The organism is Chryseobacterium indologenes (assembly GCF_018362995.1).
Classification (GTDB): domain Bacteria; phylum Bacteroidota; class Bacteroidia; order Flavobacteriales; family Weeksellaceae; genus Chryseobacterium; species Chryseobacterium indologenes_G.
On the sequence record NZ_CP074372.1, the window covers coordinates 2,708,374 to 2,939,059 of the forward strand.

214 protein-coding genes, 9 tRNA genes, 1 other RNA gene, 1 pseudogene and 1 riboswitch (2 of these 226 running past the window's edge) are annotated in these 230,686 nt (G+C 36.1%); of the genes and pseudogenes, 107 read left to right on the top strand and 118 right to left on the bottom strand.

All coding sequences use genetic code 11. The annotated features are described in order from the left end of the window. The 21 genes from DYR29_RS12200 to DYR29_RS12300 form a co-directional block, all read left to right on the top strand. Nucleotides 1–227, top strand: partial view of a hypothetical protein gene (locus tag DYR29_RS12200; protein WP_213277095.1) — the end only. Its footprint begins 283 nt before the window's first position; the window shows 227 of its 510 coding nt (coding positions 284–510); its start codon lies off the left edge, out of view; its stop codon occupies nucleotides 225–227. Nucleotides 228–865: 638 nt separating this feature from the next. After that, complete coding sequence (locus DYR29_RS12205) at nucleotides 866–2,038, top strand: T9SS C-terminal target domain-containing protein (RefSeq protein WP_213277096.1); 1,173 nt, start codon at nucleotides 866–868, stop codon at nucleotides 2,036–2,038. A 93-nt stretch (nucleotides 2,039–2,131) separates the two neighbouring features. Further along, complete coding sequence (locus tag DYR29_RS12210) at nucleotides 2,132–2,428, top strand: hypothetical protein (RefSeq protein WP_213277097.1); 297 nt, start codon at nucleotides 2,132–2,134, stop codon at nucleotides 2,426–2,428. Nucleotides 2,429–2,554: 126 nt separating this feature from the next. After that, nucleotides 2,555–2,947 (top strand): DUF5071 domain-containing protein, encoded by a 393-nt coding sequence (locus DYR29_RS12215; protein WP_213277098.1) that lies wholly within the window; start codon nucleotides 2,555–2,557, stop codon nucleotides 2,945–2,947. Nucleotides 2,948–3,069: 122 nt separating this feature from the next. Beyond that, entirely contained in the window at nucleotides 3,070–3,636 is a 567-nt protein-coding gene (locus tag DYR29_RS12220; protein WP_213277099.1) for a hypothetical protein, read from the top strand. Between the two features lie 17 nt (nucleotides 3,637–3,653). Beyond that, entirely contained in the window at nucleotides 3,654–4,313 is a 660-nt protein-coding gene (locus DYR29_RS12225) for a DUF2461 domain-containing protein (protein ID WP_213277100.1), read from the top strand. Between the two features lie 127 nt (nucleotides 4,314–4,440). After that, complete coding sequence (locus DYR29_RS12230; protein WP_213277101.1) at nucleotides 4,441–5,409, top strand: hypothetical protein; 969 nt, start codon at nucleotides 4,441–4,443, stop codon at nucleotides 5,407–5,409. A 68-nt stretch (nucleotides 5,410–5,477) separates the two neighbouring features. Next, nucleotides 5,478–6,119: a hypothetical protein gene (locus DYR29_RS12235; protein WP_213277102.1), complete on the top strand. Its 642-nt coding sequence runs from the start codon at nucleotides 5,478–5,480 to the stop codon at nucleotides 6,117–6,119. Nucleotides 6,120–6,192: 73 nt separating this feature from the next. Next, entirely contained in the window at nucleotides 6,193–6,978 is a 786-nt protein-coding gene (locus DYR29_RS12240) for a hypothetical protein (protein WP_213277103.1), read from the top strand. Between the two features lie 110 nt (nucleotides 6,979–7,088). Then, entirely contained in the window at nucleotides 7,089–7,628 is a 540-nt protein-coding gene (locus DYR29_RS12245; RefSeq protein WP_213277104.1) for a dihydrofolate reductase family protein, read from the top strand. A gap of 18 nt (nucleotides 7,629–7,646) precedes the next feature. Further along, nucleotides 7,647–8,021 carry a VOC family protein gene (locus DYR29_RS12250; protein ID WP_213277105.1) on the top strand — a complete coding sequence of 125 codons (375 nt, stop codon included), beginning with the start codon at nucleotides 7,647–7,649 and terminating at the stop codon, nucleotides 8,019–8,021. Nucleotides 8,022–8,038: 17 nt separating this feature from the next. Further along, on the top strand, nucleotides 8,039–8,560 hold the full coding sequence (locus tag DYR29_RS12255; RefSeq protein ID WP_213277106.1) for a hypothetical protein: 522 nt from the start codon (nucleotides 8,039–8,041) through the stop codon (nucleotides 8,558–8,560). Continuing rightward, nucleotides 8,538–9,074: a hypothetical protein gene (locus DYR29_RS12260; RefSeq protein ID WP_213277107.1), complete on the top strand. Its 537-nt coding sequence runs from the start codon at nucleotides 8,538–8,540 to the stop codon at nucleotides 9,072–9,074. The genes DYR29_RS12255 and DYR29_RS12260 overlap by 23 nt, the downstream gene beginning before the upstream one ends. Before the next feature lie 74 nt (nucleotides 9,075–9,148). Next, on the top strand, nucleotides 9,149–10,759 hold the full coding sequence (locus tag DYR29_RS12265; protein ID WP_213277108.1) for a serine hydrolase: 1,611 nt from the start codon (nucleotides 9,149–9,151) through the stop codon (nucleotides 10,757–10,759). A 133-nt stretch (nucleotides 10,760–10,892) separates the two neighbouring features. Continuing rightward, the gene (locus DYR29_RS12270) at nucleotides 10,893–11,276 is read left to right on the top strand and encodes a 5-carboxymethyl-2-hydroxymuconate Delta-isomerase (RefSeq protein ID WP_213277109.1); all 384 of its coding nucleotides are present in this window, start codon (nucleotides 10,893–10,895) and stop codon (nucleotides 11,274–11,276) included. Nucleotides 11,277–11,308: 32 nt separating this feature from the next. Beyond that, complete coding sequence (locus DYR29_RS12275) at nucleotides 11,309–11,812, top strand: DinB family protein (RefSeq protein ID WP_213277110.1); 504 nt, start codon at nucleotides 11,309–11,311, stop codon at nucleotides 11,810–11,812. A gap of 58 nt (nucleotides 11,813–11,870) precedes the next feature. Next, nucleotides 11,871–12,644 carry a hypothetical protein gene (locus DYR29_RS12280; RefSeq protein ID WP_213277111.1) on the top strand — a complete coding sequence of 258 codons (774 nt, stop codon included), beginning with the start codon at nucleotides 11,871–11,873 and terminating at the stop codon, nucleotides 12,642–12,644. Nucleotides 12,645–13,131: 487 nt separating this feature from the next. Next, complete coding sequence (locus DYR29_RS12285) at nucleotides 13,132–14,376, top strand: hypothetical protein (protein WP_213277112.1); 1,245 nt, start codon at nucleotides 13,132–13,134, stop codon at nucleotides 14,374–14,376. A gap of 41 nt (nucleotides 14,377–14,417) precedes the next feature. Further along, nucleotides 14,418–14,771 (top strand): DUF2200 domain-containing protein, encoded by a 354-nt coding sequence (locus tag DYR29_RS12290; protein WP_213277113.1) that lies wholly within the window; start codon nucleotides 14,418–14,420, stop codon nucleotides 14,769–14,771. Between the two features lie 143 nt (nucleotides 14,772–14,914). After that, a riboswitch (FMN riboswitch) is annotated at nucleotides 14,915–15,040 on the top strand. 92 nt (nucleotides 15,041–15,132) lie between these two features. Beyond that, the gene (gene ribB, locus DYR29_RS12295; protein WP_213277114.1) at nucleotides 15,133–15,780 is read left to right on the top strand and encodes a 3,4-dihydroxy-2-butanone-4-phosphate synthase; all 648 of its coding nucleotides are present in this window, start codon (nucleotides 15,133–15,135) and stop codon (nucleotides 15,778–15,780) included. A gap of 135 nt (nucleotides 15,781–15,915) precedes the next feature. Then, on the top strand, nucleotides 15,916–16,914 hold the full coding sequence (locus tag DYR29_RS12300) for a T9SS type A sorting domain-containing protein (protein ID WP_213277115.1): 999 nt from the start codon (nucleotides 15,916–15,918) through the stop codon (nucleotides 16,912–16,914). Between the two features lie 63 nt (nucleotides 16,915–16,977). On the opposite strand, the gene DYR29_RS12305 is transcribed toward DYR29_RS12300, so the two are convergent. After that, nucleotides 16,978–19,062 carry a TonB-dependent receptor domain-containing protein gene (locus DYR29_RS12305; protein ID WP_213277116.1) on the bottom strand — a complete coding sequence of 695 codons (2,085 nt, stop codon included), beginning with the start codon at nucleotides 19,060–19,062 and terminating at the stop codon, nucleotides 16,978–16,980. 165 nt (nucleotides 19,063–19,227) lie between these two features. Here DYR29_RS12305 and DYR29_RS12310 point away from each other — a divergent pair, with 165 nt between their 5' ends. After that, nucleotides 19,228–19,980, top strand: a complete 753-nt coding sequence (locus DYR29_RS12310) for a DUF3575 domain-containing protein (RefSeq protein ID WP_249413492.1) — start codon at nucleotides 19,228–19,230, stop codon at nucleotides 19,978–19,980. 103 nt (nucleotides 19,981–20,083) lie between these two features. Next, nucleotides 20,084–21,376, top strand: coding sequence for an MFS transporter (locus DYR29_RS12315; protein ID WP_213277118.1), 1,293 nt, complete (start codon nucleotides 20,084–20,086; stop codon nucleotides 21,374–21,376). Between the two features lie 59 nt (nucleotides 21,377–21,435). On the opposite strand, the gene DYR29_RS12320 is transcribed toward DYR29_RS12315, so the two are convergent. Continuing rightward, on the bottom strand, nucleotides 21,436–21,651 hold the full coding sequence (locus DYR29_RS12320) for a hypothetical protein (protein WP_034696179.1): 216 nt from the start codon (nucleotides 21,649–21,651) through the stop codon (nucleotides 21,436–21,438). A gap of 219 nt (nucleotides 21,652–21,870) precedes the next feature. On the opposite strand from DYR29_RS12320, the gene DYR29_RS12325 reads away from it, so the two are divergent. The 5 genes from DYR29_RS12325 (at nucleotide 21,871) to DYR29_RS12345 (ending at nucleotide 25,263) form a co-directional block, all read left to right on the top strand. After that, the gene (locus tag DYR29_RS12325; protein ID WP_213277119.1) at nucleotides 21,871–22,545 is read left to right on the top strand and encodes a DUF4919 domain-containing protein; all 675 of its coding nucleotides are present in this window, start codon (nucleotides 21,871–21,873) and stop codon (nucleotides 22,543–22,545) included. Between the two features lie 202 nt (nucleotides 22,546–22,747). Next, a complete protein-coding gene (locus DYR29_RS12330; RefSeq protein WP_213277120.1) occupies nucleotides 22,748–23,599 on the top strand; it encodes an alpha/beta fold hydrolase in 852 nt (283 codons plus the stop codon). Further along, nucleotides 23,599–24,069 carry an RNA polymerase sigma factor gene (locus DYR29_RS12335; protein WP_213277121.1) on the top strand — a complete coding sequence of 157 codons (471 nt, stop codon included), beginning with the start codon at nucleotides 23,599–23,601 and terminating at the stop codon, nucleotides 24,067–24,069. Before DYR29_RS12330 ends, DYR29_RS12335 begins: the two co-directional genes overlap by 1 nt. Beyond that, entirely contained in the window at nucleotides 24,059–24,652 is a 594-nt protein-coding gene (locus tag DYR29_RS12340; protein ID WP_213277122.1) for a hypothetical protein, read from the top strand. Before DYR29_RS12335 ends, DYR29_RS12340 begins: the two co-directional genes overlap by 11 nt. After that, nucleotides 24,649–25,263, top strand: a complete 615-nt coding sequence (locus DYR29_RS12345; protein WP_213277123.1) for a class I SAM-dependent methyltransferase — start codon at nucleotides 24,649–24,651, stop codon at nucleotides 25,261–25,263. Before DYR29_RS12340 ends, DYR29_RS12345 begins: the two co-directional genes overlap by 4 nt. Before the next feature lie 72 nt (nucleotides 25,264–25,335). Here the strand turns inward: DYR29_RS12345 and DYR29_RS12350 are convergent, their stop codons facing one another. Both DYR29_RS12350 and truA read right to left on the bottom strand, forming a co-directional pair. Next, nucleotides 25,336–27,093 carry an ABC transporter ATP-binding protein gene (locus DYR29_RS12350; protein WP_213277124.1) on the bottom strand — a complete coding sequence of 586 codons (1,758 nt, stop codon included), beginning with the start codon at nucleotides 27,091–27,093 and terminating at the stop codon, nucleotides 25,336–25,338. A 366-nt stretch (nucleotides 27,094–27,459) separates the two neighbouring features. Next, nucleotides 27,460–28,212, bottom strand: coding sequence for a tRNA pseudouridine(38-40) synthase TruA (gene truA / locus DYR29_RS12355; RefSeq protein ID WP_249413493.1), 753 nt, complete (start codon nucleotides 28,210–28,212; stop codon nucleotides 27,460–27,462). A gap of 88 nt (nucleotides 28,213–28,300) precedes the next feature. Between truA and lpxK the strand changes: the two genes are divergently transcribed. The 6 genes from lpxK to DYR29_RS12385 all read left to right on the top strand — a co-directional run bounded on the left by lpxK (nucleotide 28,301) and on the right by DYR29_RS12385 (nucleotide 34,194). Continuing rightward, a complete protein-coding gene (lpxK, locus tag DYR29_RS12360; RefSeq protein ID WP_213277125.1) occupies nucleotides 28,301–29,326 on the top strand; it encodes a tetraacyldisaccharide 4'-kinase in 1,026 nt (341 codons plus the stop codon). Next, nucleotides 29,310–30,125 carry a purine-nucleoside phosphorylase gene (locus DYR29_RS12365; protein WP_213277126.1) on the top strand — a complete coding sequence of 272 codons (816 nt, stop codon included), beginning with the start codon at nucleotides 29,310–29,312 and terminating at the stop codon, nucleotides 30,123–30,125. The genes lpxK and DYR29_RS12365 overlap by 17 nt, the downstream gene beginning before the upstream one ends. Nucleotides 30,126–30,334: 209 nt before the next feature. Further along, on the top strand, nucleotides 30,335–30,850 hold the full coding sequence (locus DYR29_RS12370) for a TlpA family protein disulfide reductase (RefSeq protein WP_213277127.1): 516 nt from the start codon (nucleotides 30,335–30,337) through the stop codon (nucleotides 30,848–30,850). 85 nt (nucleotides 30,851–30,935) lie between these two features. After that, nucleotides 30,936–31,391 carry a GNAT family N-acetyltransferase gene (locus tag DYR29_RS12375; protein ID WP_213277128.1) on the top strand — a complete coding sequence of 152 codons (456 nt, stop codon included), beginning with the start codon at nucleotides 30,936–30,938 and terminating at the stop codon, nucleotides 31,389–31,391. A 188-nt stretch (nucleotides 31,392–31,579) separates the two neighbouring features. Further along, the gene (gene dinB, locus DYR29_RS12380) at nucleotides 31,580–32,677 is read left to right on the top strand and encodes a DNA polymerase IV (RefSeq protein WP_213277129.1); all 1,098 of its coding nucleotides are present in this window, start codon (nucleotides 31,580–31,582) and stop codon (nucleotides 32,675–32,677) included. Between the two features lie 44 nt (nucleotides 32,678–32,721). After that, nucleotides 32,722–34,194 (top strand): alpha-amylase, encoded by a 1,473-nt coding sequence (locus tag DYR29_RS12385; RefSeq protein ID WP_213277130.1) that lies wholly within the window; start codon nucleotides 32,722–32,724, stop codon nucleotides 34,192–34,194. Nucleotides 34,195–34,652: 458 nt separating this feature from the next. Here the strand turns inward: DYR29_RS12385 and DYR29_RS12390 are convergent, their stop codons facing one another. Further along, nucleotides 34,653–35,990, bottom strand: coding sequence for a carboxylesterase family protein (locus DYR29_RS12390; protein ID WP_213277131.1), 1,338 nt, complete (start codon nucleotides 35,988–35,990; stop codon nucleotides 34,653–34,655). 399 nt (nucleotides 35,991–36,389) lie between these two features. Then, nucleotides 36,390–37,292: a helix-turn-helix domain-containing protein gene (locus tag DYR29_RS12395; RefSeq protein WP_213277132.1), complete on the bottom strand. Its 903-nt coding sequence runs from the start codon at nucleotides 37,290–37,292 to the stop codon at nucleotides 36,390–36,392. A 243-nt stretch (nucleotides 37,293–37,535) separates the two neighbouring features. On the opposite strand from DYR29_RS12395, the gene DYR29_RS12400 reads away from it, so the two are divergent. Beyond that, the gene (locus tag DYR29_RS12400) at nucleotides 37,536–38,591 is read left to right on the top strand and encodes an NAD(P)-dependent alcohol dehydrogenase (RefSeq protein ID WP_249413494.1); all 1,056 of its coding nucleotides are present in this window, start codon (nucleotides 37,536–37,538) and stop codon (nucleotides 38,589–38,591) included. A 53-nt stretch (nucleotides 38,592–38,644) separates the two neighbouring features. On the opposite strand, the gene DYR29_RS12405 is transcribed toward DYR29_RS12400, so the two are convergent. Beyond that, on the bottom strand, nucleotides 38,645–39,073 hold the full coding sequence (locus DYR29_RS12405; protein ID WP_213277133.1) for a winged helix-turn-helix transcriptional regulator: 429 nt from the start codon (nucleotides 39,071–39,073) through the stop codon (nucleotides 38,645–38,647). Nucleotides 39,074–39,155: 82 nt separating this feature from the next. Between DYR29_RS12405 and DYR29_RS12410 the strand changes: the two genes are divergently transcribed. Continuing rightward, a complete protein-coding gene (locus tag DYR29_RS12410) occupies nucleotides 39,156–40,034 on the top strand; it encodes an NAD(P)H-binding protein (RefSeq protein ID WP_213277134.1) in 879 nt (292 codons plus the stop codon). 84 nt (nucleotides 40,035–40,118) lie between these two features. Here the strand turns inward: DYR29_RS12410 and DYR29_RS12415 are convergent, their stop codons facing one another. The 29 genes from DYR29_RS12415 to tuf all read right to left on the bottom strand — a co-directional run bounded on the left by DYR29_RS12415 (nucleotide 40,119) and on the right by tuf (nucleotide 73,615). After that, on the bottom strand, nucleotides 40,119–41,402 hold the full coding sequence (locus tag DYR29_RS12415; RefSeq protein WP_213277135.1) for an ectonucleotide pyrophosphatase/phosphodiesterase: 1,284 nt from the start codon (nucleotides 41,400–41,402) through the stop codon (nucleotides 40,119–40,121). A gap of 110 nt (nucleotides 41,403–41,512) precedes the next feature. Beyond that, nucleotides 41,513–42,358, bottom strand: a complete 846-nt coding sequence (locus tag DYR29_RS12420; RefSeq protein WP_213277136.1) for a GNAT family N-acetyltransferase — start codon at nucleotides 42,356–42,358, stop codon at nucleotides 41,513–41,515. A 171-nt stretch (nucleotides 42,359–42,529) separates the two neighbouring features. Then, on the bottom strand, nucleotides 42,530–43,312 hold the full coding sequence (locus DYR29_RS12425; RefSeq protein WP_213277137.1) for a T9SS type A sorting domain-containing protein: 783 nt from the start codon (nucleotides 43,310–43,312) through the stop codon (nucleotides 42,530–42,532). Nucleotides 43,313–43,316: 4 nt separating this feature from the next. After that, nucleotides 43,317–43,841, bottom strand: a complete 525-nt coding sequence (locus DYR29_RS12430; RefSeq protein WP_213277138.1) for an ankyrin repeat domain-containing protein — start codon at nucleotides 43,839–43,841, stop codon at nucleotides 43,317–43,319. Next, complete coding sequence (locus DYR29_RS12435; RefSeq protein WP_213277139.1) at nucleotides 43,838–44,383, bottom strand: YceI family protein; 546 nt, start codon at nucleotides 44,381–44,383, stop codon at nucleotides 43,838–43,840. The genes DYR29_RS12430 and DYR29_RS12435 overlap by 4 nt, the downstream gene beginning before the upstream one ends. An 11-nt stretch (nucleotides 44,384–44,394) precedes the next feature. Beyond that, nucleotides 44,395–44,742, bottom strand: coding sequence for a hypothetical protein (locus DYR29_RS12440; protein ID WP_249413495.1), 348 nt, complete (start codon nucleotides 44,740–44,742; stop codon nucleotides 44,395–44,397). Between the two features lies 1 nt (nucleotide 44,743). Next, the gene (locus DYR29_RS12445; protein ID WP_213277141.1) at nucleotides 44,744–45,586 is read right to left on the bottom strand and encodes a DUF5777 family beta-barrel protein; all 843 of its coding nucleotides are present in this window, start codon (nucleotides 45,584–45,586) and stop codon (nucleotides 44,744–44,746) included. Between the two features lie 125 nt (nucleotides 45,587–45,711). After that, entirely contained in the window at nucleotides 45,712–46,362 is a 651-nt protein-coding gene (locus DYR29_RS12450) for a Crp/Fnr family transcriptional regulator (RefSeq protein ID WP_213277142.1), read from the bottom strand. Nucleotides 46,363–46,558: 196 nt separating this feature from the next. Continuing rightward, complete coding sequence (locus DYR29_RS12455; RefSeq protein ID WP_213277143.1) at nucleotides 46,559–48,712, bottom strand: TonB-dependent receptor; 2,154 nt, start codon at nucleotides 48,710–48,712, stop codon at nucleotides 46,559–46,561. A 24-nt stretch (nucleotides 48,713–48,736) separates the two neighbouring features. Further along, nucleotides 48,737–49,300 (bottom strand): hypothetical protein, encoded by a 564-nt coding sequence (locus tag DYR29_RS12460; protein WP_213277144.1) that lies wholly within the window; start codon nucleotides 49,298–49,300, stop codon nucleotides 48,737–48,739. 14 nt (nucleotides 49,301–49,314) lie between these two features. Beyond that, complete coding sequence (locus tag DYR29_RS12465) at nucleotides 49,315–49,785, bottom strand: hypothetical protein (RefSeq protein WP_213277145.1); 471 nt, start codon at nucleotides 49,783–49,785, stop codon at nucleotides 49,315–49,317. Nucleotides 49,786–49,788: 3 nt separating this feature from the next. Continuing rightward, nucleotides 49,789–52,623 (bottom strand): T9SS type A sorting domain-containing protein, encoded by a 2,835-nt coding sequence (locus DYR29_RS12470; RefSeq protein WP_213277146.1) that lies wholly within the window; start codon nucleotides 52,621–52,623, stop codon nucleotides 49,789–49,791. A 253-nt stretch (nucleotides 52,624–52,876) separates the two neighbouring features. Continuing rightward, nucleotides 52,877–53,182 (bottom strand): DUF3467 domain-containing protein, encoded by a 306-nt coding sequence (locus DYR29_RS12475; protein ID WP_002976436.1) that lies wholly within the window; start codon nucleotides 53,180–53,182, stop codon nucleotides 52,877–52,879. Between the two features lie 87 nt (nucleotides 53,183–53,269). Next, nucleotides 53,270–57,535 (bottom strand): DNA-directed RNA polymerase subunit beta', encoded by a 4,266-nt coding sequence (gene rpoC / locus DYR29_RS12480; protein WP_142719649.1) that lies wholly within the window; start codon nucleotides 57,533–57,535, stop codon nucleotides 53,270–53,272. 84 nt (nucleotides 57,536–57,619) lie between these two features. After that, entirely contained in the window at nucleotides 57,620–61,441 is a 3,822-nt protein-coding gene (rpoB, locus tag DYR29_RS12485) for a DNA-directed RNA polymerase subunit beta (RefSeq protein WP_213277147.1), read from the bottom strand. A 442-nt stretch (nucleotides 61,442–61,883) separates the two neighbouring features. After that, nucleotides 61,884–64,481 (bottom strand): T9SS type A sorting domain-containing protein, encoded by a 2,598-nt coding sequence (locus DYR29_RS12490; protein ID WP_213277148.1) that lies wholly within the window; start codon nucleotides 64,479–64,481, stop codon nucleotides 61,884–61,886. 37 nt (nucleotides 64,482–64,518) lie between these two features. After that, the gene (locus DYR29_RS12495; protein ID WP_213277149.1) at nucleotides 64,519–65,652 is read right to left on the bottom strand and encodes a hypothetical protein; all 1,134 of its coding nucleotides are present in this window, start codon (nucleotides 65,650–65,652) and stop codon (nucleotides 64,519–64,521) included. A 127-nt stretch (nucleotides 65,653–65,779) separates the two neighbouring features. Further along, complete coding sequence (locus DYR29_RS12500) at nucleotides 65,780–66,214, bottom strand: hypothetical protein (RefSeq protein WP_213277150.1); 435 nt, start codon at nucleotides 66,212–66,214, stop codon at nucleotides 65,780–65,782. Nucleotides 66,215–66,541: 327 nt separating this feature from the next. Continuing rightward, a complete protein-coding gene (gene rplL / locus DYR29_RS12505; protein ID WP_007845452.1) occupies nucleotides 66,542–66,907 on the bottom strand; it encodes a 50S ribosomal protein L7/L12 in 366 nt (121 codons plus the stop codon). Nucleotides 66,908–66,953: 46 nt separating this feature from the next. Then, nucleotides 66,954–67,538, bottom strand: coding sequence for a 50S ribosomal protein L10 (gene rplJ / locus DYR29_RS12510; RefSeq protein WP_213277151.1), 585 nt, complete (start codon nucleotides 67,536–67,538; stop codon nucleotides 66,954–66,956). A 17-nt stretch (nucleotides 67,539–67,555) separates the two neighbouring features. Beyond that, nucleotides 67,556–68,248, bottom strand: coding sequence for a 50S ribosomal protein L1 (rplA, locus tag DYR29_RS12515; protein ID WP_047099699.1), 693 nt, complete (start codon nucleotides 68,246–68,248; stop codon nucleotides 67,556–67,558). A gap of 11 nt (nucleotides 68,249–68,259) precedes the next feature. Beyond that, entirely contained in the window at nucleotides 68,260–68,703 is a 444-nt protein-coding gene (gene rplK, locus DYR29_RS12520) for a 50S ribosomal protein L11 (RefSeq protein WP_047425684.1), read from the bottom strand. 327 nt (nucleotides 68,704–69,030) lie between these two features. After that, nucleotides 69,031–69,699 carry a hypothetical protein gene (locus DYR29_RS12525; RefSeq protein WP_213277152.1) on the bottom strand — a complete coding sequence of 223 codons (669 nt, stop codon included), beginning with the start codon at nucleotides 69,697–69,699 and terminating at the stop codon, nucleotides 69,031–69,033. Nucleotides 69,700–69,706: 7 nt separating this feature from the next. Continuing rightward, nucleotides 69,707–70,354, bottom strand: a complete 648-nt coding sequence (locus DYR29_RS12530; protein WP_213277153.1) for a hypothetical protein — start codon at nucleotides 70,352–70,354, stop codon at nucleotides 69,707–69,709. Nucleotides 70,355–70,366: 12 nt separating this feature from the next. Then, complete coding sequence (locus DYR29_RS12535; RefSeq protein ID WP_213277154.1) at nucleotides 70,367–70,987, bottom strand: hypothetical protein; 621 nt, start codon at nucleotides 70,985–70,987, stop codon at nucleotides 70,367–70,369. A gap of 510 nt (nucleotides 70,988–71,497) precedes the next feature. Further along, nucleotides 71,498–72,040 (bottom strand): transcription termination/antitermination protein NusG, encoded by a 543-nt coding sequence (nusG, locus tag DYR29_RS12540; protein WP_047379257.1) that lies wholly within the window; start codon nucleotides 72,038–72,040, stop codon nucleotides 71,498–71,500. Between the two features lie 19 nt (nucleotides 72,041–72,059). Continuing rightward, nucleotides 72,060–72,266 (bottom strand): preprotein translocase subunit SecE, encoded by a 207-nt coding sequence (gene secE / locus DYR29_RS12545; protein ID WP_045501119.1) that lies wholly within the window; start codon nucleotides 72,264–72,266, stop codon nucleotides 72,060–72,062. A 12-nt stretch (nucleotides 72,267–72,278) separates the two neighbouring features. Continuing rightward, nucleotides 72,279–72,349, bottom strand: a tRNA-Trp gene (locus tag DYR29_RS12550). Between the two features lie 54 nt (nucleotides 72,350–72,403). Beyond that, complete coding sequence (tuf, locus tag DYR29_RS12555) at nucleotides 72,404–73,615, bottom strand: elongation factor Tu (RefSeq protein ID WP_034687396.1); 1,212 nt, start codon at nucleotides 73,613–73,615, stop codon at nucleotides 72,404–72,406. A 324-nt stretch (nucleotides 73,616–73,939) separates the two neighbouring features. Here tuf and DYR29_RS12560 point away from each other — a divergent pair, with 324 nt between their 5' ends. Then, the gene (locus DYR29_RS12560; RefSeq protein ID WP_213277155.1) at nucleotides 73,940–75,442 is read left to right on the top strand and encodes a DUF4394 domain-containing protein; all 1,503 of its coding nucleotides are present in this window, start codon (nucleotides 73,940–73,942) and stop codon (nucleotides 75,440–75,442) included. 88 nt (nucleotides 75,443–75,530) lie between these two features. On the opposite strand, the gene DYR29_RS12565 is transcribed toward DYR29_RS12560, so the two are convergent. The 15 genes from DYR29_RS12565 to rpsU form a co-directional block, all read right to left on the bottom strand. Next, nucleotides 75,531–78,629: an efflux RND transporter permease subunit gene (locus DYR29_RS12565; RefSeq protein WP_213277156.1), complete on the bottom strand. Its 3,099-nt coding sequence runs from the start codon at nucleotides 78,627–78,629 to the stop codon at nucleotides 75,531–75,533. A 69-nt stretch (nucleotides 78,630–78,698) separates the two neighbouring features. After that, a complete protein-coding gene (locus DYR29_RS12570; RefSeq protein WP_184557673.1) occupies nucleotides 78,699–79,784 on the bottom strand; it encodes an efflux RND transporter periplasmic adaptor subunit in 1,086 nt (361 codons plus the stop codon). Between the two features lie 4 nt (nucleotides 79,785–79,788). Continuing rightward, nucleotides 79,789–81,030: a TolC family protein gene (locus tag DYR29_RS12575; RefSeq protein ID WP_213277157.1), complete on the bottom strand. Its 1,242-nt coding sequence runs from the start codon at nucleotides 81,028–81,030 to the stop codon at nucleotides 79,789–79,791. Between the two features lie 219 nt (nucleotides 81,031–81,249). Beyond that, nucleotides 81,250–82,614: an ATP-binding protein gene (locus tag DYR29_RS12580; protein WP_213277158.1), complete on the bottom strand. Its 1,365-nt coding sequence runs from the start codon at nucleotides 82,612–82,614 to the stop codon at nucleotides 81,250–81,252. Next, complete coding sequence (locus DYR29_RS12585) at nucleotides 82,615–83,295, bottom strand: response regulator transcription factor (protein ID WP_047379264.1); 681 nt, start codon at nucleotides 83,293–83,295, stop codon at nucleotides 82,615–82,617. 260 nt (nucleotides 83,296–83,555) lie between these two features. Beyond that, nucleotides 83,556–83,627: transfer RNA gene (locus tag DYR29_RS12590), tRNA-Thr, on the bottom strand. 41 nt (nucleotides 83,628–83,668) lie between these two features. After that, nucleotides 83,669–83,741 (bottom strand) — tRNA-Gly (locus tag DYR29_RS12595). 86 nt (nucleotides 83,742–83,827) lie between these two features. Continuing rightward, nucleotides 83,828–83,908, bottom strand: a tRNA-Tyr gene (locus DYR29_RS12600). An 18-nt stretch (nucleotides 83,909–83,926) separates the two neighbouring features. Next, a tRNA-Thr gene (locus tag DYR29_RS12605) sits at nucleotides 83,927–84,000 on the bottom strand. Between the two features lie 88 nt (nucleotides 84,001–84,088). Beyond that, nucleotides 84,089–84,161: transfer RNA gene (locus tag DYR29_RS12610), tRNA-Gly, on the bottom strand. 88 nt (nucleotides 84,162–84,249) lie between these two features. Then, nucleotides 84,250–84,330: transfer RNA gene (locus DYR29_RS12615), tRNA-Tyr, on the bottom strand. Nucleotides 84,331–84,348: 18 nt separating this feature from the next. Next, a tRNA-Thr gene (locus DYR29_RS12620) sits at nucleotides 84,349–84,422 on the bottom strand. A gap of 109 nt (nucleotides 84,423–84,531) precedes the next feature. After that, complete coding sequence (locus tag DYR29_RS12625) at nucleotides 84,532–84,822, bottom strand: HPF/RaiA family ribosome-associated protein (protein WP_047386085.1); 291 nt, start codon at nucleotides 84,820–84,822, stop codon at nucleotides 84,532–84,534. After that, the gene (locus tag DYR29_RS12630; RefSeq protein WP_213280625.1) at nucleotides 84,819–85,706 is read right to left on the bottom strand and encodes a tyrosine-type recombinase/integrase; all 888 of its coding nucleotides are present in this window, start codon (nucleotides 85,704–85,706) and stop codon (nucleotides 84,819–84,821) included. The genes DYR29_RS12625 and DYR29_RS12630 overlap by 4 nt, the downstream gene beginning before the upstream one ends. Before the next feature lie 78 nt (nucleotides 85,707–85,784). Further along, nucleotides 85,785–85,982, bottom strand: coding sequence for a 30S ribosomal protein S21 (gene rpsU / locus DYR29_RS12635; RefSeq protein WP_047379266.1), 198 nt, complete (start codon nucleotides 85,980–85,982; stop codon nucleotides 85,785–85,787). Nucleotides 85,983–86,252: 270 nt separating this feature from the next. Here rpsU and ssrA point away from each other — a divergent pair. The 6 genes from ssrA (at nucleotide 86,253) to pyk (ending at nucleotide 91,305) form a co-directional block, all read left to right on the top strand. Next, nucleotides 86,253–86,651: a transfer-messenger RNA gene (gene ssrA, locus DYR29_RS12640) on the top strand. Between the two features lie 472 nt (nucleotides 86,652–87,123). Beyond that, a complete protein-coding gene (locus DYR29_RS12645; RefSeq protein ID WP_002976354.1) occupies nucleotides 87,124–87,363 on the top strand; it encodes an acyl carrier protein in 240 nt (79 codons plus the stop codon). 34 nt (nucleotides 87,364–87,397) lie between these two features. Further along, a complete protein-coding gene (gene fabF, locus DYR29_RS12650; protein ID WP_213277159.1) occupies nucleotides 87,398–88,642 on the top strand; it encodes a beta-ketoacyl-ACP synthase II in 1,245 nt (414 codons plus the stop codon). Between the two features lie 9 nt (nucleotides 88,643–88,651). Next, the gene (gene rnc, locus DYR29_RS12655) at nucleotides 88,652–89,416 is read left to right on the top strand and encodes a ribonuclease III (protein ID WP_047425149.1); all 765 of its coding nucleotides are present in this window, start codon (nucleotides 88,652–88,654) and stop codon (nucleotides 89,414–89,416) included. Continuing rightward, nucleotides 89,394–89,867: an IPExxxVDY family protein gene (locus DYR29_RS12660; protein WP_213277160.1), complete on the top strand. Its 474-nt coding sequence runs from the start codon at nucleotides 89,394–89,396 to the stop codon at nucleotides 89,865–89,867. Before rnc ends, DYR29_RS12660 begins: the two co-directional genes overlap by 23 nt. Then, on the top strand, nucleotides 89,860–91,305 hold the full coding sequence (gene pyk / locus DYR29_RS12665; protein WP_213277161.1) for a pyruvate kinase: 1,446 nt from the start codon (nucleotides 89,860–89,862) through the stop codon (nucleotides 91,303–91,305). Before DYR29_RS12660 ends, pyk begins: the two co-directional genes overlap by 8 nt. Nucleotides 91,306–91,532: 227 nt before the next feature. On the opposite strand, the gene DYR29_RS12670 is transcribed toward pyk, so the two are convergent. The 3 genes from DYR29_RS12670 to hutI all read right to left on the bottom strand — a co-directional run bounded on the left by DYR29_RS12670 (nucleotide 91,533) and on the right by hutI (nucleotide 95,193). Beyond that, the gene (locus DYR29_RS12670) at nucleotides 91,533–92,825 is read right to left on the bottom strand and encodes an aldehyde dehydrogenase family protein (RefSeq protein WP_213277162.1); all 1,293 of its coding nucleotides are present in this window, start codon (nucleotides 92,823–92,825) and stop codon (nucleotides 91,533–91,535) included. 136 nt (nucleotides 92,826–92,961) lie between these two features. Next, on the bottom strand, nucleotides 92,962–93,882 hold the full coding sequence (hutG, locus tag DYR29_RS12675; protein ID WP_213277163.1) for a formimidoylglutamase: 921 nt from the start codon (nucleotides 93,880–93,882) through the stop codon (nucleotides 92,962–92,964). Between the two features lie 87 nt (nucleotides 93,883–93,969). Further along, nucleotides 93,970–95,193 carry an imidazolonepropionase gene (gene hutI / locus DYR29_RS12680; protein WP_213277164.1) on the bottom strand — a complete coding sequence of 408 codons (1,224 nt, stop codon included), beginning with the start codon at nucleotides 95,191–95,193 and terminating at the stop codon, nucleotides 93,970–93,972. A gap of 259 nt (nucleotides 95,194–95,452) precedes the next feature. Between hutI and ruvB the strand changes: the two genes are divergently transcribed. The 4 genes from ruvB to coaE are packed head-to-tail and all read left to right on the top strand — an operon-like array spanning nucleotide 95,453 to nucleotide 98,646. Then, on the top strand, nucleotides 95,453–96,475 hold the full coding sequence (ruvB, locus tag DYR29_RS12685; RefSeq protein ID WP_142719109.1) for a Holliday junction branch migration DNA helicase RuvB: 1,023 nt from the start codon (nucleotides 95,453–95,455) through the stop codon (nucleotides 96,473–96,475). 40 nt (nucleotides 96,476–96,515) lie between these two features. After that, complete coding sequence (locus DYR29_RS12690; RefSeq protein WP_213277165.1) at nucleotides 96,516–97,127, top strand: FMN-binding negative transcriptional regulator; 612 nt, start codon at nucleotides 96,516–96,518, stop codon at nucleotides 97,125–97,127. Nucleotides 97,128–97,140: 13 nt separating this feature from the next. After that, nucleotides 97,141–98,007: an MBL fold metallo-hydrolase gene (locus tag DYR29_RS12695; protein ID WP_047425133.1), complete on the top strand. Its 867-nt coding sequence runs from the start codon at nucleotides 97,141–97,143 to the stop codon at nucleotides 98,005–98,007. A gap of 9 nt (nucleotides 98,008–98,016) precedes the next feature. Next, entirely contained in the window at nucleotides 98,017–98,646 is a 630-nt protein-coding gene (gene coaE / locus DYR29_RS12700; RefSeq protein WP_213277166.1) for a dephospho-CoA kinase, read from the top strand. Nucleotides 98,647–98,781: 135 nt separating this feature from the next. Here the strand turns inward: coaE and DYR29_RS12705 are convergent, their stop codons facing one another. The 12 genes from DYR29_RS12705 to lpxB form a co-directional block, all read right to left on the bottom strand. Beyond that, on the bottom strand, nucleotides 98,782–103,212 hold the full coding sequence (locus DYR29_RS12705; RefSeq protein ID WP_213277167.1) for a GEVED domain-containing protein: 4,431 nt from the start codon (nucleotides 103,210–103,212) through the stop codon (nucleotides 98,782–98,784). 167 nt (nucleotides 103,213–103,379) lie between these two features. Then, nucleotides 103,380–106,403, bottom strand: a complete 3,024-nt coding sequence (locus DYR29_RS12710) for a reprolysin-like metallopeptidase (protein WP_213277168.1) — start codon at nucleotides 106,401–106,403, stop codon at nucleotides 103,380–103,382. Nucleotides 106,404–106,583: 180 nt separating this feature from the next. Then, the gene (locus DYR29_RS12715) at nucleotides 106,584–107,249 is read right to left on the bottom strand and encodes a DUF6048 family protein (protein WP_213277169.1); all 666 of its coding nucleotides are present in this window, start codon (nucleotides 107,247–107,249) and stop codon (nucleotides 106,584–106,586) included. Then, nucleotides 107,215–107,691 carry a DUF6452 family protein gene (locus tag DYR29_RS12720; protein WP_213277170.1) on the bottom strand — a complete coding sequence of 159 codons (477 nt, stop codon included), beginning with the start codon at nucleotides 107,689–107,691 and terminating at the stop codon, nucleotides 107,215–107,217. Before DYR29_RS12720 ends, DYR29_RS12715 begins: the two co-directional genes overlap by 35 nt. 30 nt (nucleotides 107,692–107,721) lie before the next feature. Then, on the bottom strand, nucleotides 107,722–109,134 hold the full coding sequence (gene rlmD, locus DYR29_RS12725; protein WP_213277171.1) for a 23S rRNA (uracil(1939)-C(5))-methyltransferase RlmD: 1,413 nt from the start codon (nucleotides 109,132–109,134) through the stop codon (nucleotides 107,722–107,724). 107 nt (nucleotides 109,135–109,241) lie between these two features. After that, on the bottom strand, nucleotides 109,242–110,774 hold the full coding sequence (locus tag DYR29_RS12730) for a TlpA family protein disulfide reductase (protein ID WP_213277172.1): 1,533 nt from the start codon (nucleotides 110,772–110,774) through the stop codon (nucleotides 109,242–109,244). Nucleotides 110,775–111,081: 307 nt separating this feature from the next. Continuing rightward, nucleotides 111,082–111,849: a succinate dehydrogenase/fumarate reductase iron-sulfur subunit gene (locus DYR29_RS12735; RefSeq protein ID WP_002976316.1), complete on the bottom strand. Its 768-nt coding sequence runs from the start codon at nucleotides 111,847–111,849 to the stop codon at nucleotides 111,082–111,084. Nucleotides 111,850–111,872: 23 nt separating this feature from the next. Beyond that, the gene (locus tag DYR29_RS12740; RefSeq protein WP_142719119.1) at nucleotides 111,873–113,885 is read right to left on the bottom strand and encodes a fumarate reductase/succinate dehydrogenase flavoprotein subunit; all 2,013 of its coding nucleotides are present in this window, start codon (nucleotides 113,883–113,885) and stop codon (nucleotides 111,873–111,875) included. A 15-nt stretch (nucleotides 113,886–113,900) separates the two neighbouring features. Continuing rightward, the gene (locus DYR29_RS12745; protein ID WP_213277173.1) at nucleotides 113,901–114,563 is read right to left on the bottom strand and encodes a succinate dehydrogenase cytochrome b subunit; all 663 of its coding nucleotides are present in this window, start codon (nucleotides 114,561–114,563) and stop codon (nucleotides 113,901–113,903) included. Nucleotides 114,564–114,707: 144 nt separating this feature from the next. Further along, a complete protein-coding gene (locus tag DYR29_RS12750; RefSeq protein ID WP_249413496.1) occupies nucleotides 114,708–116,477 on the bottom strand; it encodes a ComEC/Rec2 family competence protein in 1,770 nt (589 codons plus the stop codon). Nucleotides 116,478–116,619: 142 nt separating this feature from the next. Further along, nucleotides 116,620–117,711: a glycoside hydrolase family 99 protein gene (locus tag DYR29_RS12755; protein ID WP_213277175.1), complete on the bottom strand. Its 1,092-nt coding sequence runs from the start codon at nucleotides 117,709–117,711 to the stop codon at nucleotides 116,620–116,622. 42 nt (nucleotides 117,712–117,753) lie between these two features. Then, nucleotides 117,754–118,857 carry a lipid-A-disaccharide synthase gene (gene lpxB, locus DYR29_RS12760; protein ID WP_213277176.1) on the bottom strand — a complete coding sequence of 368 codons (1,104 nt, stop codon included), beginning with the start codon at nucleotides 118,855–118,857 and terminating at the stop codon, nucleotides 117,754–117,756. Nucleotides 118,858–118,935: 78 nt separating this feature from the next. Here lpxB and DYR29_RS12765 point away from each other — a divergent pair, with 78 nt between their 5' ends. Next, entirely contained in the window at nucleotides 118,936–119,445 is a 510-nt protein-coding gene (locus tag DYR29_RS12765; protein ID WP_047386039.1) for a DUF2480 family protein, read from the top strand. Nucleotides 119,446–119,557: 112 nt separating this feature from the next. Further along, nucleotides 119,558–120,217: a DUF937 domain-containing protein gene (locus tag DYR29_RS12770; protein WP_213277177.1), complete on the top strand. Its 660-nt coding sequence runs from the start codon at nucleotides 119,558–119,560 to the stop codon at nucleotides 120,215–120,217. Between the two features lie 60 nt (nucleotides 120,218–120,277). On the opposite strand, the gene DYR29_RS12775 is transcribed toward DYR29_RS12770, so the two are convergent. Then, nucleotides 120,278–120,397, bottom strand: coding sequence for a 30S ribosomal protein THX (locus tag DYR29_RS12775; protein WP_213277178.1), 120 nt, complete (start codon nucleotides 120,395–120,397; stop codon nucleotides 120,278–120,280). Nucleotides 120,398–120,454: 57 nt separating this feature from the next. Between DYR29_RS12775 and DYR29_RS12780 the strand changes: the two genes are divergently transcribed. Then, the gene (locus DYR29_RS12780; RefSeq protein ID WP_213277179.1) at nucleotides 120,455–120,619 is read left to right on the top strand and encodes a hypothetical protein; all 165 of its coding nucleotides are present in this window, start codon (nucleotides 120,455–120,457) and stop codon (nucleotides 120,617–120,619) included. Here DYR29_RS12780 and DYR29_RS12785 read toward each other — a convergent pair. Further along, nucleotides 120,616–122,010 carry an MATE family efflux transporter gene (locus DYR29_RS12785; protein ID WP_213277180.1) on the bottom strand — a complete coding sequence of 465 codons (1,395 nt, stop codon included), beginning with the start codon at nucleotides 122,008–122,010 and terminating at the stop codon, nucleotides 120,616–120,618. The two genes, DYR29_RS12780 and DYR29_RS12785, sit on opposite strands and share 4 nt — an antisense overlap. A gap of 375 nt (nucleotides 122,011–122,385) precedes the next feature. Here DYR29_RS12785 and DYR29_RS12790 point away from each other — a divergent pair, with 375 nt between their 5' ends. The 3 genes from DYR29_RS12790 (at nucleotide 122,386) to DYR29_RS12800 (ending at nucleotide 126,372) form a co-directional block, all read left to right on the top strand. Further along, the gene (locus DYR29_RS12790) at nucleotides 122,386–122,748 is read left to right on the top strand and encodes a hypothetical protein (RefSeq protein WP_213277181.1); all 363 of its coding nucleotides are present in this window, start codon (nucleotides 122,386–122,388) and stop codon (nucleotides 122,746–122,748) included. A gap of 137 nt (nucleotides 122,749–122,885) precedes the next feature. Then, nucleotides 122,886–124,640 carry an aspartate--tRNA ligase gene (gene aspS, locus DYR29_RS12795; protein WP_213277182.1) on the top strand — a complete coding sequence of 585 codons (1,755 nt, stop codon included), beginning with the start codon at nucleotides 122,886–122,888 and terminating at the stop codon, nucleotides 124,638–124,640. Nucleotides 124,641–125,040: 400 nt separating this feature from the next. Continuing rightward, nucleotides 125,041–126,372: a M12 family metallopeptidase gene (locus DYR29_RS12800; RefSeq protein WP_213277183.1), complete on the top strand. Its 1,332-nt coding sequence runs from the start codon at nucleotides 125,041–125,043 to the stop codon at nucleotides 126,370–126,372. Between the two features lie 69 nt (nucleotides 126,373–126,441). Here DYR29_RS12800 and DYR29_RS12805 read toward each other — a convergent pair whose 3' ends face one another. Next, the gene (locus DYR29_RS12805) at nucleotides 126,442–127,710 is read right to left on the bottom strand and encodes an adenylosuccinate synthase (RefSeq protein ID WP_213277184.1); all 1,269 of its coding nucleotides are present in this window, start codon (nucleotides 127,708–127,710) and stop codon (nucleotides 126,442–126,444) included. Nucleotides 127,711–127,860: 150 nt separating this feature from the next. Continuing rightward, nucleotides 127,861–128,430 carry a Crp/Fnr family transcriptional regulator gene (locus DYR29_RS12810; protein ID WP_213277185.1) on the bottom strand — a complete coding sequence of 190 codons (570 nt, stop codon included), beginning with the start codon at nucleotides 128,428–128,430 and terminating at the stop codon, nucleotides 127,861–127,863. Nucleotides 128,431–128,574: 144 nt separating this feature from the next. Between DYR29_RS12810 and DYR29_RS12815 the strand changes: the two genes are divergently transcribed. The 3 genes from DYR29_RS12815 (at nucleotide 128,575) to ligD (ending at nucleotide 131,908) form a co-directional block, all read left to right on the top strand. After that, nucleotides 128,575–129,360 (top strand): Ku protein, encoded by a 786-nt coding sequence (locus DYR29_RS12815; protein ID WP_213277186.1) that lies wholly within the window; start codon nucleotides 128,575–128,577, stop codon nucleotides 129,358–129,360. Further along, nucleotides 129,360–129,965: a DNA polymerase ligase N-terminal domain-containing protein gene (locus DYR29_RS12820; RefSeq protein ID WP_142719132.1), complete on the top strand. Its 606-nt coding sequence runs from the start codon at nucleotides 129,360–129,362 to the stop codon at nucleotides 129,963–129,965. Before DYR29_RS12815 ends, DYR29_RS12820 begins: the two co-directional genes overlap by 1 nt. Nucleotides 129,966–130,036: 71 nt before the next feature. After that, nucleotides 130,037–131,908 (top strand): DNA ligase D, encoded by a 1,872-nt coding sequence (gene ligD / locus DYR29_RS12825; protein ID WP_213277187.1) that lies wholly within the window; start codon nucleotides 130,037–130,039, stop codon nucleotides 131,906–131,908. A 55-nt stretch (nucleotides 131,909–131,963) separates the two neighbouring features. On the opposite strand, the gene DYR29_RS12830 is transcribed toward ligD, so the two are convergent. The 5 genes from DYR29_RS12830 to DYR29_RS12850 form a co-directional block, all read right to left on the bottom strand. Then, complete coding sequence (locus tag DYR29_RS12830; RefSeq protein ID WP_213277188.1) at nucleotides 131,964–132,809, bottom strand: mechanosensitive ion channel family protein; 846 nt, start codon at nucleotides 132,807–132,809, stop codon at nucleotides 131,964–131,966. Nucleotides 132,810–133,131: 322 nt separating this feature from the next. Then, the gene (locus DYR29_RS12835; RefSeq protein WP_213277189.1) at nucleotides 133,132–133,866 is read right to left on the bottom strand and encodes an SDR family NAD(P)-dependent oxidoreductase; all 735 of its coding nucleotides are present in this window, start codon (nucleotides 133,864–133,866) and stop codon (nucleotides 133,132–133,134) included. Nucleotides 133,867–134,008: 142 nt separating this feature from the next. Continuing rightward, nucleotides 134,009–134,371, bottom strand: a complete 363-nt coding sequence (yajC, locus tag DYR29_RS12840) for a preprotein translocase subunit YajC (protein WP_149387236.1) — start codon at nucleotides 134,369–134,371, stop codon at nucleotides 134,009–134,011. 10 nt (nucleotides 134,372–134,381) lie between these two features. Then, nucleotides 134,382–134,888: a DUF1573 domain-containing protein gene (locus DYR29_RS12845; protein WP_213277190.1), complete on the bottom strand. Its 507-nt coding sequence runs from the start codon at nucleotides 134,886–134,888 to the stop codon at nucleotides 134,382–134,384. Between the two features lies 1 nt (nucleotide 134,889). Continuing rightward, on the bottom strand, nucleotides 134,890–135,795 hold the full coding sequence (locus DYR29_RS12850; protein WP_213277191.1) for a transcription antitermination protein NusB: 906 nt from the start codon (nucleotides 135,793–135,795) through the stop codon (nucleotides 134,890–134,892). A 91-nt stretch (nucleotides 135,796–135,886) separates the two neighbouring features. On the opposite strand from DYR29_RS12850, the gene DYR29_RS12855 reads away from it, so the two are divergent. Beyond that, the gene (locus DYR29_RS12855; RefSeq protein ID WP_142719139.1) at nucleotides 135,887–137,548 is read left to right on the top strand and encodes an ABC transporter ATP-binding protein; all 1,662 of its coding nucleotides are present in this window, start codon (nucleotides 135,887–135,889) and stop codon (nucleotides 137,546–137,548) included. A 99-nt stretch (nucleotides 137,549–137,647) separates the two neighbouring features. Beyond that, nucleotides 137,648–137,983 (top strand): DUF3276 family protein, encoded by a 336-nt coding sequence (locus DYR29_RS12860; RefSeq protein ID WP_034701927.1) that lies wholly within the window; start codon nucleotides 137,648–137,650, stop codon nucleotides 137,981–137,983. Nucleotides 137,984–138,116: 133 nt separating this feature from the next. On the opposite strand, the gene DYR29_RS12865 is transcribed toward DYR29_RS12860, so the two are convergent. The 12 genes from DYR29_RS12865 to DYR29_RS12920 form a co-directional block, all read right to left on the bottom strand. Continuing rightward, nucleotides 138,117–140,432: a hypothetical protein gene (locus tag DYR29_RS12865; RefSeq protein ID WP_213277192.1), complete on the bottom strand. Its 2,316-nt coding sequence runs from the start codon at nucleotides 140,430–140,432 to the stop codon at nucleotides 138,117–138,119. A 254-nt stretch (nucleotides 140,433–140,686) separates the two neighbouring features. Next, nucleotides 140,687–140,762: transfer RNA gene (locus tag DYR29_RS12870), tRNA-His, on the bottom strand. A 35-nt stretch (nucleotides 140,763–140,797) separates the two neighbouring features. Then, nucleotides 140,798–141,517: a bacillithiol biosynthesis deacetylase BshB1 gene (bshB1, locus tag DYR29_RS12875; protein ID WP_213277193.1), complete on the bottom strand. Its 720-nt coding sequence runs from the start codon at nucleotides 141,515–141,517 to the stop codon at nucleotides 140,798–140,800. 81 nt (nucleotides 141,518–141,598) lie between these two features. Further along, nucleotides 141,599–143,251 (bottom strand): tetratricopeptide repeat protein, encoded by a 1,653-nt coding sequence (locus tag DYR29_RS12880; RefSeq protein ID WP_047425072.1) that lies wholly within the window; start codon nucleotides 143,249–143,251, stop codon nucleotides 141,599–141,601. A gap of 91 nt (nucleotides 143,252–143,342) precedes the next feature. Then, nucleotides 143,343–144,215 (bottom strand): PstS family phosphate ABC transporter substrate-binding protein, encoded by an 873-nt coding sequence (locus tag DYR29_RS12885; protein ID WP_213277194.1) that lies wholly within the window; start codon nucleotides 144,213–144,215, stop codon nucleotides 143,343–143,345. Beyond that, entirely contained in the window at nucleotides 144,205–144,402 is a 198-nt protein-coding gene (locus DYR29_RS12890; RefSeq protein WP_172617109.1) for a DUF308 domain-containing protein, read from the bottom strand. The genes DYR29_RS12885 and DYR29_RS12890 overlap by 11 nt, the downstream gene beginning before the upstream one ends. Before the next feature lie 75 nt (nucleotides 144,403–144,477). Next, nucleotides 144,478–145,317 carry an energy transducer TonB gene (locus DYR29_RS12895; RefSeq protein WP_047425068.1) on the bottom strand — a complete coding sequence of 280 codons (840 nt, stop codon included), beginning with the start codon at nucleotides 145,315–145,317 and terminating at the stop codon, nucleotides 144,478–144,480. A gap of 29 nt (nucleotides 145,318–145,346) precedes the next feature. Continuing rightward, nucleotides 145,347–145,916, bottom strand: coding sequence for an ExbD/TolR family protein (locus DYR29_RS12900; RefSeq protein WP_047425067.1), 570 nt, complete (start codon nucleotides 145,914–145,916; stop codon nucleotides 145,347–145,349). 11 nt (nucleotides 145,917–145,927) lie between these two features. Continuing rightward, complete coding sequence (locus DYR29_RS12905) at nucleotides 145,928–146,536, bottom strand: ExbD/TolR family protein (protein WP_047425065.1); 609 nt, start codon at nucleotides 146,534–146,536, stop codon at nucleotides 145,928–145,930. A 61-nt stretch (nucleotides 146,537–146,597) separates the two neighbouring features. Next, nucleotides 146,598–147,461: a MotA/TolQ/ExbB proton channel family protein gene (locus tag DYR29_RS12910; RefSeq protein ID WP_047373530.1), complete on the bottom strand. Its 864-nt coding sequence runs from the start codon at nucleotides 147,459–147,461 to the stop codon at nucleotides 146,598–146,600. Between the two features lie 240 nt (nucleotides 147,462–147,701). Then, on the bottom strand, nucleotides 147,702–150,515 hold the full coding sequence (gene leuS, locus DYR29_RS12915; RefSeq protein WP_213277195.1) for a leucine--tRNA ligase: 2,814 nt from the start codon (nucleotides 150,513–150,515) through the stop codon (nucleotides 147,702–147,704). A gap of 182 nt (nucleotides 150,516–150,697) precedes the next feature. Then, nucleotides 150,698–151,171, bottom strand: coding sequence for a lipocalin family protein (locus tag DYR29_RS12920; RefSeq protein WP_213277196.1), 474 nt, complete (start codon nucleotides 151,169–151,171; stop codon nucleotides 150,698–150,700). Between the two features lie 198 nt (nucleotides 151,172–151,369). Here DYR29_RS12920 and DYR29_RS12925 point away from each other — a divergent pair, with 198 nt between their 5' ends. From DYR29_RS12925 to DYR29_RS12935, 3 genes are read left to right on the top strand one after another with little or no spacing between them, the layout of a single operon-like run. Beyond that, complete coding sequence (locus DYR29_RS12925; RefSeq protein WP_213277197.1) at nucleotides 151,370–152,347, top strand: acyltransferase family protein; 978 nt, start codon at nucleotides 151,370–151,372, stop codon at nucleotides 152,345–152,347. 23 nt (nucleotides 152,348–152,370) lie between these two features. Next, nucleotides 152,371–153,126, top strand: a complete 756-nt coding sequence (locus DYR29_RS12930; RefSeq protein ID WP_213277198.1) for a glycosyltransferase family 2 protein — start codon at nucleotides 152,371–152,373, stop codon at nucleotides 153,124–153,126. Beyond that, complete coding sequence (locus tag DYR29_RS12935) at nucleotides 153,126–153,752, top strand: deoxyuridine 5'-triphosphate nucleotidohydrolase (protein ID WP_213277199.1); 627 nt, start codon at nucleotides 153,126–153,128, stop codon at nucleotides 153,750–153,752. The genes DYR29_RS12930 and DYR29_RS12935 overlap by 1 nt, the downstream gene beginning before the upstream one ends. Here the strand turns inward: DYR29_RS12935 and DYR29_RS12940 are convergent. The 6 genes from DYR29_RS12940 to DYR29_RS23035 all read right to left on the bottom strand — a co-directional run bounded on the left by DYR29_RS12940 (nucleotide 153,744) and on the right by DYR29_RS23035 (nucleotide 157,553). Next, on the bottom strand, nucleotides 153,744–154,982 hold the full coding sequence (locus tag DYR29_RS12940) for a 3-deoxy-D-manno-octulosonic acid transferase (protein WP_213277200.1): 1,239 nt from the start codon (nucleotides 154,980–154,982) through the stop codon (nucleotides 153,744–153,746). The genes DYR29_RS12935 and DYR29_RS12940 overlap by 9 nt on opposite strands. A 5-nt stretch (nucleotides 154,983–154,987) precedes the next feature. Continuing rightward, nucleotides 154,988–155,332 (bottom strand): cupin domain-containing protein, encoded by a 345-nt coding sequence (locus DYR29_RS12945; RefSeq protein ID WP_213277201.1) that lies wholly within the window; start codon nucleotides 155,330–155,332, stop codon nucleotides 154,988–154,990. Then, complete coding sequence (locus DYR29_RS12950) at nucleotides 155,329–155,796, bottom strand: DUF1648 domain-containing protein (RefSeq protein WP_213277202.1); 468 nt, start codon at nucleotides 155,794–155,796, stop codon at nucleotides 155,329–155,331. Before DYR29_RS12950 ends, DYR29_RS12945 begins: the two co-directional genes overlap by 4 nt. 22 nt (nucleotides 155,797–155,818) lie before the next feature. Continuing rightward, nucleotides 155,819–156,535 carry a C40 family peptidase gene (locus tag DYR29_RS12955; protein ID WP_213277203.1) on the bottom strand — a complete coding sequence of 239 codons (717 nt, stop codon included), beginning with the start codon at nucleotides 156,533–156,535 and terminating at the stop codon, nucleotides 155,819–155,821. Between the two features lie 85 nt (nucleotides 156,536–156,620). After that, nucleotides 156,621–157,268 carry an O-methyltransferase gene (locus tag DYR29_RS12960; RefSeq protein WP_213277204.1) on the bottom strand — a complete coding sequence of 216 codons (648 nt, stop codon included), beginning with the start codon at nucleotides 157,266–157,268 and terminating at the stop codon, nucleotides 156,621–156,623. A gap of 129 nt (nucleotides 157,269–157,397) precedes the next feature. Continuing rightward, nucleotides 157,398–157,553, bottom strand: coding sequence for a CCPGW family putative bacteriocin (locus DYR29_RS23035; protein ID WP_425394599.1), 156 nt, complete (start codon nucleotides 157,551–157,553; stop codon nucleotides 157,398–157,400). A gap of 793 nt (nucleotides 157,554–158,346) precedes the next feature. Here DYR29_RS23035 and DYR29_RS12965 point away from each other — a divergent pair. From DYR29_RS12965 to DYR29_RS12975, 3 genes are read left to right on the top strand one after another with little or no spacing between them, the layout of a single operon-like run. Further along, a complete protein-coding gene (locus DYR29_RS12965; RefSeq protein WP_213277205.1) occupies nucleotides 158,347–158,940 on the top strand; it encodes a hypothetical protein in 594 nt (197 codons plus the stop codon). Between the two features lie 51 nt (nucleotides 158,941–158,991). Next, complete coding sequence (locus tag DYR29_RS12970) at nucleotides 158,992–159,564, top strand: hypothetical protein (RefSeq protein ID WP_213277206.1); 573 nt, start codon at nucleotides 158,992–158,994, stop codon at nucleotides 159,562–159,564. Nucleotides 159,565–159,568: 4 nt separating this feature from the next. Further along, nucleotides 159,569–160,531 (top strand): HTTM domain-containing protein, encoded by a 963-nt coding sequence (locus DYR29_RS12975; RefSeq protein WP_213277207.1) that lies wholly within the window; start codon nucleotides 159,569–159,571, stop codon nucleotides 160,529–160,531. 52 nt (nucleotides 160,532–160,583) lie between these two features. On the opposite strand, the gene DYR29_RS12980 is transcribed toward DYR29_RS12975, so the two are convergent. After that, on the bottom strand, nucleotides 160,584–161,417 hold the full coding sequence (locus DYR29_RS12980) for an OmpA family protein (RefSeq protein ID WP_213277208.1): 834 nt from the start codon (nucleotides 161,415–161,417) through the stop codon (nucleotides 160,584–160,586). Nucleotides 161,418–161,504: 87 nt separating this feature from the next. Between DYR29_RS12980 and tilS the strand changes: the two genes are divergently transcribed. From tilS to DYR29_RS13015, 8 genes and pseudogenes are all read left to right on the top strand, one after another. Further along, nucleotides 161,505–162,857 (top strand): tRNA lysidine(34) synthetase TilS, encoded by a 1,353-nt coding sequence (tilS, locus tag DYR29_RS12985; RefSeq protein ID WP_213277209.1) that lies wholly within the window; start codon nucleotides 161,505–161,507, stop codon nucleotides 162,855–162,857. Continuing rightward, entirely contained in the window at nucleotides 162,830–163,390 is a 561-nt protein-coding gene (locus tag DYR29_RS12990) for an RNA polymerase sigma factor (RefSeq protein ID WP_213277210.1), read from the top strand. Before tilS ends, DYR29_RS12990 begins: the two co-directional genes overlap by 28 nt. Before the next feature lie 98 nt (nucleotides 163,391–163,488). Then, complete coding sequence (locus DYR29_RS12995) at nucleotides 163,489–164,430, top strand: redoxin domain-containing protein (protein WP_213277211.1); 942 nt, start codon at nucleotides 163,489–163,491, stop codon at nucleotides 164,428–164,430. Between the two features lie 137 nt (nucleotides 164,431–164,567). Continuing rightward, nucleotides 164,568–164,737: pseudogene (locus DYR29_RS23040) on the top strand (tRNA lysidine(34) synthetase TilS); the annotation flags it as partial. Next, a complete protein-coding gene (locus DYR29_RS13000; RefSeq protein WP_213277212.1) occupies nucleotides 164,727–166,796 on the top strand; it encodes a protein-disulfide reductase DsbD family protein in 2,070 nt (689 codons plus the stop codon). The pseudogene DYR29_RS23040 and the gene DYR29_RS13000, both read left to right, overlap by 11 nt. Nucleotides 166,797–167,052: 256 nt before the next feature. Beyond that, the gene (locus DYR29_RS13005; RefSeq protein WP_213277213.1) at nucleotides 167,053–167,577 is read left to right on the top strand and encodes a biopolymer transporter ExbD; all 525 of its coding nucleotides are present in this window, start codon (nucleotides 167,053–167,055) and stop codon (nucleotides 167,575–167,577) included. 110 nt (nucleotides 167,578–167,687) lie between these two features. Continuing rightward, on the top strand, nucleotides 167,688–168,470 hold the full coding sequence (locus DYR29_RS13010; RefSeq protein WP_213277214.1) for an alpha/beta fold hydrolase: 783 nt from the start codon (nucleotides 167,688–167,690) through the stop codon (nucleotides 168,468–168,470). A 72-nt stretch (nucleotides 168,471–168,542) separates the two neighbouring features. Then, nucleotides 168,543–169,349 (top strand): patatin-like phospholipase family protein, encoded by an 807-nt coding sequence (locus DYR29_RS13015; RefSeq protein WP_213277215.1) that lies wholly within the window; start codon nucleotides 168,543–168,545, stop codon nucleotides 169,347–169,349. 37 nt (nucleotides 169,350–169,386) lie between these two features. Here DYR29_RS13015 and DYR29_RS13020 read toward each other — a convergent pair whose 3' ends face one another. Then, nucleotides 169,387–170,391: a DHH family phosphoesterase gene (locus tag DYR29_RS13020; protein WP_213277216.1), complete on the bottom strand. Its 1,005-nt coding sequence runs from the start codon at nucleotides 170,389–170,391 to the stop codon at nucleotides 169,387–169,389. A 235-nt stretch (nucleotides 170,392–170,626) separates the two neighbouring features. Between DYR29_RS13020 and rpmH the strand changes: the two genes are divergently transcribed. Both rpmH and DYR29_RS13030 read left to right on the top strand, forming a co-directional pair. Beyond that, on the top strand, nucleotides 170,627–170,785 hold the full coding sequence (gene rpmH / locus DYR29_RS13025; protein WP_039365072.1) for a 50S ribosomal protein L34: 159 nt from the start codon (nucleotides 170,627–170,629) through the stop codon (nucleotides 170,783–170,785). 153 nt (nucleotides 170,786–170,938) lie between these two features. Then, entirely contained in the window at nucleotides 170,939–171,649 is a 711-nt protein-coding gene (locus DYR29_RS13030; RefSeq protein ID WP_047373550.1) for a cell division ATP-binding protein FtsE, read from the top strand. Nucleotides 171,650–171,701: 52 nt separating this feature from the next. Here DYR29_RS13030 and DYR29_RS13035 read toward each other — a convergent pair whose 3' ends face one another. From DYR29_RS13035 to DYR29_RS13045, 3 genes are read right to left on the bottom strand one after another with little or no spacing between them, the layout of a single operon-like run. After that, nucleotides 171,702–172,394, bottom strand: a complete 693-nt coding sequence (locus DYR29_RS13035; RefSeq protein WP_213277217.1) for a tRNA1(Val) (adenine(37)-N6)-methyltransferase — start codon at nucleotides 172,392–172,394, stop codon at nucleotides 171,702–171,704. Beyond that, nucleotides 172,394–173,848 carry a sensor histidine kinase gene (locus tag DYR29_RS13040; RefSeq protein ID WP_213277218.1) on the bottom strand — a complete coding sequence of 485 codons (1,455 nt, stop codon included), beginning with the start codon at nucleotides 173,846–173,848 and terminating at the stop codon, nucleotides 172,394–172,396. The genes DYR29_RS13035 and DYR29_RS13040 overlap by 1 nt, the downstream gene beginning before the upstream one ends. A gap of 1 nt (nucleotide 173,849) precedes the next feature. Then, nucleotides 173,850–174,434, bottom strand: coding sequence for a riboflavin synthase (locus tag DYR29_RS13045; RefSeq protein ID WP_213277219.1), 585 nt, complete (start codon nucleotides 174,432–174,434; stop codon nucleotides 173,850–173,852). A 48-nt stretch (nucleotides 174,435–174,482) separates the two neighbouring features. Between DYR29_RS13045 and pdxA the strand changes: the two genes are divergently transcribed. The 12 genes from pdxA to DYR29_RS13105 all read left to right on the top strand — a co-directional run bounded on the left by pdxA (nucleotide 174,483) and on the right by DYR29_RS13105 (nucleotide 185,874). After that, nucleotides 174,483–175,574 carry a 4-hydroxythreonine-4-phosphate dehydrogenase PdxA gene (gene pdxA, locus DYR29_RS13050; RefSeq protein WP_213277220.1) on the top strand — a complete coding sequence of 364 codons (1,092 nt, stop codon included), beginning with the start codon at nucleotides 174,483–174,485 and terminating at the stop codon, nucleotides 175,572–175,574. Between the two features lie 84 nt (nucleotides 175,575–175,658). Continuing rightward, nucleotides 175,659–176,189: a YceD family protein gene (locus DYR29_RS13055; protein WP_213277221.1), complete on the top strand. Its 531-nt coding sequence runs from the start codon at nucleotides 175,659–175,661 to the stop codon at nucleotides 176,187–176,189. A gap of 67 nt (nucleotides 176,190–176,256) precedes the next feature. Beyond that, nucleotides 176,257–176,460, top strand: coding sequence for a 50S ribosomal protein L32 (rpmF, locus tag DYR29_RS13060; RefSeq protein ID WP_002976251.1), 204 nt, complete (start codon nucleotides 176,257–176,259; stop codon nucleotides 176,458–176,460). 127 nt (nucleotides 176,461–176,587) lie between these two features. Further along, a complete protein-coding gene (gene accB, locus DYR29_RS13065) occupies nucleotides 176,588–177,070 on the top strand; it encodes an acetyl-CoA carboxylase biotin carboxyl carrier protein (RefSeq protein WP_213277222.1) in 483 nt (160 codons plus the stop codon). Nucleotides 177,071–177,163: 93 nt separating this feature from the next. Then, nucleotides 177,164–178,519: an acetyl-CoA carboxylase biotin carboxylase subunit gene (gene accC, locus DYR29_RS13070; protein WP_213277223.1), complete on the top strand. Its 1,356-nt coding sequence runs from the start codon at nucleotides 177,164–177,166 to the stop codon at nucleotides 178,517–178,519. Nucleotides 178,520–178,845: 326 nt separating this feature from the next. Next, the gene (gene rocD, locus DYR29_RS13075) at nucleotides 178,846–180,093 is read left to right on the top strand and encodes an ornithine--oxo-acid transaminase (protein WP_213277224.1); all 1,248 of its coding nucleotides are present in this window, start codon (nucleotides 178,846–178,848) and stop codon (nucleotides 180,091–180,093) included. Beyond that, nucleotides 180,094–180,882 carry a glycosyltransferase family 2 protein gene (locus DYR29_RS13080; RefSeq protein ID WP_213277225.1) on the top strand — a complete coding sequence of 263 codons (789 nt, stop codon included), beginning with the start codon at nucleotides 180,094–180,096 and terminating at the stop codon, nucleotides 180,880–180,882. Nucleotide 180,883: 1 nt separating this feature from the next. Beyond that, nucleotides 180,884–181,648 carry a polysaccharide deacetylase family protein gene (locus DYR29_RS13085; RefSeq protein ID WP_213277226.1) on the top strand — a complete coding sequence of 255 codons (765 nt, stop codon included), beginning with the start codon at nucleotides 180,884–180,886 and terminating at the stop codon, nucleotides 181,646–181,648. 52 nt (nucleotides 181,649–181,700) lie between these two features. After that, nucleotides 181,701–182,447, top strand: coding sequence for a glycosyltransferase family 2 protein (locus DYR29_RS13090; RefSeq protein ID WP_213280626.1), 747 nt, complete (start codon nucleotides 181,701–181,703; stop codon nucleotides 182,445–182,447). A gap of 4 nt (nucleotides 182,448–182,451) precedes the next feature. Next, nucleotides 182,452–183,438: a glycosyltransferase family protein gene (locus DYR29_RS13095; RefSeq protein ID WP_047425009.1), complete on the top strand. Its 987-nt coding sequence runs from the start codon at nucleotides 182,452–182,454 to the stop codon at nucleotides 183,436–183,438. A 3-nt stretch (nucleotides 183,439–183,441) separates the two neighbouring features. Then, the gene (locus DYR29_RS13100) at nucleotides 183,442–184,629 is read left to right on the top strand and encodes a glycosyltransferase family 4 protein (protein ID WP_213277227.1); all 1,188 of its coding nucleotides are present in this window, start codon (nucleotides 183,442–183,444) and stop codon (nucleotides 184,627–184,629) included. Nucleotides 184,630–184,632: 3 nt separating this feature from the next. Then, complete coding sequence (locus tag DYR29_RS13105) at nucleotides 184,633–185,874, top strand: glycosyltransferase (protein ID WP_213277228.1); 1,242 nt, start codon at nucleotides 184,633–184,635, stop codon at nucleotides 185,872–185,874. A gap of 48 nt (nucleotides 185,875–185,922) precedes the next feature. On the opposite strand, the gene DYR29_RS13110 is transcribed toward DYR29_RS13105, so the two are convergent. From DYR29_RS13110 to DYR29_RS13130, 5 genes are all read right to left on the bottom strand, one after another. After that, on the bottom strand, nucleotides 185,923–187,188 hold the full coding sequence (locus DYR29_RS13110) for a glycosyltransferase (protein WP_213277229.1): 1,266 nt from the start codon (nucleotides 187,186–187,188) through the stop codon (nucleotides 185,923–185,925). Between the two features lie 26 nt (nucleotides 187,189–187,214). After that, nucleotides 187,215–187,868 carry a glycosyltransferase gene (locus tag DYR29_RS13115; RefSeq protein WP_047373565.1) on the bottom strand — a complete coding sequence of 218 codons (654 nt, stop codon included), beginning with the start codon at nucleotides 187,866–187,868 and terminating at the stop codon, nucleotides 187,215–187,217. A 3-nt stretch (nucleotides 187,869–187,871) separates the two neighbouring features. Further along, nucleotides 187,872–188,669, bottom strand: a complete 798-nt coding sequence (locus DYR29_RS13120) for a hypothetical protein (protein ID WP_213277230.1) — start codon at nucleotides 188,667–188,669, stop codon at nucleotides 187,872–187,874. Between the two features lie 180 nt (nucleotides 188,670–188,849). Beyond that, complete coding sequence (locus DYR29_RS13125; RefSeq protein WP_213277231.1) at nucleotides 188,850–190,238, bottom strand: MAC/perforin domain-containing protein; 1,389 nt, start codon at nucleotides 190,236–190,238, stop codon at nucleotides 188,850–188,852. 277 nt (nucleotides 190,239–190,515) lie between these two features. Beyond that, entirely contained in the window at nucleotides 190,516–191,943 is a 1,428-nt protein-coding gene (locus tag DYR29_RS13130) for an MAC/perforin domain-containing protein (RefSeq protein ID WP_213277232.1), read from the bottom strand. Nucleotides 191,944–192,381: 438 nt separating this feature from the next. On the opposite strand from DYR29_RS13130, the gene gltX reads away from it, so the two are divergent. Beyond that, entirely contained in the window at nucleotides 192,382–193,890 is a 1,509-nt protein-coding gene (gene gltX / locus DYR29_RS13135) for a glutamate--tRNA ligase (protein ID WP_213277233.1), read from the top strand. Nucleotides 193,891–193,939: 49 nt separating this feature from the next. Then, nucleotides 193,940–194,896, top strand: coding sequence for an acetyl-CoA carboxylase carboxyltransferase subunit alpha (locus tag DYR29_RS13140; RefSeq protein ID WP_213277234.1), 957 nt, complete (start codon nucleotides 193,940–193,942; stop codon nucleotides 194,894–194,896). Between the two features lie 60 nt (nucleotides 194,897–194,956). Here the strand turns inward: DYR29_RS13140 and DYR29_RS13145 are convergent, their stop codons facing one another. After that, nucleotides 194,957–195,721 (bottom strand): DUF6759 domain-containing protein, encoded by a 765-nt coding sequence (locus DYR29_RS13145; RefSeq protein WP_213277235.1) that lies wholly within the window; start codon nucleotides 195,719–195,721, stop codon nucleotides 194,957–194,959. 145 nt (nucleotides 195,722–195,866) lie between these two features. Between DYR29_RS13145 and tsf the strand changes: the two genes are divergently transcribed. The 9 genes from tsf to DYR29_RS23045 all read left to right on the top strand — a co-directional run bounded on the left by tsf (nucleotide 195,867) and on the right by DYR29_RS23045 (nucleotide 207,996). Next, entirely contained in the window at nucleotides 195,867–196,691 is an 825-nt protein-coding gene (tsf, locus tag DYR29_RS13150) for a translation elongation factor Ts (RefSeq protein WP_047385945.1), read from the top strand. Between the two features lie 431 nt (nucleotides 196,692–197,122). Further along, a complete protein-coding gene (locus tag DYR29_RS13155) occupies nucleotides 197,123–199,951 on the top strand; it encodes a gliding motility-associated C-terminal domain-containing protein (RefSeq protein WP_213277236.1) in 2,829 nt (942 codons plus the stop codon). Between the two features lie 114 nt (nucleotides 199,952–200,065). Continuing rightward, the gene (locus DYR29_RS13160; RefSeq protein WP_213277237.1) at nucleotides 200,066–203,464 is read left to right on the top strand and encodes a T9SS type B sorting domain-containing protein; all 3,399 of its coding nucleotides are present in this window, start codon (nucleotides 200,066–200,068) and stop codon (nucleotides 203,462–203,464) included. Nucleotides 203,465–203,665: 201 nt separating this feature from the next. Then, the gene (locus tag DYR29_RS13165) at nucleotides 203,666–204,460 is read left to right on the top strand and encodes a hypothetical protein (RefSeq protein WP_213277238.1); all 795 of its coding nucleotides are present in this window, start codon (nucleotides 203,666–203,668) and stop codon (nucleotides 204,458–204,460) included. Nucleotides 204,461–204,743: 283 nt separating this feature from the next. Further along, a complete protein-coding gene (locus tag DYR29_RS13170) occupies nucleotides 204,744–205,508 on the top strand; it encodes a DUF6759 domain-containing protein (RefSeq protein WP_213277239.1) in 765 nt (254 codons plus the stop codon). 95 nt (nucleotides 205,509–205,603) lie between these two features. Then, a complete protein-coding gene (gene trmB, locus DYR29_RS13175) occupies nucleotides 205,604–206,281 on the top strand; it encodes a tRNA (guanosine(46)-N7)-methyltransferase TrmB (RefSeq protein WP_213277240.1) in 678 nt (225 codons plus the stop codon). 20 nt (nucleotides 206,282–206,301) lie between these two features. After that, nucleotides 206,302–206,994: a DUF6759 domain-containing protein gene (locus tag DYR29_RS13180; protein ID WP_213277241.1), complete on the top strand. Its 693-nt coding sequence runs from the start codon at nucleotides 206,302–206,304 to the stop codon at nucleotides 206,992–206,994. A gap of 6 nt (nucleotides 206,995–207,000) precedes the next feature. Further along, nucleotides 207,001–207,441 (top strand): DUF6759 domain-containing protein, encoded by a 441-nt coding sequence (locus tag DYR29_RS13185; RefSeq protein ID WP_213277242.1) that lies wholly within the window; start codon nucleotides 207,001–207,003, stop codon nucleotides 207,439–207,441. Nucleotides 207,442–207,807: 366 nt separating this feature from the next. After that, complete coding sequence (locus DYR29_RS23045; protein WP_156121119.1) at nucleotides 207,808–207,996, top strand: bacteriocin-like protein; 189 nt, start codon at nucleotides 207,808–207,810, stop codon at nucleotides 207,994–207,996. A gap of 65 nt (nucleotides 207,997–208,061) precedes the next feature. On the opposite strand, the gene rpsB is transcribed toward DYR29_RS23045, so the two are convergent. From rpsB to rplM, 3 genes are all read right to left on the bottom strand, one after another. Then, nucleotides 208,062–208,823 (bottom strand): 30S ribosomal protein S2, encoded by a 762-nt coding sequence (rpsB, locus tag DYR29_RS13190; RefSeq protein WP_047373581.1) that lies wholly within the window; start codon nucleotides 208,821–208,823, stop codon nucleotides 208,062–208,064. 207 nt (nucleotides 208,824–209,030) lie between these two features. Continuing rightward, nucleotides 209,031–209,417 carry a 30S ribosomal protein S9 gene (rpsI, locus tag DYR29_RS13195; protein WP_047385930.1) on the bottom strand — a complete coding sequence of 129 codons (387 nt, stop codon included), beginning with the start codon at nucleotides 209,415–209,417 and terminating at the stop codon, nucleotides 209,031–209,033. Between the two features lie 6 nt (nucleotides 209,418–209,423). Then, a complete protein-coding gene (gene rplM, locus DYR29_RS13200; RefSeq protein WP_027375420.1) occupies nucleotides 209,424–209,879 on the bottom strand; it encodes a 50S ribosomal protein L13 in 456 nt (151 codons plus the stop codon). Nucleotides 209,880–210,228: 349 nt separating this feature from the next. On the opposite strand from rplM, the gene DYR29_RS13205 reads away from it, so the two are divergent. Beyond that, nucleotides 210,229–211,341: a DUF3667 domain-containing protein gene (locus DYR29_RS13205; RefSeq protein ID WP_213277243.1), complete on the top strand. Its 1,113-nt coding sequence runs from the start codon at nucleotides 210,229–210,231 to the stop codon at nucleotides 211,339–211,341. Here DYR29_RS13205 and DYR29_RS13210 read toward each other — a convergent pair. Then, nucleotides 211,338–211,670, bottom strand: coding sequence for a hypothetical protein (locus DYR29_RS13210; protein WP_213280627.1), 333 nt, complete (start codon nucleotides 211,668–211,670; stop codon nucleotides 211,338–211,340). The two genes, DYR29_RS13205 and DYR29_RS13210, sit on opposite strands and share 4 nt — an antisense overlap. Before the next feature lie 249 nt (nucleotides 211,671–211,919). On the opposite strand from DYR29_RS13210, the gene DYR29_RS13215 reads away from it, so the two are divergent. Both DYR29_RS13215 and DYR29_RS13220 read left to right on the top strand, forming a co-directional pair. Continuing rightward, a complete protein-coding gene (locus tag DYR29_RS13215; RefSeq protein ID WP_213277244.1) occupies nucleotides 211,920–215,267 on the top strand; it encodes a methylmalonyl-CoA mutase family protein in 3,348 nt (1,115 codons plus the stop codon). A gap of 154 nt (nucleotides 215,268–215,421) precedes the next feature. Beyond that, nucleotides 215,422–216,132 (top strand): diphthine--ammonia ligase, encoded by a 711-nt coding sequence (locus DYR29_RS13220; RefSeq protein ID WP_213277245.1) that lies wholly within the window; start codon nucleotides 215,422–215,424, stop codon nucleotides 216,130–216,132. A 35-nt stretch (nucleotides 216,133–216,167) separates the two neighbouring features. On the opposite strand, the gene DYR29_RS13225 is transcribed toward DYR29_RS13220, so the two are convergent. Beyond that, complete coding sequence (locus DYR29_RS13225) at nucleotides 216,168–217,577, bottom strand: pyridoxal phosphate-dependent decarboxylase family protein (protein WP_213277246.1); 1,410 nt, start codon at nucleotides 217,575–217,577, stop codon at nucleotides 216,168–216,170. A 172-nt stretch (nucleotides 217,578–217,749) separates the two neighbouring features. Between DYR29_RS13225 and DYR29_RS13230 the strand changes: the two genes are divergently transcribed. Next, nucleotides 217,750–218,862 (top strand): serine hydrolase domain-containing protein, encoded by a 1,113-nt coding sequence (locus tag DYR29_RS13230; RefSeq protein ID WP_213277247.1) that lies wholly within the window; start codon nucleotides 217,750–217,752, stop codon nucleotides 218,860–218,862. 16 nt (nucleotides 218,863–218,878) lie between these two features. Here the strand turns inward: DYR29_RS13230 and DYR29_RS13235 are convergent, their stop codons facing one another. After that, nucleotides 218,879–219,598: a hypothetical protein gene (locus DYR29_RS13235; RefSeq protein ID WP_213277248.1), complete on the bottom strand. Its 720-nt coding sequence runs from the start codon at nucleotides 219,596–219,598 to the stop codon at nucleotides 218,879–218,881. Further along, the gene (locus DYR29_RS13240; protein ID WP_213277249.1) at nucleotides 219,595–219,918 is read right to left on the bottom strand and encodes a PadR family transcriptional regulator; all 324 of its coding nucleotides are present in this window, start codon (nucleotides 219,916–219,918) and stop codon (nucleotides 219,595–219,597) included. Before DYR29_RS13240 ends, DYR29_RS13235 begins: the two co-directional genes overlap by 4 nt. A gap of 78 nt (nucleotides 219,919–219,996) precedes the next feature. Between DYR29_RS13240 and DYR29_RS13245 the strand changes: the two genes are divergently transcribed. Further along, nucleotides 219,997–220,521 carry a 2'-5' RNA ligase family protein gene (locus DYR29_RS13245; protein WP_213277250.1) on the top strand — a complete coding sequence of 175 codons (525 nt, stop codon included), beginning with the start codon at nucleotides 219,997–219,999 and terminating at the stop codon, nucleotides 220,519–220,521. 30 nt (nucleotides 220,522–220,551) lie between these two features. On the opposite strand, the gene DYR29_RS13250 is transcribed toward DYR29_RS13245, so the two are convergent. Further along, nucleotides 220,552–221,910 carry a M64 family metallopeptidase gene (locus DYR29_RS13250; protein WP_213277251.1) on the bottom strand — a complete coding sequence of 453 codons (1,359 nt, stop codon included), beginning with the start codon at nucleotides 221,908–221,910 and terminating at the stop codon, nucleotides 220,552–220,554. Between the two features lie 2 nt (nucleotides 221,911–221,912). Next, nucleotides 221,913–222,404 (bottom strand): hypothetical protein, encoded by a 492-nt coding sequence (locus DYR29_RS13255; protein ID WP_213277252.1) that lies wholly within the window; start codon nucleotides 222,402–222,404, stop codon nucleotides 221,913–221,915. Nucleotides 222,405–222,506: 102 nt separating this feature from the next. On the opposite strand from DYR29_RS13255, the gene ruvC reads away from it, so the two are divergent. From ruvC to DYR29_RS13280, 5 genes are all read left to right on the top strand, one after another. Then, complete coding sequence (gene ruvC / locus DYR29_RS13260) at nucleotides 222,507–223,061, top strand: crossover junction endodeoxyribonuclease RuvC (protein ID WP_047424950.1); 555 nt, start codon at nucleotides 222,507–222,509, stop codon at nucleotides 223,059–223,061. A gap of 151 nt (nucleotides 223,062–223,212) precedes the next feature. Continuing rightward, nucleotides 223,213–224,283: a DUF4407 domain-containing protein gene (locus DYR29_RS13265; RefSeq protein ID WP_213277253.1), complete on the top strand. Its 1,071-nt coding sequence runs from the start codon at nucleotides 223,213–223,215 to the stop codon at nucleotides 224,281–224,283. A gap of 173 nt (nucleotides 224,284–224,456) precedes the next feature. After that, nucleotides 224,457–225,050, top strand: coding sequence for a phage tail protein (locus DYR29_RS13270; RefSeq protein ID WP_213277254.1), 594 nt, complete (start codon nucleotides 224,457–224,459; stop codon nucleotides 225,048–225,050). Between the two features lie 5 nt (nucleotides 225,051–225,055). Further along, complete coding sequence (locus tag DYR29_RS13275; RefSeq protein ID WP_213277255.1) at nucleotides 225,056–225,739, top strand: T9SS type A sorting domain-containing protein; 684 nt, start codon at nucleotides 225,056–225,058, stop codon at nucleotides 225,737–225,739. Nucleotides 225,740–225,823: 84 nt separating this feature from the next. Continuing rightward, on the top strand, nucleotides 225,824–226,033 hold the full coding sequence (locus tag DYR29_RS13280; RefSeq protein ID WP_249413497.1) for a KTSC domain-containing protein: 210 nt from the start codon (nucleotides 225,824–225,826) through the stop codon (nucleotides 226,031–226,033). Between the two features lie 52 nt (nucleotides 226,034–226,085). Here the strand turns inward: DYR29_RS13280 and guaB are convergent, their stop codons facing one another. The 5 genes from guaB to DYR29_RS13305 form a co-directional block, all read right to left on the bottom strand. After that, complete coding sequence (guaB, locus tag DYR29_RS13285; RefSeq protein WP_213277256.1) at nucleotides 226,086–227,546, bottom strand: IMP dehydrogenase; 1,461 nt, start codon at nucleotides 227,544–227,546, stop codon at nucleotides 226,086–226,088. Between the two features lie 189 nt (nucleotides 227,547–227,735). After that, entirely contained in the window at nucleotides 227,736–228,440 is a 705-nt protein-coding gene (locus DYR29_RS13290; protein WP_213277257.1) for a hypothetical protein, read from the bottom strand. Between the two features lie 31 nt (nucleotides 228,441–228,471). Further along, the gene (locus DYR29_RS13295; protein ID WP_213277258.1) at nucleotides 228,472–228,975 is read right to left on the bottom strand and encodes a DUF4252 domain-containing protein; all 504 of its coding nucleotides are present in this window, start codon (nucleotides 228,973–228,975) and stop codon (nucleotides 228,472–228,474) included. Nucleotides 228,976–228,985: 10 nt separating this feature from the next. Beyond that, entirely contained in the window at nucleotides 228,986–230,272 is a 1,287-nt protein-coding gene (locus tag DYR29_RS13300) for a DUF4252 domain-containing protein (protein WP_047425186.1), read from the bottom strand. 16 nt (nucleotides 230,273–230,288) lie between these two features. Continuing rightward, nucleotides 230,289–230,686: the 3' portion of a hypothetical protein gene (locus tag DYR29_RS13305; RefSeq protein ID WP_213277259.1), read on the bottom strand. The gene runs 280 nt beyond the window's last position; 398 of the gene's 678 nt are visible here — the last part of the coding sequence; the start codon falls outside the window, past its right edge; the stop codon is at nucleotides 230,289–230,291.

Sequence of the window (230,686 nt, forward strand, 5' to 3'; positions counted from 1 at the left end):
TCTTTGAAAAGCAGGAATTTGCAAAGCATAGGAAATATAGCGCATTGTTTCTTGTGAAAGAAAATAAAATTATTGAAAGGATTTCAAGCTTTGACTATTCAAATTATGAAGAATTAAAAAGCAAAATCACAATATCTGAATCCAGAAATACAGAAGTATTTTTTTATGATTTAGTAAAAATATTGATAGGATTGAATCCTAAAATTAAAATAAGAAATCATAGTTAATAGACCTGCAGACTTCAGCATTAAATTAACATCCGTAAAAATAATATTGAGACTTTAGATCCTATAGCCATTTCACAAAATACCTTTAAGTACTTCATGAATAAAGGCCAGCTGCTTCGGAAGCCCCTTTAGTCACTTCCATAAATCCCTTTAGACACTTGTATAAATGGCTATACTCGCTTAGGAACAACCTGCATCAATTATGTGACCTCCTATAACCATTTCACAAAATACCTTTAAGTACTTCATGAATAACCTCCAGCTACTTATGAACCCACTGCAGCCACTTCCATAAGTCCCTTTAACCACTTGAATAAGTGGCTATACCCTCTTCGGAACGGCCTATACCTACTTCACAAAACCCCTCCAGCCCCTTTCATAAGTCCCTTTAGCCCCTTGGGTAAGTGGCTATACCCCCTTATGTAACCCCCTATACCCCCTTAACTAAGGGGGTAGCTATACTTGATGACAAAATGCAGAATGTGAGTGAAACCGCCCTGTTTTTTTAGCGCTAAAAGCAATTTTAGAAAATTATTTTCAACTTTTTCCTATCTTTAAACCACAAATATTCTATTAAAGTTCGGTACTGAAAATAAGACCGAATCATTTAAAGAAAATAAACACTAAACCCGGTACCATTGAAAACAAAATTATTATTCCTTTCATTTTTGGGTTCATTACTCACCCAGGCACAAACGCTTAATTTTAAAAGTCTCTCCAATATGTCTGTAGGCAGAGGAGCAATAACCAGTGTAATCGTGGATGATAATATATATGTGAGCAATGGATATCTGGAAAACAGCGGTAATGCCAATTATATTGAAAAATATAATATTACGGATAACAAATGGAGTGTTTTCAACTCTTCTCTGCTTTCCAAAAAATTTGCTAACTCGGAGACTTATAATAATAAAATTTATATTTTTAACGGCTGGGGAAATAGCCATCTTGAAATTGTAGACCTTGAAACGAATAAAATAACGAAGGGAGCTGTTAATCGTTCCTACACAGGAAATGCAGGTTCTGCCATCCATAACGGCAAAATATATGTGTTCGGCGGCAGCGGACTAAACGGAGCTGCAACCACTAAATTTTCTAATAGATTTCAATATTATGATATTGCTTCCGATACCTGGCACCCATTACCCGATATGCCTACAGCCAGAGAAACAAAGGGCAAAATTGTGAATGATAAGCTGTATGTCATTGGTGGTTTCAACGGTACTTCATCCCGACTGATCAATGTTTACGACCTCAGCACTGATCGCTGGACCGATCAGTTTACAATGCCCGCCGGGATATCCGGACATTCATTAGCGGTATCCGGTAATAAGATTTTTATTGCAGGAGGATATAATAATCAGACTTTCCTGGCCTATTTTGATACTACAACCAATAAGTTCCATCAGTTATCATCCAATATGATTCCCAGAAGACACGCTGCCGCAGAAGTATACAACAATAAACTATATATCATCGGTGGAAGTACAACCTCTGTAACCAAATCAGCTATTAAAAGTATACAGGTAGCAGATATCAGCGAAAACGTACTCGCAAATACAACCAATGACGACCGAATATTGGAAACAAAAGTCTATACCAATGCATCCAAAGATGGCTTTATCATCAGCAATAAAAACAACAGCAATCAGTTTGAATATACGGTTTACTCCACAGATGGAGAGGTGGTCAGCAGGGGCTTTGCCTATTATAATAAAACGATAGATCTATCCAGAGTACGGCCTGGGAACTACATTTTTAGTTTTAAAAATGAGAAAGGGGTTCTGCAGCAGATTAAAATTTTCAGATAATAGTAAGCCACAAACATCAACGAATACATCACTTCACAAAGTACTCTGACTGAATGTCTGCAAAGTAAAAATTAGAAAAGCTTTATTATAAAAATGAAATATTTATCAATTATAATTCTATTACTTTTTATCAATGGTAATGCACAAAAAATGGATGTAAAAAACACTTCTGAATTCGTCAAAATAAGCAAATCAGAACTCAAAGAAACGGATCTGGAAACATTGGAATTAGTTGATTTTGGAAAAATAAGAAATGAGTCTGCACCCTATGGAGATTTTTTGGTGCTTCAGGCCCCTGGATATGCTGCGAAAAAAATAATATTGAAAAAATTAAACCAAGAATTTCTGAATTTGAACTCATTCTGGACAATTCAAAAAATGCAGATGTGAAGAAGAAATTGAAACCGATTTTGGTCTATTTTTGTGTGGAGCAAAAGACGGAATTCCTTATGATAAACAAAAGCAATAACTAAAACAGGTTGACAAGCAGGCAAATTCAAATAAAAAACAGCTAAAATGATGGAAAATATTAGAGATTTAATTCCAAAAAGTAAAGGTGATTTGTCTACAGCTGAAAAACTAACAAACTATTCCTACGAAGAACTCAAAGAAATTATTCCGAATTTACTTGAATGGCTGCAAGATATGAACTGGCCGGTTGCAAAACCTGTTTCAGAATATTTAGAAAGTATTAATGATAAAATTACAACAGAGTTACTTTCAATTTTAAAAAGCAACGATGATGAAGTATGGAAATATTGGATTATCACTATTTTTGGTCCTATCACTCAAAGTCCTATTATCAAAAATGAAATCATTCGGACTGCTACTTCTCCAACAGAAAATGAGATAATTGAAGAGGTAGACAAAGTTGCAAAGGGAATTGTGAATAGTAGAAATTGGAAATAAAAACGGCTGATGCCCAACTCTACAGAGTCTAAAGCAGTTTAATAAATTTTTGAAAATAATAGGTAATTACACCTGATTGAAAAAGATCTGAGCCCTGAAAAGTTGAAACAAAGATTAACCAAATGATCATCGAAAACAAAGGCATCAAAACAGATAAATTTTACGTCCCTCCATTTACATTCAATGAAGGTGAAATTATTATTATAAATCTTTTCAACGGACCACGCTTTCATGAAACGGAAATGTTTCTTAAAGATCTATTTTGTGGTAAGACACCCCATGAAAATATTATCATCCACAAAAAAATGACTTTTGTTGAACATTTCAGAGAATCAAAGTTTAGAGATATTTTTTATCCTATGACCGTGGGAGAATATTTAAGGAAGAATGCAAATCCTGCTAGTCCTTATTCCGAAAAAATTTATGAGACGGAATGGATTAATAAAAAAATAAAAGTCAATACACTTATAGGCAGCCCGAGAAATCTCTTATCATTGTATACTACCCTTTCAAATACAAATAATATTATTTTTGACTTAGTTGGACTAGGACCCGATGGAGCCCAAGAAAATTATAAAATTGTAAAAGAAGTCGTGAAAAATGGAGGTTCGGCAATTTTACTCGATGGATATGATGATATGAAAAACGATTGTACAAAATACGTTGAACTGCAATGGACACAAGCATAACCTCTCTAAATAACAATATGAAAAAAGCATTTGAATTTCTCACCCATTTAAAAGAAAGTAACAATCGGGAATGGTTTGCCAGACACAAATCTGAATACGAAGCCATTCTAAAAGAAAACAAAGTTTTTTTTAATCAGATTTATAATGAACTCCAGGAGTATGACAACCTGAAAGGAATCCATATTTTCAGAATTTACAAAGACGTTCGTTTTTCAAAAGATCAAACGCCGTATAAAACCAATTTCGGAGCTGGATATTCCCGTTCAAAACCAATGTTGAGAGGCGGATATTATATTCAGCTGGAACCCGGCAACAGTTTTGTGGGAGGAGGATTTTGGAGTCCGGAAGCCAAAGATTTACTCCGTATCCGTAAAGAATTTGAAATCAGCAGCACAGAAATTGAAAAGATTACTTCAGACAAAACCTTCATTAAATATTTTGGTGAACTAAAAGGTGATTCTGTAAAAACAGCTCCGCGAGGTTTTGATAAAAATCATCCGGCAATAGATTTAATCAGGAAGAAGCAATTCCTGGTGATGCGGAAATTTACTGATAAGGAAGTTTTGTCAGATAACTTTCAGAAAGAAGTACTTCTTACCTTATTGGCAATGCGTCCCTTTTTCGATTATATGAGTGAAGTACTTACTACTGATTTGAATGGGGAGCCTTTGTTCTAAAGTTCAATATGAAAGTCAGGTAGAACTTTTAAAAGCAATTCAAACATTACAGTTTGCACAATAATATTCAGTACACAGAAAAAATCAGAGCCTTTTTTTTGTAATTTCCGCCAATTAAAAACAACCCATGAAAATAAAGATTCTTCTCTTTCTTTTATTCATCATCAATGCTGTCAAAGCACAAATCACGGAGAAAATAACCATTCCCAATGGCATAGTTTATCATTATGTTGATGATAAAACAAATGAAAAAGTAAAAAAATCGTTTACAGAGAGCCTAACCCATACAACCAATTATGATATACTGGGAAATAATTTAATTATAGGACCAACACTCTGGAAGAGATTTAAAAATATAGAAAACTTAAAAAATATTCCTGATAGCTTGACTTTCCATATAGATGATGTAGAAATTGAAGGGAAAATGGCCAAAAAATTGGATGACTCAAAAAAGATATGGAATGAATTTAAAAAAGAAATTTCTGGAAATTATCAGATTAGAAAAGCCAATGAAGATGAATTAAAATATTATTGGTCTACCATTTCATTTGACATCGAAGAACCTTTATTCATTCTTCAAACTGAAAAGCAGCGGTATATTTTAAACTTTCTGAAAAAAAATCAGACATTATTCTGGTTGGATGAGTTTCCGCATAAAAATGCTTATAACAATCCTATTGACAACGGAACTTACACAACAGAAGGAACAATCAAAACCTATAAAAATGGCAATGAAGTATATGTTACCGATAAAGGAGACAGAGAAACTAAACTAGAGAAGGTCATATTTTTGACCGGTGATTCTGAATTAAAGGCGAATTCTTCCATTGAGGATATTAAGTCTGTTATTGATAAAACCAACAAAATTTTTGAGAATTTGTTTAAGGATTCTAAAAGTGAAGGAAAAATAATGGTTCAATTTGAATTGGGAAAAAAGAAAAACGACATTCAGTTTGCAGTTAAAGATGATCTGGATCTGGAAATCATGAAAGAATTTGAAAAACAGGTAAATAAAGAAAAGTATCCCAATTCTAAAAAAGAAATTATCAAGTTCCAGCTACTTTATAAGGTTAATTCTTACAACGAAACCGAATAAACTTTCTTTTTATTCTATTTTCCCTGTTTACTTATTTGTAATTTAGCCACTCAGAAAAAACAAAATCCATGAAACTGTATATTTTATTTGTTCTTCTTTTTATTTCCAGCATAGTAACTGCACAAGAAAAAGAATATCCATCCATCAAAAAAGGAGATTTTCCGGAAGGTATTTATATGACTTTGGAAGATGTTTTAAATAAAAAGCCTTCTTCAACCGAAGAGGTCTATTTCAAAGCCTGTGAAAAGTGTGATTCTCTTGATATGCCGGAAAAAGCATTCTTTTATTTCAAACAAAAAAATAAAAGAGTAAAAATTCCATTAGCTGTTTCGCATAAAGGAGAAATGTATTTTCAGACTTATCGAAAATATACCAATAAGAAAGACAATGGATATGATCCTGACCAGTATTCAAGATTTTGTAAAGTTTTGAATTATGGTAGATTTATTTATTTTGAAGAAAACATGAAAGGCTTATGGTCCAAGGCTTTTTTAGGAGCATTAAGTCCTCTTACCTACTCTATCAATGGGAAAACCAAAGGAATTGTTTTAGATTTAGACAACAAGGAATTTAATATTCTGCAAGATTGTGATGATTTAAACGATTTCCTATCCCAACACGATATTCCTGAATTCCAATGTAATTCAGAAACCTTTACCATTGGAGATTTGAGAACAAAAATTGAAGAAATCAATCTGCCTTACCGCTAAGCTGATGTTGACAATATATTGAAAGCCGTTCCGTTGTAAGAGCGGCTTTATTCCTTTATAAAACTTTTAACCGATGAAAAAATGTCTTCCAGTTTTTCTTTTATTTTTCTCCTGTCTGCTATGGTCACAAGAAATGATTTATCCTAAATATATTTACGGAAAAGATTTAAATAACATTCCTTTAGAAAAAACATCAGACATCTATTTTTTCATATACAGGCAAATACAGTACATAGGACAGCCTCAAAAAAATATTAAGCTTACCTACAATGACAATGAATCAAATAATAAAATTTTAGAAAAGAATTACCAAAATAACGATTTCAAAGCTCTTAATCAAGAGCTTAATGAACGCCATTATAAAGATCTCCGAATTTTTGTGGATACATCTCAAAAAACACCATTAATTAAAACATATACTGATACTACAAAAATATCATCTGCAGTCTATGAAGCTAAAATTGATAGCTTAAATGCTGGTTTAAAACTATCAAAAGAGATTCCATTGATTATAAAGTATTACGATGGATTTCCTGTTACCATTTATAATATGGAAGAAAGGGAGCGCATAATTGGTTTTGGCAATAATGTAATACTAGAATTTGAAGGCTTAGATAAAAATCATCAATGGAAAAAAATAGATAACTTCAGAAGGTATACTTGCGGAGTAGGTATTCAATTTTTCGTTTTAAAACCCAAAGAAATTGCAACTGTATTTGAGCCTCGCTTAACGGGTAATTTTAAAACGAAATTCAGATACAGATTAGGAAATATCCTTTCTAATGAATTTGATGGAAGCATCAATGATAAATATTTTGAACAAATAGACTTCAATCAAGAAAAAAAACAAGCCTCATGACATTCAGGGTTTCCTTACTCTTTCTTTTATTTTCTGTGAAAATAGCTGCCTGCAAATGCAATGATATTCCTATCTTTATTGTTATTTCCAACTCATACCTATCTTAAAAAATGAAAAAAATAATACTAGACCTTGCCATTACATTAGACGGATTTATTGAAGGACCCAATGGAGAAACCGACTGGTGTATCATGGATGATGATATGGATTTTGATGGTTTTCTTTCCGGCATAGACACGATCTTTTATGGAAGAGTAAGCTATGATGCATGGGGAAATTATCAACCGGAAGAAAATGCAGGAGTGGAAGAACAAAAACTTTGGGAAGCTGTTCATTCAAAAAATAAATTTGTCTTTTCCAGTCAAAACAGAGAAGATGAAAATGCCGTTTTCATCAGTTCTGATATTCTGGGAAAAGTTTCTGAAATAAAAGATCAGGGTGGAAAAGACATCTGGCTGTATGGAGGTGCAAGCCTTATTAAAACATTCATTCAGCACAATCTTATTGATACCTACAGAATATCCGTTCATCCGATTGCTTTAGGAAAAGGCAAACCTCTTTTTGAAGATGTAAAGGAAAGATTAAATTTAAAATTAGTCAAAACCAATGTTTTCAAATCCGGTGTAGTACAGCTTATTTACGAGGCTTAACCTTAAAACAGCCACGACATGAATGCTAAGCTTGGAACTATTATTATGTATGTGAAAAATGTGCCGCTGCTCAGGAACTTCTATGTGGACCATTTTAATTTGAAGGTGATTGAGGAAGACCCAACCTGGGTTTTGCTTGATGCCGGAGGTTCCCATATCGGACTCCATAAAATCGGAGATCAGTATCTTGAAAAAATAGAAGCCGGATATCTCTTCGACAACAATATCAAACTCGTTTTTGAAATTGACATTGATATAGAATCTGCAAGAAATGAACTGGTCTCAAAAAACATTCAGATGAGAGAGAGCAAAACTTTTGAAAACTACCCTTTCTGGCTCTGCGACGGAACTGATCCGGAAGGAAATGTATTTCAGCTAAAGAGCAAAAAATAAAACTACCCATCTGAACCATGAAAAAAATAATTGCTGTAACCTGTCTTGTCTTAATCCTGAGCCTTTACAACTATCCTATTTTTGATGATAAAAAAATTACATTTGCTGTTATTTTTCTATGTTTTGTTGTGATCATATTTTCGGTAGCAAAACTTTATTCTCCTGTTGAAAAAGAGGATTATGATTCAGTTGAAAAAGAAATGGACAGGCTGCATAATGATGACGGAATTTTTCAGTACACAGAAGACGGGTTTTACTTTAAACAAAAAAGTACAACAGAGTTTATACAATGGGATGAAATTATTTCAATATATTCTTTCCGTATTCCATCTCCATTCAGTGAAAGAAAACAATCCGGGCTGGAAATTATTACTGATAGAAAAAGCTATGAATTCGATTATACTATAACATCTGGAATCGTAAAGCTTACCGATCAACTTTACAACTATCTTCCGGACCGGGTAGAAGATTCACCTATGGAGATAAATAATTTCGGTCTTGAAAAAACAAAGTTGTATGAAAGAAAACCTTTACAGTAATCAATTAGACATGCCAACGATCATTGAAATAAAAAACAAAACCAATTGGCTAACTACCTTTATCACAAGTATTGGCTTAATTTTCATGTTTTTGATGGTACTCATCATCATCATTTTTGGGCTCCTGCAGTATAATGATTTTTTTGCACTTACCAGTTTATCTTCTATAACTGCAGTTATAGTCTGCCTTTTTATTTTCTTCCTCTATATCTGGCTGTGGAATAATTTCGGAAAAACAGTTCTTACCATTGATCCCGAAACTTTAACCATACAGTATAAAAACAAATTATTCACAAGTCCTAAAATCTATCTGAAAAAAGAAACAGATCGCTTTGAAACGAAAGATTTTAAGATCGAAAAACATCAATTGGGAGTCCGCTACCATTTTTCAATAAGTGGTTCAACCTATTCTGTTATTCTCATACAAAAAGAAACCGAAACAAGAATCGTAAACTGGCTCACCAAAGATAAAGCGGATGAAATTGCAGGTGAATTAAAAAAAATTTGGTATTAAATACAGATAACCAAAAATAGTTCATTAGTCATGTAATATTATCACACTTAAAAGTGTCTTATTAAAAAAAATCAATGAAGTCTATTTTAACCTGCATTATGATATTGCTTGCAGCCAGTCCACTTTTTTCTCAGAAATCAGAAAAACTGGAACAATTATTCTCCACTTATGAAAAAGCCGGTTTGTTCAGCGGTTCCGTTCTCATTGCCGAAAAAGGAAAAGTTATTTTTGAAAAAAGTTACGGCTACAGAAATGCCCCTAAAAAACTAAAAAACACCAATAACAGCCTTTACCGGGTATTTTCTACCACAAAAATGTTCACTGCAACCGTTCTTTTTCAGTTAGAAGAACAGGGGAAATTATCTTTGAATGACAAACTTTCAAAATATTATCCCGATTTTCCGAAGGGAGACAGCATCACTTTAGCCAACCTGCTTTCGCATACATCAGGAATTCCCAATGATACAAACTCTGAGTATACTGTAGATGAGGCAACATTTTTAAAGTATATTTCCGCAAAACCACTGAATTTCTCACCTGGTAAAGATTGGGATTACTCTAATTCAGGATATTATATTCTCAGTTATATCATTAAAAAAGTGACAGGTCTGAATTATGATAAAGTGATAGAAAACAATATACTGAAACCCCTGAAAATGAATCACAGTGGGTTTAACTTCAATACTGTTACGGATGAAAATAAAGCATTTGGGTATGAGTTTTTATCCGATAACAGGTCAAACGAAGCATTACGTTTCAAAACCGATCATCCTTTTGGGGCGGGAGCCATGTATTCTACAGTAGAAGACCTTTTTAAGTTCAATGAAGCGCTAAAGAATTACACCATTCTGAAAAAAGAAACGATAGATAAAGCTTTTACTCCTTATCTTAAGGATCATTATGGATTAGGTTTTCAGATTTCGACTGTTTTTGACAAAAAAAGAGTGGGTCATGATGGTGGCGGACCTGGTTACAGGAGCAGGTATTACAGAATTCTGGAGGACGATATTTGTGTGATTGTCATTTCAAATTCAGAGCTTTCACACACAGATTTTATTTTTCCTCTGGTAGAAAAAATACTGTACAATAAGCCTTATACTATTCCAGCCATTGCAAAAGTGAGTACAGAGGATTTAAAAAAACTGGATGGGGTTTATTCCACTGAAAATTCAAACTTTTATATAAACAGTGCTGATGGGAAACTGATTTTTAAAGAAGGCAGTTATCCTAGAAATGCCTTGCTGCCATTAAGTAAAACATCATTTCAACTGGATGAAAAATTTACCTGTACATTTAAACCTGATCAAAACGGAAAAATAGATACTGTTGTCATTCATTTCTGGGATGGAACGGTGAAAACAGCAAAGAGAAATACCAATAATCCTACATGGGGAATTATCGGAAATGCTACTCCTAACGGCTGGGATGGAAAAGATATCCCACTGCAGACAAATCCTGAAACTCCTAATATTTATTTTCTTAAAAACTATAAACTGAATAAAGGCAATTTAAAATTCAGATTTAATAGCGACTGGGGATACAGCCTCGGACTGAATAATGATAATAAAAGCATTGCCTTTGATGCTTATGATTTTCCCATCAATGAAGATGGTTCTTATGACATTGTACTCGATATGACCAATACGGTAAAACCACAATTCAGCATCAAAAAATCAGTTCAATAAAAACTTGCATTTACACCGTAAAAAATACATATTTTTCAACCACTCTAAAAATAGGGTGGTTTTTATTTTAAACATCCATTGATATTTTTTATTATTTTTATCTCACTCAAAATCAAACCACAAAATATAATCTATGCCTCATTTTATTATAGATTGTTCGCAGGATATTCTTCAGCTGAGAACGCCCGAAGAATTAATGGATGCCGTTTATGAAACAGCTGATGCAACTGGTCTTTCTGCTCCCAATGATATCAAAGTGAGGCTTCAGCCCTATCAGTATTACAGATTAGGAACAGGCAAGAAAAATTTTCTGCATGTCTTCGGATATATTATGGAAGGCCGTACTACTGAACAAAAAGCATATCTTTCCAGACAGATCAGCACCAGACTTTCTGAATTACTCACTGATATTTCCTTTCTTTCTGTGAATATCAATGATTTTGAAGCTGCAACTTACAGCAATAAAGCACTCATTAATCCTGAAAATATAGATAAAGACCGGCATTTTGGATTATAATTTTCTTACAACACCAACTAAATACTAATATTATGAGCTTAAAAGCATTAGTCAACAAAAGCGTACAGTACAACAATTGGGTAGTCAACAAATATATTGACTGGTTATCCACAAAATCTGACGAACAGCTTAATCAGGAAACAATTTCAAGTTTTCCTACTATCCTAAAAACTTTACACCACATTTGGCAGACCCAGGAATATTGGTGGAACCACATTTCTGAAAAAAATGATTTTGATTTTACTAAAACTACAGAAACCACAGACAAAGAAGATGTTTTCAATGCTATTAAAAACAATTCGCAAAAGCTGGTAGATTATGTGGAAAGTCTGTCTGAAGATGATCTTTCAAAGAATGTAAAGATAGAGTCTCAATGGTTTCAGTGTGACTTTTCAAAGTATGAATATATCCAGCACGCTATTCTTCACGGGACTTATCACAGAGGGCAAATCGTAACGATGGGACGAAATATCGGAATAACAGATGCTCCGATGACCGATTTTAACTTCTGGAATATTTATAAAGACAAGCAATAAAAGGTATATCTTTTCTATCACTTAAAAAGATAGCAATTTACAGTGTAACCCCATCATTATGACCACTAAAACCATAGAACTCGATTTATTTCAGGAGAACATCAAACACCTTTCAACTAATGAGCTCGGGAATTTTATTGCCATAACCTCTAAGAACAAAATTGTAATCTCCGGCACAGAAACACCATTAGAATTAGGAGTTGATATCTTAATGGCTAAAATCATTAATGAAGAAAAAATTTTAATTGTACTTCATCGTCCAACCTCAATAGAAAATGCTTTAATTATTGACTATACAGGAAAGCCCTATGTAAAATTTAATATTGGTACTTCAATTAATGACATTAAGATAAATGGCAAAAAAATAATAGTATCGTATTTTGATGAAGGTGTTTTAAGAGGTGATAAACCTGACTGTGATGCATTAGCAGTATTTAATCTTAATGGTGAACATGTTTTTGGTTTTAACTCAAGTAATTTACAAGACCAACTTATCGATTGCTATTGTGTTGCCAATTTGGGAAATGGAAAAATAGTTTTTAATGGTTATGGAAATTTTCTGTTGCAGGAGTTGGATGTAAACAACTTTAATCTTGTCAGCTATAGAATTCCACCTGTATGCATAGGTGCTCAATCTGTATCTACCAATGCTGGAAATATTATATTTCATTCAACCTATAAAGACAAAACAAGTTTTTTTATTTGGAATCTTCAATCAGACGAATTCTACCAATTGCATTCGGAATTTAAAAACCTTCACTCTACCGAGAATGGAATATTCTACCAAGTCAACAAAAAATCATTTACTATCATTAACCCATTAGAATTATAAATTTTGTGGATAAGTATGAGATACAATTTCAGAGCACCAACAAATATTCAATTAAATAATTGACTTTTAAATAATTAAATCAAAAACAATCAGTTATCCACATCTTTAAATATTTGTGGATAACTTTCTATTATCCAATTTCCTCTTGTGGATAAACTATGGATATGTTTTTAACCCATAAAAAAGAACCATATAATATATTAAAATTCAATAATTTAAAATAATATTGAATTTTTGAAAAATTTCTAAAATAAAAAATCATGTGGATAAGTTCTGTGGATAAATTATCCACATTTTTTTCAACCTTATTGTTCAGCAATTATTCGCAGGCATTATTTAAAACTAATTCTTGAGGTTATCCACAAAAAATAAATTACTCCTATAGCCAGAATTGTTTTTTGTTTTATCAGAATTATTAGATTTTTTGTAAGTTAGTTGATAGGGAATACAACCTCATTTTCAATAAAATTTTAATATAAAAAGTTTAATGTACAACACTACAATCCAAAAAGAATGGTTCTCAGAAGGGGAACGCTATGCAAAAGAAATCAATGAAATGGTTGAATTTGGTGAAAAAAACGGCTGGGAAAACTGGAAAGGTGAAGAACCCGAAGATAAAAGAGCAGATATAGCCCGCGAAGTTTTTGAATTGCTTAAAACTGCTAACAAAAACGAAGACACAGAAAATTTCAGGGAACATTTCCCGCCTGCCCACACTCCTATCATCCCTTTAATGGAAAATAAGGCTCAGAATATTGAACATATGCACTTTATCTCTGATGAAAAAATTGTCTTCATGACAGGCACTTCATATGAAAAAAGACAGGCTTATATTCTTGATAAAGATGTTACCACAAAACTTGATGAAAACATCCGTGCCATTGGGAAATCCAAACGGGAAAACATTTTCGCCATTGCAGATTCTCATAAAATATCTTTATATAAAGGTTGGAACGGAGACCTCATCAATGAATTTGAACTGGATGAAAACCCAGATTTTGGGATTACTGATATGTATCCTTTCAATGATGGAAGCAAAGTAGTGATTGTTTCCTCAGACGGAATTTTTCTGGTTTCAAATACTGAAAAAAAACTCATCCATCCCATCAATGAAGACAATGAAGAAGACTGGAGCTCTCAGATTGACATGGAAAATGCAGCATTATCCAACGACAATTCTTATATCGTAGTAGGAGATCAGTGCTATGATCACAGAATACTGGATCAGGAGGGAAATACCATCGGATCTATAGGACCACAATCATCTTATCCACATTTTTGTCTTTTTGCAAAAGATGACAGCCAACTGATTACAAATTCCTGCCACTTTTACAACGGAATTACCATCGGAATCAATGCCGATCAATATGTAGGAGCTGATATTGAAGCGTATACAGAAAGTAAAGACTTTACTTTCATTGATGAAGAAATGAGAGTTTATGAAGGGGTTGCCATAAAAGATTATTATATTCTGGGAGACGCTTACGGCTATATCAAAGCTTTTGATAAGAATGGAAATCAGCTTTGGAGATACTTCCTTGGGTCTACTATTACAGGAATAGCACTTTCTGATGATGAAGAAACCCTGTGGGTAGCAGCACACTCAGGTATTTTACACAAATTAAAGCTAGAGAAAGGGCACAGAGATACCCACACCATCGGCAATGGGAAACATTATGAAGAGTTCAGACTGCTGATCTGGAAAGATGAGCCTCAGATCTGGAAGTGGTAATTAAAACGTTAGTCTCAATATTAATTAATAACAATAAAGTCATGCAGAATACCAGAATTTTCACCACGGCTTTTGCCAGTGTCTACCCCCATTATATTCAAAAAGCAGAAAAAAAGGGACGTACAAAATCAGAAGTTCACGAAATCATCTGCTGGCTGACAGGTTATGACGAAAAAGGCCTGCAGGAAAAGATTGATAAAAAAAATGATTTTATTACTTTTTTTGATCAGGCTCCTCAGATAAATCCCAATGCTTCATTGATTAAAGGTGTGATCTGCGGATATCGTGTAGAAGAAATTGAAGACGAACTCATGCGGAATATCCGCTATATGGATAAACTCATTGATGAGCTGACAAAAGGAAAAAAGATGGAGAAAATTTTAAGAACAGTCTAAAATAGATATCTCTTTTACGGTATTATAAATCTTACAAATCTCTTCTCCATTTCAAAAAACTTCCCGAAATTAGCGGTCTGTGCGTTAAATACTATTCAATGAAATAAAAATTTAAATTACAACATACAGCAAAACTTAATATAAGTTTTCTTCGGGGCAGGGTGAAATTCCCTACCGGCGGTTACAGTCCGCGACTCCTTTCTTTTGAAGGGACTGATCTGGTGAAATTCCGGAACCGACAGTTAAAGTCTGGATGGGAGAAGAAAATGAGATGACCAATAAGATTCCTTATGGACTCTTGTTGCGTTGTATTTCATTTCCATGTACCGAAGACTATTTTAACTTTTAAAAGTAAAATAACATGGAAAAATTATTAGAACAATTCGGAGCAACCTCCAAAGAACGTGTAGAAAAAGCACTTCAAACACTACAAAAAGGAAAAGGCATTCTTCTGGTAGACGATGAAAACCGCGAAAACGAAGGTGATATCATCTTTCCCGCTTCCACTATTACAGAACAGGACATGGCGCTTCTGATCCGCGAATGCAGCGGTATTGTCTGCTTATGTATTTCTGAAGAAAAGAGCCGCCACCTCAACCTTCGTCCGATGGTGGAAAACAACAATTCAAAAAATCAAACCGCTTTTACCATTTCCATTGAAGCCAGAGAAGGCGTGGAATCAGGAGTTTCAGCAAAAGACCGTGTAACAACGATTAGAACCGCTGTGGCATCCAACGCCCAGGCAGAGCATATTGCAAGTCCGGGCCATGTTTTCCCCCTGATTGCCAGAAAAGATGGCGTCTTTGAAAGACGCGGTCATACCGAAGGCAGTGTAGATCTTGTAAAAATGGCCAATCTGGGTGATGATGCCGTACTTTGTGAACTGACAAATGAAGACGGTTCTATGGCAAGACTTCCTGAAATCGTAGACTTTGCCATCAAAAAAGGGATGAGCGTCGTGACCATTGAAGATATTTATGCATACCGTAAAATGGTGATGAGCAATTAAACTTAAAAATTTTTAACGCACAGAGTCGCCTGTTGATATGATCAGCAGGCGTTTTTGTTAAAAATTTAATGAAAAATAAATAAAATTAACATTTGAATACTATTTTTTAATTATTTTTAACAAAAAATTCTGACTATGAAAAAATCTTTACTCCTTTTAATAGGAGCATCTGCCATGATGTCTGCGCAGATCACGCTTACAAAAGCAGCCAATGATCCTATTTCCGGAAATGCTATCAATTACAATAACGCAACTGGTACCGTAAACAACTCTGCAACAGGACCTAACGCAACATTTTCAAATGGAGGACTTACAATGGGAGCCGCGTCACAAACAACCTATTCAACTCCTTCTTCTACTGAAATAGCAACTTTCCCGGGTTCTACTCTTAAAATGGTAGACGGAGCAACAACCGTTTATTACAAAGCTTCAGCTACTAAACTGGAAATTACAGGAATTGTAAATACACAGGCAACTTTAAACTTTAGTGTGGATAACGGTACTCATATTAATTATCCAACAACGTACGGACCAACACAGACTGATACCGCCAAAGGAACTTTTTCCTCATCTTCTGCCAGCGGATTATTTAGTGGTACAATGACTGCCATTTCTGATGCATATGGAACTTTAATTATAGGTAATCAAACCTACAGTAATGTTCTGAGAGTAAAATTCACACAGAGTTTTAATTTGTATTCATCCCTGGATGTTACTTATTCTAACCCTATCGGAACAATAACCAATACAGCATATTCTTATTACGATGCTTCTCACAGATATGCCCTGCTAAATTCTACAAACGGAAATATCAGCATTCCATTGTTGAGCATCAACCAGAATGTAAAAACTACATTTGCATTAAGTGAAACATTCCTGGCCGTAAACAATGCAGTAAAAAAAGAAAACTTAGTGGTTTATCCTAATCCGGCACAGGACTTTATCGGTTTCAAAGGAAATACTGATAATTATTCCAAAGCCAATATCTATAGCCTGGATGGTAAACTGGTTAAAACTTCAGATGTAAAATCAGGAAACATACAGATCTCAGATCTTCCTCCTGCATCTTATTTCATTCAGATCAGCGGAAAAAATGCTGCAGATACAAAGAATACGAAATTCATCAAGAAATAATAAAAACAAAATCCCCGCTCCTACAAATGAGCGGGGATTTCTTATTAACATTCAAATTTGCCTTTAAAAGGTAGCTGCGGGAGCCGTTTCATTATTAAGTTTTCGCTGAATTTCTGTCTTTTTTCCTTTAGAGAAATCATAGCTTAATCCTAATACAAACATAGATTTATTGTTCATAATCTGAGTATGAACTTTATAGTCTGCCAAGCTTTCAGGTAAACTTTTCGTTTTATATTCCGAAGGCATTCCTATCCAGTACATGCCTGTGGAAAACGTCCAGTTCTTGTGTTTATAGCTTATAAAAATATTATTCTGATTTTCATTTGTATTGAGGAAAGCTCCATTAAGATTATACACCGGAATATTGAACTGATACTGAAGTGAAAAAGATTTATATTCTGAGGAAAGTGAAAAATAATTTCCCAGATAGTCATTCTTAATCAAAGCCCCTGTACTTGTTCTTACCGTTTCAGAAGTAGGCGTAATCACAGCTTTTATGACAAGCAGGCTATTCCCGAACGGTTTATAAGATCCTGTAAGCTGCACTCCGTACCGTTGTCCGTTTTTTCCGTTTTCATAAGTCAGAGCGTAGCCTCCCAATACATCATCCTGAACATAATACTGATTGATCACCCTATTGGTATACCGATAAAATAAACCTGCATTGAAATCAAAATATTTATTATTAAAAGAATAGGTCAGGTTATTAGAAAAAACCTGTTGAGATTCTAAAAAAGGATTTCCTCTCTGGACAATATTTGGAGCCAATTGTACGACATTACTACTTAAAGCATTACTCCATGGGCTTACCGGATTATAGCTTGCTGTAAATCGAAGATTCTGATTATTTTTAAGTTGATAAGCTAAAATAACCTTCGGGGTAAAAGTCCATTCATCAAAAGTATTCTCTGCACTTTTGTTATGAATATTTGTAAGGCCGGCTCCGATGCGGTAGCTGAATTTATCAACTTTTCCGGCAAATTCGGTATAAAAATACTGTTCCAGATAATTGACACTGTATTGAGAATATCCGGCAAGGTTATTCAGATCATTGGAAATGGAAGACCTGGAAATACGATATCCGGATGAAAGTTTTCCAGCTTTAAAATCATGGGTATGGGCAAGCTCTCCTACCAGACTCGTTTGCTTTGCCTTCAGGACCATATCATTATCATATACCGAAAGTCCTGAACCTACAATCCATTCACTGGCAGTTTCTGATGTATTGGTGGTGTAATGAGATCCTACTAGATTAATGCTCAGCTCATCTTTTTCACCCATTTTTTTGGAGTAATAAAGATCCAGCTTAGGAATTACATAATCCGAACCATTATTTTTAAACATTGCATGTTCTTCCTTCAGTTGATCTTCATTAAAGACACTCTGCCCTACCCCTTTTGAAAATCTGCTGAAAATATCCATATTCAGTTTGGCCTGAAAAGCATAATCATCAGGAACAAGTCTGGTATAACGCAAAGCAACATTCTGGAAAGTATACCCGAAATAATCTTTCCTGTTTTCATCAGAACGATAATGCTTTCCGTTCAGCTGGTAATCATAGATACTGTTTACTCTTCGGTCATCATAATCCCTTACATTCAGGGAATATTCAAGTCCGAAATTATTTTTTCCCTTAGTATAATTGGCGTAGGCAGAACCGTTTACAAATCCGGTATTCAAAGCCGTAGATACATCAGCCCCGAAAACATATCCTGTTTCTGTGGATCTTGTCAGAATATTAACTACGGTGTCAGCTCTTGTAGCCCATCTTGCCGGCGGAATATCATAATATTCTACCTTTACCACTTCACCGGGAGCTACACTTCGGATCTGCATATCTGTAGCTTCAATCCCATTGATTAAAAAGAGCGTAGTTCCTCCCTTAGTACTGGTTATTGTATTGGATATCGGATCCAGCTGTAACTCAGGAAGGGTACGAAGCAGATCTTTTGCATAACGTGCTCTTTCCAGTGCCTCTTTATCAAAAGTATAAACTGCTTTATCCGCAAACTGTTTTTTACGTTGGGATTTTAAAATAACTTCCTGAATCTCTTTTGTTGCGGCAACATCGGCGGTATCATTTTTCTTCTCCTGAGCAAAAGCAAACGCTCCGCAAAGAAAGAATATGGTATAAATAGTTTTTTTCATGTCAAAAGACGAATTATACTATTAGGACAATCAATCCCTGATGTATATTACATTGATGATCGTTAATATTAAAGATTTATCAATAATTTTACTTTAAATCTAATTATTATGTTAAATACAGCCCGTTTTTTGCTGGTATTATTTAGCATCACAAAATATAAAGTCATGAAAAAAGTATTCATATTACTTCCGTGCTTTCTTTTTTCAGTATGGGAAGCTCAGGAAATTCAAAACAGTTCGGCAGAAAAGATGAATATCATCAAGACTAATGTCACAGGTTATGCTTTCAGAAATATTAATCTTTCCTATGAGCGGGCCATCAACCAATGGTTTTCAGTAAATATCGGGTTCGGAACAATGCCGGAAGGAAAAGTACCATTCATTAATTCCTTTCTGAAAGATGAGGATGAGAAAAGATTCCAGAATCTTAGGATAAAAGCCACCAATTTCACCATAGAACCAAGGTTTTATATTGGAAAAGGTTATGGAAAAGGATTTTATTTTGCGCCTTACTATCGGTATTCAAGTGTGACTTCCAATACTTTTGATTTTTATTATGATTATAATGGTCCCAATGGAGTTACCTATCAAATTCCCCTTAAAGGACAGGGAGACACCAATGGAAACAGCGGAGGTCTGATGGTAGGAGTACAATTTTTTCTTACCCGAAGTCAAAATCTTGTTCTGGATTTCTGGATTGCCGGCGCGCACTATGGAAGCGGAAAAGGTGATTTTATGATGACCTCAGATTATGTATTGACTCCTGATATGCAGGCTCAGCTTAAAAAAGAAATTGAAAATCTGGACATTCCTTTTGTAAAATACACTGTAGAAACCAATGCCAACGGAGCCAGAATAAAAGTGGATGGTCCGTGGGCGGGATTCAGAAGCGGGCTTTCTATTGGATACAGATTTTAAAAAACACACAGTCTATACCTGTAAATCGTTCTTTTTCAGAGCGATTTATTTTTTTCTGAAATTTGTATCTTGGGTGTGAAAAACTTGTCTGAAATAATACTTTATGAATTCATCCACTATCACTACTGGTCAAAGAATCAAAGCCATCATAGGCGGATCTATAGGAAATCTTGTTGAATGGTATGACTGGTATGCTTACGCTGCCTTTGCCATTTATTTTTCACATTCATTTTTCCCGGATTCTGACCTGAATGCACAGCTGATGAATACAGCGGGAATATTTGCAGTAGGCTTTCTGATGCGTCCCATTGGAGGCTGGGTATTCGGAAGCATTGCTGACAAGATCGGGAGAAAAAAGGCGATGACGCTTTCTGTATTACTAATGTCATTCGGATCTCTGCTGATTGCCCTTACTCCTACTTATAAAACTATCGGAATCCTGGCTCCTGCCTTATTACTGCTCGCCAGATTATTACAAGGATTGAGTGTAGGAGGTGAATACGGTGTTTCCGCAACTTACCTCAGCGAAATGGCATCGGAAGATAAAAGAGGATTTTATTCAAGCTTTCAGTATGTTACTCTGATCGGAGGGCAGCTGATTGCATTGGGAATACAACTGATCTTACAGAAATTACTTTTAACAGAGGCCCAGCTTGAAGAATGGGGCTGGAGAATTCCTTTTGTTATAGGAGCATTACTTTCTGTTATCGCTTTATATTTAAGAGCCAATCTTCATGAAACCGAAGCCTTTGAGAATAAAAAAGAAATCAGTGAAAAGAAAAAAGGAACAGTAACAGAACTCCTCAAGCATCCCAAAGCTTTGCTTACGGTAATCGGGCTGACACTAGGAGGAACTCTTGCATTCTACACCTATACCACTTATATGCAAAAGTTTCTGGTAAATACTGTTCATCTGACTAAAGAGCAATCTACCCTTATCTCATTTATTTCATTATTTATATTTGCCTGCCTGCAGCCTGTTTTCGGAGCATTATCGGACAAAATTGGACGAAGACCGATTCTTTTGGGCTTTGGAATTTTGGGAACGTTATTCACTGTACCACTTCTTACCGCTTTAAGTACAACCACTTCAATGTGGACTGCTTTTTTCCTGATTATGGCATCTCTGATCATTGTCAGCGGATATACCTCCATCAATGCTGTTGTAAAAGCAGAACTCTTCCCTTCAGAGATCAGAGCGCTGGGGGTAGGACTCCCGTACGCACTGACAGTAGCTATTTTCGGGGGAACCGCAGAATATATTGCCTTATGGTTTAAACAGGCAGGAGCAGAAAGTTATTTCTACTGGTATATTACGGGATGTATTTTATTTTCCCTGATCGTTTATGCCGGAATGAAAGATACAAAGGAAACTTCCACACTTGATAAAGATTAATAGTATACAGCTTTATAAAAACGTGCGCCGCAGATTCTCTGCGGCGCACGTTCTATTTCTTAATGATAGGCTTGCTTAAATTTTTCAATCATACTATCCAGATTATGACGCTGGACGTATATACTTTTTACCTCTTCATACCTCGGTGATTTGTAGAAAACCTCGTGGAAATCCATACTACCGTTTCCTACTTTTACAACTTTCTGTACTTCGATATTCAACTTTCTCAATTCGTCTTTGAAGACTTTAAACTCATCTTGGATACTACTGCTCATTAATATTTTTAGTTTTTTAGTTAAAAATTCCATTAACCCCTTTCAAGGTAAGGGGTAATCTCTTAAATTCCGAATAAAGTTAGTAAATTTATCGACACAAAATAACACTTTGACAACATTTTATTGCTTTTTTTGCAAACAGTGCGTAAACTTTTATCTTATTGATACATATTCCGTATTTTTAAGTCACCAAAAAATCACAACAACGTTATATAAACTATGAATATTAAAGCATTTTTCTCTTTATTCTTTTTAATATTGCTTACTTTCCTGCATGCACAAAAGATGGAATTTAAGGCACCCGATTATGCTGCCATTCAAAAAAATATTGAAGATAAAAACTCGGAATTGTATTATCCGAAACTTTTAAAAAGATTAAAACAGAATGATACGCTTCTTACAAGCAGTCAATACCGTCATCTTTACTTCGGCTACACCTTTCAAAAAGACTATCAACCCTATAAAACAGGCAAGAAAGCTGAAGAAGTGGCCAAATATTATCGTGGGGAAGGTATTTCACAAAAAGATCTTTCCAAGGGAATCCGACTATTTCTGGATGCTCTGGATGAAAACCCACTGGATCTGCGGGCTATGAATTATCTTGCTTATTTATATCATTTAAATAATGATGATACTACTGCTGAAAAGATTGCGGGAAATTTCCATGGGTTACTAAACGCTATTCTTACTTCTGGTGACGGATTGAAATGCGAGACAGGATTTCACGTTATTACTGTCACAGATGAATATGTACTCTTAAACAGGTTTCAAATGGAAACCAAAGCACAAAGCCACAATGGAAAATGCGATTATCAGGAATTTGAAAAAGGTAAATATAAAATTCCGGGATTTTATTTTGATATCAGCAGGTTTTATGGAAAAATATTAGATTAATCTTTTCAATAATGTATTCAAAAATTCACTAAAGTTTATTATTTAAGAATAAATTGCTAAAATATTTTCATATAATTCCCCCCTAATAGAAAGGGTTTCGGAGTAAAAAGGAATATTTTTTTCAAAAAAAATTAAAATCTAGTGTAACATTTTTTTGAAGTTCGTCTCTAAAAGGCAAATAAACCTTAAAACTTTAGAAATCATGAAAAAATTTACATTCCTTCTTATCATCATGTTATTTTTCTTAGCGGCATGCAATATCTTCGGTCAGGAAACAGTGTATCCGTTTGAAGTAAAGAAAACCGGAAAAGGAGATCAGTCTTTATTATTTATTCCGGGATTTGCCTCTTCCGGGGATGTATGGAATGAAACGACTTCAAAATTTGAAAAAAACTTTACTTGTTATACTTTGACGATGGCAGGATTTGCCGGAACAAAACCACAGTCAGACGCCAGCTTTAAAGATTGGGAAAAAGGAATTGCCGCTTATATAAAGAATAATAAAATTGACAAACCTATTATCATCGGACACAGCATGGGAGGCGGCCTTGCCCTGGCTATTGCCGCAGACTATCCTGAGCTGGTAGGAAAAATCGTTATTGTAGATACGCTTCCTTGTCTGACCGCGATATCTGATCCTAATTTTACCTCTAAAGAAAATAATGACTGCTCCTCTACCATTACTCAATTAACAGCTATGAGTGATGATCAGTTCCGCAAAATGCAGACACAGATGATGCCGCGTCTTCTGGCAGATACTTCTATGCAGGAAACTGTTATCGGCTGGAGCATGAAATCTGACCGAAAAACATTCGCTAAAATGTACTGTGATTTTTCCAATACCGATCTGAGAGATAAAATAAAAAATATACAATGTCCTTCCCTTATTCTCTTGGAATCTTTTTTTACCAACCTGAAACCAACTATTGAAGGTCAGTACAAAAATTTAAAAAATGCCAATATGCAATATGCTTCAAAAGGATTGCATTTCATTATGTATGATGATAAAGATTGGTACTTTAATCAGCTTACTCACTTTTTATCTTCGAAATAATGGCTTTTGAAGAGATATACGAACTCTACTGGCAAAGGATATTCCGTCTGTGTATGGGATATGTGAATGATACTGACCTCGCCCAGGATCTTGCCCAGGAAACATTTATCATTGTATGGCAACAGCTTCCGAAATTCAGAAATGAATCCAGCGTAGGAACATGGATCTTCAGAATAGCTTCTAATAACTGTCTTCGGCAGATTGAAAAGGAAAAGAAATTTACAAAAACAGATCTGCCTGTTAATCTGGAAGAAAAAAAGCAGGAATCTATGGAACCTCAGATACAAATGCTGTATCAGTTTATTTCGGAGCTGCCGGAAACAGACAGAATTATTATTTCATTGGAACTGGAAGAGGTAAAACAGGCTGAGATAGCACATATCGTAGGACTTTCGGAATCCAATATACGGGTAAAGATTCACAGGATAAAAGAAAAATTAACACAAAAGTTTAGAGAAAATGGATTCTAATATCGATTTCAAAAATATATGGAAGCAGCAGACTTCCAACAAACCCAATCTGGAAGAGCTTATTGGTAAATTGAAAAAATTCCGAAATCAAAATCTTCGTAAGCTGATTCTGGCCAATATTGGACTAATCACCACCTCATTATTAATCATTTATATCTGGTATCGTTTCCAGCCTCAGATGATTACTACAAAAATCGGGATTGTGCTTGTCATTCTGGCCATGGTTATGTTTCTTTTTGCTTATAATAAAATATTTATGGTTTTTTACAAAATTGATAAGACTCAGTCGAATAATGAATATCTGCAGAGTTTATATGTGGTAAAGAGTAAGCAGAAATTTATGCAGACCACTATTCTCAACTTATATTTTATTATGCTTTTTCTGGGAATATGCCTTTATATGTATGAATACACTTCAAGAATGACAGTAGGCGCAGCGATTCTGACCTATACGGTAACATTAGCATGGATTGCTTTCAATTGGTTTTATTTAAGACCTAAAACAATAAAGAAACAACAGGGGAAACTTGATGAATTAATTAATAAATTTGAAGAAATAAACAATCAATTAAAAGAATCATGAGTTCTTCCGACAACAAAAACCATTGGGAAAACGTATACGAAACCAAAAACCCTGATCAGGTAAGCTGGACCCAGAAAAAACCACAGACCTCCCTTGACTTTATCAAATCTTCAGGATTGGGAAAAGATGCCAACATTATTGATATTGGCGGCGGCGACAGTAATCTTGTTGATTTTCTTCTTGAAGAAGGTTATGAGAATATTACAGTCCTTGATATTTCTGCCAACGCTTTGGAAAAAGCACAGAAAAGACTCGGAAATTTAGCGGGTAAAGTAAAATGGATCGCAACCGATATTACCGCTTTTCAACCCTCGGAAACTTATGACATCTGGCATGACAGAGCTGCATTTCACTTCCTGACAACTCCGGAACAGGTTTCAAAATATATTGACATTGCAGAAAAGAATGTGAATAACTTTATGATCCTTGGAACTTTTTCCAAAAACGGACCTACGAAATGCAGTGGATTGGATATTCAGCAGTATGATGAGGAATCATTATCAGAAAAATTTAAAGCAAGCTTTGAAAAAATAAAATGCATTACTGAAGATCATATCACCCCTTTTGAAACTGTTCAGAATTTTGTTTTCTGTAGTTTTAAAAAGCATTAAATGAATTATATATTTAAATAAAAAAGAGAATCGTAATGACTCTCTTTTTTGTTTATTATCATTCCTTATGGATTATGATTCTTTTTCTTCTTCCAATTCTACTTCATGACGCAGCTGGGCTTTGTAAAGAGTAGAATAATATCCGTTCTTATCCAAAAGCTCAAGGTGCTTACCTTCTTCTACAATTTTACCATGTTCCATCACAATAATTTTATCTGCTTTTTCAATAGTGGAAAGCCTGTGCGCAATAATAATGGAGGTCCTGTTTTTTGTAAGCTTTTCTGTTGCTCTCTGGATCAGTTTTTCACTTTCATGGTCAATGGAGGATGTTGCTTCATCCAGAATTAAAATTTTCGGATCTGATAAATAGGCTCTCAGGAAAGACAGCAATTGTCTCTGGCCTAAAGAGATTGACGAACCTCTTTCGCTCACTACATAATCATATCCGCCAGGAAGCTGCTGGATAAACTGATCTACCTCAATTTCTCTGGCACCTGCTTTTATTTTATCTAAAGTTATGCTGTCATCTCCAAAGGAAAGATTTTCAAAAATACTTCCATGGAAAAGGAAAACATCCTGCAAAACGACTCCGATGTGGCTTCTCAGATTATAAAGCTCATAATCTTTTAAATTCACATCATCAATCAGAATATTTCCGGAGTTGATGTCATATAATCTTGTGATCAGACTGATAATGGTAGATTTTCCGGCACCTGTTGCCCCTACAATAGCGACTGTTTCTCCTGGATTTACTTTAAAATCAATACCTTTCAGAACTTCCTGCTTTTCATCATAGGCAAAATGTACTTTCTGAAATTCAATTTTTCCTGCAAAATGGTCTTTCTTTACCGTACCGTTATTCGGCATTGAATTCTCTTCATCCATTAATCCCAGTACCCTTTCCGCTCCTACAATCCCTCGTTGGATATTGTTGAAACGGTCAGCAATCTGTCTTAAAGGGCGGATCAGCATTGAAATATACTGAATAAATGCAATCACGACTCCGGCACTGATGGTAATATATCCTCCATAGAAAAGAATAAATCCTATGAATAACGAAGAAATAAGTTCTACTACAGGAAAGAACAGTGAGAAAATAAATACGGTTCTCAGCAATGCACTTTTCAGGGTAATATTGATGTCATCAAATTTTTTGAATTCAGCTTCCTGTCTGTTGAATACCTGAATGATAGACATTCCCGCCAGTCTTTCCTGAACAAAAGAGTTCTGATTGGCAGTCCAGTTTCTCTCATCTCCAAAAGCTTTCTTCAGTCTTTTCTGGAAAAATCTTGTAATGACTACCATTAAAGGTAAAATAGCCAGCGTAATATAACTCAGATGAACATTGGTACTGAACATCATGACCAATACAAACAGGATTCTCAGAATATCCCCGAAAACCATCAGGAAACCATCCGTATATACAGTGGCAATTGTTTCCACATCTCCTACCGCACGTGTTACCAGCTGTCCTATAGGCGTTTTATCAAAAAATGAAGTCTTAAAATAAATCAGCTTAGCATATAAACGCTCTCTGATATCCCTGATCACATTCTGTGAGATAAAATTTGAAAAATAAACCAGGAAAAAGTTTAAAATCGTTTCAGCAAACACCAATCCTACAAGGATATAGATATGTTTCATCATCAAAGCCTTATCATGAAGCTTTGTAATATCATTATCCACCACCTGCATAGTAAGATATGGCCTGTAAGTAGAAACAATGGAAAGGAAAATAGAAATTATAAGCGTAAGGATGAACCATGAACGGAACTTCATTCCGATAAAGAACAGCCTTTTTATAATCCCCCAGGTATCTTGTTTTTTCATTGTACGAATCGAAAGAAAGAATTAAAATAAAAATTCTATGCAAAAATAAGACTTTATAACCGGACTGCCTTTACAACTTTTGCAAATCGTCATAGAAAATTTCAGATACCTGTTATTTACAGAATGAATATCCTTAGTCTGGTGACAAGCTGATTTTTTGGCAATTAAACCCATTTTATTCCTCATTAAAGATGAAAAATAAATTTGTAATCAATAAAACAACCTTGTTTGAAACCTCCCGATATCTCGGAACGTCTCCTGCAACTTGCGGGAAACCTCCCGAGTCCTCAGAAGGTTTATTTTAAGGCCGTTTGTAACCAAACGAGTTTTCTGACTGTCACAAATGAATTGGTAACAGGATATTTATTAAAATTCGTAACCAACATCCACAAGATACAACCCATGTCCCGGAGCTGAAGTTCCGGCAGCATTGCGGTTTTTATCTTCAATCACAGTACGAAGATCTTCTGGTTTCAGTTTTCCGGTTCCTATTTCTACCATTGTTCCCACAATCGCACGAACCATGTTTCTCAAAAATCGGTTAGCCGAAACAGTAAATTTCAGTTCCGAACCATTCTGTTCCCATTCTGCTTTATAGATTTTGCAGATATTGGTTTTGTTGTCGGTTTTTAATTTGGCAAAACTGGTAAAATCCTCGTATTCAAAAAGAATCTTACAGGCTTCATTCATGGCATCAATATCCAATCCTCTTTTCCAGTGCTGCCAGGCCGATTCCTGAGTGAATGGATTTTTTTCCAGTGAGATATAATACTCATAGGTTCTGTACGTAGCATCAAAACGGGCGTGGAAATCATCTTTTACCGGAAAAATCCTTTTAATGGAAATATCAGGCGGAAGAAAACTGTTCAGCCTGCGTGGAAGCTGATCGTTTACTTCCTTTTCCGTATCAAAATGAGCAAATATTTTTTTGGCATGAACCCCTGTATCCGTTCTTCCTGCTCCTGTAGTTTTAATCTCTTCCCTTAAAATTGTGGAAAGTGCTTTTTCCAGTTCTTCCTGTACAGAAATGGCATCCGGCTGTATCTGGTAGCCGAAATAATTCTTTCCGTTGTAAGAAAATTCTATAAAGTATCTCAATGTATTGTAATAACTCCACAAAAATACTTTAATTTAACGAAATATTTGTTGAAAAGTCTTTGAGAATAATATACCAAATGCTTATGAAAATTCCTATTTTTGCAATCGTATGAAAAGATGGTACCTTTATCCTTTTTCCCTTGGTTATCATTTGGTAACGGGTATCCGGAACACAATGTATGATCTGGGAATTTTTAAATCGACAAAATTCAAAACACCGATAATCAATGTCGGCAACCTTTCTGTGGGCGGAAGCGGAAAGTCACCCATGGTGATGTATCTTGCCCAATATCTATCCAAACATTACAGAACCGGAGTACTTTCACGAGGCTACGGAAGGCTGACAAAAGGCTACGAAGTAACCAATTATGAAAGTAATTACAAAATGGTGGGTGATGAGGCAATGCAGCTTTTTGAACGTTTTAAAAACCGTTTTGTCATTGCTGTTTCCGAAGAACGTGTTCCCGGAGCCAAAAAAGTAATTGAAGACATGGACCTTGAAGTTCTGGTATTGGATGATGCTATGCAGCACAGAGCCATCAAAGCAGGATTCAATATTCTAATGACCGACTTTAATGATCCTTTTTTCAAAGACTATCTTCTTCCGGCAGGAGATCTGAGAGAATCCAGAGCAGGATATAAAAGAGCCAACATCATTATGGTCAGCAAATGTCCCGATGAACTGACTGAGGAAACAAAAAGATATTATATTTCAAGAATAAGACCTTCTTATGGACAGAAAGTTTTCTTTTCATCCATCGGTTATGACGAAAATGTATACGGAAAAGATAAAATGCTTCCGGATAATAACCTGAATTATTATGATATTTTACTGATCACCGGAATTGCCAATCCTAAACCCCTTCTGGAACATCTGGCAAAATTTTCAAAAAGGGTAAAACATTTAAAGTTCAGGGATCATCATAATTTCACGGACGATGATATTAAAAAAATCCTTGCCGAGTATAAAAAATTAGGGGAATATAAACTGATATTAACCACAGAGAAAGACTATGTACGTCTGAAAACTTTTGACTATCTTAGAGAAATTGTTTACTACTGGCCTATCAATGTATTGATTGATAAGAAAGAAGAATTCAATCAAATCATCTTAGATTATGTTAGAAAAAATTAAAGAGACCGCAGATTTTATTAAAAATATTATTCAGGAAACACCTGATTTTGCGGTTGTTTTAGGATCCGGGCTGGGAAAACTACAAAATGAAGTAGAACCGATCCATGTTTTAGAGTACAAAGACATTCCTCATTTTCCACAAACTACAGTAGCAGGGCATACCGGAAAACTGATTTATGGACTCCTGGAAGGAAAAAAAGTTCTGATGATGAGCGGCCGTTTCCATTATTACGAAGGACATTCGATGGAAACCGTAACTTTTCCTGTGAGAGTTTTTCATTTACTGGGCATTCAAAACCTGATTCTTTCCAATGCGTGCGGCGGCGTAAATCCTGCTTACAGTGTTGCAGATATCGTTATTCTGAAAGATCACATCAATATGATGCCTGAGCATCCGCTTCGGGGGAAAAATATAGATGAGCTTGGACCGCGTTTTGTGGATATGAGCGAGCCTTATAACAAAAAAATGATTGCCACTGCGGAAAAAGCTGCTGCAGATCACCAAATAAAAACCCATCAGGGAGTTTACGTAGCACTACAAGGACCAACTTTTGAAACTCCGGCCGAATACGGCATGATCAAAGCCATCGGCGGTGATATGGTAGGAATGAGCACTGTTCCTGAGGTCATTGTTGCCAGACATATGGGAATGGATGTTTTCTGCGTCTCCGTAATCACAGATCTTGGCGGACCGGATATAGCTTTTGCCGTTTCTCACGAAGAGGTTTTAAATGCAGCCAATAAAGCAATGCCCAATGTAATTGCCGTTGTGAAAGGCTTGATTAAAAACTATCAGTAGAAATAATCCTAATATTAAAACTGAAGACGTAACATTCCCCTCTCACGGAGGGGTGGCGAAAATTCAAAGAATTTTTGACAGAGTGGTTCCACATTTTCACTCTCCTACCCAATAGAATCCATCAATATTATAAATTTTTCCTAATTCACCAGAAATCAATCCCAGATTGCAATTCATTGTTTAGATTTGTACAAATGAAATTGTACGAGATGAAAAAGTTGATACTAATTTTTATGATAGGTATTTTTGGGATGAGTTATTCACAAAAAGTTCCTGCCGTTCTTAAAACGGGATTTTCAAAAGAGGCTTTGCAACAGAAACTGGAAGATGAAGAAGGAAAAGCCGTTACCATCCAGCAGATTCTTGATCAGCATAAAGGAAAGGTTTTAGTTATTGATTTTTGGGCAGGATGGTGTAGAGATTGCTTAAAGGCACTTCCAAAAGCTAAAGAACTGGAAGATAACAACAAAAATATTGATTTTGTATTTCTATCATTAGACCGTTCAAAAGAAGGGTTTGAAAAAAGTCTGGAAAGATTTGAGATGAAAGACAAAGAAAATTATTGGTTTTCTACAGGATGGAAAAATGATTTCAACAATTATGTAGATCTTAACTGGATTCCAAGATATATGATAATCGATCAGAAATCTTCTATCGCAAAATATTATGCAATATCACCTGAAGATCCTGAACTTCAGCAAACCATAGATCAACTTTTAAAATAACTTCATTTATTTTAATCCAAAAAACATAAAACTCATTGAAAACCATCGCTTTCAATGAGTTTTAAAATTTCAGATATATAACACCATGATCACAAGAGAAGCCACAGAACAGGATTTAGAGATCCTTTTAGAATTTGAGCAAGGAATTGTTACTGCAGAAAGACCTTTCAACAGCACACTTATTGAAGGAGAAATTCATTATTATGATTTAAAACATCTTATACAGTCTTCAGATGCTACTGTAATTGTTGCCGAGGAGAATAATGAAATCGTTGCATCAGGATATGCCCTGATCAAAAAAGCAGAAAAAGATTATTATCAGTTTAAAGAATATGCCTATCTCGGTTTTATGTATGTAAAACCCGAGCACAGAGGTAAAGGGATTAATAAAGTGATTACAGATGAGCTTGTTTCCTGGTCAAAATCAAAGGGAATCAGTGAGGTAAGACTTGATGTATATGCTCAGAATGAATCTGCCATAAAAGCTTATGAAAAAGCAGGTTTTGAACCTCATCTTCTCACCATGAGACTGAAACCGTAAGAGGTTGGAAGCAGGAAGATCGAAGATGGAAGTAATTTAAGTACCATAAATGATCATTTAGTCTTTAGCTAACTTCAATACATGAATCATCCATTTCTATATTGTCTTCATTAACTTCCCTCTCCCAGCTTCAGACTTCCCTTCTTGAAAATAATTTACCGTAAATAAAGGAATCCATATCTTTGTATATGGATTTTTCTTTGCCCCTTCGTAAAATTATTCATGTGGATATGGACGCATTCTATGCTTCTGTGGAGCAGCATGATAATCCTACATTGAAAGGCAAGCCTATTGCAGTTGGAGGACAGCATCGTGGTGTAGTTGCTGCGGCAAGCTATGAAGCCAGAAAATATGGAGTACGCTCTGCGATGCCCAGCAAGACCGCAAAAGAAAAATGTCCGCATCTTATTTTTGTTCCTCCCCGATTTGCCAGATATAAAGAAATTTCAAAAAAAATCCGGGAAATTTTCTATGAATATACTGATCTGGTAGAACCTCTTTCTCTGGATGAAGCCTATCTGGATGTCACCGAAAATAAAAAAGGAATGGAATCTGCCAACCTGATCGCAAAGGAAATTCGTCAGAAAATTTTTGAACAGACAGGATTGACGGCGTCTGCAGGAATATCAGTCAATAAGTTTTTGGCCAAGGTAGCTTCCGATATCAATAAACCAAATGGACAAAAAACCATTCATCCTGATAAAATGGAGCATTTCCTGGAAGAACTGCCTGTAGAAAAATTTTATGGAGTTGGAAAAGTTACGGCTAATAAAATGTTTAGTTTAGGAATTTATAAAGGAAAAGACTTAAAAAAAAGATCACTTGAAGATCTTATGAGACTTTTTGGAAAATCCGGTATCCATTATTACAATGTAGTCCGGGGGATTCATACTTCTGAAGTAAAACCTCATCGGATTCAGAAAAGCGTGGCTGTGGAAAGAACTTTTTTTGAAGATCTTCTGGATGAACAGCAGATTAATGAAAAGCTGGAAAGTCTTGCTCAGGAAATTCATCAAAGATTACAGAAAAATAATATTCTCGGAAGAACTTTAACATTAAAAATAAAATATAAGGATTTCTCCCTTTTCACAAGAAGCATCACACGGGAAGATTATTTTTCGTCACCGGAACAGTACTTCAACACAGGAAGAAAGCTCTGGGAACTCCGCCCATTCGATAAGGCCGTACGTCTACTCGGACTCTCTCTCTCCCAGCTGAATACGGAAGAAAAAAAACAGGTTTCCGTTCAACTAAAAATCCCGTTTGAAGAATTTGAAAGTGATTAGGTCATATTTTTTCGCTAACTTGTATTGATCAAATCAGCAAATTTATGAACCCAACCATGATTCAGTTTTTTCACTGGTATTCTGAAGGAAACGGAAAGTTGTGGAAAGAAGCCGAAAAACAGGCCAGATATTTAGCAAAACTAGGAATTACTTCGGTGTGGTTTCCTCCCGCTTACAAGGGAACAAATGGCGGTTACTCTACCGGCTATGACGCTTATGATCTCTATGACCTAGGAGAATTTGACCAAAAGGGAACTATCCCCACCAAATACGGTACAAAAAACGAGTATATAAAAGCCATTAAAGCCCTAAAGAAACAAAATATACAAATCATCGTCGATATTGTTCTTGGCCATAAAGCCGGAGGTGATGAACTGGAGAAATTCAAAGTGGTAAAAGTAGATGAAGAGAACAGGGAAAAAATTATTTCCGATATTATCGAAATTGAGTCTTATACCAAATTTACCTTTCCCGGAAGAGGAAAAAAATATTCTGATTTTGAATGGAACTTCACCTGCTTTAGTGGCGTAGATTACGCAGAAGGTATGGAATCCCACATCTATAAAATACAGTCTGAATATGGCGATGACTGGGAAGAAATGATTCACGATGAAAAAGGGAATTACGACTACCTGATGTACAATGATATCGAACACAGAAATCCTTTTGTAAGGGAAGAGCTTAACCACTGGGCAAAGTGGTATTTTGACCAGACAGATTTCGATGGAGTGAGACTGGATGCCTTGAAGCATATTTCGTTTGACTTTTATAAAGAATGGCTCACTATGCTTCGTTCCAATTCTGGAAAAAATATTTTTGCCGTAGGTGAATACTGGGCTCCCGGATATCTTCATCTGCTTCAAAAGTATATTGAAGTGACTGAAGGCTGCATGAGCCTTTTCGACAGTTCTCTTCAAAACAATTTTCATAATGCTTCAAAAGAAGGCGGTTCTTATGATCTCCGCAGAATTTTTGATGAAACTCTTACCCAGGCAGACCCGATGCATGCTGTCAGTTTAGTGGCCAATCATGATACCCAGCCGCTTCAGGACCTTGAAGCTCCCGTAGAGTCCTGGTTCAAACCTATTGCTTATGCTTTGATCTTATTGAGAAAAGATGGATATCCATGTGTTTTTTATCCTGATTTGTATGGCGCCCATTATATTGATAAAGACTCAGGAGGCCACGACCAGGAAATATTCATGCCGAAAGTGGACGGAATTGAAGAATTATTAAAAGCAAGGAAAGAACATGCTTATGGTGACCAGCAGGATTATTTTGAGGATGCCAATTGCCTTGGATGGGTTCGTACAGGTGATGATGAACATTCAGGATGTGCTGTAGTATTAAGTAATAAAGATGCTTACAACAAGCCTATGGAAGTAGGACAGCTTTATGCAGGAAAAAAATTTAAAGATCTTTTGAAGCGATTCAAAGAAAAAATAACTATTGATGAAAACGGATGGGGAAATTTCCCTGTTCCGGCAGGAAATGTAAGCGTTTGGATCCCTGAGTAAGAGCCTTGTCAAGGTTTAAAACCTTGACAAGACTTTCAATTAGCAATAAATATATCGGCAATTCCAAATATCTGTAGCCCATTCACAACATTGTCCATCTTCGTTTGAAGTACAGCATACTTTACCCCAATTTAGATCTCCCGCCTTTAGGGTCTTCAGTTGCTCACGTCTAAGTTTTTTTACTTTGAAATCTTTGTTTGTTTTCATAATTATTATTTTTTATGGTTTAGTAATTAAATATACATTAAAAATTATAATTATTGCGAATATTTATTACTAACTACTTGATTTAGTATATATAATCCATAGTAAAATCTGAGAATAAATATTGAAGGCAGGGATAAACCACCCCGTCAAAAATTCTTTGAATTTTCGACACACTTCCAGAGGAGGAGAATGTTTGCGTCTCCAGTTGAGATATTTGTTAGAATTAGAAATTTTCTAAGCTTGCTATGAGATTACATCTTTTTGAGTTCTAGGATTTCCGGTTTTTCGGAGGTATCAGCTATTTTTCCGGTTCTGGCAAATTCAGCCCAAAGCGTCCGTAATTTTTTACCGTTTTCATGAATACGGCTCCAGGGAATATCTTTCAGCAGTTCGGAAGATTTCCAGGCAGATTCATTCCCAAAGATCAAAGGAAGATCAATACAGTGAGGAGCCCCGATATGATTATCTTTCAGTTTTGAATGAATTCTGAACAAATAAACATTTCCACCAGCTTCAGCAAGATTCTGTGCAAATTGCTTTGCAGGATTCCCATAGATAAATGCTGTAGTTTTTTCAACCGTTTTATCCATAAGCTTTAAGCCAAATCCTTTTCCGAAATATTTATTTAAAGCTTCAGAAGTTTTGAGATAAAAAGCAGTTTCATCATTATTCAAACCAATGAGTACATCATATTTCCGGGCATTCTTTTTCCACATTTCCACTGATTCTTCTTCTTTGCATAAAGGGAAATATCCGTATTGAGTGCCAAAAGGCATCGCTGCTTTCAGACCGTATTTCATGATAGATGGTAAAAATTTCCCGTATTCATCCATCATTTTTAAGACATCAGTTTCATCTTTCAATATTTCTGTCTTTTTCAGAAATTCCGCAGACATTTTCTGTCTTTGATGACGTAAGCCCAAAGGTGCACTCTGGATAATAACACGCTGAAATAAATCCTCCACTCCTTCAGAAATCATTAAATGCGCAATGGCATCACCTCCTGAAGACTGTCCAAGAAGGGTAATATTGTTTTCATCTCCATTGAAATCTGCAATATGGGTTTTTATCCACTTTAATGCTTCGATTATATCCAACAAGCCAAGATTGGCGGGCCTTGTTTCATCTCCACCTAAAAATCCAAATAATCCCAATCGATATGAAACAGCAACAACAATGACATGCTGTTCTTTCACCCATTCCGCGGGATCTGCAGTGGCAAGATCACCACAGCCTATTTCATGAGATCCTCCATGAATCCAGACTATAACGGGAAGTTTTTCATTTTCAGAAACTGTTTCAGGACGGGTGATTGAAAGATATTGTGTAGATTCATCAGCTTCAAAGCTCTCAACAGGGGTCGTACCAATCATTTTTTCTACAAGTGGACTTAAAGCTTGAGGACACACCGGAGTTTTTTCAGGAGCAATAATATCAGATGATGAAAATTTTACAGCAACAGGTTTTTGAAATCTCTCAGAATAGGCATAGCGAATACTTTTAGCCCTGATAATTCCTTGTTCTTTCAATGCTATAATTCTCCCGAAACGGGTATTAAAAATAAAGGTTTCTTGCTGATTTGGTGTCATCTTTGGAATGGTGAAAACTTTGCTCTTTAAATTTAATTATTTAAACACAAATCTCACGAATAAATGCACTAATATTCACAAATAATTATGGTGTCATTCGTGAAAAGATTAGTGTTATTCGTATTGAAAAAAAATCTACACGAATGTCATAAATGAACTCACTAATATCCACTAATTTGAATGGTGTTATTTGTGAAAAGATTAGTGTTATTTGTGTTGAAAAAAAATCTAAACACGAATGTCACAAATGAATACACTAATATTCACTAATTTGAATTGTGTTATTTGTGAAAAAATTAGTGTTATTTGTGTTGAAAAAAATCTAAACAATGAACTCTAATATCTACTAATTTGAATTGTGTTATTTGTTAAAGATTAGTAATGCTAGTGTTAAAAAAACTAGTTCAGGATTTTATATTCACTTGGAGAAATACCAACTTTAGTTTTAAACAGCCTTGTAAAATGCTGCGGATATTTGAAACCTAAATCATAGGAAATCTCACTGATTGTTTTTGCCTGATCCAGAATCTGTTCTTTGGCGATATCAATAAGTTTGTTGTGGATAAATTCCTGTGCAGAAATTCCCAGTTCTTTTTTAATCAGGTCACCGAAATAATTGGCAGACAGGTTCAGTTTTTCTGCAAAATAATTAACCATGGGAAAACCTATATTTTTCGGATCCTCAGATTTTAAGTAATCATCAACCAGATTTTCAAATTTTCCAATCACTCCCTGGTTGATATAATCTCTGGTAATAAACTGACGGTCGTAAAAACGCATGCAGTAATTAAGGAACAGTTCAATATTATTAACAATTAAAGATTTACTGTGTTTATCAATAGCCTGTTCCAGTTCCAGCTTAATATTTTTAAAGCAGTCCAGTACCACTTCCCTTTCTTTTTCTGAGAGGTGTAAGGCTTCATGTACATCATAAGAGAAAAAGGAATAGTCTTTCATATTCTTCCCTAGGTTGGTTCCTTTTATTAAGTCAGGATGAAAGATCAGGGCAAAACCTGCAGGCTGAACAAACTTATCTTTATTATAGATTCCATAGGTTTGTCCGGGAGCAATGAAAACCAATGTCCCTTCCTGATAGTCGTAGCTGTGCTTTCCATACAGCATATCTCCGCACATTACATCTTTCAGAAAAACGGTATAAAAGCCGAATTTCCTTTTGTGCTGACAGATAAGATCGGATCTGGAAAAATCTATGATGCTTACCAGGGGATGCAGGGTTTCATGATTGGCCATTTTATTATATTCCGAGACACTGTTATAGATTTCAACCTCCTGATTTTCCATGAAGTATATTTTTATTTCTATTCAAAATTACCACTTTCCTGTGTAACTGAAATAGGGTCTGTAAAATTGGTAGGTAATTCGGTAATCTGTATAAGTACAGTTTATTGAAAAGTTTCGACTTTTGTATCGTTATGGATTTTCACTCCAAACGGCAGACTTACTTGACAACGGATTGTAAAGCAACCAGACCATAACAAATAAAAGACACTATAATTTATCCTAAATAAACTAAATATAAAAAAAATGAGTACAATTACAGTAAAAGCTTATGGAGCAGAGTCTACCACGACAGATCTGAAAGAAATGAATATCGAAAGAAGAGAAGTCACTGCAAAAGATGTAGAAATTGAAATTCTATACTGCGGAGTATGCCACTCTGACCTTCATACTGCAAGAAATGACTGGGGCGGATCTTTGTATCCTGTAGTTCCGGGACATGAAATTGTGGGGAGAATTACCAAAGTAGGAAGCGAAGTTTCGAAATTTAAAGCAGGTGATCTTGCAGCAGTAGGATGCATGGTAGATTCATGCGGACATTGCGACAGCTGCCAACATGATCTGGAACAATATTGCCAGAATGGATTTACAGGGACTTACAATGGAAAAGACAAACATCTTGGTGGCCATACTTTTGGAGGATATTCCCAAAAAGTAGTGGTTGATGAACATTTTGTTTTAAGTGTTCCTGAAAATCTGGATCTGGCAGCAGTAGCACCTCTTCTATGTGCAGGAATCACTACATGGTCTCCGTTAAGACACTGGAATGCTGGGCCGGGTTCTAAAGTAGCCGTTGTAGGGTTAGGCGGTTTAGGACACATGGCTATTAAATTAGCAAAAGGATTGGGAGCTGAAGTTACGTTGTTCTCAAGAACTCCCGGAAAAACGGATGATGCCAAACAGCTTGGAGCAGATCATGTAGTAATTTCTACTGATGATTCTCAAATGGATGCTGTAAAGGGTAAATTTGATCTTATCATTGATACAGTACCTTATGAGCACGACATCAATCCTTATATGCAAACGCTGTCTCTGAACGGCACCCTGGTTCTTGTAGGATTCGTAGGTGAATTCCAGGAAACACAAGTAAGCACCAGACCAATGATCTTCCAGCGTCGTTCTGTTGCAGGATCTTTGATCGGAGGTATTGCAGAAACCCAGGAGTTGTTAGATTTCTGTGGAAAACATAATATCGTCTCTGATATTGAACTGATTAAAATGCAGGATATCAACAATGCGTATGAAAGAATGCTGAAAAGCGATGTAAAATACCGTTTCGTGATTGATATGCAGTCTTTGTAATTCTTCTGGAGAATAATAACGAAAACAGGCGCTTCAATCCAAAGCGCCTGTTTTTATTTTTTTAGATTTTGACTAAATGTATTCTGAGCCTGATTTACGATATATTGATTTCCTTTAACACATTTATTATCATGTCTTTCCATATCCTGAAAAGCCCAGGCTGCCATGGCATCAATAACGGGAGCAAGCTCATTACCGGCTTCACTTAATTTATAAGTAACATGTGGAGGAATTACAGGTTTCGCCGTTCTGATAATCAATCCATCTGTTTCCAGCTGCTTCAGATGCTGAATGAGCATTTTTTCCGTTACGGCAGGAATTGCTTTTTTCAATTCGCTGTATCTTTTTTCTCCGGTGGAAAGATTGAACAGGATAATCGGTTTCCAAAATCCACCGATTCTTTCCATAACGTACATTACAGGACAATCCTGTACCGTCTTTCTGTTTTCCTGAATGGTTGAACTTTCTTTGATTGCTGTCATATCTACATACTTTAGGGTAAGTACTTGCATAAAAGTAAGTACAAATATAACTTTGTTCTCAGAAATAAAAAAATATTTACAGATGAAAATTGTAATCACAGGATCATTAGGAAATGTAGCTAAACCATTAGCACAACAATTAATTGCCGAAGGGCATACTATTACGGTAATAAGCAGCAGCGGTGCAAGAAAACAGGACATTGAATCTCTTGGTGCAACTCCAGCTATAGGCTCTATCACAGATGCTAACTTTTTGACTCAGACATTTGAAGGCGCAGATGCTGTTTTTGTAATGACTCCTCCAGCTATCAGCCCGGATAAGATTGTGGAAAACACAACTAATGCAGGAAAAAATTATGCTGAAGCTTTAAAAAATGCTAACGTAAAAAGAGCAGTAATGTTAAGCAGCGTAGGAGCAGAATCTCCGGTAGAAAACGGCCCTATTGCAGGCCTTCACAATATTGAAAAAATATATAACGACGTAGAAAATACTTCTTTCACTTTTTTAAGAGCCGGATATTTTTATAATAATTTTTTCAATGATATTCCTTTAATTCAAAATGCAGGAATCATTGGTGCTAATTACCCTGCAAGCATTGAAGTCCCAGTAGTACACCCGAATGATATTGCCAAAGCAGCAGCCGAAGAGCTGGTAAAAGACGGAAATACCAACACCATCAGATATATTGTAAGTGATGTACGAACAGCTTCTGATTTTGCGAAAGTTTTAGGTACTTCTGTTAACAAACCGGAACTTCCATGGGTAGAATTCTCTGATGAAGATTCTTTAAACGGAATGCTGCAGGCCGGACTTCCAGAGGATATGGCACATCTTTATGTTGAAATGGGTAGAGGAATAAGAAAAGGTGTTGTTCAAAAGGATTTTCTTGATCTTGGCTCTCCTGTTACAGGAAATGTTAAATTGGAAGATTTTGCTAAAGAATTTTCTTCTAAATTTTAATTTCTCAGTCAATCTATAACACTAGTTTCGGCGCACCAAAGGTGCGCCGAAACTAGTGTTAATTTTTATTTTTTAATCCTCAGATTATTTTTTCTCTTTTAATGTTTCTTTTAAAACTTTCAGTTTTCCATCAATAGGCTGATCAATTTTTAATCCTAAAACTTCAGCAACCAAAGGATAAACATTGATATTGGCAAATTCTCCGATTGTCAGATTATTTTTAAATTCCGGTCCCCACGCAAAGAAAGTTGCTTTCATTTCCGGAACAACTTTTGGGTTGTAGCCATGTTTTCCAACCGATGTTTTCTTTCCTTTTTCAAGGAATATTTTTGGAGCTTTCGGAATCAGAAGAATCTGACCGATCCTGTTGTATCTGTCATCTCTTGTTGAAAAATGCAGGTATTTGGGAAGCTTTTTATCCAGATATACTTCGTAATCGCCTGTTTTACTGGCTTTCAATTCTTTATAAACTGCTTTTACCTCATCCGGATTTTTAACGTAAACTCTTAACAGGGTTTGAGAATTGTAAAAATCAAATCTGTTTTTATCAAAAAGCACAGCTGGGATTTCCAATGGTGTACCACCGTCTACTTTAATCATCCCGTGGTCGGAAACAAAAATAAAGTTGACATTTTTTAATCCTAATTCATTTACTTTCTGAGCAAGGTCACCAATCGCCTGGTCTATCAGATGAACAGCCGTTTCTGTTTCTTTGGCATCCGGACCATAATGATGCCCGCTTCCGTCTACTTCAGGGAAATATAATGATATAAAATGGGGTCTTTTATCTTCCGGTAACTTCAGCCAGTTCACTACTTTTCCCACTTTTTCTGAAGGGGTGAATTTTTCATGGTAGGGATAATAATAAGTAGGTCTCATTCCTCCTGCCTCGCTGGCAGATCCTACCCACATTAAAGAAGCCGATATCATTCCCTGTTTTTCGGCAAGTCCCCAAAGTGGAGTTCCTCCATACCAGCTCCCGTCTTCCGCATTTTTCTTGCTGCTCATCGCATATCCTTCCTTTCTCTTATAATCGTAAAAAAAGTTATCAATCAAACCATGATGGGAAGGATAAAGTCCGGTGATTAAGCTCCAGTGGTTCGGGAAAGTAATACTTGGATAACTTGGAATCATTGCTTCAGCTTTTACACCACCGTTAGCCAGTTTTAAAAGATGTTCAGCGTTGTATTTCTGAGCATAGTCATAACGGAAACCGTCTGTAGATATCATAATCACATAAGGTTTAGATTGAGCCTCTGTACTGTTTTGCCTACCCGGGATCACCACCTGGGCTGTATCAATATTTACCTGTTGTGCAAAAGCCGTAAAGGAAATTAGCAGCAGTAAAAAATGGATTCCTCGCTTCATTATTTTAAAATTTTCCGCAAAGTTACATCCTATACTTCTGCCTGAAAAGTTTAAGAGATTAAAAGTATATTAAAAGCGATTATTTTTTTTGAATCAAAATTAAAAACTCATTAAATAGGTTTTTTCATTTCAAACTGTGACAGCCAATTGTTCAGTCCTGCTCTTTCACTAAGAAATTTACTGGCGTTTTCTGAAGAATCGTCTACATTGTTCAATGCTATAGTCTGCCCTCCATTTTTTTTCGAAATGGCATTAAAAAGCATCGTTCCTACTCCCTGATTTCTGAAACTTTTATCTACAGCAAACTGGTATATTTTTTCCGATGCAGGACCATAGACAATATATCCCACAAGCTTCTCCTCAATATAAGCACCCAAAGTTATATAGTTTTCAGGCATAGGCTCCAATACAAAAACAGATCCCTGCCATGAAGGTTCGATATCCCAGAAAGAACGTAATTTTTCCCATTGAAAGTCTTTCAAATCCTTGATAGAAACCTCAGCATTTTCTTTTCCCTGCTTAATGCTACCGTTAAAACAAAGCAGCCTTCGGACAATACTAAAGCCCAAGTTTTCATATGCCCTGATGGCAGGCTGGTTTCCTTCAATGACTTCAAGCAGCAAAGTATTGGCATTTCTTTCTTTTAAGACAGGAATAATAAAATCATACATTTTTCTCACCAATCCTTTACCTCTGCTTTCCGGAATGACTCCTGTTCCTCCGTTGTAGATTATCTTTTCTCCATTTTCAACTTTTTCAGACTGAAGAATAAAACCGACCAGTTTTCCGTCTTCAAATGCCCCAGCGGATAAATCCATGTCTAATTTTTCAGCGGTAATTTTTGAGACAAGTACCTGTTTCGTTAAGTGAAAAGGAACAACATAGTCAGAAAATGAATGATTGAATACTGATAAAAGTTCATCTATTGTGATATGGGCTAAGGTTTTAAATTCCATTGGTTGTAAAAATTATAAGGCTAAGGAATTGCCTTTTATTAAGAATCCGGATCTACACAAATATATGAATTTTAAAGCAACCTCTCTGAAATTGGTACTTAAGAAAAAATGATACCCCTGAAAAATCAGGGGTATTCATTACTAATTATTTAGGTGTGTTTTTTCTGAAAATTATTCTTTAATCAGTTTTTCGTAAGATGTAGTTCCATCTTTTAAAGTAATTTCAAAATAATAAGTACCGGATTTTAAATCTCTGACACTGATATTTTCTCCCTCAAGCTTTACAGATCTTACTTTTCTTCCGGCAGATTCATAAATATCAACAGATTTTATTTTATCTGCATTTTTAAAGCTCACGGTTTCTTTAGCCGGGTTTGGATAAAGAACTATTTTCTTACTCTCTAAAGCTGTTTCATTAGTTCCTAAAGTAGAACCAAAAGTAAGTGCTGTAGTACCACAGCTGTTAGAACCATGATAAGCAATCGTAAAGTTTGATAACCTACGTCCATAGGTAACGTTTAAAGGGCTTGCTGGAGGAAAAGTAAAAACGTAATCATTAGCATCTCCTGTATTTAAAGCTCTTGTAGCAACTACAGTACGAACACTTCCTGCCACTGTATTAGATGTTACAGTCCAGTTTTGAGTCCCGTCCAAAGGCGGAACCACTCCTTGTCCATTAAATGTTCTGTCGCTTAAATTAGTGCCATCAAAAATTACAACGTCTTTCCCTATATCATCCATATTCGTTGTATTGAAAGCCATTCCCAGCCATCCTGTAGAAGGCCCGATAAGGGTAAGGGTAACTAAAGAAGGGGTAAGGTCAATCTTAACTGAATAAGCCAAATCTGCTCCTCCCGGTGTGGAAAAAAGAGGTACAGTTCCTGTCGAATATTGACTTTTTACCTGAAAAAAAGCAAAAAATCCGATCAATAATAATGTAGTTTTTAATTTCATATGGTCAATTTTTTAATAAGTTAATAATGTCTTGATTTTTAGTAAATAATGCATATTCAAAAACAGTTTTCCCTTGTTTATCTGATAATGTCTTATTTGCTTTATTCTTTAGCAGCAGCTCTACCATTTCTTTGTTTTGTGACTGGACAGCATATATTAATGGCGTTACTCCACTGCTGTTTGCCACATTGGGATCAGCTTTGTTCGCTAATAATTTCTGAGTAAGATTTTTATCTCCTTTAAAAACAGAAGCTGTTAAAGCTGTTCCTTCTCCGCTTGCGTAATTCATATTTTTAACGTGAGTAATTAAAAATTCCGCAACAGGAATATTTCCTCTGTAACAAGCTAAAATAAGGGGAGAGAATCCGTTTTCGTTCACCTGATTAATAACATCCGGGTTTTGTTTCATCAGCTCCTGTACTTCAGGAACTGTTCCGCTTCTGGCAATATCAAATATTGATTTTGCCTTTTCCTGAGCAGACATCAATGAGCTCAGAAATAGTCCTAAAATTAAAATTAGATTTCTCATTGTTTTACCATTACGTAATTGTATTCGATGTTGACATTTTCTGCCACTTTCTTGGTAACCATTTTAGGGATTGTCACTTTATAATCTGCAGGTTTGGCCACAAAACCACCCTGCATATAGATTTTACCATCTTTTGCATATAATGTGGCTGAAGAAGCAACCGCTTTGTCTACACCATGAAAGTTAAGCGTTCCCTGAACGGTATATTTCTGAGGACTGGCCGTAAGTTTTGATTTATCAAAGTTGACAATTTTCCCTTTGAATGTTGTTTTAGGATATTTTGCAGATTCTGCATAACTTTCATTGAAATGCTCTTCCATTAATTTGGTTTTAAAATGAAAGTTTTTAACGGTTGAAACGGATGCCATCTCACCATTATCTGCATTCAGAATCACCACATTATTGTCGTCCTGGGCAAAAATATCATCAAACAGAGGTACCGAGGCTTCAAAAGTTACTTTTCCGGTCTTAGAGCTGTATTTTTGTGCTGAAACGTACCCGGCAGAAAGCAGTAGTACGCTTAATAATGCTAATTTTTTCATATCAATTTTTTTTAATTTTCATTTAATCCGTCAGCTTTCCATTTTATGAAAATATTAATCTGAGCAGCAGACAAAGAGCCTCCCTGGGGCATTTTCCCGGGATCACCGTTAGGTCTTTGGATACGGTCCAGAATTCCGTCTATATTATTTTTCACCTGATCGTAAGTAACCAGTGGTTTAAAACTTCCTGCAGAATGGCAGCCAATGCAAGAGTTATCCACAATTGGTTTTACATCTGCAGTATATTTTACAGGCACCGTGATGGGTGTATTATCAGAAATCTCTTCATAAGTTCTGCTGTCACACGCCGTCAGTATGATTGCTGACGATACTATCAATAAGGATGTTAGCTTTTTCATATTAAAAAACTCTATAAAGATTAAACCCAAAGAAAATATGTCCCTTTCCCCATGCTCCTGTGGCATTGGTAAGATATCCGATATCAGAATTAATCTGGGAGTTCGTCAGTAAAAGCTGGAACACGTGTCCTCCGGTTTCTATATCTACCCCTAACGATAATGGGTTTTTATAAAAACTGTGATCGTCGAAATTCACAAAGTATTCTGCATTCACAGAAACTCTTTTGGAAATTTTATATCGCCCTCCCAAACCTGCAAGAAACTGATTTCTGTTTTCAATATTAGGTTCGTAAAGGTTTTTATGAACAAAGGAAGGAGTAAGCTGTAAGGAGAGCTTATCATTGAATCTTCTTGAAATTAATGCCTGTGTAAGATAAGAAAGCCTGTCACTGAATTTAAGGTGTGGATAGGTATCTTTATCCAGCTCAGTATTGGCCCCCATTACATTGTATCCCACAATATCCACCGGGAAGTTTTCATTTTGTCTTACCAGTCTATATTTCACGGCTCCTTCAAATGTCTTCATATTCGTTTCTCTGGAAAGGCTTACGGATACAGCATCTGAAATACCATAGATAACGCCTAATTTGGTGGAGGCATGATCCAGACCGAAAAAGTCTTTAAATCCTGCGCTTATATCTCCAAATCTATGGGCAACAATAATGTACCATTCTTTTTTGGCAGCGAGTTTTGTGGATTGTCCTGTTACAATCTGAAGTGCTTTAAAGGCGGGTTGTGAAGTTTCTGTGTTGGTTTTCACCGTGTCAATATCTTTCAGCAGATCTTCCTGTGCAAAGACAAGACCTGAAGAAAATACTGACAAAAATAAGAGAGTTTTCGTCATATACAATTTGAATTAAATTATGATACAACAAACTTATTGAGTTCTCAATTCAAAAACAGGTGATAAAAGTCACCAGTCAAATTGTTTTTATCAATGATAGAAATAAACTTTTCAAACAATTAAAATTAGACTATCCTAACATTTTCATTTACAGACACTTTAATCCCTTCTTTGGTTTGAACAATTTCACCTTCGCTTTCAATTTTTTTCAAAACTCTGCTCACTACTTCCCTGGAGGTTCCCAAACTATTGGCAATTTCACGATGGGTAATCTTAATAGGATTGTTTCCTGTGGATAAAATCTGCTGTTTGATATAGTTTAGTACTCTTTTATCCAGCCTGTGAAACACTGCATCATTCACCATATTCATCACTTCGGAAAATCTGCGGTCATATTCATGGTAAAACAGCTTGTTGATTTCCGGGAATCTGATCAGCCAATCATGCATTACGGAAACGGGAATAAGAATAGCTTCCGAGTCTTCTTCCGCAATAGCATACACTCTGCTGACATAATCTGTAAGAATAGATGAGAAGGTCATGAGGCAGCTATCTTTGGGCTTAATATAGTAGTAGATAAGTTCTCTTCCATCATTAAGGGTAAATACCCTGATAGAGCCTTTGATAAGGAAAGGAACAAACTTATTTTTCTGCCCTTCTCTTATGATTTCAGTTTTTGCTTTTATATCAATGGCAACAGCATGTTTTTCCAGCTCAGATAAAAAAACAGCACCCAGAAAGCCAAATTTATTTACAGCGAACGCGTTATCAATCATATCCTATATTTTCTACTTTTTCTTAAACAAAGATATAAAATTGATGTATGGTTACTATATATTTTTATATTATTAAAGAAAATTAACAATTAAACAAATTCGATATTGATTTTTAGTGCAAAGTTTAGCATATAAAAAATGCCCCAATAAGAATCAGGGCATTTTTTTGTTCTAAATCAACTTTATAAGTTAAGTTTTAGAATCTGTATTTAAGATTGAATCCATAAAAGAAATAAGCTTTTCCAGGCCCGGGATTAAGATCTGTAGGAACAATGTAGTTACTTCCTTTATCTGAGTCATTAATATTATTTCCTAAGAATAGAAATGTATAGTTAGTCTGGTTTGTAAGATTATTCCCCATTACATATACATCCAGATCAAGTTTGTTAAAAGATTTTTTAAATCCTAATTTTGCATTAAGCAATCCAAACCCTTTCACCAGATTTTCATTTTTAAAATCAGAGTAAACATTTCCAAGATAATTATAGGTGTTCACAAGATAGAACCCTGGTTTGGTAAAAATGTCCAACCCGACAGCATATTTATTCCTTGGAACTCCTACTACCGATTTATGATCATAAGTTTCTTTTCTTCCTCCCACTAGAGTTGTAAAATCTTTATACTTCGCATCATAATAAGAAAGGTTGACAAATGGAACAATTCTTTCAATAAAAGAATTGTCTGTTCTGTACTGATAGCCTACGCTAAACTCAAATCCCGTATTTTTTTGGCTTCCGGTATTTGTCCAATAGGTTTGTCCCGGAACAGTGCTTCCAGGAATTACTAACTGTGTGAGCTTATCAGAATAGTCGATTCTGAATGCGGAAATACGGTAATCTAATTTTGTATTCAGTAAAAGTCCATGAACACTGAAGTCAAACATTTTTGCACGTTCAGGTTTCAGATCATCATTTACGGTATTGGTTGCTGTTATAAAAGAAGAAGCTGCCGTAGGAGAATTGTATCCTTCACTATAGCTTAGATTAAAGATCTGATGTTTCCATTCTTTCTGTAATGCAAAGTGAGGAGTATAAGCCATGTCATATTTCTTGTTGAAAGACTGATCCTTTCGGCCGGCAACTAATCCTGGCAATGCAAAAAGATCTTTCCTGTCATAATTGGTTCTATTTCCACTTACACCAGCCAACAAAGTAAGTCCCCAGGGTTTATACGTAAGATAATCGATCACAAAATAGGTGGATTGATTATTATTATATTTAAAATAAGAGGCTCCGGACATTCCTGTCGTTAGTAATGGTTGTGATGGATTAGTCCCATCGAAACGATAGCTGGACGTTGTAGAAACAGTGTTCTGTATCTCAGCTCCAAAATCTAACCGGTTTTCAAAATCTTTAAAATCATTCTTCAACGTAAAAGTAGAACGCAACCCTACATTCGGTGAACTTGTCACTCCATATGCTCCGGCTGAAACACTTTCTGTGTTTGCATTATAATAAAATAAGGTTGTATAGTTTCTTAAGTTTGAAGTAAGACTTACCATATTACTCAATCCTACTCTTGTTGATTTTATCTTTGTACCGGCATTTTTACTTATATAGGCCGTATTTCCGTTATCAATCCCTGCATAATAATCAGCATATGAAATCTGCCCTGAAGTGTGTTCATAGGAATAAGCCTGGCTTGCAAAGAAACTTAACTGATCTTTCTTGCCCAATTTCACCGTACCATTGACATTGAAAAAGTTTTTCAAACCTCCTCCTTTTGGTCTGTATCCATCTGTTTCAAGATGTCCGTACGCAGCGCTTACTGAATAATTATCATCAGCAACATTCAACTGTGTCCTTGACTGAAAAGTTTTGAAAGCACCAAACATTGCATTTTCTGAAACCGATGCTCCTTTTGTAAAATCCGGACGCGTGTAGAAGCGTACAGCGCCTCCTACTCCCCCTCCATACATCGTTGCTGCCGGACCTTTGATCACCTCAACATTGGTTACGTAAGCAAAATCCACATCATCCAGAACGGTTATCCCTTCAGCATTTGTTAAAGGCATATTGTTCCAATACGCTTTTACCCCCCAGTTATTAAATTTCTGGTCATTTCCATATCCTCTCAAAACGAGCCTCTGACCTCCGAAATTGGTTCGTTTATCTACCTGAAGTCCTGGCATTGTAGATAAAGTCTGATCTATTGCTGCGGGGTTATTTCTGTTAAGATCCTCTTCAGACAGCGTTTCTACAGATTGCGCGTGTCTTTTGAATTCAGCTCGTTCCTGTTTAATTTTTTTTCTCCCAAGGATATTGACTTCATCAATTGATCCTTCCTGCGTCTGCTGAGCATGTGCTATAGTACAGCCTAACAAAGCTGCTATGCATATATATTTTTTCATTATTTAAATTTGTTACCATTAATATTATATTCGCTTTATTATAAAGCTCATTTCCGGTGGAGGAAAAATAATGGATAAATAATGAGTGTTTTTCTGTTGATTATAATGTTTGGAAATGGTTTCTAAGAAATGATTTGTAAAAAGACAAAATTCTTTTTTATCAAAAACGGCAAAGGAACCTGAAGTCTTAAGTATACTTTTGTTTTGACCGGGAAGATTAATCTGCAGCTTTAAGCAAGTTTTTTTAAAAGCAAGTTTTTTTGAAAAGTCCAGTAAAGAATTGATGATGATATCTTTTTTATCAATATAACAGAGAAAATATTTCTTTCCATTCACTACACTGATCCGGACAATATCATAAGAAAATCTATGAAGTGTAAATTCTTTTTCTTCTTTCCATTCTGCTTCAGTAAGATCCTTTTCGGTAAAACAGATCGTTTCAGATTTTCTGAAATTACTCTTTGCAATACTATATTGTGTCTTTTCATACAATTCTCTTTTAACATGAGAAACTACAGAATACATCATATTGCTGAATAATATGATTACCGGAATACACAGAAAAATAAAAAGTAGTTTTTTATTCAAAGAATGAAAGATATTTAAGGGGCAGGTTCTTCAGATGATTCTACAGGAGTAAATTTTGAAATATTTATTTTGTAAAGTGTTTGAGATCCTTTTATAGTGTACTCTATCCAGTTATCTTTTGGATTTAATTTTTGAGGAACAGGATTTTCTACAGGTGCTCCAGCCTGCATTTGATCAGCAGTCTTTAAATCGTCATTATTTTTATAAGCAAGATTGCCTCTTATTATTATTGTACTGCCTGTATTATTTTGAATAAATGGAATAATATTTCCTTCCGCTCTAAAAGCTTTTACAGTGACAACACTATTATTTTTCTTCTTCAGTTTCACAGTATACACGGCTCCTCTTACACCGGCTCTTCCTCCTATCCACTCAGATTTTTCAGCAGAGATCACAGATACTGTCTTATCCTGAGATAAAGAGGATACCGGCATCCCGCAGGAAGCCAGCATCCAAAATAATATTAAATATATTTGATTATTCATTTTCTAATCATCATCACCTCCGGTACGTCCTAATACAAGGAAGTTACCACTATATACGATTTGACCTTTAGACTCGGCTTTCAAAATATAATTTCCAGGTACAAGCTTTTGTCCGAACTCTTCATCAGACTTTACATTTTTCTTACTGTATACCAATCTTCCTGAGCCATCCACAATGCTTATATCCACACTACTATATTTAGCAGTATCAAATCTCAGATGAGAAATTCCCTTGGAAGGGTTCGGATAGATAATGTTCATATCCTTTTTAGATTTGGTTTCAGCTGTTGATAAAGCAGGCACTGTATTCTGGGTTGTCCATGCTCCTCTACCATATGTAGAAACCAATACTGTTTTGGTAACTGGTCTGTAATCTAAATTGGTAATTCTTACATTTCCTATATTCCCGGTTACTGAAGCCCATTCAGGCGTTGTTGCAAGGAAACTAGTTGTTCCCCAAACTCCCATTTCGGTTCCTACCAGCACTTCATTTGGATTGTCTGGATTTCTTAATACAGTTCTTACAGGCATGTCAGGAAGGTTCCCTTCTTTGTTCTGCCATGTAGTTCCTCCATCTGTAGAGTAGAAAACACTGGTAAGGTTATAATTGGAGAAGGTTACGATAATTTCATTTTCGTTGGCGCCAAATTCTATGTCAGAAACAGTTCCTGTTATTGGTGATGTCAACAATGTTGCTGCGTATGCTGTGGTGTTGGCATTTGTTACTTTAAAGATTCTCCCCAGATTGGTTCCTACAAAAAGTGTTGTAGAAGCGGTTGTATAAGGAGATACTTTCATCCATGAAATCTGCTCATTTGTTTGTGCGGTTCCTACTGTCACCACATTATTGGTAAAAGATGTCGCTGATGCAGAAAGTCCACTTGTTCTGAAAAGTGTAAGTCCGGAACGGTAAGAATAGAAGACATCATTGGTTCTGTCTAAAGCAATTTCGTTTACAAAGTGCCCCATGTTCCTGTTAGCACTAGAAATAAGATAATATGAGTTGTTAGTCAATAAATAGTGGCTATTGTAAACATAACTTGCAATTTCATAATTATCCTGATCATCATATTCAGTATACATCCCATCTCCTCCTGTAGCAGACTGAGAGGTAAGGAAATTATTAGCTTGTGGCACTCCATACAGCCACCATGAGCCATTATCCTGTGCACCTGCCAGTAATTCTTCATTGGCTGGTGTTTTTATGGGATTCAGCATGGCAGAGTAAAACTGCGTTACATTATATCTGGTATTTCTGGGAGAAAACCCACCAACAGTACCAATATTAGCTTTATTGGCCGCATAATAGATCCCTCCATCATTTCCAAACATCATTTGCCCTGTTGCATAATTATTGTAAGGATTGAATACAATTTCATGCTGGTCAGCATGTACCTGTGAGACCTGCAAAGCAGCCATATTATTGTTATTTGACCACTTTGAGATCTGTGTCCAGCTTGTTCCTCCATTGGTAGATTTATGCAGATCAATACCTCCTATATACAAGGTATTATCATCCAGAGGATCTGTTGCAATGATCAGGTCATAAAAAGATTGCCCTCTTGTAAAGTCATTAGCAGGAATACTCGTATCGGTTGCTGTAGGCAGCGCCAAAACAGGCGCAGCATCATTTGTTGCCTGCCAGGTTGTTCCGCCATCTGCAGATTTTGCTATTCTGATAGGTTCTGCAGAAGATGCACCCTGCATAAATGCATATATTTTGTTGGCATCTGTTCTTGAAAGAGTAAAGTTGACTCTCGAACCACTGTTTCCTACATTGTATACCTGATTAAAAGTATTTCCGTCTGTGGATTTAAAAATTCGCCCACCGGAATCTATATTGGAGAATCTGGAAGATCTGGTAGAAACCCATACTGCGTTGTCTGCCCCAATTTCTATCTGTTGAATAGAATATCCTGTTGTACTGGTTACGCCAGTAGTTGTATTAAGAGCTAGTAAGCTGTTATTTTTTGTAAATGTTGTTCCACCATCTGTAGACTTGTACAATCCAGCCTGGCTTAATCCCTGCCATCCGTCATTAAACGAAATTCCTACATAAGCACCGCTTACTCCGGCATATACTTCTGATACGCCATTATTATTTCTTACTTTGATATCATTAATATAGAAGTTACCGTTTCTTACTCCGGAAGAAGAATAGGTAACAGGAATGGTAAAAATCTGCGTCCATGTTGTACCGCCATTGGTTGATTTCCATATCCCTGATCCTACAGCATCAGCAGTTGGAGCTTCTCCTGTTCCTACGTAAAAAATTTGTGGATTATTTGGGTCATAAGTAATACTTGAAATGGAGGTATTCGCCCAGAATGTACTTAATGGCTGCCATTCATTGGCTGCTACTGAAGGGTCCTGATTTACCCAAAGTCCTCCTGAAACGCTTCCTGCAAAAACTCTTTTCCCTGTAGGATCATTTGGATCATACATAATTGCCCTTGTTCTTCCTCCTACACTATATGGTCCTCTTTCAATCCAGGGCTCGTCTACTATTTTCCCTGTAGTAGAGGCATTGTGATTCGAAATAAAAGACATAGGTTGTGAAGGTTGATATTTACCTGTTAAGATATCCTCGTTTACCTTTGCCAGTCCTTCAAAGTTGGTTCTCCCTGTTACAGGATCCATTGTTCTTTTGTAATCCTCTTCATTGTATAAATTAGGAGGTATTCCTGCCGCTTTTGCATTTTTATGAACCTTTTTAAGATCTTTTTCATATTTAGCATACAGCTCCTGCAAATGCTTTTGATTTTCCTTAAGTGTACTTTGCTTTTGTGCGTACACATTCATGCAGAGTAGAACCGCTGCAATAGGGTAGATTTTCATTCCATTCAATTTTTTACAAATTTAACCAAGCAAAATGATAATTTTTAACTAATTTAAATTAATTTTTATTAATTTATAATAAGAATTAACAAAAATATTTCAATTTTATTATCCGTATTTTTTTAGTATATTTTTAAAATAAAATTACGAATAATAAAAAAAAGACAAAAAAGGAACCAATCAGTGAATTATACATCTCAAAAAAATACCCCGGCAAAAACCAGGGTATTCTTTATTTTATGTAAAAGAAATCTTACGCTTGAACGTTGTTTCCTCCTAATACGAAAGGCTCAACTTCTTTGATTTCTCCGAACTGCTGCTCGTAGTTAGCGATGTTCTGCTGAAGAGCGTTTAATACTCTTTTAGCGTGAAGTGGAGCAAGAATAACTCTTGATCTTACTTTAGCTTGCTGAACACCTGGCATCAACTGAATAAAGTCTACTACAAATTCAGATGGAGAGTGGTTTACTAAAGCTAGGTTAGCATAGATACCAGCAGCTACCATTTCGTTTAATTCGATGTTGATGTTTCCGTCTTGTGGATTTTGATTGTTGTCCATTGTTATAAATTATGTTTTTAAAATTCGAAATTTGAGATTGTGAAAATATAAAAATAATTTCAAATCCCAAATTTCAAATCATTAATTTTAGTTAAGGTCTTCGAATTCTTTCTTAGAACCTACAATAACGTTCTGATACTCTTTAAGACCTGTACCTGCAGGGATTCTGTGCCCTACAATTACATTTTCTTTAAGACCGTTAAGATCGTCTACTTTACCAGCAACAGCTGCTTCGTTAAGAACCTTAGTTGTTTCCTGGAATGATGCTGCAGACATGAATGACTTAGTCTGAAGGGCAGCTCTTGTAATACCTTGCAGTACAGGAGTTGCTGTAGCAGGAAGAGCTTCTCTTACTTCTACCAATGCTAAATCTTCACGCTTCAACTTAGAGTTTTCATCTCTCAATTCTCTTGCAGTAATCATCTGACCTGGCATAAATTCTTTAGAATCACCAGCGTCTACTACTACTTTAAGACCGAATACTCTGTTGTTTTCTTCCAAGAAATCATACTTGTGCTCAAGAGCTCCTTCAAGGAATTGAGTATCACCTCCATCTACGATAGATACTTTCGTCATCATCTGTCTTACGATAATTTCGAAGTGCTTGTCGTCGATTTTTACCCCCTGTAGACGGTAAACTTCCTGAATCTCATTTACCAAGTATTCCTGAACTGCTGTTGGGCCTTTAATTCTTAAGATATCTTCCGGCGTAATAGAACCGTCAGAAAGCGGAGAACCTGCTCTTACGAAGTCATTCTCCTGTACTAAGATCTGGTTTGATAATTTAACTAAATAAATTTTTCTTTCTCCAGTTTTAGCTTCAACAATAAGTTCACGGTTACCTCTCTTTATTTTTCCGTAAGAAACTACCCCGTCGATTTCAGTAACAACCGCTGGGTTTGAAGGGTTTCTAGCTTCGAATAATTCGGTAACTCTCGGAAGACCTCCGGTGATATCCCCTGCTTTTGCAGATTTTCTTGGGATTTTGATTAAGACTTTACCAGCCTTAATTTTTTCACCATCGTTAACCATTAAGTGGGCTCCTACCGGTAAGTTGTAAGCTTTCTGCTCAACACCTTTAGAGTCTACCACTTTCAAGGTAGGTACGGCTTTCTTATTTCTGGATTCAGAGATTACTTTCTCTTCAAATCCTGTTTGTTCGTCAATTTCAAGTTGGAATGAAATACCCTGGATAATATCCTCGTATTCTACCTTACCTGAAGTTTCAGCAATAATTACCGCGTTATATGGATCCCATCTACAGATTGTATCTCCTTTCTTCACTTTATCACCTGGTTTTACAGCTAATATAGATCCGTAAGGTACGTTAGCTACCATTAATGGAGTTCTAAGCTCATTATCAGCAACTAATCTGAATTCTGTTGAACGGGAAACCACAACCTCAGCAGTGTTACCGTTTTCATCTTCAGAAGTAATTGTTCTTACTTCATCCATTTCAACGATACCATCTCTTCTTGCAACGATAGATGGGTTTTCTGATACGTTTCCTGCAGTACCTCCTTGGTGGAAGGTTCTCAACGTAAGCTGAGTACCTGGTTCCCCAATTGACTGTGCTGCAATTACACCTACCGCTTCACCCATGTGAATCACTTTACCTGTTGCTAAGTTTCTACCGTAACATTTAGCACAGATCCCTTTCTTAGCTTCACAAGTTAATGGTGAACGAACCTCAACAGACTCTAATCCAGCCTCTTCGATTCTTTTCGCCAATGCTTCAATGATCACCTGATCTGCACTTGCAATAAGCTCGTCAGTTTCAGGATCGTAAATATTATGTAGAGATACTCTACCTAAGATTCTTTCAGAGATTTTTTCAACGATCTCGTCATTTTTCTTAAGTGCAGTAACTTCTGTACCTCTCAGCGTTCCACAGTCATCTTCTGTAACGATAACGTCCTGTGCAACGTCTACCAATCTTCTCGTTAAGTAACCAGCATCGGCTGTCTTAAGAGCGGTATCCGCAAGTCCTTTACGGGCACCGTGGGTAGAGATAAAGTACTCTAGAATCGAAAGACCTTCCTTAAAGTTTGCAAGGATCGGGTTTTCGATGATCTCCGCTCCGGTAGAACCGGCTTTCTGCGGTTTTGCCATCAAACCTCTCATCCCTGATAACTGACGGATCTGTTCTTTAGAACCCCTCGCTCCAGAGTCAAGCATCATGTATACAGAGTTGAAACCACCTTGGTCAGTTTTCATTCTGCTCATGATCATTTCAGTTAATCCTGCGTTGGTATTTGTCCAAACGTCGATTACCTGGTTATAACGTTCTGTATCGGTAATTAGACCCATGTTATAGTTAGCTCTAATTTCGTCTACAGTTTCAATTGAAGAAGCAATCATCTGCTTTTTCTCAACAGGAACTACAATATCCCCAAGTGAGAATGAAAGACCTCCTTTGAATGCGTTTGAATACCCTAAGTCTTTCATTGCATCAAGGAACTTCACAGTTGTAGGGAAGTCTGTATCAGCAAGGATCTTACCGATAACGTTTCTCAATGATTTCTTCGTAAGAAGTTCATTGATATATCCTACCTGCTTAGGTACAATCTGGTTAAATAAAATTCTACCTACAGAAGTTTCGATCAATCTTGTTACTATTACTCCGTCTTCTTTAACAGGTAGTCTACATCTTACCTTAGCATTTAAAGAAACTCTACCTTCAGCATAAGCGATTTCCGCTTCCTCAGGAGAATAGAATGCAAGACCTTCCCCTTTTACTTTCATATCTTCTGTAGAGCTCAATTCTTTAGTCATGAAATAAAGACCAAGAACCATGTCCTGAGAAGGTACTGTAATCGGAGAACCGTTTGCAGGGTTCAAGATGTTTTGAGAACCTAACATCAATAACTGAGCTTCAAGGATTGCCTCTGGTCCTAACGGTAAGTGTACCGCCATCTGGTCACCATCGAAATCGGCGTTGAATGCTGTTGTTACCAACGGGTGTAGCTGGATTGCCTTACCTTCGATCATCTTAGGTTGGAAAGCCTGGATACCTAGTCTGTGAAGAGTAGGTGCTCTGTTCAATAAAACAGGGTGACCTTTCATCACGTTTTCAAGAATATCATAAACTACAGGTTCTTTTCTATCAATAATTCTCTTTGCAGATTTTACAGTTTTTACAATTCCTCTTTCAATTAGTTTTCTAATGATAAACGGTTTGTAAAGTTCAGCTGCCATATCTTTAGGAATACCACATTCGTGAAGCTGTAAGTTTGGACCTACAACAATTACGGAACGCGCAGAGTAATCTACCCTTTTCCCTAGTAAGTTCTGACGGAAACGACCTTGCTTACCTTTCAATGAATCAGAAAGTGATTTCAATGGTCTGTTTGATTCAGATTTTACTGCAGAAGATTTTCTTGTATTATCGAATAATGAATCTACTGATTCCTGAAGCATACGCTTCTCGTTTCTCAAGATTACTTCAGGAGCTTTGATCTCCAATAATCTCTTCAAACGGTTATTTCTGATAATTACTCTTCTATAAAGGTCATTCAAGTCAGAAGTTGCGAAACGTCCTCCATCCAATGGAACTAATGGTCTTAATTCTGGTGGGATAACAGGAAGTACACGCATGATCATCCACTCTGGTCTGTTGATCATTCTTGTATTAGCACCTCTCAATGCTTCTACAACGTTCAATCTTTTAAGAGCTTCAGTTCTTCTTTGTTTAGAACCTTCGTTATGAGCTTTGTGTCTCAAGTCGAAAGACAATGCATCAAGATCGATTCTTTTTAATAGATCTTCTACAGCTTCAGCACCCATTCTGGCGATGAATTTGTTTGGATCAGAATCATCAAGATACTGGTTTTCTACAGGAAGAGTTTCCATAATATCAAGGTACTCTTCTTCTGTAAGGAATTCCATATTTTCGAAATCGGAACCATCTAATTTTTTAGCAATACCCTGCTGAATCACTACATATCTTTCATAGTAGATGATCATATCTAATTTCTTAGAAGGGATTCCTAAAAGGTATCCGATTTTGTTTGGCAATGAACGGAAGTACCAGATGTGAGCAATAGGAACGACCAATCCGATATGACCGATTCTTTCTCTTCTTACTTTTTTCTCAGTAACTTCTACACCACAACGGTCACAAACAATCCCTTTGTAACGAATTCTCTTGTATTTACCACAAGCACACTCGTAATCTTTTACAGGACCAAAGATTTTCTCACAGAATAATCCGTCTCTTTCAGGTTTGTGAGTTCTGTAGTTAATAGTTTCCGGTTTTAAAACCTCCCCTCTTGAGTCCTGTAAAATAGACTCCGGTGAAGCTAAACCGATGGTTATTTTATTAAATCTACTTGTTTTATTTTTATTTGACATTTGTTAGATTTTAAATTTTAGATTTTAGATTTTAGATTAATTTCTGAATGTTGCCATTCAACATTTATAATTTAAAATTTAAAATTATTCCTCTAGTCTTACGTCTAATCCAAGACCTTGCAGCTCGTGAAGTAATACGTTGAATGATTCCGGAATACCTGGTTCAGGCATAGATTCACCTTTTGCAATTGCTTCATAAGTTTTTGCTCTACCAATCACGTCATCCGACTTCACAGTCAAGATTTCTCTCAAGATATTGGATGCACCGAATGCTTCAAGTGCCCAAACCTCCATCTCTCCGAATCTCTGCCCTCCGAACTGAGCTTTACCTCCTAACGGCTGCTGAGTAATCAATGAGTAAGGTCCAATAGAACGTGCGTGCATCTTATCATCTACCATGTGTCCTAGTTTCAACATGTAAATGATACCTACTGTCGCAGCCTGAGTAAATCTTTCTCCGGTACCACCATCATAAAGGTGAGTGTGACCGAATTTAGGAAGACCTGCTTTCTCAGTATACTCAGTAATCTGATCAAGACTTGCTCCATCAAAGATTGGTGTAGCGAACTTCAATCCTAGTTTTCTACCAGCCCATCCAAGAACAGTTTCGTAGATCTGACCGATGTTCATACGAGAAGGTACCCCTAGTGGATTCAATACGATATCTACCGGTGTTCCATCTTCTAAGAACGGCATGTCTTCTTCACGAACGATTCTTGAAACGATACCTTTGTTACCGTGACGTCCCGCCATCTTATCTCCTACATTCAGTTTACGTTTCTTAGCGATGTAAACTTTAGCCAACTTCATAATCCCTGCTGGAAGCTCATCTCCGATTGAAATAGCAAATTTCTCACGGTTTTTAACTCCTTGGATGTCGTTATATTTGATTTTGTAATTGTGAATTAATTGTTTGATTAATTCATTCTTATCAGCGTCTACTGTCCAGTCTGCACCACTAACATTTACATAATCTTCAACTGAAGTCAATAATTTGTGAGTAAATTTCACACCTTTACCGATGATTTCTTCGTCAAGGTCATTTTGTACCCCTTGAGAAGTTTTACCGCTTACCAGTGTATTTAATTTTTCAATTAAAGTATTTCTCAACTCGTCAAATTTAGCCTTGTAAGTGTTTTCAATTTCTTCAAGTCTAAGTTTTTCTTCAGTTCTTTTCTTTTTGTCTTTAATGTTTCTGGAGAACAATTTCTTGTTGATAACAACTCCTCTTAATGAAGAGTCAGCTTTTAATGATGCATCTTTTACATCACCAGCTTTATCACCGAAGATTGCTCTAAGAAGTTTTTCTTCAGGAGTCGGGTCAGATTCACCTTTTGGAGTAATTTTACCAATCATGATATCTCCAGGCTTCACTTCAGCACCGATTCTGATCATACCGTTCTCGTCAAGATCTTTGGTAGCTTCTTCAGATACGTTTGGAATATCTGCTGTAAGCTCTTCCATACCTAATTTGGTATCACGAACTTCAAGAGAATACTCATCTACGTGGATTGAAGTAAACCAGTCTTCACGTACAACTTTTTCGTTGATTACGATTGCATCCTCAAAGTTGTACCCTTTCCAAGGCATGAACGCTACTACTAAGTTTCTACCAAGAGCTAATTCTCCTTTTTCGGTAGCATAACCGTCGCAAAGTACTTGTCCTTTCTCCACTACATCACCTACTCTTACGTTTGGTCTTAGGGTAATAGTTGTACTCTGGTTGGTTTTTCTGAACTTAGTAAGTTTGTATGTTTTAGTAGCAGACTCGAATTGTACTAAATCTTCGTCTTCGCTTCTTTCATATTTAATAACGATTCTGTCAGCATCTACGTACTCTACAGTACCTGTACCTTCAGCGTTAATTAAGATTCTTGAATCTCTTGCAACTTGCTGCTCAAGCCCTGTACCAACGATTGGAGCCTGTGGCTTCAATAGAGGAACGGCCTGACGCATCATGTTAGATCCCATCAATGCACGGTTCGCATCATCATGCTCCAAGAAAGGAATCAATGAAGCGGAAATACCTGAGATCTGGTTTGGAGCTACATCGATAAGGTTAACCTGAGCAGGCTCAACTACCGGATAGTCACCATCCAATCTTGCAATAATTCTGTCTGTTAAGAAGTCTCCGTTATCACTCAATTCAACGTTTGCCTGAGCAATTACTTTATCTTCTTCATCTTCTGCATTTAAGTAAATAGGATCAGCGTTAAGGTCAATCTTACCACCTTCTACTTTTCTATATGGAGTTTCGATGAAACCAAGGTTATTGATTTTCGCATAGATCCCTAGAGATGAAATCAAACCGATGTTTGGTCCTTCCGGAGTTTCAATCGGACAAATTCTTCCGTAGTGAGTATGGTGAACGTCACGAACCTCGAAACCTGCTCTTTCTCTTGATAAACCACCAGGCCCTAGTGCAGATAATCTTCTCTTGTGAGTGATCTCTGATAACGGGTTGGTTTGGTCCATGAACTGAGAAAGCTGGTTGGTACCGAAGAATGAGTTGATTACAGATGTTAATGTCTTAGCATTTACAAGGTCAAGCGGAGTAAAGATTTCGTTATCTCTAACGTTCATTCTTTCCTTGATTGTTCTTGCAATTCTTGAAAGACCTACTCCGAACTGTCCTGCCAGCTGCTCACCAACAGTTTTAATTCTTCTGTTTGATAAGTGGTCAATATCATCAACCTCAGCTTTAGAGTTTACAAGTTCGATTAAGTGTCTTACGATCGCAATGATATCTTCTTTTGTAAGAACCTCAGTTGTTGTAGGAATGTTAAGACCTAACTTTTTGTTCAATCTGTAACGTCCAACTTCACCTAAAGAGTATCTCTGCTCAGAGAAGAATAATTTTTCAATGATTCCTCTTGCAGTTTCCTCATCTGGCGGATCTGCGTTTCTTAACTGACGATAAATATACTCTACCGCTTCTTTTTCAGAGTTAGTAGGGTCTTTTTGTAATGTATTCTGGATGATAGAGAATTCGTTGCTGTTTTCTTTGTGAATCAGGATTGATTTCACACCAGCATCCAGGATAAGATCTAAATGTTCTTTTTCCAGGATTGTTTCTCTATCCAGGATGATCTCATTTCTTTCGATAGAAACTACTTCACCTGTATCTTCGTCTACGAAATCTTCGAACCAAGTGTTCAATACTCTCGCAGCCAATGTTCTCCCTTCCACTTTTTTAAGGGCAGCTTTAGAAACTTTCACTTCTTCCGCAAGGTCGAAGATCTGAAGGATATCTTTATCAGATTCGTATCCTATAGCTCTTAATAAAGTTGTTAATGGTAATTTTTTCTTACGGTCGATATATGCGTACATTACGCTGTTGATATCAGTTGTAAATTCCATCCAAGATCCTTTGAAAGGGATAATTCTTGAATAGTAAAGTTTGGTTCCATTCGCATGGTAAGTTTGTCCGAAGAATACACCAGGTGAACGGTGAAGCTGCGTAACAATAACTCTCTCAGCACCGTTGATGATGAAAGAACCACTTGGTGTCATGTAAGGAACCGGACCTAAATATACGTCCTGAACCACTGTCTGGAAATCTTCGTGTTCCGGGTCAGTACAATACAGTTTAAGTCTAGCTTTTAGAGGAACTGAATAAGTAAGTCCTCTTTCCACACACTCATCGATTGAATAACGTGGAGAATCTACCAGATAGTCCAGGAATTCTAATACGAATTGGTTTCTAGAATCCGTAATTGGGAAATTCTCTTGGAAAGTCTTGTAAAGAGCTTCTGTCTTTCTGGCTTCAGGAAGTGTATCAAGCTGGAAAAATTCTCTGAAAGACTCAATTTGGATATCCAAAAAGTCCGGAGTGATGATTTTTCCTTTCGCTGATGAGAAATTAATTCTCGGATTTCCTTGAGTTGTTGATTTTGTTTTACTCATAAAACTTTTAAGAAAGGGTTAAAAAATATTTTGATTCATTAAAAAATATCAGAAAAGAACAAAAAAACAAGGTAAAAGTAAAAGGTAAAAGTGTTTTTGGCGCTCACAGAAGACCTCAGGACTCTTTTAACTATGCACTTGGCTCTTTCTAACTGCAACACTGGTATATCTTTTCACAGTGTAATGCAAAATATTTTTATTACTTTTGAGGCAGCATTACCGCAATATCTACATATACGAAATCCCTCTCACGTTTTCACAATGAAAGAGTTGATTTTCAGTATTTTATAAATTTACAAACAATTTTTCGCGCCAAAAGAAGGGCAAAGATACAAAAATCTATCTACAATAACAAATAAATCATCTCATTTTGAGACTCTTAAAAACAAGAGAGGCTGCTCAAACATGAGCAACCCCTCCACAACACAAGCTAATCTTATGACTATTTCACAATAACCTTATAAGATTTTATTTTTGATTTGGTTTCTATTTTAATGATATAAACCCCTGTAGGAAGTGAAGATGTATCAATACCGGTATTGGCATTGAACTTATCTGTCTTAATTACCTGTCCCTGTGCTGAGAACAGAGTATACACTCCTTCTTCTGCAGATGTAATTCTAAGATTTTCTCCTGCTTTTACCGGGTTTGGATATACTTTCACATCATTGGCAGCATCAGTAATTTCTGCAGCTGTGGTTTTTGCAGCAGTTTTAGGAGCATTTTTCAGTAATGAAGCATATGGTGAAAGCGGAGAATCAGGAGAACCTCTTTTCACCAGGTCAGTATCTACAACAGCCTGAATACCATCTTTATCCTGATCATTAATTGTAGAGATAAATCCACCTCCTAATGTATCCAGATTACCTTTTCCGATCTTATAAAGGTCAGGATCTGATCCGTTGGAAGTAATATCCAGGAAGTCCGGCTTATCATCTCCATCTGTATTTTTGATTGCATATTTCAATACTCCTGAGTCTGGTGATGTTTCCAGAATATCAGCGATACCGTTTTTACCTACCGGAACATTAGCATCGATAACTCCGTTGTGATCTGCATCAATCTGATTGATGACTGACGTTGGAATTCCTGATTCAAACAAATCTAAGATACCATCGTTATCAGAATCAAGGTCCAGATAATTCGGAACTGAATCTCCCAATACCGGCGTTAACAGGATATCTCCTTCATTATCATCATCCTGGAATTTTCCATTTTTGTCAAAGTCTTCCACAGCATCAGGAATACCGTCGTTATCAGAATCCAGATCACAAGCATCCACAATACCATCTCCGTCTGTATCCAATGCAGGAGATTTATCATTCACTTCAGTACATCCTTCTGCACAGTCAGGAATTCCGTTTCCGTTATTATCTATGCTGTCATCACCTCCAGGGCAACGGTCAAAACAGTTTGGAACACCATCATTATCATCATCTCTGCTCGCAAAAGCATTATAGATATAATAATTCTGAGGAATACGAACTGCTGTTCCGCTGTTGAATGTAATTTTAATACGATTGAAAGGCTTTGTTGCTTTTCCTCCGACATAGAATTTATTTGAATTCGTTGTGAAGAAGTTTCCGCTGATAAGACTTCCTGAGCTTGTAAAGGTATCTGTCAATGTATTTCCATTGTACAAAGTCACGGTGATATTTTCCAACACACTTACTCCAAGAAGATTTCCTGCTTTTTCTACGGTGAACCCAGCCATTGTATTAACAGGAAGCACAGTATTACTGCTTACCGTTGCAAAGGCTGAAAAAATGCTAAGAAAAGATGCCGCAGGAACAGTAGCCGTTGCATAATTAGATGGGTTATTATCTACAATAGCTTCCGGATTGGTCATCTTCGCTAAAATAAGACCAAGGAATCCCGGACCTGATGTCCATGAAGTTCCGGTTACCAAATTTCCAGGTACCGCAGAACCACTTGTCTGGATTTTATCATCACATTCGCAAGAAACTGGTTCTTCAAAAGCGTAATAAACTTTTAAAGCTCCTAAATTAAATCCAACTGTCTGTGTAATTTTTAATCGTACTTCATTGAAAGGCTTAGTAGTCGTTAATGTAACTTTCTGTTTTCCTGAACCGAATCCCAACACTTTTATATTAATCAGACCACCTCCGTCAGACAGTTGTTTTGAATCCTGAAGCTGTCCGTAAAGGTAAGTTTCTATTGTAATATTCTTTAAAAACTCTGCACTTAAAAGTTTCCCCTGATCATCCGGCTCTATTACAAAACCTGTTCTGTTACCTGCAGGATACACCTGATTTTTGTCAAGAACTCCAACTGAATAAGATCCCAGCAATCCGACAGGAAGAACTATTGATCCGTAAGAGTTTTTATTTCCATCTCCAATTCTTTCTTTATTCTGAACATAAGAAAGCGGAGCCAGGAAACTGCTGCTTCCGGATACATTCCCGTCAACACCGCTTCCTGCAATGATATCATCACAAATACCATTATTGTCTGTAGGTACTTTTGCAGGATCAAATGCAAAGGCATAATATACATTCATAGCACTGAATACGGAAAGAACATTGGTTTGATAGAGTCTTACTTCATCAAATTCTTTTGAAGTTTTAAAATGTAAGAATATTCTGTTTTTACTTCCTCCGAATGCAGGAACTGATAAAAGAGTACTGCTGGTAGTGGTCTCCTGAAGAACACCATTTTTATAAGTACTGATTCGTAAAGAGCTCAACAGATCAACAGTAATAAAACTCGTTCCAAGATCTACATTGAATCCGGTAATATATCCTGCAGGATAAGTTGTATTTTTATTCTTCACAGAGATTCCGTTTCCACTTAACAGAGAAGCGAAATTCCCCATGCTTACGCTGTTGTCAAGACTTGCATCCACCACCGAATTCATGCTTCCGTTATAACATGCCAGGCAGATCCCTGAATTGTTGACAGGTTTTGCCTCTACACCCATCCCACGGATAGGCTCATAGCCCTGCTGCGCAAATACTACTGCTGACATCATGAGTGTCATAAGCATCACAGCTAACTTTTCGAATAATTTTCTGGTCATTTTTATTTTTTTAAGGTTTGTGTTTATTTGTATTGAATTAGTAAAGTGCTTTCCAGTTAGTCCCATTACAGCCTTCATGTACTCTGGCGGTTGTATTATATCGGATTGCACCCTCCTCAGCAGTAGAACAACTTGCATTAGCACCTGAAGCGATTCCTTTCATCTGAATGGCAGCACCTGTAGCAGTAGCTGCGGTAGGAGTCATATTGATTCCTAATATGGTGTCTGTACCGTTATTTTTATTGAAGAAAACGTGTTGTTTGTTGGCATAAACCAGCTGTCCAGCTGCTGCCTGACCTGAAAATCCTATTGCAAAAGCTTCTGTACCGGTGGCTGTGTTCGCTGAACCGACAGCAATATTGTTCAATGATGTTGTATTTCCGCTTCCGATGGCAATCCCACCACTGTTGATATGATTGTTCCCAACCGTGAGTCCTGTGAGTCCTGTTACCGTATTAAGGTTTCCAAATACCAAATTATTAGGTCCTGTAGCATTGTTGGTATTCCCTATTACTTTAGCACCATTATTTGCTGTATTTCCCATTCCGATAGCAACAGCGAGAAAATTCCCCTGTGCAGAGACAGTATTGTCTTTTCCCAATGCAATATTAGAAGAGGTACTGTTGGTAAGAATATTATTGGATCCCCAGGTGAATGACGAGTAAGGACCCGTTGCAGAATTGGAATTTCCACCTTGCAGGGTTCCATTCGTATCTAATATTCCTTTTACATTTTTCTGAGTAGCCAAAACCAAATTCTGACCGTCATTTGTTCCTAAATAATTTCCGTTGCCAATATCAGTTCCTAAGGTTGCCGTTGTTGCTGTTGTACCGGAATTTCCTACTGTACGCCAGCTTCCGCTTATGCTTAGCCATTTGGCACCATCAAAATAATAATACCCTGGTGAAACGACATCAATGGTCTGTCCGGACGGTGTAGCTTCAGCCGAGGTAACGTACACTATGGCTCCTGTTTGGGCCGTCGTATAGTTTTTAGCTTTTAATTGTACACCTGTAAGCCTGGGAGCAATCACGCCATCAAGTTTACCGGGGTTGGAAGGTGAGCCTACTATATCAAAGGTTGCCTGAGCTTGTCCAGTATTAATCCCAACCTGTGCTAATGCCGGCAAACCAAATGATAAAAGAGTGATAGTAAATAATCTGTTTTTCATGTCTAATGATATTTGCTGTTTTTTATGTGTGTGTGTTTTTGAAAGGCAATTCTCGGGCGTTCTCACTCAAATAATAAATGAAATAACAGACAGTGCTGTGAGAAAGCGTATAAGATTGTTAGAAATATTAAGAGATAAAAGAATGGATTAATTTATCAGGAATTTTAATAATAAACTTAAAACCATCAACAAGTTTAAAAGGATTGATACAGAACTTGCGGACTTCAATAAATGCCAGGAAAATATATTCTTTGCAGACAGAGTAAGAAAAAGTCCATACAGAGGCAAATCTTATATTTCTCAGGAGAAATAACTGGAGATCATTATTCTTAAAAAAAGAAAAATTATACTGATGACTATTGCAATAGAATGCAAAAACTTCATTTTGAACAGCAGACAATTTGTTTGCAGCCGTCAAATCATTTCCTGCTTCAGACAGATAATCTGAAACATCAGCTAAACATCGCTGGGGATGATTATTTATAACTGTGCAATAAGGTAATTCAGTCTTACCTATTGTGCCAGCTATAAACTTAGCGTTTAATTTTCCTACAGCCGCCATAAGCAACAGAATTGTAATCTTGTGGCCGTAGGAAAGAAAATAATTTCTATCCAATTATGTTGTGTTTTTTCGGTACAAATATAATATTTTTTTAACCAAAACAATATTTTATTAGTAAAAAACCAAACAAAATTAACAAATATTAAAATACAACTAAAATATTATGTTAATTATTATTAAATAAACAATCATATTAAAATATAACAAATAAAGAATGAATAATATTCAAATACTATTATAAAATAAAACACGCATTTACAAAGACTTACATACAAAAAAAGAGCCCGGGCAAATGCCCGGGCTCCTATATTTATAATAAAATTGAAATTATTTCAATTCTACTTCAGCACCAGCTTCTTCTAATTGCTTCTTAAGAGCTTCAGCTTCGTCTTTAGAGATACCAGTTTTGATTGGAGCAGGAGCACCATCTACGATATCTTTAGCTTCTTTAAGACCAGCACCAGTTAAATCTTTTACTAATTTAACGATAGCTAATTTAGAAGCACCTGCAGACTTAAGAATTACGTCGAATTCAGTTTTTTCTTCAGCAGCTTCACCACCACCTGCAGCAACTACTACAGCAGCAGCAGCTGGCTCAATTCCGTACTCATCCTTAAGGATAGTTGCTAATTCGTTTACGTCTTTTACTGTTAAGTTTACTAGCGTTTCAGCTAAATTTTTTAAATCTGACATTGTTGTAATGTTTTTGTTGATTATTTATTTAATTTCTTGAGTGTAATTATTCAGCACTTGTTTCTTCAGTGCTTTCTGCAGCAGCTTCTGGAGCTTCAGCAGGAATTTCTTCTACCGCAGGAGCAGCTTCTTCAGCTTTAGCTTCTACAGTTTCAGGTTTGTTTTGAAGAGCAGAAACAACTCTTTGAATTGGAGATTGAAGTAATCCGATGATTTCTCCGATCATTTCTTCTCTAGACTTGATGTTAGCAAGTGCAGATAAGTTTTCGTCTCCAACGTAGAAAGTTTCCTGAACAAAAGCAGACTTTAAAGCTGGCTTTTCTTCTTTCTTTCTGAAACCTTGGATTAATTTTGCTGGACCGTTTGCAGTCTCAGAAATCATTAATGCAGAGTTTCCTTTAAAAGTCTGGAACATTTCAGAGTAATCTACTCCTTCAATCTGCTCCATTGCTTTTTGTAAAAGTGTATTTTTCACCACTTTCACTTTGATATTTTGCTTGAAAGCCTGTCTTCTGAATTCTGAAGACTTCGCAGCGTTCAAACCGTCTAGATCTGCTACGTATACTACTTTTGCATCCTGAAGCAAGTCTTTGATCTCTTGTATTGCTACAACTTTTTGGTCTTTTGTCATTGTCTTAAGGATTTATATTAGTTAACAGATTTAGTATCGATTGCAATACCAGGGCTCATTGTAGAAGACAAGTAAATGCTTTTTACATAAGTTCCTTTAGCAGCAGTTGGCTTCATTTTGATCAATGTAGAGATCAATTCCTGCGCATTTTCTTTGATCTTAGCAGCATCGAAAGATACTTTACCAATACCAGCGTGGATGATACCATACTTGTCTACTTTGAAATCAATTTTACCTGCTTTCACTTCAGTTACTGCTTTACCAATTTCCATTGTTACAGTTCCTGATTTAGGGTTTGGCATTAAACCTCTTGGACCTAATACTCTACCTAATGGACCTAATTTACCCATTACAGCTGGCATAGTAACGATAACGTCAACATCTGTCCAACCTTCTTTGATTTTTTGTAAATATTCGTCAAGACCTACATAATCAGCACCAGCAGCTTTAGCTTCTGCTTCTTTATCTGGAGTTACAAGAGCTAATACTTTAACATCTTTACCAGTACCGTGAGGAAGAGATACAACACCTCTTACCATTTGGTTTGCTTTTCTTGGGTCTACCCCTAATCTTACAGCGATATCTACAGAAGCATCAAACTTTGTAGTGTTCACCTCCTTTACAAGAGCTGAACCTTCTTCAAGGTTATAGATTCTTCCTTTTTCTACTTTGCTTAAAGCTTCCTTTTGCTTTTTAGTTAATTTTGCCATTTCTTTAAGTTTTAAGCGTTAGTTGGTTTAGTTCCTGTTACTCTTAATCCCATAGATCTAGCAGTACCTGCAACCATAGAAACTGCAGAGTCTGTTGTAAAACAGTTAAGATCCGCCATTTTATCTTCAGCGATTTTCTTTACTTGTTCCCAAGTTACAGAACCTACTTTGTTTCTGTTTGGTTCACCAGAACCTCCCTTGATCTTAGCTGCATCCATTAACTGGATTGCTGCAGGTGGAGTTTTAATAACGAATTCAAAAGATTTGTCTTCGTATACTGTAATTACTACAGGTAAAACTTGCCCTGGCTTATCTTGGGTTCTTCCGTTAAATTGCTTACAAAACTCCATGATGTTCACACCTGCAGAACCCAATGCTGGACCTACTGGTGGAGAAGGGTTAGCTGCGCCACCTTTCACCTGAAGCTTTACCATTTTAAAGACTTTCTTAGCCATTGTTTGTTTTTTAAATTTGAATAATTAATGAGTTTGGAAGCATTTATTATTCAGTAGGTTATGCACTCACATAACAATAAACCTACTTTTTGGACTGCAAAAGTATAAAATATTTTTTAAATAGCAAACGGAAATTGCTGATTTTTAAAAAGTTTTAAAAAAATAATCGAGATACAGAATTATTTTTCCAGATCCTCTTTTGTGATGTCCTCTTTCGAGAGGAATTTTGAAATATATCTCACCCGGTTTTAAAAAGTGACCCTTTTAGCCAAAAAAAAGAAGAACATACATTTGCTCTTCTTTTTTATTTATGGATTCAAAGAATTACTAAAAACCTGATGGTTTCGTAATTGTTTGGGTAGAACCATTATTCCCGCCAAGATCAGCAGTAACATCACTGATATTTTGCTTTGTAATCAACCTTCTGTAAGCCATAAGATAAAGATCTACCGTAAAGTTGTTATAGTTTCTTGACGGACTAGATGAGTTCACAGCAATAATTCTACTGTCTGTAAATCTTGCTCTGATATGCCATGTTCCGTTACTTTTGAAAGCAACAACATCAGGTGAGCCCTGTTTGTTATCATTAATACCGTTGTCGCCATAATCAAGCATCACATTGGTATTTCCGTCATTCAGTTTGAATGAGTAGTTATGAAGCACAACCAGAAAGTTATTTGCATCAATTTTGGTATCATAATCCGTGATTCCCGCACCTGATATTCCGGTAAGACTAAGCTTAAGGTAATTGAACAAACCGCTGCTTTCCAAAGCCGGATCATACAATTGCAAACCATTTTGTGAAGTTGCTAAGAAACTACCTCCTGTCATGGTAGGCTCACCCGGATTTCTCAGATATAAAGAATTCGTGTATGTTTTTCCGTTAACGTCAAGTGTTTCTGTAGGATTAGCGGTGTTTATCCCTACTTTTCCTATTTGGGCATTCAAGAATATCCCCATACACATGATTATTGTGATATAAATTTTTCTTTTCATAGTTTTTTTATTGAAGCCCTAGAGGCGTGTTGGTTGATACTCCCGAATAAGCCGGTGAAGCAGATGCCGAAACTGAACCATTGAAAGTTCCCCAGTCTTTAACTAATGATTTTTCAAAGACATTCAGCGTAAGCGTCCATGTTCCATTTTGGGATGAAACGGTACCGGCTCCTTTAAAGCTTAAATTAATCGCATGATAATTTTTACCTCCACTTGCTACCTGAGTAACTTCAGTAGAATAAGAACCATATGATTTTGGGTTAGTCGTTGTATTAGCTGCCGACACCGCTCCTGTAAAAACAGCACCTGTAATGGCCACAACATATTTACTTACATCTAATCCTGTATTGAGATTCACTACTTCATCCTGTCTCACATTTTTCAATACAATATTATACATATTTACAGGGGCTACATTACGGAGCGATATATCCAACAGCTTTACCTTACCTACCGGTGAAGTATCTTTTGAACGGGTAAGAAGAAGATAGTTTCCGCTTGCCTTCGTATTTTCAGTATCTATTAAATAGGACTCTACCAATGCTTCTCCTTCAACATCGAGAGTTCCTTTGGGTGTGCTAGTATTAATTCCAACTTGTGCATTAATGCTTAAAGCAGCAAAACCCGTAAAGAGTATCGCAATAATTTTTTTCATAAAGTATTTGTTTTATTGAATTAATGGAGCTGCAGCAGCACCCGTTGTTGAAGCATTAAGGCTTTGTGTAGAATTAAAATCTTTGGCATAGGATCTGTCAAATACCAACAAATTCAGTGTCCAGACTCCTGTAGGAAAAGAGTTGTCAGGGGAAAAGCCCTGATAATCTGCTTTAAGCTTCCATGTTCCTCCTGCAGAATAAGCAAAAATCTGAGGTACCGGTGTAAGCCAATCTGCAGAAAAAGTTCTTGTAGGTTGTGTAAATCCAAAGGAAGAAATTACTACCAAAAATTTACTAGAGTTGATCTTTGTGTCAAATTGATTTACCCAATCCTTGTCTGAAGGATCACAGGTAATTTTAAATTGAATAAGGTTAATCGGTGCCGGAGAATTGGGTACAAAGGAATCGTTGTACGCTGTAATTTTGTTTTCCGGAGCTGGAGATTTGATAATGAAAGTGTAATTCTCATCTGCTTTCAATTTCTCCATAGGTTGCTTGAAAACAACTCCTGATGTCTTCATTGTACCGTTCACGGTAAGTTCTTTTTCTGGTTTCGTAGTATTGATACCAACCTGCGCACTTGCGAGTACGGACGTACCCACAAGAATGACCATCGAAATAATTTTTGTCATTGAGTTATGTGTTTATAAGGCTTGTGTTTTAAATAGCTAATCCAAACTTTATATTTTTTTAAGTAAAAACATAAGATTTACCATACGCCTGTAAACAGTGTATGAAATACAAAAAACATAAAATTTATGGATTACTTAACAGCTTGGTTGCAAGAACTATGCCATCTGAAAATATATTAAAGAAATGGAAGGAACTTTAAAGCAAAAAATTTTCAAAAGAAAGTAATTAAATAAAAAAAATTCACTGCAGAAGAAATCAACAAGATATCTGTAGTAAAAGACAATACCATAATTTTTTAGGCAACTATAAATAATTACACCATTGTCGTTCTGACGAAGGAAAGAATCTCATGTAAAGCCTGGATTCTTCATTTCACTGCATTACATTCAGAATGACAAAGTCATGATAATAAGATGGCAGCACTAATGTAAAATTATATATAATTAAGAGTATTAGAAAAGCAAAAAGACCGCTTAATAGCAGTCTTTTTATATTTTTATAAGTAATTGTTATACTTTTTCTACTTGCATGTAGCTTAGCTCCATTGGAGTTTTTCTACCGAAGATCAATACAGAAACTTCAATTTTCTTTTTGTCTTCAAGAATCTTCTCAACTGTACCATTGAATCCGTTGAAAGGTCCATCGATTACTTTAACGTTTTCACCTACTACATAAGGAATTTCAACATCGCTTGCAAATTCTGAAAGTTCATCCATTCTTCCAAGCATTCTGTTAACCTCTGATTTTCTCATTGGAACAGGATCTCCCCCTTTAGTTAAACTTAAGAAAGAAATAACTCCAGGAATATTCTTGATAACGTGAGGAATTTCTCCCATCAGATCAGCTTCAATCATCAAGTATCCAGGGTAATAAGGTCTCTCTTTAGGAACTTTTTTTCCGTTTCTAATTTGAATTACCTTTTCCATAGGAATAACCACTTGAGTAACGTACTGATCAAACCCTAGACGTTTGATTTCTGTCTCAATATAGTTTTTCACTTTATTTTCCTGTCCGCTGATAGCTTTCAGCACATACCATTTCAATTCGCTCATTATGGGAAAATACTTTTAATTAATTGAACAAGTTGATTAGCATTCCAATGATGTTGCTGATTGATTTAGAAAACAATTCATCAACTCCAAAAGTAAATAATGCCAGAATCACTGTCGCAATAGTCACTACAATAGTAGATGACTGAAGGTCAGCCCACTTTGGCCATTCAACTTTATGTCTGAATTCGTTATAAGAACCTTTTAAAAAATCGACAAATGAACTCATAATTTATATTTGCACGGGCACAAGGATTCGAACCCTGATCAACGGTTTTGGAGACCGGTATCCTACCATTGGACGATGCCCGTAGATAAAAAGCTTCCGAGAGTTTCCTTTCGGAAGCTTTATTTATTTTAAGATGATTAGTCTAAGATTTCAGTAACCTGACCTGAACCAACTGTTCTACCTCCTTCTCTGATCGCAAATCTAAGACCTACGTTAAGAGCGATTGGTTGTAACAATTCTACAGTGATCTCTAAGTTATCACCAGGCATTACCATTTCTACACCTTCTGGTAAGAAGATCTCACCTGTAACGTCAGTAGTTCTTACGTAGAACTGAGGACGGTATTTGTTGTGGAATGGAGTGTGACGTCCACCTTCTTCTTTAGAAAGGATATAAACAGAAGCCTTGAATTTTTTGTGTGGCTTAACTGAATCTTTCTTAGCGATAACCATACCTCTCTTGATGTCAGTTTTTTCAATACCTCTCAACAATAGACCTACGTTATCTCCAGCTTCACCTCTATCTAGGATCTTTCTGAACATCTCAACTCCTGTAATAGTAGAAGTTAATTTCTCGTCACCCATACCTACGATATCAACTGGATCACCAGTGTTGATAACACCAGCCTCGATTCTACCAGTTGCTACAGTACCTCTACCTGTAATAGAGAATACGTCTTCGATTGGCATCAAGAATGGCTTTTCAGTATCTCTTGGTGGTTGCTCGATCCAAGTATCAACAGCATCCATCAATTCTTCAACGCTCTTGAACCACTTATCTTCTGTGTTAGCAGGAGAAGCAGTAGCTGCAGTAAGAGCACCTAGTGCAGAACCTTGAATTACTGGAGAGTTGTCTCCGTCAAATTCGTAAGTAGATAATAAGTCTCTAAGCTCCATTTCAACAAGCTCTAATAACTCTGGATCATCTACCATGTCAACTTTGTTCATGAAAACAACGATTCTTGGTACGTTTACCTGACGGCAAAGTAGGATATGTTCTCTAGTCTGAGGCATAGGACCGTCAGTTGCAGCACATACTACGATAGCTCCATCCATTTGAGCAGCACCAGTTACCATGTTCTTAACATAGTCGGCGTGACCTGGACAGTCAACGTGAGCATAGTGTCTTTTTTCAGTTTCGTATTCGATGTGAGCAGTATTGATAGTAATACCTCTTTCTTTTTCTTCTGGAGCAGAGTCAATTGCAGAGAAGTCTTTTTTCTCAGCAAGACCTTTGCTAGCTAATACAGCAGAAATAGCAGCTGTAAGAGTAGTTTTACCATGGTCAACGTGACCAATAGTACCAATGTTCAAGTGTGGTTTGTTACGATTAAACGTTTCCTTTGCCATGATTTAAAATTATTTATTTATTGTTTTTCAAATTTTCGGTGTGCAAATATAATGAATTTTTAAATACCAAAAACTTTTTATTAAAAAAACTTTCAATATTCTCATCCAGTGAAGGACAAACCTTATATTTAACGTATTGAGACTGCAAATTTACAAATTTTTCCGAATAGAAAAAATCCTTAGAAACGTTTTATTAAAAATATAAACTATCATACTAGTTATGAATACAATATACAGATAAAAAAATACGGGCAGTGATCTCCATCCGTAAATCCAACTTTATTTTTTTCTCGTAAATACAAAACAACAACTAAAATTACTATTATGAGAAAACTATTACACATGTACTTAGCCCTGTTTGCTATTATAACATTATTTTCATGCGATAATTCGGATGAAAACAACATGCCTGAAAATATGACACCTCAAGGTCCAGATCTTATGGTATACGGAATAACCGCTATGAATGAACTTGTTTATTTCAATTCCAATAATCCTAAAACTTTCACCTCAAAAACAGCGGTAACCGGCATTGTATCAGGAGAGAAATTATTAAGCATAGATTTCAGACCTGCGACCGGGGAATTGTATGCATTATCCAATGCCAGCAAGTTATATATTATCAATACTTCCAATGCTTCAGCAAGAGCGGTAAGCTCTACAGCATTTTCTCCTATAATTTCAGGAACAATAGCTTCTATTGATTTCAACCCTACTGTCGACAGGATTCGTCTGGTGAGTAATACCGGACAAAACCTTCGCTTACATCCGGAAACCGGAGCTGTTGCTGCTACTGATATTAATATCAACGGAACAGCAAACCCTTCCATAACTGGAGTAGCATATACCAACAGTAAAGCTGGTGCTTCCACTACTGCTTTATTTGACATAGATCCGGCTTTGGGAAAATTATACAAACAAGACCCACCCAACAACGGAACTTTAGTCGAGGTTGGAAGCCTGGGAACTACTTTTACAGGACAGTCTGCGTTTGATATTAGATATGATAATAGCACTGCATTATTAGCTTTCAATGATAAATTGCATGTTCTGGATCTGAATAATGGTAAAACGACTCCGATAGGAATTCTTCAACAGGCAGTCATTGATATTGCCATTCCTACAGAACCGACAGCTTATGCGATTGACAATTCAAATAATCTTCAAATTTTTAATCCAAACAATCCTATGCCTGTTTCTAAAACAGTGACCGGTTTACAAAGCGGTGAGAATATTTTAGGAATAGATTTCAGACCAGTCAACGGACAATTATATGCTTTGGGAAGCTCAAGCAGAATTTATACTATTAATTTAGGGACAGGTGCTGCTACAGCGGTCGGCACTTCTCCTTTTTCAACTTTACTTTCCGGAACGGATTTCGGATTTGACTTCAATCCAACAGTTGACAGAATAAGAGTAGTGAGTAATACCGGGCAGAATCTCCGACTTAATCCTAACGACGGAACAATAGCTGCCGTAGATATTACGTTAAATCCGGCAAGTCCAATGATAAGCGCCGCAGCATATACGAACAACTTTGCAGGAGCCACTTCCACTATCTTGTTTGTCATTGATCATAATACAGATAAATTATATCAGCAAAACCCTCCCAATAACGGAACTTTAGTAGAGACAGGTTCTTTAGGAATTAATATTACCAATGCTAATGGTTTTGATATTGGAAGCATGAGTCAAAAAGCCTATTTAATGGCATCGGTAGGTTCCTCTACAAAAATCTATTCTATAAATACCACAACAGGAGCCGCAACTTCAGTTTCCGACTATCCGAATACAGTAAAAGCTTTTACCATAGGATTAGGATTTTAAACTCATCATATTTTATTTCAATAATGGAGAAGCGCGGAAAACAAAGTTTTCCGCGCTTCTGACTAATATAAATGAAAGATAATCTAATTTAAATATGGCTGAGCTTTTTAGTTCTGTTGAATATCCAGAAAATAATTGGAAAAATAAGCAGTGTAAGCACGGTAGCTGTAATAAGTCCTCCAATAATGACAATCGCCAGAGGCTTTTGAGATTCTGAGCCGATTCCTGTAGACAATGCTGCGGGCATAAGACCAATAGAGGCCATAAGTGCAGTCATAATTACAGGTCTTGTTCTGGATTTCACTCCGTTTAATATCGCGGAGTCTATATCGAGACCGTCTTTCACATTCTGATGGAATTCTGTAATAAGAATTACTCCATTCTGAATACAAATTCCCAGAAGGGCAATCATCCCTACCCCGGCAGAGATTCCAAAATTGATTCCGGTAACGTGTAAAGCAATAATCCCTCCTATTAAAGCAAAAGGTACGTTGGCCAGTACCAACAGGGAATCCTTCATATTTCCAAACAGAATAAACAACAGGAAGAAAATCATCACAATACTTACGGGTACCACCTGTGCCAATCTGTGAGAAGCCCGCTGCTGGTTTTCAAACTGCCCGGTCCATCCTACGGAATAGCCATCAGGAAGCTCAATAGTCTCAACTTTTTTCTGGGCATCGGCAATGGTGCTCCCCAAATCTCTGTCACGGATAGAGAATTTAACCCCGATATATCGTTTGATATTGTCTCTGTAAATAAATGCTGCCCCATTATCTTTTACAATGGTACTTATTTCTTTTAAAGGGATCTTTGCTCCGTCTTGGGTAGGAACCATCAAAGCGGCAATATCGTTCTCATTGGTTCTGTATTCCTGTGAATAACGCAGACGGATCGGGAATTTTCTTTCACCGTCAAACATTTCTGAAGCGGTTTTCCCTCCAAAAGCCATTTCCAACACGGCCTGTGCATCTGCCGGCATTACTCCATAAGCCGCCATTTTATCTCTGTCCAGCACAACGCTTACTTCCGGCTGACCGATATTTTTAATAATTCCAGGATCTTTTACTCCCTCTACATCTTTAATTTTTAATAAAACTTCATTCGCTATTTTATCCAGGGTTTCCAGATTATCACCATAGATTTTGATTCCGTTTTCTGCTTTAAAACCTGCTACTGCTTCCGCCACATTATCTGAAATCGGCTGGGAATAATTGAAAGTAATTCCCTGATAACTTCTGAGTTTTTTATCAATTTCATTAATCAATTCATCATAGGTGATCTTACGTTTCCATTCTTCTCTTGGCTTAAGGTTAACAGCAAACTGTACGAATCCAAATCCATTGGGGTCTGTTCCGTCATTACTTCTCCCCGTCTGTGCCAGAACATCTGTGACTTCTGAAAAGCTCATAATGTCTTTCTTTAAAAGGTCTGCTGTTTTCAGAGATTCTTTTAATGATGAGCTCATCGGCATTTCGGCAGTGATCCACAATGAACCTTCATTCAACTGCGGCAGGAATTCTGTTCCTAAAAATTTACCCGAAAATAAAGTGAGTGCAAGAAAAGATATGGCAACAATCATACTCGTTTTTTTATGCTTAAATGTTAAATTAAAGCCTTTTAAAACGATTCTATCCCAGAAATTAACAAACGGATTATTTTTCTCTTTTACATTTTTATTTAAAAGAATATGTGAAAGAACAGGAACCAGCGTTAATGTAAATATCAATGCTCCAATTAATGCAAATCCCAGTGTAAAAGCCAAAGGAGAGAACATCTTCCCTTCCACTTTCTGAAATGAGAAAATAGGAATCAGGGAAGTAATGATGATTAATTTTGAAAAGAAGATTGCTTTTCCCAATCCTGTTCCGGTCTGTTTGATCCATCCTCCTTTTGCGAGTTTGTTGAACTTCTCCGTTCCATATTTGTGTGCCTTATGATCAAGCATTACAAAGAGTCCTTCTACCATGACGACGGCTCCGTCTATGATGATCCCGAAGTCTACTGCTCCTAATGAAAGCAGGTTGGCACTCATTCCAGCCAGTTTTAGGCATAAAAATGCAAAGAGTAAGGATAGAGGAATAATGATGGAAACAATCAGTGTTGTTCTCCAATCGGCCATAAAGATTAAAACGATTACCGTTACCAGCACAATTCCTTCAATAAGGTTGTGCATTACAGTGTGGGTGGTAAAATCCATCAGATTGTCACGATCGTAGAAAGTAACCATTTTGACATCTTTTGGAAGTATCTTTTCGTTAAGCTCTTTAATTTTAGCCTTCACTCCTACCAAAACCTCTCTTGGATTTTCTCCTTTTCTCATCACAACAATTCCTTCTACCGTATCGTCATGATGATTGAGGGCAGCCTGTCCTACTCTGGGCATTGAACTTTCATGAACCTCAGCAACATTTTTTACCAAAACAGGGTTTCCGCTGTCATTCTGAATGGTAATATTTCCGATATCGGCCACAGATTTCACCAAACCAATCCCTCTTACTACATAAGCCTGACCGTTTTTTTCAATGACATCACCTCCTACATTCAGGTTACTCTTGGTGACAGCATCATAGACCTGAAGCGGCGTCAGATTATATTTATCCAATGCTCTCGGATCAATGCTTAATTCAAAAACTTTATCCTGGCCTCCGAAGACATTGATATCAGCTACTCCGGGAACTCCTCTTAATGCACGGTCTATGACCCAATTTTGAAGGGTAAGCAACGCTCTTGAATCTTTTGTTTTACTTTCCAGCGTATATCTGAAAATCTCACCGGTTGGCCCGTAGGGTGGCTGTACTTCGGGATCTACCTCATCAGGAAGGCTAATGGTTCTTAATTGGTTATTGACCTGATTTCTGGCAAAAGTATCGTCCACCCCATCGTCAAACAGAATTTTAACAATGGAAAGACCAAACATTGTGGTACTTCTCACGCTTGTTTTCTTCTGAACCGGGCTCATCGCCAATTCGATGGGTGTAGTGACAAAACGTTCTACTTCTTCTGCACTGCGCCCATTCCATTGGGTAATGATGACAATCTGGGTATTGGTAACATCCGGAAAAGCTTCAATAGGCATATTTTTGAAACTTATAAAACCGGAGATGGCTAAAATCGCTACCCAGATAAAGGTAAATGCTTTATTTTTTAATGAAAAAGCGATTATATTTTTTATGAATTTATTCATGATAGATAAATTGATGACCTAAAAAAGCCGTTAAAGAAAAATATCAATATTCTTAAGGGTTTAATAAGACTAGCTGTTCAGTGAACGGTATATCAGCAGCTGGTTGTTGGTAATCACTTCTTCTCCTTCTTTCAGGCCGTCTGCTATATAAGTGACATCCCCTACTTGTTTTAATACTTTAATTTCTCTGACCTTCACATCTGTTCTTGATTTAAAAATCACTACAAAGCTTTTGTTATCATCAAAAATCACTGCTTTGGATGGAACAGTCAGCATCGTATTGCTCTCCAGGCTGGAAACTTTTATTGTTGCTTTACTGTCCGGAATGAGAAGCCCATTGGCATTATCCAATACCACTCTTGCCTGCATGGCATTGGTCTGCGGATCAATAATCTTGAATATTTTATCAATTTTTCCATCAAAAACTTTATCTGGATAAGAAAGAGTAGATACCTGCGCTTTCATTCCCAGACTGATTTTATCAATATCTGATTCGTTGACATTCATAATTGCCCAAACATTGGTTGTATTGGCAACATCAAAGATATTATCACTTCTGTCACTTCTCAGCTGCATATCTTTATTGATACTTTTCTGAACAATATAACCGTTGATGGGTGCTACTACACTGTATATATTTCCGGTTTTCACGTTATAGACCGTACTTACTGCTGCAGCTCTCTGTAACTGGTCTTCGGCTTTTTGTAACTGGCTTTTGGCTTCCAGGACATCTCTTTCTGTGTTCAGCTTTCCTTCGTAGAGTTCCTTCGCAACACGGAGATTATTTTTCGCCACTACCAGATCCGTTTTTGCATCGCTTACATCTTTTTGAATTTCTGCAAGCTCGGTGCTCCTGATTGTTGCCAGCACCTGCCCTTTTTTCACATAGTCACCCAGTTCTACATTTACACTCATTACATTTCCTCCTACCAAAGGGTAAACATCTATATAACTGTTTTTGTCTGCAGAGATTTTTCCGTAAAAGCTGTATTCATCTTCTATATTCTTTTTTTCAACTTTTGCCAGGGAAATAGAGTTCAGCATTGTATTGCTCAGCTCAAATCCTTTTTTGGCGTGATTGGTTTTCTCTTCCTCTTTTTTTGAACAGGCCAATAATGAAAGGGCCATCAATACGGGGATAATATATGTTTTCATGATTTTAATAGAAGATTTTAGTTTGTACGAGTTTATTAAGCTGCTCTGCTGACTGCATGATCTCATTTTTCATATCGTAGATCTGAAGGGCTGTTTCCCTGTAGCTGTCCATAAAGTCTGTGAATTCAATCAGGTTGACATTTCCTTTTCTGAAGTTATTCAGCATTCCGTTGTATACGAGATCCATATTCTGCAGATCTGCAGTTTTGATGTCTAAAAGCTGGTCATACTGAGCCTTCCAGGTTTTATAAGCAGACTGAACTTTCGTTTCCAGGGTCATTTTTTGAAAGTCAGCATTTTTCTGATTCTGTTGAATAGCATAGTTTGCTTTCACCACATTCCCCTGATTCGCTTTCCATAAAGGCAAAGGAATTCCTAAGGTCAGGTTCGCTTCATTATTAAAAGTTCCGCCTGCCTGATCCCATGCAGCACCTACCGTCATATCCGGCACATTCAAAGATTTCTGCCATTGCGCATATAATTTGCTGTTATCAATAAGTTTCAGATTGTATTGGTAATCTGCATTATTTTCCAGGGCTTTATTTTTCAGTTCTTCTTCATTTCCGAAAGGCTGTGCTGCCAGAGATTCCTTAGCTTCAGCTTCAGACATCGTTGGTTCTATTTCTTCCGAAACTCCGGTTAAAACTTTCAGGTTCTGTTCAAAATCCAGAATATTTTTATTGATCTCCAGTTTATCATGATTCAGCTGGATCACAATACTCTGTAACCTGACAGCATCTTTAAGGGAAACATTTCCTTTTGCAGACTGTACACGATAAGCATTCAGAAGATCATTCATATATCCTAACTGCTTATTGGTGTTCTCCAATTTTAGTTTTTCGTAATAAAGGTTGAAATAGGCAGAACGAAGCTGAGATCTTAAATCCGCCAGCAGTTGGGAAAACTGAAGCTGGGCAAGTTCTTTATTGGATTTGGCAAAAGCAATTTCGTTTTTCTTTTTCCCACCCATATAGATCAATTGAGTAATTCCTGCTCCTTTGGAGTGTCCCACATCAAAAATCTTCTTATCCTGAGGATTATAAGCATTGAATTGTCCGCTTAGTTGTGGTAGTTCCCAGATTTTAGCCTGCAGAATATCTGCATCAGCCATATTGATGTTGTATTGTTCGGCGAGCAGCTGGAGGTTGTTCTTCTGAAAGGCTTCTTCGCAATCCAAAAGAGACATCTGCTGTTGTGCTGCCATGAATGAGGAAACGGCGAGACACAGCACTGCAATTCTGTTCATTGTTTTTCTTTTTAAATTACAAAATTGCTCTGATGCTATTAAAAGAAACTTAAATGAGGCTTAAAAAAATATTAAAATCTCCTTCCACAGGACGTTTCAAAGAAAAAAGAAATAGCTGAACAACTATTTTATTCTCCAATAATTGAATTTTTTATCAAAAATTTAATCCGGAGTTTAACAAAAAAAGCAACTGCTTTTGAGGTCAGTTGCTTTTGAATATTATTTCTTAAAGATTAAAGTAAATTTATTAATATATTCCTGTGGGGAAGAGTAGATGATATCCGCATCATGATATTCCAGAATCCTTTTGACAATTCTAAGTCCTAAACCTGATCCTGCAATATTCTGTGCATTATTTCCTCTTGTGAAAGCTTCAAAAAGTTTGGTCTGCTCATCTTCAGGAATAGTATTTCCATGAGAAAGTACTTCTACAGAAAGGTTATCGTTCGTTTCGGTAATCAGGACATTCACTTCTGAATTGTCAGAATACACCGCAGCATTTTTAAAGAGGTTAATAAAGACAATGACCAATAGCGATTGGATTCCCTTTATCATCAGAAAAGCATTCTCGGAACTCTCTTCATTAATCAGAAAATCCAGCTTAAGCTGTGGATAACTTTTCTCTACCGCTTCAAAAGCCTCAAAAATGACTTCATCAATCCTTACTTCCTCATAAATGCTCTGAATATTTTCTTTATCAAATTTTGTAAGCAGCAAAAGTGAATTCGTCAAATCCGACAACTGGTATACATCCCGCTGAATCTGTTGTAAAGAAGAAAGGGTTTCCGGGGAATGTTCTTCAAATTTTATGAGGTTTTCCAGCTGAAATGCCATTCTTGTAATTGGCGTTCTGATCTCATGGGAAGCACTTGCAGTAAAATCCTTTTGTGACTGAAAGACATCATCCAACCTTCCGATCATTGTATTAAACGATTTTGCCAGCACACTGACTTCATCATTAGACTGCTCCACAGGAATCTGTTTTGTAAGTTTATGGGCCGTGACTTCAGAAATCTCTTTGTTCAGATCTTCCAGTGGACGCAGAAACTTTTCTACAAAATAATAACTGAAAAAGCCAATAAGAAGAGTACTCATGGCATAAGCCGTGATCAAAAGGTATTTCAAATATCCCAGCTTCGATTTTCCGTTGGTATCAAAGGCGCTGGTAAGGATATAATAATCTTCACCATTAATAGTTCTGAGTGCAGCATAAATTTCCGGAACTGTTCTTTCCGTATAGATAATCTTTTTCTTATCCAGTTCTTTAAGCATCGCACTGTCCCAGGTGACATTCCGGTCCTTGATGGTGCTGTAGATCAGTTCTTTTTTTTCATTGAAGATTAAAATCTTTTCATTCAAAAGAATATTATCTGAATTTTCATTGAAGAAAACGGGGGCTTCCTCCTCAAAGTCTTTGGATTTTGAAATGAAATGAGAGGTGAATTCAAGCCTCTGTCTGAAGCGTTCTTTAAATTCATCTCTTCTGAAATCATTAAAAGATAAATAAATAACGGCCATCACCATTCCAAAAAGTAATGAAAAGGCGATACTGATCGTTAAAGCTATCTTTCTTTTTAAAGACATTTATAATGGGCTAAGGTAATATCCGAAACCTGAACGGGTATGGATCAGTTTTATTTTAAAATCTTTATCAATCTTTTTCCTCAAAAAATTGATATAAACTTCTACCGTATTGGTATTCGTATTAAAATTATGTTCCCATACATGTTCTGTAATCTGCTGTTTGGAAACTGTTCTTCCCTGCGCTTCCGCAAGATACACCAGGAGCTGAAATTCTTTTAATGTAAGGGTAATTTCATTTCCTCCACGATAGACCTTCTGCTCGGTTTTGTTGATAATAAGGTCATCAATCCTGAGAATATCCTGATCTGAATTATCAGAGGGAGCTTTCCTTCTCAACAGCGAATTCATTCTTAAAAGAAGTTCTTCAAACTGAAAAGGTTTTACCAGATAATCATCAGCCAGTCTGGTGAAGGCATCTTTTTTATCAGAGATATCCCCATAAGCAGAAATGATAATAATCGGCGTATTCTTATCAAAGGAACGAATTGTCTGGCAGACGTCAAGTCCATTTATTTTAGGAACATTAATGTCGAGCAAATACAGTTCGTAAGTATTATTTTTTATCTGGCGGAGAAAAGTTTCCCCGTCATAGATTTTATCACAGTTAAAATTATTTGATTCTAAAAATCGGCAAAGTTCTGCAGACAGAATGAGATCATCTTCTAATAAAAGAATATTCATCAAAAATTATTTTACACGAATTTAACGAAAATTTTATGATTGTGATTCTAAAGATGAAGTAAAAGTTTTCAGGAAACTTCTATACTTTATTATTAATAGATAAAAAGTGACCCGAAGCAAAAGTTAGATGGAATCAATTTTATGATTTTATTTAAGCAAGTGTTTAACTATAAAACTTCTTAACTGACGCAATCATTTTTTAATCTTCTTTTCTAAAATTGGGATAAAAAAAAATCCCGAAGAAATTCGGGAAAATCGAGAGCCAACTACGGGACTTGAACCCGTGACCTCTTCCTTACCAAGGAAGCACTCTACCGCTGAGCTAAGTCGGCATCAACTAAAAAAATCACACTAAGTAGCGTGATTTTTTTTGAGCGGAAGACGGGGGTCGAACCCGCGACATTCAGCTTGGAAGGCTGACGCTCTACCAACTGAGCTACTTCCGCAATTTTGTTTCCAAAACTATTGGTAAACGCTGTGCAAAACTAAGAAAACTTATTTAATTTTGCAAGTTTTTTTATAATATAAAATGTGGGGAGAGCAGGATTCGAACCTACGAAGCCGAAGCAACTGAGTTACAGTCAGTCCCATTTAGCCACTCTGGAATCTCCCCAGATATTTTATATTAAAGAGCCTCCAGAGGGATTCGAACCCACGACCCCGAGATTACAAATCACGTGCTCTGGCCAACTGAGCTATGGAGGCATTTTAATAAAAGACTGAAAGCGACTGAGAGAATCTACTCTACACATTTCAGTGTTAAAAAAAATAACTCTTATGAGGTATTTTTTTGAGCGGAAGACGGGGGTCGAACCCGCGACATTCAGCTTGGAAGGCTGACGCTCTACCAACTGAGCTACTTCCGCAATTTTGTTTCCAAAACTATTGGTAAACGCTGTGCAAAACTAAGAAAACTTATTTAATCCTGCAACTTTTTTTTATAAAAATATAAAGTGGGGAGAGCAGGATTCGAACCTACGAAGCCGAAGCAACTGAGTTACAGTCAGTCCCATTTAGCCACTCTGGAATCTCCCCAAAAGTTTATATTTTATGAGCCTCCAGAGGGATTCGAACCCACGACCCCGAGATTACAAATCACGTGCTCTGGCCAACTGAGCTATGGAGGCAAATATAAAAAAGAATTCAAAAGATCGCTGTTCCTTTTTTGCGAGTGCAAATATAGAACGGATTTTTTGAATTCTCAAATTTTTTATGAACTTTTTTTAACTTTTTTTCCTATGCCATTTCTTTTTTCTTGATTAATAGCTTTTTAGCAGTATCAACGCAAAGGTCCAGACTTTCTTCAAAACTTGCAGATGTCTTTTTAACTACAATATCATCTCCCGGAACCGCCAGAATAAGCTCAGTTGTTTTGTTCACTTTATCCGCGTTATTTTCTACTTTTAAAAATACCTTACACTCCTGAATCTTGTCATAGAAGGTATCTAATTTACTTACTTTTTTGTCAATGTGTGACTCTAGTGGTTCGTGTGGAGTTAAACCAATTGATTGTACTGAAATCTTCATAATTCTTCTTTTTTTGAAGCTCGAGGGTGAGCCTGATTAAACACTTTTTTCAATTGTTCAATATTAGCATTCGTATAGACTTGAGTACTGGCAAGACTGGAATGCCCTAATATTTTTTTCACTTTGGAGATCTCCGCCCCATTATCCAAAACGTGAGTAGCAAAGCTATGCCGAAGGATGTGAGGACTTTTCTTTTCTTTCGTTGTTATAAGACTAAGGTACTTATTAACTACCACATAAACAAATTTTTCGTTGAGTTTTTTCCCCTTCTTATTTACAAAAAAATATGATTTAAATTCTGTCCGTGGATTTCTTATTTCCAGATAACTTTTAAGGAGTTCAGACAATTCATTGGAAACAGGAATTACCCTTTCTTTATTTCCCTTTCCTATTACTTTTAATTCATTTTCATATAAGTCAACATTCTCAAATATCAGGCCACAAAGTTCTGCTTTACGCATACCGGTCTGATAAAGTACTTCCATGATACACCTCTCAAGTACATCATGCAGCTGTTCAAAAACTCTGTCATTCAGATCCGCCATTTCTTCTTTAGACATAGGGATCTGTTTTTCAGCATAAAACTTCAGAGAAGAAATCCCTTCCGTGGGAGAAACTTTAATTTCGCCTATTTTTAAAAGAAAAAGATAAAAGCTACGGAGAGAAGATAATTTTCTGTTGATACTTCTTTTGGAAATATTGTTTTCGCTCAGTTCAACAATGAAATTTCTGATGATTTTTTTGTCTGCCTTGGCCAGATTATCGGAAGATTCTGTTCGGAGAAAGAAATGGGAGAAGTCTTCAAGGTCTTTTTTGTAGCTTGTAACAGTATGAGGAGAGTACCTTTTTTCGAATTGTAAGTATTCTAAAAACTTTTCCAGCATCATGGGTATAAAAATAAAAATTCACTCCTCAAATATAAGAATTTAAGAAGTGAATTAATATATGGTTAAGAAAAAATCTTAAGCCTGCTCTTCTTTGCTAAGTGCTCTTTGTTTGTAAGCAGCTTTCAACCTTGATTGTCTCAAAGTTACAGAAGGCTTGATAAAAGCTTGTCTAGATCTTAATTGACGAACTGTACCTGTTTTATCAAATTTTCTCTTGTATTTTTTTAAAGCTCTGTCGATGGATTCACCATCTTTTACTGGAATTATTAACATATTTTACATCTCATTTTGGATTGCAAAACTAGACAATTTTTCTTAGATCACAAAATATATTACCATAAAGAATTACTCTTCTATCTAAATATTGCTAACAAACCTAGTATTATAGGCATTTAACACATACTAATATTTTTATCCACAATGACTATAATTTCAATCTGCAACAACTTCAAATTATTCATTTTACTACCCGCTCTCATTAAAAAACACCCATATTAATGAAATGTAAACAAAAAGCATTATCTTTGCATTCACTTTATTCATGGGGTTGACTGGTTTCGACAGCAAGACCAATGGGTAAGTAAGCATGCAGAGAACCGTGGCGCGATCTCTATAATCCCTTGCTACAAAATTTTAACTGGCAACGAAGAGTTCGCTCTTGCAGCTTAATATCGAAGTATAGTAGATCAAGCGTTTTCCTGAAGATAGTAAGGAAGCAAGATATCTCACAAATGCTCTGTTCTGCGGCGTTTGATCCTGGGATATAGGAATGCAGGAATAAGATTTTAGAAGCTTCGGCTAAAATTCGAAAACTTTAGAAGATAAGCTGGAAGTTGGGTGTCTATCCTCTGCCTCCAGTCGAAAACCAATGGTAGAATAAGCATGTAGAAAGCTTATGTATTGCTTGTTTGGACGAGGGTTCGAATCCCTCCAACTCCACTAAAAACCGCTTAGTTCATCTGAGCGGTTTTTTATTTTCAAACGTCTTTAATATTATTATCATCTCTCCTCCTTTCTAATTTTAGAATACTCATCATTGATATCGACCTACAATAATAATATAGTATGCTTGAAAGAAAAAAAGCTTCTGAATTTTTCAAGAACTTAGATTTCAAAATCTAAGTTCTTTTACTATAAAGAAAGAAAAGACAAGTTGATTTTCCAAGATTTAATTTCACAAAACAGAAGTGCATAAGAGAAGATCCAAGAATCATATCTATTAAGTTTTTCTAGACTTTCAGGATTACTTTCATATTTACATTCAGACACTAAATATAACCTCCTGAAAACTAAAAGACTAAAGCAACATAATTTAAAATGAAAGCTTCTGGTCCACAAAAAAGGCTAAAAAAATGTTTTATCGTAAAGAATTTTATATATTTGCACCATCTAACAATTAAAAAAATAATTTACTATGTCAGACATTGCATCAAGAGTAAAAGCTATCATCGCTGATAAGCTTGACGTTGAAGAAACAGAAGTAACTCCTGAAGCTAGCTTCACTAACGATTTAGGAGCTGATTCACTAGATACAGTTGAGTTAATCATGGAATTTGAAAAAGAATTTAACATTCAGATCCCTGATGACCAAGCTGAAAAAATTACTACTGTAGGACACGCTATCGCTTACATCGAAGAAGTAGTAAATAAATAATATTCTTCAACAAAAAAGAAATTAAACAAAGTTTATGGAATTAAAAAGAGTAGTTGTAACCGGATTTGGAGCAATAACACCAATAGGAAATAATGCAAAAGAATACTGGGAAAATCTTGTAAAAGGTGAGAGCGGTGCCGCTCCGATTACTCTTTTTGATGCCACAAACTTTAAAACAAAGTTCGCTTGCGAAGTTAAAGGTTTCGATCCGTTACAGCATTTCGATAAGAAAGAGTCTAAAAAAATGGACCGAAATACCCAATTGGGGCTTGTTGCTGCAAGAGAAGCAGTAGCACATTCCAGAATTATTGAAGACAATGTAGATAAAAACAGAGTTGGTGTAATTTGGGGTTCCGGAATCGGAGGTTTAGAGACTTTTGAAACTGAAGTGTTAGGATGGGCCAATACGGAAATCCCGAGATTCAACCCGTTTTTTATCCCTAAAATGATTGCGGATATCACTCCAGGACATATCTCTATTGAATACGGTTTCCATGGGCCAAACTATACTACTGTATCTGCATGTGCATCTTCAGCAAATGCTATAATTGATTCCAAAATGCTGATCCAATTAGGAAAAGCAGACGTGATTGTGTGCGGAGGCTCTGAAGCAGCCGTTACAGCAAGTGGTGTCGGTGGATTCAATGCAATGATGGCACTTTCTACAAGAAATGATGATCCTAAAACAGCTTCAAGACCTTTTGACAAAGACAGAGATGGATTTGTATTAGGTGAAGGTGCGGGAACTATTATTCTTGAAGAATATGAGCACGCTGTAAAACGTGGTGCTACAATTTATGCAGAATTATTAGGAGGAGGTTTAAGTGCTGATGCACATCACATGACCGCTCCACACCCTGAAGGCCTTGGTGCTTATCTGGTAATGAAGAGCTGCCTGGAAGATGCAGGTTTAACTGCTGATGAAGTAGATCATATCAATATGCATGGTACTTCTACTCCATTAGGAGACATCGCAGAATCCAATGCAATCTCAAGATTATTAGGCGAGCATGCTTATGATATTCAGATTAATTCTACAAAATCAATGACAGGCCACCTTCTTGGTGCTGCCGGTGTTATTGAAGCTATCGCTGCATTGGGAACTATTATTCATGGTACTGTTCCTCCTACCATCAACCATTTTACTGATGATGAAAATATTGACAGCAGACTAAACTTTACGTTTAACACTGCTGTGAAGAAAGATGTAAAAGTAGCCATGAGCAATACTTTTGGATTTGGTGGGCATAACGCTTGCGTTCTATTTAAGAAAATCTAAATTCAATGAATGGAGTTACAGAAATACTTTTCTAAATTCCTTCTCAAAAAAAGAAAAAGACAATTAACGGAGAGAGAATATTTTCTCAGTACCGAGCTTAAAAAAGTTTTAGGTACAGAGGTACAGAATATAGCTCTTTACCGCGAGGCTTTTTCTTTGAAAAATTCTTCTAAAAATCAAGACAGCAACTACGAAAGACTTGAATTTTTGGGGGATTCTGTTTTGGGTACAATTATTTCTTGTCATCTGTTCCAGACCTATCCTCAGGCAAATGAGGGATATCTGACACAGATGAAATCTAAGATTGTTAATAGGAAAAACCTCAATAAATTAGGCGAAGACCTCAAGCTTACCAACCTTTTGCAAAAGCAAAACAGTTCTTCTGCTTTGGGCGAGAATATCTCCGGAAATTTATTCGAAGCTCTAATTGGTGCCGTTTATTTAGACTTCCATTATGATACCTGTAAAAGGATTATTCTGGAAAAATTGCTGACCCCTTCTGAAATCAACAAACTTGAAAATAAGATTGTAAGCTATAAAGGTCTCCTGCTAGAATGGAGCCAAAAGAAGAAGGTCAACATAAAGTACGAAACCTGTGAAGAAATACAGGCTAATAAATCTGTGGTATTCCGATGTCATGTATGGCTGGGTGATGGAAAAATTGCTAATGCAACGGAGACATCTAAGAAAAAAGCAGAGGAAAAAGCAGCACAAAGGGCATTTTATATTTTAAATAAAAAAGAAAATATACTTGGAAATTCAAAAACTTTATGATCTTGATGATATAGAATTTGAAGATATTGCCATAGGATTGGTAAGATTAGCAAAAGATGTACCTGCTCATGAGTTTTTTTACAAAATAAATCAAGCCAACAACCTTAGTTTTTCAAGAAAGAAAGATCTTGTTTTTCATGGAGGATATTATGATTATTTTTTCCCAAGATTTGAGGCCTACCACAAGTTTTCCAAGACCTGTTTTACCTTTATTTCAAATAAATCTTCTGAAAGTAAGCAAAAAAAAGTTCAGACAGAACTCTTTACAGAAGAAGAAAACATTAAATTTTTATTAAATAATCAGGTAGATGTAGAATATATTCTGCATAGTTCGGAACAGTTTCCTGATTTTTCCGTAATTTTGCTCCCTGAAAATCTTGTGTTTCCAATTCAAGATTATACACTGAGTTCTGATGAAGAACTTTATCAAATTATCCAGTATTATGAATAAGTATTTAAAGAAGACAAAAATTATCGCAACACTAGGGCCAGCTTCATCATCGAAGGAGGTAATGTTAGATTTAATGAAAGCGGGTGTTGATATTTTCAGAATAAATTTTTCCCATGCAGATTACGACTTAGTTCGAACAAATATTGAAATAATTAGAGAGCTCAACAGCGAGTATGGTTATTCAGTAGGAATTCTGGGAGATCTTCAGGGCCCTAAGCTGAGAGTGGGAGTTGTAAAGGAAGGGTCTTACCTGAATCCAGGTGATATTCTTACCTTCACCAATGAAAAGATGGAAGGAGATTCCACTAAGGTGTATATGACTTACCAGCAGTTTCCACAAGACGTAAAAGTAGGGGAAAGAATCCTTATTGATGATGGAAAACTAATGTTGGAAGTTATTGAAACCAATGAAAAGGATACTGTAAAAGCAAAAACCATTCAAGGAGGTCCGCTAAGCTCTAAAAAAGGAGTTAATCTACCTAATACAAATGTTTCTCTTCCAGCTTTGACAGAAAAGGATATTCAGGATGCTAATTTCATGCTTGACATGGAAGTTGACTGGATTGCTTTATCATTTGTTCGTCATGCTCAGGATATTATTGACTTGAAAGAGCTTATCAAAGCACATCCGAATGGTAAATTCAAGACTCCTATTATTGCGAAGATCGAAAAACCTGAAGGGGTAAAAAATATTGAAGAAATCCTTGTTGAATGTGACGGATTAATGGTTGCCCGTGGAGACCTTGGAGTGGAAGTTCCAATGGAAGAAGTTCCTGCTATCCAGAAAAATCTGGTAGAAAAAGCAAGATTCTATTCTAAGCCGGTGATCATTGCTACCCAAATGATGGAAACGATGATCAACAGCTTAACGCCAACAAGAGCAGAAGTAAATGACGTAGCCAATTCAGTACTGGATGGAGCTGATGCTGTAATGCTTTCAGGAGAAACTTCTGTAGGTAGATATCCGGTACAGGTTGTAGAAAACATGGCAAAAATTGTAAAGAATATCGAAACCACTCATTTCTATCAACACAAGAATGAGCCTATCGAAAAAGATTACAACTGTATTGACGAAAGATTCATTACAAACAGGGTTTGTCTTGCCGCAGTAAGAATCGCTAAAACAACAAACGTTTCTGCTATTGTAACGCTTACTCACTCTGGATATACCGCTTTCCAGCTTGCAGCGCACAGACCTAATTCTCATATCATTGTATACAGTGGTAACAGAAGAGTAATCACAATGCTGAACCTTCTTTGGGGTGTTCACGCCTATTACTATGATATGAAGAAATCTACTGATGAAACAATCATTCAGGTAAATATGTTAACGCATAACTATGGATACATTGAATCAGGAGACTTTGTTATCAATATCAATGCTACTCCATCATATGAAGGTGGAAAAACAAATACGCTGAGATTGACAACAGTATAAGCAATAAGCAATAAGCAATAAGCAATAAGCAATAAGCAATAAGCAAAATTACTTTTTGTAAAAGCATATAAAAAATTCCCGGAAATTAAATTTCCGGGAATTTTTATTTATAATGTAACAGTATACAGTAGACTTATAAACGGTAGATTGTCATTCTGAACAAAACGGGAGTGAAGTGAAGAATCTGTGAGATTCCTCGGTTCCTCGGAATGACATTATACACAATTTTAGTTTACTACAATTGTCTTTGCCGTTACAAACTCTTTTAAAGCTAACAGGGACAGCTCTGTTCCATATCCTGAAGCTTTTGATCCTCCGAATGGAAAACGAGGATCAGAACTCGTCATTCTATTGATATTGACTGTTCCGGATTCAAGGTTTTCAATGAAGAATAGCTGACGGTCTTTATCTTTAGTCCATACGGAATTGGAAAGCCCGAAAGGAATATCATTAGCCATCTGTAAAGCTTCTTCATCACTTTTCGCAATCATCACCATACCCAGAGGTCCGAAAAGTTCTTCCTTTAAAATAGGATTTCCTTCCTGGACTCTTATTAAACCTGGTTTAAATTCATTATCTGAAATTCTTTCCAGAGGAATAATAATTTCTGCACCATTTTCCAATGCTCTGTTGAATTGAGCTTCCAACTCATCAGCCAGGTCAGGTCTTGCCATTCCAGCCAGTTTGGTTTCTTTATCTAAAGGGTCTCCAATTTCATATTTTTTATATTCTTCAATGAATACAGGGAGAAATTCATTTTCGATCTTTTCGTCAATGATAAATCTTTTGGCTGCAGTACAGGTTTGTCCACAGTTTTGAAGTCTTGATTTTACACCAGCTTTTGCTGCTGCTTCCAGATCCGCATCATCAAAAATGATAAAGGCATCACTTCCCCCTAATTCAAGCAAAGATTTTTTGATATTTAAACCAGCTATTGATGCTACTTCTCCTCCAGCTTTTCCGCTTCCTGTAAGGCTTACACCTCTTACGGCATCATGTTCAAGAATTTCCTTTACTACTTTATGTCCCACTTCAAGATTCTGGAAAACACCTTCCGGAAAACCTGCTTCCAAAAGAACTTCTTCAATAGCATTTCCACTACCAAAGCAAATTGAAGCATGCTTCAAAACTATTGTATTTCCGGCTAAAATTGCTGGAGTAGCAAATCTCAATACCTGCCAGAAAGGAAAATTCCACGGCATTACTCCTAAAATTACTCCTTTCGGGGCATAATGAACTTCGGAGTAAGCAAATTCAGATTCTACTTTCTCAGGTTTTAAAATATTATCAGCAGCGGCATAATAATTCATCATTAAAGCACACTTTTCCACTTCAGCTATTGATTCTGAAATGGGCTTATTCATTTCTGTTGTAATTATTTTACCAAATTTCTCTGAATTATTCTTTAAAATTTCTGCTGCTTTTGCAATTAACTTCTGCCTTTCCTCAAACGGCACTTTTCTCCATACTGAAAACGCTTTATCTGCTTTAATAAGCTTGCTTTCAATTAATTGTTCCATAATATAAATCTGTTTTAAATTCAGCTAATGAATTTATGAGCGCTTTTGTTTTAAAAGCACGGTGAAATTAGCAAATTCCATTCCTTAAGGGTCAATAAAATAATGATTTTCTCTATCGGAAGAATATAACTTTATCTTAAATCATTAGCCATTCATTCACAAGACATGCTGCCAGTCTTGCTGTTCGGTCCTGGATATCAAAAGAAGGATTAACTTCCGCTACATCCATTGCAACCAATTTTTTATTTTTTAAGATATGTCTGTAAAAATGCATAAACGTAGGATCCGCAAAGATTCCATTGTATGCTGCAGCAGAAACTCCGGGAGCGACTGATGCATTAAAGACGTCCATACAAATTGTAAGATAGGCATAATCTACAGTGTCCAATAGTTCATCAATACGCTGATAGATGGAGGGAAGATTTTCAAAAAACAATTCATCTGCCAGAATATATTTCATTCCATGCTGATGAGCGGTATCAAAAAGCTTCAGCGTATTAGAGTTTCTTTGAATCCCAATATGCAAAGAGTTGATAGGACCTTCCTGAGCAATCTGCCAGAATCCTGTACCAGAGCTCGCCCCTACTCCTTTTTCCAGCTGTCTGTTATCAAAATGGGCATCAAGATTAATAATCCCTATTTTCTGCTCCGGAAAAGCGGTTTTAACTCCTAAATAATGAGCATATGTAACTTCATGACCTCCACCCAACACAAGGGATTTTCCGCCTTTTAAAAGTACTTTTGAAACATTTTTGGCAAGACTGTTCTGTGTATTTTCCAGATTACCATCATCACAGGTGATATTCCCAAAATCCAGCATTGAAAAGTCAGGAAGAATCACCGGGAAATTGGACATATTTTTCCTGATCACATCTGGAGCATCCTTAGCTCCCTGACGGCCTTTGTTTCGCCTTACGCCTTCATCTACAGCAAAACCATGCAGTACGAAGTCATCTGTTGCGATATTATCGTAATTGCGTTCTTCTTTTACTCTTTGAAATATTCTGTGATGGAGAAGTTCTTCTCCGTCCAATCTGCCTTGCCAAATATTACTCATTATTCAGTCATTTGCCTATTGTATGTATTCAATCAGCTGATATTAGAAATCTACTCGTTGAATAACAAAGTATGGTTAATTTATAATTTAATTCTTATTCCCATCAATATAAACAAGTTCAGCTTTTAAACTTCCCTGATTATACAACACATTCTGGAAATTATTGGTTTTGAAAGTAACAAAATCTGCTTTTTTCCCTTTTTCCAATTGTCCTCTATCTTCCAGATTAAGCGCATAAGCTGCACGGAAAGTCATTCCTGCCAGCACCTCAGCAGTTGTTAGTTTCTGGAAAGTAGCTAAGATTGATGCCTGAGTAATTAAATTCCCCATCGGTGCTGATCCTGGATTCCAGTCACTTGCAATGGCAACAATGGCTCCTGCATCTAATAGTTTTCTTGCGGGAGTAAATTTTTCGCCTAACCCTAAGCTTGCTCCGGGAAGTGCTGTTGCTACGGTATCAGAATTAGCCAAAAACTCGATGTCCTCATCAATAGTTGCTTCTAAATGGTCTGCAGATGCAGCCCCCACCTCCACTGCAATTCTTGAGCTTCCTGGTGTAAACTGATCTGCGTGAACGGTAATTTCAAAACCTAATTCTTTTGCTTTAAGTAAGAATTCTTTACTTTCTTCAGGCTGAAATGCTGATTTTTCAATAAAGATATCTACTCTATTTGCTAATTCTTCCTCTTTTACTTTGGGTAAAATTTCTGTGATGATATATTCTAGGTATTCAGGATTGCTTCCTTCAAAGTCTCTGGGTTTTAAATGTGCCGAAAGACAGGTAGGAACTAAAGTAGCTTTAGTTACGCTCTGTGCTTTTTTAATGATTCTAAGCATCTTCAGTTCGTTTTCCACATCAAGACCGTAGCCGCTCTTTACTTCAATGGTCGTAATTCCTAAATCAACAAGAAAATTGATTCTTTCCCCTAAAGTCTTCAGCAATTCCTCTTCAGATGCATTTCTTGTATGCTGTACAGAACTCCAGATTCCACCGCCGCTTTCAGCAATTTCCAGATAAGTTTTCCCCGCATTACGCATGGCAAAATCATTGGCGCGGTTTCCTCCGAAACAGATATGGGTATGTGAATCTACAAAAGCAGGAAGTACAATCTGCTCTCCTTCGATATGTTCAATTTCTATGGTTGGATGTTCTGTTTTTAATGTTTCAAAATTTCCAACTTTCTGAATGGTATTGTGATCTACTACAATTCCTCCGTCTGCAATAATTTCAAGTTGTTCATCGGAAATTTTTCCTCTTAATGGTAAGTTAGCAAGCGTTACCACCTGCTTAAATGGCCCTATTAATTTCATTAGTTTAAAGTTAATGCTAATGTTCAGATTGAGGTTGATTTATTTATCATCAACACCTGCCTTCTAAACAATCAAAATTTTAATAATTTTTATCAATAATTTCTCCTCTCAAAAATACTTAAAATATCCCAATTATTTAAATCTTAGCTGTTCTCATTTTTAACCTTAGCTTAAACTCTGTGTCAATCTTAACCTTTTCTCAATCTGCCCTTCAACCTTAGTCGAAATTTGCTATCTTTGAGGTAAATGAAATGAATTAATGCCAGATTTTTTACATCCAGATAAGGAAAACTACTCACGCGAGGAGCTGATGCAGGAAGAACAGATCCGTCCCCAGAGCTTTAAAGATTTTGCGGGGCAGAGAAAAACGCTGGAGAACCTTGAAGTTTTTGTTACCGCTGCAAAAAGACGTGGCGGAGCATTAGATCATGTTTTATTGCATGGTCCGCCGGGACTTGGTAAAACCACTTTAGCCAATATTATTGCCAATGAACTTGGAGTAAACTGCAAGATTACTTCAGGCCCTGTATTGGATAAACCTGGAAGTTTAGCTGGTTTATTGACCAATCTGGAAGAAAATGACGTTCTTTTCATTGATGAAATCCACCGTCTTTCTCCTGTTGTAGAGGAATATCTGTATTCTGCAATGGAAGATTATAAGATTGACATCATGCTGGAAACAGGTCCTAATGCCAGAAGTGTACAGATCGGACTGAATCCTTTCACCTTAGTAGGAGCAACTACCAGAAGCGGAATGCTTACTAAACCTATGCTTGCCCGATTCGGGATTCAAAGCAGGCTGGAATATTATTCTATTGAACTTTTGTCAATGATTATTCAGCGAAGTGCAAGAGTACTGGGCGTTGTCATTTATGAAGATGCAGCGATAGAAATTGCAAGAAGAAGCCGTGGAACCCCAAGGATTGCCAATGCATTATTGAGAAGAGTACGTGATTTCGCAGAGATTAAAGGAAATGGGGAAATTGAAATCAATATTACAAAATATGCACTGAACTCTCTCAATGTGGATGAATTTGGTCTGGATGAAATGGATAATAAGATCATGCGGGTTATGATTGAAAACTTCAAAGGAAAACCGGTTGGTATTTCAGCTTTGGCCACATCTATTGCTGAAAATCCTGAAACGCTGGAAGAAGTTTATGAGCCATTTTTGATTCAGGAAGGATTTATTATCAGAACCCCGAGAGGAAGAGAAGTTACTGACAAAGCTTACAAGCATTTAAATATTACAAGACCTAAAAATCCGGGAGAGTTATTTTAAGTTCAAGATTTAAGGTTTAAGGTTAATGAGAGTTTAGTTTATGTTTATACCAAAATTATACAGAAGTGAAGATTACAATTTGATGAGAGAGATCATCAAAGAAAATTCTTTTGCTTTACTGATTTCTTCTGTTGACAAAATCCGGGCAACCCATGCTATGATGATGTTGAATGAAGATAATCCGGAAAATGCTTATATTGAAACTCATATTTCGAGAGCTAATCCACAGGCGAAAACCTTAAAAAACGGAGATGAAATTTTGTGTGATTTTTTAGGAGCTCACACCTATATTTCCAGCAGCTGGTATGACCATATCAATGTTTCCACCTGGAATTATGAAGCTGTGCAGATCTATGGAAAGATTGAACTGATGAATCATGACGAGCTTTATACTCATCTGGACAAATTAACATCCAAATATGAAAAATTTCAGCAATGTCCGATGATGGTGAAAGATATGGGAAAAGAATTTGTGGAAAAGGAAATGAAGGGTGCTTTTGGTATTAAAATAATTCCTGACGAAATATTTATCAAGCAAAAACTTTCTCAGAACAGAAAAGAAGCTGATTATGACAACATTATCAACCATCTTGAGGGTTCTGATGATAATGCAAGAAAGATTGCGGAAAAAATGAAAGTAATAAAAAAATAATCAAAATATACATATGAAGTTATATCCAATACAATGTGGAAAATTTAAACTGGACGGCGGTGCTATGTTCGGAGTCGTCCCGAAGAGTCTGTGGGAAAAAACAAACCCGGCAGACGAAAAAAACCTAATCGAACTGGGAACACGTTCCCTGCTTATTGAAGACGGAAAAAAATTAATCCTTGTAGACTGCGGTCTTGGTAACAAACAGGATGATAAATTTTTCGGACACTATTCTCTTTGGGGAGATGATACTCTTGATAAAAATCTAAAGAAATACGGTTTTATAAAGGAAGATATTACTGATGTATTCCTTACTCACCTTCACTTCGATCACTGCGGTGGTGCTATTGAATGGAATGATGACAGAACCGGATACAGACCGGCTTTCAAAAATGCCAACTTCTGGACTAATGAAAATCACTGGCAATGGGCAACAGAACCTAATGCAAGAGAAAAAGCAAGCTTCCTGAAGGAAAATATTATGCCGATGCAGGAAAGCGGCCAGCTTAATTTTTTACCTCTTCCTACTACTGGAAACTACGGTTTTGCTCCGGATCTGAAGATGGATGTCATCTTTGTAGACGGACATACGGAAAAGCAGATGCTTCCTGTAATTCAGTATCAGGAAAAAACAGTTGTTTTTGCGGCGGATCTTATTCCAACGGCGGGACATATCAACCAGGTATATGTAATGGGATATGATACCAGACCTCTTTTAACATTGGAAGAGAAAGGTAAATTCCTTAAGCAGTGCGTAGATAACGAATACTTATTGTTCTTTGAACATGATGCTCATAATGAGCTGGCAAGTCTTAAAATGACCGACAAAGGGGTAAGACTTGATGAGACTTTCACTTTTAATGATGTTTTTGGATATTAATTTTAAATCATGGAAGAATTACATTCAGAAACACAACAGGCGGAACCGGAACCAGCACCCAAGATCATAGGTTTAACAGGCGGAATCGGTTCTGGAAAAACTACAGTAGCGCACTTTATAGAGGAATTCGGTTTTCCGGTTTATTATTCCGATGACAGAGCAAAGGCAATTGTCAATGAGAGTGAAGATCTGAAAATAAAGATCAAGGAACTTCTTGGTGAAGAATCTTATGATGAGCAAGAATTATATGACAGAAAATTTGTCGCCGGTAAGGTTTTTAATAATAATGATCTGCTCCAGCAATTGAATGAAATCATACACCCGGCTGTACGGATTGATTTTGAAAACTGGGTAAAGAAGCAAAGCAAATATCTGGTCTTCAAAGAAACTGCATTATTGTTTGAACTAAAACTTAACAGGCAATGTTATAAATCTCTTTTGGTAACCGCTGAAGATAATATCAGAGCTAAAAGAGTAATGGACAGAGATAACAAAACCTACCGCGAGGTAGAGGCTGTCATGGAAAAGCAGATGCCTGAAAGGGATAAAATTAAAATGGCAGATTGTATTATCTACAACAATACCAATCTGGAAGAATTAAAAGAACAAACCGAAAAAGTAATTTTCAGTATTGAATAAATAAGAACTCGTTAGGAACTTTTCTAACGAGTTTTTTTATGCAAAAAAATTCTTAGGAATTATTTCCATTAAGGTGTTTTTATAAAAAATAAGCCTCCATTTCTGGAGGCTTATTCTATTTGAAATTTAGCTTATTTATTCTTTGATAAATTTCTTCTGAACAGTTTTACCGTTATCATCAATATCGATTACATAAACACCGTTAATCAATCTGCTTACGTTGATTTGGTTGTTTAGTAAGATACCGTCTCCGATTACCTGTCCGGCAGCATTGTAGATCTTATATTTAGCTCTCTTGCTGATATTTTTCACAAACAATATTGAGCTTACCGGGTTAGGATAAATCATGATACCTGTCTGATCAATTGGATTAGCAACGATCGGTTTAGAGATTCTTACTGTATAATCCTCTACTTCTCCGTTTTTGAAGCTTGTACAGTTTACAGGAATACCGTCTCTTTCCATTGCTACTCTCATTACAACATACTTGTAATCTGTCATACTTACAAACGCATCTGCCGGTACATTGAATTTACCTGAGATAGGGCTGTCTGTATTTGGTGGAGAGCTTAATACTCTTTCATTGATATCAAATTCACCATTTCTGTTGAAGTCGATCCAAACCGCGATTCCTTCGTTATAAGTATTTCCAGTCCATTTTTTCTCAATGATGATCTCATTGTCTGTTGAACCCTGGATCATTTCGATGAATGTTTTAGGAACTCCTGTATAATCTGTATACGTTGATGCTCCTGATTCATTCTCCATTGTTTTCTTACCGGTAGGCTTCACTGTAACTTTAGAAATATGCTCGCCTGTAGAACTTCCTGAATGCATCTGACAGTAAATTACTGTAGGAGTTGTGAAGTAATATGGAGGAGTATAATTTCCTGGTGTACCGTTACAGATATTAACAACCTGCATTTCATATTTTGTTAATTCTGTAAGACCTGTTAATACAAGGTTGTTAACTAATGATGGTACTTCTGTCCAGCTTGGAATACCTACTTTTCTATATCTAAGAACATATGTTGCTCCTGGGAAAGGATCCCACTGGATTGCTGCCGATGTAGGAAGCAATTGAGTGATTGTTAATCCCGGAGGCGGAATTTCACAGATTCTTTCTGTAGTAAATACTTTAGGGTTAGAATATGGATTCAGAGTCGTTTCACCGTTACACATATTAGCAATCTGTACTTCATAAGTAGTGTATGGCTCTAATGGAGTTACACTTCCTAAAACATAAGTATTTGCAGGAGCTGCCGGTAAACTGATAATATTCCATGTAGTGGTACCTACTTTTCTCCATCTCATTGTATACGTAGAGCTTGCTGCAAGCGGAGCCCATGTAATCAATGCTGTTGTTGGAGTAATGTTAGTTACCGTCACATTCGGAGGAGTAGGATCACATCTTGTTGTGAACGTCTTGATTGGAGTAGCTGTACCAACAACATCTCCACAAATTGCTGCAACTTCAACTTCATAAGTAGTAGCAGGAGTTAATCCACTAATTAACAATGGAAGGTTTCCTAATTGTGTAGAAGCATATACTGATGTCCATGCTGTTGTTCCCTGAACTCTGTATCTTACTACATAACTTACTCCTGCTCCTGTAATTGTAACAGTAGCTGTTGTATGAGTAGTAGTAAATGTAGGTGAGTTTGGAGTTGCATTGCTACAAGGTCTGATTCTTACTCTGTAGTCTTCCACCTCTCCATCTACAGCATTCTGACACATTACAGGAGCACTTGTACGTTTTAGTACAACTCTCATTGTAGTAGTCAATGGACCTGTATAAGATGTTGAAGGAACGGTAAATGTAGCCGTAACAGGAGTAGTTGTATTAGCCGGAGAAATTAAAATTCTCTCAGCATCTGTAAACAGTCCGTCTCTGTCAAAATCGATCCATGCTGTTACAGCATCATTTCCTGTTGCTCCAGTCCAACCTTTAGCTACAGAGATTTTATTATTTTGAGAATTAACATCTAAAGTAATAAGAGTCTCAGGTGTTGTGTAGCTTGTATAATTAGTCTGTACTGAAGTATTGTTCATTGGAGGAACTCCAAGGTTCGAAGAGGTAACTGTTACATTCGAAATATGGTCATTCGTTCCGGTACCTGTCATCTGACAGTAAGACAACGGTGGAGTTGTAAATGTAACTGATGATGAGTAAGCTCCTGTAGAACCTCCACATGTTGTAGAAATCTGAACTTCATAATTCGTCTGCTCACTAAGACCTGTGATTCCATAGTAGTTTTGACCCGCTGGCACAGTAGCCGTCTGCCAAACACCTCCAGGAGTAGTTCTCCATCTGATATTATAAGTAGCTCCTACAGTTGCAACCCATGATACTGTTGCAGTAGTTGCACCAATATTGTTTACTGTAATATTCGTTGGAGGAGCTGTTGAACATGGTTGAGAATCTACAAACTTCACTGCATAATCTTCTACTTCTCCCTGACTAAATGTTCCACAAGGGGTAGCGTTATCAAAATATCTCATTACGACACGCATACGGGTAGGAAGATTTCCTGTGTATACATTTCCACTCGCTACTGTAGGTACAGCAAAAGTTGCCGTTACCGGAGTAGTAGTATTATAAGTTGTATTGAGAATTCTCTCACTTGTTTCAAATGTTCCGTTTCTGTTAAAGTCAACCCAAGCTGAAACTCCATAAGATGTAGGAGAACCCGGCCAGTATTTATTCACAGAAATTTTATTATTTGCAGAACCTCTTTCAAAAATAATAACTCTTGTAGGGTCTGGTGTATAATCTTTATAGTTATCCGATCCTGAATTACTTACCATAATAGGAGTATTCGTAGGAGTAACAGTTACATTATTAATATATCCACTAGTAGCAGTGTTACTTGTAGGACCTGCCGTACAATAAGTAAGTGCTGGAGTGGTAAAGTTTACACTCGGAGAGAATGCACCTGTAGTACCTCCACAGATAGTAGCTACCTGAACTTCATATGCTGTTTGTTCTAATAGCCCTGTAAGCATTTGGTTACTCACCAAAGGTGTGTTTACAGCAATCTGCTGCCATGCACCAGAAGGAGAAACTCTGTATCTTACGATATAAGTAGCACCTGTAGTTGATGTCCAAGTAACGTTAGCTGAAGAAGGTGTTACATTGTTTACCTGAATGTCAGAAGGTGGAGCTGTAGTACATGCTGATAAATCGATAAGTTTAACGGCATAATCTTCAGTCTCACCATAAGAATATGTTCCACAAGCATTAATAGGACTATACTCATTCATTACAACACGCATTCTGGTAGTAAGGTTTCCTGTATATGCACCACCTGCAGCATTTGGTATATTAAATGTGGCGGTAACCGGCGTTGTTGTATTACTTGGAGAAGTCAATACTCTTTCAGATGCTTCAAAAACACCATTACGGTTAAAGTCAATCCAAACTCCTGTTAAGAAGCTATATTGATAACCCGGCCATGTTTTTGCTACAGAAACAGTAGCAGTACCACCTCTTACCAAAGTAACTAATCTTGTAGGATCTGTACTGTAATCTGTATAACCACTTTGATTAGAGTTACTTGTCATGGAAGGAGCTCCTTGCGCATTAACTGAAACCTGGCTTATATACCCATCAATAAAAGTACTTGTAGCAGCTGAATTACAATAGCTAAGTGCCGGGGTTGTAAAGTTTACACTGGAAGAAAATGCTCCCTGAGTACCCCCACATATAGTAGCTACCTGAACTTCATATGCTGTTTGTTCTGTTAATCCGGTAATGATCTGATTTCCTACCATAGGTGTTGTTACGTTAATTGTCACCCAAGGTCCTCCTGCTAAAGGTCTGTATCGTACAACGTACGTAGCTCCTGCGGAAAGATACCAGCCTACATTAGCTGTAGCTGTTGTCAGGTTTGTAACTGTAATATTGGTAGGTGGAGCTGTTGAACAAGCTGGCAGCGGATGGCTTTCCAACTGTATTCTAGGAATATCTGCAAGCCTGTCTTTTGCTGCAGGAGGTGCTGCAGGATCAGGGTTTGTAGAATCTTCATAATAGATCATCCCTCTGTTTGCTCCTGCATTATAAGATCCCCAAGCTGTACCTGGTGAAGACGAATAACCTGGAGTTTTTTCATTTACAGCAATCACAAGATTGTCTGTTCCGTTCCACAAAAACGGAGTAGCTAACTGAAGTGTTACCCAGTTGCCATTTGTTAGGTTAGGTAAAGTTCCGTCGAAAACCTTGGTCAAAGAATTTAATGGAACCCAGCTTGTTGTGGTTGCAAAGTTATTCTGGGTTGTGTTCCCCATATATACCACCCAGTCCTTATATACATCCTGAGATGTTGAAACTGTGGTGGAATAAAACTTTACAGCCGTGATATAGTTCGACGTACCTATGGCAGTCGTAAGCTCCGCAGCAGTATAAATCTGCTGGGAATAACTATACCCATAATAGGAACGTATGGGGAGATACACTGAGGTACCCGTTCCTGTCCCGATCTGTCCTGCCTGAGCCGAGACTTTGGATACAAAGCCTGTACAAATCAAACAGAGAAACAGAATTAAAGAGGTAAAGAATTTCTTCATAATGTTTTCATTATAATATTAATCATACAAATCTAATCATTTTTTGTTATTAATTTATAGGTGCATTTAGGTTTTTTTTGTAAAAACACAATAATATATCCACTTATGCTTTAAATAAAGAAATCCCCGGGACAGCCCGGGGATTTACTAATATTTAAAGGTTATCTTTATTTTTTGATGAATTTAGATTTGAATTGCTCAATTCCTTTATCATCTATTGTAATTACATAACCACCTTTAACTAAAGCTGAAACATTCACTTTTCCATTATTGATATTTCCTCTATCTACTAATTGTCCAGCAGCACTATAGATTTTATAAGTAGCTTTATCTGAAACTTTAGTAACATTTAGAACATCACTTACCGGGTTTGGATAAATCTGAATACCGTTATTTTTAACAGCAGTTTCAGAAGTAGCAAGGTTACCAGTAATAACTACGTTGTAATCTTCAACTTCACCGTAATCAAAATTATTTCCACATAGATAATCTGCCGGCAATGATAAGCCTGCATTTGTATTTCCTACATAAAATAATACGACTCTCATTCTTAATGGCTGCCCTTCTACTGCATCATTTGGAATTGTAACATTCCCTGTTACTACAGTTGGTGACGGAGTAAGCGCTACAGGATAATTCAATACTCTCTCTGTTTCGCTGAAAACACCATCCTTATTAAAATCAATAAATGCTGCTACTGTATCATAATCAGCAACATCTGGGTTACTAGCAGTAACAGACATAGGGTAAACATTCCCTTTTGTCAAATTAATCTGAAGTGCAGTGTTTGTTGTATAGTTTGTATATGTACTGCTTGCTGAAGTATTATTGATATTCGCAAGTGTTACATTGGAAATATACTCATAGTTAGCATCAGTCGTAGAAGCAGTACAATAAGCAAGTTGTGGTGTAGTGAAGTTTACAGAAGCAGAATATGTTCCTACTGTAGTACCGCAAACCAAAGCTACCTGAACTTCATACTGTGTACCATCTATTAGATTACCTAAGTTGATTGAAGGCACTGTGGTATCAGCCTCAGTCCAAACAGTTGCACCTACCTTTCTATAACGTACTTTGTAAGTTGCCCCAGTATAAGACATCCATGATACGCTTGCAGAAGACACCGTGATATTGCTCACCACTACGTTCGTTGGAGCAGCACTGCTACATGCAGATAGAGGTGCAATACTAACAGGTCCTACCGCATAGAAAATATTACCTATTGAAGAAATTCTTACTTTAATGGTCTGACCATTCAATGAAGAAGGGAAAGTAAAGTTTTCAGAACCGTCATTAGGTGTTGATGCTGATAATACAGTCCAGGTTGTTCCGTTATCTGTAGTATAATCAATCTTTACATTGGTAACATTATAAGGAGCAGCATTTGTATTTGCAACAATCCATTGAACCGGAGTTGGAGTATTCACATCTGCATATTGGTTAGCTACTCTGAAAGGTCCGTTATTTCCTACAACAACTGTCTGAACTTTAAAAGCAGACTGCTGTTGAGCCACATTAGAATTATTATCTCTAACAGTTAATGCAAAGTTTGTTGTTCTTGGTACAGTTGATACCGCCTCCCATGTATTATTTGCATTGTTTAATACTCCATTCATTACAGATGTAAATTTCGGGAAGTATCTTACTGGATTCGTACTTGGAACAGCAGATCTGAATGAAGCTCCAGACATTGTATTTCCTAAGTTAAACTTATTAATAGAAACTGATGCATTATCAACTTCTTCCCAAGAATAAGTCATTGGATCACTTTCAGGATCTGTAGCAGCACCTGTTAAAACAAAAGCAGTCCCTTTAGGTATAGTATATGTTGGAAGATCCGTAATTACCGGTGGATTGTTAGTAATTGTAGTTTCTACATCACAAGTTTTTGCAATTAAGTTAGCCTGAACCTGACCGATACTTGCCTTATGGAAATAAGGATCAGAATTAGCCTGAACATCTGTATTAGGACCAGTAATACCAGCATATCCCATAATGGTAGTTCCTGAACCAGGCTCCATATTTACACCACTTCCTTCAATATTATGAGAGAAAGTATGGTTAGCTCCTAACTGGTGCCCCATCTCATGAGCAACATAATCGATATCAAAGCTATCACCTGATGGAATTCCATTTGCCGGGGAAGTAAATCCTGAACCTTTTCCTTTAGGAACTGTAGTAGTAGGATTGATACATACACATCCGATACATCCGGCATTTCCTCCACCACCTGATTTACCGAACAAGTGTCCGATATCATAGTTGACATCTCCTACATTAGCTGTTAAAGCAGCCTGTAGTTGTCCGTTCCACGCACCTCCCGCTCCTGTAGCAGCAGCAGAATATGGATCTGTAGCCGGATCAATATAAATTACAGCAGGAAAGTTCTGCAAATTCAAATGCAATGCAAAATCTTTCTCAAAAACTCCGTTTACTCTGGTTAAAGTATTATTGATTGCAACAAGTGCCGGAGCTCTTTTCTGATCATCTGTAGCTGTAGCAGGTACGCCAGCAAGTCCCATAAAATATTGAGTATACTCACCGGTAACAGACATGGCCAATCTCATTGTTCTGTATTTCTTATCAGAACTCTTGTTGAAAGTTGTAGCCTGATTTGAGAATGATTGCCCGTTTTTTAATAAGGCATCTATTTCCTTTTTAGCAACAGGAGATTCTTCTGTAGAACATAAGAACCCACTTTGATCCTTTTTAGTTTTAGGATGAACAGCATACACTGTTTTATCTGCAGAAGCCGGGTCAATAAATTCATATTTATCTCCATGGATGATCATCGACTGAAAATCATTAGGAGCAATACTGAATCTTAAATACTTGGTAGGGTCTTCTACACTTGTTCCAACATAAGATCCTAATTCATACTTGTCCGCCAGTTCCTTTACAACTACTGGAAAACTGTATACATTAAATCTTTCAATCTTCCCGCTCATAGTAGGAAGAGAAATCACTACAGGAGTGGCATTTGTACCCATTTCCTGTGCATTCTTCAGCTGAGATCTCAGTAAGTTCAGGTCTAATTTATAGTACCCGTTACCTCTTACATTGGATTGATCTACTCTAAATCCTGTACTTCTTTTGTTATCGTCTCCTTTTTTAAAGGAAGTTGGCGTCCATTGACCGAACACAGCTCCTCCTATAAAAGTAAACATTAAAGCAGTAAATACTCTTTTCATAAATTAAAACACAATTATAATTTCCGCCAAATATAGCTATTTTATAAATCTTATGGATAAAATAAGTTAATATTTTTCAACATAATACATCCATCACCCATATCTATTAAAAAAAATACAAACTTTAGACTCAACTAAAGTTTGTATTTTATATATTTTAAATACTAAGAAATACTATTTCTAAAACTTATACGCAATATTCCATGCAAATCCCATATTGAATTTTGAAGAACTTCTTCCGAAGCCCGGAACAATCATTGGAGAAATATCATCCTGCTTGGAAGTATATACCAAATATCTTGGCTGAAGATTCACATCGATATAGAAATTGGAATTAAATAACTGTACTCTGCCTCCCAATGTTCCTTCCAGCCAAAAAGATGACTGTGAGGATGAAGGAAAGGCTTCAGAAGAATTGCTTCCTCCAAATCCACGAACAGGAATTGCCATATACTCCTGATTATAAAATGATCCTGCTACTTTTCCTCCGGCATAAAATCCGTTGAATTCATTCTCCGCATCTTTTGCCAGCATATAGAATGCGCCCAACTTCACGAAAGGACCGCTTGCTTTTGCATCATAACCATTCTTCTGATAGACATTCTTTTCAAAACCCGCCTCTGCAATAGCATGAATATTTCCTTTTATCTTTGACGAAATAAATCCCTGATACAGTTTTCTGTCAGAAAAGAATCCGGCTCCGGTATTCAGAACATCAAGGCCAACCATAAAATTGGGTTCATATTTCTCGTGAACCTTCTTTTCTTCTTCCTTTTTTTTATCCTGTGCACAGCTTATTATTCCAAATAAACTAAAAAGAAAGGTAAAGATTAGTCTTGTCTTCATTCTCTATTTGATTTTGTCCGATTTCCACCTTTTGAACAGGATTCGGTGTTACTAATTCTGAAGTTAAATTCTCATAAGATTTTTTGATTCCGCATCCGGGAGAAACATACGTTGACTTTGTATTGTAATTAATCCTTACTTTAGATTCTGCCCCCTTAGATGTAAGTTTAAAATAAACGTCTGTATAAGGTGAATTGTCTACGCGTAAAGGAATTAACCGGGAATCAATTTTTGCCACTTTTCCCAGATCTACTTTTCCTGCTCCGTAATCTACCGCTACATAGAGTGTATCAAGTGTCGTCTCTTTTCCGGTAGAAAGTGATCTGAAAGCAACCTTCATTCTGGGAGTTCCTTCTCCGCTTTCACAAATATCATCATCTCCCCCGCAGGAAAAAAGCATCCCTAAAAAGCAGATCGCTATGAGAAATTTAAAGTATTTCATATTAAGATTTGAAATTCAAATTTAAATAAATTATTTTTTAATCAACAGCGCGATGTTCTCAACATGGTGTGTTTGTGGAAACATATCTACCGGTAAAATCTTCACTAAAGTATAATGTTCTTTCATCAAAGCAAGGTCTCTTGCCTGTGTTGCTGAGTTACAGCTTACATAAACTACTTTTTCAGGTGAAAGTTTTAAGATCTGTTCTACAACCTTCTGGTGCATTCCGTCTCTTGGCGGGTCTGTAATTAATACATCTGCTTTTGGATGATTTTCTAAAAACTCGTCATTAAAGACGTTTTTCATATCTCCACAATAGAAAGTTGTGTTGGTCAAACCATTCAATTCAGCATGTTCGATTGCTGCGTCTATGGCTTCCTGCACAGATTCGATTCCGATTACCTGTTTTGCATTTCTCGCCACATACTGTGCAATGGTTCCTGTTCCTGTATAAAGATCATACACTACTTCATCTCCTTTCAGATCTGCAAATTCTAATGTTTTTCTGTATAACTCTAACGCTTGTTTGTAGTTGGTCTGGAAGAATGATTTTGGTCCGATTTTAAATTTCAATCCATCCATTTCTTCCATCAGGTAACCTTCTCCGAAATATACATTGATATTTAAATCATAAATAGAATCATTCTGCTTAGGATTAATAGCATATACCAATGTTCTAATCTGCGGGAATTTTTCTAATAAGAATTCAAAAAGTTTTTCTCTGTTTTCTTTTTCTTCTCTGTAAAGCTGGAAAAGAACCATCCATTCTCCTCTGGAATTTTGTCTCATCATTAAGGTTCTTAAAAAACCTTCTTGATTTCTTACATCAAAGAAATCCAAGCCGTTATTTACTCCATATTCTTTTACAGCGAGTCTGATTGCGTTGGAAGGATCTTCCTGAAGGAAACATTCTTTCAAATCAAGAATTTTGCTCCACATTCCAGGAATATGAAATCCTAAAGCATCTTTACTTCCAAAGTTCTCTTCTGAACTGATTTCATATTGAGTAAGCCATCTCGCATTGGAGAAAGAAAACTCCATTTTATTTCTATAAAAATACTGTTCTTCAGCTCCCAGAATTGGCATTGTCTCAAAGTTATCAATTCCTCCGATTCTTTTAATATTATTATATACTTCTTCCTGTTTAAAATCAAGCTGTTTTTCGTAGCTCATGTTCTGCCACTTGCATCCTCCACAAGTCCCGAAATGAATACATTTAGGATCAACTCTGTAAGGTGATTTTTCAAGTACTTCAACCGCTTCCCCTTCATAATATTTTGACTTCGCCTTTTTCACTCTTACATTGACAATATCACCGGGAATTGCGCCTGTTACCATCACAGCTTTTCCTTCTTCTGTCTTTCCTATTGCAACACCTTTTGCTCCGGCAGTCAATAGCTTTATATTTTCAAGAATCAGATCTCTTTTTTTCTTCCTACTCATTCTAAAATTTTCTATTTTCCTAATTGAAACTATACGTTTCAGTTTGCAAAAATACAATAAAAAAAACCTTATCCGAAGATAAGGTTTCTATACTGTGTTAAAGTTTATTATTTTGTTGGAGCCGGCTGTGGATTTGCTGGCTGTTGAGCTGCAGAAGGATCAAGCTGTAATTGTGGTTGCATCTGCATATTTGGCTCTGCCTTTGGAGCTGAAAGACCAGTCTGCTTATCCAGAATAGTTACCAATTCCTGCTCACCAAGATTTACAAATGATCTGCTGGCAATTTTACCATCTTTATCAATGATCACAAAGCAAGGTAATTTGAATCCGTATACTCCATATTTCTTGGCAATATCAGAGTTCAGACCTCCTTCTCCGTAAACATTTACTCCCTGAACTCCTTTTAAAAGAGAATTGCTCGTTTTAATAAACTGATCTTTTGTATCGTCTACGTTTACGAATACAAAATTCATTTTAGATTTATAGAAATTTACCACTTCTTTTAATACAGGTACTGTAGCTTCACTGATATAAGGGTTCCATGAAGCATAGAAGAATAACATATAAGGTTTTCCTTTGTTTTCAGAAAGTTTATAAGCTTTTCCATCTTGTTTTGCTAAAGCTGCCTCTGGAGCGACATCTCCTATTTTAAGTCCTGTAATAGCTACCTGCATTTTTAACAGGTCACTTTTAATGGTAGCATCTTTAATATCTGAATCAATGATCTTTTTGATTTTGTCAATGTTTGCAGCTGGAGTTGTAGGATGAATATCCGCCTGAGCCATTACAAATGCCAAAAGATAGTCTTTTGCAGTCTGAGATAAATCTTTCTTTGTTTTTAAATACTGAGCAAACATCTCAGAAGTTGTAATTCCGGTTTTTCCCTTGCTGTTTGCTTCTGCATACTTCTGGAAATCAGGAGTCATTTTTACAAGAAGATATTGTCTGTAAAGAGGGATTGTTTTCACCATCGCATCTTTATCTGTTTCCAGCTGAGTTTCGTAATCTTTTAATGCTTTAGAAGCCTTGTAAGATGGATTTCCGGACATTGGCCCGTGAGACATTTCGTAGTTGGCAAGCAAATTAAGAATGGTAACTTTTACGTCATTTTTCTTCCAATCCAAAAGTGCTTTACTAGGATTGTTTTTCTTAGCAAGATCATCTACATTTTTATTAATATCTGCTTCAATTTTATGCATCCCTTTCAAGAATGCAGCTTCATCTCCGCCCATCAAAGCACCTATATTAACTTTAGTACCGTACTCCGCTAAGAACTTTTGACTTGCTGTAAGAAAATCATTATTCTTCTTGGCATCTCCTGTAACCACAAATTCATTTGGGAAAGTAGCTCCGTTTCCTGAAATATTCACTTTTTGTCCTCCTTCAAGATAGATAAGGCTTTGTCTGCCCGCATAGTTGATCACGTACATACCGTCCTTAGGAGCATCAAAACTTCCTGAAAAGTTTCCGTCTTTATCTAAACCAATATTAATTAAAGGCAGGGTTCCTACTCCTGAAGCTTCTACAAATTCGATTCTTTCCAGTGGTGAGCTTCCAGTAATTTTTCCTTTTACTTCTACTTTTTTTGAACAAGACATCACAAAAGCTGTGATGATAAACAATAAAAGATATTTTTTCATTTCAATTTTTAATATTACACAAAAATACGCTTTTTAGGGCTTGCTAATTCACACTAATTATTTTTTTTGAAAATTTTATTCCTGCTGTTCAAAAGGGACATTTCTAGTTATTTTATCCATCTCTTTTGGAATAGCAAACTGTATTTGAAAGTTAAAAAAAACGATTCAAATACCCTTCAAATATATACTTATTAAATAAAGAATGACTAAAATCCATCAATAAGTTAACAAACTTTAACAGGGTAATGCCATTCATAAAAAAATCGCCTCCAAAAATGAAGGCGATTTTTATGTATTTGAATCAATTCTATCCTTGATCTACAAGAGCAGCCATGTATTCTCTGTTCATTCTTGCGATGTTTTCAAGAGAAATACCTTTAGGACATTCTACTTCACATGCGCCGGTGTTCGAACAGTTACCGAAACCTTCTTCATCCATAGCTTTCACCATGTTCAGAACTCTTCTCTTAGCTTCTACTCTACCTTGAGGAAGTAATGCATACTGAGAAACTTTCGCTCCTACAAACAGCATAGCAGATCCGTTTTTACATGTCGCCACACAAGCTCCACATCCAATACAAGCAGCGGCATCCATTGCTCTGTCTGCATCTTCTTTCGGAACCGGAATTGCATTAGCATCCAATGTATTTCCAGAAGTATTCACAGAAATGAAACCTCCTGCTGCCATTACTCTGTCAAATGCGCTTCTATCTACCATCAAGTCTTTGATAACAGGGAAAGCAGCACTTCTCCAAGGTTCAATAACGATAGTCTCTCCATCTTTGAACATTCTCATGTGAAGCTGGCAGGTAGTGATACCTGTATCCGGCCCGTGAGCTCTACCATTGATGTAAAGGGAACACATACCGCAGATTCCTTCACGACAGTCGTGGTCAAAAGCGATAGGTTCTTTTCCTTCGTTAATTAAATTTTCGTTCAGGATATCCAGCATCTCCAAAAATGAAGAATCTGTAGATACATCTGATATTTTGTAGGTCTCAAACTGACCTTTAGTTTTACTATTTTTTTGTCTCCAAATTTTCAGCGTAAGATGTAAGCCTTTTTTTGCACTCATAATGTTATATTTTAGGTTGGAGATTATTTATAACTTCTAGTTTTAACCTCGATGTTGTCATATATCAGCTCTTCTTTATGCAACACTTCAGCGTTGATATCGTTACCCTGATATTCCCAAGCTCCGACGTATTTGTAGTTTACGTCATCTCTTTCCGCTTCTCCGTCCGGAGTTGAATGGTCTTCACGGAAATGTCCACCACAAGATTCGTTTCTGTGTAGTGCATCGATAGCCATTAGTTGCCCAAGTTCAAGGAAGTCTGCCACTCTGAATGCTTTTTCAAGCTCAGTGTTCATCCCTTCTCCTTCTCCCGGTACTTTTACATTTTTCCAGAAATCGTTTCTTACTTCTTCAATTTCTTTAATTGCTTCTCTCAGTCCTTCAGGAGTTCTTCCCATTCCTACTTTATTCCACATGATGTTTCCTAATTGCTTATGGAAGTGGTCTACGGAATGAGTTCCTTTATTGTTTAAGAAGAAATCAATTTTTTCTTTAATTCCTTTTTCAGCCTCGTCAAACGCTCCTGTATTGGTAGGAATAGTTCCTGTTCTGATGTCTGCAGAAAGGTAATCTGCAATCGTATAAGGAAGCACGAAATATCCGTCAGCCAGACCCTGCATCAATGCAGAAGCACCAAGTCTGTTCGCACCGTGATCTGAGAAGTTAGCCTCACCAATTACGAAACATCCAGGGATTGTAGACTGAAGGTTATAATCAACCCATACACCACCCATTGTGTAGTGAACTGCAGGATAGATCTTCATTGGAGTTTTATAAGGATCGTCAGCTGTAATTTTTTCGTACATTACGAATAAGTTACCGTATTTCTCCTCTACCCAGCTCTTACCTAAATCATAAATCTGCTGATCTGTTGGATTATGAATATGTTTTTCGATAGCGGATTCTTTACCTTTTTTCATGATCTCTGTAGAGAAATCCAGGTAAACTCCTTCCTGAGTATCATTATTTTCGATTCCAAATCCAGCGTCACATCTTTCCTTAGCTGCTCTTGAAGCAACGTCTCTAGGCACAAGGTTACCGAACGCAGGGTACCTTCTTTCCAAATAGTAATCTCTATCTTCTTCTTTAATATTTTCAGGTCTTAATTTACCTTCTCTGATTGCTACTGAATCTTCAATCTTTTTAGGAACCCAGATTCTTCCGGAGTTTCTTAATGATTCAGACATCAAAGTCAGTTTAGACTGCTGTGTTCCGTGAACAGGAATACAAGTAGGGTGAATCTGTACGTAGCAAGGGTTTGCGAAGTAAGCTCCTTTTTTGTGAATTTTCCATGCTGCAGAAACGTTTGATCCCATTGCATTGGTAGAAAGGAAATATACGTTTCCGTATCCTCCTGATGCAATAACTACGGCATGAGCAGAGTGTCTTTCGATCTCACCTGTTACAAGGTTTCTTGCGATAATCCCTCTTGCTTTACCGTCAACAATCACAAGGTCAAGCATTTCATGACGGTTATACATCTTGATTCTTCCTTTACCGATCTGACGGCTCATTGCAGAATATGCTCCTAATAATAACTGCTGTCCTGTTTGTCCTTTTGCGTAGAAAGTTCTTTTTACCTGAACCCCACCAAATGAACGGTTATCTAACTGACCGCCGTAATCTCTCCCGAAAGGAACCCCCTGGGAAACACACTGGTCAATAATATTTGCAGAAACTTCAGCTAATCTGTAAACGTTGGCCTCTCTTGCTCTATAGTCACCACCTTTAATGGTGTCATAGAATAATCTGTAAGTAGAGTCTCCGTCTCCCTGGTAATTCTTAGCTGCGTTGATCCCCCCCTGAGCAGCAATAGAGTGTGCTCTTCTTGGAGAATCCTGGTAGCAGAACGCTTTCACGTTGTATCCTTGTTCAGCTAATGTAGCTGCAGCAGAACCTCCTGCCAAACCTGTACCTACAACAATAATATCAATCTTATCTCTGTTGTTTGGTGCAACAAGGTTCATATGGTCTTTATGATTTTTCCACTTGTCTTTAAGAGGACCCGCTGGAATTCTTGAATCTAATTTACTCATACTAGTATATTGATATTATTGAGTTATAAAATGAAAAACTGCAACGATGATAAATCCTGCAGGAATAAGGATTGAATACCATTTCCCGAAAGCTTTGATCACCGGCGTATATTTTGGATGTCTTGCTCCGATAGACTGGAATGAAGACTGGAATCCGTGAGCCAGGTGCAATCCTAATAAAACAAAAGAGATCACATACAAAGCCACTCTCCAAAGATCAGCAAACTTCTCATGAAGTTCCGGCCAGAAACGTTCTGCATCTGGAGTTAATCCTTCCACATACTTGTAATTCATTTCATGAAGCCAGAAATCATATAAGTGAAGCGCTAAGAAAGCTAAAATAACAGCTCCTGAAATAATCATATTTCTGGACATCCATGAGGAATTCACTGCTGCATTGTTTGCTGCATACTTTACCGGACGCGCTTTATTATTCTTGATCTCAAGCACAAATCCCATAATGAAATGGAAAATTACTGCAAAACCAAGAATAGGCTGCATTAAGAACTGCACAAAAGGATTATAGCCCATAAAATCAGATGCTGTATTGAAAGCATCCTTATTCAGAACTGATAACAAATTGGTCGTCAAATGCAGTATAAGAAAAATCAGCAAAAATAGAGCTGATAATGCCATAGCATATTTTCTACCTATCGTAGAACTCGTTAAACCTGCCATATAAGTTTAAATTTGAATTTCTACAAAATTAAGAAAGTTTAACAATATCGAAAAGTGAGAAATCTCACAAATAGACAGTTTGTAATCTTTCTAAATAAGAATTCTATACATTATAAATACAGGAAAACACATAAATTATGACCGTTATTTCAAATCATAAATCCTATTCCTGAAAGCTACTTTTTGAACTGAATTTGAAATGGTTTTAAGCTCAAAATCATGTATTCTCCGTGAAGAGCAGTAAGGCTTCACAACAAACTGTAAAACCTTGTCTTTATTTTCCATATTTGAAATCCAGAAACAGGCCTTCTCTCCACTTTTTATTGAAATAATATTGTTTTTGCCGAATGTATGAATCAGCACTTCTTCTTTTTGATTTTCAAAGATATTACTACCCGTTCTTATGATCAGAAATGCAATGACAGCCATAATCAACCCCGAAGAGTTTTTAACATTGAATTTTAAGACAACTGATCTTAATAAATAAACAATCACAAACAATGAAAGCACCTCTAATCCGTTCATTGGAATGTTTTCAAAGAACAGCACATCAACCTCAGCAAACCAATGGATCATTTTCAACAAGATCTGAATAACAAAATCATATATCACATTCATCAATTCAAAATCAATCTCAAAAGAAATTAAGGCGGTCATCAGGAATGAAAAAACGATGATTATTTCTGAAAAAGGAACTATAACAATATTGGCAATGATTGAAATGAATGAAAACTGATGAAAATAATACAGCACCAAAGGAAGTGTTGCCAATTGCGCAGATAAAGATATTGTAATGGTATTAAACAGGAGTTTTTTAAGATAATTATCCTGTTTTGGAAAATATTTCAGGAGAGGCTGATTCAGCCAAAAAATTCCCAAAACGGCAAGAAAACTAAGCTGAAATCCTACATCAAAAAACTGCTGTGTGTCTCCAATCAGAATAAAAAAAGCAGATAAAGATAATGAATGAAGCAGGTCAGGTTTCCGCTGAAGCAATACAAAAATAAAATAAACACTCAGCATGATACAGGACCGCATGACTGAATTTCCAAATCCGATAAAAGCAGCAAACAGCCAAATAAAAACCAAGCTTAAAATGACTGCATATTTTCTGAATTTCAAGGAAATAAAACGAATCAGCAAAAAATAAAACATCCCGAAAATAACGACAATATGAGTTCCGGAAATAGCGAGAAAGTGAACCATTCCTGATTTATTGAAATCCTGCACAGTACCTGCATCAATCTCAGTACGATCTGCCAGAATGATTCCTTTTAAGAATTCTTTAGTCTTATCTGACATTCCGGTTTTAGCGATATTTTTGAGAACCTTAAATCTATATTGCTGTAACTTATCTGTTGGAGTTAAGTCATCCCGTTCTGTAGATTGAATTTCTTTTGAAACATAAGATTGATATTCAATATGTTTTCGCTTCAGGTACTTTTTATATTCAAACTGAAAATCATATTGAGGCGCTTTAGGCTGTATAATATAAGCATCAGCCTTGTAGTAGTGAACAAAATCCAGCTCTTTACTATCCTTGGGAACATAAAAAACTGAATTAAAGTTTATATTTCCAATCTGTCCTGTTCCTTCATATTTCTTATATTTTTCAGTGGTATTTAATTTTTGAGAGATTTTAAAAGTAACCGTTTGTTTTTTATTTACAAATGAAGAAGCATCTGAAAAAGTATTGTAAAAATGAAGAATAATCCCTGCTCCAAAAAACAGGAGTCCAAGCAAAAAAGTTTTGATTTTATGTAAAAAATAAGAATGAAAACATATTGCAGCCAGCATGATCAGACATATTACAATAATCAGATAAAATGTAATGCCTGCCAATATCATTTTCTCCTGGAAAAGAATTCCAAGAATAAAACAGATCACCAGAATAAGTAGAGGCTGTTTATGCAAATTCAATTAATTATCCCTGTAAAATAGATAATTAATCAATGAAATATTATCTCTCGAATAACTAAATAAGCACTTTACGACCTATCAAAGACATCAACAGAACACTTGATTTTTTGCTATGAAATTAAAGTTTGAAAGTAGGTTATCTCTTTATCAGAAATTTATCCGTTAAACGCTTCGTTTCTTTGATATAAAACAATGGATCTTTCCCATAATCTTCATATTTGAAATCTCCCGCTTTTTTAGGAATAGCAGGTTCTATTTGCGTTCCTTCATGCCATTCGTTGAAGGATGTGATTCCAATGAAATCCGGATTTACTTTGATAGCAGCATCAAACATGTTCTCGTAATACTTTCCATTGTTTCTGCTTTTGAAGTTGGCTTCGTTCCATGGACGTATTCTGGTATCGGAATAACCAGGTCCTACACAAGGAATAAAAATCATATTGTGATCTTTAGCATAGCTGGCCATAAAATTCCAGTTAGCAACAGTGCTTCCGTATACAAATCCTTCACTGGCAAAATAGGTGTAGAAACCATCAAAGCCGGATGAATCAAAAAATTTTGCATCATCTTTCTCTACCCATAATCCAATGTAAAGCGCATCCAGTTCTGTATTTCTAACCGTTTTCCCTCCGTCTTTGGCTAACATTTTAGTCCATTCTTCTTTAGGAATTTTATAACTGTCGTAGACATAAAACAATGGCTTTCCATCTTTTTTATAGAAAGCATGATGACCAGAATATGTTTTTACGAGATAAGAAAGCTGTTCTTTTAATTCTGAAGTATTTTTATAAAATGGCTCAATGTGAAATGCGATTTTTAAATCAAACCGATCCGCAATATCAAGGTATTTGATAAGACTTTTATCTGTAAACGAATCTTTTCCCAGCCAACTCACAACTACCACTCCCACTCCGGATTCTTTGATCATTTTCATATGTTTTTCAATGATCTTTGTGTCATTGGAACTATAATTTCCAAGCGCAGGATAAAAATTAGCCCCGATATCATCTCCACCTTTGTGGTGCCCAAGATTATTCCACTTCGGATTGCTCCAGTGAGGAAGAATTTCATGGTTCCAATGCTGATAACTTCCGTCCGTTTCAGGATTTCCGTACCACCCGTAGTAGAATATCTGAACTTTGTCTCTTGGGCTACCCTCTTGAGCAGCATTTTTCGAGAAAAACAAGGTGAATACCAATAATAACAGAAGACGGTTACAATAATTCATAGTAAAAAAAGTAGATTAAATTCTCAAAAAATCCCGGAAAGACTATACTTTCAATATTACCTCAGCAGCATGATCACTGGCGCCTTTTCCACCAAGCTTTTCTCTCAAAAGTTCGTAATCATTCAGAACCTGTGTTCTTTTTTCACCTGATATAATTTTATTGAGTTCTTCTACCAGGTTTTTCGTATTCAGATCATTTTGAATAAGTTCTTTCACCACTTCTCTGTCCATGATAAGATTAACCAGAGAAATATAATTGATGTTTTTCACTAATCTTTTCGCAATGGCATAGGAAATTTTGCTTCCACGATAGCAAACTACCTCAGGAATATTCAACAGTGCCGTTTCCAGGGTAGCTGTTCCGGAAGTCACAAGAGCTGCTTTGGAACACCTCAGCAGATCATAGGTTTTATTGGATACAAAATGAACATTCTCATCCACATATTTCTGATAAAATTCTTTAGGAAGACTCGGTGCTCCGGCAATTACAAACTGATAGTTTTTAAAATGTGGTCTTACGGAAAGCATTATTTCAAGCATCTTTTCCACTTCCTGTTCTCTGGAACCCGGTAAAAGCGCAATGATTTCTTTTTCGTTCAGACCATTATCTGATTTGAATTTTTCAATACTGATTTCCTGCAGATCCGAAATAGCATCCAGCAAAGGATGCCCTACAAAATGGGAATGAACTCCATGTTTTCTGTAAAAATCTTCTTCAAAAGGAAGAATCACCATCATTTCATCCACATACTTTTTGATAATTTCTACACGCCCTTCTTTCCATGCCCAAAGCTGCGGCGAAATATAATAAACTACTTTGATCCCAAGCTCTTTGGCAAATCTTGCAATTCTCAGGTTGAAACCAGGATAATCTACTAAAATCAAAACATCAGGTCTGTTCTTTTGGATATCCTCTTTACAGAATTTAATATTATTCAGAATGGTTCTGAGATTCATCACCACTTCCAGAAATCCCATAAAAGCAAGATCACGGTAATGCTTCACCAGTGTTCCGCCCTGAGCTTTCATCAGATCACCACCCCAAAACCTGAATTCCGCATTCGGATCCTTTTGTTTTAAGGCTTTCATCAAATTGCTTCCGTGTAAATCACCAGAAGCTTCTCCTGCAATAATATAATACTTCATTTCTATAGTAAGGATAGAGAACAAATTAAAATAGATATGATCTTAATTCGTAAATTTGTTCAAAGATAATGATAAAAAATGTCAGAAGAATTTGAAATCCGGAATAAAGTTGCTGAAAGCGGCCTTATCAATTTTGACCTTGCCACTTTACTTCCAAAAGGAGAAAGAAAGGGAATTGATCTTAAAGATTTTCTTTTCCAGGAAATGATCCTGAAAGAAAAAGATTTTCGTGAAAAGGTAGAGGCAATAGATACTGAACTATATAAAGACTCTTATATATACATTTATAACTCGGTAGATACAATCATCCCGCTTTGGGCTTATTTTGTATTGACAGCAAAACTTACTGATGTTGCAAAAAAAATAGTCTTTGGAAGTCGTGAGGACCTTGATGTTATTTTAATGCACAATGCTATCCAGACCCATGATTTTGAGGAAATGAGAGGCAAAAGAGTTCTGGTAAAAGGCTGTTCAGATAAAGATATTCCTGAAAATGCATATATAGAACTGGTAGAACAGTTAAAACCAATTGTAAAATCTCTGATGTTCGGAGAAGCCTGTTCTAATGTGCCTATTATCAAAAACTAAGGTCTTCTGAAACGTTATCAGAAAACTTTAACAATAATTATGAAAGCAGGTCATTTCGCGAGGCATATTTTTTGATAACTTTGGTTTACTTAATACTAAATAAACACAAAAAATGAGTTTAATCGACCTACTTACAGGGAACACAGGCAACCAGGTTGCTGAACAGGCTGAAAACAAATTCGGAATCGGCAAAAACCAGGTAATCGCCCTATTAGCAGTAGCTACCCCTCTTATTATTTCTTATCTTAGAAATAAATCTCAGGACGCTAAAGAAGCAGAAGCTTTAAATAATGCTTTAGATAAAGACCACAATGGAAGTATTTTAAATGACGCTTCTCAGATTGAAGCAAGACAGGCTGAAGGCGGATCTATCCTGGATCATATCTTTGGCGGACAAAAAAGTACTGTTGAAAACCAATTGTCACAAAACACAGGAATATCAATAGACAAAATAGGTCCTATTCTTGCGATGTTAGCCCCTGTGGTAATGGGTTACATTGGCCAGCAGAAACAGCAGAGTAATGTAGGTGCAGGTGGTCTTGGAGATCTTTTAGGAGGAATCCTTGGGAACGCTTCCAGCCAGGCTCAAGCTCAGCAATCTAATCCTTTGAATGACATTCTTGGAAGTGTTTTAGGAGGTGGAACACAGTCTCAATCATCCGGAAATCCACTGAACGATATACTTGGAAGTGTATTGGGTGGCGGTGGAAACCAACAACAAGGAGGTGGCGGCCTAGGCAGCATCCTTGGTAATATACTTGGAGGTAAATAATTAATTTAATTTTCATAAAAAAAGACCGGAGACATGATCTTCGGTCTTTTTTTATGAAAATTATTTTTTAGATTTTTCTTCTGAAGCTGTAAAAGATTTTGAGGTTTTCTTAGGTCTTCTTTTACCATAACTTCCGGAATTGATTTTCCCTCTTCTTGATTTTTTGTCTCCTTTTCCCATAGTAATTATGTATTTGTTAATTACGAATTTAGAAAATACAACGCTAAAATCCAACTAATGAAGCTGTTAAAGTTTTATAAAATAAGAAAGGAAGCTGAGAAGGAGGCTGGAAATTACTGTCAGGTTATTATTTCGATTTTTCTGTCTTCAGATCTATTATTTCTTCTTACCTACGGTGATTTATTTCAGACTGCTAGAACTTCCATCACCCAACCTATTTAAACTTTTATTGTTTTCCATTTTCCTTTTTTGAATAAGATAAAAGCAACTATAGTAATCAGCGTTTCTGCGGCAGGAATTGAAATAAACACTCCTTTTGGACCCATTTCAAAATATTTTGACAGAAAATACGCCAAAGGAATCTGAAACAGCCAGAATCCAAAAAGGTTAACCCAGGTAGGTGTCCAGGTATCTCCGGCTCCATTGAAAGCATTAATCATAACCATCCCGATTCCGTAGAAAATAAATCCTGTGCTCATGATCTGAAGAGCATTTTTAGCAAAATCTTTGATAGCCGTTTCCTGAGTGAAGAAACCAACTAAAAAATTTCCCATAAAAATAAAAATCAGACTTACAATCAGCATAAAGATGACATTATATTTCACGGTTTTCATTACCGACTGCTCTGCTCTCAGCATTTCATTAGCACCCATATTTTGTCCTACCAGTGTAGAAGCCGCATTACTCAGTCCCCAGGCAGGAAGCATAAAGAACATCATCAGTCTTAAAGCTGTCTGATAGCCGGCGGATGCATTTTCGCCCCCTGTAGTTGCTACCAATTCTGCTAGGAAAATCCAGCTACATGAAGCAATGACAAACTGGAAGATTCCGGGAGTTGCAATCTTTATAATGGACTTAATTAATTCATAATTTGGTTTAAAATAAGGAATCTTTATACGGATCTGTGTATCTGCTACTAAAAGATGATACAACTGGTAGATCACCCCGATACTTCGACCTATAGTTGTTGCCAAAGCTGCTCCGGTCAACCCTAAAGCAGGAACGGGTCCTAATCCTTTTATCAATATTGGACATAGAATAATATTGGCAATATTCGCTATCCATAAGCTTTTCATAGCAATCATTGCATTTCCAGCACCTCTGAAAATACCATTAATTAAAAATAACAGCATAATAATTGTGCTGCTGCTCATCATAATTCTGGTAAAATTCTTTCCATAGGCTGCTGCTTCCGGCTTTGAGCCCATTAATATCAGGATTTCCTCAGCATAGATTACTCCCAGTAAACTTAAAACAAAAGTAATAACAAATGAAACTAACATTACCTGTGCAGCACTTCTGGAAGCCTGCTCCGGATTTTTCTCCCCGATTCTTCTTGCCACCAAAGCCGTTGCCGCCATACTCATACCAATCGCAATAGAATACATCACCGAAAGTACAGATTCAGTAAGTCCCACGGTCTGAATAGCAAAACCACTTTCTTTTAAATGTCCGACAAAATATAGATCAACAAGGGCAAATACGGATTCCATAGCCATCTCCAGCATCATGGGAATCGCTAAAAGCAATACAGCACTTCTGATATTCACCTTCGTGAAATCAGTTTCTTCGCCACTGAATGCTTTTTTCAAAAATTCAACATATTTTGTCATGATTTCTTTTAGTTTACTTAGCAAAAGTATTCATTCAAATGCAATTAAAAGTTGGCATATGAAAAGTTTTTAATAAGATTGTTCTTATAAGAAAATCAAAATTATAATAAAAGCATAGCGTGATATGGTAAGCTTTGAAAGAGTATCAGTCATCTATCAGTGATACAACTGCGGATTATACCCGAAAATATTGAGAAACCTGAAATCATTAAGCTTTTGGAGTAATTTTAAATTGATGACATTCTAAACAGCAGTTTTACAATTCTATAATTAATACGAGAATAATCTGATTAATAGAACGATAATTATTATCAAAACTTAGCAATTGGTAATAAAATTTAATTTAGATTTGTATATTCTTAAAAAAGTATCCTTATGAAAAAAATAATCTCTACAACCTTTCTATTTGGAATCTTATTGTCTGGCGGCATGCTTTCTGCTCAGAAAATGACTCAGGAAAAGATGAAAGCCATCTATTCTGATGATGTGGCAATATTTAAAAAACAGTTTGCCCCGGGAGATTACAACAAATGCTTCCTCGTTGGAAACATAGCTTATTCACCTCTTGGTTTTAGTGTAATGTCTGATAGAAAGAATATTATAAATTTCCTCTTGGACAACAAGGCCAATGTTAATAAAAAATGTCAGAACAAAACACCTCTTGAAGTAGCTGATGATACAAAAGGTACTGAAGAAATAAAGAAAATTCTGACAGAAAAAGGGGGTAATAGAAATTAAAAAACCTGAAAACAACATACGAAACTTCCGAAAGGAAGTTTTTTTTATTTATAAAACCTGCAAAAATCTTATCTTTGCCAACGAAAAATTCAAGGTTCGGAATTGAACCTTAAACATTGAACTTTAAACAAATAATTATGTTTCGATCGCACACCAACGGAGAGCTATCTCTGAAAAATCTGAATGAAGAAGTTACACTATCAGGATGGGTACAAACTATCCGTGATAAAGGATTTATGATTTGGGTAGATCTTCGAGATCGTTACGGAATTACCCAACTGGTTTTTGACCAGGAGCGCTCTTCTGCACAACTGATGGAAGAGGCTAAAAAACTGGGCCGTGAATTTGTAATTCAGGCTACCGGAAGAGTTATTGAAAGAGTAAGCAAAAACCCTAATATTCCAACAGGAGAAATTGAAATTCTGGTAGAAAAACTGACTATTCTGAATGATTCTCAGCTTCCCCCTTTCACTATTGAAGATGAAACAGACGGAGGTGAGGAATTAAGAATGAAATACCGTTACCTGGATATCAGAAGAAATCCGGTAAAAGATAAACTGATCTTCCGCCACAAAATGGCACAAAAAGTAAGAAATTATTTATCCGAGGAAGGTTTCATTGAGGTGGAAACCCCTGTTCTGATCAAGTCTACTCCGGAAGGAGCAAGAGATTTCGTTGTACCAAGCAGAATGAATCCGGGACAGTTTTATGCATTGCCACAGTCTCCTCAAACTTTCAAACAGCTATTGATGGTAGGTGGAATGGATAAGTATTTCCAGATTGTAAAATGTTTCCGTGATGAGGATTTAAGAGCAGACAGACAGCCGGAATTTACACAGATCGACTGTGAGATGGCTTTTGTAGAGCAGGAAGATGTCATGACCGTATTTGAGGGAATGACTAAAACTCTGATAAAAGATATTACAGGTCAGGAATTCGGAGATTTTCCAAGAATGACTTTCGCAGATGCGATGAGAAAATACGGAAATGACAAACCGGATATCCGTTTCGGAATGGAGTTCGTAGAACTAAATGAGCTGGTAAAAGGAAAAGACTTTAAAATATTTGATGATGCAGAATTAGTAGTCGGAATCAATGTAGAAGGATGCGCAGACTATACAAGAAAACAGATCGATGAGCTTGTTGATTGGGTGAAACGCCCTCAGGTTGGAGCTTCAGGGATGGTTTGGGCTAAATTCCAGAATGATGGAGTAAAAACCTCATCGGTAAACAAATTCTACAACGAAGAAGATTTAACAAAAATCATCGAAAAATTCGGAGCTAAAGAAGGAGACTTAATGTTGATTCTTTCCGGAAACGAAAACAAAGTAAGAGCCCAGCTTTCTGCTTTAAGAATGGAACTTGGGAACCGTTTGGGATTAAGAAAAGGAAATGTATTTGCACCACTTTGGGTTGTTGACTTCCCGCTATTGGAATGGGATGAAGATACTGAAAGATTCCATGCAATGCACCACCCGTTTACTTCTCCAAAACCGGAAGATATCCACTTATTGGAAACAGATCCTGGAAAAGCAAGAGCCAACGCTTATGATATGGTTCTGAACGGAAACGAAATCGGAGGTGGATCTATCAGAATTTTTGACAGAGAACTGCAGTCCAGAATGTTTGATTTATTAGGATTTACCAGAGAAGAGGCAGAAGCCCAGTTTGGATTCCTGATGAATGCATTCAAATACGGAGCACCGCCACATGGAGGTCTGGCATTCGGGTTTGACCGTTTAGTAGCAATCCTTGACGGAAACGAAGTCATCAGAGATTATATCGCATTCCCTAAGAATAATTCAGGACGAGATGTAATGATTGACGCACCGGCATCGATTGCTGATGCACAGCTCGATGAACTGGAATTACAATTGAACTTAAAAGCATAAATTAAAGCGGGGTATTTGCCCCGCTTTTTTTATATCCTAAATTTCAGCACACTCCATTAATTTTTTAATGGAATAAACTTTATGCTAGTATAAAGTACTGTTTTGGCTATCATATCAATTATTGGTGAAATAACTTAATTTGAAATTTGATAGTAAAAATTAATACAAAAACATTAAATTATCGAAATTAATACACATTTAAAATAAAAACACAACAAAACAATCATTATATTATGTTATATACAAACATAATCTTTTATTAATATATTTACACCATACAGCTGAATTATAATGAGGTCTTAATCAAAACTCAGGATTTGATTAATTTTATAATCTTTTGCGTAGGGTAATAATATAGCTGTTCATATTTAATCTGATCACCAAACCAATATTAAATAATATGAAAAGCAAACTATTACTCTTATCAGTATGCCTTATTCTGGCATTGAATTCATGTAGATCGGATATTGAAAATACACAGGCAGATTCAATAAACCAAACAACCACAAAACTTGACAATGCAAAGATTCACAAATTATTAATTAACGGAAAATACACGTATGTTAATGAAGTAAATGGTGAATATTTTTATGCAGATGATATTACTATTAGTGCTGAGCAGTTTGACAAATTAAAGATGCAAGCCAATTCTGAAATGTCAACAGCTGAGAAAAGCACCATTGTAAGCTCTTTTATTAAGACTTGGCCGAATGCAACGGTTTATTATACATTACCCAGCCAGGGAAGTCTGAGTACCCAGAATTACAATACATTCCTTACCAATATCAACAAAGCGTTTGATATGATCTCTTCCCAAACCAGCATGCAGTTTGTTGAACGTACCAATCAGACAGAATATATCACCTTTACTTATACAACAAGCAACAGCTCACCACTTGGATGGCAAAAAAACAGAGTGAATGGTATTAAGATTTATAATATTACTTATCCTGCGATTATCGCCCACGAAATAATGCACTCAATGGGAATCATGCATGAACAGTGCCGTCCGGACAGAGATCAGTATATTATTGTAGATGTTAACAAAGCCGTGGAAGGCAGCCGTCATAACTTCAACCTTTACAATGATTACGCAGGACACGGGGCATTTGATTTCGGTTCAGTGATGATGTATCAGTCTACAGACTTTGCCATAGACTCAAGCCAGCCTGTAATGACTAAGCTGGACGGATCCACCTTTACCAAGCAAAGAACAGGATTGTCTGCCGGTGATTATGCAGGAATAAATCATTTGTACGGACCTGTGAATGCCACTTCAGCAATCAACGGAACTTATACAATGAGAACAGCTTTAGCGAATGATAAAAATGTAGATATTACCGGGAGTTCCACTACGGATGGTACCAGTATCATTCTGTATTCAGCTTCTACAGGGAATAACCAGAAATTTACTTTCAGCAAATCAGATCATGGATATTATATCATCAAATCTATATTAGATCCTGCAAAGGTGTTAACCGTAAAAGGTAACGGGATAACAAATGGAACAGCTGTTGAATTAAGAACCAATTCTAATACAGATTCTCAGAAATGGTTATTATTCAATCTGGGAAACAATGGTTTTGGATTCGCTCCCAAGAATGCTCCAGCATTGAGATTAGAAGTAAAGGATGGCTTAACAACCAATCTTACTCCTATTGTAATCGGCACTACGGATCAAACGGTTCAGCCTTCCACAAAACAACGCTTTATCCTTACAAAAGTTAACTAAACTTTTTTACATAAATAAAGAGGTTAGAAAATACATTTCCTAACCTCTTTTGTTTTTATATAATTCCTGTTAAATCATTTTCAACATCTGCTCCCTTCCCGGTCCTGTCGAAAGATAAGCCACCGGAATACCTAATTCTGTTTCCAGAAATGATAGAAACTCATTCACTTCTTTTGGCAGCTCCGAAGGACTTTTCATTGTGGAAAAATCAGCATTCCATCCATTCATCCATTTTAGTACAGGCTTTCCGTTTTCAGGAAGTAATCCCGAAACCTCAACTGTATTTCCATCTTCCAGTTCATAATGGGTACAAACCGCTACAGATGGCAGACCGCTTAAAACATCAGCTTTAGTCAGAACCAACTGAGTAACTCCGTTGATCATTACAGCATATTTTAAAGCAGGTAAATCTAACCAGCCTGTTCTTCTCGGACGTCCGGTATTGGAACCAAACTCATTTCCTTTTGTTCTGATTTCTTCACCTAACTCATCAAATAATTCTGTTGGAAATACTCCGTTTCCCACTCTTGTACAATATGCTTTAGCGATTCCAAATATTTCACCGATCTTTTTCGGTGAGATACCTAACCCACTGCTCGCACCGGAAGCCGTAGTTGAAGAAGAGGTCACATAAGGATAAGTTCCGTGGTCAATATCCAGCATTGCAGCCTGGGATCCTTCCGCTAATATTTTCTTTCCTTCTGCCAGCGCATTGTTTAAATATATTTCTGTTTCAGTACATTTAAATGTTTTCAGAAAGTCTACAGCCTCAAAAAATTCATTACTTATTTCCTCCAGAGAAGGAAGTTCCACGCCTCCTGCTGCAAGCATTTTATAATCTCTTTCCAAAATATGCTTCACTCTGCTTTTAAAATCCGGGGCAAACATATCTCCCACTCTCACATTCTGTCGTAAAATTTTATTTGAATATGCCTGTGCAATCCCGTTTTTCGTTGTCCCGATAGTTGTATAATCCGGGCTTTCTTCCATAAAAACATCCAAAAGTTTATGAGTAGGCAATACAAAGTGAGCTTTCAATGAAATAACCACATTGTTTTCCGGCTGAACAGTAGTATCAAATGTCTTAAGATTTGCTATTTCTTTTTTAAAACTTACCGGATCCAGAACAGTTCCCGTTCCAATCACATTCTGCACCCCGTTCATAAAGATTCCCGAAGGAATCATTTTAAGCGTTATTCTGCGTCCGTTTCTTTCAATACTGTGTCCAGCATTAGATCCGCCATTAAAACGAGCTGTAATGTCGTAATTTTCACTGATAAGATCAATAAACTTTCCTTTACCTTCATCTCCCCATTGTAATCCTAATACAATATCCATATTCGCACTTTAAATTTTATGTAGCAAAGCTATGACAGTCAATAAGAAAGACCATTGTCATTTGACAAAAAGGAACTCAATTGTACAAAGTAAAATGTATTAATGACTAAAAACCATCATTGATCAATTATCATTTATCATTAATAATTTCTAGACTATATTTCTCCTAATCCTGCTCAATGAAGAAGGCGTCACACCAAGATAAGATGCCAGCACAGATTGCGGAACCCTGTTGGCAAGACCTGGATAATGATTTAAAAAGTGAATATAACGTGATTTTGCATCCTGGTTCAGCATGATGCTCGCTACCTTCAGTTTATTTTCCACAACAAAAGCATGGATTCTTGCAAATAAAACCGGCCAGACTGTTATTTTCTCTTCCAGTATTTTAAAATGCTTAAGATCTATCACCTGCAATACGGCATCGGTAATAGCTTCGATATCTTCGTGAGCAGGCAGCTGATCGGTAAACCCCTGAAAATCTCCGATAAATCTTCCTTCATAGATGAAATACCTGGTAAAATCATCTCCCTGTTTATTATAATACAAAGACCGGAAGACCCCTTCTTTCACAAAAGCAATTCTTTGGCTCACCTTTCCTGCTTCTATAAAAGGTTCTCCTTTCTTCACAGTAATTTCCTGAATTCCTTCAGCAATTAAAAGTTCATCCTGAGGATTAAGCGTCCCGAATTTTTTGATATAATTAAAAAGTTCTTCCATATTTTTTGTAACCACAGATTACGGAAATATAAAGGTATAAAAGTCCGGGCTAAAAACAATTGTCATTTGACAAAAAGCCTATTAAAGGTACCACATGAGCCTCCAACGGCATGTTAATTGCTTGATTTTTAAAAACGTAAGACAATGAAAGCAATTTGGAACGGCGCCATTGGCTTCGGTTTAGTCAACATTCCTGTTAAAATTTATTCGGCAACGGAAACCACAAAGTTGGATCTCGATATGCTCGACAAATCTGATTTTTCCAATATCCGGTTCAAAAGAGTAAATGAAAATACGGGAAAAGAAGTAAAATGGGAAAATATCGTCAAAGGTTATCTCATGGATGACAAATATATCGTTCTTGATGAGGAAGATTACGAAGCGGCAAGCCCCGAAAAGACAAAAATCCTCTCTATTGACCAGTTTGTAAAAGAGGCAGAAGTAGACAGTATGTATTTTGAAAATCCTTACTATCTGGAACCTCAGAAAAATGGGGAAAATGCGTACAGGCTTTTACTGAAAGCTCTTGAAAAAACAGGTATGGTAGGAATCGGAACGTTTGTGCTCCGTGAAACAGAAGCTATTGGAATGATCCGTCCTTACAAAGATGATATCCTTGTTCTCAACCGTTTGAGGTTTGATCAGGAAATAAGAGATTATAAAGATTTAAAAATTCCAGCTCAAAAAGCTCCGAAACCGGCAGAACTTAAAATGGCGGTTAATCTTATTGAACAGCTTTCCCAGGAGTTTGATCCTGCGATGTACAAAGACACCTATTCTGATGAACTGATGAAAATCATTAAGCAGAAAGCAAAAGGTAAAAATATAAAAGCTAAAAAAGCACAGCCTGCAAAAGAAGGTAAAGTGATTGACCTCATGGCACAGTTAAAAGCCAGCCTGAATACTTCTAAATCCAAATCCGCATCATAATGGCTCTCAAAGATTATAATAACAAAAGGAAGTTCGATGAAACCAGCGAACCGAAAGGAAAAACGAAGAAAAGCAAAGACAAACTTATTTTTGTAATTCAAAGGCATGCTGCGAGCAGACTTCATTATGATTTCCGGCTTGAAATGGAAGGTGTACTGAAAAGCTGGGCTGTTCCGAAAGGTCCTTCTTTAGATCCGAAAGACAAACGCCTCGCCATGATGGTGGAAGATCACCCTTATGATTATAAAGATTTTGAAGGAAATATTCCCGAAGGAAATTATGGTGCCGGACAGGTGGAAGTATGGGACAGCGGAACTTATGAGCCTTTGGAAGAAAACACTAAGCTTTCTGATGAAAAAGAGCTGCTGAAAGAATTACATGCAGGATCTTTAAAATTCATTTTACACGGCAAGAAACTGAAAGGTGAGTTTGCTTTGGTTAAAATGAAAAATACGGATGATAACTCATGGCTACTGATCAAACATAAAGATGATTTTGCAGAAAGTCCATATGATGCTGAAGAAAACACCTCGTCAAAATCATTGGTTACAAAATTTTTAGAGGAAAAAAAAAGCCTAAAAATAAAGGAAAAAAAGAAGTCATAACTTCCGAAAAAACTTTCAGAAATTTCAATTCTTTAACAAACGAAAAAAAATTAAAGTCTTACATCAAACCCATGCTGGCCAAGCTTTCCGAAGAAGCCTTCAATGATAAAGACTGGATTTTTGAAATAAAATGGGACGGCTACAGAGCTATTGCCGACTTAAGTCACGACGTTCCTCTCTTCTATTCCCGAAACGGAATTTCATTTTTATCCAAATTTGAAAAAATAGCACTGGAGTTCGAAAAACAGAAACATCACATGATTCTGGATGGTGAAGTGGTAGCGTATGACGAACATGGAAAGCCTAATTTTCAGTTTTTGCAGCAAATCGGGGATAATCCCGATGCCGCTCTTGTTTATCATGTTTTTGACCTTCTATGGCTGAATGGTCATTCTACAGAAGATCTTCCTTTTATCCAACGAAAGGAACTTTTAAAAGAGGCGCTGACAGAAACGGATCGCATTAAATACTGTGATCATATTCCGGAAAAAGGTATTGAGTTTTTTGCACAAATGAGAAAAATGCAATTGGAAGGGATGATTGCAAAACGGGCAGAAAGTCACTATATCGAAAATCACAGAACCAATGACTGGCTTAAAATCAAATTTTCCAACACAGAAGAGGTTATTATTTGTGGCCTCACAGAACCCAGAGGTTCAAGAAAAAGTTTTGGGGCTTTAATTTTAGGAAAATATCTAAATGGAAAGCTTACTTACTGCGGACATACAGGAACAGGTTTTAATAACGCTTCTTTAAAAGAGCTTTACCAAAAACTTCAGAAACTGGTTGTGAAAGCATCTCCATTCGAGATTATTCCCAAAACCAATATGCCGGTAACATGGACAAGGCCTGAACTGGTCTGTGAGATCAAATATTCTGAAATTACACGAGACGGAATCTTCAGACATCCTGTTTTTATAGGAATAAGAGAAGACAAAGATCTTAAAGAGATCAAAGATTCATCCTTCACCGAAAAACCTAAAGAAATGAAAACAAAAACATCATCAAAAAAAACAGAAGTTTCCGAGAAAGAAAAAGAGATCACTTTGGACAAACATTTGGTAAAACTGACAAATCAGGATAAAATCTATTTCCCAAAAGATGACATTACTAAAGGAGACGTTATTAATTACTATCAATCGGTAGCGACTTATATCCTGCCTCATTTAAAAAACCGACCGCTTTCTCTAAACCGTTTTCCGAATGGAATTGAAGAACAGAGTTTTTATCAGAAAGATGCCGGAGATCATATTCCGGACTGGATAAAAACCACACAGGTATATTCTGAATCCAATGATAAAAACATCGACTATATTTATTGTAATGACAAAGCAACTTTAGCCTACCTGAATAATTTAGGATGTATAGACCTAAACCCCTGGAACAGTTCTTTACCGGATCTTGAGCATCCTGATTACTTGGTTTTAGACCTGGACCCTTCTTCCAAAAACACATTTGATGAGGTGATTGAAACAGCACTTCAGGTGAATGAGGTTTTAAAAACAATTAAAATAAAAGGCTACTGTAAAACTTCCGGAAGTACGGGAATTCATATCTATATTCCCATGGGATCTCATTACGATTTTGACCAGGTAAAAGATTTCGCCCATATTCTTATGAAACAAGTGAATGAAAGACTTCCTGAGATTACTACTTTAGAGCGAAGTCTTCAGAAAAGAGATAACAAAAAAATCTATCTCGATTATCTTCAAAACAGGACGGGACAAACTCTAGCAAGTGCCTACAGTCTGAGACCTAAACAGGGTGCATCAGTTTCAATGCCATTGGATTGGGATGAATTAAAACCCGGACTGAGACCTACGGATTTTAATATTAATAATGCTTTGGACAGGATCAAAGAGAAAGGAGATTTGTTTAAGCCGGTTCTGGGTAAGGGAATTGATATGATGAAGGCTTTGGAATTGCTACAAAATATTGATTAAAAAAAGCCCCCACATCATTATAAATGCAGGAGTTTCTTAAAAAAATTAAATATAATTATTTATTATAAACGTGAATATCTCTTTGCGGAAAAGGAATTCCGATTCCTGCTTTATCAAGAGCTTCTTTACAGCCTATAATAAGTTCTTCGTTCATCGCCCAGAAATTCTCTGTAGAAGTGCTTACTCTTATGGATAAATTGACAGCGCTTTCTCCAAGCTCAGTCACTACAACTTGCGGTGCTGGTGTTTCAAGAGCATATTGATTATTTTTAATAACATTCATTAAAATATCTTTGGTCTGCTTTAGATCCGCATCATAAGCAACTCCAATATCCAATGATGTTCTTCTTGTTCCCAGATGGGTAAAATTGGTAATACTGTTGTTTGAAACAACACCGTTAGGAATAACGATCAATTGGTTTTGTGGGGTAACTAGTTTTGTATGGAAAATATCTATTGCCTGCACAGTCCCTGAAACTCCAGAATTCGTAGAAATAAAGTCACCAATTTTAAAAGGCTTTAATAATAAAATTAAAATTCCTCCTGCAAAATTCGTCAGGGAGCCTTGTAAAGCTAAACCTACCGCCAAACCTGCTGCACCAATCATGGCAACAAATGCAGAGGTCTGCACTCCCAGCTGAGTTACAACAACAATAAACAACAGAATATTAAGTCCCCAGTTGATAATATTCAGCAGAAAATGCTGCAGAGAAGCTTCCATATTACGTTTTTTGAAACCTTTCTCAATCAGTTTTTTAATCATTCTTATCATCCATGATCCAATCAGATAAATCAATAATGCAGAAATAACTGCGGTAAAAATTCTCGGCGCCCATGAAATTGCTGAAGAAATTAATGTGTCCCAGTGTTGTTGAATCTTGTTCAATTCTAAATCGTCCATTTTATACTATGTGTTTACTAATTATCAAAGAGATATTAAGTTCTGCAGGATTTAAAAATGAAATTGAATAGCAACTATCTAAAAAGAAATTTGCCTTCCACTTTAAAAGTGAAAGTAAATGATATTATAGATTAAAATAGATTGGCAGCTGAACAGATTGTTTCAGCCTTACTCAATAATCATTCAGAAATTGAATCTTGCAGGAAGAAATAATTTTCGGGTCATAGAATTACAAAAACGGTACCGAAGTACTGTAATCACCAAAATTAATGTCCTTTAAAATTAAAATTATTAATAAAACGGTGTCTGCTGACGAATATTTTTATGGTAGTTTTGCAGCCAGACTTTCCGGTAAAAGTCTAAGAATATGGTAAATAATTTTCCATTTGAAATTCGGAACAATGGTAAAGGAATTTCCTGCATTGACAATGTATTTTGCCACATAGTCCGGTTCCATGATCAAGGATTCATTCAATTCTAATCCTTCATTAATCTTTGTTCTGATATAGCCAATAACCAAAGCATTTACAATGATTTTTCGGGAAGCTAATTCCTGCCTCAACCCGGCCAGAAATTGAGTAAATGCAGCTTTTGTACTACCGTAAACAAAATTACTTTTTCTTCCTCTCACTCCGGACAGTGAAGAAAGACCAATTATTCTTTCCAGGTTTTTGTTGTCTTTATCCATTGCAATGATACTCAGGATAGATACTCCCCCCATATAATTCACTTCCATCATTTGCTTGGCACCTTTAAAATCGGTCAATGCTTTTTGATTATCAACTAAGTAACCTGCAGCATATACTACAATATGAGGTTTCATGGGAAGTTCAGAATAGAATTTCTGATGTGAATCAAAATCTGCGGCATCAAAATATAAAACAGAAACTTTTGAAGAGTCCAGATCATTTGACTTAATAAAATCTTCCAGAGATTTTGTATTTCTGGAGGCTGTAATCACCGCAAAACCTTTTTCAATATATTGCTTTATACATTGTTTTGCTACATCTGAATTTGCTCCCAGAATAAGAACCGTTTTGTTTGTGTTTTGATTCATAGGACAAAGATAATTTTATTAAACACTAATGAACAAAAAAACGACTTAATCATTTTCATATTTTTCTTGTTGATAAGTGTATAAAAAGACTGCGGCGGGTGAACTTCGTTCACCCGCCGCAGCTAAATATTTTCAGACTGAATTATTTCTTTTCTTCAGTTGCTGTTTCTTTTTTGTCATCTGCTTTATCTGCAGATTTTGTTTTATCTCCAAAACGAGATTCTGTCATTTCTCTGGAAACTGCTGCTTTTTCGAATTTCAGTTTTCCTGATAATGTTTCAATAACAAAACCATCATCCTGCACCTGAGCAATTCTTCCGTGAAGACCTGAGGTAAGAACTACTCTTGTTCCTACTTTAAGGTTTTCCTGAAAGTTTTTCTCTTGCTTTTGCTTTCTCATTTGAGGTCTTATCATCAGGAAATAAAATCCTACAAACATCACCCCCATCATGATCAGCATCATAGGTGAAGACCCGCCTGCTGCCTGTAAAAATAGTGTCAACATATTGTTATTATTATGGTTGGATATTCGCTGTGAATGTTAATCTGATTGGCGCTTTTTCTACGTTTGCAAAAACATCCGCATACTTCTGAACGTTACCGTCAAAGCTTGAAGAATCAAAATGCAATGTAACTTTTCCTTTTTTACCTGGCATAATCGGCTCTTTTGTGAAATCAGGAGCTGTACATCCGCATCCTGGCTTAACTTCAGAAATGATTAAAGGGTTTTTACCTGTATTGGTAATTTCATATACGTGCTGTACTTTGTCTCCTTTTTTGATTTTTCCAAAATCGAAGCTGTTTTCTGATAAAGCAACAGAGGTAGATGGTTCGTTAGAAACCGGAGCAGCTGATTCACCAGTTACAGGTGCTGCCGAAGAATCTGTGGTTACCGGAGCCGCAACAGCTGCAGAATCAGTAGTTGCAGTTTCAGTACTTTGAGTTTCTTTGTTTTCTTTTTTACATGAAACTAACCCAAAGCCTATAATAGACAAGGCGATAATTGATAACGTCTTTTTCATTTTATATTCTATTTTGATCTTTACAATATTTATCTAAAATACCATTGATGAAGATATTGGAACGGTCTGTAGCAAATACTTTTGCAATTTCAATATACTCATTAATAACAACTCTTGAAGGCGTGAAAGCAAAATTATCCAGTTCTGCAATCGCTGTAGACAAGATTACTTTATCCATTAAAGAAACTCTTTCCAGATCCCAGTTTTCAAGTCTTTCTCCCAGTTTTTTTTCATTGTTTTCCCAGTTGTTCAGAGTATCTTTCAACAGTTTTGCAGCGAAAGTTTTATCTTCTTCATCTTTAATCATTTTAATTAAAGTTCTGCTTTCTTCATCTTCTCTCAGGAAACCAATTGTTTTTTGTACCATGGAGTTGGCAATGTGAATATCATCATACCATGAAAGTTCTTTATCTCCAAGATAATCATGAAAATCTTCATTTTCAGCAATATATCTTAAAAATAATTTTCCGATAAACTTCTGATCTTCTTCAAAAGAGTATCCATCTTCTTTCATGAAATCCTGATAACGCTTTCCAGCAGTAATTCTTTGGAAAGTTTTTACCAATAGATCATCATGCATATCCCATTTCAACTGCTTATGCTGACCTGTAAAAAACAATCTTTCAGGATTTTCTTCCAGTTTAAGCAATACCTGGTTGTTGATGAATTTTTGGTTAGGATTAATGTCAGAATCAGTTTTAAGATATTTGTTCTTCCCAATTTCGATCTGGTGTTCTGCCAATTCTTTAAGAGCTACCAAAAAATTGAGCTGGTAAATGTATAGATAATAGATTTTTTCTATACCAGCAAACATGTTTTTCTCTAAAACATCAAATTTTACAGGATTTTGGTAGTATGAATACACTGTCTGTACTACTTTTTCACGGATTTGTCGTCTTCCTAACATTCAAAGAGCTTTTTTATGGGTGCAAAGATACAAAATTTAAAATTGATGAAATTCGTAGTGTGATGACATTTTTGTAATTTTGTACAACTATATGAAAGCGCTTAAAACCTTAAACCCCTATTTTTGGAAACACAAAATACTGCTGTTTTGGGGAGTACTATTTATTATTGCCAGTAATTTTTTCAATATATATAAGGTACAGTTTGTAGGAAAATCTGTGGATGAACTTACAAAAAACGGAAACCTTGGCTTTAACAATCAGGTTTTGATCTATGTTGGAATTATTGTAGGCTGTTCACTTCTGACCGGATTCTTCACTTTCATGATGAGGCAGACCATTATTGTAGCTTCCAGAAGAATAGAATATGAACTTAAAAATAAAATCTACAGACATTATCAGGATTTATCTTTAACGGATTATAAGCAGACAACCATTGGGGACTTAATGAACAGATTGAGTGAGGATGTTGTTGCGGTAAGAATGTATCTTGGTCCCGGCGTGATGTATGTTGCCAACCTGATCGTTCTGGTAGTGATCACGGCAATTTATATGGTAAAAACGGATGCATCCATGACGATGTGGACTTTGCTTCCACTTCCGATCTTGTCTTTTGCTATTTATAAGGTAAGTTCAATTATTAATAAAAAGTCGAAGATCATGCAGAAAAGCCAGTCTGCGATTTCAACTTTTGTTCAGGACAGTTTTTCAGGAATCCGCGTTGTAAAATTCTTTGCAAGAGAAAAGTACATTGAAAAAAACTACGGAATCAAAGTAACAGATTATCAGAATAAGGCATTGGATCTGGCAAAAACAGAAGCCTATTTCTTCACTATTATTCTCTTTGTAATCGGGCTGCTGAATGTGGCTATCATCTGGATTGGAGGGACTAAATATATTGCCGGAGAATTAAGCATCGGTAAAATTGCAGATTTCTTTATGTATATCAATACCCTGATCTTCCCTTTCTCTATGGTTGGTTGGGTAACATCTGTGAACCAGAGAGCTGAAGCATCCATGCAAAGAATCAATGAGTTCATGGATAAGAAATCTGAAATCATTAATACTAATTTCGAAAACTACCCTATCAAAGGAGATATTGAATTCAGGAATGTTTCTTATGTGTATCCTAATACGGGAATTAAAGCGCTGGATAACCTAAGCTTTAAAGTGAAAGCAGGAGAATCTTTGGCCATTATGGGTAAAACCGGAAGCGGAAAATCAACGATCGCTCTTCTTTTATGCCGATTGATAGATCCGAGTGAAGGAGAGATTCTGATTGACGGGAAAAACCTGAAAGATCATAATCTGAGCAACTACAGAAACTTCATTGGATATATTCCTCAGGAGAGCTATTTATTCTCTGATTCTATAGAAAATAATATAGGTTTTGCCATTGATCATCCTTCTCATGAGAAAGTGGTAGAATATTCAAATATTGCAGATGTTCACAAAAATATTGTAGAGTTTAAAGAGCAATATAAAACACTTGTAGGTGAACGCGGAGTTATGCTTTCGGGAGGACAAAAGCAAAGAATTTGCATTGCAAGAGCCTTAATTAAAGACCCCAATATTATCATTTTTGATGATTCATTGTCTGCTTTAGATACCGAAACGGAGCAGAATATTCTGGAAAATATCGATAAAAAAATAAGTAACGCTACTTCCATAATCATCACACACAGAGAGTCTAGCGCTCAAAAAGCCGATCAAATTATCAACCTTACGGAAATTGCCAATTCTGTAACTGCTTAGCCATTTCGTTCTCAATTGTTAAATAAATCATAAAAAAAATTTTGTGATTAAAAGAATTCTTTTATATTTGTTCTTAACAAGATTAAAAAATATCTAACAATGAGTGAATACAAGGAACGCCATGAAAATGAGATTTTCACGAAGGTGTTAAAAGCAGGGAGAAGAACTTATTTCTTTGATGTGCGTGAGACGAAAGCAGGAGATTATTATCTTACAATCACTGAGAGTAAGAAAAATTTCGGAGAGAATGGGGAAGCTACATTCGAGAAGCATAAAATTTACCTTTATAAGGAAGATTTTAAGAGTTTTCAGGAGATGTTTAATGAGTCCACAGATTTCATCATTAATGAAAAAGGTGAGGATGTAATTTCAGAAAAACATGATAAAGACTTCAAAAGCAAATCATTCACAATTGATTCTGACGACGAAGTTTAAAAAAGAATATCTAAAAACACAAGCATCTGAAAAAGATGCTTTTTTTATACCATACAATCAAAATTCAACATATACTCATTACTACATAAAAAACGGGCTAAAGCCCGCTTAATATTATATTGAATATTTATATTTAATTTACCGTGAGTGATTTCCTACTTACAGTTACCATTTCTTTTGATTCCTCCTTATTATAAGATGCTGATTTCAGAAAACTGAATAACACGTCTGGCACTTCATTCTGACATGGATCTGATTGTTTACTAGACTGAAGAGGTTGTTTAACAACTTGTGCTGCTGAAAACATAACTATGCCTCCGTCTTTTCTAAGAGTAACCAATTCATCATTTTGAGAGCTTGAATCAAAATTCCCAAAACACATAATATTGTCTTTAGTTTGTAAGACAGGAAAACTTTCTGCGCCGAAAGCACCTAAAATATTCCCATTTAATTTAAAAACTTTATAATCTCCATCAAAATTTCTGTGAGCAAGAATTTCATCCGCTCCATTACCATCAAGATTTCCAACAGCTAATCCTCTCCACTCTGAACCCGAACCCCAACCTGTAGATTGTGCTATTTTTGTCATGACCCCATTATCATCAATATTATAAACATATATACCATTTTGCATATTATCTTCAGCATCTACAAGCAGAACAATCTCATCTTTACCAACACCATCAAGGTTACCTGAAGCAACTGCTGTAATTTTCGAATTCACTGGTAAATTAAGAGCGTTAGTATGAACTAACTGAGGAGTCGTTCCATTAAAATTAAAAACAAGAACTTCTTTATTTAAATTTTTGACAGCAATAAAATCATCCTTTCCTCCGGTGATAAAGTTTCCTGCTGCAGCTCCTACCCAATCAGATTGCGCATCCCATCCTGTAGATTTTGTATGCTCAACAATATTATTATTTTCAACCTTTAAAATATAAGCCCCATTATTACTGGGATCGGAATGATTACTTAAAGCGATAATCTCACTTTTGCTATCTCCAAAAAAATCACCGGCAGCTACACCTCTCCAATCGTACTGTCCACTATAATATTTGTCGTTTGTAACGGAATGAAATTTTTTACTATAAGTTTCCATAGTTCCTATCATCCCATCATAATTTCTGATGACAACAAATTCATTAGCACTATCTCCATCAAAATTACCGCTCGCAATTCCTCTCCAATCGGAACCTGATCCCCATCCATGTTCCGTATTGACAGGTACAATTAAATTTTCATAATAAGCCAAATAAGCAACTACCAAAGGAAAGTTTTCAGGTGTTAAAGGTGTATAATAATTTTCTGCCGTTTGCATTTCAGCAAGTAACTGATATATTTTTTCATCATATTCAGATAAGCTCGCCCATTGGAAGCAGGTATAGGTACTTACATCTTCACCAACAGGATGTGGATACTTAAGATTCCAGGGTGAATCAGGATAACTCACTCCATTATTTATATACAAAGGAGATTTATAGATATCTTTCGTTAAAGTATTAGCATAAGTTTTCATATCCAAATCTGTATAAATAAGTGTTCCGCCTATGGAAATATTATATTTACGACACTCATAAGGAAAAGATATAGTTAAGCCACCATGAGAAATATCTTCCCGTAAAGTACTTGTTTTCCAATATGTCCAACTATTGGATCCCAGATTAGTATTTAAAGAAGTATTTGCTTTTATAAAATTGGCCATCTGGTTAAGTTGTGTAAGATAATCCGGATTATCTGTTGCCAGATACATCTGTACCAATACTCTTCCCATTGCACTTTGCATATTAAACGGTAAAATTTTACCAGCGTTATCTATTGGCGGATTATCATTGCGGTCTTTATAATAACCTATACTATTATTTGCATTAGAATTAGGTTCAGTATACCATTGCCCCCCATGATAATCAATAGTTTCTTTTACTTTTTGTTTAAGATCATCAGAAATAGCTTTAAAACTCATATCATTATAACGTCCTCCCCCAATATATTTTAAATGATGAAGAGTAGAGTCTTTCTTAACTATTGCGGCAAACTTAGCCATAGGGTAAGTTATGTTAGCGCTATGTACCATATGCGCATAAGTTTTTCCTGAGTCCGCCTTTGGATAATTGTAGTGATTATGAGACCAGGCAGCACCTGAAACATTACGATAATCAAAAATTTGACTTAGACCCGGCATCTGGCCCCTAAGATCATCTCTTCTGTCAATCACATTTCCAATAGTCCCAATTAAAACATTAGCATATTTCACGTCATGTGTTTTTTCATACATCATTACCAATGCTTCCATATGGGCAGATACTATCCACGAAAATTCTAATTGGTTTGAGCTGGTTGAATTAATAGGTACTACAGCATATCCTTTACTATCAAATAGGTTTGTGTAGTAGGATTGAGCATAAGACTTTAATGCAAATAGCAGGGTAAGGATTGTAAAGAACTTTTTCATGTTAATAGTTTTGATTTGAAACAATTTAAAGAATTATTTATCATGATTTTGGCAAAACAAATATAAAAGTTTCAATCACCAAACCATGAATTTATTTTCAAAAACTTAAAGAGAACCATTTTTGTGTATTGACTTACAAATTATAAGTGTAGAATGGGAAAAACTTTTAGAAAGGATATGAAAAAAGAAGTATCTGTTATTATTGAAACAGACATAAAATAAAAAAGTACACTTGTAAAAAGTGTACTTTTTTTGGGTGAATGAGGGGTCTCGAACCCCCGACCTTCGGAACCACAATCCGACGCTCTAACCAACTGAGCTACAATCACCGTTTTGTGAGTGCAAATATAGAACATTTTCCTCAACTACCAAACAATTCCATCAAAATTTTTCAAAGAAATTAACTTCTCAGACGTAAATCCCTCAGCATAAGCAACTCCCGATAAACGCCCTAAATCCTGAGCACGGTAAGTTAAGCTCTCATAAAAGTCTTTTGTTGTAATCGGAGTTTCTGGTTCTTTAGAAGCCGGGTCATAAAACTGAGTTTTATAGGCCATGCAGGATGCAATTTTTGTCTCCAGGAATTCTGAAATATCAATAACGAATTCCGGTTTGATATCTTTCCATTGAATATAATGAAAAACATGCTTAGGTCTCCACACTTCCTGATTCTCGCCTTCTTCTACAGTTTCTATTTTTCTCAGCCCGGACAAAAAGCACGCATCCGATACTAATTTCGCTCCTTTTGCATGATCTGGATGTCTATCATCAATTGCATTAGCTAACACGATTTCCGGGCGGTATTTGCGAATCATTTTTACGATCCTCATTTGGTACTCTTCAGAGTTTACCAGAAAGCCATCTTTCATTCCAAGGTTCTCTCTTGCTGAAAGTCCCAAAATTTTAGCAGCATCCGCCGCTTCTGCCTTCCGTGTTTCATCTGTACCTCTAGTTCCGAGCTCACCTCTTGTAAGATCTACCACAACACATTTTTTACCCTCTGAAACCATTTTAGCAATAGTTCCTCCACATCCCAGTTCTACATCATCAGGATGTGCTCCAAAAGCAAGTATATCAGTTTTCATATAATCAAAGATAAGTTTAAAATAAAAACTTCCCAAACATTACGAATGGGAAGTTTTAATATCTATAATTTACATTTTAAATTACTTATTAATCTCTGCATTTAATTTTACAGCATCCTGATAAGTAGGATCTAACTGTAAAGATTTAGCTACATAATCTTTAGCTTTTGCAAGATCAGTATCTTTATTCATATAAGCTACAGCAAAGTATGCATAAGCAAGAGTCTGCTTGTTTGCTTCCTGATCAGCAGGTTTTACTGTACTGATGAATTTTTCGTAAGCCATTTTTGCCGCATCATTGTTTCCTGCCTGTTGGTAAGAATACCCCTGGCTGTAATAAGCAGGAGCCCAATCAGGAAGTAGAGCTGACATTTTTTGCCATGTAAGGATTGCTCCGTTCCAGTTTTTAATATCCTGGTAAGCTGTTGCTAACTTGAATAATGCATCAGAATCCTGATTATTCGCAGCAACCTGCTTTTTCAATGCTTCAATAGTTGGGTTAGTAGGTCCTTTGTCAACTTCTGACTGAGAAACACCTCCACCACCAGCGATGTTAGCTAATTCAAGATCCCACTTCATTGTTTCGTCTTTAGCAGCTTTTGCAATAGCAACTTTCTGCTGAGCCTCCGTCATTAAAGCAGTTTTTTTAGCAGCATCTTTTTCATCTTTTGCTAAACCTGCAGCAATAAGTCCTTGTAGACCTTGGTCAGCAGGCTGTACTCTTGTTTTCTCAGCTTGAGAAACGAAAGTATCCATGTTTTGCTTAGCATCCGCATAGTTTTTATCTGCGTATGCATTGTAAGCTCTTAATTTGAACTTGATAGGATCTTCAATTTTATCAAAAATCTTATCTAATACCATTTTAGAGTTTGCATAATCTTCGTTTGTGAAGTATAGTTTTGCAATTTCTAATTGAGTATATGGATCTTCATCAGCATATTTTGTATAGTTGATAAGGTCTTGTGTAGCCTTTGCATTCTGTTGGTATCTGATATCGTAACCAGCCAATGCTTTATATGCAGGAGCATAAGTAGCATCTACACCGATAGCTTTATCGATATTCTGCTTAGCTTGCTGCCATTGTTGTGCAGCCATCCATAAAGTTGCCATTCTTGTGTAAACGGAAGCTTTATTTTTAGCAGTAGGTAATGCTTTATCATAAGCAGACATAGCCTCTCCCGGCATTCTCTTTAGTCTGTAAGCATCTCCTAACGTATAATAATAATGTGCAGGAACACCTTTTTTCTCTGCTTTTTCAATTGCTTTAGTCAAAAACTGGATAGCAAGATCAGGTGAACTATTCTTTTCAAATAAAGTTAAAGCTTCTGCAGCTCTGAACAGAACTTCAGCATCTTTTTCTCTTGAATCGGTTACTACTTTCTGAATTTCAGCAACAGCGTTTTTATCACCTTTACCTAATTTAACAGCAGCCAAACCGATTTTGTTAAGATAGCTTTTTGAATCAGCAGCTAATCCTTTATTGAAGCTTTCAATTGCTTTAGCATAATCTGGCTCTCCCTGTCTTAAGAAAGTATTTCCCAAATAGAAGTAGTTTTCAGCTGTAGGCTCTTTAGCGATCATTTCAGTGAAATTCGTTTTTGCCTGAGCAAATTTATCACTGTCTATACTGTTAATCCCATCCTGCAGTGTCTGTGCAGAGGCAAAACCAGTAAAAAATACCACAGCTGCTCCAAAAGCAATCTTCTTTACATTCATATTCATTATATCTTTCATTTTATATTTTCTAATAATTGAGTTATATTCTACACAATTTTCAGACCAAATCAATATTTTTAACAAGGCTAAATTGTGAATTTAATATTTTTTAACGCATCTGAACTTCTCTCTTATAAATATTATAAGGCTGCAGACCCTCTTTCTGAACAATTTTCTGACCTAAATGGGTACATGAAAATCTAATAAATCCATTGGCAATATTAAAATTACCTTCGTTAATCAAGAAATAAAGAACTCGTGTAAACGGATATTCCATTGTACTGAGTCCCTTAAAATCTGCATTGTAAAGCTTACCCTTTTCTACAACAGGAAGAACTTTCACCATTTCTCTCAGTTTCTCAGAAGCTTTATCATAAGGACGGCTAAAAATATTAAGCCCTACAACCCCTATTTTATTGGGATATTTTCCTAATTCCTCTATGATCTTCTGATTTCCCGGAATAATGGAAAATTGAAGGTCTTTCGGCTGTTTTTTAAATTTTTCAGCAACAAAATTCAGATTACTTGAATTTGTTCCATCGAAAATGAATTCTTTTTTATCAGACATCAATCCGCTGTTGATTTCCTCCATTGAAATACTTTCTTTTGGAGAATCTTTAGGAACAACAAAGACTACTGCATCAGCAGCAAATTTAGCAGGAAGAAACTTTAAATCTGTTCTTTCTTCGTATGTTTTTATTTCTTCAGGGGTAAGATTTCTGGACATTACCACCACTTTAGCACTTCCTTTAAGAAGATCCAGAAGTCCTAAATCTTCTTTTTTAGTTTCTACTTTGATGTGGGTTTCAGGGTAATTGATCATATACCCGTCAGCTAATGCTTCTGTGACACTTTGAAAGGACTCGTCAGTAAAAATTGTAAGATCACCTTTGTGATAGGAAGGAGCATTTTTCTCCTTTTTGCAGCCTGCAAGCATCATGCTTAAAACAAAAATTACTGCAAGCTTAAAACTATTCTTCATTTCTCGATTTTTTAATTCTTGAGATCGCCCTGTAAATTCTGAAAATACCATAGATAACCAGCACTACACCTAATGCATAGGCAACAGCAGGTTCTAAAATAGTAAAGAAGAATTTGTAGACAATCACTACAATTCCTAAAACGATATAAAACAATCCCGTAACCAGGGATAACCAATTGAACATCATGTAACAAAAATACCAAAAAAAATAAAAAGAGAAGCATATGCTTCTCTTTTTATTTATATTTTGAATAAATAAGTCTTATTCAAAGTTCATAGTAAATGGTACACTATAGTAAGATCTAACGCTCTCCCCGTTTCTTTTCGCAGGAGTCCATTTTTTAAGTTTCTTAACTACACGTACAGCTTCACTGTTGAAGTCGCTATTTGGAGATTTCTCTTCAATAGTAACTGCAGAAACAGTTCCGTCTTTTTCTACAACGAACTTAAGCTTAGCTTTAAGCGTTCCTTCACCTCCTTCCATTAAAGAAGTATCGAAATTATCTCCCAAGAACTTTCTTAATGCTCCCATACCTCCAGGATATTCTGCAGATTGGTCAACATCTTTATAGATCTCGTTAGGATTATTTGCTTTTACTTCTACAGTACTGGCTTTAGTACCTGTAGATGGTGGTGGTGGCGGTGGCGTATAAGCAGGAGCCTTTACCCCCTCCTGATTCTGTAAACCAGTTGTTGTTTCCAACTGCTTAGAGATTGGCGGCGGTGGCGTTTCAATTTTCGGAGCTTTTACAGGCTCAGGAACTACGTTTTGAATCACCTCAATTTTCTCTTCTTCTTTTGGAGGAGGAGGTGGCGGTGGTTCTTCTTCTTTAGGCTGCTCGATAATCGGTTCTTCCTCGATAATATCTACAAGATCTGCCTTTACTTCTTGTTTAGGCGGAGCTGTAAGATTTTTAATCGTAAGATAGATGAACGGAGACAAAGCTGCCAAAAGGAATAATGCTGTTCCGATAATAAAAGACTTTGTTAAAAGTCTCGGATACTGATGTCTAAGATCATAGGCACCATATTCCTTGTTTCTATTTTCAAATACGATCTCGTCTAAAGTAAGATTCTGACCGTATACATTTTCATCTGCCATAGATTAGATATAACAATTTTATGGTTAAATTACTTTGTAGCAGCAGCTGGTGCAGCAGCACCTCCTACTTTTTTCTCGTAAACAGCTTTTTCCCAAGGCTTAATGTCAGTAACACCGTACTGCTCACTTTTGGTAATTGCCATTTCATCAAGAATATCAACAAAGTTCTTATATACAGCATCGTCAGTTGGCTTAATGATCACGGTAAATTTCGTTTGATCTGCAGCTCTAGATTTTGCCTGCTGAATTACTTTTCTAATTCCTTCTCTATCAAGAGTAGTTTCCATAAGAGTTTGGTCATTCAAGGATGTAGCATCCTGCTGGTGCCAGAAAACTCTATTATTTTTTCCTAATAAGATAGAAATTGAGTTAGAAAGTTTAATTTCTGTTGGAGGTGGTTTTTTTGTTTCATCTTTCGGTTTAGCCGGAAGACCCAAATCCATCACGTTCGGTTTACTGAACGTAGTTGTGAACATAAAGAAGGTAATCAATAGAAAACCCAAGTCCACCATCGGAGTCATATCGACTCTGGTACTCTGCTTCTTGGAACGGACCTTGCCGCCCTTGCCGCCTTTTTCTTGTACTTGTACTTCTGCCATTTCTATCGATATTATTCGTTAGGTTTACCTTCTTGTGATGTAATCAACCAAAATTTAAGAAAATCAATATCTCTTAAACCCTCAAATAGACTTTTAACTTTAGGATACTGAGTTGTAACGTCACCTTTAATCGCTAACTTATAGTCAGGGTTAACGCTCAAACTTTCTTTTACCCAATCAATTAATTGCTTATTTGTACTGTCCATAGGAATACCTGTAGGACTCTTATAATTTTTCTGCTCATCTGCAGGCATATCCAAGTACCCTTTAAGTTGGTTCATTGGAACTCCAATTGCCTGAACTTTCTGGAAAGCTGCTTTCTGGTTGTTGTCAAAAGTAATACCATACTTTTGTCCCATTTTATCCAAAAGAGCAATTCTTTCTGATGCGTTTTCTACTGGCTGGAAATAGAATTTTCCGTCCGGAGTAGCGTTGATAGTCATTAAACTAGCATCAGGAAGCAATTTTTCCGAAATTGAAGATGGCGGTTTGATCTGCTCCACGTCAGGTTTTTTAAACTGAGTGGTCAAGATAAAGAACGTAAGGAGTAGGAACGCAACGTCACACATTGCAGTCATGTCCGTAATTACTCCATGTCTTTTTGGTTTGACTCTCGCCATTATTATAAAATATTTTTAATTAAACTTCTTTTAATTGCTAATGCAAATACCTTGCTAATTCTTAGTTGAATTCAGCGAAAGATTGTTGGATACTCATAGAGATCTCATCGATCTTGTAAGTTAATCCGTCAATTTTAGAAGTAAAGAAGTTATAAAGGATAATAGCGATTGCTGAAGTACCAATACCTAATGCCGTGTTGATCAAGGCTTCAGAGATACCTGTAGATAGAGCAGCAGCATCCGGAGTACCACCTCCTGAACCTAATGCGAAGAACGCCTTGATCATCCCGATTACCGTTCCAAGTAGTGCTACTAACGTTGCAACAGTACCTAAAGTAGAAAGGATCATCATGTTTTTCTCAAGCATTGGCATCTCAAGAGTAGTAGCTTCTTCGATAGCTTTGTTAAGCGCTACCATTTTCTGCTCCTTATTTAATGTAGTATCGTGAGATAATGCTTTGTAAGTAGTAAGACCTTCTTTTACTACGTTACCTACAGAACCTTGTTGTCTGTCACACTCTTCGATAGCTTCGTCAATTTTGTTTTGGTTTAGTAAGCTTCTTACTTGTACAACGAAGTTGTCTAAGTTTCCTTTTCCGGCAGCTTTACCAAGAACGAAATATCTTTCAAAAGAGAAAACGATTACAGTAATCATGAAAGTAATCAAGATTGGTACGATAACCCCTCCTTTGTAGATAATACCTAAAAACGATTCTGGGTGAATGTCTTTTCCTTCAACACTTGAAAAAGCTACAGATCCACTTCCTAGTTTATCTGCATCTTTAAAGTTTCCTGGGCTACCAAGAACGAATAAATAAATACATACTCCTATAATAAATAGAATAGGAATAATAACAGCTGGATTTAAACCTCCTGCCTTTCTAGCAACTACTTGCTCATCATTTTTTGAAACATTCATTTCCATATTTAACTAAATTATATTGTTTTAAAATTTTACAGGGTGTAAATTAAAGGCAAAATTAATTAAAATGCAAGAGTCTTAATTAAACATTTTGCTTTTTTTTGATAAAGAAATTTTAATACGATTTCGATATAATAATTATTTTTAATTATTTTATTTATTTTCCCCAAATTTAACATTTGAGTTAAAAAATCAAAAAAATAAGACACCCATTTTTTTTAATTTCCCAATGTTAAATTTTATTTAAATTACGATATTCACAATACGGTGAGGGACTACAATGATTTTTTTAGGGGTTTTACCCTCCAAAATCTGTTGCATTTTCTCACTCGAAATCACCAAATCTTCTACTTCTTTGGCAGATAATTGAGCTGAAAGTGAAATTTTGAACTTCATTTTACCATTTACACTTACCGGATACTGAATTTCGTCTTCTACAAGATAATCTTCATTTAACACCGGAAACTGTTCAAATTCAATAGACGTATCGTGTCCTAACAAACTCCATAGTTCTTCACAGATATGAGGAGCATACGGAGAAATGATAACGGCCAGCGGTTCTAAAATATTGCGCTTGTTGCATTTTATTTTCTGAAGCTCGTTTACAGCAATCATAAATGATGATACGGATGTATTGAAAGAGAAGTTTTCAATATCATATACTACCTTCTTTATTAAGGTATGTAAAACTTTATATTCTGCTTTTGTAGGTTCTTCTTCTGAAACTTCAAATGAGTCTTCGTTGAAATACAGATTCCAGAATTTTTTAAGGAAGCCATATACTCCACTTAATCCCTGAGTATTCCAAGGCTTGGATTGTTCTAATGGCCCCAGGAACATTTCATACAGTCTTAAACCATCAGCTCCATACTCTTCACAGATGTCATCAGGGTTTACCACATTGTATTTTGACTTTGACATTTTCTCTACTTCACGGTCTGTGATGTATTTTCCGTCTTCCAGAATAAATTCTGCATTAGCATAATCCGGTCTCCAGGCTTTGAAAGCTTCAGTATCCAATTCATCAGAAGTTCCTTTTAATAAGGATACGTCAACGTGAATCTGCTGAGTCTGGTAATCTTTAGCTAAATTTTTAGATACATATTGGTTAGTTCCGTCAATTCTATATACAAATGCACTCATTCCTAAGATCATCCCTTGGTTGATCAATTTCTGGAATGGCTCATCATGATTGATATATCCTCTGTCCTTTAAGAACATATTCCAGAAACGGGAATATAATAAGTGACCTGTTGCGTGTTCGCTACCACCAATATATAAATCAACTTGTCCCCAATAATCTGAAAGGTCTTTTGCACAGAACTCTCCGTCATTCTGAGGATCCATATATCTAAGGAAATACCATGAGCTTCCTGCCCAGCCCGGCATAGTAGATAATTCTAACGGGAAAATAGTTTTATCATCAACAAGATCTGTAGCAACTACTTTCTGGTTAGCCTCATCCCATGCAAATTCTTTCGCATTTCCTAATGGCGGATCTCCGTCTTCTGTTGGTAAATATTTTTCAACTTCAGGAAGTTCCAATGGTAAAGCAGAGATCGGCAATGTGTAAGGCATCCCATCCTTATAATATATAGGAACAGGTTCTCCCCAATAACGCTGTCTTGAGAAAATTGCATCACGCTGTCTGTAGTTTGTTGTTCCATGACCGATACCTTTAGTTTCGATCTCAGCAATGATTTTTGATTTCGCGTCATTATAATTCAATCCGTTTAAGAAATCAGAGTTTACGCAAACTGAATCTTTAGAATCAAAAGATTTCTCCTGAACGTCTTCTTCAGTTTCTACAACTTTTTTAATTTCAAGGTTGAATTTCTTAGCAAATCTGTGATCACGTTCGTCATGTGCCGGAACAGCCATAACCGCTCCTGTTCCATATCCCATCAATACATAGTCTGAAATATAGATCGGCATTTTCTCATTGCTGAACGGATTGATTGCATAACTTCCTGTGAAAGCTCCACTCACGTTTTTCACGTCAGACATTCTGTCTCTTTCCGTTTTTTTGGAAGTTTCTTCTATATAAGTATCTACTTCTATTTTCTGAGCATCGGTAGTAATAGTTTCAACTAAAGGATTCTCCGGAGCCAATACCATAAAGGTTGCTCCAAAAATGGTATCAGGTCTTGTTGTAAATACCTCAACGATTTCATCGTGGCCTTCAACTTTAAACTGAACCTGTGCACCCTGAGATTTTCCAATCCAGTATTCCTGGGAGTCTTTCAAAGGTTGTGGCCAGTCCAAAGTATTTAATCCTTGTAATAATCTTTCAGAGTAGGCAGAAATTCTCATACTCCACTGCATCATTTTCTTTTGGAAAACAGGGAATCCTCCTCTTTCAGATTTACCGTCTTTCACTTCATCATTTGCCAATACAGTTCCTAATGCAGGGCACCAGTTCACCGTAGTTTCAGCTCTGTAAGCAAGACGATAGTTTAACAGAATATCTTCTTTGTCAAGATCGGAAGCTATCTTCCATTCTTCTGCTGTGAAATTTAATTCATCGTTTTGATTGGCATTTAATCCTTCGGTTCCTTTTTCTTCAAAATGTTGGATTAATGAATCAATAGATTCTGCCTTGTCAGTATTTTTATTGTACCAAGAGTGGTACAGCTGGATAAAGATCCACTGTGTCCATTTATAGTATGAGGCATCTGAAGTTCTCACTTCTCTGCTCCAGTCGAATGAAAATCCTATTTTTCTTAACTGCTCCTCGTATCTGTTGATATTTTGTTCTGTAGTAATAGCCGGATGCTGTCCTGTCTGGATAGCATACTGTTCAGCAGGAAGTCCAAAGCTGTCATATCCTACCGGGTGAAGAACATTAAACCCCTGATGTCTTTTATATCTTGCATAGATATCCGATGCTATATATCCCAGCGGATGACCTACGTGAAGACCTGCTCCGGATGGATACGGAAACATATCGAGTACATAAAATTTGGGTTTATCCGTATTATTAGAGGTTTTATAGGTTTGATTTTCCTCCCAGTATTTCTGCCACTTTTTTTCTATCTGCTGATGATCGTAAAACACTTTATATATATGTTATATGTTAGACTTTAAAATATTGAATTATTTTTCTTTTTAACAAGATTCACAAAAATAATGATTTTAAAGTAAATGGAAATTTAATTTATGATGAATTGCAATTCTGTCTTCAACAAAAAAATCCCATCCGGAGATGAGATCTGTTTTATATCCTGAAGTATATACTATTATTGAATAACTCTTTTGAAGGTATATGTTCTTGTCTGGAATATTTTCGGATCCTGAGTCTCCTCTCTTACAGCAAGATTGAGCGTTGTATCATCCAAAGTAATAACCTTTGCATTCTGAGGCTCTACAATCCCCTGAATTTTCATTTGAACGTCTTTTCCTTCTTTATTATAGGTATAATTGAATTTTATATCAGAAAGAATAGCACACTGACCAGGTGTAGCGGTATCTCCCCAGTTTGTTTTCCCTCCTTTGGAGTCAGCGCTGAACCACCATCTTGTTTGTTTCTGACAGTCAGTATAAGTAATCGTGTTAGAAACCGGGTCCTCACCCACCTCAACAGTAGTAACTACTTCTTTTAATGGTTGCCAAGTCCCAACTAGAGGAGCTTCCAGAACAGTATCATTATTATCACTACACCCTGTAGCTGCAAACAAAGACAAACCTGCAAATAGTAATGCTAATTTCTTCATAGATCAATTTTTTCAAGCGCTAAAATTATAATTTTTTTGATTTATATTACTATTTTTTATGAAAAATTATTTCATCGACCTTTATTTATATATATTTTAAAACCCTCAGACCTCATTTTCCCTTTATTTAACAAATAATGAATACAGGCACCCATTCATTTTATTAAAAAAGTTATTTTTGCAAGAAAGAAAATACAAATGCAGGATATTACGAAAAACAATTTTGATTTCATACGTGTTCTCCTTGCCTTTATTGTCTTTCTTGGACATCTTGGCACCCTCAGCGCTTCTCCCGATCTTAAAATTTTTGAGCACAGCCCTATAGAAATTGCTGTTTTCGGTTTCTTTGCAGTGAGTGGATTTCTTATCGCAAGGAGCTATGACAGGTCTTCAAGCCTGAAAAGTTATTTAAAAAAGAGAATCAGAAGAATTGTTCCCGCTTATTTATTGGTTATTTTCTTATGTGCAATTTTATTAAGTTTGGTAAGTACGTATTCTCTCACCGAATATTTCAGCAATACACAAGTTTATAAATATCTTTTTTGGAATTCATTATTTTTAAATTTTAAAGCCCCCTGGCTTCCCGGAGTTTTTGGAAATCAAGCAGTGAATGGTGCCTTATGGACGCTGAAAATAGAAATGTGCTATTATTTCTCTGTACCATTGTTGTTTTTGCTTTTCGGAAAGAATAACAAATACAGGAATATAAGCTTGGTTATTTTATACTTTTTATCACTTATTTATCTTAATTATTTTGAATCTTTACATAAAATTTCAGTTGCCAAACAGCTTCCAGGAACACTATCCTATTTTATCCCCGGAATGCTGATTTACTTTAATTTTGATAAATTCATCAAGTATAAAAATATACTCTTCATCATTGCTGTTACCACGGTGTGGATTGATTTATACTTAAATATTCAGCTTTTTTCCCCAATGATGATTGGTGTTATTGTAATGTACATTGCCTATTCATTCAAATTCTTAAACAATTTCGGAAAATATGGTGATTTCACCTACGGAATCTACATTTTCCATTTTCCTATTATCAGAACTTTCCAGACTTTAGGGTTGTTTGAAGATTACAATCCATTTGTAATGGCTTTGGTATGTATGTTGGTGGTTATTGCGGTAGGGGTAAGCTCCTGGCATTTTTATGAAAAAAGATTTTTATAATTTTACATTCTCAAAAAGCATAAATGAAAGATCTTGTCTCCATTATCACTCCCTGTTATAATTCTGCAGAATTTATCGAGGAAACCATACAATCTGTTCTTGACCAAACCTATGAAAACTGGGAATGGCTGATTACTGATGACCTTTCCAAAGATAATACTGTTGAGATCATCAGAAAATACAATGATCCCAGAATAAAACTGCAGGTACTTGAGAAAAACGGTGGGGCAGGAAATGCAAGGAACAATAGCTTGGAAAGAGCCCAGGGCAGATATATTGCTTTTCTGGATTCTGACGATTACTGGTATCCTGAATATCTGGAAACGATGACAGGTTATATGCAGGAACATAATGCAGAACTGGTCTACTGTAATTATTCAAGATGTGATGAGCAGCTTCAGCCCATTCTGAAAGATTTCCTGGCTGATAAAGTCGTTACTTTTTCTAATCTGCTGAAGACATGCCGTCTTGCACCGGTTTCTACAATGTATGATACCAAAAGAGTTGGAAAATTTTTGTTTCCTGTAAAAAGCAAACGTGAAGATCATGTGATGTGGCTTAATCTTTTAAAAGTAATTCCTGAGGGGATTCCTGTAAAAAAGACACTCGCAAAATACAGAATGCGTGAAAACAGTGTTTCCAGAAAGAAGAAAAATATCATCAAAGATCAATATCTTGTTTATAAAGATTTCATGGGCTTTTCAACATTAAAATCATTGTACTATACGGCGAACTGGGCACTGAACGGATTCATGAAGTATTCGAAAATTTTCAATTAATGGAGTATTCAAAAGAGTTCAAAGCCGCTCTGAGCGCTTTTTCCGGTACCGAGAAAGACAAACTTATTTTCAGACTTCTGAGAAAGGATAAATTATTGTCTAAAAAATTATATTTCGAGCTTATTGATCCTGAAACCACAGATGATAAGAGAAATACAATGGAGGAAATTGTAACGGAAAAGGTTCTTTTAGCCTCAAAATATACCGGAAATGCTCCCTATTTTCTGACTATTATCCGAAAGATAAGTGCAGAAATCACTGAACACATCAAAATTACCACCGATAAATTCGGGGAAGTTTCATTGAATCTTCTTCTTGTCAATAAAATCCTGGAAAACAACAGCGACCTCAGCAGACAGAGGTTTGACAATGTGTACAAGCTTTATATTTATATCATCAACAAAGTATTCAAGTCTTTGACTCTTATTAAAAAACTGGATGAGGATTACTGGATGGAAATTGATGAATATCTGCGTGACACCCAAAAGAAGATCTCAGAAAATCATTATCTTCAGAAACTGTGTTTAAACAATGGTCTTGACCTCAACTGGCTGGAATGCGACAGGATTCCTGAAAACATAGATCAGATCATGAAGGAAATGAAAAGCCAGGGATATTTAAGATAAAATTTTCTGCAGAATCATTTGAGTAGAATCTGGTTTTCCGTCTACGAATTTCCCTGCATTCTGAGACATTTCTGTAAGCTCTTCCTGATTATCTTCATTCATAAGAAATAAAACAAATTCTGCGGCTGTATATTCGTCTGGAAATGATTTTCCACCATTCGCAGCGATCAGATCATCGGCTTCCGGATTCTTTTTATAATGATTTCCAAAAACCACAGGAACACCAAAAGTTGCTGCTTCCAGAATGTTATGAAGTCCGGCATCATGAAATCCGCCTCCTACAACAGCTGCATCTGCATAAGAATAGAGTTTTGACAATAAACCGATGCTGTCTATAATCAGAAGTTGAGCATTGTTCGTTAATAGCTGGCCGTTTTGTATTTGACTGTATAATAAAGCATCCGGGAATATACTTTTCAAATGCTCTACTCTTTTCAGATCATGTGGTGCAATAATGAGTTTCACTGTATTATTTTTACGGGAAACTATTTCTGCTATTTTTTCTTCAGCCTGCCATGAACTCCCAAAGACCACAGCTTTATTTTCTCCTATAAAATCCGCAATAAAATCAACATGGTTGTTCCGTTCACGAAGTTGCTTTACTCTGTCAAACCTTGTATCTCCCGTTACAGAAGACTTCATCAAACCTACACTTTTAGCCAGAGCTAAGGAAAACTGAGTCTGATGAAAAAACCAATCCACATTTTTCTGAAGCTGCTTTACAAACCATTTGCCATAGGAAGTAAAGAAGGATTGTCTTTCATAGAACAGAGCTGAAATAACGTAGATCTTTGTCCCTTTACTTTTCAGTTCAGCAAGCAGATTATACCAGTAATCATATTTAACCGTAAAAAATAGTTCAGCATTAAACTGTGATACAAATTCCTTCACAGTGTTTTTTTTATCAAATGGCAAGTAACAAATAACGTCTGCGATATGTTTCTTCTTAGCAACATTTTCATATCCTGAAGGAGAAAAAAAAGTCACCAGAACTTTATGTTGGGGAAAATTCTCTTTAAGCTTTTCCAGGACAGGCAGTCCTTGTTCATATTCTCCCAGACTTGCAGCATGCATCCAGATTACTTTATCTGTTTTTGCAAATGCAGATTTTACTTTATCTAACGATTGCTTTCTTCCTTCAACGCCTTTTTTAGTTTTATCATTAATCAATGCAAAAACCTTCATTCCGAAGATAAGGAGACTGATAAATATATTGTATAGAAAAGCCATGTTTATTATTCTTTTATTTCAATTCTATCATGATCCGCAGGTGGATTGGATATGACTAAAAATTCAATTTCTTCGGTGGATTCATTAGAGATAAAATGTTTTGATTCCGGTGCAACAGAAATAGATTCGCCCTGTTTAACCCGATATTTCTCTTCATTGATATAGAATACAGCTTCTCCTTTGAGAATATAAAAAAACTGTTCTGCCACTTTGTGAAAGTGTAGTTTTTCTGAAGTTCCTGCGGGCATTTTTTCCTGCTTCACAGATAATTCTTGTGTACTTTTCAGAATCCAGCTGTCACAATGGTTTCCCCAGATATAATGTTCTGAATTTTCTTTAGAGTGTATCATTTAAAAAGATGAGCTATAAAAAGTAATGCAGGAGTAAATAACACGACCGATAAAAATATGGCAGCAAATGAAATCCGGGGTTTAGCTTTATCATCAACAGCATATCTGAACATATAATCCTGAATATTCATAAAAATGACTGCCAGTACAACAAAAAGAATTCTCAATCCGATTTTCATAATTAAAAACTGAGCATTCATATTCTGATCTGTAATTTCTACAGGGAAATTAGTATCTTCTGGATGTCTTAATCCATAAACAAACAGAGCATATAGACCAAGAGCTAATACAGGCATCAGAAATGCATATATTTTTCCACCAAATCCATCAGCCTGTCCCTGCATATCAAAATGTACAGGAATTCTCTCTGGCAATGCGCTATAGTTTTTCAGGGTAAATCCCCATAAAAAAATGACCCATCCAAAATTAAAAATATCAAAAATTGTAAAAAGAATATTTTCCATTTCAGATGAGATTTAATGAGAATTAAATTACACTTTTCAGCACTCTCAATTTGTGAGTATGTTTGTTCATTTCTTTATTGAAAATCCCTGTGGAATCCAATGTATCAATTCTTACTTTTCCGGAAGCATGAATAATTTTTTGATTATCCAGCATAATACCTACGTGAATAATTTTTCCTTCTGCATTTTCAAAGAAAGCAAGATCTCCTGGCTGTGTTTCTTCTATAAAGGTAAGTGGTTCTCCAACCTCAGCCTGCTGTGAAGCATCTCTTGGAATTTTAATATTGTGAATTTTATAGACCAACTGGGTAAATCCGGAGCAGTCTACCGCAAAAAAACTTTTGCCTCCCCACAAATAAGGCACATTAAGGAATTCTTTTGCCGTAAGTGCGATACTTTCACGTACATCATGACTTCTCCTTGAAGCAACTACGGGAAACTCCACTTCCGATCCCATAGACAACAGTGTCTTCCCGTCATTCATCAATACAGAAGAAAAATCTTCTGTAACAACAGTCACTTTTCTTGCTGCCAGTTCTTCATCCGTTACCGGTTTCAGCTGTTTGGTATCCATCCATCCTTCATAGCCGTCGTAGTGCATTTTTATTTTGGTCCAGTTTTTATCTACTTCCAAAATATCGGCGCTTTCTCCAAACAATATTTCCGTAACAATTTCAGCTCTGTCAGAATTCTCTGCACGAACCGGCGCTACTGTAACAATACAAATTCCTTTATTCATTAACTCTCAGTTTAAAGATTGAATAATTTAAAGATTAAAAATACGATATGTACCTCTTTAAATGTTTAATCCTTGAATGTTTTAATTACTTTCTGCGAAGAAAGTTGACTCCATCACGCAAAGGTAAAATAAGATTTTCAAAATCTTCGTCTTTTGCCGCCAAATCATTCAATTCCTGGATAGACTGGGTAGACTTCAGCTTTGGATTTTCTTCAAGCACTTTTCCATACCACAAAACATTATCAAACAGGATTACCGTTCCGGACTTGGTGTGAGGTTTTATCAGTTTAAAATATTCCGCATAATTTTCCTTATCAGCATCCACAAAAATCAGATCAAAAAACTCGTCTGTTTCTTTTAAAAATTCTTTGGCATCCTGAAGTTTAAAATCAATCTGACTGGCATATTCACTGGACTCAAAATATTTTTTCGGCAGATAAGCAAGATCTTCGTTTACATCCAGTGTAGTAATTTTCCCGTCTTTCGCTAATCCTGATGCAAGGCATAGTGTAGCATATCCTGTGAAGGTTCCTATTTCCAAAATACTTTTCGGTTGCAGCATCTGGGAAATAATAGTCAATAACCTTCCCTGCTGATACCCGGAAATCATATGAGGCTGTGTCGTCTTCTGGTAAGTCTCTCTTCTCAGTTTTTTCAGCATTTCGGATTCTGAAGAAGCGTGTGCTTCCAAATATCTGTCCATTTCAGGATTTTTCTCTTCAAAAAAACTCATACCATTTTAATTTAAAACAAATTTAAGGATTTTAAAGCTAGTTTTTAAATTCAACAATAAGATACAAAAAAAGAGAGAAATTAATCCCTCTCTTTTTCTTAGCCAGATCTAAATTCTATGTAAAAATCATTATACGGCTATACAATATTGTCTTATACCAGCACAAACCCACCCCGGGCAGCACTCTGTTTGTGGGCTACTACAAAATATCTGTGGATTACACCCTTTAATAGCACCTTGTACAGTTTTCATTTCTACTCTTGAAAGCTTTTTTGAATTTTTCATAATTATTTTGTTTAGTATTAATTTCCTACTCTTTAGATTTTCGGATACCTCTTTAATTATTTCCTTTAACGGAGATTTAAATATACATATTCTTTTATTAATCAACCAATTAAATGAATAAAAATCTATATTTCAGTGAAAACCCCATATAAAATACCGTGAAAACACGGATGGTATTTTTGTGGTATCCGTTGTAAGTTTGCAATGAGAATAAGGGGTAAAAACACTAAGAGAAACAAGATGATTGCAGGAGAGACACAAACTAACCATGAGAATCACAAAAAAGTTATGCTGAAAGGCAGAACTGATTCTTCTGCAGCAAAAACTAAGAAAGAAATATCCACTTCATTTTTGCTACGAATTATTTCACTCCTGAAAAAGGAAGAATTAATTTGATTAAAAATAAATCCCGGCCACCTTCGGGATTTGTTTTTTTTTAAGCCATCCTATTTTTGTTCAAGCCACTTCAGTTATTCTATCTGATCAAAATCTAATCCTATTCCGGGATCAACATTTTTCCCACCTTCAATTCAAAATAACTTTTCTGAGTTCATCCGATTTTTTTTATTCCAAGCACCAACAAAACAGCCTGTTATTTCGGGATTTTCATCTTTACTTTCTTTACATTCCCATCTTAATAGGGTAAAGTCCTTGTAAAAAAACAGGATAAACACTTATTCTTAAGCACTTACATAATCCTACATTTGATCTAAGTTTCTCGACCATGAAACACTCACACCAAGGAGGCATCCGAAAATCCTAAAACAGAGTAGGGATATTTTAAAACAACCACATGAAAACAAAGACTTTATTTTTAATTGGAGCAATAGTGGGAATTGTTATGATATTTTCCCAGCTAAAACCTCAGGAAATGTCTTTTTATAAAGAAAAAGGCAATTACATTGTAGACAACAATTACATCCTTAAAGATGTCAAAAAAATTTCTGATGAAGACATAAAGAGTTTATTAAGACTACAAAAACTCCATCAGAACAGTTTGGGTACCAATTTTATTATTTACAAAATCAACAGACAGTATATCATCCGCGGATGTTTAATGAAAGCGAACATCGACTGGAACAAATACGGAGATCTGAGAGCTAAAGTAGACGGCATCCTGAAAAAATACGGAGCCAAAGAACTTGGAACAGATTATTATGCTATTCAAAATAATCAGGTGGCAACTAATGCGGCATTGCTGACCCAGAAAGACATTGCTTCTTTAGGCAAACTTACCATAAGAGGAGCTGAAGAATACACGATCTGTCCGCCAACTATGGGAAGAAAGAATCTTACCAATGTGATCATAAGATCTTACAAAGTCAATACAGCTATTGATCCAAGAATCAATGTAAAGCTTAATAATGTATTGGTTAACTACAAATAACCGTTAAAGGCTGTTTTTGTTCTGAAGACAGCCTTTTTTAAATCTTTTGTCATGAAAAAAAAGCTTCAGTTATCAGGAATCTTTATTGTTCTTTTGATCGTATTCACCATAGGCATGAAGGGAACATTTGATGGCTACTACGGTTTTTATTATGAAAACAAGAGCTATGATAAGCCTCTGGCGTATGTGATATCAGAGAATTTTGCCCAATCAAAGCCTATCAATATGCTTACTTCTTATACAGGTTTTGATACAGGATATGGTTTTTATGCACCGAATGTTGCCAGTGACTTTGTGATGAGCTTTGAACTGAAAGATAAGAACGGAAATATCCTGGAACAAAAGACGATGCCTTATTTCAAAAGTAAGGAGAGCAAAGTAAGATATACAACTGTTTTTAATATGTTTCTGGATAAAATTTCCGACAAAAACACTTATGACCGCAAATATTATCAATACCTGGACATTATCATCAGACAGATTGCAGAACACGTGATGAAAGAAAATCCAAAAGCATCAAGTGTTACTACAAAACTTTATCTGTACGACTACCCTACTATTGCAGATTTTAAACAGGGAAGAACGAATGAAAATCTTATTCTTATTGATGAATTCAAACATTAAAGTGATGAAAAAACTAAATGTACTTTATACCAAAATTGAAAACTTTTTTTTCAAACAGGATAATCAAACAGAATTCTTAAGCTTCTTCCGTGTTGCTATAGGAAGTGTTATCCTTTTACAATTTATCGCAGTGATACCGGATTTTGACAAATTATTTTCAAGCAGCAGTATCATTCCACAAGATATTATGAGTGTTTTCACGCCTGACTGGCTGATTACTTTCTCAAAAATTGTTACTTTTTTACAGGGCTTCGGTATTGAAGAGAGTACAACAGTTGTGATGACCAAAATATCATTTATTACGTTGTGTATTTTGATTATTAGCGGATTTTACTCTAGAATTTCTGCGCTTCTTTTGCTTATACTGCAGATTGCATTACTCAAGGGAAGTTCTTTCTTTGCATATGGTGCAGATTTTTTCACAAGCATGTCTTTATTTTATCTGATCCTTTTCCCTTCTGATCAATATTTTTCACTCAGAAATTTTATTTTCAACAGAAAACAGCGGGAAATAAATATCACTCCGGTCAAAAGGTTATTTCAGATTCATATTTCTATTGCTTATTTCTTTTCCGGACTGGATAAAGCTTTAGGTTTCAACTGGTGGAACGGCGAATCTATCTGGAAAGCCATTCATCTGCCCTATTCCAACAGAGATCTGAATTTTGATTTCAGCTGGCTTATAGAACATTCTTATGTCTTAAGTTTTATAGGATGGAGTACGATTATCATCGAAATGTGCTACCCGTTTTTCATCTGGTACAAACCAACTCAGAAGACATGGCTTTTCCTAACTGTTTCTATGCATCTGGGAATTGCACTCGTTCTTAATTTATATTACTTCTCAGCCATTATGATCGTATGGAACATTACTAATTTTTATTTTGAGCAAACCGCTAAAAAAGCAGTTCCTTCATCAAAGAAAAAACTAACAGCTCAGTATATTCCGAAACAGATTAACTCATAAACAAACAAATCCCGAATTGCTTCGGGATTTATTATTATGTATGGTTGAGTGATTATTTTTTAGGAGCGATATCCATCAGTTTCATAAACTCATCCAGCTTAGGCATAATGATGATTTCCGTTCTTCTGTTTTCACTTCTACCTGAAACGCTCATGTTTGTCGCTTTAGGGTTGTATTCAGAACGACCTCCTGCTGTAATTCTTGCAGGATCTACTCCAAACTGAGTCTGAAGAACTTTAGCTACAGAAGTACCTCTTAATGCAGAAAGATCCCAGTTGTCTCTTGGAAGATTTGGAGAGTTCAACGGAGCGTTATCCGTATTACCTTCAATCAATACTGAATATTTATCATAATCATTGATTACTTTAGCAACTTTTCCTAACACTTCCTGAGCTGCAGGCAAGATGTTGTAATCTCCTGTTTTGTACAACATATTATCTGAAAGAGAGATCATTACAACTCCTTTCAATACTTTCACCTGTACATCCTGATCTGATACATTATCCAAGGATCTTTTCAGCTTGTTAGACAATGCCAGATTCAAGCTGTCATTCTTAGCATTATTAGAAATCAATTGCTTGATATAAGAGTTAGAAGCATTGATTTCCCCTACCAGTTTATCAATGTTAGCAGAGCTTTTCCCAGTGTTGGAAAGACATGCATCAAGTGATGATTTTAAAGCATCATGCTGGCTTTTCAGCAAGTTATTTTCACCGGTCAGTGCAGAGTTCTGAGACTTCAAATCCTGAATTTCTCTCTGTCTTTCTCCGATATTTTCAATACACTGCTTATAGTTTGTGCTCAAGGCATCATACTGCTTTTTGCTGACACAAGATGTCATCCCCAGCACCATTGCAGAAACTGCTACAATTTTTAAAATCTTCATAAATAATCATTTTTAGACTACTCAAAGTTAGGGAAATTCAATTGAATTATATCGGTTATCTTTGCATAAAAGAAATTCTCAACATCTATGTTGGAAAAATCAAGCTTCATCAGCCAATTAAAAAATCTCGTTCATGAACCGGAAAATCACACGTATCTTCTGGCGGTAAGCGGAGGGGCAGACTCTATGGTTCTTGCTTCATTGTTCAGGGATTTAGGGCACGAAATCAAGGATTCAAAATTTCAGTTTCACGTTGCCCATATCAATTATAAACTCCGTGGTCAGGATTCAGATCTGGATCAGAAAACGGTACAGGATTTTTGTGAGAAAAATCATATAAAATTTCATTTCTATGAAGTTTCCGAAAAGGATCAAAAACCTGAGAATTCTATTCAGCTTTGGGCGAGGGAACTCCGGTATACTTTTTTTAAAGAAATTCAGGAAAAGGAAAAACTGGAATTTCTGGTTACCGCTCATCATTTAAATGACCAGCTGGAAACTTTTATTATCAATCTTTCCAAGGCTGCCGGCATCAACGGACTAAGTGGAATTCCATCCAATGACAATTATATTCTCAGACCGCTTTTAAATTTTTCAAAAAAAGATATTTATCAGTTTGCGAAGGAGAACACGATTGAGTTCAGGGAGGATCTGTCGAATAAAAAAAATGATTATCTAAGGAATAAGATTAGAAATGAGATTGTTCCGACGCTGATGAACACCAACGATCATTTTCTGGAAAACTTCAGAAAAAGTTCTTTGTATCTGAACCAAACTAAAGATTTTGTACAAAAACAGATTCAGGAGATAGAAAATCGTCTGACAGTATTTAACCAAGACTATAAAATCTTATCAAAGGAAAAGCTGGATCAGGAAAGTGATTTCGTAAAATTTGAAATTTTAAAAAAATACGGATTCAACCAGGAGGAAGAAATCCCTAAAATTTTTACGGCCGAAAACAACAGTTCTTTTTTTTCAAAGGAATATCAGTTGATTGTCAACCGCGATGAGCTGATTTTTATTGACAAAAGCAAAGAAAAGGAAACCGGAGAGGAAATTGTACTGATCGATCATTTTGATTTTTCCGAAAACCAAATCAACATCAATCTCGTAGATTACATTGAAAGCATTGATGGAATCAATAAAGAGTTTGAATGGGATTTTGATGCAGACAAACTTCATTTTCCACTGCGTTTAAGAAAACAAAAAGAGGGTGACGAGTTGTATCCAACCGGTTTTTCCGGGAAAAAGAAAGTTTCTAAGTTTTTTAGAGACGAAAAATTATCTGCTCTGATCAGGGAAAAGACCTGGTTACTCTGTGATTCCAGAAACCATATTTTAGGGGTTATCCCTTTTAGACAGGACCGCAGATATCAGGCAGACAGAACTACTCAAAAAAAGATAACTGTAAAGTGGACAGAAAAACAACTAACTCGTTAGCTGTTGATGATTTTAAGAAAGACAGCAATATAGCTTTTGGAATTTTATACCAACAGTATTTCGGTTATACTCAAAAATTCATTCTCAAGAATAAAGGCAATCTGGAAGATGCAGAAGATGTTTTTCAGGATGCATTACTCATTCTTTATCAAAAGCTGAATGCTGATGAATTTAAAGTTCAGACCTGTCTCGGAAATTATATTATTGGAATTGTTAAAAACCTGTGGTTTAAAAAATTAAAGCATAGGCATTTTTATATAGAATCTCCTGAAGACTATTTCATAGAACATCAGCAGGAAATAGCTGCTGCCATAGAAAATGAAAGATATTACTGGGAAAAGCTGCTGGGTTATATTAAATCTATTTCTTCACATTGCCAGAATCTGATCCATGATATTTTTATTGAAAATAAAAGTATAGAAGAAATTCAGGATAAATATCAGTATTCCAGCAGGCATAATGCACAGAACCAAAAGTACAAGTGTGTCGAACAAATCAAAAAAATTAAAAATAACAGCATTTTTTCTACCTGAAAATCAACACACTGCATAAAATAATCAACAGCATGGGTGATTTTTTTCTTACTAAAGGAACATTATAAGAAAAGAAATATATGTTTAAAAAAATGATATTGAGTTTTCTTATAGGAATAGGAATTTCAATGAATGCGCAAAGCAAGGGTATCAATTTTCAAAAAATTGATCTGGAAGCCGCGAAAAAAATCGCAGCAAAAGAAAACAAACTGATCTTCATTGATCTGTACACCACCTGGTGCGGACCTTGTAAGCTCATGGCAAAAAATACTTTTACCGATCCCGGGATTGGAGACATGTTCAACAAAAATTTTGTGAATATTGCAATTGATGCAGAAAAAGAAGGACTGAGCCTGACCAAAGAATTTAAAGTGGTGAACTACCCGTCCTTCTTATTCCTGGATCCAAAAGGAAAACTTGTTCAGTATGATTTCGGATATTATAATCCTGAACAGTTTTTAGGAGTAGGAGCATCTGTTCTGAAAAAAAAGGCACCTCAATCCGGCAAAACTTTAGATCAGGTAAAAGGTAGGATGATAGGAGATAAGATTGATAATTTCACAGCGAAAGATCACTTGGGCAACACATTTTCTTCATCAAAAGAAAATAAAAAGATGGTTATAGTTTTTATTCGCGGGCAATGGTGTCCTTACTGTAACAAATACATTGAAACCTTACAGAATCTTTCACCTGAACTGAAATCAAAAAATGCACAGCTCGTTATTATTTCTCCTGAAAAACCGGAATTTATAGAAAAGACGATTAGCAAAACAAAGACAGATTATACCGTTTTATATGATGAAGGCTATAAAATTGCTGAGGCATTCGATGTCCTTTATACGCCTGACAGTGAAACTCTTAATTTTTACAACTCAAAATTAAAGGAGGATTTCGCAGACAGCAGGTCAGATCATTCGGGAAGGCTCCCTGTATCAGCCACTTTCATCCTTAATGAGGATAAAGAGATTATATGGAGACATTTTGATACCGATTATAAAAAGAGAGCATCTGTAGAAGATATTATAAAAACCCTGAACTGATTGGATGAGAAATTCGTGTCTCGCTAAGACTGTAGTCACGAAAATTGACAAAATCAATAATAATTTTTAATGATAGAATAGCTTACACTTATGTTGCTATGAAGGCAAAAGTGGAATATTTTAAATATAAGGCTTGAAAAAAGAAAGTTTCTAAGTTTTTTAGGGACGAAAAATTATCTATTTTAGCGAGGCAAAAATCTGGATTCTGTCTGACAGCAATGATTCTTCAGGCAGAAAAGAAGATACACAAAGAATGAGAATACGAAATGGAGTCTCAAAATTTAATGAAATGAACAATGAAATTTAGAAATTGGTTTTTATTAATTCTGTTATTTTTAGCAACAGGGATTAATGCACAGATAAAAAATCCTGTAAAGTTTAAATTCACCATCAATGATCTGGGAAACAATCAGTACGAAGCGGTATTGAATGCTACTATGGAAAGCGGATGGCACATTTACTCAAAAGATTTACCGGAAGATACCGGAATTCCTACTGAGTATAAGGTTACGGGAAAGAATATTGAGCTGATCGGGAAGTTTACCGAAGTAGGTAAAAAACATGAAGAGTTTTCTGAAGCTTTTGGTGGAACAATTGTTTTTTACTCCAATTCAGCAGGATTTAAGCAGAAATTTAAATTAAAAGATCCGACAAAACCTGCGGATGTCACTTCTGAAATTACGTATCAAACTTGTGATGACAGAGTTTGTCTGGCTCCTAATACATTAGAATTCAACCAAAAAGTTACTCCAAAAGGGGCGACGGAAGAGGTTGCAACTGAAGAAACCGCTGGCCCTGTAAAAGATTCAGTAAAAATAACAGAAACTGTTACCGAAAACCATGCAAAAACAGAAGCTACGGTTACAGAAACTTCAAAACTGGATCCTAAGCAGCTGAAAATTGCAACAATAGATTTCAAAAAACCATTGACAGATTGTGGTACAGCATCTACTAAAGTGGATGAAAACTACTGGACCTATTTATTCTTAGGATTTATCGGAGGATTAATCGCATTGCTTACTCCTTGCGTTTTCCCGATGATTCCACTTACTGTTTCATTCTTTACGAAAGGCAGCAAAAATAAGGCTAAAGGAAAAAGAGATGCTCTTATTTATGGTTTTTTCATTCTTCTTATTTTTGTTTTATTAAGTATTCCTTTCCATATTATTGACGGAATTGCAGGGAATATCTTCAATGAAATTTCTACCAGCGTATGGCTGAATATCGCATTCTTTATCATATTCATCTTCTTTGCTGGAAGTTTCTTCGGGTATTATGATATCACGTTACCAAGTTCAATTGCCAACAAATCTTCTAAAGCGGAAGAAGCTGGAGGCATTATCGGAATTTTCTTCATGGCATTGACATTGGTTATTGTTTCTTTCTCCTGTACAGGACCTATATTAGGAAGTTTACTGGGAAGTGCAGTAACCGGTTCTACCAACGTTCCGATGTTATTGACATTTGCATTGGCAGGATTTGGTCTTGCTTGGGCAATCGTTTTCGGATTATTGGCTTTATTCCCGCAAGCATTACAAAGTCTTCCGAAATCCGGAGGATGGATGAATACGGTAAAAGTAGTTTTAGGTTTCGTAGAATTGGCTTTAGCTTTGAAATTCTTATCTAAGGCAGATCTTGTTTCTAAGACATTCTTCTTAAAAAGAGAACTTTTCATTGCGATCTGGATTATCGTTGCATTAGGATTAGCATTATATTTATTAGGATTCATCAGATTCCCGCATGATGATAAAAAACCTAAAATATCCATTACAAGAAAGATATTAGGGGTATTGGGAATTGGTTTTGTAATCTACTTAATCCAGGGATTGATACCATCTGACCGTCCAAAACTTCAGCTGTTAAGCGGAATTTTACCTCCATTAAATGTAAGCTACTTCCATGATGAGAAAGACGGGATTTTAGGAATGCATCCTGAACACGACTTCTTCCAAGCAATAGAGCTTGCCAAAAAAGAAGATAAACCAATCCTTATTGACTTCACAGGATATGGTTGTGAAAACTGTAGAAAAATGGAAGAGTTTGTATGGAGCGAACCGGACATTTTACCTATCCTACAGAATGATGTAGTATTAGCATCTCTGTATGTAGATGACAAAGAAGAGCTTCCAGAGGATCAAAAAACTAAAATTGACCTTGGTGAAGGACAAATTAAAAAGGTAAAAACAATCGGTGACAGATGGAGCTTATTCCAGCAGGTTAACTTCAACAATAACTCACAGCCTCACTATGTTTTGATCACTCCGGACGGAAAAGTAATCAACACACCTGTTTCAGGATATATGCCAAAAGAGGATTTCAAGAAATTCTTAGAATGCGGGGTTAATTACTATAAAAAGAGTAAATAAACCATTTACATAATATTTAAAAACTCACACCTTACCGTGTGAGTTTTTTATTTATCATGATAATTTTAATAATCAGTAAAGCAAAAATATCATAAATATTCCCTTTCTTCAGGAAACTTATGAAAAGAAACAGAAATATTTAAAATCCATCTAAAAACCATCAATAGATTCATTTATAAAGTTATTAATAATCAAGGCATGTGTTTTGTATGAATTCTTCAAAAAAAATACCGTTTAACATTTAAAAACTTTAATCATGGCAGAAGTAATTGCACAAGAAAAACAGGGCAGCAAGCAAAAGAAAAAAATGATCAGAGTAGATATGACTCCTATGGTAGATCTGGGATTCCTATTGATCACTTTCTTTATGTTCACCACCAATTTTACAAAACCTAATGTAATGGATTTAGGATTACCCGCAAAAGATCCAAATCCTCATCCAGTAGATACACCTGTGATTGGAGATAAAAACCAGATTACATTTATCCTCGGAAAGGACAACCGCGTGTTTTATCATCAAAGCAATGCTAAAGATCTGAATTCCGCTAATCTTAAAGAAACCGATTTCAGTGGAATAAAAATTTCAAAAATCATTGCAGAAGCTTATAAAAACGCTCCGGCACCTAACAAATTTACAGTGATTGTAAAACCAACGGATGACGCGAATTATAAGAATTTTGTGGACATGCTGGACAACCTTGCGATTTCCAAAAAGGAACGATATGGCGTAACAGACATCAAGCCCTGGGAAACAAAGATTTACAAGGAATTAACTCAATAAAACACAAAGGGCATTTTTAAAATGCTCTTTTTTGTTTACTTTTGAAAGAAGAAATGGATCTGCAGTGTGTAACCGGCTGTATTATTTTTAACCTTCTATAATTTGGAATTATGCTGAACTTTGAAAAAACAGGAAACGGAAAAGAAACATTGGTACTTCTTCACGGATTTATGGAAAACATATCTATCTGGAGCGATATGGAGCACCATCTTTCCAAAGATTTTTCATTGCTTAAAATTGACCTTCCCGGGCATGGACAGTCAGAAATTTTAGCAGAAGTTCACACCATGGAACTGATGGCTGAGGAAGTAAAAAAAGTTTTAGATCAGCAAAATTTAGAAAAAGTACATCTTCTGGGACATTCCATGGGAGGATATACTGCACTTGCCTTTGCCGAAAAGTATCCCAATTCATTAAAAAGTCTCACCTTATTTTTCTCTACTTATTTTCCTGACGATGAAGAGAAAAAACAGCAGCGCATCAAAAGCTATAGAATTATAAAAGATGCATTCGCCCATTATGCAAGAGCCGGAGTTCCTAATTTATTCAATCCGAATGAAAGAGATATCCTGGAAGGAAAAATAGAAACTGCTCTTGAAACCGCATTATCTACCAACAATCTGGGAGCACTTGCCTGTGTGAAAGGTATGGTAGAAAGAACAGACAAAAAACACGTTATCGACACTCTGGAAGCTAAAATATTAGTATTGGCAGGAAAACATGATAACGCTGTAAAAACCGATGTGATGATCAAACATCTTCCGGACAGAACCAATATCAAATCTTATATTCTGGACTGCGGACATAACGGTCACTGGGAAAAACCCGGTATCTGTGCCGAAATCATCAATACGGAACTTCTTCACAACCTTCCTAAAAAACTGGTTTTATAAAATAGATTACCTCACAAATTAAAACCGCCCTTAATGAAAAATCCTGTATATTAGTAGAGGATAATTTTGGTAATGGCTTTATTTTCATTCAAAAAAAAGAAACCACCGGCACCACCGGTTATCGGGCTTACACTTTCAGGCGGAGGAATGCGTGGAATTGCGCATATTGCTGTATTGAAAGCGCTGGAAGAATATAATCTGAAACCGCACATTATCTCCGGGACCAGTGCTGGTTCTATCATTGGTGCTTTTTATTCTTTTGGAAAAACGCCGGATGAAATGATGGAAATTGTAAGACAGACTTCTTTTTTTTCCCGATCCGCTTTAAAATTATCAAAAAACGGAATTTTCAGCTCCAATTTCATTTTAAAACTGCTTAAAGACTATTTACCGGAAGACAATTTCAATATTTTGGAAATCCCTGTATATGTTGCTGCAACAGAGATGACTCATGGTATTGTGGACTTCTTTTCTGAAGGAGAACTTTTCGGACCATTGCTGGCCTCTTCCAGTGTTCCTTTTATTCTTCCACCAGTAAGGATGGGTGAGAAAATTTATGTAGACGGCGGTGTCCTGGATAATCTTCCCATTGAACCTATCATGGATAAATGCAATTTTCTTATTGCCTCCCATGTGAACTCCATCAGCTACGATCAATTAAACAAAATGAGCCTGATGAAAGAATTTGACAGAATTCTTCACTTAGCCATTGCAAAATCCGTGTATTCAAAAGCCAAATACTGTAATATTTTTTTAGATCCGCCTAAGATGACGAAATACAGCCTTTTCAACAAACGATATATGGATGAAATGTTTCAGCAGGTGTATGAATATACCTGTCAGGAACTTGAAGAAAAAGGATTTCGTAAAAGTGTTTAGAATTTGAGATATAGAGAGTTTACAGATCTCCCCTCTCCTACAAGCCTTCCTCTTTTACTTTATCTTTAAAGTTGGCTATAGTTCCTGATAAAGAGTCTAAAGATTTTCCTCCGGCTGCATTGATATGTCCCCCACCGTTAAAGTACTTTCTTGAGAATTGGTTTACATCAACATCATCTTTACTTCTGAACGAAATTTTAACAAAATCCTCATACAAATCTTCCATGAAGAAGGCAGACATTTTTACGCCTCCGATACTTAAACCATAGTTTACAAAACCTTCTGTATCCCCTTTCTGGAACCCAAATTCTTTCAATTCGTTTCTTGTAAGGCTTAAGATTGCTACCGTTCCGTCATTCACTACTTCTATTCTTCCAAGAACCAAAGCAAGTAAATGCAGACGGGAAACCGTATTGGTATCCCAGGTATTGGATGTGATCATTGCCGGATCTGCACCATTTTCGATCAGATTAGCAATAATTCTGTGGGTAGTGGCACTGGTAGAACGAAAACGGAAACCTCCTGTATCAGTCATAATTCCGGTATAAAGACATTCTGCCATATCCTGATTCACCAGTTTTTCATCATCCATTGCTTCAATGAAATGATAGATCATCTGTGAAGTTGCCGGAATTACGGTATCGGAATAAACAAAATCAAATTTTTCCGGCTGCTGGTGGTGGTCAATAAGAATTTTCTTCCCCTGAGCTTTCACCAGCCAATCTCCTAATAATCCAATTCGTGACGGAGAATTAAAATCCAGGCAGAAAATAACATCTGCTCCTGCAATCATATCAGATGCCAGCTTTCTTTTATATTCTGCAATGATCACTTTCTTAGACTCCGGCATCCATTTCAGAAATTTAGGAAAATCATTAGGCACGATAACTTCTGCATGAATTCCTTTTGCTTTCAGATAATGTTTCAATCCCAGACTTGAACCAATAGCATCTCCATCCGGATTGTAGTGGGTAAGAATAACTATTTTGCTTTCTTGAGTAAGTAATGTATTGATATCTAAAAGTTCTGCTGGTGTAAACATCTGGTGTTTATTTTCGTTAAAATTAAAGTTTTCAAAGATAGAGCTTTTATATAAATCATTTAAATATTATTTTTGCACAGAGAAATGGTATTCTTATCGGGGGTTTGCCATTGTCCGATAAAAAAACATTGCATTTAATTTCAAAAAAAAATAATTAAAGTTTGTAACTTATAAAAATTTATATATCTTTGCAACCTGAAAATTAATAGATTAATTACGATTTAAACATATAGTAATGAGTAAAAGAACATTCCAGCCATCAGAAAGAAAAAGAAGAAACAAACACGGTTTCAGAGAAAGAATGTCTACGCCAAATGGAAGAAGAGTTTTGGCTGCGAGAAGAGCTAAAGGCAGAAAGAGTTTAACTGTAAGTGCTGCACGCGCTAAGAGATAATCTTTTTATTATCATATACAAAACATGCTTGAGAAGTTCCTTTTCAGGCATTTTTTGTTGTTAAAATTTACTAAAATTTAGGCTGAATCAACATCTTTTTCTATTTTTAAAAGTTGAAATATTTTTGTTAGAAACAGTCTTTAAAATTAAATTATGCCACATACAAATATCTCCGGAGACAATATTATAAGTTTACAAAACGCAAAGATTGCGCAAAAAAACTTCACTGTACTTTCTGATGTAAATCTTAACATTAAAAAAGGTAGATTCTGCTATCTTATCGGAAAAACAGGTTCCGGAAAAAGTTCCCTTCTGAAAACGCTTTACGGACATATTCCATTGGCATCAGGACACGGAGCTGTTGTAGGATTTGATCTGGCAAAGCTAAAACCTTCTGATATTCCTAACTTAAGAAGAAAATTAGGAATCGTATTCCAGGATTTCCAGTTACTTTCTGACAGAACGGTTGAAAAAAACCTGAAATTTGTTCTTGAAGCAACAGGCTGGAATGATAAAGTAAAAATAGAAGACCGTATCAATGAGGTTTTGGGAAGCGTAAACATGAAAAGCAAAAAGCACAAAATGCCACACGAACTTTCCGGAGGTGAGCAGCAGCGTATTGCCATCGCAAGAGCCCTTCTTAACCACCCGGATCTTATCTTAGCAGATGAGCCGACAGGAAACCTGGACCCCGAAACTTCCAACGAAATCATGACGCTTTTGAAGCAGGTTGCCCTTGAAAATGGTGCTGCAGTAGTAATGGCAACACACGATTACCACATGATTCAAAACTTCCCTGGTGAAGCTATCAGATGCGAAGATGGAAAAGTATCTGTACTGGATACGGCAGAATTATTTGAATAACAATTAAGCAAGTCGGGAATTACTGTTTTCTAAAATCTAATTTCTAACTTCTCTACTTAAAAACATGAAACTCTTTAGTGAGTTCAAGATATTGGTCCGAGTATTGTCTCGGACTTTTTTCTATAATAAAGTCAGATTCACGGATTTCTTTTTCCTGTGATGAGAATTCCAGAATCAGCCTTTTAGCTTTTGAATTTTCAATTCCTTTGATATTAATCCTTCTGTTTAAAAACAGATGATTCTCTTTACCTATTGAAATAAAAACTTCTCCCGCTTCAACAGGAATAATTACGGAAAGAATCCCGTTTTCCGATAAAAATCGCGACGCATTGGTAATTAACTGCCTGAAATTTAATTCTACAGTCTGGCGTGCAATCTTGTCTTTTTCAGATCCTGATTCTTCAAAATAGGGAGGATTGGAAACAATAAGATCAAACCGTTCCTCTGTTTCGAAAGTTTTAAAATCCTGATGTTTGTTTTTTAGTCTTGCATGAAAAGGCGCGTTTTCAAAATTAAGCTTAGTAAGCGTTGCGGCATCTTCATTAATATCCAGTCCTAAAAAATAGGCCTGCCGATTTCTTTGGGCAAGCATTAAAGAGATCAAACCCGTTCCAGTTCCCACTTCCAAAACACTGGAAGCATCGTCAACATCTGCCAAAGCACCAAGCAGAACACCGTCTGTTCCTACACGGAAGACGTCTTTGGACTGTTCTATTTTAAATTGTTTAAATGTAAAGGGTTTCACTATAAATTGGTAGGCAGTGTAATGATGAATGTAGATCCTTTTCCTATTTCAGATTTTACAGAGATCTCTCCTTTATAATCTTCAATCATCTTTCTTACCATAGATAAGCCCAGCCCCATTCCACTGCTTTTAGACGTAAAATTCGGTTCAAAGATTCTTTCGTACATACTTTCAGGAATTCCTATTCCATTATCCTGAACAGAAATAATCACTCTCCTCTGATGCTGCTCCACATCTACATTGATGATCAGTTTTCTCTCATCACTTTCGGCCTGCTTTGCATTGGTAACCAAATTCGTTATAATTCTGGAAAGATAAATTCTATCCATATTGATCATAATATTGCTCTTATTGGCATGCATAAAGATACTGTCATCATTGAAAACACGGAGAATATCCTCAACCTCTGTATTCAGATTGATCACCTCGTTATTTTTTTCAGGAAGTTTCGCAAATTCTGAGAAAGCTGAGGCTACCGTTGCAATAAGATCTATCTGATCTACAATTGTTTTACTCATCTGCTTTACCCTTTCTCTGATATTTGGATCTTCCGGATCAAATTTTCTTTCAAAATTCTGAATGGTCAGTTTCATCGGAGTCAGAGGATTTTTCACCTCATGAGCTACCTGTTTGGCCATTTCTCTCCATGCTTCTTCAGACGCTTTGAACCTAAGTCTTTCTTTCTGGTCCTGGATCTGCAGAATCATTCTGTTATAAGCTCTTGCCAAGGCATTAAGCTCATCATTTTTATAATATCTGATAGGCCGCATTTCATTTTCAAATAATGTAATACGGGTAATCATATCAGAAAACTTCGTAATTGTTTTTGCCAGACTGTTGGAAGTCACCCAACTGATCCAGATACTGAACAGAATAAGAAATATATCAACTAAAAGAATATATTTTACATATTGATGAAGAACCTCCAGATAAGCAGATTCATTATGATATAAAGGAATATAGACAATTCCGATGGGTTCCAGTTCATTATTTTTCAACAAAAGATAGGAAGAAGTAAGTTTTGCATCTTTTGAAGCATCATAATTGACCATGTCTACTCTTGCATCGGTAGACAGAATCTTGTTGATGATTTCGATAGGAATCGTTTTCTGCTCAACCAAAGCCTCATCTTTATTTGAAAGCAAGTAGTTCCCTTTCAAATCGTAAATAAAAATGTCATGCTGATTGATATCCGCTATTTCGAAGATTTTATTCCCCAAAACCTCCGGAAGATCTTTTGTTTCAATAAGCTTCTGGCTTACCGCATAGTCCAGATATCGCATTACAGCATTGGTTTTATCCTGCATATCGATATTACTTTGCTGCAGAGAGTGATTTCTCAGCACAAAATAAGGTACAAGCGACGTAGCGACAACACTTAAAAAACATACCAGCAGGAAACCGAAAAACACACGGTTCCTTAAGCTATATCCTTTATACTTATTAATTGACATTCTACTTTTTAATTAACCTAGCAATATACTTACCAATGATGTCAAATTCCAGGTTTACTTTATCACCGACTTTTAAATGTTTCATATTGGTAAATTCCCAGGTATAAGGAATAATAGCTACAGAAAACTGAGCATCTTCACTTTTTGCAACGGTAAGACTGATTCCGTTTACTGTGATTGATCCCTGAGGTACTGTCACAAAACTTCCGTCATTATTATATTTCATAGTAATAAAATAGCTTCCGTCTTTGTTTTCAATCCCCACAACTTCACCGGTTTTATCAACGTGTCCCTGAACGATATGCCCATCCAGTCTTCCGTCCATCTTCATGCAGCGTTCCAGATTCACAACGGTCCCCAATTCCCATTTTCCAAGGTTAGTTTTTTCTAAGGTTTCGTTGATGGCTGTTACTACATATTGATTGTCTTTTATTTCAACAACTGTAAGGCAGCAGCCGTTGTGCGCAAGACTCTGGTCTATTTTTAATTCGTTTGTAAAGGGGCATGTCAAGGTAAAATCTATATTGCTTCCTTTTTCTTCAATCTTCTCAATAACGCCAACTGCTTCAATAATTCCTGTGAACATATTATTTTTTGCTAAATTTGTAAATTATAATCTTCAAAGATAATCAAAATGAGCCCAAAAAACCATAAAGTACGAGTAGGAATTTCAATCGGTGATTTCAACGGCATCGGCCCGGAGATCATTATGAAGTCTCTAAAAGACAAAACTATTACGGATTTTTTCACTCCTGTAATTTTTGGTTCGGGAAAATTATTCACTTATCAGAAAAACATTTTTAAGCTGAATCTTAATTTCAACTATATTAATGAAGCTTCACAAGCTCAGGCAGGGAAACTTAATATGCTTAACCTGACAAAGGAAAACGTGAATGTAGAATTGGGAGTTCCTACGGAAGAATCTACCAAAATGGCTATTGATTCTTTGGAAGCAGCAACTGAAGCTCTAATCAAAGGAGAGATTGATGTTTTGGTAACCGCCCCTATCAACAAAGATGAAATGGTGAAAATGGGCTTTAAACATGCCGGACATACAGGATACTTCGAAGAGAAATTCAATAAAAAGGGATTGATGTTCCTGGTAACTGAAGATCTTAAAGTAGCTGTATCTACGCATCATATTCCAATTTCGCAGGTAGCTGAAAATATTTCCAAAGAAAAAATAAAAAAACAGATCAGAGTTCTGAACCAAACCCTTATAGAAGATTTCTGTATCCAGAAGCCTAAAATTGCCGTATTAGGATTAAATCCTCATGCCGGAGATGGTGGTGTTATCGGAAATGAAGAAATTGAAATCATCAGCCCGGCCATCAAGGAACTTTCTGACAACGGAACATTGGCATTTGGTCCTTTCCCGGCAGACAGCTTTTTCCAGCCAAATAAATACAAAAATTTCGATGCGGTTTTAGCAATGTATCATGATCAAGGGCTAGCGCCTTTCAAAACATTAGCCTATGAAGAGGGCGTGAACTATACAGCAGGACTTCCTTTTATCAGAACTTCTCCGGATCACGGTGTAGCGTATGATATTGCAGGAAAAAATATTGCTGATGAGCAGAGTTTTACAGAAGCAATATTCACAGCTATTAAAATTTTCAAGAACAGAAGTGAATACAGCGAACTTATGAATGACCGCATGCAGCCTAGAAAAATGGTTGTAGACAACGGAATAGATGAGGATCTACCGGAGGAAACTGAAGGATAAATCTTTAAAACAAATTTTAAATTAATTTGTTTCAGATTTTATTTGTTATTATAAAAAAAATGCATATTTTTGCACACTCATTTTATGGACAAGTTAAGAAACTATGACGTAAGCTTTTCCGGACTTAAAAACGGAAAACACGAGTTCAAGTTTGAGATAGATAAAACGTTCTTTCAATTATTTGATACTGAGCAGGAATTTACAAATCCTAGAATAGAAGTGAATGTATCGCTTGATAAACACACTACTTTTCTGGAATTTGAGATTAAAATTAATGGATTGGTTGAGTTGGTTTGTGATATTACAAACGAAGATTTTGACTATCCTATTGAGAATGAAATCAAGATTTTGGTGAATTTCGGGGAAGAATATGATGACAGCAATGAAGATGTTATTACCATTCCTACTGCAGAGCATGCTTTCAATGTAGCACATTTGATTTATGAAAATGTAATGCTTTCTATCCCTATGAAAAAGATTTCACCCAATGCAAATGATGAAGATCTTAAAATTCTTGACCAGTTCAGTCCAAAAGATATTGAGGAAACAGAAGAAGAAGAACATGAAAGTGATCCCAGATGGGATGCTTTAAGAAAGTTAAGAGACAATAATTAAATAGAATAATTTAAATATGATGAGATGATGAATCTCATCGCTCATCAATTAAAAAAGTTATTAGAAAATGGCACATCCAAAGAGAAGACAGTCGTCGACAAGAAGAGATAAGAGAAGAACTCACTACAAAGCTGTAGTTCCTCAATTAGCTAAAGATGCAACAACAGGAGAGCTTCACCTATACCACAGAGCTCACTGGCATGAAGGAAAACTTTACTACAGAGGTAAAGTAGTATTGGAAAAAGAAGTAGCTGCTACTGAAGAAAACTAAGAGTCGCTTTTCATTGAAAAAGCCTCATTTTAATACAAAAACCGCTCAATTTTGATAAAATTTGGCGGTTTTTTGTTGTTTTTTACGTTTTTTTGGTATCTTTGACCCAAAATCAAATATCAAATTTATGGACATTAAAGACATACAAAATCTTATTAAGTTTGTATCTAAAGCTGAAGTTTCAGAAGTAAAATATAAGACTAAAGATTTCGAAATCACTATTAAAACTCCATTAGCTGGGAGCGATGCTGTTTATGCACAGCCAGCAGTATACCACACTGCACCACAAGCTGTAGCTGCTCCGGCACCTGTTGCAACTCCTGCTGTTCCTGCTGCTGAGAAAGCTGAAGCTGCATCTGATGACAGCAAGTATGTAACAATCAAGTCTCCTATGATTGGTACTTTCTATAGAAAACCATCTCCTGATAAAGATGTATTTGTAAATGTAGGTGACGAAGTTTCTGTTGGGAAAGTAGTTTGCGTTATTGAAGCAATGAAACTATTCAACCAGATTGAATCTGAAATCAGCGGAAAAATCGTTAAAATCCTAGTTGACGATGCTACTCCAGTAGAATATGACCAACCTTTATTCTTAGTAGATCCATCTTAAGGAATTTTAGATTAAAGATTATAAATTTTAGATGAATCTTTTTCATTTAAAATAATTTAAAATTCAAAATTTATAATTTAAAATTTCGGAGAGATGTTCAAAAAAATATTAATAGCCAATCGTGGCGAAATTGCAATGCGTATTTTACGTACTTGTAAAGAAATGGGGATCAAAACCGTTGCAGTATACTCTACTGCTGATAAAGACAGTCTTCACGTAAGATTTGCTGATGAAGCGGTATGTATTGGTCCTGCAATGAGTAAAGACTCCTATCTTAAAATCCCTAACATTATTGCGGCTGCGGAAATTACCAACGCTGACGCCATTCACCCAGGTTATGGATTTTTATCTGAAAATGCTAACTTCTCAAGAATCTGTCAAAAGAACGGTATCAAATTTATTGGTGCTTCTCCAGAGCAGATTGAAAAAATGGGAGATAAAGCTAACGCTAAGGCTACCATGAAAGCTGCAGGTGTACCATGTGTACCAGGTTCTGACGGATTGATCGAATCTTACGAGCACGCTGTAAAAGTGGCTGAAGAAACAGGATATCCGGTAATGATCAAAGCAACTGCAGGTGGTGGTGGAAAAGGAATGAGAGCTGTATGGAAAGCTGAAGACCTTAAAGACCACTGGGAATCTGCAATTCAGGAAGCTGTAGCTGCCTTTGGAAACGGAGGTATGTATATGGAAAAACTGATTGAAGAGCCTAGACACATTGAAATTCAGGTTGCTGGTGACCAATTCGGTAAAGCCTGCCACCTTTCTGAAAGAGACTGTTCTGTACAGAGAAGAAATCAGAAATTAACTGAAGAAACACCTTCTCCTTTCATGACAGATGAACTTCGTGAAAAAATGGGTGAAGCTGCTGTAAAAGCTGCTGAATTTATTGGATATGAAGGAGTAGGAACTATCGAATTCCTTGTAGACAAGCACAGAAATTTCTATTTCATGGAAATGAACACAAGAATCCAGGTAGAACACCCTATTACCGAACAGGTAATTGATTATGACCTGATCAGAGAACAAATTCTTCTTGCGGCCGGAACTCCTATTTCAGGAATCAACTATTATCCTAAATTACACTCCATAGAGTGTAGAATCAACGCAGAAGATCCTTACGCAGACTTCAGACCGTCTCCGGGAAAAATCACAGGATTAAACATCCCTGGCGGACACGGAATCAGAGTAGATACTCACGTATATTCCGGATACAGTATTCCTTCTAACTATGATTCAATGATTGCTAAGCTTATCACTACGGCTCAAACCCGTGAGGAAGCTATTGCTAAAATGAAACGTGCTCTTGAGGAGTTCTATATTGAAGGAGTAAAAACAACAATTCCTTTCCACAGACAGCTGATGGATAATGAAGATTATCTTGCAGGAAACTATACTACAAAATTCATGGAAGATTTTGTAATGGATAGAAAATATGATAATCACTAAGATTATTTAAATATAAAAACGAAACTGCCTCTTTTTGAGGCAGTTTTTTTTCGTCCATTAATATCCAATATTTCAGACTACATATCATAAAAATTATTGGCAGCATTCCATCGTTAATGATTAACAAAAAGTTAATAAAGAAGAAGAAAATAAAATTCTGTTATTAGAAAGATATAAAACCTAAAACAAACCGTCAACAAAGAAAATATTTTCTGATACAGCATTATTCCGCCTTAAAATCTACTTCAATTACACCTCCATACGACACTGGATATTTGTTCAGGCATATCATTAATATTATGTAAATTTGTTGAAAACCAAAATATATGTCAACAGCAGAACAAACAAAAAACTCACAGTATTTTATTGACCTTGAAGACAAACATGGAGCGCATAATTATCACCCGCTTCCAGTAGTTCTGGACCGCGGAGAAGGTGTTTTCGTTTGGGATGTAGAAGGCAAAAGGTATTATGATTTTCTTTCAGCATATTCTGCTGTAAACCAGGGACACTCTCACCCTAAAATTGTAGAAGCATTGGTAGAGCAGGCAAAAAAATTGGCTTTAACATCAAGAGCGTTCTACAACTCTAAATTGGGAGAATACGAACAAAAAATCACGACTCTTTTCGGGTTTGATAAAGTTTTACCAATGAACTCCGGAGCTGAAGCTGTGGAAACCGCAGTAAAACTAGCGAGAAAATGGAGTTATGAAGTAAAAGGAATTTCGGAAAACGCAGCAAAAATTATTGTTTGTGAAAATAATTTCCACGGAAGAACAACAACTATCGTTTCTTTCTCTAATGATCCGGATGCCAACCAGAACTACGGACCTTTTACCCCAGGATTTATTAAAATTCCTTACAATGATATTACAGCCTTAGAAGAAGTTCTGAGCAGAGAAGCAGATACTATTGCTGCATTCCTTGTAGAACCTATTCAGGGAGAAGCCGGAGTATATGTTCCGGATGAAAACTTCCTTAAAAATGCTTCTGAACTATGTAAAAAACATAACGTTCTTTTTATTGCTGATGAAGTTCAGACTGGTATTGCAAGAACAGGAAGACTGATTGCATGCCACCACGAAGATGTACAACCGGATATTTTAATTTTAGGGAAAGCCCTTTCCGGAGGAATGTACCCCGTATCAGCCGTTTTAGCTAACGACAGCATTATGAATGTTATCAAGCCGGGGCAGCACGGTTCTACATTCGGAGGAAATCCTATTGCCTGTGCAGTAGCAGTAGCAGCATTGGACGTTGTAGCTGAAGAAAAATTATCCGAAAGAGCTGAAGAGCTTGGACAACTCTTCAGAGCTGAAATCAATAAGCTGATCGGAAAGACAGATCTTATTACCAAAGTAAGAGGAAAAGGACTTTTAAATGCTATCCTGATCAATGACACTCCTGAAAGCTCCACCGCATGGAACCTTTGCTTACAGTTGAAAGAAAACGGATTACTGGCAAAACCTACTCATGGTAACATCATCAGACTGGCGCCGCCATTGGTAATTACTGAAGAGCAATTACTGGATTGTGTGAAGATTATTGAAAAGACGATTCTTGAGTATAAATAAATGGCTCTTTCCCTTGCAATCATTACTTATAATGAAGAAGAGAACATCGTAAGACTTTTAGATTCGTTAACAGATACTGTTGATGAAATCATTATTGTTGACAGCTTTTCGACAGACAGAACCAAAGAGATTTGCACTCAAAAATATCCTCAGGTAAAATTCTCTGAGAAAAAATTTAACGGGTATGGTGAACAAAAAAGCCATGCCCTTACTTTATGTTCTCATGAGTGGGTTTTGTTTCTGGATGCTGACGAAGTTCCCGATGAAGACATGAAAAGATCCATAACGGAAATTGTGTCTTCAGAAAGAACAGAGTTCAATGTGTATAAAGCAAGATTCAACAATCATCTTGGAGTTCACCTGATCAGATTTGGAGGATGGGGAAATGTATGCCGTGAAAGATTGTTCAGAAAAAAATACGCCAGGTATTCTGATGATAAAGTTCATGAATTTTTGATTACCGATCAGAAAGCCGGTCTTCTGGAAGGAAAACTGAATCATTATACCTACAAAAGCATTCATCATCATGTCTCGAAAATCAATAAATATTCTGATATGATGGCTGAGAAAATGTATGAGAGAGGGAAAAAAATCAATAGATTTAAAATTATTGTAAGTCCTATCTTTGAATTTACCAAAGTATTTATTTTCAAAAGAGGCTTTTTGGATGGATTTCCCGGTTTTTACATTGCCAAAACGATGTCTTATTACACTTTTTTAAAATATATTAAATTGCGTGAAAAAATAAGACTAGTGGAAATAGAAAAGGAAAAAAACAGAATAAAATAGTATGATTCTTTATCTTATTCCTGTTGTATTGGCTGTATTTATCGTTATATATTTCCGTCTCTATCTATTTGCTTTCCCACACAACAGACTGGTTATTCTTATGTACCATCAGATTGAAAAGGAAAGCCATGAAGATCTTACGGTAAGTTTAAAAAATCTTGAACAGCAGTTTTCTTACCTGAGCCGTAAAAGATATAATTCGCAGTTTTTTTCAGAACTTACTGCTTCCACGAAAAAAAACATCATCATCACCTTTGATGACGGCTACAGAAATAACCTTGAATATCTGCCGTCTTTACTGGAAAAATATAATCTGAAAGCGACTATTTTTATTCCAACCGGATTTATTGAAAAGGGATATAACAATTATCCTATGATGACCTTTGATGAAATCAGAAATCTGGATAAAAAATATTTTGAAATTGCCCTTCACAGTCATGCCCATGAAAATCTAAAAAATGCTTCTCTTGATTTTATAGAAAAAGATCTAAAAAAAAATATGAAAATTCTTGATGCCCAAAACATCAGGTATTCAAGAGTTTTAGCATATCCGTATGGAAAATATCCACAAAAAAAAGATGATAAATTAGCATTTTTTTCTATTTTAAAAAAAATAGGAATCGATTTTGCAGTAAGAATTGGAAATAAGGTGAATTATTACCCTACCCGGCATCCATACGAGCTATGTAGAATTGATATAAAAGGCAAAGATTCGATCATAAAATTCAAATTAAAACTTATCTTTGGCAGATTAAAACTATTTTAAAAACAATATTAAAGGAGTATTCACGTACTTCTCTATCAAACAAATCGTTGTGATGAATATAAGTGGTTTGATCATAACATATAATGAAGAAAAAAATATACAGGATATCCTTGAGTCTTTTGATTTCTGTGACGAAATAGTAGTGATAGACTCATTTAGTACGGATAAAACTGTAGAAATTGCAAAGAAATTCCCTAATGTAAAGGTGGTTCAAAATAAATTTGAAGACTTTACAAAGCAAAGAAATTTGGCTCTGGATTCTGCAAAAAATGACTGGGTGCTGTTTTTAGATGGTGACGAAAGACTTACAACGGCCCTGAAGCAGGAAATTAAAGATGAGCTGAATAAACCCGGGCAAAAAGATGCCTACTATTTTTACAGGAAATTCTTTTTTGCTCAGAAACCGATTCATTTTTCAGGAACACAGTCTGATAAAAATTTCAGACTTTTCAGAAAATCGAAGGCCAGATATATGGCAGGAAAAAAGGTACACGAAACTCTGGAAGTCAACGGAACCATTGGGATTTTAAAAAATAAATTACTACATTACTCCGTTTCAGATTATGAATCTTATAGAAAAAAAATGATTCATTACGGAGTTTTAAAGGGGAAAGAACTGGCTGCAAAAGGGAAAAAGTACAATGTTTTAGTGCAATATCTTAAAACAGCTTTTAAATTCTTTAAGGCCTATATAATGAGACTGGGTATTTTAGACGGAAAAGAAGGGTATCAGTTATCTTACCTCCAATCTTTAAGCGTTTTTGAAACCTATGAATCATTAAAAAAAGAGCAAAATTAGTTGAATGAAGATTTGTATCATTAGTTATGATTTTTGGGATTATGATAAGTATATTGTTGAAGCATTATGCAAACGAGGTATTGATGCCCATCATATAAAGATCAGCTCAGTTACTCATTCCAATTTCAATGAAAGAGCTGTAAATGCTTTAAGCAAAACCTTTTTAAATAAAAATCTTAAGACTGAAAAAAGACAGAAATACGTTCTGGATGCCCTTGAAAAATTAGGACATCAGGATCAGATACTGGTGATGAATCCTGATACATTTGATCTTTCAACGCTTGAAAAAATCCGAAAATATACAGACCGTCTGGTTACTTATCTTTATGACAACCTTGAAAGAGTACCTGTAGAAGATAAACTATACCTTTTTGACAAAGTATTTTCCTTTGACTATATAGATGTTAAAAAGCATGGTTTTGAAAAGCTGACGAATTATATTTATCTGCCGCACTGTGCAAAAGAAATTCAGCAGCCTGAAATGGATCTTTTCTATATCACTTCTTATGATAACAGAAGAGTTTCACTGATAAAATTACTGGCTAAAAAGCTGATTGAACAGGGACTGAAGTTTCAGATTATGATCATCGGAAAAAAATCATGGAAACATCAGCTGACGAATATTTTCATGACGGTACCTAAAAACCTCTTCCTGATTTTCAGCATCAAAAAGATCCCTCATAACGACCTTCCTAAATATTATAAAAATTCGAAAGTGTTGCTTGACCTGATGCGTGAAGGTCAATATGGGCTTAGTTTCAGAGTTTTTGAAGCAATGTCTCTGGAGAAGAAAATCATTACTGATAATGAAGCCATTAAAACCTATGATTTTTACAACCCCAATAATATTTTGATTTTAAACAAAAATATTAGTAATCTTGACAAATCTTTTTTTGAAACACCTTACGAAAAAATTCCTGAGGAAATCTACTACAGATATACTTTGGATAGTTGGGTAAACAAAGTTTTTGAACTTGATACTAAAAACTAGCAAATGGGAATCTTAAAAAAAATAAAAAAACACTTCGAAAGGAAAGAAAAGCTCAAATATCTTCAGTCAAAGGATATAGTCAACATCAATCTGTATGACGATTCCCAAAAAACAATCCTGTTTGCTTCAAGAGATTTCCCCGCTCATGATAAAGAATCCGGGGCTAACAGACTGAAAGAACTTATATTAATCTACAAAGAATTAGGATACAACTGTATTTTATTTGCCCCTCATATTTTTGAAGACGACTCTTATGTAAAGTTTTATCAGCAGCATCATGTTATGGTGTATGTAGAGAACAATAAATACAAGAATATCTATGATTTCCTGTCTGCTTTTAAAAAGGTAGATTACGTTTGGTTTAATGGGCCGCTTGCCCTGAATCTATTTTACAAAAAGATGAAAGCTGTCCTGCCTTCTACCCGATTCATTTATGATATGGTAGATATTCATTTTTTAAGGTTTAAAAGAGCAATCGAACTGGAACCTACCCGTATTTCTTTAAAGAAAAATTATAAACATTTCTTCCGTTTGGAAACGGTTGTTGCCCCACAGCTGGACTACATTATTGCCATCTCCGATAAAGAGAAAGAAATCATGAGCCAGTACGCAGATAAAAATAAGATCATTACCATATCGAACATTCACTATCCTAAGATTGATATTTCAGAAAGGAAGAACTTTAGTGACAGTAAAGGAATTACGTTCATCGGATCTATCCATGAACCGAATATTGATGCGGTAAAGTTCCTGTATGAAAAAATAATGCCCATTGTCTGGAAAACCAATCCTGAGCTGGAAGTAAGCATCATTGGGAATGTTTCTGAAAAACTGGATCTTAAACTATATTCTAAGTTTAAATTTTTAGGATTTGTAGAAAATATTGAAGAGCATTTCATGAATTCTAAAATCATGGTAGCTCCTTTACGGTTTGGAGCTGGAGTAAAAGGAAAAATCGGGCAGGCCTTTGAATATTTTTTCCCGGTGGTCACTACAGATATCGGCGCTGAAGGGATGAAGCTTACAGATAAAAAAAATGTATTGATTGCCAATGATGAAAATAGTTTTGCAGAGGCCATCATTCAGCTGAATACTAATGAAGAGCTTTGGAATACATTAAGCCAAAATTCTGTAGATAGCCTGAGAGCATTTTCACCTGAAGAAGTAAAAGAAAAACTTAAAACACTATAATATATGTCATTAAGCGTAAACTATCACGGTTTTTTTGAGGGAAATTTTGGGATAGCAGAGGCAACAAGGCTTAATGCTGCAGCTATGGAAAGCCAGGGCATTACAGTAAACCGCATCAGCTACTCAAGTGACACTCTTGAAAAGTCTAAAAGTGACGCACAGCCCAATGCATTAATTAATATTTTTCACATTAACAGTAATGTGACCCACGAATTTTTTTCAAAAAACCAGGATATCAATCTTGCAGGTCATTACAATATTGTCTATTGGGCCTGGGAATTTCCCGAAGTTTCAGATAAAACAGTTGAGTTTCTGAATATTTTCGATGAATTATGGGTTCCTAGTGATTTCTGTGTCAATATTTTTACAAAATATACAGGAATTCCTGTGATGAGATTCTCCCATCCGATTCAGAAGCTACCTCCTTCTGATGAATTTGATTTTGAAGAATACAATATTAAACCCGGCTCAAATGTATATATTACAATTTTTGATTCGTTAAGTACTACCATCAGAAAAAACCCTGAAGCTACAATTGAAGCCTTTATTAATGTTTTCAAAAATGATCCGGAGAGTGTTCTCATTGTAAAAACGCATAATCTTGACAGGAGTAAAGATGCACAGACAGTATTGGAAAAATACGCCGGCATTTCAAATATTATCATTATTAATGAGCATTTCTCAAAAGAAAAACTTCATTCATTGATTCAGAAATCTGATGTTCTTATTTCTTTACATGGTTCTGAAGGTTTCGGACTGACTATGGCAGAGGCTATGGCTTACGGAAAAATTGTTGTAGGAACCGGATATTCCGGAAATCTGGACTTTATGAATGTAAACAACAGCTTTCTTATTCAATATGATTTTATTAAAACCTCTAATACCAAAGGATTAATTGCTGAAGGACTTACTTTAGCAAGACCAAATTTGGAGGATGCCACCCAAAAGCTTCAGTATATAAAAAATAATTTCAAGTCCTTAACCTCTATTCAACAAAGTGCAGAAGCTCAGATCAGAGATCATTTTTCTCTTGAAGCTATAGGAAAACTGCTTAAGCTGAGACTTTCTTTTATTGACCAGATGGACAAAAAGGAAAATACTTCAGAAAATAGTGTCGGAAACGTTTTTTATCTTGCCGAAATAGACAGATTGAGTGGCAGAGTGAATTACCTTGAAAAGACATTATACAATAAAATACGAAAAAAAGTAAATATCTTTTTAAAGAAAATAAAAGGTAAAAAATAAAAAAAGCGGTGGTTTCATTGAATCTACCGCTCTTTAATTTTACTGAAATTATTTTTTTCCTTTCCTATTTCTAAAATACATTTTGATATCATATATCCACTGTATAGGCTTGCTCTTTTTGTAAATCCTCAGATCTTTTTTCAAAAATAGACTGTCCGCATATAATTTTATTAATGCCGATCTGCTTTGCTGAATCTTACCCTCAGAAATCAGCTCTATGGACCTTTCTCTGATCAGTTTCCCTACTCCTTCGAGTGAAAAGTCATTGGTAATTGTTTTACGTGCATTATCTGATGCAGCTTTTACATCATCTCCACCCTGGTATATTTTTTTTAGATATTGAGAAGCTTCTTCCAGTGAAGGTTCAGACCAGATGGTATTGGAATCATAATTAAGATCATCTGAACCGTAAGATACTTTCTCAGCATTCACTAAGAAACTGTTTTCAGCATTCATAAACTGCAGATTTCCGGAATATCCTGTAGCAATAACAGGCTTTCCAAAATACATAGCCTCTGCCATAGTCAGTCCGAAACCTTCAGATCTGTGAAGAGAAATATAGCTGTCACAGGTACTGATTACATAGTTCAAAGCATTTTTGTCAAAAATCTTTTCTACCACTTTGATCTTCACAGATTCTCCGATAGCCTCTTTTATCTGCTCCTTTTCCAAAGAAAACTTATCAGATTTAGAGGTTTTAATGGTTAAAAAAGCATTATTCTCTTTTCCTTCAAAAGTCTCTCTGAATACCTTGATCAGATTGAGTACATTTTTTCTTTGGATAGAACTATTATAATCGAATATGAATAAAAAATTAAAGAAGTCGGTATTATAAAAATTCAATGCTTCAGAATCTTCTGTCGGCTTCAGGTTAATATCAATGGGATGCGGAATCACTTTTACCGGAGAAGCGATATACTTTTCAATACATTTTTTGCAATATTCCGAAGGAGTCCATACCTCATCGAAAAGGTTAATATTCAAAAGATAATCTTCCGGAATAGTTTCTGATTCCCAGGCCATATACAGAATATTGTATTTTCTTTCAAAAAAAGAATAATCGAAATATTCAAAGAAGTTCGACATTTCCGAAACAGATGCTGAAACCTGAACCAAATTGATAGGATGATCTGCTTTATCAGAAAAACTGGTAAAGGTCTGATCATTAGTATCATGATTGGTTCTCACATCATAATTCATCAAATTAATGGGAATACCTGCACTCTGCATCGCTTTACAATTAAGCCTTGTTGCCTCCGCAATGCCAAACTCTCCATTAATAAATCCAAAAACGTTAATTCCTAAATCTGCCATTTTAGTTGTGTAATAATTCAACCTGATTAATCTTCCAAAGTTTCATAAAAATTATTCTGCTTTTGCTGCTTTTCAAAATTCTTTTTATGAATTAATGATAGTTCATATTTCTTTGGAATTTCTGTAAAATTTTTATTTCCATAGAGTACTTCATGTACTTTATTTTTCCAGAAGATTTTTTTATTGTTCTTAATAATCCTCGCCTGATAATCAGGAAAATTAATATAACCTTCGTTATTCATGTTCCAGCCCATCTGCTGTACATATTCTTCTGTAATTCCTTCTACAATATTGATTCTGGGAACGTAAAATATTTCGACACTTTTTTCTTTTTTAAGATAAGGTTTCAATGTTTTGATGAAATGCTCAGTAGGATATTCATCTGCATCAATCTGAAACAGGTATTGGCAAGTCGCCTTTTCTATTAATCTGTTTTTAAAAGTGGCAAAGTCACCTTCCAGTTTTGCTTCAATTTTTATAATATTATCATATTTACCCAGCAGTTCTGTCACCTCTTTATTTTTATTGGTAATATCCTGAAGTACAATAACCTCATCATTCTTGTCAATCAAAGGAAGAAGGACATCCAATAATTTTTTCAGTTCATTAGCTTCATCATTGACCGTAATACCATAAGAAACTGTTATAAATTTGCTGGAAATTCGTGAAAGTAGGCTCATAATTTAATTATAGATTATAGGATAATTGCCGGAAAAATGAGTAAAGTAATTTTCAGCAATGACTTGTTGTACGTAATTCTTATACTTCTTTGTGGGATAAAAACAGTATCCTGATTTTTTGTAGTAATATTTTCTAAAAAACTGCGGAAGTTTTTTCTCATCATGTTCTACCTCTTTTCCTTTTTCCGTTCCTTTTATTTTGTATAAAATCTGAACATTGAAAGCAGGAGGTAAAGCTTCAAACCAATTGTTGATCTGGGAAAAATAAGCGAAAGGTGTTTCTTCAAAACTATTCAGTTCACCCTGATTGTGTTCTGAAAAATAATATTCTTTGAAAATATCAGCTACCTTTTCCGGTCTGAAAATAAACACACCGCCATTGATACTTCCCTGCAGTAAAGGATTCGCCTCAAAATGACGGTCAGTAAAATACATCTCGCTGGTCTCTTCCAGTATTCTCGGAATATGTCCCCAGGTTTTATTAAATTCTTCAGTACCTCTCGGATCAAGAATAGCCCCGAAATATTTGTCTTCCGGAAGATAATCAAAGACAGAAGGTGCTTTATCTGAAATAATAATATCAAGGTCTAAGAAAAGAACCATATCATACTCCTTTGTTTCTGAAGGAATCAAAAGCTTTTGAGAAAGAAGCGGACGATGAAAAGTATCATCCATTGGTCTATCAATGATCTTTAAATCTGCACCACACTTTTTAGCATAGCTTTCAAACCCAGATCTGTTTTTATTATACATTTTCCAGTACTTCTCTCCTACGATAAAAAGGCAGATTGCTTTTTTCATTGATCATCTAAATTTTAAGGTACAAAAATACATTTTTAATGGTAAGACTGCCGGAAATATCCTTCCAGTGTTTCAATATCAACGAAAATAATGTCCGAATATTTATCTTATCCTTCATTCTATTAAAAAACCGCCTCAAAACTGAGACGGTTCTTTGGTTGTAAAATTTTAATATTTCAATTAATAGGCATAGAATTCAATTCCTTCAGAAACATAACCAGCCGGTCTTGCACTGGATCTTGAATAGTAATGATCTTTACCATTCCAATATCTGTAAATAGGAACTGTATTAGGCTGCTGAGTAGCAAAAGCATTGAACTCAATTCCTTCGTCTACATACCCTTGGTAATATCCCGGAGTTTTTGTATAATAGTGATCTTTACCATTGTAATATCTGTAAATAGGAACTGTGTTTGGAGCTTTGTATAAAAATGCATTGAACTCTGTTCCTTCATAAGAATATCCGCTGTAGCTTCCCGGAGTTTTTGTATAGTAATGATCTACTCCGTTGTAATATCTATAAACCGGGATAGTATTGAATTCCATATACACTTTATTATCTATAAGATATTGATCTACATAAGCTTTAAGCTGAGCTTTTTTAGTTGCATCTTTCACTAAGTCATAGATAATAACCAATCCGTTGTTTCCAAAATCCACCAAAACTGAATTCGTTGCATTAGAACTGTTCTGCCAGTTGGAAATATTGATTTTAGGATTTGTCTGATCTAGATTCAGATCTCCCATAAGTCCTTTTGAAGGATCCCCTCCTCTTGTTTTATAGGCTAATTTTTTAGAGTAGTTCATAGAAGATTCGGAAGTATTCACATCATTGGTTACATCTACATCAAAGATATCTTTCATTCCTACTTTCACCCCAATTCTCGCTGCACGGTCACGGCTCTGGCTTCTTGTTTCTGCCTGGAATAAAACATCCAGTTTTGCTCCTGTATAGATATCAAGTGTTACGTGAGTTCCATAATCCTCTACAATTTGTTGTGGAGTTTTGGTTTGTAGATCCTGAACGAATTCCGGAGTAAGATAGTCTCCCAGCATATCTGTAGTGGCATTGAATCTTACTCTTTTTTGTTTAATGGTAAGGTTATAGCTCCCGTAGATATATTTCCCTTCAAACTTATTGTTGGTAGTTACCGCAGAATTGAATCCTACAGAAAGTGTTTTCTTGAATAATGGAATACCGGCAGTAACATTCACTTTGGTTGAAACCATTTTAGAATAAGATTCTGCATTTTCACCATATTCTTCAGTGTATTCCTGTGAAAATGTGTTTTCACTGATTAACCTGTTTGCCTGCTCCACTTTAAAACGATCAATATCAATCACCTTAAAACCAGCTGCTGTTGCATTGGCATATTCACCGGCAACATTATAACCATGTCCTAAGACATCGTAAATTCCGTCTCCTGCAAATTTGGCTGCTGATAATCGACTATTAGCCTTTGCTGCCGGGCTTTCTGGGGTTACCTCATTATTCAGTTCTTCCGTTGAACATGAACTCATGAAAAGCATCAGTAAACTACTGAAGCAAAATAAAATTTGTTTTTTCATAGTATTAATTAAAAGTTTCCGGCAAATATAATATTCATCAGTGAGTGAAAAAAGAAACTAAATGATGATATATATCATCATTTAGTGAATTTAATATTACCTTAAACATCTGTTAATAAACACATTCACGGCTCAGGAAAGAAAATAAACAATCATAAACAAAAACCATTACTATATTTTCAACGTATTTGAAAACATACTGCATTCAAAACAAAAAGTGAAGCCAGAAAACTGACTCCACTTTATTATGACCACAATTGATTTATATTTCTGAAAATTAGTTTGCCGGAATATAGAAAGCGATTCCTTCTTTTACCCAGTAGCTAGTTGGACCAAGATTAGGATTCACAGTCAGATAATGATCTGATTGATTTCTTGCTTTATAATTGTAAACCGGAACTCTGTCTGCCGCCGGATCTTTATAGGCATAAAATGCTATTCCCATATATACATCCCAATAAGAAGACGGCTGTAGTGTACTTGACTGTGTATAATAATGATGAGCTCCTGAATTGCTTTTGAAACAGTAAATAGGAACTGTATTAGGTGCTTTGTATTCAAAAACTTTGAATGTCGGCCCTTCATTGGTCCAATAACTTGACGGTCCAAGATTAGTATTAAAACTAAAATAATGGTTACTGTCCGGCTGATTCTGATAGCCATATAACATTTTGGTATTATATTCCAATGAAATCTGATTATCAATTAGGTACTGATCTACATATGCTTTAAGCTGAGCTTTTTTCACAGGATCTTTTACCAGATTGTAAATAATAACCAGTCCGTTATTACCAAATTCCACCAATACTGAATTATTGACTGTGGAACTGTTTTGCCAGTTTGCAATATTAATTTTTGAGGTAGTTTCATCCAAGTTTAGTTCACCAACTAAACTTTTTGAAGGGTCTCCTCCTCTTGTTCTATAAGATAATTTATTATTAATATTTTTACTATACTCTGATGTATTTACGTCATTGGTTCCTTCTACATTGAATATTTTTGACATACCAACTTTGATTCCAATTCTTGCAGCACGGTCGCGGCTTTCGTTGGTGGTCTCAGACTGGAACATAATGTCCATTTTAGCTCCGGTATAAATATCAACCATTACGTGGGTACCATAGTCCTGTACAATCTGTTGAGGCGACTTTGTCTGCAGGTCCTGTGTAAACTCCGGAGTCACATAGTCTGCCAGCATATCTGTCGTAGCATTAAATCTTAGTCTTTTTTGTTTAATTAAAAGATTATAACTCCCGTAGATATATTTTGCATCAAATTTATGATTGGTAGTAACCGCAGAATTGAAGCCTACTGATAATGTTTTTTTGAATAAAGGAATTCCTGCTGTCACATCTACTTTCGTAGAAACCATTTTGGAATAACCTTCTGCATTTTCCCCATATTCTTCCACATACTGCTGTGTATTGGCATTTTCCGAAACCAGCCTTGCTCCCTGCTCAGTTTTGAATCGGTCAATATCAATTACTTTAAAGCCTGCGGAATTTGCATTAGCATATTCACCAGCCGCATCAAAACCATGCCCTAAGACATCATAAACTCCATCTCCAGCAAATTTGGCTGCTGACAAACGATTAGCTTTTGCCGGGCTATCCGGGGTCGCTTCATGGTTCAGATCTTCTGAAGAACATGATCCCATTAAAAGCATCAGCGCAGCACTAAAGCTAAATAAAATTTGTTTTTTCATAGTATTATTTTAAAATTCTCAACAAATATAAAATTCATTATTCGGTAGAATATAAAAAAACAACTGATATAAATCATTTATCAGTGAATTTAATTATCACTTAAAAGTCTATTAACAAAGGATTAAATTATCACATTATTGTGATTTAACAACAAAACAAATTTATGAAAATCAACTTTATTATATTCATCAAAAACACACAAACATTAATTCAATAATTTTTCTTTATGAGCCTAATTTCCACAACACAATTATTCATAACTATCATCCATGAATTAAAATTATGATCCGAAATAGAAGATTGAGAGCTTTAAAACAGTATTTCACAAAAATCTGCAGAAATAAATACAAAAATTGGAATCAAAAAAAAGAATACCAGGTCATAAATCACCTCTTAAACGCATAATTTTAAGTAAATTTGCAAAAATTAAAATTGAAATGGAGAAAGTAAGAGTACGTTTTGCTCCAAGTCCTACAGGGCCATTACATTTGGGAGGCGTAAGAACTGCATTATATGATTATCTTTTTGCTAAAAATCAAGGAGGGGAGTTTGTATTGAGAATAGAAGATACAGATACTGCCAGATATGTAGAAGGTGCTGAAGAATATATTGAAGAAGCTTTGGAATGGTGCGGAATCATCCCGGATGAAAGTCCTAAGAAAGGAGGAAAATTTGCTCCTTACAGACAGTCTGAAAGAAGAGATATCTATGACCGATATACAGAGCAGATCTTAAAAACAGATTATGCTTATATTGCTTTTGATACGGCTGAAGAATTGGACGTTATTCGTGCACAGTACGAAGCTAAAGGCGATGTTTTCTCATATGACAACAAAACCAGAAACGGGCTTAGAAACAGCTTGACGCTTTCTGAAGAAGAAGTTCAGAGATTGTTAGACGAAAAAACTCCGTATGTAGTAAGATTCAAAATGCCTGTTGACAGAGTATTGAATCTGGAAGATATCATCCGTGGAAAATTCTCTGTAAATACCAATACTTTAGATGATAAAGTGCTGGTAAAGAATGACGGAATGCCAACCTATCATTTCGCCAACATCATTGATGACCACGAAATGGAAATCTCCCACGTAATCCGTGGAGAAGAATGGCTGCCATCTTTAGGACTTCACACTTTATTATATGAAGCAATGCAGTGGGAAGCACCACAGTTTGCACACCTTTCTTTAATTTTAAAACCTGAAGGAAAAGGAAAACTAAGTAAAAGAGATGGGGATAAATTCGGATTTCCGGTATTCCCGCTTGATTTCAAAGATCCGGCAACAGGTATAGTTTCCAAAGGATACAGAGAAAACGGTTATCTTCCTGATGCTTTCATCAACATGGTTGCATTATTAGGCTGGTCTCCTGCTGATGATAAAGAGATTCTTCTATTAGAAGAAATGATCAAGGAATTTGATCTTCACAAAGTACACAAAGCTGGGGCGAGATTCAGTAAAGAAAAATCAGAGTGGTTCAACCATCAGTATATCCAGATGAAGTCTGACGAAGAGCTTCTTCAGATATTGAAAAACACAGCTATTGATTTCGCAGGTGCTTCTGATGAAAAGCTGTTGAAAGTAATTCACCTGATGAAAGAAAGAGCAACTTTCCCGAAAGATATTTATGAAAACGGAAAATTCTTCTTTGAAGCTCCAACTTCTTATGATGAAAAAGCTTCGAAAAAAGCATGGAACGATGAAACATCTGCAATTTTAGCAGAATTGGCGGCAGCTTTTGGTTCTACAGACTTTACTGCAGAGACATTGAAGCAGACCATGCATGATTTCGCGGAAAGCAAAGGACTGGGTATGGGTAAAGTAATGATGCCGTTACGTTTGTCTTTAGTAGGAGAATTGAAAGGACCGGACGTTCCGGACATCCTGGAAACCCTTGGTAAAGAGGAAAGTACCTCCAGAATAAACAATGCTATAAATAATTTTAAATAGAATAACCATAATTTTTCATACATTTGAAAGATTTAATTTACTTCAAGAAATGGAATATTTAAGTTTCGAACTTCCTATCAAAGAATTGATGGATCAATACCAGACGTGTTCTTTAGTAGGAGAAGAAAGTGGTGTTGATGTAAAATTAGCATGCAGCCAGATTGAGGATAAGATTTTAGAAAAGAAAAAAGAAATCTATGGAAATCTTACACCTTGGCAAAGAGTACAACTGTCCCGTCACCCAGATCGTCCTTATACATTGGATTATATTAATGGGATGGCAGACAAAGGCAGTTTCTTAGAACTTCATGGAGACAGAAATTTCGCTGATGATCCGGCAATGATTGGAGGATTGATTACCCTTGATGGTCAAAGAGTAATGATCATAGGGACTCAAAAAGGAAGAACAACTAAAGAGAGACAGTACAGAAGATTTGGAATGCCAAATCCTGAGGGATACAGAAAAGCTTTAAGACTAATGAAGCTTGCTGAAAAATTCAATATTCCTGTGGTAACTTTAGTGGATACACCGGGAGCTTATCCGGGATTGGAAGCTGAAGAAAGAGGACAGGGAGAAGCTATTGCAAGAAATATTTTTGAAATGGTTCAGCTGAAAACTCCTATCTTCACTTACATCATCGGAGAAGGTGCCAGTGGTGGTGCATTAGGAATAGGTGTTGGAAATAAAGTATATATGTTGGAAAACACATGGTATACTGTAATTGCACCGGAAAGCTGTTCTTCTATCTTATGGAGAAACTGGGATCACAAGGAAGATGCAGCCAATGCATTGAACCTTACTCCAGCAGATGCTTTAAGAGAAAAGTTCATCGACGGAATAATCGAAGAGCCACTTGGTGGAGCTCAGTATGATCAGGAGACGACATATTTAAACCTGAAAAATTCAATTTTACAGAATATCAAAGCTTTCTCCAAATTTACAGGACAGGAGCTTGAAACCCAGAGACAGGATAAATTCATTGCGATGGGTCAGTTTAAAGGATAAAAAATAAAAAGGTTAAGAATCTCTTCTTAACCTTTTTTCTTTAGCTTTCTTCTATCTTTTTTATTCTGCAACATTCAGTGCAATTTCAATATCCTGGGTAATCTTCTTCGGAGCAGAATATTTTGCATCACATACCATTGTTGTCATTATATACTCTCCTTTATCTACCAGAATGAAGTTTTCTCCTTTTGCAGGAACACTCAGGTTATAATATTTTTTACCACTTATCTTTACAATAAGGTTGCAGGCAGATCTGTTTTTAATATTGATATATGCTTCGTTTTTGTTAATATCATTATTAAAAAGATGTGTAAGCATTGCTGCTGTTCTTTTATTTTCTTCACTTGGCCCTGCTTTAGAAGTCCCGGCACTTTTTGCAGAACCTACTGATGCAAAGGTGGTTGTTCTTCTTTCTTCTTTTAAGGCTTCAATAGCCGCTGCAGTGTTATTGGAAACAGGCTTTCCGTTTGCCGTATACGTTTTATTTGCAGCAATAGTTTTACCGCTGTTTAGCTCATTATTCTTAACGATGTTTTCAATTTTATCTTTGCTGATCGGTCTAATCGTAGGTTTAGCTTCAGGAGAATTACCTGCCATGATTATATCAATCAGTTTTCTTTTAAAATAATCTGTTTTAGCATGTCCCGGATTCTGTTTCAAAAAGCCGGCAATCACTCTGGCTTCTTTTGAAATCTCAGCTTCCTGCTCTGTATAGATAATTACAGTTTCTTTTTCAACAACAGCTTTTGATTTTGTTTTTTTCTTTTTTTGGGAAAAACCAAGTGAGAAAATGCATATAAATAGAAGGAATAAGATTTTTTTCATTAATCAAATCTTTAAAATAGTATTAAATATATTAATAACGTGAAAAGTCATTTTTTAGTTTATCATTAAAATCATTATCTTTGCACTGCTCTAAATTTAAGCTAAAAATTAATACTAATCTTAAATAAAAAAAATAATAGATATTATGTCTTATACACCAGCTGCTGCAGACGTAGCAAAATTGAGAAACCAAACAGGTGCAGGTATGATGGACTGCAAAAAAGCTCTAGTTGAAGCTGAAGGAGACTTCGAAAAAGCGGTAGATATCCTTAGAAAAAAAGGACAAAAAGTTGCTGCTAACAGAGCTGACAGAGAATCTGCTGAAGGTGCAGTAATCGCAAGAGTAAACGAAGACAACACTTTAGGTGTAGTAATCTCTCTAAACTGCGAAACTGACTTCGTTGCTAAAAATGAAGCTTTCATCGAGCTAGCTTACGAATTAGCTGAGATGGCTATCTTCGCTGCTACTAAAGAAGAACTTTTAGCTACTGACTTCCACGGGATGACTGTTGCTGAGAAATTAGTAGAGCAAACAGGAGTTATCGGTGAGAAAATCGAAATCGGATCTTTCGAAAGAATCCAGGGAGATTTCTTAGGAGCTTACATCCACGCTGGAAACAAGATCGCTGCAATCTCTTCTCTTTCTGCTAAAGTAGACGGAGCTGATGAAGCTGCTAAAGCTGTTTCTATGCAGGTTGCTGCTATGAACCCAATCGCTTTGGACGAAACAAGAGTTTCTCAAGAGACTATCGATAAAGAATTAGAAATCGAAAGACACAAACTTACTGAAGAAGGTAAGCCTGCAAACATTATCGATAATATCCTTAAAGGTAAAATGCAGAGATTCTACAAAGACAACACTTTGGTACACCAGGACTTCATTAAAGACGGAAGTATCTCAGTTGCTGACTATGTAAAATCTGTAAATGCAGATCTAAAAGTAACAGGATTTGTAAGAGTAAGCCTATAAGCTCATCTTCAAAAAAAATATTGAATCCCGGTGAATTTGGACTGCCCCTAAAAAGTGTCTAACTTTTTGGGTGCAGTCCAAATTCACCGGGATTTTTTTATTTACAAAATCTTTTAATTACAAAATAATACACAAGCAGACATTCGTACCAAACCAACCAGTTGTCACCATTAAAATTGATGGCTCATAAGAGCATTATGTCATAGATTTTCTGATAGGAATTATTTCTGTCCCGGAAAATCAGATAAGATAAGTCTTGTAAAAGGGATATATTGTGATTTTCAGATAAACTGCCTGAAACCCAATTACCAGTTTGATACTCAGGATGGCTTTTATTTAAAAATCGGTAATATTTTTTAACATTTATTTATATTTTATTAAAGGTATTTCATTTTTTATTTTAATTTTGTAGAAATCCTAATTCCATACACATGAAAAGATTTCTACTCAGTCTGGTATTAATTTTTTTGACAATTAATACACTCTTTGCACAAAGGGATACAGAGCATTGGATTGCTCCTTACTATGATAGTTATGGTGGTAATACTTATACCAACATGATCTATTTGTCTACTGACTCACCCACCCCCTTTGATGTAACCATATACAATAACAATGCTCCGGTAACTACCGTTACCATTAGTAAGGGTAACCCACAAACCTACAAGGTTACCAATAGCCTTATCAGTGCAACTACAACTACAGAAGCATTCACTGTTGGTAATAAAGGGCTGTATTTAAAAGCAGCAAAGCCTTTTTACTGTAGTTTAAGACTTGCCCAAAGTGTTCACGGGGAAGTAATTACCAGTAAAGGAAAAGCAGGAATTGGAAAAACATTTTTCGTTGCTGCTGCTCCCAATACCTACACCAGCAGTATTCAGAACTTTACAGCAGGAGTGCTTGCTACTGAAGATAATACCAATGTAACAGTATCATGGAACCCTACTGCCGGAGTCGTTTTCATTAATGGAAGTCCTACAGGAAACACCCAAACCTTTACATTGCAGAAAGGCCAGTCTTTTATTCTTGCAGGATCTGGAACTCAATCTGGAAACCTAACGGGTTTTATTGGGGCAAAAATAGTTTCTGATAAGCCAATAACCCTTACCAACGGAAGCTGTAATGCCAACTTCTCTGCCAGTACATCAGGAAGTGATCCGGTTCTGGATCAATCTGTACCGGTGGACAGACTTGGAAATACTTTTGCAATGGTGAAAACAAGATCTACTGCTCCCAATTTAAATATGGAGGGAGGTCTTATTGTTGCTACTGAAGATAACACTCAAGTGTTTTTAAATGGCGGAGGAACTTCCGTTGCGACACTTGCTGCCGGAGAATGGTATAGAATTAATGAAACCAGCTATGTGGCTCAAGGGACTTCAGGACATTCAAACATGTTTATTTCGACGACTAAAAATGTATACTTATACCAATTTATTGGAATTCTGGGAAGTGATGCTACAAACGGATTTAACTATATACCACCATTGAACTGTTTCCTTCCGAGAAAAATTGATGAAATCGGAAAGATCAATGAGATGCCTATTGGCTCAGGAGGAGCCAGTGCAGTTCAGGATATTATTGTAAAATTAAATATCTTGACAGAGACAGGAGCAACTGTAATGGTAAATGACGCCCCAGTTGCAGCTACAGACGGACCATATCCTGTAACAGGAAATACTAACTGGGTAACATATGGAATCACCGGAGTAAGCGGAAATATTAAAATCACTTCTACAAAGGCTGTAACAGCTGGTATCAACGGAGGATTCAGTTCAGCAGGATACGGAGGCTACTTTGCGGGGTTCTCATCAATTCCTGTAATTGCGAAAAAAGCAGGAGAATGTGTACCGGGAATTATTCTTGAGCTGGATGACGGATATGAAACATATCAGTGGTACCGTGACGGAGTAGTCATTGCGGGTGCTACTTCTTACACTTACACTCCTACACAATCAGGAAACTATACTGTAAAAGTAACAATGGGAACATGTCCACCTGTGACAACTCCTATCTATAAAGTACAAACTTGTTTAAAAGAAACAACTCAAACGCTTAATGCTTGTTCTACTAAAATCATTACTCCTGCGTTTACATCGTCTACACAGACCGTGGTACCAAGTACAGTAGTAATTATAACTCCTCCTACAAAAGGAACAGCCGTGGTTAATCCAAACGGAACAATCACTTACAACCCAAATCCTGGATATTTAGGACCGGATAAAATAGTTTATAAATTCTGTGGAAACTCTGTTGAGTTTACAGATTGTGAGCAGGTAACACTCAACCTTACTGTAGTACCATTCATTGTAACGGACACCTCTATTAAGGCATGTTGGTATGATGTAGCTCCTTATGCTTATTTTGATCTTACGAAAGCGAAAGTGACAGATTATAATGCCGTTACTAAGAAATACTATCGTACATTAAATGACCTTACAGCTGGTATCAATGAAATCACAACACCGGATAACTTCCCTTCAACAGGAGGATTTGTATATGTAAAAGTAACCACAGCTGAAGGATGTACGGCCAATGCAAAAATCGAGTTGATTGTACTTCCAATCAAAAAATCTCCGATATTGGTAGATCAGTATATCTGTATGGATGCTAAAACCAATCTGGACGCAGGTTCCGGATATGACTCTTACCAATGGAGCACAGGCGCTACTACTTCAGGTATCAGAGATATTGGTGTTGGAGAATATACTGTAATACTTGGTAAAAACGGATGTTTCCTTACTCAGACAGTAAAAGTTAAAAAAGTTGAAGATCCGGTAATCCAGACGATTGAGATCAACAACAATACAGCAACAGTAATTGTAAGCGGAGGTAAAGCACCTCTAAAATATGCGGTTGACGGAACTGCTAACTGGCAGGATTCAAATGTCTTCACAGGTTTAAGCAGAGGACAGCATACATTCTATGTAAAAGATTTCTACAACTGTACCCCTACTTCCGTAGAAATTACAGTTCCTAATCTATTGAATGCCATTACCCCTAATGGAGATAACGTAAATGATTATATAGATTACAGCGAACTAGCTTACAAAGAAAACCTAAGTTTTGTAGTATATGACAGATATGGAAATATGGTATTTACCGGAAATAAATTCAACAACTACAGATGGGACGGAAAACACTTTGATAAGAAAATTGGAACAGGAACATACTGGTACCATATCAACTGGAATGAATCCAACAAAGAAAAGACTCCAGTAAAATATACAGGCTGGATTCTTGTTAAAAACAGAGAGTAATAATTAGTTAAAACCATAATGATAAGCCACGATTTCATAATCGTGGCTTTTTTATTACATTTTCAAGCATTTAATACTTTTTATTGTTAAATTTGTGATAAATACTACTACTGAATGAAGAAAATTCTATCTTTTTTATTTATATTTTATATTTTCACCTCTGCTTTTGCCCAATTGGACCGGGAGCATTGGTTTGCTCCGATGGTAGACAGGACTGGCGCACCCAATCCTTATCAGAAACTGTATTTATCCACCAGCAGAACAACTCCTTTTCCGGTAAATATTTATAATAATAATGTTCTGATCGGAACGGTGAATATCAGTAAAAATAATCCGCAGAAATTCGATGTATTAAGGAATTATATTATTACCACGCAACAGACGGATTTATTCACCCCTACAACCAAAGGATTATACCTTAAAGCAGAATTTCCTTTTTATGCCAATTTAAGGTTCTCGGTATTCAACCACGCTGAAATTATTACTTCCAAAGGGATTCCTTCCACAGGAAAATCGTTTTACGCAGCCTCCGCTCCCATCACAGTGAGCAATAATATTCTGAACTTTATGACCAGTGTACTGGCAACTGAAGATAACACAACTGTTACCATCTCCGGATACACCCCTACGGTTCAATTTTCTAACGGAACTACCGGAGCAACCAATCCGACAATGACTTTCACTTTAAATAAAGGACAGTCTTATATCATTGACGGAATCGGGGATATAGCAGGAAACTCTGATGGTTTCATCGGCTCCAAAATTATTTCAGACAAGCCCATCAATGTCACTAATGGAAATTTTAACGGACAGTATGCAGGAAATTTCCCTTCCAGTTCTGATATTTTAATGGACCAGGCAGTTCCTGTCAATAGACTTGGAAATGAATTTGCTCTGGTAAAAGGTAACGGACCGATAGGTGCCAATATGGAAGGTGCTGTTGTTATTGCCACTGAAGACAATACTCAGATCTTTGTTAATAATGAAATACCTCCTGTAGCGACCATTAATGCCGGGAAATATTTCGTTATTCCTGATTCAAAATATATCCTTCAGGGAAACGGACATTATAATTTATATTTAAAAACATCAAAAAATGCTTATGTCTACCAGATTTTAGCCGGAGATTCAAATTCGGGAAATGAAACGGCGACCGGGGGATTCAATTTCATTCCGGCTTTGAACTGTTACTTACCGAAACAGATTAATGAACTAGGACTTATCAATGAAAATTTTGTTCATTCTAATGGTAATCCCGGAGGTATTCTGAACATCCCGACAAAACTGAATCTTATAACAGAAAGAGGAGCTATTATTACAGTAAACGGAGCCAATCCACCTGCAATAACAGGCCCTTACAATATGACAGGCACCACCAACTGGGTTACTTATGGAATTCCCAATGTGACAGGGACCATTACAGTAGTTTCAAATAAGGCTATTATGGCAGGAATCACTGCCGGAAGTGACGCCGTAGGATACGGAGGTTTTTTCGCTGGTTTTCCTACGCAGCCCGTTATTTTACAATCAGGTGTTGGCTGTATTCCCGGTATTGTTCTTACTGTGGATCCTCTGATCTATGACTCTTATCAATGGTATAGAAACGGCACCCTTGTTCCTGGAGCTACGGCATCTTCAATTACCCCTACATTACCCGGATATTATACATGTTCTGTAACAATGGGAAGCTGTGCACCTTTGGTTACTGAAAAATTTAAGGTTCTGAATTGTACAAAACTTACGAATGCATCTTACAACGTTTGTACTTCGCAGACTATAACACCTGCTTTCAGCAGCTCATCACAAACTCCTGTTCCAGGTACGGTAGCGATTACAACAGCTCCTGCTTTGGGTACTGCAATGATAAACCCTATTACAGGAGTCATTACTTATACTGTAAATACTCCTGGCACCTCCGGAACAGACACATTCACTTATACATTCTGCGGAAATGATCCGGACTTCCCGGATTGCGAAACGATAACAGTTACCATCAACATTCAGGCTCTTACGGTAATGAACACCACGTTATCTGCCTGTGATATAAACGGACAGGGAACGTTCAATTTGACTACAGCCAACGTCACCAACAATTCTCCTGTTACCATCACTTATTATCCTACTCTGGCAGATGCTCAGAATGAAAACACCACAGCATTAATCACCAATACAACATCATATACAGCACCGAATGCGACTATCATATACGCTGTTGTCAAAAACAATATTGGATGTAAAAGTATTGCACAAATTACATTATCTCTTTTCAATAAAGCAATTGTTCTGGATAACTATAATGGTGTTTTCTGTGATGATAATCTGGATGGAACGGTTACTCTCATACTTTCCAACATCACCCCTATTGTCCTCAATAATCCTAACTATTTTACCAATGTAAGATATTATGCAAACCTGGCAGATGCTAACGCAGGAAACAATAATACACTTTCTAACAGCTGGAGTTATACGGCAACAACTACAATTTACATCAGAGTAGATTCTCCTGACGGCTGTGCTTCTGTGATCAAGCCTTTACAGTTCAGTATTGGAGCTAAAGTAACATTGATTACCAAAACCGTTACGGAAAGTGTTTGTGATGATGATCTGGATGGAGTTAAAAGTGTGAACTTAGCGCAGTTTATTCCTCAGTTTACATTAGATCCCAACGTTACTTTCACTTTTCACACAACATTGACAGATGCTCAGAATAATGTAAATATTGTTTCATCCCCAGTTAATATTACAACTTCCCAGACTTATTATATCCGTTTCGAAAAAAATGGAGTCTGCCCGGAAGTAGGCACTCTTAAAATCAATATTAAAGTTCCTAAAAAATCGGATGTATTACAAGATAAGGCGATATGCCCTAAAACTACTACCACGCTGGATGCAGGACCCGGTTTTGAAAGGTATTTGTGGAGCACCGGAGCTACGACTCCTTCCATCACCAATGTAGCACCGGGAAGTTATTGGGTAGAACTCACTTTCAATGGTTGTGTTTACAAACAGTATGTAAATGTTACTGAACTCCCTCTTCCTATGATTACGTCTATAGAAATTGATGGGACAACGGTAAAAGTCGGAGTAAGTGGCGGCACACCTCCTTATGAATACTCTTTGGACGGTGTGGTGTGGCAGAGTTCCAATATTTTCTACAATGTACCAAGAGGAGCACACAATGTATTTGTAAGGGACTCTAAAATGTGTGAAGAAGTCAAGAAACCATTTGCCATTATCAACCTTATCAACACCATTACTCCGAATGGAGACGGTTATAACGAAGGAATAGACTATTCTGCTTTAATGGCCAATGATAATCTTGTATTCAGGATCTTTGACCGGTATGGTGCGGAAGTCTTCAGAGGAACTCCGGAAAACAGATATACCTGGGACGGAAGAATAGGTGGAAGATACGTGCCTACAGCAACCTACTGGTATTTCATCACCTGGACAGAATACGGTTCATCCCTCACTGTAAAATACTCGAGCTGGCTGCTTGTAAAACATAGATAAAAAGGAAGCCGGAAGAAAGCACTGCTGAAAATTCAGTATTCTTTCTTCCGGCTTCTTTATGTATATACACTCTTTTTTAAGGGAATTATAAATTTCTAACAGTCCTTAACAGTTTAATGTTAAAGTTTAATATAACTTTAACCACTATTCTTTATCTAACTAGGGAAAATTGCTTTATTTCTATGTAATTTTGCGCATTATATGAAGAAACTGTTTACTCTACTGCTATTGGTTTTTCTGGCAAAAATTAATGCTCAAATATATTCCGGGGAGGTATTTCTGAGAGACAACTCTATTTTATATCTCAATCAGGTATATGTCACAAACCTGAACACCCAGAAAACCGTTCTTACGGACTATAATGGTAATTTTAATATCCCTGCCAATACCGGAGATGTAATCCGGTTTACTTCTATTGTTACTGAAAGAAAAGATATTAAGCTAACGCCTCAATCCATGGTACAAAAAAATCTGGTTGAGCTTAAGATTGCTTACTATGAGATTCAGGAAATTGTACTCAGCAGATTCAAACCTACTGGAAACCTTCGGTATGATGTCAATTCATTAAGAAAAGAGGATAAGGCCTATGCTCTTAAGAAAGTAATCGGGCTTCCTGAACCGAAAGGAGACGGAACTCCTCCTGAACTTCCTGTTGCCGGATTACGAGATGGCGGGCTTACCTTCAGTCTTGAAAGCATCTATGATATTCTTTCAGGTGAGAGAAAGAAAAAACAGCGCTATCAGGCCTATGAAAGAATGAACAGCTCCGTTGCACAGATCAAAAACTATCTGGGGAAAGACTACTTTACAAAGTTTAAAATTCCTGAAAATTTAATTGATAACTTCCTTCAATTTGTTTATACCTCTGAAAACATTCAGGCATATGTATTAGCCGGAAACTTTGAAGCGGTGAAGATTCCTATTGAAAAATATCTGCCAATTTATCAGAAGAGACTTAGAAGTTCACATCTTCAGGAGGTTGTAAGCAATAATTAGAAAAATAATTCCAACATATATAAATAATCCATGTCTTCACATGGATTATTTTTTTTTGAAATAAAAGGAAATCCCGTCGTGCTCCCCTTCCACACTGCATCCGATACAGATTATTCAACTTTTATTGCATATCATTCTTCAATATTCAAAAATATGTTTAATTTTATCTCACAAACAAGTGTTTAAAATAAAATTACTTGTATTTCGTTATCCAAATAAAAACTAACCAACCCAAAACGCAAATTAAGAGAGAAGCACCTATTTTTAAACTTAATATTAATTAATGAAACAAGTACTTTTACTTCTTTGCTGTATGTTTTTCTTTACTGTGTCTGCTCAAAAAAAAGGGAAAGACTATAGTAATATTCTGAAAAGTAATAATATCTATGAGATCAACGCTTTCTTAAGAGATGCCCATCCTGATGATCCCCGAAGGTCTGTACTGAAACCAAGGGTAATGGAAATGATGAAGGAATACATCAAAAATGCACATCCTGCCGATCAGAAAGTAAAAGATATGCAGGAAATGCTTGCCATGCTGAAGAGAAGGCCTTCCACAAAGATCACTTTTGATGAAATGAATGCTATCATCAAACAAAAGCAGATAGCAAAATACAAAGCAGAACTGGCAGCAAAACAACCTACTACCGTTTATACTCCAAGTACTGCCCAGAATACTTTTGTTGTAAATGCAGCAGCCAATACAGCAATTCCCAATGCAGAAGCTGAAGAATTTAATATGCTTATGGCGGTTTCTCCCGTAGAACATAAAAATAAAACTGTAAAAATCCTCAACTCTTTATTTGATAACGATCCCAATGCCAAAGAATGCATTGTTTTGATTCAAAATAAATCAGACTGTAATATTATTGTACGAATGGAAGGTGTAGGGACTACCAAATACAGACTTGCTGTTCCCGCCCAGGGCGAAGGCTCAATTGTTATAGAAAAGGGCCAATATCTTTTCACCAGTTTGGTTTGCGGGGCACAATATGCATCACAAAAGACAATACAAAGACCTATCATGGTGGCTTTAGGAAGTCAATAGTCTAATCATAAACGGATTACCTCTCTGTCTTTTACCTTCAAAAGGCAGAGATTCTCCATAAATTTTCACTATTTTTGCACTCATTTTATAACTCAATGGGCAAGAATAAATTAGCAAGATTTGCAGAAAACAAAATATTACCGAATGTAATCCAACCTACAAGGGAAGACGCTTTACAAGGTTTTGAACTGAAGGGAAAATGGAGAGAAAATTTCTTTAAAAATGACAATCCGATTGTATTGGAATTAGGGTGTGGAAAAGGAGAATATTCTGTAGGACTCGCAAAAACATTTCCTGAAAAAAACTTTATCGGAATTGATATTAAAGGAGCAAGATTTTGGTTTGGTGCTAAAGAAGCGGTAGATAACAATATGACTAATGTCGCTTTTCTAAGATCACAGATCGAGCTTGTTGATCATTTTTTTGCTGAAAATGAAGTAGATGAAATCTGGATTACGTTCCCGGATCCACAGATTAAGTACAGAAGAACAAAGCACAGATTGACTCACCCTGATTTCTTAAACCGATACAAAAAGTTTCTGAAACCGGGCGGGATTATTCATTTAAAAACCGATTCAGAGTTTTTACATGGATATACACTGGGATATTTGCAGGGAGCTGGCTATGAAATCATCAGCGCCCATCATGACATCTATGGAGCACCGGAATATGATCCTGATACGAAGCACCTTAGAGATATCAAAACTTATTATGAAGAACTATTCTCAGCAAAAGGAAAAACAATTACTTACATTAAATTCCGGATAAGCTGATGAAGTAAAAATAACAATTGATGAAAAAACTTTTAACCTTTTTATTTTTCATATTTCTGTTCCCCAACTTAATATCTGCTCAGAAGAAAGTAAATAAAGACATCCTGAAAAGCGTTGATATTAAAGAAATTGAAGAGTATATTAAGAACACCCATCCGGATGACCCGAAGAAAAGCGTACTGAAGCCTAAGCTTATCGCTTTAAAAAACGCAGAGTGGACCAAAGGAGCTCGTACCGCCAAACCTATGGAAGCTAGGCCTATTATCTCCGATATTCCTAAAAGCATCATGAGAAATCCTTATTCAGAGGATGCTGAGGAATTTAAAAAGCTCATTGCTGAAACTTCTGCTGAGCACAAAGAAAAAACAGTAAAGCTTCTGAATGCAATGTTCAATGAAGATATTACGCGCAAGGAAGCGATACTCTTATTCAAAAATAATTCAGACTGCAATATCGTACTGAGGATTGAAGGAAAAGATTATTACAACCTTGCTGTCCCTGCTCGCGGAGAAAATTTCGTTGTAATTAATAAGGGTTCATATACGCTCAGCAGTAATATCTGCGATATGAAATACATCTCCCGGAAAGACATTAAAAAAAGTATATTTGTAACGATTGATAATCCAAGACTTCCTGAAACTGAGGTAAAGCCTGCTAAAAAGGAAACTTCCAAAGCAAAGGAGTCTTCGAAAAAAAGAAAAACCAAAAAGTAAACTAGTATGAAAAAACTATTAGTTTTTGCCGGGATCTCAGTGATCCTTGCAAGCTGTAATGTAAATTATGGCAACTATCCGGGAAGAAGCCCCTACCCTTCCTCTACCAGCAATTCAGGTAACAGAGCCAATACAGAAAGAGAATATAATGAACTGATAAAGACCTTTAAGCCGGAAACAGCAGACGTTCTTAATGATCTTCTTAACAGTGATGATCCGAAAAACCCGAAGACTTCTATTTCAGTAGAAAATAAATCTCCATGCAATATGGTCCTTACGGTAAGCGGGAATAATTTCTTCAAGAAAATCCCTATTGGCGCGGGGAAAATAGGATACACAATGGTTCCTAAAAATCAGAATTACAGGTTATCCGGAGTTTTATGCAATTCCACCTATCAGTCTACAAAGTTTATTACAACCTCATATTCTATAAAGCTTTCAAACTAACATACGACCCGCAGGATTCTGTGGGTTTTTATTTTTAATAAATGCATTTAAAATATAATATATAGTTAGCATTTATTTGAAATCCAAAACAAGCCATTTCTGAAGTTTTTTTAAGTAAAGCCAACCCTACTTCTAAACTTTCTAAAAACGTCATCTGAACATCCAGGAGAGGTTATCAAGGTTCATTACATTGCTTTGGAAACAATGTGAAAATAATCACAAATCCCGTCATTAAATGTTTAAGCCAAGTAAAATAAAAATATCTTATTGCAAATCACACACATAACAAATATTTCCATATATTTAGAAATATAATTGCGGTATCCGAAAAGCATATAGAGTAGGAAAAAAACTAAACTAAAAACCATGAAAAATTTAAAAAAAGTCTCAAGAAATGAGCTAAGAACAATTAAAGGAGGATACAGAAGCTGTATGGATGGCTGTAGCATGGAGCTCGGAGAAATGTGTTGCGGCGGTGTATGCAGAATTGGAGTAATTATTCCTAGTGGCGATCCTAATCTGCCTGACCTTATGGTATGCCCTAAGAAACCTTAGTATGAACAATAAAAAAACGCTGGACCTAAATCCAGCGTTTTTCCTATATTAAAGAAAATCTTTAATTATTCTGCATCGAAGTCAGCATCTTTATCAGCAGATACTACTTCTCCTTCTTCTTTAGATTTTTCTTTATCAGCTTTTCTCTGAGACTGACCTTCTTTGATAGATTCTGAAACAATGCTCAAGATCATATCGATAGATTTAGAAGCATCATCGTTTCCTGGGATAACGAAGTCAACTTTTCTAGGGTCAGAGTTTGTATCAACAATACCGAAAACTGGAATACCTAATTTCTTAGCTTCAGTTACAGCGATGTGTTCTCTCAAGATATCTACAACGAAGATTGCAGAAGGAAGACGAACCATATCAGAGATAGAACCTAAGTTCTTTTCTAAGTTAGCTCTTTGTCTGTCAACTTGTAATCTTTCTTTTTTAGATAAAGTTTCGAACGTACCGTCTTTTTTCATTTTGTCGATAGCATTCATCTTCTTTACAGCCTTTCTGATAGTAACGAAGTTCGTTAACATACCTCCTGGCCATCTTTCTGTAATATAAGGCATATTAAGTTCAGAAGCGTGTTTTGCAACAACTTCTTTCGCTTGCTTCTTAGTAGCTACGAAAAGAACTTTTTTACCTGCAGAAGTTAATTTTTCTAAAGCACTGCAAGCTTCATCTAATTTAACTGCTGTTTTATGTAAGTCTACAATGTGAATACCGTTTTTCTCCATAAAAATGTATGGAGCCATATTTGGGTTCCACTTTCTAGTCATGTGACCGAAGTGTACGCCAGCCTCTAAAAGGTCTTTTACATTTGCTTTTGCCATGTTTTCTGTTTTTGTTAGTTTACTTTCCGTCTTTTAAACAATCAACAACTTCTTTAGATGGGAGAAGCGTTTGGATGCTAAACGTAACGGGCAATTGGCGGTCTGCTTTTTGCTTTTGGCAATGGGCTTTTCGCCGAGATTAAGTTTAAAAAAAATTTAATACATTTCTGTAGCCAATAGCCATAAGCCATCTGCCAACGAGAAATCTTAACGTTTTGAGAATTGGAATCTCTTTCTTGCTTTTTTCTGACCTGGCTTCTTTCTTTCCACCATTCTTGCGTCTCTTGTAAGTAAACCAGCTGGTTTCAATGCTAATCTGAATTCAGCGTTGATTTCGCATAAAGCTCTTGAAATACCTAATCTGATAGCTTCTGCCTGACCTGTATTACCACCACCGAATACGTTTACGGTAACGTCATACTGACCAACAGTCTCAGAAAGGATAAACGGTTGGTTTAATTTGTAAACCATCACGTCTGTAGAGAAATATTCTTTAGCATCTTTACCGTTTACTGTAATAACACCAGAACCTGGTCTTACATAAACTCTTGCTACAGAAGTTTTTCTTCTTCCGATTTTGTGAACTATAGACATAATTAATTATTTAAATTCGTTAACATTAATTGTTTTAGGCTGTTGAGCTTCATGTTTGTGCTCAGTTCCTTCATATAAATAAAGGTTCTTAAGGATAGCAGCTCCTAATCTGTTTTTAGGCAACATACCTTTTACAGATTTCTCTAATACCTTTAAAGAATCTTTCTTTTGAAGTTCAGCCGCAGTCATAGACTTCTGTCCACCAGGGTATCCTGTATGCCAGATATAAGTCTTATCAGCCCACTTGTTTCCGGAAAGTGTAATTTTCCCAGCATTCAAAACGATCACGTTATCACCACAATCTACGTGAGGTGTAAAGTTCGTTTTGTGCTTACCTCTCAAAATCTTTGCAACCGTAGAAGCTAATCTACCTAACGGCTGTCCTTCAGCGTCTACCACAACCCATTCTTTATTCGCAGTAGCTTTGTTCGCTGAAACAGTTTTGTAACTTAATGTATTCACACGTTTTAGTTAAAGATTAAACATAATTTACCCCTAAAAGGGTGTGCAAAGGTACAAATTATTTTTGTAACCCAAAAACATATTTTATTTTATCTATATAATCAGGTCCACACACCCCTATATCAATAGATTTTAACACTATTATAATTTTGGCATGCATCTTGTAAATTGTTGTGGCGATGAAAAAAAACGCTTAGAAGATTCTAAAAACACAAATGATATAGCAAAGAGTTTTTTCCCTCAACTCTTTCTTTTATTAAATTTACTTTAAAGATTTTCGTAAAACCCATTAATATAATTACAGTTTCATTGAAATAATTATATTTGCGTCAATCATATTCCATAATTCATGAGCCACGGAAAACTAAGAGATGATAAAACCTGCCTGAACTGCGGACATCAGGTTGATGAAAGGTTTTGCCCCCACTGCGGACAGGAAAATATTGAAAGCAGACAGCCCTTTCATTTTCTCTTTACTCATTTCATTGAGGATTTCACCCACTATGACGGACAGTTCTGGAAAACCATGCAATACCTGTTTACCCGTCCGGGAACACTTACCAAGGAATATCTTGCAGGTAAAAGGCAACTGTATGTGGCTCCTGTAAAGCTGTACATATTCATAAGTTTCATTACATTCTTTCTACCCAACATCTTACCTCACGCCAAGGAGGAAGCAGAAAGACCCAGCCACAATAAAGTAGAAACAAAGTCAAAAAAACAGAAAGATCTCTCCAAAGACATTGTAAAAGATTTGCAAAAAGAAGGAGTCTTGTCTCATGAAGTGGCAACTGCCGCTCAGAAAACGCTGGACACCCTAAAAACAGCAGATACTATAAAGATAAAAGATGTTGAAGCAAAAAAGGATCTCTTTGACCGTACATTTGATACCAAAGAAGCAACTCTTATGAATGCGTATACTCTGAAACAGTACGATTCTATTCTTGCGAAAGATAAAACAGGCATCTATACATTAATGAGGCCCATTGCAAAGAAAGGATTTGCTTTAAAAGACGAAGGCTACAGTAAACATCAGATCTGGGAAAAATATAAGGAGAACTTCATCCATACAATTCCCAAAGCACTCTTTGTATACCTTCCCATATTCGCCTTCTTTTTATGGCTGTTTCACAACAAAAAGAAATGGTGGTACTTTGATCACGGTATATTTACCCTTCACTATTTCTCTTTCCTTTTATTAGGAATATTGATATTTATAGTAGGAGAAAAGATAACAAGTTATCTGCCGGACAGTAATTGGCTTACTCTGTTATATGTTTTAGCCTTCTTAGGATTATCTGCCTATATGATGATCTATTTCTTTGTTGCCCACCACAGGGTATATGAAACAAAAAAAAGAACGAGTATACTAAAAGGGTTACTACTATTTATTATCAACTATATCGGATTACTCCTGATGTTTATGGTATTGATGTACCTAAGCTTTATTATGCTTCACTAATTTCTAAGGGATTTATTTCCTCTGAAGCTTGCAAATAAATAATAGGCAACGAAAACGGTAGAAAATTTCAGGATAGAAGGAATCGCTAATTCAAGATTAAAAATTAAAGTTCCTGCCAGAACAAGAATTCCCATCCCTACAAATGACAGTCCTAATTTCTTAGGCAGTGAAAAATTGGGTGTATCCAGATAGTAAGCAAGTCCCCAGGCAGCACCAAAGGCAACAGCATAATAAATATCAAGTCCGATATTCTCTGAACTTAAAAAGAAATAGTTAATCAGGAAGCTAATTACGGTTCCTAATCCGAAGTACATCAAAGCTTTTTGCATGTCTGTAAAAATATTCTGCAAAAGTAGAGAATTTAATTTGAGAATGTAAAGATGGGTGTCTTTGAAAACGAAGTCACTGCAACTTGTTTTAACTCTGTGGTTTCCCAACTTTCAGGATATCCAACCCAAAAAGGGGATATACAATTAAATAGACACAACCAATCAACTGACAATCAAAAGGATAAAATCAAACACGCGGTTCTTTTTTTATTGTTATATTTGAGAACTTAGAAACTTTCTAGAATTTTTATGGAAACCCAAAAATATACTCCAACCAACAAGGTAAGAATCGTAACTGCTGCCTCATTATTTGATGGGCATGATGCTGCGATCAATATTATGCGTCGTGTTATTCAGGGAACAGGATGCGAAGTGATCCATTTAGGACACGATAAATCAGCAGAGGAAGTTGTAAATACAGCAATCCAGGAAGATGCCAATGCTATTGCATTAACTTCATATCAGGGTGGTCACAACGAATATTTCAAATATATTTATGACCTGTTGAGAGAAAAAAATTCACCTCAGATCAAAATTTTTGGCGGCGGTGGCGGTGTAATTCTTCCGGAAGAGATCAAGGACCTGATGTCTTACGGAATAGACAGAATTTATTCACCGGATGACGGCCGTGAGCTCGGACTTCAGGGAATGATTGATGATCTTGTACACAGATCAGATTTTGCTACAGGAAAAGATGTAACTGCAAAAGATCTGGATGCTATCAGCTTTGAAAACTCAACAAGCATCGCCAGCATTATCTCTGCTGTTGAAAACTTCTCAGAAGAAAAACCTGAGCTTGTAAAAGCAATTGACGAAAAGTCTAAAGATTTAACTATTCCAATTATTGGTATTACAGGTACCGGAGGAGCTGGTAAATCTTCTTTAACAGATGAATTGGTAAGACGTTTCTTACGTTCAAATACTGATAAAAAAATTGCCATTATCTCTATTGACCCTTCGAAAAAGAAAACCGGAGGGGCTTTATTAGGAGACAGAATCCGCATGAACGCGATCAATGATCCTAGAGTTTATATGCGTTCTATGGCCACCAGAGAAAACAACGTTTCCGTTTCTCCATTCATTCATTCTGCATTGAATGTACTGAAGCTGGCTCATCCTGATGTCATCATCCTTGAAACGTCAGGGATCGGACAGTCTGGTTCAGAAGTTTCAGATTTTGCCGATGTTTCTATGTATGTCATGACTCCTGAATATGGAGCGTCTACCCAGCTGGAAAAAATCGACATGTTAGACTACGCAGATCTCGTAGCCTTAAACAAATCTGATAAAAGAGGAGCTCTTGATGCTCTTCAGGCTGTAAGAAAACAGTTCCAGAGAAATCACCTTCTATGGGAAAGCCCATTGGAAGACATGCCTGTATATGCTACAAAAGCATCTCAGTTTAATGACCACGGAACAACGGAACTATATAACAGGTTAGTTTCTAAAGTAAACGAAAAATTTGCAGATTTAAAACTAAACGCATTTGTAGAGCAGGAAATTACAGACGAGGTAACCATTATTCCACCAAAAAGAGTTCGTTACCTTTCTGAAATCGTTGAAAACAACAAACAATATGACGCTAATATTGAAAAGCAGGCTGAACTGGCCAGAACAATGTATCATATTGAAGGCGTAAAAAATATAATTTCGAATGAGGTTTTGGATGCTGAATATCAAAAGGCTGAAAAAAATCTTCAACAGGAAAATATAGACTTCCTGAAAACCTGGGATGATACGAAAAAAGCTTTCCAGGCAGAATTCTATTCTTATTTTGTAAGAGGAAAAGAAATAAAGGTAGAAACTTCTACAGAATCTTTATCCCATTTGAGAATTCCAAAAATTGCATTACCAAAATACACTGACTGGGGTGATCTGATCAAATGGAAAGGACAGGAAAACCTTCCTGGAAGCTTCCCTTATACGGCGGGAATTTATCCGTTCAAGAGAACCGGTGAAGATCCGACAAGGATGTTTGCGGGAGAAGGAGGCCCTGAAAGAACCAACAGAAGATTCCATTATGTTTCTGCAGAAATGCCTGCAAAACGTTTATCCACAGCTTTTGACTCTGTAACATTATATGGTCAGGATCCCGCTTTACCACCAGATATTTATGGTAAAATCGGAAATGCCGGGGTTTCTATCGCAACATTGGATGATGCTAAAAAATTGTATTCCGGATTTGATCTGGTGAATGCACTGACTTCAGTTTCTATGACGATCAACGGTCCTGCACCGATGCTACTGGCTTTCTTTATGAATGCAGCTATCGATCAGAATGTTGAAAAATATATCAAAGAAAAAGGTTTAGAATCTAAAGTAGAAGCTAAACTTAAGGAGAAATTTGATGATAAAGGTTTAGAAAGACCAAAATACAAAGGCGAACTTCCTCCATCCAATAATGGGTTAGGATTACAGCTTTTAGGATTAACGGGTGATGAAGTAATTCCTGCAGATGTGTATGCAGAAATTAAGGCTAAAACGATTGCTACCGTTCGTGGTACCGTTCAGGCTGATATCTTAAAAGAAGACCAGGCTCAGAATACATGTATCTTCTCTACTGAATTTGCCCTTAGACTAATGGGTGACGTTCAGGAATATTTCATCAGAGAGAAAGTGAGAAACTTCTACTCTGTATCCATTTCAGGATATCACATTGCTGAAGCAGGAGCAAACCCTGTTTCTCAGTTAGCATTTACACTGGCCAACGGTTTCACTTATGTGGAATATTACTTAAGCCGTGGAATGGATATCAATGATTTTGCACCAAACTTATCTTTCTTCTTCTCCAACGGTATCGACCCTGAGTATTCAGTAATCGGGCGTGTAGCAAGAAGAATCTGGGCAAAAGCTATGAAGTTAAAATACGGAGCTGACGAAAGAAGCCAGATGCTGAAATACCACATCCAGACTTCAGGACGTTCTCTGCACGCTCAGGAAATTGATTTCAATGACATCAGAACAACTCTTCAGGCGCTTTATGCGATCTATGATAACTGTAACTCACTCCACACCAATGCTTATGATGAGGCAATCACGACTCCTACTGAACAATCGGTAAGAAGAGCGATGGCAATCCAGCTGATCATCAATAAAGAATTAGGATTAGCTAAAAACGAAAATCCGCTTCAGGGATCATTTATCATTGAAGAATTAACGGATCTTGTGGAAGAAGCTGTATATACTGAATTCGACAGAATTACAGAAAGAGGTGGTGTTCTTGGAGCAATGGAAACGATGTATCAGCGTTCAAAAATCCAGGAAGAATCTATGCATTACGAATGGCTGAAACATACAGGTGAATACCCGATCATCGGAGTAAATACTTTCTTAGGAAAAGACGGTTCACCAACTGTTTTACCAGGAGAAGTTATCCGTTCTACAGAAGAGGAAAAACAGGCACAGATTGAATCCCTGCACAACTTCCAGCAAGCAAACAATAGCAGATCTGAAGAAGCTCTGAAACAACTTCAACATGCTGCCATCAACCAGCAAAACTTATTTGAAGTGATGATGGATGCTGTAAAATACTGTTCTTTAGGACAAATTACCAATGCTTTATTTGAAGTGGGTGGTAAGTACAGAAGAAATATGTAATCCTTAATTGGACCTACATTTTTTATAAATTAAACCTCAAAGGATTTCTTTGAGGTTTTTATTTTAATTGTTGATAAAAATCAAGAAATACTATTTTTCATCATTTAATTCAAGACCATCCTTAAATCCTTATTTTTGACGGATTATTTTTACAATGAAACCAAAAGCTTTATTCAACTGGAGCAGCGGAAAAGATTCTGCTCTTGCCCTTTATAAAATACTACAGGAAGATCAATATGAGATTTCTATGCTCCTTACAAGTATTAATAAAGAATTTCAAAGGATTTCCATGCATGGGGTTCATGTTTCTCTGTTGAAAAAACAGGCCGAAAGTCTCGGAATCCCATTGATTAAAATGGAGCTTCCTAAAGAACCGTCAATGGAAGAATACCAGCAAATCATGAGTACAACAATGGCCGGAATTCAAGCTCAGGGTATTACCCATTCCGTTTTCGGTGATATTTTCCTGGAAGATCTGCGAAAATACAGAGAAGATCAATTAAATACTGTCGGTATGAAAGCCGTATTCCCCCTTTGGAAGCAAGATACATCCAACCTCATCCGTGAATTTTTAGATCTTGGTTTTAAAACCATTGTAACCTGTGTAAACGGAACTTATCTGGATAAAAGTTTTGCAGGACGGATTATTGATCAGAAATTTATAGATGATCTTTCTGAAAATGTAGATCCATGCGGAGAAAACGGAGAGTTTCATACTTTTACTTTTGATGGACCTATTTTCAAAAACCCGGTTCAATTTGAAATTGGAGAAACCGTGAAAAAGACTTACCCTAAGCCTAAAACAACTCCTGAAGAAGAAGACAGCGAATATGTTTTCTGGTTTTGTGATCTGCTGTTAAAATAAGCCTGTGAAAATTTATCCACAGGCTTTCCAATAAATTATTTTATTTCAGCAATGATTTCATTCATGAGATCAAATACCTGTCTGATATCTTTTCCACTGGTCATCCAGTTTACAAAAGCAGCTCTTATTCCTTTATGCTGATTATAAAAAGTAGGCGTCATAAAGACTTTTCCTGTGTCATTAAGCTTTTCAAGAAATTGTTCTACCTCATTCTGTTTTGTATCATCTTTTAATGTAAAACAGACCGTATTCAATCTTACCGGAGCCAGCAGTTTAAAATCATGACTGTTCTCAATCAGCTGGCCAAACTGTTGTGCCCATGCTATATTATTATCTACAATCTCCTGGTAACCTCTCTTCCCATAAGCCATGAGAGAGAACCATGCCGGAAGAGCCTTTAATCTCCTTGAGTTTTCAGGAAGGAAATTTAAATAGCTGAAATTCTCCAATGGATCGCCCAGATAAGGAGCATTTGAGTTTTGAAAAGTTTCTACCTGTAAAATTTTATACTTCTCTTTAATCAGAAACACTGCACTTTCATAAGGGACATTCAACCATTTGTGACAATCTACTGTAATACTGTCGGCATATTCCCAGCCTTCCACAAGGTGTTGATGCGTTTCCGAACAAGCTGCAAAACCACCGAAGGCAGCATCAATGTGCCACCAGAAATTGTATTTTTCTTTTAATCTGCTGATCGCTTTAAAATCATCAAAATCCACTGTATTTACTGTTCCTCCACTTGAAATCAATATAAATGGCTCACCATTAAGCTTCAGAATATTTTCTTCCAGATCTTTGATATGGATTGCTTCACGGTTTCCTTCTTCCGTTTTGATCTTAACGATATTACCGCTGCCAAGTCCCAATAGTGATAATGATTTTATAGAAGATGAGTGAGGAGTCGCCGTAAGTACCTTTACTGTTCCCGAAACACCTTCTTTGGCAATATCTCTTCCCCGCTCTTTTCCCAGCCATTGACGACCAACAGCCAAACAGGTAAAGTTAGACATCGTAGCTCCCGATACAAAACCTCCCAGAAAGTTTTCCGGAAGCTGAAGAAGTTTAAGTAAAAGCTGTATGGTTTCCATCTCTATTTTTGCGGAAGCATCTCCCTGCTCTGTTACTGACTGGGGATTCTGATCATAAACCGTCGTCAGCCAATCACCTGCTATCGATGCCGGTGTAGCTCCTCCTGTTACAAATCCCCAATATCTCGGCCCTCCTGATCCAACTATGATCGGTTCAAATTTTTCATTAAAAATCCTTAAAACTTCTTCTGTCCCGAATCCTGATTCCGGAAGCTCCTGCCTTTCCGATATATTATTATTGATTACTGATGTTGATCTTTCTTCAATAGAATTCAGGTAATCTGTTCCCTGTTCTTTGATGATATTCAGCAGATTTCCAATGTTTGCTGAATCATTTTTCAAGTGTTCATTCATATTTTGTGATACATTTTCTACATCAAATGTATTAAATGCTCACTAAAGAATCCATTAAATCCATATAAAATTGACTCAAAGCCCTTCCTAGCACGTAATTTGCATCCTTTAATGCTCTTGGATATTTTAGTATCTTTAAGAGTAACAACCATCATTTAAAAATACAACACCTGTGATCAAAAATTTAGTATTCCTGACCCTGTTCTGCGTTTTATTTTCCTGTACAACAACTGAGGCTCCAAAAGCCACTCCTGTTGATAAAAAAGCCATTATTGATTCTACTGTGGCAGCTTTTCAGAAAACACTTTTAGAACAACAGATTGATTCTACTTTTAAAAAGTACCATTTCAATGGAAGCATTGCTGTTTTTAAGGACACCATTCCCCTTTACAGAAGAGAAAACGGATATTCTGATTTTAAGAAGAAAACTAAAATTGACAGCAATACTATTTTTGCCATAGGTTCGGTAAGCAAGCAGTTCACCGCTGTTTTGGTCTTACTTCAAATGGAACAGGGAAAACTAAATGTGACTGATAAAGTTTCAAAATACCTGAAGGAATTTCAAAGTAAAGAATATGAAAACATTACGATTCATCAATTATTAAATCATACTTCAGGATTGAATATGGTGGGAGGAAAGCTGATGTTTAAGAGTGGTTCTGACTTCTTCTACTCCAACGACGGATTCAATACTCTTGGAAAGATTGTGGAAAAAGTTTCAGGAAAGTCCTATGCTGAAAATGTTCAGGAACTCTTTAAAAAAGCAGGAATGAAACATTCTTCAACAGGAGACACTTTTAAAGGAAATAATTTTGCCAGTGCTTATCTTGGTACACCTGCTAAATTTCAGGAAGTTCCCAATATGCCGAAAAGATTAGGCGGTGCAGAAATCGGAAATCCGGCTGGCGGAATATTATCTACCATTCAGGATCTTCATTCATGGAACAATGCTTTGTATGGCGGAAAAATTTTAAAGCCTGAAACCCTGAAGCTATTCATGGCAAAAAGCGCAGAAAGACGTCATGCAATCTTTGGAAAAATGGGCTACGCTTACGGTATCATGCTTAATATTGGCCAACCTAATTCTTATTTCCACAGCGGCTATATAAAAGGTTCTCCTTCATTAAATATCTATTATCCGGACACCAAAACTTCCGTGATCATCCTGTCTAATATTGCCGATGAAGAAAAAGGTAAAGGAGTAATCTTCAGACCTCAGATTGAAGTAAAAAAGATCACAGATCATCTGGAGAATACTCTTACGCAGCTTAGATCACAACATTAGTTGAATGGTGTATTATTTATGCGGGTTTAAGGAATTCCTGCATTTTCTCCAAACTCTTTTTGTGTTCCATAAAATTGAATACAGCAAAAACAAGTGCCGTCTGCAATATAAGCGGCAAAATCAAAGTCACTAAAGTCAGAAAAACTTCAGAATGATTGTGTTCTCTGAAAAACTGATAAGCATAGTCTCCGTTTTTCATGACAACCTGAGCCATTGAAGAAGCACATACAACCATCAATCCTATATTCTGCTGATACATTGTATAAAGGCTTTTCCCTTTGTATTTAAAATCTGCTTTCAGGTATTTCCAGATCTTATAATTAAAAACCAATATCAATACTGAGCCCAACAAAAAAGATCCGTTAAGCAGTTTGAAAAACAGATTATAATTTTCCTGATTTTTTGCTATAAAAATCAACAATAAATTAATTCCTAAGGCCAGCAGTCCAATCATTAAAGATTTTCTGAAAAGTCCGGCATATTTTTCCTGTATAATCCTTTTGGCAATCAAAGGAATTGCTGTTGGGTAGAATAGCAGATAATTAACTAACTTAAATTCTCCGTTCCAGGATTCTTTTGTCTTTAAAAAAGCATCCTCGAAACTTATATTCTCCTTATTCTGAAGATCTGAAATCTGACTGATCATATGATCTCTGATTTCTACCAGAATATCCAATGAAAGCTGCTGGGCGATCAGATAATCTGTAATTTTACTTTCCTGTTCTCCGGTTATCATAAATTGAATATGGTTTGTAGGTTTAATAAGTAACTTTTCATCTCAGTTTCTTTTTCTGCCTGTTGTGTTTTTCCTTTTTCAGTCAGCAGATAATATTTACGGTCTCTTCCGTTGATCTTCTGAATTTCAGAAATAATCATTCCGTCACTCTCCAGTTTGTGCAGTAATGGGTAGAGTGCTCCTTCGGTTATTTCAAGCTCACCTTCCGTGAGTTCTTTCGCCCTTTGGGTAATCTGATATCCGTACATTTTAATTTCTTTGGAAAGAAGCTTCAAAATAATATTCTGCAGGGTACCTTTATAAAGACTATTCTTTTTCATAGAATGATTTATACCTTGCAAACATATGCATAATTTTCTTATGTGTATAAATTTAATATAAAAAATTTAATTTGCTTTATGAAAAAAATGTACTTCATAGCAATTTATCCTCCTCAGGAGATTATTGAAGAAATAAGAATATTTAAAGAAGATCTGGCAACGAATTATGCCAATTCCAAAGCTTTGAAAAATGAAGCCCATATTACACTATTCCCTCCCTTTTCCAGAGAAATTGAACTGGAGAATGATATTCATGTTGCTTTTCAGAAGATCAATACGGAAATCACACCGTTTGAAGTAGAACTGGATGGCTTTGGAAGCTTTGCTAATCCTAAAAACCCTGTACTCTATATTCGGCCGAAAGAAAATATTCATTTAACCGAGCTTTATCATAGAGTAAAAGAGTACTTTAATTTTGCCCCATATTCTTTTAATCCTCACGTGACTGTAGGATTCAGAGATCTGACTTGGGAAAATTATCTTAAAGCCTGGGAAAAATATGAAACAAAGGAATATAAAACTAAATTCTTAGTTGATAAATTAATCCTTCTCCGTCATGATGGACAATGGATACCCGTAGCAGAGAAAAAACTGGAAAAATAAAACCGGCTGCTGGAGCCGGTTTTGTTCATGTTATTCTTTTATGATCTTCTGAGAAAGAATCAGATTTTTATTTTCTTTTACATTCAGCATATACGTACCTGTTGGAAAGTTTTTAATATCAATCTTAATTCCGGCATCTTTAAATTCAAATCTTGATGGGATCAGTTTTCCGGAAGTATCATAGATTTCTACTTTTACATCTTTTGAAAAATCCTGTTTTCCTTTAATGAAAAATTCTCCGTCTGTGGGGTTCGGATAAACACTGAAACGTCTTTCTTCAGCTTTTACTTCTGAAAGTTTAAGGGTAGATTTACTCAAGGTCCATGAAACCGTAGTAACATGTAGAGTACTGTGGTTATCAACTTTCAAAAGCGGATTATTATCCACTACGGACAATGTTAATGTATTATTTCCATTATTCAGCTGCGCAGGCGTAATGGTAACGCTGCTTCCAGTTGATCCAAGTGTTGTTCCGTTCAATATCCAGGTATTGACCAAAGTATTAGGATTGGGAAGAATTTCAGTAGCCGTAAAAGTAACATTAGATGTAGCATCTACTGTAGTATTATTGGCGGGTGTATAAGAATCTATAGGGGACACTAAACTATGGATTTTTTCGATAATGGCCTCTTTACATACGGAGCAGAACTGCTGGTTAAGATACCTCATCTCACAACTCTGATGCGGACGGAACCAGCTAGGACTTTCAGCATGAGCATATACTCCTACTCCATTTAATCCTACCCAATTTTTCCATTTGATCGTTGCCGGATTAGAATTCTGTGTTTTATTGGGAGATTCCAGTGAACCGGAGAACCAATATTCATCTGCCAACTTTCCAAAAGAGTGTCCTAGCTCATGCACTACGATCTCATTTGAAGATCCGTTTAATGAAGCAAAAGCATAAGTTCCTCCACAGCCTCCATATTCTGTAGAATTCCCCAAGATATAAGTAATATCATAATCAGGAATATTCGCAGCCAGTACTTGCCCTACTTTATTGGTAGTATTACTGTATATACATCTGTGAACTCCAACATCGAAAGTAGAGCCGAGATAGTTGTTCGGATTGGTAACCGGGATTACAGGTTCGGTAACATCCGTTGCTGTCCCCGGATGTTTCACACCCGATTCTGTGGAAATCACTTTTACGGCATAAGCATTAAAGTAATTTTTATATTCTGTATAGGGGCTCTTTGTAAAAAGATAATTGACCGTATTCTGAGCTGATGTTGTAAAAGCAGTTTGCTGGGCAGCGGTGAATCCGTCTCCTAAAACAGCAATAATAATCCTTTTGCTGTTGTCTCCGTTCTGTAAAAGCGGAACAGTATCAAATGTCTGGGCAAAGCAGCTGCTACCAACTAAAAGGGATAATAAAACTTTTTTCATATTTATAGTTTTTTGATGAATAATAGTTGTACTCCATCATCGGTTGCCTTTTCAACCTTTACTGTCTGAACATTTTCAGAATAGGAAAAGCGGGCACTGAACTCCGTGCTTTGAAGAGAGGCTTTATGTCTGGAAATCCCTTCTTTTTCGTATACTTCCAATTCAGGGTTAAAAGGATCTTTCACAAGCTGTCTGGCAACTTCTTTTCCGTCAGACCCTGTCAGCGTAATAATAAAGTCTCCTTTATGAGCATCACTTCTTTCGAAGGAAGAAATCTGCTTCAGTCTGCCATCCGTAATTTTGCTGTTTTGAAGGGTAATTTTTGCATTTCCGGATTGATCTTTATCTGCCTTGAAAAACAAATAAATAATACGCTCGCCTTTTCTTGTCACAGTTTCAGAAAGCGATTGCCTTTTTTGTGTTAATCCATTCTCTTTCTGAAAGCTACAGAACAGAAAAACAGGAACAATGAGTACATTAAATACATTTTTCATAATCATTTTTGTTTAAAGGTAATAAAGTTTTAAATATAAATGAAAGTCATTTCCAATACTTTTTCACTTTCAAAAAACTTAGAAAGTCCTATCTTTGAGGCAATGATTTCAGAGAAAATAATTTTAGGTATTGACCCGGGAACAACTGTGATGGGGTTTGGCATTATCTCCGTAAAAAAAGGAAAAATGGAGATGGTTTCTATTCATGAACTGATCTTAAAAAAATATCCCAATCACGAAACAAAGCTCAAATATATTTTTGAAAGAACACTATCTCTTATCGATGAGTTTCATCCTGATGAAGTAGCTCTTGAAGCCCCTTTCTTTGGAAAAAACGTACAAAGTATGCTTAAACTTGGCCGTGCACAGGGAGTGGCCATGGCTGCCAGCCTTTACAGAAATATTCCCATCACCGAATATTCTCCGAAAAAGATCAAAATGGCCATCACAGGAAACGGAAATGCCAGTAAAGAACAGGTAGCAGGGATGCTTCAGAATCTTCTTAATTTAAAAGAATTCCCTACCAAATATCTGGATGCCTCCGACGGACTTGCCGTTGCAGTATGCCATCATTTTAATTCAGGAACTATAACGGATACCAAATCCTATTCAGGATGGGAAAGCTTTTTGAAGCAGAATCCGGATAGGTTGAAATAATTTCGGCCTTTTCTTATATTCTTTCAAACCACTGTTTTAAACCTCTAAAAAACAATATTTTACAAAAACACACACAATTACTTGGTAAAACATAATACTATCTTTTACATTGGTATGATTTTTAGTACTACCTTTGTATAAATTTTCAGGTATGAAAACAAACCAACAAACTATAAATCAAGGGACTCATAAAATAAACTGGTTCCAAAAGTTTCTGATGGTATGTTCCGGCGGGAACATCCATATCTTAAGAAAGACTCCAAGCGAATGGAATAAATTTTCCGGGATTGGGGGGATTGTACTTTTCACTGCAATATTTGCCACTTTGTCTGCAGGCTATGCGATGTATACGGTATTTGACAATATCTGGGCTTCCATAGGATTTGGAATTCTTTGGGGGCTGATGATCTTTAATCTTGACCGTTATATCGTTTCTTCGATTAAAAAAACAGGAACCTGGTGGAATCAGATTCTGATGGCTATTCCCCGTCTTATCCTTGCTACATTTTTAGGGATTATTATTTCAAAACCATTAGAGCTTAAAATTTTTGAGAAAGAGGTAAATAAACAGTTGAATACAATCATCCAAAGGAATAAAAAACAGCTTCAGGGTGAAATGAACGGAAGGATTCTTCAGCAGAGCGGGCCTTTTGAAACAGAAAAGCAACAGATTTCAGGAAAAGTAGCACAATATCAGAAAGCCTATGATTCTGCCTCGGTAGAACTTGAAAAAGAAATTTTGGGAAAACAATCGGGTTTAACCAGTGGAAAAGAAGGTTACGGACCGAATGCAAAACGTAAACAGGAATTAAAAGAGCAGCGCAGACAGGATCTTGAAAATTATCAAAAGCAAGCCGCTCCCAGACTGGAATATCTGGATAAAGAAATATCCAAGGTATATACGAATCTTGAAACTGAAAGAAAATCTACAGAGACTTTTGAGGATAAATTCAATGGATTTGCAGCAAGACTTCAGGCATTGGATGAATTAGGTAAAAATTCGGCAATTATAGGATTAGCAGCAGCTTTTATTATGGGACTGTTTATCTGTCTTGAGATATCTCCGGTTCTGGTAAAACTAATTTCTCAAATAGGACCCTATGACTATCTCTTAGAAAAAACAGAAAATGATTTCAGATTGTATTCCAAGGAGAAAATTGAAAAGGGAAATGCTCTGACCGATTTCAGAATTGAAGATTTTAAGGATAATTTGAAAAATTAAAATCATAATTCAGTATATCATTCACCTCTAAACATTAGAGAAAAAATCTATAATAATTTACTTTTCAATAAATAAAATCTAACCTTTCGTTATATAACGAAAGGTTTTTCTTTTAATCAAGTGTTTTGTGTAAAATATTTTCTAATTTTATACTACTAAAAATTCTTGCTATCATGAAAAACTTAATTTTTGCATGTACGCTGCTAATCTGCAGTGCATTTGCTCCTGCCTTAAAAGCTCAGGCATCAGAACCTTTTTTAGGGCAAATAGCCTTTGTACCTTATAATTTTGCTCCAAAATACTGGGCAGAATGTAATGGGCAGATCCTGCCTATCGCACAAAATCAAGCACTTTTTTCATTGCTAGGAACAACTTACGGAGGGAACGGAACAACCACATTTGCTTTACCTGATATGAGGGGAAGAGTACTTGTTCATAACGGACAGGCTCCAGGAGGACCAACGACTTATACAATGGGACAAACCGGAGGAACTGAAAGTGTCACATTAACTATAACAGAAATGCCAGCCCATAATCATACTGTAAGTGCTGTAACGGCGGAAGGAAATCAAAGTACCCCTACCAATAATTTACCTGCTGATACAAAAGGGCTTGATAAAGAATATTCTGATACAGCTGCTAATACTACGATGAAAAGTACAATGGTAGGAAATACTGGAGGAAATCAGCCTCATGAAAACAGACCTCCCTTCATCACTCTGAAATGCATCATTGCATTGGCAGGAGTCTTTCCATCACAAAATTAATAGTTATGAAAATTCTTTACTTAGTATGTCTGATAGCAGGAAGCACAGCTTTTGCACAGACTATAACTTTTAAAGGATGCATTAATTTGTTTGATGATCAAACTTTTATTTTTAATAAAACCGGAGTTGACACAAATAACAAAAGCATCTATGTAACTACTCCTGTTGACGGAGAACCATGTAGTGGCCTGGGTACCTGTGAATTTAAAATACAATGGAATAATACTCTTACAAGATGGGAATTTCTAGCTGATGAAGGGTATGGTACATTTACAAATCCTAAACTTGTTTATTATAATTCAACAGGAAACAATACTGTATCTTTTCCTCCTGGTAACAATATCGGGATCTGGGTTGAGAATACAGCATTTACAACCGGGCTGTGTAATGGAAATCTTACTGCCGTAAATTCTACCATGACAGGTGATGTACAGACCACAACATTGGGAACTTCAGATCTTTCTAAAAATAAAATCCAGATCTTCCCTAACCCTGTGGCAGATTTCATTCATATTTCTGGCATTGAGGACGGATTATCTATTCAAATTTACAATATGGATGGACGCCTTATAAAATCTGAAATGTTTGATTCAAAAATTGATGTCTCACAACTTGTTCCAGGCGGTTATATATTAAAAATAAATACCCGGAATTTTCAAACTCATCAGTTTAAATTCGTAAAAAAATAATCTGTTCTTAAAAAAATACGGATCTTTAAAGCTTTCGGAATTTCCGGAAGCTTTTATTCTTTCCTGACAAGGAACATTTTTTGTATGAACTGTAGTATGCCTTCAAGTGTTGTACATCATTTCATCTATTTCCCGGATACTGAAATATTAAGAATTATATATCAGTCAGGAGCAGTTTATGATTATCTTAAAGTACCACCTGACATTATTGAAAAGTTTAAGGAGGCAAGATCCAAAGGGCAGTTTTTAAATAAAGTGATCAAGCCCAGATTTAAATACCGCAAAATTGAATAAAAAAATGTCTCCATCGAAATGGAGACATTTATATTGAATATTTTTTATGATTTTATAAAGAATAATTCGGGGCTTCCTGTGTTATAATTACATCATGTGGGTGAGATTCTTTTAATCCGCTTCCTGTAATCATTACCAGTTTAGAATCTTTTTGAAGTGTTTCAATATCCTTAGATCCACAATACCCCATACCAGCTCTCAGACCTCCTGTCAACTGGAAAATTACATCTTCCAGTTTTCCTTTATGAGGAACTCTTCCTTCAATTCCTTCTGGAACGAATTTTTTAGCTTCACTCTGGAAATATCTTTCTTTACCTCCTCTCTTCATTGCTGAAAGACTTCCCATACCCTGGTAAGACTTGAATTTTCTTCCCTGGAAAATAATTTCTTCACCCGGAGCTTCATCTGTACCCGCTAAAAGTGAACCCAGCATTACTGCTCCTGCTCCACTTGCAATAGCTTTAACGATATCTCCTGAAAGTTTGATTCCACCATCAGCAATTACCGTTACATTTTGTGATTTAGCATATTCGTAAACGTTATAGATCGCTGATAATTGAGGAACTCCCACTCCTGCAACTACTCTTGTTGTACAGATAGAACCTGGCCCTACTCCCACTTTAAGTACATTAGCTCCAGCTTCAATAAGGTCTTTGGCAGCTTCTGCAGTTACGATATTTCCACCTACAACATCAAGGTTCGGATATGCTTTTCTGATTTCTGAGATTTTGTCTAAAACTCCTTTAGAGTGACCGTGCGCTGAATCGATTGCTACGATATCAACTCCTGCCTGTACCAAAGCCTCAATTCTTGTCAATGTATCTTCTCCTACACCTACTCCTGCTCCTACAATAAGACGACCACTCTCATCTTTATTAGCATTCGGGTACTCCAGTTGATTATCGATATCCTTGATGGTAATTAAACCTACAAGTTTATTGTCTTTATCTACGATCGGAAGTTTTTCAACTCTGTTTTTAAGAAGGATTTCTTTTGCCTTTTCAAGGTTGGTATTTTTGTCGGAAGTGATCAGATTTTCTTTGGTCATGATCTCTTCAACTTTCATATCAAGATTTTCCTGATACTTTACATCTCTGTTGGTAATAATTCCAATCAGAACATTATTAGGATCTACTACCGGAAGACCGGAAATCTTATATCTTGACATAAGATCTCTAGCTTCACCTAAAGTATGATCTTTAGATAAAGTTACCGGATCAGAGATCATTCCGTTTTCGGAACGCTTTACACGGTTTACCTGAGCAGCCTGCTCAGCGATCGTCATGTTTTTGTGAATAAAACCTAATCCTCCAACTCTTGCTAAAGCAATAGCCAGATCAGCTTCAGTAACAGTGTCCATCGCAGCGGAAACTATCGGAACATTCAGCGTGATTTTGTCGGTAAGTCTTGATTTTAATGAAACCTGGTTAGGTAAAACTTCTGAATAAGAAGGGACTAGAAGAACGTCATCGAAAGTGATGGCTGTCTCTACAATTTTGTTATGAATAGACATCTTTACTTTCTTTGCAAAATTAGGTTATTTTAGTGAGATATGAAAATCCTTTTTAATAGTTTAAATAAAATTTAATAATCAATAACTTAAATCGAAAAAACCGCTCTTTTATCAGAACGGTTACGGTACAAAATAATTGAATATATAGAAACTACTTGTTAAGTCTAATCAATATGGCTGTTAACAGGTCTATTTTACCGGGTTTCCATTTTCATCCAATTTCTCAATATGGGTCTGATTATTTTTATCGATGTATACTTTTAATCTTACTTTCCCTTTTGTATCACGGATAAAAATCCCTACATCTCCATTCGCTGTCTTGCCGGCAAAAAATCGTTCATTTCCCAGCTTACCCTTTTCCCGTAGCTGTGCAAATGCTTTTTTTGAATCTTCCGGATTATTAATTTTTTTGATTGAATCTCCAGCCTTAATAATATCTTCCAGCAGAAAATCATCCGGTCTGTCCCAAAGTTTTAAACCATATACTCTTTTTTTATCATTCCCTATTGATTCAGAATATTGCAGCTGCATAATCTGATCTGTATTTCTTTGATCTACAGAATATACCATTCCGGACCCTTTTTCATCAGCATCATATACAAGCCCTCCACATTCGTCACCCATAGAATTGAAGAAAATAAGTCCTGCTTCTCTTTCACGGGGTTTCATTTCTTTGTGATTCACCAATCCGGGGTGTTGGCGCTCCTTATTACTGATAACCATTTTTAAAGTTCCGTCCTTCTCAATGATATTGATGCGTTCTACATCTATTTCTTTAAAACGTTCGTTAGAAGATTGTTTTTTAAATGCGAGAAAGAAAAACATCACACAGAGTATGGTGAGTACAACGGCATAGATTTTAAGGATACGAACTTCTCTTATTAGTTTTTCCATGCTGTGCAGGTTTTGGGATTAATGATACTAATTATTTATCTGAAACAGAATTAATCATTTTTGAGATATCATTAGCGGTAAAGTTTCCTTTCACATCTACAAACACGATATCATTTTTCTTAGAACCTACCGTGATCAGCATATTTTTAATGACCTCCCCATCCTGCTTTACACGTATATTGATATCATCTCCATCATGTTTTATGCTTGCCCACTCTTCGTAATGGTTGTTGCTTAAAAACCGGGCATAATCATTAAGCATTTCACTGCTTCCGTTTGTTACGGTAAGTACTTTTATTTTAGAAGCTTTCTTTACAAGATCTATGGTCTCTTCACTTTCTCCTTCTCCTCTCAAGGCCTTCTTAATATAAGATTTAGCCAGCACCATCGGTACATTGATACTTGCAAACCGAGCTCCCTGGAAATCATATTTTGAGTTCTGGAAAAAATCGATATTCGGTTTTTCTGAAACGATACACGACTGAAGCATGCTTATTGTCAGAACAGTAAGGAAAATGTTTTTAAGAGTCTTCATAGTTTAGTTTTTATTTGATTTGTCTGAAGCTTCCTCCTGAAACTTTATCTACTTTGGCATCCAGTTCGGGGTTTCCTCTTAACTTTACTGCCGCTCCGGATGAAACGCTCACTTTCAGCTTCTCTGTAACGAGTAAAGAAAGACTTGCTCCTGAGGTAGATTCTACTACTGCTGTTGCTATTTTAAGATCATCAGCTTTACAAGACGCTCCACTGCTGATATCAATTACAGCAGAGGCTGCCTCCCCTGATAAGCTAATGCTTGCTCCGCTGGAAGTATCTAATGCCAGCTTTGGTGTTTTAATATCAATATCTATTACTGAACCTGAGCTTACTTCTACTGCTGCAGACTCTTTTACATTGAATGTTCCTTTAATAATAGAACCAGATTCTGCTTCGATTGCAAGGCTGCTTTCGGTAACAGGGTTCACTGCTGTAAAGACACTTCCTGACGATGTTTTTATAGCACTAATGCTGGGAGCTGAAACATTGACATTAAGATTTTTAAATCTCAGATTTCGGACACCCTTGTTGTCAACATAGATCTTTAAAACTCCGTTTTCTACTTTTGTAATCACATACTGAAGCTTATCTGCATCTGCAATTACTTTTACACTTCTTGTATTTTCCTGTTTGTAGGTAACATTTACTCCCACGCTGGCATCTATCTTTGAGAATTCACCCACGTTTCTGTTATCACCGTTCAGGTAAGATGATGTATTCCCCGAAGTGAGGTCATTTCTCACGGAAGTTGTCACAGAAGAAGTAGTTGTTTCACCGGAATTAATGATCTTGTTTACATCGGACAGCTTCATTTTTCCATTAAGAATAAAAATAATATTCTCTTCTTTGGAATCAACGTTGAAAACAAGGTTTTCAAGATAGTTATCTTTCTCGTCTTCTGCCAGGAATTTCATAGAAGTTCCATCACTGCTCATAGACATCAGTTCATTGAAGTTTAGAGATTTCAATGCATCATTTATTCTCGCCGTTTTATCTTCATTCATTTTTATATTGGCAAGATTCTCATCTTTTAAACGATCCGGGAAGGTAATTTTAGGGATAATCAAAATTTTAAGCCCATCCACATCGTTCAGAATCGGTTTTATTTTTCCGACATAGGCATCATCAACATCAATGGTATTCAGTAGCTTGAACATCGGTTTTTTAATATTGATAGATGTCACTCTTCCCTTTTTTTCAAAATCCTGAAAAAGCTTGTCTAATTTCTCAGTCTGTGCAGAATAAGTTGCAAAGCTGCTTAGCATTACGGCTATTATAAAAAATATTTTTTTCATGGGATTGTTCTGATTTTTAGTATTCGCTGTCAAGATTTTCATTTTTTTGAGAAGATGCTACTGTTTTTTTAAACTCGTTTCCTAATTTCATAAAGGAATATTTGGCAACATCTATGGCTTCTTTTTCACTGCTGATTCTTTTGCCGTTTACAATAACATAAGAGTCATTGTACGAAGATGCAGAATCACTTAAATTTTTATTGTTTGAGGAATTACTTACATATCTGGGTCTTGTTTCCTTTTTAAGTCTTCCTCTTTTTGGCAGAATTTCATCCATTACATCTTTTTCTGCCACCTGGTTGTCCTGAAAAACAGAATCTTTTTTCACTCCGGAAATAGAGTCTGTGTGATTTACAGCAACCTGTTCCTGATGATCACTGTTTTCTTCAATGAATCCGGATTTCTGTTTTAAGA

Coding starts and splice junctions, on each gene's coding strand:
- DYR29_RS12335 (WP_213277121.1), top strand. CDS start 23,599: ATGGCTTTTGAAGAGATATACGAACTCTACTGGCAAAGGATATTCCGT.
- DYR29_RS12405 (WP_213277133.1), bottom strand. CDS start 39,073: ATGACAGCAATCAAAGAAAGTTCAACCATTCAGGAAAACAGAAAGACG.
- DYR29_RS12745 (WP_213277173.1), bottom strand. CDS start 114,563: ATGGCAGGTTTAACGAGTTCTACGATAGGTAGAAAATATGCTATGGCA.
- hutG (WP_213277163.1), bottom strand. CDS start 93,882: ATGAGTAATATTTGGCAAGGCAGATTGGACGGAGAAGAACTTCTCCAT.
- DYR29_RS13215 (WP_213277244.1), top strand. CDS start 211,920: ATGGAAACCCAAAAATATACTCCAACCAACAAGGTAAGAATCGTAACT.
- DYR29_RS13005 (WP_213277213.1), top strand. CDS start 167,053: ATGGCAGAAGTAATTGCACAAGAAAAACAGGGCAGCAAGCAAAAGAAA.
- DYR29_RS13275 (WP_213277255.1), top strand. CDS start 225,056: ATGAAAATTCTTTACTTAGTATGTCTGATAGCAGGAAGCACAGCTTTT.
- DYR29_RS12530 (WP_213277153.1), bottom strand. CDS start 70,354: ATGAAAAAAATTATTGCGATACTCTTTACGGGTTTTGCTGCTTTAAGC.
- DYR29_RS12935 (WP_213277199.1), top strand. CDS start 153,126: ATGGAGTATTCAAAAGAGTTCAAAGCCGCTCTGAGCGCTTTTTCCGGT.
- aspS (WP_213277182.1), top strand. CDS start 122,886: ATGTTTCGATCGCACACCAACGGAGAGCTATCTCTGAAAAATCTGAAT.
- DYR29_RS12470 (WP_213277146.1), bottom strand. CDS start 52,623: ATGAAAATCTACCCTATTGCAGCGGTTCTACTCTGCATGAATGTGTAC.
- DYR29_RS12625 (WP_047386085.1), bottom strand. CDS start 84,822: ATGAAGATTTCAGTACAATCAATTGGTTTAACTCCACACGAACCACTA.
- DYR29_RS13165 (WP_213277238.1), top strand. CDS start 203,666: ATGAAGAAACTGTTTACTCTACTGCTATTGGTTTTTCTGGCAAAAATT.
- DYR29_RS12805 (WP_213277184.1), bottom strand. CDS start 127,710: ATGGATATTGTATTAGGATTACAATGGGGAGATGAAGGTAAAGGAAAG.
- DYR29_RS13110 (WP_213277229.1), bottom strand. CDS start 187,188: ATGGCAGATTTAGGAATTAACGTTTTTGGATTTATTAATGGAGAGTTT.
- DYR29_RS12240 (WP_213277103.1), top strand. CDS start 6,193: ATGAAAAAATGTCTTCCAGTTTTTCTTTTATTTTTCTCCTGTCTGCTA.
- DYR29_RS12585 (WP_047379264.1), bottom strand. CDS start 83,295: ATGAATATTCTTTTATTAGAAGATGATCTCATTCTGTCTGCAGAACTT.
- DYR29_RS13080 (WP_213277225.1), top strand. CDS start 180,094: ATGGCTCTTTCCCTTGCAATCATTACTTATAATGAAGAAGAGAACATC.
- DYR29_RS12325 (WP_213277119.1), top strand. CDS start 21,871: ATGAATATTAAAGCATTTTTCTCTTTATTCTTTTTAATATTGCTTACT.
- DYR29_RS12245 (WP_213277104.1), top strand. CDS start 7,089: ATGAAAAAAATAATACTAGACCTTGCCATTACATTAGACGGATTTATT.
- DYR29_RS12350 (WP_213277124.1), bottom strand. CDS start 27,093: ATGAAAAAACAAGATACCTGGGGGATTATAAAAAGGCTGTTCTTTATC.
- DYR29_RS12820 (WP_142719132.1), top strand. CDS start 129,360: ATGGCTCTCAAAGATTATAATAACAAAAGGAAGTTCGATGAAACCAGC.
- DYR29_RS12425 (WP_213277137.1), bottom strand. CDS start 43,312: ATGAAATTAAAAACTACATTATTATTGATCGGATTTTTTGCTTTTTTT.
- DYR29_RS13205 (WP_213277243.1), top strand. CDS start 210,229: ATGAGCCACGGAAAACTAAGAGATGATAAAACCTGCCTGAACTGCGGA.
- lpxB (WP_213277176.1), bottom strand. CDS start 118,857: ATGAAGTATTATATTATTGCAGGAGAAGCTTCTGGTGATTTACACGGA.
- DYR29_RS12230 (WP_213277101.1), top strand. CDS start 4,441: ATGAAAATAAAGATTCTTCTCTTTCTTTTATTCATCATCAATGCTGTC.
- DYR29_RS12770 (WP_213277177.1), top strand. CDS start 119,558: ATGAGTTTAATCGACCTACTTACAGGGAACACAGGCAACCAGGTTGCT.
- DYR29_RS12575 (WP_213277157.1), bottom strand. CDS start 81,030: ATGAACAGAATTGCAGTGCTGTGTCTCGCCGTTTCCTCATTCATGGCA.
- DYR29_RS12225 (WP_213277100.1), top strand. CDS start 3,654: ATGAAAAAAGCATTTGAATTTCTCACCCATTTAAAAGAAAGTAACAAT.
- DYR29_RS12940 (WP_213277200.1), bottom strand. CDS start 154,982: ATGGCTTTTCTATACAATATATTTATCAGTCTCCTTATCTTCGGAATG.
- DYR29_RS23035 (WP_425394599.1), bottom strand. CDS start 157,553: ATGAAAAATTCAAAAAAGCTTTCAAGAGTAGAAATGAAAACTGTACAA.
- DYR29_RS12455 (WP_213277143.1), bottom strand. CDS start 48,712: ATGAAAAAATATATATGCATAGCAGCTTTGTTAGGCTGTACTATAGCA.
- DYR29_RS12340 (WP_213277122.1), top strand. CDS start 24,059: ATGGATTCTAATATCGATTTCAAAAATATATGGAAGCAGCAGACTTCC.
- trmB (WP_213277240.1), top strand. CDS start 205,604: ATGGGCAAGAATAAATTAGCAAGATTTGCAGAAAACAAAATATTACCG.
- DYR29_RS12580 (WP_213277158.1), bottom strand. CDS start 82,614: ATGTCTTTAAAAAGAAAGATAGCTTTAACGATCAGTATCGCCTTTTCA.
- yajC (WP_149387236.1), bottom strand. CDS start 134,371: ATGTTGACACTATTTTTACAGGCAGCAGGCGGGTCTTCACCTATGATG.
- fabF (WP_213277159.1), top strand. CDS start 87,398: ATGGAATTAAAAAGAGTAGTTGTAACCGGATTTGGAGCAATAACACCA.
- gltX (WP_213277233.1), top strand. CDS start 192,382: ATGGAGAAAGTAAGAGTACGTTTTGCTCCAAGTCCTACAGGGCCATTA.
- DYR29_RS12375 (WP_213277128.1), top strand. CDS start 30,936: ATGATCACAAGAGAAGCCACAGAACAGGATTTAGAGATCCTTTTAGAA.
- DYR29_RS12400 (WP_249413494.1), top strand. CDS start 37,536: ATGAGTACAATTACAGTAAAAGCTTATGGAGCAGAGTCTACCACGACA.
- DYR29_RS12420 (WP_213277136.1), bottom strand. CDS start 42,358: ATGGAATTTAAAACCTTAGCCCATATCACAATAGATGAACTTTTATCA.
- dinB (WP_213277129.1), top strand. CDS start 31,580: ATGGATTTTTCTTTGCCCCTTCGTAAAATTATTCATGTGGATATGGAC.
- DYR29_RS13180 (WP_213277241.1), top strand. CDS start 206,302: ATGAAAAAACTTTTAACCTTTTTATTTTTCATATTTCTGTTCCCCAAC.
- rplL (WP_007845452.1), bottom strand. CDS start 66,907: ATGTCAGATTTAAAAAATTTAGCTGAAACGCTAGTAAACTTAACAGTA.
- rpmH (WP_039365072.1), top strand. CDS start 170,627: ATGAGTAAAAGAACATTCCAGCCATCAGAAAGAAAAAGAAGAAACAAA.
- DYR29_RS12495 (WP_213277149.1), bottom strand. CDS start 65,652: ATGAAAAACAGATTATTTACTATCACTCTTTTATCATTTGGTTTGCCG.
- DYR29_RS23045 (WP_156121119.1), top strand. CDS start 207,808: ATGAAAAATTTAAAAAAAGTCTCAAGAAATGAGCTAAGAACAATTAAA.
- DYR29_RS12900 (WP_047425067.1), bottom strand. CDS start 145,916: ATGGCAGAAGTACAAGTACAAGAAAAAGGCGGCAAGGGCGGCAAGGTC.
- DYR29_RS13210 (WP_213280627.1), bottom strand. CDS start 211,670: ATGCAAAAAGCTTTGATGTACTTCGGATTAGGAACCGTAATTAGCTTC.
- DYR29_RS13155 (WP_213277236.1), top strand. CDS start 197,123: ATGAAAAGATTTCTACTCAGTCTGGTATTAATTTTTTTGACAATTAAT.
- DYR29_RS13240 (WP_213277249.1), bottom strand. CDS start 219,918: ATGAAAAAGAATAGTCTTTATAAAGGTACCCTGCAGAATATTATTTTG.
- DYR29_RS12465 (WP_213277145.1), bottom strand. CDS start 49,785: ATGAATAATCAAATATATTTAATATTATTTTGGATGCTGGCTTCCTGC.
- DYR29_RS12215 (WP_213277098.1), top strand. CDS start 2,555: ATGATGGAAAATATTAGAGATTTAATTCCAAAAAGTAAAGGTGATTTG.
- DYR29_RS12410 (WP_213277134.1), top strand. CDS start 39,156: ATGAAAATTGTAATCACAGGATCATTAGGAAATGTAGCTAAACCATTA.
- DYR29_RS12370 (WP_213277127.1), top strand. CDS start 30,335: ATGAAAAAGTTGATACTAATTTTTATGATAGGTATTTTTGGGATGAGT.
- DYR29_RS13300 (WP_047425186.1), bottom strand. CDS start 230,272: ATGAAAAAAATATTTTTTATAATAGCCGTAATGCTAAGCAGCTTTGCA.
- rpsB (WP_047373581.1), bottom strand. CDS start 208,823: ATGGCAAAAGCAAATGTAAAAGACCTTTTAGAGGCTGGCGTACACTTC.
- DYR29_RS12890 (WP_172617109.1), bottom strand. CDS start 144,402: ATGATGTTCAATTGGTTATCCCTGGTTACGGGATTGTTTTATATCGTT.
- DYR29_RS13010 (WP_213277214.1), top strand. CDS start 167,688: ATGCTGAACTTTGAAAAAACAGGAAACGGAAAAGAAACATTGGTACTT.
- DYR29_RS13030 (WP_047373550.1), top strand. CDS start 170,939: ATGCCACATACAAATATCTCCGGAGACAATATTATAAGTTTACAAAAC.
- DYR29_RS13045 (WP_213277219.1), bottom strand. CDS start 174,434: ATGTTCACAGGAATTATTGAAGCAGTTGGCGTTATTGAGAAGATTGAA.
- DYR29_RS12255 (WP_213277106.1), top strand. CDS start 8,039: ATGAAAAAAATAATTGCTGTAACCTGTCTTGTCTTAATCCTGAGCCTT.
- DYR29_RS12710 (WP_213277168.1), bottom strand. CDS start 106,403: ATGAAAAGAGTATTTACTGCTTTAATGTTTACTTTTATAGGAGGAGCT.
- DYR29_RS12740 (WP_142719119.1), bottom strand. CDS start 113,885: ATGAGTAAATTAGATTCAAGAATTCCAGCGGGTCCTCTTAAAGACAAG.
- DYR29_RS12860 (WP_034701927.1), top strand. CDS start 137,648: ATGAGTGAATACAAGGAACGCCATGAAAATGAGATTTTCACGAAGGTG.
- DYR29_RS12445 (WP_213277141.1), bottom strand. CDS start 45,586: ATGACGAAAACTCTCTTATTTTTGTCAGTATTTTCTTCAGGTCTTGTC.
- DYR29_RS12980 (WP_213277208.1), bottom strand. CDS start 161,417: ATGAAGATTTTAAAAATTGTAGCAGTTTCTGCAATGGTGCTGGGGATG.
- DYR29_RS13270 (WP_213277254.1), top strand. CDS start 224,457: ATGAAAAACTTAATTTTTGCATGTACGCTGCTAATCTGCAGTGCATTT.
- DYR29_RS13105 (WP_213277228.1), top strand. CDS start 184,633: ATGTCATTAAGCGTAAACTATCACGGTTTTTTTGAGGGAAATTTTGGG.
- DYR29_RS12835 (WP_213277189.1), bottom strand. CDS start 133,866: ATGAATCAAAACACAAACAAAACGGTTCTTATTCTGGGAGCAAATTCA.
- DYR29_RS12800 (WP_213277183.1), top strand. CDS start 125,041: ATGAAAAGCAAACTATTACTCTTATCAGTATGCCTTATTCTGGCATTG.
- DYR29_RS12310 (WP_249413492.1), top strand. CDS start 19,228: ATGAAAAAAGTATTCATATTACTTCCGTGCTTTCTTTTTTCAGTATGG.
- DYR29_RS12630 (WP_213280625.1), bottom strand. CDS start 85,706: ATGCTGGAAAAGTTTTTAGAATACTTACAATTCGAAAAAAGGTACTCT.
- DYR29_RS13140 (WP_213277234.1), top strand. CDS start 193,940: ATGGAATATTTAAGTTTCGAACTTCCTATCAAAGAATTGATGGATCAA.
- DYR29_RS12950 (WP_213277202.1), bottom strand. CDS start 155,796: ATGGAAAATATTCTTTTTACAATTTTTGATATTTTTAATTTTGGATGG.
- DYR29_RS12785 (WP_213277180.1), bottom strand. CDS start 122,010: ATGACAAAATATGTTGAATTTTTGAAAAAAGCATTCAGTGGCGAAGAA.
- ribB (WP_213277114.1), top strand. CDS start 15,133: ATGGAAAAATTATTAGAACAATTCGGAGCAACCTCCAAAGAACGTGTA.
- DYR29_RS12290 (WP_213277113.1), top strand. CDS start 14,418: ATGCAGAATACCAGAATTTTCACCACGGCTTTTGCCAGTGTCTACCCC.
- DYR29_RS12435 (WP_213277139.1), bottom strand. CDS start 44,383: ATGAAAAAATTAGCATTATTAAGCGTACTACTGCTTTCTGCCGGGTAC.
- DYR29_RS13265 (WP_213277253.1), top strand. CDS start 223,213: ATGAAAACAAACCAACAAACTATAAATCAAGGGACTCATAAAATAAAC.
- DYR29_RS13015 (WP_213277215.1), top strand. CDS start 168,543: ATGGCTTTATTTTCATTCAAAAAAAAGAAACCACCGGCACCACCGGTT.
- DYR29_RS12285 (WP_213277112.1), top strand. CDS start 13,132: ATGTACAACACTACAATCCAAAAAGAATGGTTCTCAGAAGGGGAACGC.
- DYR29_RS12830 (WP_213277188.1), bottom strand. CDS start 132,809: ATGGACGATTTAGAATTGAACAAGATTCAACAACACTGGGACACATTA.
- DYR29_RS13115 (WP_047373565.1), bottom strand. CDS start 187,868: ATGAGCCTACTTTCACGAATTTCCAGCAAATTTATAACAGTTTCTTAT.
- rocD (WP_213277224.1), top strand. CDS start 178,846: ATGTCAACAGCAGAACAAACAAAAAACTCACAGTATTTTATTGACCTT.
- DYR29_RS12790 (WP_213277181.1), top strand. CDS start 122,386: ATGAAAAAAATAATCTCTACAACCTTTCTATTTGGAATCTTATTGTCT.
- DYR29_RS12775 (WP_213277178.1), bottom strand. CDS start 120,397: ATGGGAAAAGGAGACAAAAAATCAAGAAGAGGGAAAATCAATTCCGGA.
- DYR29_RS12810 (WP_213277185.1), bottom strand. CDS start 128,430: ATGGAAGAACTTTTTAATTATATCAAAAAATTCGGGACGCTTAATCCT.
- DYR29_RS12855 (WP_142719139.1), top strand. CDS start 135,887: ATGAAAGCGCTTAAAACCTTAAACCCCTATTTTTGGAAACACAAAATA.
- DYR29_RS12645 (WP_002976354.1), top strand. CDS start 87,124: ATGTCAGACATTGCATCAAGAGTAAAAGCTATCATCGCTGATAAGCTT.
- DYR29_RS12865 (WP_213277192.1), bottom strand. CDS start 140,432: ATGAAAAAGTTCTTTACAATCCTTACCCTGCTATTTGCATTAAAGTCT.
- DYR29_RS12535 (WP_213277154.1), bottom strand. CDS start 70,987: ATGACAAAAATTATTTCGATGGTCATTCTTGTGGGTACGTCCGTACTC.
- DYR29_RS12280 (WP_213277111.1), top strand. CDS start 11,871: ATGACCACTAAAACCATAGAACTCGATTTATTTCAGGAGAACATCAAA.
- DYR29_RS12970 (WP_213277206.1), top strand. CDS start 158,992: ATGAAAAAAAAGCTTCAGTTATCAGGAATCTTTATTGTTCTTTTGATC.
- DYR29_RS13120 (WP_213277230.1), bottom strand. CDS start 188,669: ATGAAAAAAGCAATCTGCCTTTTTATCGTAGGAGAGAAGTACTGGAAA.
- DYR29_RS12565 (WP_213277156.1), bottom strand. CDS start 78,629: ATGAATAAATTCATAAAAAATATAATCGCTTTTTCATTAAAAAATAAA.
- DYR29_RS12475 (WP_002976436.1), bottom strand. CDS start 53,182: ATGGACAACAATCAAAATCCACAAGACGGAAACATCAACATCGAATTA.
- rpoB (WP_213277147.1), bottom strand. CDS start 61,441: ATGAGTAAAACAAAATCAACAACTCAAGGAAATCCGAGAATTAATTTC.
- DYR29_RS12560 (WP_213277155.1), top strand. CDS start 73,940: ATGAGAAAACTATTACACATGTACTTAGCCCTGTTTGCTATTATAACA.
- rpmF (WP_002976251.1), top strand. CDS start 176,257: ATGGCACATCCAAAGAGAAGACAGTCGTCGACAAGAAGAGATAAGAGA.
- bshB1 (WP_213277193.1), bottom strand. CDS start 141,517: ATGAAAACTGATATACTTGCTTTTGGAGCACATCCTGATGATGTAGAA.
- pyk (WP_213277161.1), top strand. CDS start 89,860: ATGAATAAGTATTTAAAGAAGACAAAAATTATCGCAACACTAGGGCCA.
- DYR29_RS13090 (WP_213280626.1), top strand. CDS start 181,701: ATGAATATAAGTGGTTTGATCATAACATATAATGAAGAAAAAAATATA.
- DYR29_RS12780 (WP_213277179.1), top strand. CDS start 120,455: ATGAAGCTGTTAAAGTTTTATAAAATAAGAAAGGAAGCTGAGAAGGAG.
- accB (WP_213277222.1), top strand. CDS start 176,588: ATGGACATTAAAGACATACAAAATCTTATTAAGTTTGTATCTAAAGCT.
- coaE (WP_213277166.1), top strand. CDS start 98,017: ATGGAAGAATTACATTCAGAAACACAACAGGCGGAACCGGAACCAGCA.
- DYR29_RS12320 (WP_034696179.1), bottom strand. CDS start 21,651: ATGAGCAGTAGTATCCAAGATGAGTTTAAAGTCTTCAAAGACGAATTG.
- DYR29_RS12695 (WP_047425133.1), top strand. CDS start 97,141: ATGAAGTTATATCCAATACAATGTGGAAAATTTAAACTGGACGGCGGT.
- DYR29_RS13255 (WP_213277252.1), bottom strand. CDS start 222,404: ATGAAAAATGTATTTAATGTACTCATTGTTCCTGTTTTTCTGTTCTGT.
- DYR29_RS12265 (WP_213277108.1), top strand. CDS start 9,149: ATGAAGTCTATTTTAACCTGCATTATGATATTGCTTGCAGCCAGTCCA.
- DYR29_RS12845 (WP_213277190.1), bottom strand. CDS start 134,888: ATGAAAAAGACGTTATCAATTATCGCCTTGTCTATTATAGGCTTTGGG.
- DYR29_RS13290 (WP_213277257.1), bottom strand. CDS start 228,440: ATGGAAAAACTAATAAGAGAAGTTCGTATCCTTAAAATCTATGCCGTT.
- rpsU (WP_047379266.1), bottom strand. CDS start 85,982: ATGTTAATAATTCCAGTAAAAGATGGTGAATCCATCGACAGAGCTTTA.
- DYR29_RS13235 (WP_213277248.1), bottom strand. CDS start 219,598: ATGATAACCGGAGAACAGGAAAGTAAAATTACAGATTATCTGATCGCC.
- DYR29_RS12920 (WP_213277196.1), bottom strand. CDS start 151,171: ATGAAGAAATTAGCATTACTATTTGCAGGTTTGTCTTTGTTTGCAGCT.
- DYR29_RS12440 (WP_249413495.1), bottom strand. CDS start 44,742: ATGAAAAAGCTAACATCCTTATTGATAGTATCGTCAGCAATCATACTG.
- DYR29_RS13055 (WP_213277221.1), top strand. CDS start 175,659: ATGGACAAGTTAAGAAACTATGACGTAAGCTTTTCCGGACTTAAAAAC.
- DYR29_RS12690 (WP_213277165.1), top strand. CDS start 96,516: ATGTTTATACCAAAATTATACAGAAGTGAAGATTACAATTTGATGAGA.
- DYR29_RS12315 (WP_213277118.1), top strand. CDS start 20,084: ATGAATTCATCCACTATCACTACTGGTCAAAGAATCAAAGCCATCATA.
- pdxA (WP_213277220.1), top strand. CDS start 174,483: ATGAGCCCAAAAAACCATAAAGTACGAGTAGGAATTTCAATCGGTGAT.
- DYR29_RS12965 (WP_213277205.1), top strand. CDS start 158,347: ATGAAAACAAAGACTTTATTTTTAATTGGAGCAATAGTGGGAATTGTT.
- DYR29_RS12570 (WP_184557673.1), bottom strand. CDS start 79,784: ATGAAAACATATATTATCCCCGTATTGATGGCCCTTTCATTATTGGCC.
- DYR29_RS12430 (WP_213277138.1), bottom strand. CDS start 43,841: ATGAGAAATCTAATTTTAATTTTAGGACTATTTCTGAGCTCATTGATG.
- DYR29_RS12385 (WP_213277130.1), top strand. CDS start 32,722: ATGAACCCAACCATGATTCAGTTTTTTCACTGGTATTCTGAAGGAAAC.
- rpoC (WP_142719649.1), bottom strand. CDS start 57,535: ATGTCAAATAAAAATAAAACAAGTAGATTTAATAAAATAACCATCGGT.
- rplK (WP_047425684.1), bottom strand. CDS start 68,703: ATGGCTAAGAAAGTCTTTAAAATGGTAAAGCTTCAGGTGAAAGGTGGC.
- DYR29_RS12815 (WP_213277186.1), top strand. CDS start 128,575: ATGAAAGCAATTTGGAACGGCGCCATTGGCTTCGGTTTAGTCAACATT.
- nusG (WP_047379257.1), bottom strand. CDS start 72,040: ATGAGCGAATTGAAATGGTATGTGCTGAAAGCTATCAGCGGACAGGAA.
- rlmD (WP_213277171.1), bottom strand. CDS start 109,134: ATGAGTAGGAAGAAAAAAAGAGATCTGATTCTTGAAAATATAAAGCTA.
- DYR29_RS13225 (WP_213277246.1), bottom strand. CDS start 217,577: ATGAATGAACACTTGAAAAATGATTCAGCAAACATTGGAAATCTGCTG.
- DYR29_RS12730 (WP_213277172.1), bottom strand. CDS start 110,774: ATGAAAAAATATCTTTTATTGTTTATCATCACAGCTTTTGTGATGTCT.
- ligD (WP_213277187.1), top strand. CDS start 130,037: ATGCTGGCCAAGCTTTCCGAAGAAGCCTTCAATGATAAAGACTGGATT.
- DYR29_RS12260 (WP_213277107.1), top strand. CDS start 8,538: ATGAAAGAAAACCTTTACAGTAATCAATTAGACATGCCAACGATCATT.
- DYR29_RS12305 (WP_213277116.1), bottom strand. CDS start 19,062: ATGAAAAAAACTATTTATACCATATTCTTTCTTTGCGGAGCGTTTGCT.
- DYR29_RS12395 (WP_213277132.1), bottom strand. CDS start 37,292: ATGGAAAATCAGGAGGTTGAAATCTATAACAGTGTCTCGGAATATAAT.
- DYR29_RS12905 (WP_047425065.1), bottom strand. CDS start 146,536: ATGGCGAGAGTCAAACCAAAAAGACATGGAGTAATTACGGACATGACT.
- DYR29_RS12415 (WP_213277135.1), bottom strand. CDS start 41,402: ATGAAGCGAGGAATCCATTTTTTACTGCTGCTAATTTCCTTTACGGCT.
- DYR29_RS13185 (WP_213277242.1), top strand. CDS start 207,001: ATGAAAAAACTATTAGTTTTTGCCGGGATCTCAGTGATCCTTGCAAGC.
- DYR29_RS12270 (WP_213277109.1), top strand. CDS start 10,893: ATGCCTCATTTTATTATAGATTGTTCGCAGGATATTCTTCAGCTGAGA.
- DYR29_RS12885 (WP_213277194.1), bottom strand. CDS start 144,215: ATGAAGAATAGTTTTAAGCTTGCAGTAATTTTTGTTTTAAGCATGATG.
- DYR29_RS12945 (WP_213277201.1), bottom strand. CDS start 155,332: ATGATACACTCTAAAGAAAATTCAGAACATTATATCTGGGGAAACCAT.
- DYR29_RS13125 (WP_213277231.1), bottom strand. CDS start 190,238: ATGAAAAAACAAATTTTATTTTGCTTCAGTAGTTTACTGATGCTTTTC.
- ruvC (WP_047424950.1), top strand. CDS start 222,507: ATGATTTCAGAGAAAATAATTTTAGGTATTGACCCGGGAACAACTGTG.
- DYR29_RS12850 (WP_213277191.1), bottom strand. CDS start 135,795: ATGTTAGGAAGACGACAAATCCGTGAAAAAGTAGTACAGACAGTGTAT.
- DYR29_RS12670 (WP_213277162.1), bottom strand. CDS start 92,825: ATGGAACAATTAATTGAAAGCAAGCTTATTAAAGCAGATAAAGCGTTT.
- DYR29_RS12275 (WP_213277110.1), top strand. CDS start 11,309: ATGAGCTTAAAAGCATTAGTCAACAAAAGCGTACAGTACAACAATTGG.
- DYR29_RS12390 (WP_213277131.1), bottom strand. CDS start 35,990: ATGACACCAAATCAGCAAGAAACCTTTATTTTTAATACCCGTTTCGGG.
- DYR29_RS12235 (WP_213277102.1), top strand. CDS start 5,478: ATGAAACTGTATATTTTATTTGTTCTTCTTTTTATTTCCAGCATAGTA.
- rpsI (WP_047385930.1), bottom strand. CDS start 209,417: ATGTCTATAGTTCACAAAATCGGAAGAAGAAAAACTTCTGTAGCAAGA.
- DYR29_RS12735 (WP_002976316.1), bottom strand. CDS start 111,849: ATGAGTGCAAAAAAAGGCTTACATCTTACGCTGAAAATTTGGAGACAA.
- DYR29_RS12210 (WP_213277097.1), top strand. CDS start 2,132: ATGAAATATTTATCAATTATAATTCTATTACTTTTTATCAATGGTAAT.
- rplJ (WP_213277151.1), bottom strand. CDS start 67,538: ATGACAAAAGACCAAAAAGTTGTAGCAATACAAGAGATCAAAGACTTG.
- guaB (WP_213277256.1), bottom strand. CDS start 227,546: ATGTCTATTCATAACAAAATTGTAGAGACAGCCATCACTTTCGATGAC.
- tsf (WP_047385945.1), top strand. CDS start 195,867: ATGTCTTATACACCAGCTGCTGCAGACGTAGCAAAATTGAGAAACCAA.
- DYR29_RS12930 (WP_213277198.1), top strand. CDS start 152,371: ATGAAAGATCTTGTCTCCATTATCACTCCCTGTTATAATTCTGCAGAA.
- DYR29_RS12895 (WP_047425068.1), bottom strand. CDS start 145,317: ATGGCAGATGAAAATGTATACGGTCAGAATCTTACTTTAGACGAGATC.
- DYR29_RS12330 (WP_213277120.1), top strand. CDS start 22,748: ATGAAAAAATTTACATTCCTTCTTATCATCATGTTATTTTTCTTAGCG.
- DYR29_RS12490 (WP_213277148.1), bottom strand. CDS start 64,481: ATGACCAGAAAATTATTCGAAAAGTTAGCTGTGATGCTTATGACACTC.
- DYR29_RS12960 (WP_213277204.1), bottom strand. CDS start 157,268: ATGAGTTTTTTTGAAGAGAAAAATCCTGAAATGGACAGATATTTGGAA.
- rplA (WP_047099699.1), bottom strand. CDS start 68,248: ATGGCAAAATTAACTAAAAAGCAAAAGGAAGCTTTAAGCAAAGTAGAA.
- tilS (WP_213277209.1), top strand. CDS start 161,505: ATGTTGGAAAAATCAAGCTTCATCAGCCAATTAAAAAATCTCGTTCAT.
- DYR29_RS13220 (WP_213277245.1), top strand. CDS start 215,422: ATGAAACCAAAAGCTTTATTCAACTGGAGCAGCGGAAAAGATTCTGCT.
- DYR29_RS13100 (WP_213277227.1), top strand. CDS start 183,442: ATGGGAATCTTAAAAAAAATAAAAAAACACTTCGAAAGGAAAGAAAAG.
- rnc (WP_047425149.1), top strand. CDS start 88,652: ATGGAGTTACAGAAATACTTTTCTAAATTCCTTCTCAAAAAAAGAAAA.
- DYR29_RS13040 (WP_213277218.1), bottom strand. CDS start 173,848: ATGTCAATTAATAAGTATAAAGGATATAGCTTAAGGAACCGTGTGTTT.
- DYR29_RS13295 (WP_213277258.1), bottom strand. CDS start 228,975: ATGAAGACTCTTAAAAACATTTTCCTTACTGTTCTGACAATAAGCATG.
- DYR29_RS12450 (WP_213277142.1), bottom strand. CDS start 46,362: ATGATTGATAACGCGTTCGCTGTAAATAAATTTGGCTTTCTGGGTGCT.
- DYR29_RS12955 (WP_213277203.1), bottom strand. CDS start 156,535: ATGAATAAAGGAATTTGTATTGTTACAGTAGCGCCGGTTCGTGCAGAG.
- secE (WP_045501119.1), bottom strand. CDS start 72,266: ATGAGTTCATTTGTCGATTTTTTAAAAGGTTCTTATAACGAATTCAGA.
- DYR29_RS12525 (WP_213277152.1), bottom strand. CDS start 69,699: ATGAAAAGAAAAATTTATATCACAATAATCATGTGTATGGGGATATTC.
- DYR29_RS12345 (WP_213277123.1), top strand. CDS start 24,649: ATGAGTTCTTCCGACAACAAAAACCATTGGGAAAACGTATACGAAACC.
- DYR29_RS13170 (WP_213277239.1), top strand. CDS start 204,744: ATGAAACAAGTACTTTTACTTCTTTGCTGTATGTTTTTCTTTACTGTG.
- ruvB (WP_142719109.1), top strand. CDS start 95,453: ATGCCAGATTTTTTACATCCAGATAAGGAAAACTACTCACGCGAGGAG.
- DYR29_RS12720 (WP_213277170.1), bottom strand. CDS start 107,691: ATGAAATACTTTAAATTTCTCATAGCGATCTGCTTTTTAGGGATGCTT.
- DYR29_RS12300 (WP_213277115.1), top strand. CDS start 15,916: ATGAAAAAATCTTTACTCCTTTTAATAGGAGCATCTGCCATGATGTCT.
- DYR29_RS13250 (WP_213277251.1), bottom strand. CDS start 221,910: ATGAAAAAAGTTTTATTATCCCTTTTAGTTGGTAGCAGCTGCTTTGCC.
- DYR29_RS12220 (WP_213277099.1), top strand. CDS start 3,070: ATGATCATCGAAAACAAAGGCATCAAAACAGATAAATTTTACGTCCCT.
- DYR29_RS13085 (WP_213277226.1), top strand. CDS start 180,884: ATGATTCTTTATCTTATTCCTGTTGTATTGGCTGTATTTATCGTTATA.
- DYR29_RS13130 (WP_213277232.1), bottom strand. CDS start 191,943: ATGAAAAAACAAATTTTATTTAGCTTTAGTGCTGCGCTGATGCTTTTA.
- DYR29_RS12975 (WP_213277207.1), top strand. CDS start 159,569: ATGAAAAAACTAAATGTACTTTATACCAAAATTGAAAACTTTTTTTTC.
- DYR29_RS13020 (WP_213277216.1), bottom strand. CDS start 170,391: ATGTTTACACCAGCAGAACTTTTAGATATCAATACATTACTTACTCAA.
- DYR29_RS12705 (WP_213277167.1), bottom strand. CDS start 103,212: ATGAAGAAATTCTTTACCTCTTTAATTCTGTTTCTCTGTTTGATTTGT.
- DYR29_RS12755 (WP_213277175.1), bottom strand. CDS start 117,711: ATGAATTATTGTAACCGTCTTCTGTTATTATTGGTATTCACCTTGTTT.
- DYR29_RS12925 (WP_213277197.1), top strand. CDS start 151,370: ATGCAGGATATTACGAAAAACAATTTTGATTTCATACGTGTTCTCCTT.
- DYR29_RS12250 (WP_213277105.1), top strand. CDS start 7,647: ATGAATGCTAAGCTTGGAACTATTATTATGTATGTGAAAAATGTGCCG.
- hutI (WP_213277164.1), bottom strand. CDS start 95,193: ATGAAATTAATAGGGCCATTTAAGCAGGTGGTAACGCTTGCTAACTTA.
- DYR29_RS13095 (WP_047425009.1), top strand. CDS start 182,452: ATGAAGATTTGTATCATTAGTTATGATTTTTGGGATTATGATAAGTAT.
- DYR29_RS12715 (WP_213277169.1), bottom strand. CDS start 107,249: ATGAAGACAAGACTAATCTTTACCTTTCTTTTTAGTTTATTTGGAATA.
- DYR29_RS13145 (WP_213277235.1), bottom strand. CDS start 195,721: ATGAAAAAAATCTTATTCCTTCTATTTATATGCATTTTCTCACTTGGT.
- tuf (WP_034687396.1), bottom strand. CDS start 73,615: ATGGCAAAGGAAACGTTTAATCGTAACAAACCACACTTGAACATTGGT.
- lpxK (WP_213277125.1), top strand. CDS start 28,301: ATGAAAAGATGGTACCTTTATCCTTTTTCCCTTGGTTATCATTTGGTA.
- DYR29_RS12910 (WP_047373530.1), bottom strand. CDS start 147,461: ATGGAAATGAATGTTTCAAAAAATGATGAGCAAGTAGTTGCTAGAAAG.
- DYR29_RS13160 (WP_213277237.1), top strand. CDS start 200,066: ATGAAGAAAATTCTATCTTTTTTATTTATATTTTATATTTTCACCTCT.
- DYR29_RS12765 (WP_047386039.1), top strand. CDS start 118,936: ATGTCAGAAGAATTTGAAATCCGGAATAAAGTTGCTGAAAGCGGCCTT.
- DYR29_RS13280 (WP_249413497.1), top strand. CDS start 225,824: ATGAACTGTAGTATGCCTTCAAGTGTTGTACATCATTTCATCTATTTC.
- accC (WP_213277223.1), top strand. CDS start 177,164: ATGTTCAAAAAAATATTAATAGCCAATCGTGGCGAAATTGCAATGCGT.
- DYR29_RS12500 (WP_213277150.1), bottom strand. CDS start 66,214: ATGGCGGCTGTAGGAAAATTAAACGCTAAGTTTATAGCTGGCACAATA.
- DYR29_RS12880 (WP_047425072.1), bottom strand. CDS start 143,251: ATGAAAGATATAATGAATATGAATGTAAAGAAGATTGCTTTTGGAGCA.
- DYR29_RS13000 (WP_213277212.1), top strand. CDS start 164,727: ATGAAATTTAGAAATTGGTTTTTATTAATTCTGTTATTTTTAGCAACA.
- DYR29_RS12365 (WP_213277126.1), top strand. CDS start 29,310: ATGTTAGAAAAAATTAAAGAGACCGCAGATTTTATTAAAAATATTATT.
- DYR29_RS13245 (WP_213277250.1), top strand. CDS start 219,997: ATGAAAAAAATGTACTTCATAGCAATTTATCCTCCTCAGGAGATTATT.